Below are 230686 nucleotides of genomic sequence, written 5' to 3'. Positions count from 1 at the left end.
CCGCCACACGCCTGACAAAAAACCTCGCACTCATGCGCCCGGTAAGCAAGAACCTGTCGATGTTGACGCCCATCGAACCATCCGCCTCGATCATCAGGGATTCGGCGTCCGAAAACGTACTGTAATACTTCAGCAGTGCGCCGTCCGGAGTCTGGCGGAATACGGAAAAGCCCTGGGAGATGTCCACCAACCCTGATGTTCTGCCCTGCTGGATGCTGAACAACAATGACCGGGGCGAGAAAAACTGCTGGTAAATGTCAGCCTGTTCTTCCGGTAATGGCGTCGCCAGCAACTCTGGCCCCAGGTACACACCTGCCAATGTCTGATTTTCTGGTAACAGAAAACCGTCTGGCGTCGCGGGGAATACCTGCTCGATTGCCAGCAATCCATCAGGTCGTTGCAACGGCAATGTCGCGACATATTCGTCACGGTCGCGATGCTTGAGGATCAGTCCCATGCGCAGATGCACTGCGGTGGCGGGTACGCGACTCAAGGCAGCGTTCAACGCCGACGCCGGATCGTCAAAAACCGACGTATAGAACGGTTGGAGAGTGGGAGGTCCGGGCAGGACAGGCTGGTTGGGAGTCCATTGAGCCGTGATCGGGCCGCGAAATCCCCCCCAGACCGTGCTTGGATCAAGGACACGCATCTGGCCGATGGTCACGATCCTCTTGATTCGACTTTCGGGCGTGGAGCCCAGTCCGAACTGAGGATTGCCGGATGCGTTCTGCGGATTGATGGAATAGGCCACCAGAGAACCATCGTGACTTGAAATGTAATTGGTTTTAAAGACGTCGACATGCCTGAAAGCTGAATCGAGATCGACTGTCGAAGGGAGCGCCTGATGCAACTTGACCTGGTCTGCGCTGTAGCGGGGGTGAGCCCGGGCAATCTGTTCCGCATATTCCGGATGGCTGTGATAGCGGCCCACGCAAAGGTATCCCGCAGGATGAATGATCGTCCGGGTTTGTCGGTCGTAGGCCAGCAAACGCTCAAAATCAAATGTAGTTGCCTCACCTTTTATAGGTGTCGTGGCGACATATTTACCATCAGGGCGCTGCAACAGGAGCGCACCGTACTCTCTGTCGCTCACGTGTTCATGTTGGTGCAGCCAAAACGCCGCATCGTCCACGCCAATGAAGGGCTGGCTCACGGGTGGCAACACCGGTGCGGTCAAAGATGCAGGTGGTGCAGGATCATAAGAAGTGGTCATCAAGAGACTCCAAGGCGTTCAATCACCCCCCTGGATGTGGGGCATACGCTTGCATCCTCGGTTTTTCACGACCACCGATGGCGGTAGATATGTATACCTCAACAGGCACGAAGCACCATTTTGTTGCGCCATATTTCATGGGGCGCCTCCTGTTGGTGCGCAAACCCAGGCAATAACCGCTTCCTGCCTGCGAAACCTTGCGGCACAGCCTTTGCAACCATCGTGACGACCTCACGATAAGCACTGACTATGACTCTTCCCGCTTCTGGCGCCTTGTTTACCCCCAGCTGGCACGCCGAACTGGAGCTGGGTTACGCCCGCTTCGAAGGCTGCACGCGCCCGGTCCTGCGTCGCCACCTGGGCCCACTGCGCGTGCAAAAACACCTGTATGCCGAAGGGCCGGAAGTCTGCCAGCACATCATCGTCCACCCGCCCGGCGGAATTGCCGGCGGTGATCGTCTGGACATCTCGGCCAGCGTCGAGCGCGATGCCTGGGCACAAATCACCAGCCCCGGCGCGGCCAAGTGGTATCGCGCCGCCGGCCCCGCCTATCAGCAGCTGAAGTTGAAGGTGGCGGCCGGTGCGACACTGGAATGGCTGCCCCAGGAGACGATCATTTTCAGCGCTGCCCAGGCTGAACTCAGCACTGGCATCGAGCTTGAAGGCGATGCGCGACTGTTCTACTGGGACGTCTTGGCTTTGGGCCGTCCGGCCAGTGGCGAGCGCTTCGATCTTGGGCACTTCCAGGCGCAACTGGATATCCGCCGCGACGGCCAGTTGCTCTGGCATGAACGCCAGCGCATTGTCGGGGCGGACGGTTTGCTGGACTCGCCCATCGGACTCGATGGGCAACCGGTGTTTGCGACATTGCTGGTGACTGGGGAAATCGATAGCGAACTGCTGGAGCGCTGCCGCTCGCTGCCCAACGACGTGCGCGGGGATCTGACCCAACTGCCGGGGTTGCTGGTTGCACGGTGCCTGGCCAGTGAAGCGTTGTTGGCGCGGGGATGGCTGATTGATTTGTGGCGATTGCTTAGGCCTGCGCTGCTTGGTCGCGAAGCAATACCTCCAAGAATATGGAGCACCTGAATCATGCTTTTCTGTGCAAGCAGATCCAACACTTTTTTAATCTGCCCTGATGGATGTCTACGATGGACCTGACCCCACGCGAAAAAGACAAGCTGCTGATCTTCACCGCCGGCCTGGTGGCCGAGCGGCGTTTGGCTCGCGGTGTGAAGCTCAATTACCCGGAGGCCATGGCCTACATTTCCGCCGCGCTGCTTGAAGGCGCCCGTGACGGCCAGACCGTGGCCGACCTGATGCACCTGGGCACCACCCTGCTGACCCGCGAACAAGTGATGGAAGGCATCCCGGAAATGATCCCGGAAATCCAGGTCGAGGCCACGTTCCCCGACGGCACCAAACTGGTCACCGTCCACCAACCCATCGCCTGAGGCCGCGCCATGACTTACCACATCCGCGATGCCGTGCCTGCCGATCTGCCAGCCATCCGCGACATCTACAACGACGCGGTGCTCAACACCACGGCGATCTGGAACGAACAGGCGGTCGACCTCGGCAACCGCCAGGCCTGGTTCAGCGCCCGACAATCCCAGAGTTATCCGATTCTGGTGATTGTCGATGCCGACGACACGGTGCTCGGGTACGCCTCGTTCGGCGACTGGCGACCCTTCGACGGTTTCCGCCACACCGTCGAGCACTCGGTCTACGTGCGCAGCGACCAGCGCGGCAACGGCCTCGGCCCGCAACTGATGGAAGCGCTGATTGAACGCGCCAAAGGCTGCGGCAAGCACGTGATGGTCGCGGCCATCGAAAGCGGTAACGCCGCCTCCATTCGCTTGCATGAGCGCATCGGCTTTATCACCACCGGGCAAATGCCGCAGGTCGGCACCAAATTCGGTCGCTGGCTGGACCTGACCTTCATGCAACTGACCCTCAATCCTGGCGCGCAACCACCCGCCGCCAACAAGGAGTGATCGCCCATGAACCCCGCCCAACTGCGACGCGTCAACGTCGAAAGCTTTGCGCATTATCGCCAGGGCCTGATCGATCTGTTGCTCGATGCCGTCGGCTATGGCGCCAGCGTCGGCTTTATGGCTGACCTCGATTCCACCCAGGCCCACGCCTATTTCGATGAAGTCCAGGACAACCTGAACAAGGGCAATGTGTTGCTGTGGGTGGTGGTCAATGACGAACAGGTGCAGGCCAGCGTACAGCTGAATCTGTGCCAGAAAGCCAACGGCCTGAACCGTGCCGAAGTGCAGAAGCTGCTGGTGCGCGAACATGCGCGGCGTCGCGGTCTGGGCCAGCAACTGATGAGCGCGCTGGAGGCGGCCGCCCTGCAGCACAAGCGCGGCATGCTTTACCTCGACACCGAGGCCGGCTCGCCCGCCGAAGACTTCTACCAATCACTGGGCTATACCCGCGCCGGTGAGATTCCCGACTACGCCTGCGACCCGAGCGGCCGCTACAAGCCGACCGCCCTGTACTACAAGATTCTCCAAGGAGCCCATTGATGATTCCCGGTGAATACCAGATCCAGCCCGGCGAGATCGAACTCAACGTCGGTCGGCGCACGATCAGTCTGAAAGTGGCCAACAGTGGTGATCGGCCGATCCAGGTCGGCTCGCATTACCACTTTTTCGAAACCAACGATGCCCTGACGTTCGATCGCGCCGCCAGCCGCGGCATGCGCTTGAACATCCCCGCCGGCACCGCGGTGCGCTTCGAACCGGGCCAGAGCCGCGAGGTGGAGTTGGTGGATTTGGCGGGGCATCGTCGGGTGTACGGCTTTGCCGGCAGGATCATGGGTGATCTGTAGGTTATCCGGTGTCCACTCTGACGCCATCGCGAGCAGGCTCGCTCCCACAGTTGATCGCGATTCCCTGTGGGAGCGAGCCTGCTCGCGATAGTGAGCGCAGCGAACGATTTCAAATTCAATTGAATCTCAAGGCGAACGAATGAAGATTTCCCGTCAAGCCTACGCCGACATGTTCGGTCCCACTGTCGGTGACAAGGTGCGCCTGGCCGATACCGAGTTGTGGGTCGAAGTGGAGCAGGACTTCACCACCTACGGCGAAGAAGTGAAATTCGGTGGCGGTAAAGTCATCCGTGACGGCCAGGGTCAGAGCCAATTACTGGCCGCCGAGGTGGTCGACACCCTGATCACCAACGCGCTGATCATCGACCACTGGGGCATCGTCAAGGCCGACGTCGGTCTCAAGGACGGGCGCATCGCGGCGATCGGCAAGGCCGGCAACCCGGACATCCAGCCCAACGTCAACATCGCCATTGGCGCCAGCACCGAAGTCATCGCCGGTGAGGGCATGATCCTCACCGCTGGCGGCATCGACACCCACATTCACTTCATCTGCCCGCAGCAGATCGAAGAGGCGTTGATGAGCGGCGTCACCACCATGATCGGCGGCGGCACCGGACCGGCTACCGGCACCAATGCGACTACATGCACCTCCGGGCCATGGCACCTGGCGCGCATGCTTCAGGCCGCCGACGCGTTTGCGATGAACATCGGCCTGACCGGCAAGGGTAACGCCAGCCTGCCCGAGCCATTGATCGAACAGGTCAAGGCCGGTGCCATCGGCCTCAAGTTGCATGAGGACTGGGGCACCACGCCGGCGAGTATCGACAACTGCCTGAGCGTCGCCGATCAGTTCGACGTGCAGGTTGCGATCCACACCGACACCCTCAACGAATCCGGTTTCGTCGAGACCACCCTCGCCGCCTTCAAGGGCCGCACCATTCACACCTATCACACCGAAGGTGCCGGTGGTGGTCACGCGCCGGACATCATCAAGGCCTGCGGTTTTGCCAACGTGCTGCCCAGCTCCACCAACCCGACCCGGCCGTTCACTCGCAACACCATCGACGAACACCTCGACATGCTGATGGTCTGCCATCACCTCGACCCGAGCATTGCCGAAGACGTAGCGTTCGCCGAAAGCCGCATCCGCCGCGAGACGATTGCCGCCGAAGACATCCTCCACGACCTCGGTGCGTTCTCGATGATCAGCTCAGACAGTCAGGCCATGGGGCGCGTCGGCGAAGTCATCACCCGCACCTGGCAGACTGCCGACAAGATGAAAAAACAACGCGGGCCGCTGCCCGGCGATGGTCAAGGCAACGACAACTTCCGCGCCAAACGCTACATCGCCAAGTACACCATCAACCCGGCGATCACCCACGGCATCAGCCATGAAGTAGGTTCGGTCGAAGTAGGGAAATGGGCAGACCTGGTGCTCTGGCGCCCGGCGTTTTTTGGCGTGAAGCCGACGCTGATTCTCAAGGGCGGCGCCATCGCGGCCAGCCTGATGGGCGACGCCAATGCATCGATCCCGACGCCACAACCGGTGCACTACCGCCCGATGTTCGCCAGCTTCGGCGGCTCGCTGCACGCCACCAGCTTGACCTTCATCAGCCAGGCCGCACAGGATGCAGGCTTGCCCGAAGCCCTGGGCTTGAAGAAAAAAATCGCCGTGGTCAAAGGCTGCCGTGACGTGCAGAAAACCGACCTGATTCACAACGACTACCTGCCGAACATCGACGTTGATTCGCAGACCTACCAGGTCAAGGCCGACGGTGTGTTGCTGTGGTGTGAGCCAGCGCAAACCTTGCCGATGGCCCAGCGTTACTTCCTGTTTTGAACCGGTAACCGCATGACAGACAAAGGCCTCACATGCAGCGTGTCGAGGCCTTGGTTTTTTCCGTGGTTACTGAGTGGATTCAATCCGCAGCCGCTCCAGCCTGGCCCGAATCATCGCTTCCTGTGTCAGTTTTTTCAGCAACTGCGTAATCTGCCGGTCGATGTCATCCAAGGCTTGAACATACTCCTCGTCAGTCATCAGTTTGCCATCGGCAAAGTCAGTTTCACTTTTGCCCAACTCGTTGCAAAGCCCCTTGATTTCCGCCTCTACCGCAGTCTTTTCCTCGGTGGTGAGCCGCGTACCTTCGGCCCTGCGCTGCAGCGCATCCTGCAAATCGATGGTGGCGTCGATCCGGCGTTTCAAGCCGTTCAACTCCTCGCGGTAAGTCGACTCCAGCCAGGTTTTCCAGAGCGGTTGCTCGAAGATCCGGTCGATCAGCAGGTCACCTTCCTCCAGCGCCTTGATCCGCTGGAACGCTGCCTCGATCATCTCTTTGCTGACCTCGGCTATGCTGCGAAACTGCATGCCCCGTGCCTGCCACGGCAAATCCAGGCGCTCCGCCAGATCGGTCATGTAGGCCAGGTGCACTTCCACTTCATCGATGGTGCCGGTCACTTCGCCATCGGCGTCGTAACGGCGAAACCGCTCTCCCTTTGCCAACCGCTCTGACACCCGGCGACGGGCAATGGCAGCGAGTTCATCGAGCCGGGACTTGCCCAGGGCCAGTTCCAGCAACTGTGTTTCGATCAGGTCCGCACGCTCCAGGGCGTAAGCTTCGTGGACCAACACCTGCACGCCCATGGCATTGAACAGTTGCGTAACGCCATCCACGCATTCGGTGGGTGTTGCGGCTTCGTTGAACAACTTGATGCGCAGCTCACTGTCACGGGCCATGGCTTCGAGCATGCGCCAGACCTTGGCCGTCAGTTCTATCTGATAGGTCCCACCGGCCTTGAAGTCAGCGGAATTTGTGAGTTTGTCGAGTTCATTGAAAAACGGCATTGAATTGAACTCATCCTCGACCGCGTCCCAGACTTCCTGCTTTTTCTGCCATTCTTGCTCGGACATACCCGTCCCCCATTCCGCGCTATCGATTACGCCACGGGGCGGATAAGGACGCTCCGGGTCCATGCCGACCGACTCGATGTAAGACTTGAGGATCTCGAGGTTCTCCGGCGAGATCCAGCGCGGGGACCGACTGATCACGGTGCGCGCCAATAGCTCTGCGCGAAATGAACCGGGCGCGACCTCGGGTATCCGGCTGATCGGATTATCGCTCAGATCAAGATAGATACTGCGCGGCCGCGGTTGCGAAAACAGCCCGACAGGCCAACTGTCCAGTCCCGTTTCGCCCAGTAACAGCACCTGCAAATGCGGCATTCGGCTGATGTTCGGAATGAGCTTCAGCGGGTTGCCGCGCATGCGCAGGAACATCATGCGCGTCAGATTCTTCAGGCGATCGACCGCCACTAAATCCAGTTCAATGTTATTGCCGTCAAGAAACAGGTGAGTGAGATGACTCATGTCCTTCACCGCCTGCGGAAGCGCCGTCAGCAGATTGTCTTGCAGATTGAGATAGCGCACCTCATGAAAAGAGTCGAGAAGTGACAGATGCCCGGAGCCCAACCGGCAATTGCGCAGGCTCAACTCGGAGACATGGTCGAAGTTGGCCTCAAGCTTCGGCAGGGTTTCCAGCAGTTGGCTCAGCTTGGGAATGTTGTCCAGTCTCAACGCCTGTGGCCGCACTACGCCGGAGGCCTCGATGCCCTCAGGCCCGGTGCGCTGCCAGCATTGCCTGAGCGCTTTGTAGATATTGTTCCGCGCATGCCACTGCGCCACGCCCGCCGGGGTAAAACGAGAGGACTGCGTCGGCGAGTTCATCCAGCGTTGCAGGGTGCGGTTCAACTGATTGAACTCGGTCTCGAGCACGGCCAGTCGTTCATGCACCGCACCTTCGCCCTGGCTGAACTGCGCCAGCAGCGTCTCGACCTCCTCCGAGGTAAAACCCGGATACAGTGCCTGAGCCCGACGCCGCAGCCCCATGCCATGCGGTACTTGCCGGGCATAGCCACGCATGCCGCCGCGCAGGCGCATGCCGGTCGGATCGTAGGTCGGCTTGTAATTCGGGTTGTCCCGCAGAATCGGCTCAAACACCTGACGGTCCAGGGGACGTGCCTTTATCGCTTGTTCCAGCCTCGCTGCCTCGTTGATGCCGAAACCCAGGGTTGTTCGCTGTGAATCCGGCAATGCATGCAGCACCGCGGCATACATATTGTCCGCGCCGTGCAGGTGCTGATCGCTGTCGTCGCGCGCTTGGTATTTGCCATCCTCATCCAGGATCAGCACTTTGCGGATCGGCGCGTCGACGGGGCCCAGACTGTCGGTCAACGCTCCCTCGAATGAATACTCACGAACCTCCAGACGCAAATCCGCCGGCCAGCCCGGCAGGGCCGTCAGGGAGTGCAGCTCCAGGCGCGCGCTGTCAGCGCTGTGCAAGGCATCGAGGTAAAGGCCTTCATAGGCCCGTGTCATCCGCAGTTGCTCGGCGGCCTTGCGGGCGTGCTCCGCCAGCCGCAAAGGCACGCGTTTTTTTTCGCTCAGGTGTTGCACGTCCGAGGGGTGTGCCTCACCCAGCAGTTCTTGCGCCTGGCTGATCGAGATCTCTGCAAAGTCCTCCTTGAGCAGATTCACCAAAGGATCGTCCGAACGGGTCCGACGACCGTACAGAAGGTCGAACAACTGCCGCTTGCGCCGGCCCACCTGTGCCGCCCATTGCTCGCGCAATGCTTGCGCACGCTTCTGCGCGTCACCGGATAACCATTCGGGGAGCAGTTCGCGAAGCGCCTGTTCGTCAAGGAACCCCACCACGCGCTCGGGCAGCGCCCCCGCCAGCAGGTCAGACCTGGTCATCTGCAACGTATTGGCCGGTGACGCCTGGGCATAGCCGCTCTTGATCGACGCCCCCGTCAGTCCCGGCCCCTGGAAGACTTCTATGGCCTTGTCGCCGGGCCAGCCGCCCATTTCGGTCATGGATCGCACGGCGTAATCAGCCCATTCCTCGCCGATCCGGTTGGTCAGAATCTGCTCTGCGCAGGCTTGCGCATCGGCATGGGACTTGAAGCGCTTGAGGGTATCGGCCAACAGAGCGGGAGGGGTCTGCTGTTCGACGTGAAGCCGGCGCAGCACATTTTCGTGCACGCCGCTGGCGGTCAGAATCTGCTCCAGGGTTTCATCGGAGAGTCCGTCCACCGAAGCGCCCAGACGCCTGAGTATTTGCCCCTTGTCCCATTCGAGCGGTTGGTCGAGCTCGGTCTTCCAACTGCCGGCACCGTTGTGCTCCACCAGCGGCTGATACGCATCGGCGCGAGTCGGGTGTTGAAGCCGATGCCGGCCAGTGTCCGGGTCTTGCCTGACTGCGTAGCATTTGTCATCGAGCCGCAGCAGGTCCTGATCCTGATGACGGTACAGCCCTGTGTCACTGGCCTTCGCCCCATCGGGCAACACGACCGGTTGTTCATAGGGAGCGAGGTCAGGGTTCCACAAACGCTCTTTGCCGCCGACCTCCACAGGTTTGAGGCCCTCGACAAACGGCGACACCTTGATCGGCGCGACACCGGTGCCGGGCAGCACATGTCCGGCGCCCATGAGTGCCAATTGCGCGAAGTTGATCAAGACCCCGTTGAAATAGGCAGAGGCTTGCTCCTTGTCACCCTTGCTCCAGTCCTCGACGGCTTCGGCCACCTCGGCGAGCATCTGCGCGACCATGATGCCGAGCATGGCTTCGCCCAGGCCGGGCACCAACATTGCGGCGAAATTGAACAGGTTCCAGCCAATTGACAGGTAACTGGTCAGGCGTTTGAAGCGTGCATTGGCATCTTCATCGCCGGTTGGTACAGCGATGAGCCTGGCATCGGCGATGGCCTTGTCGCGGCGCTGCAGAAACAGCGTCACCCACAAATCACCCGCCACCTGGTTGGTGATGGGCTCTGCATCGGGGTTTTCAATCGCGGTTTCACGCCACCACGGGCCCATGTCGAGCGGCTCGCGCTCGTGCCAGGTGAAGGTCGTGAGACGCTCGTTGACCCGGGCGAAAAACAGCCCTTTGTCCTTCTGCGCCACGAAGCGGCTGAAAAAGGCCTGGTAATCGGCATTTCTCAACTGACCGATCAGCGTTTTCATGAACGCGGTCAGCGACGGATACTCCTTGAGGGGATGCTCCGGATCATCCGGGACATAGGCGAGCAACGGACCGGTCAATCGGCTCTGTTGATAAATATCCTCGCGACGCAACAGCTCATCGCTCAGCCCCTGCGGTCCATTGGCAAAGAAGGCTTGCAGCAGTTTGAATCGATCATATTCCTGGCCTGGCAGTACAGGGATACGACGCGACCAGTCTATCCAGAATCTCAACAGGGCCGGCGTCAACGCTTCAACTTCGCGCTTTACTTGCGATGGCTCAATGACTGCACTGAACAACACGATGCCAGTCATTCGAAAGCCCATCAGCGACAACCGATGACTCTGCAAAGGCTGGTCGTACAGCGTGATATCTGCCCGGCCCTCACGCACCTGGCCCAATTTTCCGTAGGCATGATCACTGATATCACCCTTCAATCGGGCAATCAGCGCGGCCACATGAAAGGCCGCCTTTTCACTGACCACCGAATCCCGTTGCAAGGTTCGCTGTGCCTGTGGGGTTTCGGACAACAGGACGGACTTGATGTGTCGCTGGTATTGCTCGCCGATGTCCAGGCTTCGGCACAAGGCTGCAAACGCTGGGAGGGTGATGGCCGGCTCAAGGTTGAGACTGCCCCGACTGTCCTTGCGGTAAATACCGGAGCTGCTGCGCAACGCGCCAGGTGCCGTTTCGTCTTCTTCGAAATTGTGCAGCGCTGCTTCCAGTAACGTGGATCGGCGGACGCGACTGGCCCCGGTATCGATGCCGAAAATGATCGTACTCGGCACCTCGAGCTGTACGGTGAGCCCGTTGACGTTCTCGACCGTGTTGAATTTCGACTGCAAAGCCGTTTTGAGCAACGGTTCGGCGAAGGCATTGATGTCATGTTGCAAGTCGCCCAGGGTCTGGTCCAGTACGCCTTGCAAACGCCAGCGCTCATCCATCAACTGCTTGAGGTATTGACGGTCGATTTCCCGCGCGCCGCTATACCACTCGGGCATTTGCGGCTCGAGCGCCAACAGGGACTTCAACCTCGCCGCCGGCGCGTTTTTTATGGCGCCGGGGATCACGTCGCTTGCACGACGGTAATGTATCCCGTGACTATCGATGGACACTCCGTCCGGTATTTTCTGTGAGTTGCTTCCATGCAAATCAGACACTTTTGAATCACCTTGATGACAGGAAAAGAACCACCAGCTTATTCACCTGCATCTGAAACAAAAGTCCAAATAGCTGCTTGGCCGGCCCCCTGAAAAGGCTCCGTGGGATCGAAAATCAGGGAGCCAAAAACATATATCTACCGCCATCGACATGTCCGCCTGTGCCTCGGCATGAGCGGTCGTTTTTTTTCCGGCAAAGGGACTACTATCAGGGGACGATCGAGGTCAGTTCCCGTGAGATTGATGGCACGACGTTTACCGTGGTGTTGCCGAGGAAGCTTTAAGCGCTTTTGTGGCGAGGGGGCTTGCCCCCGTTCGAGCGCGCAGCGGTCGCAGAATCGGTGAAAGCGGTGTGTCAGACGATTACGGTGATTGGCTTTTGGGGCTGCTTCGCAGCCCAGCGGGACGGTGCGGCGATCCGACAAGCTCCCTCACCACAGGTTGGGTGCCACTCTTTGAGTTACTCCACCACCAACCGCCCCAATCGCTGCTTGAGCATGCGGTTCTCGGCCCGCAGTTGCTGGACTTCTTCGAGCAGGTCCAGCGCCAGGGCGACGCCTTCCCATTCCAGGTCAAGGTCGCGCCGCAGCTTGGCGGCGCGCTTGGCCAGGGTCAGTTCGTAGTCGTTGAAAACCCAGTCCTTGGGCTGAGCACCCTGAGGTTCGAGGATGCCGTGTTCGACGATTTCGATCACGTAGACGTCCGACAGCTCGGCCGCCTCACAGAATTCTGCCATGTCCAGTTGAACGATCAGGGGACTGCTCATAGTCAGTGACTCCTTGGTTCTAAGGGATCAAAAATGCTCTCGCGGGTCGAATGCGGCTTTTTTCGCCAGCTCCTGCCACAGGGCCTTGATGTCATCGTCGGATTTCTTCGGCATCACGGCCTTCAGTTGCACGAACAGGTAACCGCGCTCACCGGCCTTGTTCATCAGGCCGTGGCCCTTGGCCCGCATGCGCTGGCCGTTCTGGCTGCCGGCCGGGACCTTGAGGTTGATCTTGCCGGTCAGGGTCGGCACGGCGACTTCGGCGCCCAGCGCCAGCTCCCACGGTGCCAGTGGCAAGGTGATGATCAGGTTCTCGCCTTCGACGTCGAATTTCGGGTGCGGTGCAAAACGGATCGTCAGGTACAGGTCGCCATTGGCCCCGCCACCCACACCCGGAGCGCCCTGCCCCTTGAGGCGAATGCGCTCGCCGTCGCTCACACCGGCCGGAATCTTCACGTTCAGGCTTTTGCTGGTGTTGCTCACGTGCTGGCCGGCCGCGTTGTACTGCGGTACCTGGAAGGTGACCTTCTTCGATTCGGTCGACAGTGTTTCTTCGAGAAAAACCCCAAGTTCCATTTCCACGTCTTGCCCTCGACGTCCGGTACTGCGACGCGATTGTCCACCATCACCACCAAAACCCGGCCCACGGTTGCCGAAGATCGAACTGAAGAAGTCCGAGAAATCGCCCGTGTCCTGGCCACCGCCACCGAAACCGCCACGGCTTTGCCAGCCCGGTGGCCCCTGGAACGGTTGGCCGTGCTGGCCATAGCGGCGCAAATCATCGTATTCGGCGCGCTTGTCGGCGCTTTTCAGCGCTTCATAAGCTTCCGAGGCGTCCTTGAACTTCGCCTCGGCATCCTTTTCCTTGCTGACGTCGGGGTGGTATTTGCGCGCCAGCTTGCGATAGGCGGCCTTGATCGCCTTATCGTCTGCGGTCGGCTCCACACCGAGAATCTTGTAATAGTCTTTGAAGTCCATCGCGGGAATCACCATCCGTTATCAAATCGCGCCACGGGCCACAGCATGCGCTTGTTTGCAGCCATTGGTTTGACCGATCTCAAATTTGTGACCGGGCGGCGCGGCAGAAGTTTATCGGCAGCCGGCGGGGCTTCTTGCAAGCACTCCCGCGGCTGTCCGGTTGATGCAGGGTAGTTTGGGGGTGATGGTTCGTCTTTCAAGGATCATCAGGCGAGATTTAGCAGATAACCGGCCTTCGAATCTGGCGCGCACTGGCATACACTGCGCGGCCGTTTTTTAACCGGAACCTGAAAGACATGAACAACGCATCTCCAGCCCGTGCCTTGGGTATCGACTTTGGCACGTCCAACTCCACCGTCGGCTGGCTGCGCCCCGGCGTGGAAACGCTGATCGCGCTGGAGGACGACAAGATCACCCTGCCGTCAGTGGTCTTCTTCAATATCGAAGAACGCCGCCCGGTGTACGGCCGGCTGGCGCTGCACGAGTACCTGGAAGGCTACGAAGGCCGCCTGATGCGCTCGCTCAAGAGCCTGCTGGGTTCCAAGCTGATCAAGCACGACACCAGCGTCCTGGGTACGGCGATGCCGTTCAAGGACCTGCTCGGGTTGTTCATCGGCCAGCTCAAGAGCCGTGCCGAAGCCGCCGCCGGTCGGGAATTCGAAGAAGTGGTGCTGGGTCGTCCGGTGTTTTTTGTCGATGATGACCCGATGGCCGACAAAGAAGCCGAAGACACCCTGGTAGACGTGGCGCGCAAGATCGGCTTCAAGGAAGTCTCGTTCCAGTACGAGCCGATTGCCGCTGCGTTCGACTACGAGTCGACCATCGAGAAAGAAGAGCTGGTGTTGATCGTCGACATCGGCGGTGGTACCTCCGACTTCTCGCTGGTGCGCCTGTCGCCGGAGCGTCGGGGTGTGGATAACCGCCACGAGGACATCCTCGCCACTGGCGGTGTGCACATCGGCGGAACCGACTTCGACAAACAGCTCAGCCTGCAAGGCCTGATGCCGCTGTTCGGCTACGGCAGCCGCATGAAGAGCGGCGCCTACATGCCGACCAGTCACCACATGAACCTGGCGACCTGGCACACCATCAACTCGGTGTACTCGCAAAAGTCGCAACTGGCCCTGGGCAGCATGCGCTACGACATCGAAGACACCGGCGGCATCGACCGCCTGTTCAAGCTGATCGAACAGCGCGCCGGGCACTGGTTGGCCATGGAAGTGGAAGAAACCAAGATCCAGCTGACCCACGCCGAGAGCCGCCACGTGCCGCTGGACCGCATTGAAGCGGGCCTGAACGTGGACCTGAGCCGTGCACTGTTCGAGTCGGCCATCGACAGCCTGCTGGAGCGGGTGCGCAACAGCGTCACCCAATTGCTGGCGGACGCCGATGTGCGGGTCGATCAGGTCGATACGGTGTTTTTCACCGGTGGTTCGAGCGGAATTCCGGCGCTGCGCAACAGTGTTTCGGCGATGTTGCCGAATGCACGGCATGTGGAAGGGAATATTTTTGGCAGTATCGGTAGCGGTCTGGCGATCGAGGCTGCAAAACGCTACGGCTCGATGGACTGATCACAATCTCTGTGGCGAGGGAGCTTGCTCCCGTAGGACTGCGCAGCAGTCCCCTGCTTTTTAGGGATAAGGGGGCCGCTACGCGCCCCAGCGGGAGCAAGCTCCCTCGCCACAATTAGATCAACAGCTAGATCCGAAGCGGATCAAACCATCCCCACCTGCTTCAATTCACTCTTCAGATACGCGTAGTAAATCGGCCCCGCCACCACCCCAGGCAGGCCAAACGCGGCCTCGAACACCAGCATCGCCAGCAGCAACTCCCACGACTTGGCACTGATCTGCCCGCCGACGATGCGCGCGTTGAGAAAGTATTCGAGCTTGTGGATAAAGATCAGGTAACCCAGCGCCGCCACAGCGACCCAGATCGACAACGACAAACCGACGATGGTGATCAGGGTGTTCGACATCAGGTTGCCGATCACCGGCAACAGGCCGAGCAGGAACGTCAGCACGATCAGGGTTTTGGTCAACGGCAGCTTGATGCCGAACAGCGGCAGCACCACCGCCAGGAAAATCCCGGTGAAGAAGGTGTTGAGCAGGGAAATCTTGATCTGGGCGAACACAATGTTGCGAAACGCCTGGACCAACAGGTGCAGGCGATCGAACAGCGCCGCCGCCAGCGGTTTGCGCTTGGTCAGATCCGGCACGCGCTGCAAGGCGATGATCGCGCCGAGCACCATGCCGATCAGCAGCGTCACGAACATGTGCGCCGCATCCTTGCCCACCAGTTGCAAATCACTGAGGTGCTTGCTCACCCACTCGCCAATCGCTACACGGAACTCCGCGGCACTGGCCGGCAGGTAAGCGTCGATGAACGGTGGCAGTTGTCCGCGCGCACGGTCGACCACGCCCATGAATTTATCGAGCGAAGCGCCGGGGTTCTCTGCTTCGTGCAGCAGGAAGCTGATGGCACCGGCGAAGATCAGCGTCAGCACACTGACGATCAACGTCCCCAGCAAGGCCACGGCGAGCCAGCGCGCGCGCCGGCCTTCGATCAGCCGTTGCAGTTGCGGGGTGAGCATGTTGACCAGCTCGAAGACCAGCAATCCGGCCAGCAGACTGGGTAACAGACGCAACGGCAACACCAGCAACAAACCGCCAAAGATAATGACCCAGCTAATGACCAGCAAAACTTGACGCTGAGAAAACGTTGGCATACAGCCTCAAAAACGAACGGCGTAAAAAGGATTGGCAGTCTGCCAGCGATCCGGTGCGAGCACTAGGGATTGTGTGGGGCGACCTGTAGGAGCTGGCTTGCCAGCGATGGGCTCACCACGGTGTCCTGATACTCCGCGTCATCTTCATCGCCGGCAAGCCAGCTCCTACAAGTGCACATTATTTTTTCTTCAGGCAATCACTCATGAACGCCTTGCGCTCGTCACCCTTGAGAGCTTTGGTGGCGGCGTCGGCGTTGCAGGTCTTCATCTTCTCTTGCTGTGGGGTCAAGGCCTTACCGGCATCGTTTACCGCCGGAGTAGCCTTCAGGCAGGTGCTCATGAATGCTTTGCGCTCGTCGCCCTTGAGGCTTTTAGCCGTAGCGTCGGCATTGCAGGTGGTCATCTTCTCTTGCTGGGCCGTGTTGGCGGCAAAGCCCTGGGAGCACAGCAGCAAACCGATCATCAATAAAGGGACACGCATCATCTTCATGGAGTTTTCTCCTGGTCGCCACACCGAGGGGCGCGGCCTTGTACTGGAGTGTAGACAACCCCTGTTACACCTTCCTGCTCTCCAGGTGGCTGCGGCGATACTGTTCTGGCGTACACCCGGCCTGGCGCTGGAACATCGCGATAAACGCCGAGCCGGTGCTGTAGCCCATGTCGAAGGCGATTTCCTGAATGCTGCGCTGGCTATCCAACGCTTCGATCGCCGCCAGAAAACGCAGGCGCTGGCGCCACTCACCGAAACTCATGCCCAGTTCCCGCACGAACTGCCGCGCCAGGGTGCGCTCGCTGACATGGATGCGTGCGGCCCATTCCGACAGGGGTCGGCTATCCCCAGGCTCGGCCTGCAATGCTTCGAGAATTCCGAGCAACCCGGGGCTGCTGGCATAGGGCAGGTAGCACTCGTGCACCGGGGCCTGTTGCAACTGGTCCACCAATACCTGGGCCAGACGCTGGTCGGCGGCCTGCTCGGGGATTTTCACGTCCCGCGCGGCGAAGTCCTTGAGGATTGCTTTGAGGATGTCGCTGATGGCCAGGGTGCAGGCTCGTGGCGGCAGATCGGCACATACCTTGGGTGCCAGGCACACGGCGCGGTAGTTGACCGGTTGGTGGCTGTAGAAACTGTGCTCGATCTGCGGCGGCACCCATACCGCGTATTGCGGCGGCGACATGAAGCGGCTGCCCTCGACGTCCATGTGCAACACGCCGTGGGCGGCGTATTCCAGCGTCCCCCAGGGATGTCGATGGGGCGCGGCATATTCATGGGCGTCGAAATCGGCGTAGCGGAAGTACACCGCCGACGGCAGTTCGCTGAAATCCAGCAGGTCGATATGTTTGCTGCTCATGCTGTCCGTCATCAGGGGCCGGTTGTCTGGATCGAAGTATAGGCTTGCATCCAGACAAGCGGATAATTGCCCTTCATTAACGTTCTGGTTTTTCCCGATGCAATACGCTTATCCCCTGCTGGCCATTTTTATTTGGGCCGGCAATACCGTGATCACCAAAATGTCGGCCGGGGCGATCTTCCCCGCCGAGATCGGTTTCTACCGCTGGCTGCTGGCCGGATTGCTGTTCACGCCCTTCATGCTCAAACCGGCGCTCGCCCATTGGCCGCAGATCCGTCCGAAGCTGGGCAAGATCTTTGTCCTCGGTGTTCTCGGCATGGCGGTCTATCAAAGCCTGGCGTACTTCGCCGCGAGCCTGACCTCGGCCACCAACATGGGCATCATCCTGTCGCTGATGCCATTGATGTCGCTCGCCATGGCGATCGTCAGCCTCGGCCAGCGCCTGACCATGGGGGCCTTGGCCGGTGCAGTGCTGTCATTCGCCGGTGTCCTGGTGGTGGTGTCGTCCGGCAGCCTTGGCGCATTGCTCGAACACGGGGTCAACCTGGGTGACGCGATGATGCTGATCGCCACCCTGGCCTACGCGGTCTACAGCACCCTGTTGAAAAAATGGCAGCTGAAACTGCCGCCGCTGGTGCTCCTGTACCTGCAGGTGCTGGTGGCCGTGGTGGTGCTGTTCCCGCTGTTCCTCGCCTCACCGAAAGTCGGCCCGACCCTGCAGAACATTCCACTGGTGCTGTACGCCTGCCTGCTGGCTTCGATGGTCGCGCCGCTGGCGTGGATGCAGGCGGTGGTGCGTTTGGGGCCGAGTCGGACCACGCAGTTTTTCAATTTGCTGCCGCTGATCACCGCATTGATTGCGGCGGTGGTGCTGCATGAGCAACTGGCGCTGTATCACCTGGTGGGTGGGGTGTTGACCTTGGGTGGGGTGATTGTTTCAGAACGTTGGACGACGGTGTTGGGTCGCACCTAGCTTTTTGTGGCGAGGAAGCTTGTCGGATCGCCGCACCGTCCCGTTGGGCTGCGCAGCGGCCCCTATTCATTCACCCAAGACTCAATGATCGATTTGCGACCGCTACGCGGTCGAACGGGAGCAAGCTCCCTCGCCACAGGGCGGTCTAGACGCCTGCCACCGCCAGCCGCGCCGCATGCTCGACAAACAAGCGGATCGGCTCGGCGCCCTTGCCCACCAGCCCCAGCGACTGGTTGACGATATCGAAGTGATCCAGCGGATACTCATCGCCAATCACCATGCCCAGATGCGAGCTGTAGCGCCCGACCATGCCGTCGCAATACCCGGCTTCGCGGACGAAAGTTTTAGCGAACAGCCGGCAACTGCGGTTGGTGCCGTCCAGCAGATTACGCCCTCGATCCGTTATGCCCGGTTGCAAGGTGCCGGACCAGGAGTAATAGCGCACACCGTTGACCTCCTCCGGCCCGTGACCGCCCCAGGTGTCGGGCAGCCCCTGTGGATAACGCTGGTTGAACAGCGCCACACCAGCGCTGGTGAGGGAGTGATGGGACGCATGGATATCCACCGGCAATTTCGGCCCGCGATAACCGGTATCCAGCCACCCCATCAGCGCGCCGACCATCCGCAGCAAAAAACACAGCAGACGACCACGGAGGCTGTCATGGGGATAATGCTCGTGCAGGTAATCGGCGAGCTCCGAACCGTGATTCGGCCCCGCCACCGAGGTCACCGATGCCACCAGGTCCGGGCGTTTGGCCGCTGCATAACGGGCGGTCAGCGAACCCTGGCTATGGCCGATCAGGTTGACCCTGGCGGCCCCGGTCTCCCGCAGGATTTCTTCGATGCGTGCCAGCAGTTGCTCGCCGCGCACTTCGTTCGAATTAAGCGGCGAGACCTGCACGGCGAACACCACCGCACCGCCACGGCGCAACGCCTCGACGATCCCGTACCAGTACGGATAAAGCACCAACCGGATGAACCCGAGCATTCCCGGGACCAACACCAGCGGGTAGCGCGGGGCAGAACCTTGCGACATGGGCGGACATCCTTGTGGTCGGGCGGTGACGCAAGGCGCTATGCAAGACATCCGCCAAGCATCACCAGCGAAGATGACAACTCGACGACAAGTCTATGTCATCCGCCCTACTTCAACCCGACCACGCCCGCCACTATCAGGCCGACCGAGACCAGCTTGATCACGCTCAGGCTTTCACCCAGCAGCGCGAAACCGAGAAACACCGTGCCCAGCGAACCGATGGCGGTCCAGATCGGGTACGCGATGCTCACCGGCAACTCGCGCATGGCCAGGGTCAGGAAGTAGATCCCGCCCACAGCGGCCACCACGGTGATCAGTGAAGGCCAGGGCCGGGTGAAGCCCTCGGCGTACTTCATGCCCATGGCGAAGGTGACTTCGAACCCGGCGGCGACCAGCAGAAACAGCCAGGCCATCTAGAACTCCCCGGCCAGCGCCAACAAGCGCTGCTCAGCCTCGGCGGCAGAGATCTCAAAGCTGCGCTCGGCGGACTCTTCGCCCTCGGCAGCCACCACGGTGACATCCGTGATGCCGATGAATCCGAGCACCGTGCGCAGTAGCGTGTCGGCATGGTTCATGGCTTCCAGTTCGCCGCCCGGGCCAAAACCGAAGCCGCCACGGCTGGTGATGATCAGGGCTTTTTTGCCCTGCACCAAGGGTTGGTACTGGGCCACGCCATTGTCCAGGGTGTGATCGAAGGTCACCCCGACGCGCACGATCTGATCGATCCAGGCCTTGAGGCCGCTGGGTAGGCTGAAGTTGTGCATCGGCGTGGAAATCAGCAACACATCATGGCCAAGCAGTTCGCCGACCAGTTCGTCGCTGAACGCCAGATCGGCCTGCATCGCCAGCGGCCGAGCGGCGGGCACGGGGTAAAACGCGGCGGCCACGAATGCCTCGTTGACCGGCGGTATCAGCGCTCGCCCGACTTCGCGCCGGGTCAACTGTGAGTGTGGATGACGGGCCTGCCAGGCCGACAGAAACACTTCGGCCAAACGACGGGAGTGCGAACGGTCACCACGGGGGCTGGCGTGAACAGCAAGAATTCTACTCATCTGTCTCTCCTCAGGGCTAAAATCAAAAGGCTTGTGGCTTGCAGCTTGAAGCTCACAACTGCTCTCATTCAAATGAGCAGAAATCAGTCTGGATGAATCCATTTCATCCATGGAGTATTCAATGTTTGCCTCGTTGCCGTTGACCGCCCTGCGCGCCTTTGAATCCGCCTCACGCCTGTTGAGCTTCAAGGCTGCCGCCGAAGAACTGTCCGTCACCCCGACGGCGGTGTCCCATCAGATCCGCTCCCTGGAGAGTTGGCTTGGCGTGCCATTGTTCGAGCGCCTGCCACGCCAGGTGCGCCTGACCGAATGCGGCCAACGGCTGTTCCAGAGCCTGCACGGGGCTTTCCTCGAAGTGGCGCAAAGTGTCGATACACTGCGCCCGCAACGCAGCGGAGCCAACCTGACGGTCTCCACCACCGCTGCCTTCGCCGCGCTGTGGCTGGTACCGCGCCTGGGACGTTTCTACGCTCGGCACCCGAACATCAACGTGCGCCTCGATACCCACTGCGAAGTCATCGATCTGCATCAGGACGCCAGTGTCGATCTGGTGCTGCGCTACAGCCTCGATGATTACCCCAACCTGTACGGCCAGTGCCTGTTCGACGAATCCTTCGGCGTCTACGGTTCGCCCGAACAAGTGGCCCTGGCATCGAGTCGCACCCCCACACTGATCAGCGTGCGTTGGCACAACTCCAAACTCTATGCCCACGGCTGGGAGGCTTGGTGTGCTCGCTCCGGCGAAACCTGGCTGAGTGGCCGGCCCGCCGTGCGCGAATACGACGAAGAGCATTACGCCCTGCAAGCGGCGATTGCCGGGCAAGGTCTGGTGTTGGCAAGCAATATTCTGGTGTCGGAAAGCGTGGCCAGTGGTCTGTTGTTGCCGTATCGGGGGGAAATCCAGGTCGATGGCGCCGGCTACAGCGCACTGTGCGTGCCGGGACGCGAACGTCATCCACCGGTTCGGGCGTTTTTTGCATGGCTGCGTGAAGAGGCATTGTTGTCCGGGCATACTTTGGCATAAGCAACCAAATGCAGTGCCTGCAAAACCGCCATCGCGAGCAGGCTCGCTCCCACACTAGTCCTGCATGCACAGATCCCCTGTGGGAGCGAGCCTGCTCCGGGCGGCGCTCCGACGATGGGGCCCTTATAGACGCCCGATTATTTGGCTGGCTTGACGGTGACAGGCGCCTTGCCCGCTTTCATCTGCTCCAGCAACGGCGCGCACTGGTTCGTCTCGCCGCCGCTTGGCGCCACCAGCGCCAGCAACCCGGCCGCCGGTGCGGCGATCACGCCCAGCGCCACCATCCCGGCCCCGCGCAACATCAACGGCACGGCCTTGACCCCGGCATCGGGCTTGATGAACTTGCCGCGCACATACAGCGGCGAGCGTAATGAAATCAGGCGCCAGCCCTTGGATTCCGGGGTGATGATCAGGTCCAGTTGTTCGGTCGCCATGTTCGCCGTGCCATCGATGTAAACAATGGCGTTCTCGGTGTCGAACACAAACAAGCGGGTACTCGCCAGGCCGGACTGGATGCCGAAGTCGGCGGCGGCGCAGTTGATCTTCACTTCCTTGTCGCCAAAGATCTTGCCAACCACGTAGTTGCCGACGTTCAGGCCTGCCAGTTCCATCAATTCGCGACTGATGGCGCCATCGTTGATCAGCATTTTCAGATTGCCATTGGCGCTGCCCAGCAGTTTGGCCACCGAATTGCCGCGCCCGCTGAGATCAGCGTCGCCATTGAGTTCGCCGAAACTGGTTTTCATCGGTTCAAAACCGGGGAACAACTGCTTGAGCTTGAAGCCTCGCGCCGTGAGTCTGGCCTGGCCTTCCAGTGGATCGGCGTGGCCGTTCAGGCGAATCTGCGCATCCAGCTTGCCGCCGGCCACACCAAAGCGCAGCGGCTCGAGGCTGAGCACGCCATCGGTGAGCACCAGATGGGTATAGAGGTCGTTGAATGGCAGTTTTTCGCTGTGCACGATGCGCTTGCCGGTGAACTCGACATCGGCGTCCATATCGCGCCAGCGATCGGTCTTGAACTCTTCGACCGGCAGCACTTTGTCCGCCGGTTGTTTGCTGTCACCGCCACGGGCCTTCTGTTCGGCATTGGAGTCGGCACCAATCAGCGGTGCCAGGTCAGCGAACAGCAATTGATTGGACAACAGCGAGCCGCTGAGTTTTGGCCGTGGCTGGCTGGCCACATAAGTCAGATTGCCATGGATGTCGCTTTCGCCGATCTTGCCGTTGAATTCTTCATAGCGGAACACCGCGCCACCCGCCTCGTGCAACTTGGCGACCAGGTGGCCGTCGGTGGCATAGGGTGGTGTGTCCGGCAGGATCACGCCGGTCAGCGGGTAGAGATTGCCCAGGCTGGTGCCGGCCAATTTCAGGCGCAGGTCCAGGGCGCCGAGATTCAGAGGATCGGTCAGGGTGCCGGCCAGTTCGACGCTGGAATCGGCGATCTTCACTTGTGCCTGAAGCGGAAACGGCCGTGCCGCGTCCTGCAGCGCCAACAGCCCGCCAATCTTGCCCTGGCCTGCGAGCTTCTGGCCGTGGTACTCGCCGTTGACCTTGAGGGCGAACGCATAATCCTGGGGGGAAGAGCCCTTTTCCTGCGCGGCTTTCGCCGCTTTGTCGCCGACGATATCGCTGAACGGAACCGGTTTGCCCAAAGGATCGATCAGCACGTCGAGTTGAGTCTTCAGGTTCTGGTCGTCGAGGGTGACGTGCCCCTTGTCGAAGCCGATCGCACCGATATCCACCACCCAGCTCGAAGGCTCGGCGTTCGGGTCCTTTGGGTCGAATTTGAAGGTCCAGTTGGCGCGCCCGTCAGCCAGGCGTTGCAGTTGGGCATTCGGCTCGGTGAGATCGATACGCGGGATCACCACCCGCTGCGCCAGCAATGCCAGGGGTGAAATACGCAGTTCCACCCGCTTGAGGGTGACCATCTGCGGTTGTTTCGACCAGTCGGGATTGCCCAGGCTCAAGTCTTCGGCCACCACGTGGGGCCACGGCAGCCAGGCGCGCCAGCCGCTTTCATCGGGCTCGGGCTGCCAGACCACCGACAGATTGCCGTTGATGGCGAAAGCGCGGTGCAGCTCTTCGGAAACTTTGGCGTTGAGCGGCGGTTTGATCCGGTTCCAGTCGAAGAACACGATGATCAGCACCAGCACCATCAACAAGGTAAGAAAAGTGGAAAGGGTCCAGACAAACGTTTTTTGAGTGCGCGTCATTGCACAGGGCTCCTGATACGACTGAGCGCCCCGACTGCGACGCACATGTGAAACGGTGAGCCGCAAGCGACCCGCCATGAAATCTACGACTGATAAAAAACCGGCAGGTTTAATCGATAGACCGATTTCGCCGAATCCGTCCAGTCCAATACTGACCAGCCAGTCGAGCGGCGTTACCGGACCTGCACTTTTGCACGTCAAAGGTGGGTCGAAAATACCCACTTCGGTGCAAGAATGCTCGCCGGAAACGCCCGGCCTAGAGCCTCCACAGCAAACAATCAATTCTGTTGATTATTACCATTGCGTTTATGAACTTTCATATCGACTTATCGAGAGTAGCATTGCTCTCGTACCCACTTATTCGCACCCCCAAGGAGCAAAATAATCATGAAACGCCAACTACTGCTCAGCCTTACACTCTCGATGCTGGCCAGCACTGCTTTTGCCCTGCCAGCGGCTGACCAGGCTACTCCACAAGTGAAACAAAACCACTCGGTGTTCAGCCAGACCGTCGCCGAAGGTGGTAATGATCGCCTGAAAGAAAAAGGCCTGATCACTCAGGATGGCTCGGACCGCACCCCACAAGGCCAGACCCTCGCCGCAGATGGTTCGGATCGTACTCCACAAGGCCAAACCCTGGCTGCTGATGGCTCCGACCGTACTCCACAAGGCCAAACCCTGGCTGCTGATGGCTCCGACCGTACTCCACAAGGTCAAACCCTGGCTGCTGATGGTTCCGACCGTACTCCACAAGGCCAAACCCTCGCTGCCGACGGTTCGGATCGCACTCCACAAGGTCAAACCCTTGCTGAAGGCGGTGGTGACCGTGTAATCGAACGCAACAGCGCCGTGAGCTAAGCCCCATGGCTGCCGTGAAAAAAAGCCCAATCCCCGGATTGGGCTTTTGACTTTTCAGCGATCCGCTTGATAGATGCCGCACTTCCCCGCTTGATCCCCCCACAGTCGTTCGACGCCGGCAAAGCCGATTTGCTAGAGTGCGCCGCGTCCCTGTCCAGAAAACGCCCTTGCGATGCTGCCCCGCGCCGAACAGAAACAACAAACCCGCAACGCCCTGATGGATGCTGCCCGACGCCTGATGGATGGCGGCCGAGGATTCGGCAGCCTGAGCCTGCGCGAAGTCGCGAAAACCGCCGGGATCGTACCGACCGGTTTCTACCGCCATTTTGCCGACATGGATGAATTGGGCCTGGTGCTGGTCAGCGAAGTCGGCCAGACATTCCGCGAAACCATTCGCCTGGTACGGCACAACGAATTCGTGATGGGCGGCATCATTGATGCCTCGGTGCGCATTTTTCTCGATGTGGTCAGCGCCAACCGTTCACAATTCCTGTTTCTCGCCCGCGAGCAATACGGCGGTTCGCTGCCGGTGCGCCAGGCCATCGGCCGTTTGCGTGAAGACATCAGCTCGGACCTGGCGGCGGATTTGTCACTGATGCCGAAACTGCAGCATCTGGACATCGCCGACCTGAGCGTCATGGCGGACCTGATCGTCAAAAGCGTGTTCGCCACCCTGCCGGACATCATTGATCCGCCAGCCGACACCTTGCCTGAGCACCTGACGCCCCAGGCGAAAATCACCCAGCAACTGCGGTTTATCTTTATCGGCCTCAAGCATTGGCAAGGGCTTGGCAGCACCGAGTAATGCCCTCGTTTCAGACTGCCCCCAAACCCTGTGGGAGCGAGCCTGCTCGCTCCCACACTGAACCGTGCCGCTTCAACTTGGTGCAAAAATCAAAAATAACGCACCAACTTCAACCAAAAAACTCACTCCATCGACACCCGTCCCACGCCTCCGTCAGTCATTTCCTACGCATCACCTCGATTGGCAAGCCCCTTGCTCTAGCCTGAGCATTGTCCATTGCTGGAAGCCTTCCGATGCTGGTGATTCATCGCAGAATCGACCCTCAACCCGTTTGGGTCGCCGAACTGCACCTGACGTTCGAAGCCCGCAGCAAAAGCCGATTGCGCTGTTTCAGTGCCGAAGGCGAAGACGTCGGGTTGTTTTTGGAGCGCGGCCAGCCGCCATTGCATGATGGCGAATGCCTGCAAGCCGAAGACGGGCGAATCGTGCGGGTCTGCGCACGCCCCGAACAATTGCTGCACGTCACCTGCGCCAATGCTTTCGAACTGACCCGCGCGGCCTATCACCTGGGCAACCGCCATGTCGCCCTGCAAGTCGGCGACGGCTGGTTGCGCCTGCTCGACGATTACGTGCTCAAGGCCATGCTCGAACAACTCGGTGCCGTTGCCGTGAATATCGAGGCGCCATTCCAGCCGGAACATGGCGCCTACGGCGGTGGCCATCACCACTCGCGCCACGGTGATGAAGACTTCAACTACGCGCCGAAACTGCACCAGTTCGGCGTACGCCCATGAACCCGGCCTGGGCGCTGTTGCGTCTGGCCAGCCCGCAACTGCCGATTGGCGGCTACAGCTACTCCCAAGGGCTGGAAATGGCTGTGGATAACGGCCGGGTTCACGATCCCGACAGCGCCCGGCGCTGGATCAGCGATCAGTTGCTTTTGAATCTGGCTCGCTTCGAAGCGCCGTTGTTGCTCGCCCATTGCGTGGCCGCCAGCAATGAAAACTGGGACGAATTGCTGCAAAGCTGCGAAGAGCATCGCGCCAGCCGCGAAACCCGCGAGTTGCATCAGGAGAGCCGGCAGATGGGCTACTCGTTGCAGCAATTGCTCAATGGCTTGCCGGAACTCGACGCGCCGGCCCGCGCCTTCCTCGAACAACGCAGCGAGCCACATCTGGCCCTGGGTTGGGCCTTGGCCGCGCGCGCCTGGCAGATCAGCCCCCAGGACGCCCTGGCCGCGTGGCTCTGGAGCTGGCTGGAAAACCAGTTGGCGGTGCTGATGAAGACCCTGCCACTCGGTCAGCAAGCCGCCCAGCGCCTGACCAGCGAACTGTTGCCGCTGCTCCAACAAGCTCAACAGAACGCCACCCGAATCGATCCCGATCACTACGGCAGCGCCGCTTTCGGCCTGTCCCTGGCGTGTATGGCCCACGAGCGCCAGTACAGCCGTCTGTTCCGTTCCTAGGGCCTGTTATTTTGGAGAATCACATGAACACACAACCCCTGCGTGTCGGCATCGGCGGCCCGGTCGGCTCCGGCAAAACCGCCTTGACCCTGGCCCTGTGCCTGGCCCTGCGCGAGCGCTACAACCTGGCCGTCGTGACCAACGACATCTACACCCGCGAAGACGCCGATTTTCTGGTGCGCAATGAAGCCCTGGCGCCGGAACGCATCATCGGCGTGGAAACCGGTGGCTGCCCGCACACGGCCATCCGCGAAGACGCCTCGATCAACCTCGAAGCCGTGGATCAACTCAATCGCCGTTTTCCGGGGCTGGACCTGATTCTCGTGGAGTCCGGGGGCGACAACCTCTCCGCGACCTTCAGCCCGGAACTGTCGGACCTGACGATCTACGTGATCGACGTCTCGGCCGGCGACAAGCTGCCGCGCAAGGGCGGGCCGGGGATCTGCAAATCCGACCTGCTGGTGATCAACAAGATCGACCTCGCGCCGCTGGTCGGAGCCTCGCTGGAGATGATGAACAGCGACACCCAGCGCATGCGCAACGGCAAGCCGTTCGTGTTCAGCAATCAGAAAACCGGCCAGGGTCTGGAAGCGATCATCGCCTTCATCGAGCGCCAGGGCTTGCTGACCGCGGCCTGATCACGACTTATCAACAAGGAAGCTTATCCATGACACTCAAACGCATTCTCGGCGCCCTGGCCCTGCTGCTGACCCCGGCCCTGGCCTTCGCCCACCCGGGGCACGGCGACAACGGCTTGATCGCCGGCATCAGCCATCCGCTTGGCGGTCTCGATCACTTGCTGGCGATGCTGGCGGTCGGTTTGTGGGCGGCACAGCAGCAAGGCGCTGCGCGTTGGGCGTTGCCGTGCGCCTTTGTCGGCACCATGTTGATTGGCGGGCTGTTGGGTTTTGAAGGATTGAACCTGCCGGCACTGGAGAGCGGGATTGCTGCGTCGGTACTCGCATTGGGCCTGGCAGTGGCGTTGGCGGTGCGCCCACCGCTGAGCATGGCGGTTGGTGCGACTGCGTTGTTTGCGCTGCTCCATGGCGTTGCGCATGGTCTTGAGTTGCCGGACATGTCGAGCCCCTGGACCTATGCCGCAGGCTTTGTCGCAGCGACGGCGGTGTTGCACGCGGCGGGTTATGCGCTGGTGCGGGTGTTGCCGCAGGCGGCAGCGCCATTGGTGCGATTGGCGGGTGCGGCTTCGGCGGCGACCGGGGTGTGGTTGCTGGCGGGCTGATTTTTTGTTGCCTGCTCGCGATGACGGCCTGACAGACACCACCCCTCTCAGGCCTGTTAACATGTCGCGCAATCGCCCCTGCCGTGACGACGCCAGCCAATGCCGCCTGTTTCCCGCTCCGCCTCCCAGCCTGAATTGACCGCCCTGTTCGCCTCGGTGCAACAGCACTTCCTGAACGTCATCGTGCCGCTCTGGCAAGGTCCGGGCTGGAACGCCGACATGGCGTTACCCTACGAGGCGCTGGATGCCGAACACCAACCGCTGCCACCGCAACGCTACCGGGCCATGGCCTGTGCGCGGCAGTTGTATCTGTTTGCCAGCCTGATCGGTCAGGTGCCGGGCGCCGAAGAGCGTGCCGCCGCGTTGTTCCGCTCGTTGCAGCGGCACTTCCACGATGCCGAGCATGGTGGCTGGTTCTACAGCGTCGATGCACAAGGTGCGCCGCTGGATCAGCGTAAGGACCTCTACACCCACGCCTTCATCCTGTTCGCCTGCGCCCATTACTGGGACAAGGTCCGCGAGCCACTGGTGGAGTCGGTACTCAATGCCTCGCTGAAAGTGATTGCGCAGCGTTTCGCCACGGACGACGGTCTGTACGAAGCCACGCTCGGCCGCGACTGGGCATCGCTGGACAGTGGCCCTTTGCAAAACCCGCTGATGCACCTGGCCGAAGCATTCCTCGCCACCCTCTCGGTGCGCGAAGACCTCGACGTGCAACAGGCGCTCGTCGAGTTATGCACAGCCATGCACGCGCGCTTCATCGATCCGCAGCACGGCGTGTTGATGGAAAAGCCGCTGGGGTCTGTGGATAACTGGTTTGAACCGGGGCATCAGTTCGAGTGGTATTTCCTGCTGGAATCCTCGGCGCTGTTACGCAATTCGACACTGCATGCCGATCTGGAGCGGGCCTTCGCCTTTACCGAGCAAGTGGGCGTCGATCAGCAGACTGGCGCCGTACGGGCGATGCTCGACTTCGCAGCGGATGGCGGCGTCCGGGACGCCACGCAGCGTATCTGGGCCCAGGCCGAGTACCTGCGCGCATTGACGCTGCGTCCGGACAGCGAGGCCGTCGTGCTGCGCCAATTGCAAGCATTGCAGCAGCGCTCGCTGCACGCGGGAGGCTGGTTTGAATGCCGTGACGAGCACGGTGAAGTCAGCCGCCGCGACATGCCGTCGACCACGCCCTATCACCTGGCGACCTGTTATCGCGGGCTGGCGGAATATCTCGGCTGACTGTGTGGCGAGGGGCAATCCAATCACTCAGTCCACTTGCGATCCCCGGTAAAGCTGATGGTCAGCCATCGCGCGGCATCCGGCTTACCGAGCTTCGCGGAAATTTCCTCGCGCAAACTGTCCAGTTGCCCCACACCGTCCAGCCAGTAATCCTTCGGCAATACGATGTGAATCTCGATAAAACAGGCCCTGCCGTGTTTCTGCACGTAGGAAATGTAGTCGTCGAAGCCATGCTCGACCTTCGCCACCTCCATCACCTGACGCACCTTGTCGTCCAGTTGATCCGGGACGATCCCCAATACATCGCGCAATGCCGGTCCGAGGATTTTGAATGCCGGGGGGAGCATGCCCAGGGCCAGCAGAATCAGGATCATCGGGTCGACATACACCGCCCACTTGTCGTAACCCTGAGTCTTGAGCAGCAGCGCGATCAAGAAACTCACCAGCAATCCCGCCGACAGCATCGCGTCCACCAGCCAACTGATGTTGTCGAACTGGATCAGCGATGACTTGAGTGTGCGATTGCGATGGCGGACGTAGAAGAAATAAATGAGCTCAACGACGGTGAACACCGCCGCGTAGAGGATCACCAGACCGAGCTCGACCTCGCGGCCACCACTGATGATGCCAAACACACCGTTGAGAAAGGCATAAATGGCAACCAGGAACAGGAAGCTGCCTTCGATCACCAGCACCATGGGTTCCAGGTGCCAGTAACCGAACTGGAAGCGCTGATTGCTTTCCTTTGCGATCAGCCGGGCGGTGATCAGCATCAGGACCTTGATGAAGGCCGCAACTAACGAAAAGAAGCCATCGAACAGGATGGATTGGGCGCCCGAAACAAAACCGGTGATGATCCCGGCGAATGTCACGGCGAGCATCAGGAAGGTCGATTGTTTGAGCAGCGACTGCTCGCCTCGATTACTCACTTGATCTCCTCTAAAACCTCTAGACCGCCGGGTGTGGCGCAGTTGTCAGGTGAGGAGTCTAGCTGATGTCTTGCACTGCCAGTTCCGGCCCCTTCGCGGGCAAGCCCGCTCCCACATTGGATCGCGGTCTAATGTGGGAGCGGGCTTGCTCGCGAAGAACGATGACTCGGTATTAAGCCTTGCCACCACTGCGATCAATCGAAAACCCGGCCCAGGTCTGGCTCACCGGCATCAGCTCCAGGCTGTTGATGTTGATGTGCGCCGGCGCATTGAGCACCCAGAAGATTGTTTCGGCGATGTCCTGCGGCTGAATCGGCTCGGCGCCGGCGTAAGTGGCGTTGTAGCGCTCCTGGTCACCGGCAAAACGCACCAGCGAGAACTCGCTCTCGCACAGACCCGGCTCGATGTTGCTGACCCGTACGCCCGTGCCTTGCAGGTCGCAGCGCAGGTTCACGGAGAACTGTTTGACGAATGCCTTGGTCGCGCCATACACATGGCTGCCCGGGTACGGGTAGTTGCCGGCGATGGACCCCAGGTTGACGATGCCGGCACCACGACCGTGGGCAATCAGGCGTGGCAACAGCAGACGGGTGCTATACATCAGGCCTTTGACGTTGGTATCGACCATGGTGTCCCAGTCGTCCAGGTCGCACTTGGGCGCCGGATCAACACCCAGGGCCAGCCCGGCGTTGTTGATCAGGCCGCGCAGTTTGGCAAAGGATGGCGGCAGATTGGCAATCGCCTCCTCCATGGCCTTGCGATCACGCACATCGAGCACCAGGCCATGGACTTCGGTTTGCTTCGACAGCTCGGCGCACAGCGCATTGAGGCGCTCTTCACGACGGCCAGTCAGCACCAGTTTCCAGCCGGCCTCGGCAAAACGACGGGCACAGGCTTCACCAAAACCGGAGGTCGCGCCGGTAATAAACAGGGTGTTGGACATCGTGTTCTCCTTGCTTCGGCTGATCGCCAGCCATTGGAATAGAAAATCAGCAGGCAGCATGCCCGGCCTTGTTCACAGCGGCAACCACCGTTCAAACTGTTCAAAAAACACTCAACCCCGGCAAGCCCTTGACCAGCGTGGCCTACAGCCATGTGCGCGCACGTTATCCACAGGCCGGTCCACAGTCTTTGGGGGCAAGTGGAAAAGCTGCAAGCCGCTATCCACAAGGCTTTGCGCGAGGTTTTGAAACTTTTTTGCTTGACCCTCAACCGCCTGCTGTGTAGCCCTTGGCCATTTTCATGACTGACGGGTCAAACCGACGATGGCGCCAAGCCAGTAACCACGGCCTTCAGCGGGGTCTTTCCAGAGTTTAATCACAGACTTATCCACAGGCTTGCCCACGCCGATTCCATGCATTTTCATCCCGAACAAAAAGGTTGACAAAGCGGCCTGCAAGCTGCGCAAAAACGCCTGATCAAAAAACAACCACACCTCTGCAAGCCACGGTTTAAAAGGCCTCCAGCCAGCTACTCCCACGTTATTCACAGCCGGTTCCACAGCAAACGGGGACAAGTCAAAACTGTGACAAAACAACTATTTGCAGCGGCTTTATGTCGCGCTTTGCGAGCTTGGGAATATTGTTTTCCACAATTCCTCGGGGCCCGCCACAAAACTCTGTAGGAGCGAGCTTGCTCCGGGCGGCGATCCGACGATGGACGTTAACGAAAACGCGTGTTTACTGGAAAAACGCGCTGCCCTTGAGTCCTTCGCGAGCAAGCTCGCTCCTACAGGGGGATTGGTGGATTTGAGAGACAAAAAAGCCCCGGCGATTGCGCGCCGGGGCTTGTGCATAACAAAGCAGACTCAGTGCCCGCCGAGATAGGCGTTACGCACATCCTCGTTAACCAACAGCTCTTTGCCGGTGCCGGTCATGCGGATTTCACCGTTGACCATCACGTACGCCCGGTCCGACAACCGCAGGGCGTGGTTGGCGTTCTGTTCCACCAGGAAGATGGTCATGCCGGTCTTGGCCAGTTCCCGCAGGGTGGCGAAGATCTGTTTCACCACGATCGGCGCCAGGCCCAGGCTTGGCTCATCGAGCAGCAACAACTTGGGACGGCTCATCAGGGCACGGGCGATGGCGAGCATTTGCTGCTCGCCACCGGACATGGTCATCGCCCGCTGGGTACGCCGCTCTTCGAGCCGTGGGAACAGCTCGAACATGCGCTGCATGTCCTCCTTGGCGTACTTGTCGCCAATGGGGATGGTGCCCATCAGCAGGTTTTCCTCGACGGTCATGTCGGGGAACACCCGCCGCCCTTCCGGCGATTGCGCGATGCCGTTGGAGGCGATGTAGTGGGACGACTTGTGGGTAATGTCCACGCCCTGATAGAGGATCTGCCCGTCCGCCGCCCTCGGCTGACCGAAGATCGACATCAGCAGGGTCGACTTGCCGGCACCGTTGGAGCCGATCAGGCTGACGGTTTCCCCTTCCTTGATGTGCAGCGAGACTTTCTTCAGGGCCTGGATCGGCCCGTAAAACACATCCAGTTCCTTGAGTTCGAGGATGGGTTGGCTCATAGCACCACTTCCTCTTCATCGGCGCCCAGGTAGGCCGCAATCACTTTCGGATCGTGACGAATCGCATCGGGTCCGCCCTCGGCGATGACGATGCCGTGGTCCAGCACCACGATGTGGTCGGAGATACTCATAACCATGCCCATGTCGTGTTCGATCAGCACCACGGTCAGATCGTGCTCGTCGCGCAGCAGCCGGATCATCGCGCTCAGCGCTTCGGTTTCCTGAGGGTTGAGGCCGGCGGCCGGTTCGTCGAGGCAGATGATCTGCGGACGGGTGCACATGGCGCGGGCGATCTCCAGGCGGCGTTGCTGACCGTAGGACAGTTCACCGGCCAGGCGGTTGGCGCAGTCCACCAGATCCACCACTTCCAGCCAGTAGAACGCGTGGTCTAGCGCATCGCTTTCGGCCTTGCGGTAGCCCTTGGTGTTGAGGATGCCGGCGAGCATGCTGCGGTTGACCCACATGTGCTGGGCCACCAGCAGGTTTTCCAGCACCGACATTTCCTTGAACAGGCGAATGTTCTGGAAGGTCCGCGCCAGCCCGGCACGGTTCACCAGGTGGGTGCCGCCGAATGCCTTGTAGAACAGCCGACTGGCGAAGGTTTTCGGCGAAACGAAATCCGTTGGTTTGAACGATTCGCCCAGCAATTTGATGACGTTGGTCTGTTGCCCACGAATGTTGAGTTCGATCTTGCCGCCGGAGGCCTTGTAGAACCCGGTCAGGCAGTTGAACACCGTGGTCTTGCCGGCGCCGTTGGGGCCAATCAGGGCGAAGATCGAGTTGCGGTGGACTTTCAGGCTGACATCGTTCAACGCCTTGATGCCGCCGAAGTGCATCATCAGCTTTTCGACACTGAGTACGACTTCGCTCATGGCGCTACTCCTTTACGCGGGGTCACACCGGTACGGCTGATCCGAATCAGGCCGCGCGGTCGCCAGATCATCATCAGCACCATCAGGATGCCGAACAGCAGCACGCGGTATTCGGCAAAACCACGCAGCAGCTCCGGGGCTACGGTCAGCACGAAGGCTGCAATTACGACGCCTATGGTCGAACCCATGCCCCCCAGTACCACGATGGCGAGGATCAGCGCCGATTCGAAGAAGGTGAACGAGGTCGGGTTGACGAAGCCCTGGTAGGTGGCAAAGAACACCCCGGCCAGACCGGCGGTCGAGGCACCGATGGTGAATGCCGAGAGCTTGACCAGTACGTGATTCAGGCCCATGGAGCGGCAGGCGATTTCGTCTTCCCGCAGGGCTTCCCAGGCGCGACCGACCGGCATGCGGGTCAGGCGATGCTTGATGTGCAGCACGGCCAGGACCACCAGGAACAACACGGCGTAGATGAAGTAGTACTTCACGTCAGGGTTGTAGGCGATGCCGAAGAACTCATGGAACGGCACCCCGCCCTCTTTCGCCCTTTTTCCGAACTCGATACCGAAGAAGGTTGGCAACGGCGCTGCCATGCCATTCGGGCCGCCGGTCAGGGACAGCCAGTTATTGAGGATCAACCGAATGATTTCACCGAAGCCCAGGGTCACGATCGCCAGGTAGTCACCGTGCAGGCGCAGCACCGGGAAACCGAGGATGCAACCGGCCAGACCGGCCGTGATCGCCGCCAGTGGCAACACCGTCCAGAAACCCAGCCCCAGGTACTGATAACCGAGTGCCAGGCCGTAGGCGCCGATGGCGTAGAACGCCACGTAACCCAGGTCGAGCAGGCCGGCCAGGCCGACCACAATGTTCAAACCCAGCCCCAGCAATACGTAGATCAGCCCGAGGATGACCACGCCCAGCAGGTAGGAGTTGGAGAAAAACGGGAACACCACGGCGATGACAATCATCAGCGGGATGATCCAGCGCAACCGGGATTTGTAATCAGGCGCCAGTACATGAACCCCGGAGCCGGTGGTTTCAAAGCCCTCGAGAATTCTCAGGCCCTTTGGGGTTTGCAGGAAGAGGCTCAAGGCAAAACGACCGGCCATGACAATAGCGACAATCCACGCCACGCGAGTGGGCTGCAAGTTGAAGCCATAGCCATCGAGGACGATGCCGACAATCGGGCCGAACACAATCAGGGCCACGAGGCCGGCAAGAATCGCGTCAACCAGACTTCTTTTGAGATCAATGGTTTTTTTAGTGGTTGAAGACATCGCTTACACCTTCGACACAAGAGGACGGCCGAGCAGGCCTTGGGGCCGAAAGACCAGAACGAGAACGAGCAGCGAGAAGCTGAAAACGTCTTTGTAGTCCGAGTTGACCAGACCGGAGAACAGCGACTCGGAGATGCCGAGGATGATCCCGCCGAGCATGGCACCAGGCAGCGAGCCAATCCCGCCGAGCACCGCGGCGGTGAACGCCTTGATGCCGATGACGAAGCCTGCGTAGAAGTCGAACGTGCCGTAGTTCATGGTGATCAGCACGCCGGCCAGGGCCGCCATCGCTGCACCAATGATGAACACGTAGGAAATGATGCGGTCGGTGTTGATCCCCAGGATCGAGGCCATCTTGCGGTCTTGCTGGGTCGCGCGGCACATGCGGCCGAGCTTGGTGTACTTGATGACATAGGTCAGCAGGCCCATCCCGACAAACGCTGCGACCAGAATGAAGATCTTGGTGTAAGTGAGCTGGACGAAGCCGGTCCCGACTTCTACTCGCCATGCACCAGTCAGCAGCGTCGGAACGCCTTGTTGGCGGGCACCCTGGGCGATCTGTGCATAGTTTTGCAGGATCAGCGAGATCCCGATGGCGCTGATCAGCGGTGCCAGTCGGGTGGAGTTACGCAGGGGTTTGTAGGCAACACGCTCGATGACCCAGCCATACACCGCCGTGACGACGATGGTGAAGATCAGTGTGCCGAGCATCAACAGAGGGAAGGATTCAATACCGAAGTATGCCAGCAGAGCCAGACTGATTGCCGCGAGGTAAGCGGAAATCATGTAAACCTCGCCGTGGGCGAAGTTGATCATGCCGATGATGCCATAGACCATTGTGTAGCCGATGGCGATCAGGCCATAGACCGACCCGAGGGTCAGGCCGTTGACCAGTTGCTGCAGGAAAATACCATCCATAACGCAATCTCACGCAATGAGAACCTGCACATGTGGCTGTGCGGTTCTTCTAAGGAAAATACAGATTTACGTCGGAGCAATGTCGGCCACGATCAGACAGGCCACCACGGCCCTTGTAGGAGCTCGCTTGCCTGCGATAGCGGTTAAATCCGTCATCGCGAGCAAGCTCGCTCCTACAAGGGATCTGTGGGGTTCATCCGATCGAGCCAGCCCTTACTTCTGTTTTTCCAGCTGGTGGTACTTGCCGTCCTTGTCCCACTGGTAAACCACGTAGTCGGAGACTTTCAGGTCGCCCTTGCTGTCCCAGGTCTTCTCGCCCATGACGGTCTTGACCGGGTTTTTCTTCAGCCAGGCAGCAGCGTCTTCGCCCTTGTTGGACTTGGCGCCGTTGAAGGCTGCGGCCAGGGTCTGCACCGAAGCGTAGGCGTACAGGGTGTAGCCTTCAGGCTCGGTACCGGCCTTGCGGAAAGCGTCTACCACGGTCTTGCTGTCTGGCAGCAGACGTGGGTCGGCGCCGAAGGTCATCAGTACGCCATCAACGTTCTGTGGGCCACCGGCGGTGGTCACCAGTTCGTCAGTCACGATGCCGTCATCGGACATGAACTTGACGTCTTTGAGGCCCTGTTCACGCAGTTGCCGAACCAGTGGACCGGCTTCCGGGTGCAAGCCGCCGAAGTAGACCACGTCGGCACCGGCCGCACGGATCTTGGTGACGACGGCGCTGAAGTCTTTCTCGCCGCGGGTCAGACCCTCGTACAGCACCGGCTTCACGCCGCGTTTTTCCAGCTGAGCCTTGGTCGCATCCGCCAGGCCCTGACCGTAGGTGTCCTTGTCGTGCAGTACGGCGACTTTCTTGCCCTTGAGCACGTCGACGACATAGTCGCCAGCCACGATACCTTGCTGGTCGTCACGCCCGCACATGCGGAACATGGCACTCAGGCCGCGCTCGGTCACCTTGGGGTTGGTGGAGCCCGGGGTGATCGTGATGATGCCGGCTTCATCGTAGATCTCGGAGGCAGGGATGGTCGACGAGGAGCAGAAGTGACCTACCACACCAACGACTTTCTTTTCGGTCAGGTCCTTGGCGACCGTCACAGCCTGTTTCGGTTCGCAGGCGTCATCGCCCTTGACCAGTACGATTTTCTCCCCGTTCACGCCGCCCGCCGCGTTGACCGCATCGGCCGCCGCCTGTGCACCCTTCATGTACTGTTCGCCAAATGCCGCGTTGGCGCCCGTCATTGGTCCCGCTACGCCGATCTTGATGTCAGCCTGAGCAAACGCAGAAACACCCAACGCAGTTGCCACTGCGAGGGCCAGAAAGCCTTTCTTGTAAAACGTCTGGGACATGAGGTGGTGCTCCATGGTTTTTTTAATTGGCACTGCGACTTCAATGAATGCTCAGAGCAAGGGCCGTGCCATCGGTTTTTTATTCTGAAAAAAGTCGCTGCTTTCTTGTTATTTCGACTGTTTCTGGCCCATTTTCATTGGGCGTGCAACCGTCTAAACCGCGGAAGGTAAAACCATTATTTTTTTGAGGCGCAACCCGCCTGCGCCATCATTGCAACCGCGGCTTTAAACGACGTGCAACCAGCCTGTAACAACGTGCGTCACCGAAGTGCACACTGCTGGTGCGGGACTGCTACAACCCGCACCACTACAGGCTAGCTGCAGATCGAAAAAGCGCCGCTTCCCACTGCAAAAATCAACCTTCAGATCACGATCCGCAGGCACTGGCCTGCGTGATACAGCGAAAATCCCGCCTCATACAGACAGCTGCGCAACCCCACCCCGGTCAGTGGCTGCATGGGCGCAAAAGGAATCGGTAGTGCTTGAGGATTTCCGTTACACAGGTAATCGGCAAATGCCTTGCCGACCACCGTTCCCGTGGTCACGCCCCGGCCGTTGTAGCCGGTGACTGCCACTAAACCGGGCGCGGGTTCGAACAGACGCATCAAATGATCGGGGGTAAACGCGATGCAACCGGTCCAGGTGCACTCCCATTCCACCGGTTTCAGGTAAGGGAAGTAATGTTGCTGCACGCGATCGGCCCAGGCCTTGAGAAACCAGGCCGGTTTCTGATTGCCATTACCCAGACTGCCAAGCAGCAACCTTCCGTCTTTATCCCGGCGGATGCTGCTCAGCACCTGGCGGGTGTCCCAGGAACCCTGGCCACCGGGCAGAATTTGCTGTGCGGCTTCTTCGGTCAGCGGCACCGATGCCACCTGATAGTAATAGCCGGGGAAAAAATTGCGCCGCAGTTCCGTCCAGTCGCCTTCGGTGTAGGCATTGGAGGCAATCACCACTTTCTCGGCCATGACCGAGCCCTGGGCGGTTTGCACAGACCAGCGCTGGCCCTGACGTTCGAGTCGGGTGACCGGGGAATGATCGAATAATTGACCACCGAGGCCGATGGCCGCTTTGGCCAGCCCCGTGGTGTAGGCCATCGGGTTGAGCGTGCCGGCGCGGCGATCGAGCAATGCGGCGGCGATCTTTTTCGTGCCGGTGGCTTGTTCGCAAGCTTGCCCGGTGAGCAGCTCTACCGGCGCACCGCGACGTTTCCACTGTTCTTCACGACTGCGCAAGTCGGCTTCACCGCGGGCGTTGTGCGCCATGTGCAGCGTGCCTTCGCGGCGCAACTGGCAATCGATGTTGTACTTGTCCACAAGGCTGAACACCAGGGATGGCGCCGCCCCCAGCATGCGATTGAGCTGGCTGCCGACCTCCTTGCCAAACCCGGCTTCGATCTCGTCCGGGGGAATCCACATCCCGGCATTGACCAGCCCGACGTTGCGCCCCGAACCACCATGGCCGGCGCGGTGAGCCTCCAGCACACAAACGGTCTTGCCTTGCTCCAGCAGATGCACCGCCGCCGACAACCCGGTAAACCCGGCGCCGATGACGCAGACATCCACCGTAACCTCACCTTTGAGGGCCGAATTGTCCGGCCTTTGCGGCGTCAGTTTTTCCCACAGACACTCTTCGCGTAACGGCATTGCCAGACTCCAACAGAAACCTAACAAACACATCATTCATTTGTAGGAGCGAGCTTGCTCGCGAAAAACGTCATGGCAACGCGCTTAAACAGCAAGCCCGCGTTATCGTTGACGATCATCGTCGGAACGCCGCCCGGAGCAAGCTCGCTCCTACAATTAATCGAACGTAATACCCTGCGCCAACGGCAACTCCAGCGAATAGTTCACGGTGTTGGTCTGGCGGCGCATGTAGCCGCGCCATGCATCGGAGCCGGATTCGCGACCGCCGCCGGTTTCTTTCTCGCCGCCGAACGCACCACCAATTTCCGCGCCGCTCGGGCCAATGTTGACGTTGGCGATGCCGCAGTCGCTGCCCACCGCCGACATGAACTGCTCGGCTTCACGCACGTCGGTGGTGAAGATGCACGAGGACAGGCCTTGTGGCACGGCGTTGTTCAGGCGCAGGGCTTCCTGGAAGTCGCTGTAACCGACCACGTACAGGATCGGGGCGAAGGTTTCGTGGCAGACCACATCGCTCTGCTCCGGCATTTCAACGATGGCCGGCGACACGTAGTAAGCATTGGGGAATTGACCTTCCAGTTGGCGCTCACCGCCAAACACCCGGCCGCCTTCGCTCAAGGCCTGTTCCAGCGCGTCCTGCATGTTGTCGAAGCTTTGCTTGTCGATCAGCGGGCCGATCAGATTGCCTTCCAGCGGATGGCCGATACGTACTTTCGAGTACGCAGCTTTCAGGCGGGTGACGATTTCTTCTTTTACCGACTCATGGGCGATCAGGCGACGCAGGGTGGTGCAGCGCTGACCGGCGGTGCCGACGGCGCTGAACAGGATCGCGCGAACAGCCATGTCCAGGTCGGCGCTTGGGCCGAGGATCATCGCGTTGTTGCCGCCCAGCTCAAGGATGCTGCGGGCGAAGCGTGCGGCGATTTTCGGCGCCACTTCACGGCCCATGCGGGTGCTGCCGGTGGCGCTGACCAGCGCGACACGCGGATCATCGACCAGAGCTTCGCCGGCATCGCGACCGCCAATAATCACCTGGCTCAAGTGCGGAGGTGCATCGCTGAAGTTCTTAAGCACGCGATCGAACAGCGCCTGGCAAGCCAGTGCGGTCAGCGGGGTCTTTTCCGACGGTTTCCAGATCACCGGGTTGCCACAGACCAGCGCCAGCGTGGCGTTCCAGGCCCAGACCGCGACCGGGAAGTTGAACGCACTGATCACCCCGACAACGCCCAGCGGATGCCAGGTTTCGCGCATGTGGTGGCCAGGACGCTCGGAGGCGATGGTCAAACCGTACAGCTGACGGGACAGACCGACGGCGAAGTCGCAGATGTCGATCATTTCCTGAACTTCACCCAGGCCTTCCTGGGTGATCTTGCCGGCTTCCCAGGACACCAGTTCGCCGAGGTCGGCCTTGTATTCACGCAGGATGTCACCCAGTTGCCGCACCAGCTCGCCACGGCGCGGCGCCGGAACCTTGCGCCACAGTTCGAACGCATGATCTGCGCGACTGATGTGCTGCTCGACTTCAGCAGCGCCTTCCCAGTTCACGGCGGCGATCCTGCTGCCATCGATCGGCGAATGCACCGGCACTTTGCCGTTCTGGTACAGGGCCGGGTTCACACCAAGACGATCAAGCAATGCGGCAACCATGGGTCACTCCTCAAGCAAAAGACAGAACACGTGCAGCCGGAAATTCACGGCTGATCAGACCTGTAGTTTTAGCTGCCCGGAGGTTACTCAACAAACGACCATTAAGAGAGATATCATTCCGTTTATTCATGCTGTGCATTGCTGGCAATAAAGAGACAAGAACCAAGGACCGCCCATGCTGAATAAACGCTACTTGCCATCGATCGCTGCGTTGCAGTGCTTCGAGGCCGTCACCCGGCACTTGAGCTTCACCCGGGCCGCCGAAGAGTTGAACCTGACCCAGAGCGCCGTGAGCAAACAGGTCGCACAACTCGAAGAGCTGTTGCAGCACCTGCTGTTTCGCCGGGTGCGCCGCCGCCTGCAGATGACGCCGGCTGGCGACTTGTACCTGGTTGAGGTGCGAAAAATCCTCACGCAGGTCGAGATGTCGACCCATTACCTGCGATCCTACGGTGGCGAAACAGAAGTCCTGCGAGTCTCCACGCCCCCCACCTTCGGCGCGCGCTGGCTGGTGCCGCGCCTCAAAGGCTGGCGCCTGCGGCACCCGTCGATCCACCTGGACCTGTGCAGCGAGCAGGAAGCCGACGACCTGCTGCAAGGTCGCAGTGACCTGGCGTTCTACTTCGGCCAGGGCTCGCGGCCGGGCACCGAATGCCTGAAGCTGTTCGGCGAAGAGTTGGTGCCGGTGTGCGCCCCGGGCAGCCTGCCGGATACGCCGTTTACCGATCCGACACAACTGACTGATCTGGTCCTGCTGCAAAACGCTTCCCGCCCCCAAGCCTGGCATGACTGGTTCGACCATCAGGGCTACCACACAGAGCACAGCTACCACGGCCCACGCTTCGAAACCTTTTATATGTGCATCCGCGCCGCCCAGGTCGGTTGCGGCGTGGCGTTGCTGCCCCGCTTTCTGGTGGAAGAAGAACTGGCTGACGGCAAGCTGGTCATTCCCTGGCAGCATGCAATGCCCAGCACCGACGCCTATTACCTTGCGTACCCGGAGCACTCGGCGGAAGTGCCCAAAGTGCGGGACTTTGTGAAGTGGATGCTGGAGCAGATCGATAGCCCGGAGGCGGCGCAGCACTAACGTCTTGCACGTTCCCTGTGGTGAGGGGGCTTGTCGGACCGCCGCATCGCCCCGTTCGGCTGCGCAGCAGTCGCAATAGCTCCAACTACGAAGTTGCAAATTTTGGGGCTGCTGCGCAACCCAACGGGGCGATGCGGCGATCCGACAAGCCCCCTCGCCACAAAAGCTCACACCTGCAGGGATCTGCTGCGGTCTAAAAAATTGCTGGCAATCCCTGCCGCTGATATGCGCCACTAGCGCCATTGTTCAATACCGCTGCAACGCTGGAGATTCCCGTTATGAGCGAGAGTGTGTTTGCCGATCGCATCGTGCAGAACCTGCTCGACACCGACTTCTACAAACTGACGATGATGCAGGCGGTGCTGCACAACTACCCGAACGTCGAAGTCGAATGGGAGTTTCGTTGCCGTAACGGCGAGGACTTGCGCCCGTACCTGGCGGAAATCCGCTTCCAGATCGAGCGCCTGGCGGAACTGAGCCTGAGCGCCGACCAATTGAGCTTTCTGGAGCGCATCAGCTTCCTTAAGCCGGACTTCCTGCGTTTTCTCGGTTTGTTTCGCTTCAACCTGCGCTACATCCACACCGGCCTCGAAAACGGTGAGCTGTTTATCCGCCTGCGTGGCCCCTGGCTGCACGTGATCCTGTTCGAAGTGCCGCTGCTGGCGCTGGTCAGCGAGGTGCGCAACCGCTATCGCTACCGCGAGGTCGTGCTGGAGCAGGCCCGCGAGCAGCTCTACCGCAAGTTCGACTGGCTGAGCGCCAACGCCAGCAGTGATGAATTGTCCGAACTGCAGGTGGCCGATTTCGGCACACGCCGACGTTTTTCTTACCGCGTGCAGGAAGAAGTGGTGAATGTGCTCAAGCACGACTTCCCAGGACGCTTCGTCGGCACCAGCAACGTGCACCTGTCCCGGGAGCTGGACATGAAACCCCTGGGCACCATGGCCCACGAATGGATCATGGCGCACCAGCAACTCGGCCCGCGGCTGATCGACAGCCAGATCGCCGCACTCGATTGCTGGGTCCGCGAATACCGTGGCCTGTTGGGGATCGCCCTGACCGACTGCATCACCATGGATGCCTTCCTCGGCGACTTCGATCTGTTTTTCGCCAAGCTTTTCGACGGTTTACGCCACGATTCAGGCGATCCGGTGCTGTGGGCGGAAAAAGCCATCGCCCACTATCACAAGCTCGGCATCGACCCGATGAGCAAGACGCTGACCTTCTCCGACAGCCTGACCCTGCCCAGGACCCTGGAGATATTCCGGGCGCTGCGCGGTCGGATCAATGTCAGCTTTGGCATCGGCACCAACCTGACCTGTGATATTCCGGGTGTCGAACCGATGAGCATCGTGCTTAAAATGACCGCCTGCAACGGCCAGCCGGTGGCGAAGATCTCCGACGAGCCAGGCAAGACGCACTGCAAAGACCCGAATTTCGTCGCTTACTTGCGACACGTTTTCCAAGTTCCTGCCGCCCTTTCCAGTACATCAAGCAAGGAGTGAATTCATGCAAGCCGTACAGCGTGAGATTGCTGAACAGCTCAAGGTCCAGCCGCCATTCGCCGACGAAGCCGCCCTTGAGGCCGAAGTCGCCCGGCGGGTGACCTTCATTCAGGACTGCCTGGTCAACTCCGGGCTCAAGACCCTGGTGCTGGGCATCAGTGGCGGGGTCGACTCCCTGACCGCCGGTCTGCTGGCCCAGCGGGCCGTCCGTGAACTGCGCCAGCGCAGCGGTGATGCCGCGTACAAATTCATCGCCGTGCGCCTGCCCTACGAAACCCAGTTCGATGAGCACGACGCCCAGGCTTCGGTGGATTTCATCAAGCCGGACGAGCGCCACACCGTGAACATCGGCCCGGCGGTCAAGTCCCTGGCCAATGAAGTGGCGGCCTTCGAAGGCAAACACGCGGTGTCGGTGGACTTCGTGCTCGGCAACACCAAGGCGCGCATGCGCATGGTCGCCCAGTACACCATCGCCGGCGCGGCCCATGGCCTGGTGATCGGCACCGATCACGCGGCGGAAGCGGTGATGGGTTTCTTCACCAAGTTCGGTGACGGCGCCTGCGACCTGGCGCCACTGAGTGGCCTGGTGAAAAACCAGGTCCGCGCCATCGCCCGCAGCTTCGGCGCGCCGGAGTCGTTGGTGGAAAAAGTCCCGACCGCCGACCTGGAAGACCTGTCGCCCGGTAAACCGGACGAAGCATCCCATGGCGTGACCTATGCCGAGATCGACGCGTTCCTGCACGGCAATCCGGTGCGTGAAGAGGCGTTCAGGATCATTGTTGATACGTACAACAAGACCCATCACAAGCGGGTGATGCCGTTTGCGCCTTGAGGTGTGAGTGAATGAAAAAGCCCGCTCAGGAGTGATCCTCAGCGGGCTTTTCTTTGGCCATTAGATTCATTGATGCTGATGGCCCCTTCGCGAGCAAGCCCGCTCCCACAGGGTTTCAGGTGTTCACAAAAATTGTGTCCGACATAGATCCTTGTGGGAGCGTGGCTTGCCCGCGAAGAACGATAACGCGGTGTGCCTGATTACTTCAGGGTCACGGTGCCTTTCATCATCGAGATGTGGCCCGGGAACGAGCAGAAGAAACCGTACTTTTCAGCCGCATCCAGCTTGGACACATCGAAGGTCACCGAATCGGTTTCATTGGCGCCGATGATCTTGGTGTGGGCGATCACGCGGGCGTCGCCTTCCTTCAGGTAGTTCTTGTCGATGCCGGCACTCAGGCCGTCGGTGGCGATCGGCTGCATGTCGGCTTCTTTACTCAGCACCCAGTTATGGCCCATGACGTTCTTCGGCAAGCTGCCGGAGTGCTTGAGTTCCACGGTAAACGTCTTGCAGCTCTTGTCGATTTCAATGGCCTTCGTGTCGAAAGACATCTGGTCGGTGGAGTCGACGGTGACTTTGCACTCTGCAGCCATCAATTGGCTGCTGGCCAGTGTCAACAGGGATACCGCAACAAGTTTGGCAAACATGGTGAATCTCCAAGGCAGGGTTAACGAGAATCGCGAATGGACAGAAGACTGCCTGAAAACTTCGCAAGTTCATATGACTTGAATCAAAAATTGTATACAACTTTCGCGCTATGACACCGATGCGAAATATCTACCGGCCAAGTGTCTGGCCCGGGCCTATCATCAGGTCGTCCCCCTTCAAATGGAACGTCTGTCATGTCGATCAACAGCCTGTTGTGCAGTTTGCTGGCCGCCTACGCTTGCGGCGCCAGCGGTACGTACGAAACCCCGGAACAACAAGTCTAGCCCTTGGACTGCCGTGCGCCTGCCTTTACTCTGTGGCCCTGATCGACCATGGAGCAAGGCATGTCTTTAACATCCGTTTGTGTATTTTGTGGTGCCAGCACCGGCACCAACCCGGCTTACCGCGAAGCAGCCGTGGCCCTTGGCCGGGCGTTGGCCGAGCGCAAGCTGACCCTGGTGTATGGCGGTGGCGCCGTGGGCCTGATGGGCATCGTCGCCGATGCGGCCCTGGCGGCCGGCGGTGAAGTGATCGGCATCATCCCGCAAAGCCTCAAGGACAAGGAAATCGGCCACAGCGGCCTGACTCGCCTGGAAGTCGTCGATGGCATGCACGCGCGCAAGGCGCGGATGGCCGAGCTCAGCGATGCCTTTATCGCGCTGCCCGGCGGCCTTGGCACCCTCGAGGAACTGTTCGAAGTCTGGACCTGGGGCCAGCTCGGCTACCACGGCAAACCGCTGGGTTTGCTGGAAGTGAACGGCTTCTACAGCAAGTTGACGTCTTTTCTCGATCATATCGTCGGCGAAGGCTTCGTTCGCGGGCAGCACCGTGACATGCTGCAAGTGAGCGAATCACCGCAAACCCTGCTCGATGCTCTGGATGCCTGGCAACCGTCCATAGCGCCAAAATGGGCCGAGCAAAAACCCAGCTAACGGCTTGGCACCGATACAGGGCAGAATATGCGCCGCTCAACCTCACCTTCGACCCCAGAGGATCGCCCATGGCCAAACCTAATTATTCCTTCGCCAAACGTCAGAGAGACTTGGCCAAGGAGCAGAAGAAAGAGGAAAAGCTTCAGCGCAAGAAAGCTTCAGCTGAAGAAGAAGCAGCCGCACTGAACCCGGAAGCAGAAGGTGAAGTGGCCGCAGAAAGTGATGTTGAAGCACCGAAAGATCAGGCGCCCGACGCCTGAGACCCTCAGGGCCCGATGATCTGATCAGGCCCACCGGATCTGTGTCCAGGGTTGGCAGCAGCATTGCTGCCGATCCTCTGTAGGAGCGAGCTTGCTCGCGATGGTCTTTAACGATAACGCTGCAACTCTGACACCCCGGCGCTCTCGGGTTCTTCGCGAGCAAGCTCGCTCCTATAGGGGACCTGCGTTAATCCAGTGGCATCACTGTGACGCGCACTTCCGGATCGTGGTTCCCTCCCCCCAGAATCACCCCCCGCAACGGCGACACATCGGAAAAATCCCGGCCCCACGCCAGGGTGATGTGCTCCAGCGCCGGTTGCACATTGTTGGTCGGATCGAAATCCACCCACCCCAGCACCGGGCAAAACACCGAGACCCAGGCGTGGGACGCATCGGCGCCGATCAACCGTGGCTGGCCCGGCGGTGGTTGAGTCAGCAAGTAACCGCTGATGTACCGCGCCGCCAACCCTCTGGAACGCACGCAAGCGAGCATCAGGTGGGCAAAGTCCTGGCAGACCCCGCGCCGGCGCTCCAGCACCTCCACCAGCGGCGTCGCCACCTGGGTCGCTTCGGCATCGAAGGTGAACTCGCTGAAGATTTTCTCCATCAGCGCCTGCACGCCGAGCAACAACGCTCGACCGGGCGGAAAACAGCTTTGCGAGAACTCGACGAAGTTTTTCTTCAAATGCACATACGGCGATTCAAACCGGTATCGGCAGGCTTCGAGTAGCTCGGGCGACAGCGGTTGGCTGCTGTAGGTCAGCGCGCTTCGTGTGTCTTCCCACGCCGGTGACAGATTGAAGTCCAACGCAGGCCGGGCTAGCACTTCAATGGTCAGGCTGGCGTTGACCAGCAATTCATCGTGGGGACGCTCGAACGCCAGCCGGGTCAACGGATTGCCGAACACATCCAGCTCATCGCGACGCGAGGTCGGCTCCGGGCTGATCTGCAATTTCTGTTCGGTGCAGCGCTGCCAGGCACAAGGCCGCGGCCACAAATGCGCCAGTTGCTGGGCCAGGGACACCGGGCTGTCGTAGTGGTAATGGGTGTCGTGAAAAATCTGGTAATGAGCACTCATCAGACGGACACCGTGCGCTGGCTGACATCATCGACATGGGCGAAATGCCGCAGCGCCAGGCGATCGGAAACCTGCCCGCTGGCGTCGGCGATCTCTTGCAGCAGCGCGGCCAGCCCCTCGATAGCAGCGCGAACACTCGCGTCGCCGAACAGCGGGTTTTCCAGGCAGCCCAGGTCGAATCGCGCCAGACGCTCGACCAATTGCGGCAACGCTGCCTCACGCGGCACGCCAAAGTCATCGTTGAGGCGTTTGAGGGTGCGGGTCACCAGTTTCAACTGGAACAACACGGCGTGAGGGTTCTGTTCGTCGAGCAATAGCAGGTCGAGCACCGGGATCAACTGTGCCACCGCCAGGTATCGAGAACGGTAAGTGATGCTGCTGTTGCCCAGTTCCAACAACCATTCCAGCCCGGCCTGATCGAAGGCCCCGGCGCCCCGCAGGAACGCCGCCAGGCTGCCGCTGAGAAATTGCAGGCGCTCGATCCGCCGGCCAATCATCAGGAAACGCCAGCCTTCATCCCGGGTCATGTCGTCCAGGGCAAAGCCGGACAGCGCCGCCAGGGACATCACCAGACGGTTGAGGAAATCCAGCAACTCGCCGAAATCCGGCTCTTCGGTTTCCAGCTCCATGGCTTCACGCTGCAACTCCACCAGCGCCTGCCAGTTTTCCCGCGAGAGTTTGCCGCGCACCTGTGAAGCGGCCCACTGCAAGCGTTGCAGGTTGGAACGCAGGCTGAACGGCCAGTCATCGCCGAGCAATGCCGCCAACAGGCGCTCCGGCAACTCGCCCTCCTCGGGCAGCAGCATCAGCCGTTCGCCGAGATCCACCGCGGCCTGCAGTGCTTGCGGGTCGTCGCCGTCGACATAGCGCGCCAGCATGATGCGCAGCAAACGGGCACTGTCGTCGCAACGCTCGCAGTAACGGCCGAACCAGAACAGGTTTTCCACCACCCGCGACGGCAGGTACGGATCGCGCCGCACCAGATCATGCACGCCGATGTTGCGCTGGGCCTTCCATTGTTCGCCGCTGGGCGCACGCTCTCCCAGCACCCAGGTGTCCTTGCTGGCGCCACCGCGTTGCATCGACACCACTTCGGCATCGGCTTGGGCGGCGACCCGGGTCAAGCCGCCGGGCAAGACCCGATAACCCTCACGGCTGGCCACCGCATACACGCGCATGCCGATGGCACGGGGTTGCAGTTGACCGTCCTCGGCTTGCCAGATCGGCGCCTGGGACAATTGCGCCAGCTCTTGCGCGACATAGGCGTAGGGCCGCGCCTGCATGCGCTCGGCGAGTTCCTGGCGCTGTTTTTCACTCAAATCACGGCCAAATACCGGCGCAAAGCTCTGGGACGGAAACGCCGGTTTGATCAGCAACTCCGGAAGTTTCTCCAGGGCTTGGGCCAAAACCGGCGCCTCACCGCACCACCATGTGGCGATGGACGGCAGGATCAGCTCTTCGCCAAACAGGAATTGATTGATCTTCGGCAGAAAACCCAACAAGCCCGGCGATTCCAGCACACCGCTGCCGAGGGCGTTGGCCACCAGCACCCGCCCCTGCCGCACCGCTTCCAGCAGGCCCGGCACGCCGAGGGCCGAATCGGTGCGCAACTCCAGCGGGTCGCAGAAGTCATCGTCGAGCCGCCGCATGATCGCGTGGACCCGACGCAGGCCACTCAGGGTTTTCAAGTAAACCGTGGCGTCGCGCACCGTCAGGTCACCACCCTCCACCAGCGGATAACCGAGCTGGCGGGCCAGATACAGATGTTCAAAATAGCTTTCGTTGAAACGCCCCGGTGTCAGCAGCACCACCAACGGCGCGTCCCCGTCACTCGGGGCCTGACGGGCCAGGGTTTCCTGCAAGGTGCGGAAGAACCCGGCCAGGTGCTGCACTTTCAGATCGCGGTACAGCTCGGGAAAGGCCCGGGACACAATCGTGCGGTTTTCCAGCGCATACCCGGCTCCCGAAGGCGCCTGGGTACGATCCGCCGTCACCCACCAGCGGCCATCGGGTGTGCGCGCCAGATCCACGGCATACAGATGCAGAAAGGCTCCGTCAGGCGGGCTGATGCCCTGACAGGGCCAAAGGAAGTTGTTGTGACCGAACACCAGCTCGGCGGGCAGCAGACCTTCGGCAATCAGCCGTTGTGGACCGTAAAGGTCAGCCAGTACGGCATTGAGCAATCGCGCCCGCTGAGCGATGCCGGCCGACAACTGTTGCCACTCATCAGCCGCGATGACATGGGGCAGCAGGTCCAGCTCCCACGGCCGGTCCGCGCCCTTGGGATCGGCATAGACGTTATAGGTAACGCCGTTTTCCTGAATCTGCCGGGTCAGCAGGGCCTGACGCTGCACCAACTGCGCCGGCGTGCTGCGTTGCAACTGCTCGAACAGCCGGCGCCAGTGCGGGCGCACGGCGCCACTGTCGTCGAGCATTTCGTGATAGGTGCCCGCCGTCAGCGGGTAGCGGTCTAGCAGGTCAGGCATGGAAAGCTCGGCAGACAGCAATGAAGGGTCAGACTAACGCAGGCTCGTGACGCCCGGATATACGAAAAATCCGAGCGTCGCGTACGGTTTAGAAACGTCGTAAATCGAGTGTCATCGGCAACTCGTCGCTGATTTCCAGATTGGGTACAGGAAGTTTCCCTGGCGTGTGTCCGATGCGGAAGAAGCGCGCCATTCGCCGGCTCTCCGCTTCATTGGCGTTCACCGGCAAGCTGTCGTAGTTGCGCCCGCCCGGATGGGCGACGTGGTACTGGCAGCCGCCCAGCGAGCGCTGCATCCAGGTATCGAGCAAGTCGAACACCAGCGGCGCGTGGACCGGGATGGTCGGTTGCAGACAGTTGGCCGGTTGCCAGGCACGAAATCTCACCCCCGCGACGAATTCGCCTACACGCCCGGTGGGCTGCAATGGCACCGGAATGCCGTTGCAGGTCAGCAGATAACGCTGGGGCGGCAAGCCGCTGAGCTTGACCTGCAAACGCTCCAGCGACGAATCCACGTAACGCACCGTACCGCCCATGGCGCCCTCTTCGCCCAGCACGTGCCAGGGTTCGAGCGCCTGGCGCAGTTCCAGTGCAATGCCGCTGACGGCGTAGTCGCCAACCTTGGGGAAACGGAACTCCAGATGCGCGGCGAACCATTCGGCCCGCACCGGATAACCGGCGGCGTTGAGGTCGACGATGACATCGGCGAAGTCTTGCTCGATAAAGTGCGGCAACAGGAAGCGATCGTGCAGCTCCGTGCCCCAGCGCGCCAGTTTCGGCGGTGCATAAGGCTCGCGCCAGAACCGCGCAACCAGAGCCCGCAGCAACAATTGTTGCGCCAGGCTCATGCGCGCATGGGGCGGCATCTCGAATGCACGCAGCTCCAACAATCCGAGGCGCCCGGTAGCACCGTCCGGCGAATAGAGTTTGTCGATGCAGAACTCGGCGCGGTGGGTGTTGCCGGTCACATCGATCAGCAGATTGCGCAGCAGTCGGTCCACCAACCATGGCGGACATTCTTCACCCGCTTCTGGCATCTGCGCGAAAGCGATCTCCAGTTCGTACAAGGCATCGTTGCGTGCTTCATCGACGCGGGGCGCCTGGGACGTCGGGCCGATGAACAATCCGGAAAACAGGTAGGACAGCGACGGGTGGTTGTGCCAGTAGCTGATCAGGCTGCGCAGCAGATCCGGGCGACGCAGAAACGGCGAGTCCCCCGGTGTCGCGCCACCCAGCACGAAATGGTTACCGCCGCCCGTGCCGGTATGCCGGCCGTCGATCATGAATTTCTCGGTGGTCAGCCGGGTCTGACGCGCTTCTTCGTAGAGGAATTCGGTGCGCTCGACCAACTCATCCCAGGTCGCGGACGGCTGCACGTTGACCTCGATCACCCCCGGATCCGGGGTGATGCGCAAGTTGCTCAGGCGTGGATCGCTCGGCGGCTCATAGCCCTCCAGCAACACCGGGCACATCAGCTCCTCCGCGGTGGCTTCGATGGCAGCGACCAGTTCGAGGTAATCCTCGACCCGCTCCAGCGGCGGCATGAACAGATACAACCGGCCTTCCCGCGCCTCGGCGCAGAAGGCGGTACGGGTCAGCCAGTCGGCGGATTCGTCGATCTTCGGTGCGCGCTCTTGTACCTCGGCAGCTTCGCTTTGGCTTTGCAGTTGCGCGGTGTCGGGCAGCGGCGGGAAGTCTTGATTCGGGTCTTGCGGATGGATGAACGGATATTCCGCCGCTTTCACCCAAGGCTGCGAGCCCAGCGGCAAGCGATAACCCAACGGCGAGTCCCCCGGCACCAGACGGCAGTGCTCGTCGCGCAGATACCAGCGGCCGCTCTGCCACTGGTCGCCCTTGGCGGTGCGCGCCAGCGGCAGGACCTGGCCGATGACCTTGTCCAAACCTTGACTGAAGACCTTGCGCAGACGCTCACGCTCCAAAGGCTCTTCCAGACGCGAGTCTTCGGCGCTGACGTTTTGCGGCAACATCCCTTCGCGCCAGAGGTAGTAAAAATTGTCTTCGTAGGCTGCAAACACAAAGCGTGTCGGAATCTTCAGGCGTTCGGCGACACTCGCCAGAAAACGCCCGGCCAGCGCTCCGTCGGCGCCATAGTCTTCCTGCTCGTCGGCGATCAGTGCGCTGTTGTGCCAGATCGGCACGCCGTCACGGCGCCAGTAGCAATTGAGCGACCAGCGCGGCAGTTGCTCGCCCGGGTACCACTTGCCCTGCCCGAAATGCACCAGCCCCTGAGGCGCGTAGTGCTTGCGCATGCGCTGGAACAGTTCGGCGGACAACCGCCGTTTATCCGGCCCCAGTGCCGCGGTATTCCACTCGGCACCGTCCGGGTCATCGATGGACACAAAGGTCGGCTCGCCGCCCATGGTCAGGCGTACATCACCCTCCAGCAGGTCGGCATCGATCTGACGGCCCAGGGTTTGGATCGCCAGCCACTGGTCGTCGGTGTAGGGCTTGGTGACCCGTGGTGCTTCCCAAATCCGCTCCACGGACATTTCGTGGCTGAATTCGCACTCGCAGGGTTCCACCAAGCCACTGATCGGTGCCGCAGAGGACGGATCGGGACTACAGGCCAACGGAATGTGTCCTTCACCGGCAAACAGCCCGGAAGTCGCATCCAGGCCGATCCAGCCGGCGCCAGGCAGGTACACCTCGCACCAGGCGTGCAGGTCGGTAAAATCCACTTCGGTGCCGGACGGACCGTCGAGACTTTTGACGTCGGCGGTCAGCTGGATCAGGTAACCCGACACGAAACGCGCCGCCAGCCCCAGGTTGCGCAGCAGTTGCACCAGCAACCAAGCGGAGTCACGGCACGAACCGGAGGCCTGGTCGAGGGTGTGCTCAGGTGTTTGTACGCCGGGCTCCATGCGGATCAGGTAATCGATGTCTTCGCTCAAACGCTGGTTGAGTGCGACAAGAAAGTCCACGGCGGGCAACGGTGTACGGTCGATGCCGTCCAGGTAGGCCTTGAACTTCGGCGTCAGGGGAAGGGTTTCCAGGTACGGCGCCAGTTCCTTGCGCTCATCCGCGGCATAGGCGAAGGGGATCTTTTCCGCGTAGGGTTCGAGGAAGAAGTCGAACGGATTGAAGATCGCCATTTCTGCCAGCAGATCGACTTCGATTCGCAATTCCTCGGTTTTCTCCGGGAACACCAGCCGCGCCAGGTAATTGCCCTGAGGGTCCTGTTGCCAGTTGATGAAGTGCTGTTCAGGGGAGACTTTCAGCGCATAGGACAGAATCCTCGTGCGGCTGTGGGCGGCGGGACGCAGGCGAACGATCTGCGGGCCGAGCTCGACAGCGCGGTCATAGCGGTAATGCGTGATGTGGTGCAATGCGACATGAATCGACACGGCGTGCCTCCTGCGAGCCTTAAGCGTATTGGAAAGCGCGCAAGACTTATGCCATCCAGCAGCGCTGGCGCTTTCTTCGGTTGCCTGAGGCAGTACAGCACCAAAATCGGGCGATGCAGGGAAATGGTTTGTATCGATTGCACGTAAATGTGGCGATCAGCCAGAAATTGGTTGGCAGCTCCGGCCTCTTCGCGAGCAGGCTCGCTCCTACAGGGGAATGCATTTCATTGTAGGAGTGAGCCTGCTCGCGATGAGGCCAGTAGCTCCAGTACATTTTTTCAAGCCTTGAATGCAAAACGCCAACCTGAAGGTTGGCGTTCTGTTCAGCTCAAGCGAGGCTTAGCGTGGTACGACCGGCTTGCGGGTCGGCTTTGGCCCCTTGCCTTTGGCCGCGTCCTTGCGCTCCTTGGCCGCCTGCTGGTTGCGGGCGAACGCTGCAGCCTTGGCCTGTTCGCGCTTGTCCCACGGGTTGCCACCATCGCTGGCACGTGGTGGCAGGCCGGTATGCTGGGTCAGGATCTTGGTGGTCTTTTCCCCTGCAACCTTGTGGCTGCCGGCCGGCGTCGAGTTCTTGCGACGGGCGCTCTGATAGCTGTCAGTCGACGGCTGGTGCAAAGGAATCAACTGGTTCTTGCCCGGCCCGATCAGGTCGGCGCGGCCCATGCGGGTCAGTGCTTCGCGCAGCATCGGCCAGCCTTTCGGGTCGTGATAACGCAAGAACGCCTTGTGCAGACGGCGCTGCTCTTCGCTCTTGACGATGGTCACCGCGTCACTCTTGTAGGTGACCTTGCGCAGCGGGTTCTTGCCCGAGTGGTACATCGCGGTGGCGGTGGCCATCGGCGACGGGTAGAACGCCTGCACCTGGTCGGCACGGAAGCCGTTGCCCTTGAGCCACAGGGCCAGGTTCATCATGTCTTCATCGGTGGTGCCCGGGTGGGCGGCGATGAAGTAAGGAATCAGGTACTGCTCCTTGCCCGCTTCCTTGGAGTACTTCTCGAACATGCGCTTGAACTTGTCATAGCTGCCGATGCCCGGTTTCATCATCTGGTTGAGCGGACCTTCCTCGGTGTGTTCCGGGGCGATCTTCAGGTAGCCACCGACGTGGTGGGTCACCAGTTCCTTGACGTACTCCGGCGATTCGACCGCGAGGTCATAGCGCAGGCCGGAAGCGATCAGGATCTTTTTCACACCCGGCAACTCACGGGCGCTGCGGTACAGCTGGATCAGCGCCGAGTGGTCGGTATTCAGGTTCGGGCAGATGCCAGGGAACACGCACGATGGCTTGCGGCACGCGGATTCGATTTCCGGGCTCTTGCACGCAATGCGGTACATGTTCGCGGTCGGGCCGCCGAGGTCGGAGATCACGCCGGTAAAGCCCGGGACCTTGTCACGAATCTCTTCGATTTCGCGAATGATCGACTCGTGGGAACGGTTCTGGATGATCCGGCCTTCGTGCTCGGTGATCGAGCAGAAGGTGCAGCCGCCGAAGCAGCCACGCATGATGTTCACCGAGAAACGGATCATGTCGTAGGCCGGGATTTTTTCCTTGCCGTACGCCGGGTGCGGAATGCGCGCATAAGGCATGCCGAACACGTAGTCCATTTCTTCGGTGGTCATCGGAATCGGCGGCGGGTTGAACCAGACGTCGACTTCACCGTGCTTCTGCACCAGCGCGCGGGCATTGCCCGGGTTGGTTTCCAGGTGCAGCACGCGGTTGGCGTGAGCGTAGAGCACCGCGTCATTTCGGACCTTTTCCACCGACGGCAGACGGATCACGGTCTTGTCGCGGGTCATGCGCGGGCTGGCCAGGATCTGCACGACCTTGGCCTCCTGCGGATCTTCAACCGGACCCTTTTCCTGCTCGATGGCGCAGGCCTGGGTGTCCTGGGTGTTGACGTACGGGTTGATGATCTTGTCGACCTTGCCCGGACGGTCGATGCGCGTGGAGTCGACTTCGTACCAGCCTTGTGGCGTGTCACGACGGATGAACGCGGTGCCGCGCACGTCGGTGATGTCTTCGATCTTGTGACCGTAGGACAGGCGCTGGGCCACTTCGACAATCGCACGCTCGGCGTTGCCGTAGAGCAGGATGTCGGCGCTGGCGTCGATCAGGATCGAGTTGCGCACACGGTCCTGCCAGTAGTCGTAGTGGGCGATACGGCGCAGGGATGCTTCGATGCCGCCGAGCACGATCGGCACGTGCTTGTAGGCTTCCTTGCAGCGCTGGCTGTAAACCAGGCTGGCGCGGTCCGGACGCTTGCCGGCCAGGCCACCCGGGGTGTAGGCATCGTCGGAACGGATTTTCTTGTCCGCGGTGTAGCGGTTGATCATCGAATCCATGTTGCCGGCCGCGACACCGAAGAACAGGTTCGGCTCGCCGAGCTTCATGAAATCGTCTTTGGACTGCCAGTTCGGCTGGGCAATGATCCCGACGCGGAAGCCCTGGGACTCCAGCAGCCGGCCGATGATCGCCATGCCGAACGACGGGTGATCGACATAGGCATCACCGGTGACGATGATGATGTCGCAGGAATCCCAGCCGAGCTGATCCATCTCCTCCCTGCTCATGGGCAGGAACGGCGCTGGCCCGAAACATTCGGCCCAGTACTTGGGATAGTCAAATAACGGCTTGGCTGCTTGCATGTCGATAACCGGTGTTGGCTTTCATTGAATTTCGCGGGCGCGGAATATAGCACAAATTTTGACCAATTCCGACGGCCATGGTCGGAAATTGGTGGGAGGTGTTTTAGCGCAGCTCCCTTGAGCAACGCACAACCCCTGTGGCGAGGGGGCTTGCCCCCGTTCGGCTGCGAAGCAGTCGTAAATCAGCCGACTCGTTTCATCTGGAGAATGGCGACCGCAGGTTTTGGGGTCGCTTCGCAACCCAACGGGGGCAAGCCCCCTCACCACAGAGGCCCTGCATCAACAGTTACTCGTCGTCGTCGAAGTTGTAACTGCCCGGCGCCAGGTTCTCGAAACGGGTGTACTTGCCGATGAAGGCCAGGCGGATAAAGCCGATCGGGCCGTTCCGCTGCTTGCCGATGATGATTTCAGCAATGCCCTTGTGCTCGGTTTCCGGGTGATACACCTCGTCGCGATACACGAACATGATCACGTCGGCATCCTGCTCGATCGCTCCGGATTCCCGCAAGTCGGAGTTCACCGGACGCTTGTTCGGCCGCTGCTCCAGGGAACGGTTGAGCTGGGACAACGCCACCACCGGGCATTGGAATTCTTTCGCCAGGGCTTTCAGGGACCGGGAGATTTCGGAAATCTCGTTGGTCCGGTTATCGCCACTAGAACCCGGGATCTGCATCAGTTGCAGGTAGTCGATCATGATCAAGCCGACTTCGCCATGTTCACGTACCAGACGGCGGGTCCGGGCGCGCATTTCCGATGGGCTGATGCCGGCGGTATCGTCGATGAACAGCTTGCGGTCATTGAGCAGGTTGACCGCCGAGGTCAGGCGCGGCCAGTCGTCGTCTTCAAGCTGACCGGAACGGACCTTGGTCTGGTCGATACGACCCAGGGAAGACAGCATACGCATGATCAGCGATTCGCCTGGCATCTCGAGGGAGTAAACCAGGACGGCCTTCTCGCTGCGCAACACGGCGTTTTCCACCAGGTTCATCGCAAAGGTGGTTTTACCCATGGATGGACGGCCAGCGACGATGATCAGGTCGGACGGTTGCAGGCCGCTGGTTTTCTCGTCGAGGTCGGTGTAACCCGTGGACAGCCCGGTAATGGCGTTGTCGGTGTTGAACAAGGTGTCGATGCGGTCGATGGCCTTGGTCAGCAGGTCATTGACGCCCACCGGGCCACCGGTTTTCGGCCGGGCCTCGGCGATCTGGAAGATCTGGCGTTCGGCTTCATCGAGAATTTCGGCGGCGGTGCGGCCTTCCGGATTGAAAGCGCTGTCGGCAATCTCGGTACTGATACCGATCAGTTGGCGCAACGTCGCCCGCTCGCGAACGATCTGCGCATAGGCCTTGATGTTGGCGACGGACGGGGTGTTTTTCGCCAGCTCGCCCAAGTAACCGAGGCCGCCGACCTGTGAAGTCTGACCTTCCTTGTCCAATTGCTCGGACAGGGTCACGACGTCGATCGGCATGTTCTGATCGGCCAGCTTGGCGATCGCACGGAAAATCAGGCGGTGGTCATGTCGATAGAAATCGCCGTCGGAGACTTGATCGAGCACGCGTTCCCAGGCGTTGTTGTCCAGCATCAGACCACCGAGTACAGCCTGTTCGGCTTCGATGGAATGCGGCGGCACCTTCAGCGCGGCGGTTTGCAGATCGTATTGCTCAGGAGCGGAGATATCGTTCATGGCCTCTTGATTCTTGGTGATAAAAAGCAGGGGTTTCAGAAAGACAAAGGGCACGACCTGTAAACAGGATCGTGCCCGATGTTACCGGCAAGCACCCGAGGGTGCCAGCCGACAAGTGCTGCTTAAGCTGCTACCACGACAACGCGTACGGTGGCTTCAACTTCGGCGTGCAGGTGCACGGCTACGTCGAATTCGCCTACGTTGCGGATGGTGCCGTTCGGCAGACGAACTTCGCTCTTCTGCACTTCAACGCCGGAGGCGGTCAGTGCGTCAGCGATGTCGTGAGTACCGATCGAACCGAACAGCTTGCCTTCGTCGCCAGCGGTGGCAGTGATGGTCACTTCCAGCTCGGCCAGTTGGGCAGCGCGGCTTTCAGCCGACGATTTACGATCTGCTGCAGCTTTTTCCAGCTCAGCACGACGCTCTTCGAACGCAGCCAGGTTGGCTGGGGTCGCAGCGGTAGCTTTGCCGTAAGGCAGCAGGTAGTTACGACCGTAACCAGCCTTAACGTTCACTTTGTCACCCAGGTTGCCCAGGTTGGTGACTTTTTCCAGAAGGATCAGTTGCATGTGAAAATCCTCTTAACTTTTAACCTTCACCGTTCGCGTTATCGGCATCTTTCGGTGCCGAACGACCGCGAAAATCAATCAGGCTGTCGACGATGGCCAGGACCACCAGCAACGGATAGATCAGTTGCATGAACAGCAACAGCGTCACGTACAACCCCACCAGCCAGAACCTGGCCAGTCGCTTCTGCGCCACCAGCCCGTGAATCAGGGCCAGCCCGGCGAACACCAGCGGTACGCTGCACAACGGCGTCAACATGGCCATCTGTGGGCCGATGTTCGGCCCCAGAAGCATGCACGCCAGCAGCAACATCGCCGGCAACAGCGGGAAGCGGATGGCGCGAAACTCGCGACCAAAACCGCCCGGGTTGTACAACAACGCCTGCCAGTAACGCCCGACAAGCAGGCTCAGCAAGCTGACGATTTGCAACAACGCCGCAATCAGGCCGGTCAGGACCGGTGCAATCAGGGACGCGAAACGCGCTTGTTCATCTACCGACAACTTCTGGTAGACATCGCCGAGTAGCGACGGCATGACTTTGATCAAAGCCTGCGCCAGCATCTCGATCTGGGGAGCAAAAGCTGTCCCCAACACCACTGAAAACACCACTCCCATCGCTATGCTGACCAGCAGCACGCGGTTCCAGGACTCGCTTGCGCGCAAAACCAACGCAAGGCTCGCAGACCCCAGCAGCACCAGAAGTGCCCGTGGGTCGTCGGAGTAAAGCCACCAGGCCAATGCCGGCAGCAGTCCCAGAGCAAGAACGCCCAGGGCGTCCCTCAATCCGCGCCGCAGGAGCACAAGGCATCCGGCGGCAGCACCCAACCAATACAACAACGGCATCGCCGCGCACCCAGCCACTACCAGAGTGGCCTGCATACGGCCGCGCATGATGAACTCAGCTATGGCCCGCATGCATTCAATCCTTTGCTACGTGTCGACTGCCCGGTCTCAGCGGCCGTGGCTGTCGGTGTAGGCCAGCAGGGCCAGGAAGCGGGCGCGCTTGATAGCGGTGGCCAGCTGACGCTGATAACGAGCTTTGGTACCGGTGATGCGGCTTGGAACGATTTTGCCGGTCTCGGATACGTAGGCTTTCAGAGTGTTGAGATCTTTGTAATCGATCTCTTTCACGTCTTCAGCGGTGAAGCGGCAGAATTTACGACGACGGAAGAAACGTGCCATGTAATTGGCTCCTTAAAAGGTCCGTGGATTACTCGTCAGCGTTATCGCTGTTGTCGCTGTCATCACTATCAGCGCTTTCAGCGCCTTCGTGCTCAGGACGGTCGCGACGCTCACGGCGCTCACTGCGGTTTTCTTCAGCCTTGAGCATCTCGGACTGGCCGGTAACGGCTTCGTCGCGACGGATGACCAGGTTACGGATCACTGCATCGTTGTAGCGGAAGTTGTCTTCCAGCTCGGCCAAGGCCTTGCCAGTGCACTCAACGTTCAGCATCACGTAGTGAGCCTTGTGAACATTGTTGATTGCGTAGGCCAGTTGACGACGGCCCCAATCTTCCAGACGGTGGATTTTGCCGCCGTCTTCTTCGATCAGCTTGGTGTAACGCTCAACCATGCCGCCGACTTGCTCGCTTTGATCCGGGTGGACCAAAAAGATGATTTCGTAATGACGCATGAATGCTCCTTACGGGTTGTAGCCTGCCGCTCAAAAGCGGTCAGACAAGGAGTGAATGACACTTATGGACTTGCGGACGCTAGACACGTTGGTGCCTGCCATCACAGCAAGGGGCGCAATTGTAGAGAAGGGGCGAGGGAGGTGCAAGGTAATTGGTGATTATTTGAACAGCCACCGGCACAACAAGCACACTGTAGGAGCGAGCTTGCTCGCGAAGGTCGTCAACGAAGACGCAGGGTAGCTGATACTCCGCGGCGTCCTTGAGCTCTTCGCGAGCAAGCTCGCTCCTACAGATCAGGATTTTTTGGCAGCAGCCTTGGCTTTGACACTGCGCTGACGCTGCGCTTCGAACAGGCATACACCCGTCGCTACGGAAACGTTGAGACTGCTGACACTACCGGCCATCGGCAGGTTCACCAGGTAGTCGCAATGCTCGCGGGTCAGGCGACGCATGCCCTTGCCTTCGGCGCCCATGATCAGGATGGTCGGACCGGTCAGGTCCTGGTCATACAGGCTGACCTCAGCTTCACCGGCCGTACCGACAACCCACAAGCCGCGCTGCTGGAGTTTCTCCAGGGTGCGCGCCAGGTTGGTCACGGCAACCAGCGGAATCACTTCCGCCGCGCCGCAGGCGATTTTTCGCACAACCGGAGTCAGGGTCGCCGACTTGTCCTTCGGCACGATCACTGCCAGCGCGCCCGCCGCATCGGCGGAACGCAGGCAGGCGCCGAGGTTGTGCGGATCGGTCACGCCGTCGAGCACCAGCAACAACGGCGCGCCGTCGGTGCGATCGAGCAGCTCGTCGAGCATCGCCTCGCCCCAGACCTGGCTCGGACTCACGTCCGCGACCACACCCTGGTGCACGCCTTCAACCCAGGCGTCCATTTCGCGGCGCTCGGCCTGTCCGACCTGGACCCGGTTTTCGTTGGCCAGCTCAATCAGCGTCTGGACCCGAGGGTCATTGCGACCTTCGGCCAACCAGATCTGCTTGACGCGTTTCGGGTGGTGACGCAACAACGCTTCTACAGCATGTACGCCGTAGATCTTTTCCAACTGACTCATGGCTTGGCCTTAGGTTTACGCGCCCCGCCACTCTTGGCTGGAGCCGAGCCCGCTTTTGGCGGACCTTTACGATGTTTGCTCGGTTTGGCTGGCTTGCCGCCGACGGCCTTGTCAGGCGTCGACCGACTGGTCTTTCCCCCAGACGCCGCTTTACCGCCGCTTTTCGCACCGGCCAGCAACGCCTGTTTCATTTCACGGCTTTTGCGCACTTCGGCGTTTTTCGCCGCTGCATCGCTCGGGCGATAGGCTTCGACAGCCTTTTCCTTGGCAGGACGACGACCGGTTTTCGCCGGGGCCGGTTCTGCTTCGACTTTCGCTGCGGGTGCTGTGCTTTCAGTGCCACGCTTCTTGCGGCCGATCGGCGCGCTAATGGTTTTTTCGGCCATCTCGAAGTCGATCTTGCGTTCGTCGAGGTCGACGCGCATGACCCGCACTTCCACGGTATCGCCCAAGCGGAAGCTACGACCGGTACGCTCACCGGCCAGGCGGTGGTGCACAGGATCGAAGTGGTAGTAATCGCCCGGCAGCGCGGTGACGTGCACCAAGCCTTCGACGTAGATATCGGTCAGCTCGACGAACAGACCAAAACCGGTCACGGCGGTGATCACACCCGGGAACGATTCGCCCACGCGATCCTTCATGAACTCGCACTTGAGCCAGTTCACTACGTCGCGGGTCGCTTCATCTGCTCGGCGCTCGCTCATCGAGCACTGCTCGCCGAGTTGCTCCAGGGCCGCTTCGTCGTACGGATAGATGCGCGCTTTCGGAATGGTCATCGCACCGGCACGGCGAACGTGCGGGGTGTTCTGCTTCGAATGGATCACGCTGCGAATCGCCCGGTGCGTGAGCAAGTCCGGGTAGCGACGGATCGGCGAAGTGAAGTGAGTGTACGCCTCGTAATTCAGGCCGAAGTGGCCCTGGTTGTCGGCGCTGTACACCGCCTGGCTCAACGAACGCAGCATGACGGTCTGGATCAGGTGGAAATCCGGACGATCCTTGATGCCGGCCAGCAGTGCCTGGTAATCCTTCGGCGACGGGCCGTCCTTGCCTTTGTGCAGGGACAGGCCGAGCTCGCCGAGGAACGCGCGCAGCTTTTCCAGGCGCTCCGGTGGCGGACCATCGTGGACGCGATACAGCGCCGGGATTTCGTGCTTTTTCAGGAACTCGGCGGTGGCCACGTTGGCCGCCAGCATGCATTCCTCGATCAGCTTGTGCGCATCGTTGCGCACGGTCGGACGAATTTCGGCGATCTTGCGCTCGGTACCGAAGATGATCCGGGTTTCCTGGGTTTCGAAATCGATCGCGCCACGTACGTGACGGGCCGCCAGCAACACCTTGTACAGCGAGTACAGCTGCTTGAGGTGCGGCACAACATCGGTGTATTCGCCACGCAGCTTGCGAGCCTCGGTGGCTTTCGGCGTTTCCAGCATGGCGCTGACCTTGTTGTAGGTCAGACGGGCATGGGAGTGGATCACCGCTTCGTAGAAGCAGTAGTCGGTCATTTCGCCGGATTTGGAGATGGTCATCTCGCAAACCATGGCCAGACGATCGACTTGCGGGTTCAGCGAGCACAAACCGTTGGACAACTGCTCAGGCAGCATCGGGATCACGCGCTCGGGGAAGTACACCGAGTTGCCGCGAACCTGCGCTTCGGCATCCAGCGCCGAACCGAGCTTTACGTAGCTGGATACGTCGGCAATCGCCACGTACAGCTTCCAGCCGCCCGAGAACAGGCGCAGCTTGCCCGGACGGGCTTCGCAGTAGACCGCGTCGTCGAAGTCGCGGGCATCTTCGCCGTCAATGGTGACGAACGGCAGATGACGCAAGTCGATGCGCTTCTCTTTGTCCTTCTCTTCGACTTCTGGCTTGAGCTTGCTGGCTTCCTTGAGCACGGCGTCAGGCCAGACGTGAGGAATGTCATAGGTACGCAGGGCAACGTCGATCTCCATGCCCGGCGCCATGTAGTTGCCCACGACTTCGACCACGTCGCCTTGCGGCTGGAAGCGTGGCGTCGGCCAGTGAGTAATCTTCACTTCGACGAACTGACCGATCTGCGCGTTGGCATTACGACCCGGCGTAACCAGCACTTCCTGCTGGATCTTCGGGTTGTCGGCAACCACGAAACCGATGCCACCCTCTTCGAAGTAGCGGCCGACGATGCTCTCGTGAGCCCGGGAAACCACTTCGACGATCATGCCTTCGCGACGACCACGACGATCCAGGCCGGACACACGGGCCAACGCACGGTCACCATCGAACACCAGACGCATCTGCGCCGGGCTCATGAACAGGTCGTCACTGCCGTCGTCCGGCACCAGGAAGCCGAAGCCATCACGGTGACCGCTGATGCGACCCAGGATCAGATCAAGCTTGTCCACCGGAGCATAAGTGCCGCGACGGGTATAGATGAGTTGAGCATCGCGCTCCATGGCGCGCAGGCGGCGGCGCAGGGCTTCGATCTGGTCTTCTGTGGTCAGACCAAACTCTTCGACCAGTTGCTCGCGGTTAGCAGGCGAACCTCGATCAGCAAGGTGCTGAAGGATCAGTTCACGGCTAGGAATAGGGTTTTCATATTTTTCCGCTTCACGAGCGGCCTCGGGATCGAGGGACTGCCAATCGGCCATTAGAGAGTTTTCACCTTGTCTATATGCGGGTTAGTTTGGCATAGGCGTAATGAAACGGGAAATTTCAGGCTAAGACGACCCATCTAAAGCCCTGTATCGACACCGCAAAGCTGTTTTGAAGACCGCTGACGAAATTTTCCAGGTTTTTTTGACCCTGGGGGTTTACAGTTAAAAAGACGCTCCGTATAGTGCGCGCCATCGACGACGGACAACGTTGCCGATACTGCCCAGATGGTGAAATTGGTAGACACGCCAGCTTCAGGTGCTGGTGACCGCAAGGTCGTGGAAGTTCGAGTCTTCTTCTGGGCACCAATTTCGAGCTTGAGATTAGTTCAATTTCAAGGCTCACACAAAAACCCGCGAAAGCGGGTTTTTTCATTTTGGACCACTGGTTTATTATTTTTAGAATCAGGGGTTTACAGATCAAAATGCTCTCCGTATAGTTCGCCACATCAACAGCGGCAACGCTGAAGATGAATGCCCAGATGGTGAAATTGGTAGACACGCCAGCTTCAGGTGCTGGTGACCGCAAGGTCGTGGAAGTTCGAGTCTTCTTCTGGGCACCAATTCAAATTCAAGGCTACGGCCTTGGATTTCACAAAAACCCGCGAAAGCGGGTTTTTGCGTTTCTGGCCTCCCAAAAAACATCCCGAGACCTGTAGGAGCGAGCTTGCTCGCGATGGTCTTGAACAATGACGCGTTCCAGCTGGAAAACACGTCGCCTGCAAATTCATCGCGAGCAAGCTCACTCCTATAAAGGACGCGAGCCTATTAGCAAACATATGCCAGCTACCGCAAGGCGCATTTGAGAAACAATATCGTTTATCATTGTTGCAAGTTTTTGCAATGCGACAGTGAGGAACCCTGCGAATGATGTTTCGAAATACCCTGCGCCGCGGCTTGACCATTACCCTGTTCGGCCTGGCACTCGCCACTCCCCTCACCCAAGCCGCCGATCCGGTTGCCCTGACCCTCTACAACGGCCAGCACAAAGAAGTCGGCGACGCGGTTGCCAAGGCCTTCGAAGCCAAGACCGGGATCCACGTCAATGTACGCAAAGGCAGCAGCAACCAGCTCGCCAGCCAGATCGTCGAAGAAGGCGATCGCTCTCCCGCCGACGTGATCTACACCGAAGAATCCCCACCACTGAACAAACTCGGCGAACAAGGCATGCTGGCCAAGACTGATGACGCCACGCTGGCTGTTCTGCCAAAGGAATACGTCGCCGGCAACGGCACCTGGATAGGCGTGACTGCCCGGGTTCGCGTTGTCGCCTTCAACCCCAAGCTGATCGATGAAAAAGACTTGCCGGCATCGGTGATGGAATTCTCCAACCCGAAATGGCAAGGCAAAGTCGGCTTCGTGCCCACCAGTGGCGCCTTCCAGGAACAAGCGGTAGCAATCATCAAGGTGCACGGCATGGACGCCGCCGAAGAATGGCTGACCGGGCTGCGTGCATTCGGCAAGACCTACAGCAACAACATGGTTGCCTTGAAAGCGGTGGAAAATGGCGAAGTCGCCACCGTGCTGGTGAACAATTACTACTGGTTCGCCCTGCAGCGTGAAAAAGGCCAACTCGACTCGAAACTGCATTACTTCACCGGTGGCGATGTCGGCGGACTCATCACGGTTTCCAGTGCTGCGGTGCTCAAATCCAGCAAACACCCCAAGGAAGCACAGCAATTGCTCGCCTACATGGCCAGCGAGGAAGGCCAGCGTGTGATCACCCAGACCACCGCCGAATACCCGCTGCACAAAGGCATGGAGTCTGATCGCGGGCTCAAGCCATTCAGCGAACTGGAAGCACCAAAAGTCACGCCTGCCGACCTCGGCAACGCCGAAGAAGCGCTGGACCTGGAACGTGACGTTGGCCTGAATTGATGGGTGCCTCACTTGCCGCTCATCACGCGTACGCACCACGGCGCAAGCGGCCGTCTATCTGGCTGATACTGCCCGTGTTGCTGCTGGTAGCGCTGAGCCTCCTGCCTCTGCTGTATGTCGGCCTGAAAGCCTGGCAGGCGGGCTGGGCAGAAGCACTGCATTTGCTATGGCGACCTTATGTGTTCGGCTTGCTGCGCAACACACTCGCACTGATGATTGGCGTCACCGTTGTTTGCGGGGTAATCGGCCTGTCGCTGGCCTGGTTGCTGGAGCGCAGCAATCTGCCGGGCCGACGATTGTGGGGCGTGATCCTCTGCTTGCCGTTCGCCGTTCCGGCATTTGTCAGCAGCTTCACCTGGGTTTCCCTCAGCGCTCATTTCGAGGGACTTGGCGGGGCTATCCTGGTGATGAGCCTGTCCAAATACCCGCTGATTTTCCTGCCCGTGGCGGCAACCCTGCGCAACCTTGACCCGTCCCTCGAAGAGTCCGCGCGCACGCTGGGGCAGAATCGTTGGGGCGTATTTTTCAAGGTCACCCTGCCCCTGCTCTGGCCTTCGCTGCTGGCGGGTTCGTTGCTGATTGCCCTGCACATGCTGGTGGAGTTCGGCGCCTTGTCGATCATCGGCCTGCAAACCTTCACCACGGCGATCTATCAACAGTTCGAGTTGGAGTTCAGCAATGCCAACGCGGCGATGCTCTCCGCCGTACTGCTGATGCTGTGCCTGGCGCTGCTGTGGCTGGAGCTGCGCGTGCGCGGCAAGGGTCGACACGTACGCACCGGCCAGGGCGCGGCACGACGCGCGGAACAGGTTCAACTGGGTCCCTGGGCTGTGGCGGGACAGCTTTATTGCCTGCTGCTGGCAATCATTGGCAGCGGGATTCCGCTGGGGATGCTGGCCTACTGGTTGGCGGTAGGATCATCGGCAGCCTTTCCCATGACGGCAATCGGCGAAGCATTGCTGTCATCCCTCGCACTGTCGCTGGGTGGCGCTGCACTGTGCCTGGTGCTGGCAGTGCCGGTCGGCCTGCTGGTCGTGCGCTACAAAGGTCAACTGGCGATCTGGGCCGAGCGCCTGCCGTATCTGCTGCACGCGCTGCCGGGACTGGTCATTGCCCTGACCCTGGTGTATTTCGCCCTGCACTACGTGCCGATGCTTTACCAGACTTCGGCATTGCTGCTTATCGCCTATGCCCTGCTGTTTCTGCCGCTGGCCCAGGCGCCGATCCGCACCGCCCTGAACAAGGCGGCACCGCAACTTGAGGAGGCCGCTCGCACATTGGGAGCCTCGTCATTCAGTGCCTTCTGCCGAGTGACACTGCCGATTATTTTCCCGGCGCTGGGGGCGGCTTTTGCCCTGGTGTTCCTGGATGCGATGAAGGAGCTGACGGCGACCTTGCTGTTGAGTCCAACCGGGCTCAATACACTGGCAACGGAAGTCTGGGCGCATACGGCGAATGTGGAGTTTGCGGCGGCGGCGCCTTATGCAGCGCTATTGATATTGGTGTCGGGGTTGCCGGTCTATCTGCTGACGACCCGGATGTATCTGAGTCGTTAAGACCGCCATCGCGAGCAGGCTCGCTCCCACAGGGAAACGCATTCCAATGTGGGAGCGAGCCTACTCACGATGACGCCCGACCATTCAACACAAACCCTAAGCCCTGAACTGCCCCAGGCTCGCCTTCAACTGTGCCGCCAGGCCATCGAGTACCTTGCCGCTCGCCGTGGTCGCCACAACGGCTTGCGCCGCCTTCTCGGCCTGGGCATGAATGGTCTGGACCCGCCCCCGCACTGCCTGTGCGCCCTGAGCCTGATGCGCCGCCGCCTGGGTAGCCAGACCAATCGCCGCATGCACTTGCTCGACCGATGCCTGCACCGACTGCTGCAAACGCGCACTGTCACGCAGCACCAGCAAACCCTCACTGGCCTGGCGCCCGGCCTGACCAATCGCCGCCACCGCCTCACGCGCACCTTGCTGCAACGCAACAATGTGCGCCTGAATATCGCCAGTGGAACTCTGCGTCTTGCTCGCCAGCGCCCTCACCTCATCGGCCACCACCGCAAACCCGCGCCCAGTCTCGCCGGCACGCGCCGCTTCAATCGCCGCGTTCAGCGCCAGCAGGTTGGTCTGCTCGGCGATCCCGTGAATCACCGTCAGCACCACCTCAATCTGCTCACTTTGCTGCGCCAGGCGCTCGATCACCTGGGCGCCGGTGTTGACCTGACCCGCCAGTTCTTCGATCAGGCTGCCGACTTTCGCCGAGGTCCGGGTGTTTTCGTCAGTCGCCTGACGGATGTCCACCACCTGCTTCAGCGCCGCCTGCATGGCGTGGCTTTCCGACTGCGCCTCATCAGCCATTTGCGACAAGGCGCGCAAACTCTCCGCCACCTCATCACGCTGCATGCCAGCCGCCGCATCCGCACCGGCATTGCGCAAAGTCATCGCACCGATTTCCACACCGGTACGCTGGGCCACATCGCCCGCCTCGCGCACGATCGGCTGCAACTTATCCACAAAGCGATTGACCGCCGAGGCCATGTCGCCGATTTCATCCTTGCTGTTGATCTGCACACGCTTGGTCAGATCGCCCTCGCCCGCCGCCAGGTCATCCATGGCTACGATCAGCATTTTCAGGCGATTGACCACTCGGCGACCGAGCACCACCGCCAACAACAGCAGGACACCGAAACCCACCACCGCCAGACACACACCGATGCGCCAGCGCAATGTTGCAGCGGCTTCCTGTACGGTGCTGGTGGTATTGGCCTTCATTTCAGCCGCGGTGGACTGCGCCGACTGCAGACGCGAGCGCATGGCCGTTGCGCTGTCGGCGGCCGCGCCCTTGAGGCTATCGCCCACCAGTTGATCGCTGCTGGCGATCAAGGCCGAGAAGCGCTTGTCGAGGGCCGCCAGATCAGTCTCCACCGATGCAGTCGAGACCCCCATCAAGACCTTGCCGATTTCTACGCCGTTAGGATTGATCGAGGCCTCGACGTAGAACACCGACGGATCGTTCTTCGCCGCATCCAGCACCTTGTCGAGCGCACGCTCGCCCTGGCCTTTTTCCAGCAACGCCTTGTTGATCGGGTTTTCCCGGTTGAGGTAGCGCGTCAGGTGCTGGCCGGTGGCGTCGTCATACACCACGAACAGCACATTGGGATTGCGTTGGGCCCGGCGGGCGAACTCGGAAAGTGTCGGAACGTCGTTGTCCCACATGGCGCGGGGCGCAACGGAGGCCAGAAGCTGCGCCATGTCGCTGGCGGAGTCCTTCAGGTCCTTTTCCAGGGTCGAACGCAATTGCGCCTGCTCTTGCTCCAGACGCGAGGACAAACCGGCTGTCAGGCGCTGACGCGTACTGGAAGAGAGACTGTCGAGGCTCGACGTGACTTCGCGCCCAGCCTGCTCGAGCTCAGCGGAAAGCTTTTGACTGTCCGCACCCAGGCGCAGGCCCAGGTCGGCTTCCAGCGCGGTCACCGTGCTCCGGGTCAGAGCAACAGCCACCAGCACCTGCACCAAAAGGGCGATACCAAGGGTAACGAACACTGGCCGCAACAAACGGCTTTGTAACAACGAGAGAACGGCCGACACTTGATATCCCTCTGCAAAAGCGCCATTAAATTGATAGCACGCCAAAAGTGACGTTTTAGGCAAAGCTAATAGCAAAGGTCATGCCGTCCAACAGGCATAAACGACAAAGGCCCCAATTAAGGGGCCTTTGTGTTTTACATCAACGACTTATCAAGCAAACGGATGACGCAGAACGATGGTTTCGTTGCGGTCCGGGCCCGTCGAAATAATGTCGATCGGCGCGCCGATCAGCTCTTCAACGCGCTTGATGTAAGCACGGGCGTTAGCTGGCAGCTCTTCCAGGGTTTTGGCACCCACGGTCGACTCGGTCCAGCCCGGCACTTCTTCGTACACAGGCTGCAGGCCCACGTAGCTGTCAGCATCAGTCGGGGCAACGGCCTTGCCTTCTGCATCTTTGTAGCCGACGCAGATGTTGATTGTTTCCAGACCGTCGAGCACATCCAGCTTGGTCAGGCAGATGCCCGAGATGCTGTTCACATCGATAGCGCGACGCAGGATAACAGCGTCGAACCAGCCACAACGACGAGCGCGGCCAGTAGTCGCGCCGAACTCATGACCTTGTTTAGCCAGGTGCGCACCGACTTCGTCGAACAGCTCCGTCGGGAATGGACCCGAACCTACACGGGTGGTGTAAGCCTTGGTGATGCCCAGGATGTAGTCCAGGAACATCGGGCCAACACCCGAACCGGTAGCAACGCCGCCAGCAGTGGTGTTAGAGCTGGTCACGTACGGGTAGGTGCCGTGGTCGATGTCCAGCAACGAACCCTGGGCGCCTTCGAACATGATGTCTTTGCCAGCGCGACGCAGGTCGTGCAGCTCGGCAGTCACGTCCAGCATCAGCGGCTTGAGCAGCTCAGCGTATTCTTTGCATTCGGCCAGGGTCTTGTCGAATTCGATGGCTGGCTCTTTGTAGTAACCCACCAGCATGAAGTTGTGGTAATCCACCAGTTCACGCAGCTTGTCTTCAAAGCGCGGCATGTTGAGCAGGTCGCCCACACGCAGGCCACGACGTGCAACCTTGTCTTCGTAGGCCGGGCCGATGCCGCGACCGGTGGTACCGATCTTCAGCTCGCCACGGGCCTTTTCACGGGCCTGGTCCAGCGCAACGTGGAAGGACAGGATCAGCGGGCAGGACGGGCTGATACGCAGGCGCTCGCGCACCGGCACACCTTTTTCTTCCAGCTTGGTGATCTCGCGCAGCAGGGCGTCAGGTGCAACCACCACGCCGTTACCGATCAGGCACTGCACGCCTTCGCGCAGCACGCCCGACGGGATCAGGTGCAAGACAGTTTTTTCGCCGTCGATCACCAGAGTGTGACCAGCGTTGTGGCCACCCTGGTAGCGCACTACGGCGGCAGCATGTTCGGTCAGCAGATCAACGATCTTGCCTTTGCCCTCATCACCCCATTGGGTGCCCAGGACTACGACATTCTTACCCATAACACTTGTCCTCATTCGCGCAAACTTGGTGCCGGCGGCAGCCGGCGGGAAAACTCAAGAAGCCAGTGGCGATACTTGCCAAAGCCCGTTCTGCTGAATCAATTGCCGGTCGCAGTCCGCTTCACGGGCGGCGGCCAAAGGTTGTCCAGGCAAGGCCTGAACGACACGCTGACCCTCACTGCGCAACTGGCAAACCTGCTGCCAGAGTGCCGCATCCGTACTGTCAGGCATCCAGATACCGCCAGACGGTAGCTCGATCTCAGCACGCCCCAGGGTCACCAGGGTTTTCAAATCGGTGGAAAAGCCGGTCGCCGGACGGGCGCGACCGAAGTCGGCGCCGATGTCGTCGTAACGACCGCCCTGGGCAATGGACTGGCCAACACCCGGTACGAACACGGCGAACACCACACCGGTGTGGTAGTGGTAACCGCGCAGCTCGCCCAGGTCGAAATACAGCGGCAGCTCAGGGAAACGCACGGACAGCCGCTCGGCAATCGTCAGCAAGTCGTCCAGCGCTGCCAGAACAGGGGCCGGCGCCTTGGCCAGACGCTCGCGGGCCGCAGCCAGCACTTCTCGACCGCCACACAGGTCGACCAACGCGCGCAGCATGCCCGACAGATCGGCAGGCAAGCCCTCGGTCAAGGTAATGACCTCATCGATAGCCTTACGTTGCAAGGCATCGAACAACTGCTGCTCGACTTCACCGGACAAACCGGCGGCGCGGGCCAGGCCACGATAGATACCGACATGGCCGAGGTCCATGTGCACATCCGGAACATCAGCCAGTTGCAGCATGGCCAGCATCAGGCTGATGACTTCGACGTCGCTGCTCGGGCTGGCGTCGCCATACAACTCGGCACCCAGTTGAATCGGGCTGCGCGAGGACGACAAGGCACGAGGCTGAGCATGCAGCACGCTACCGGCATAGCACAGACGGCTCGGACCTTCGCGGCGCAGAGTATGCGCATCGATGCGCGCCACTTGCGGCGTGATGTCGGCACGGAAACCCATCTGACGGCCCGATTGCGGGTCGATGACCTTGAAGGTGCGCAAATCCAGGTCCTGGCCTGCGCCAGTCAGCAGGGATTCCAGGTACTCGATATGGGGAGTCACGACAAACTCGTAACCCCAGCTCTGGAACAGATCCAACACCTGACGACGCGCGACTTCAATACGCGCAGCTTCCGGTGGCAGTACTTCTTCGATGCCATCTGGCAGAAGCCAGCGGTCTACCGTTGCCATTACGCCTTCCCCTATCTCCGGGCGACCAGCCTGTCGGCGAGCCTTGAGTGAAGCAGAAAATGATCGGCTTGCGCACAAACCACGCGCATGAGCGACGGAGCGAAAAGCCCTTCTACCGGCTTCGCCAACCACTTTCCTCGAAAAACTGTCGAGCCAATCGGCCCGGCATCTGCTTTAAAACAGCAATCAAACATGCAGACGCAAAAAAGCCGGGAATTTCCCGGCTGCCGCATCATACACACGTTTTCCCAAAGGATCACCCGGCCAGAGGTTTTAGCCGCCCGGCGGGGGGATAAATCAGGTCAACGCCGTATCAAGGCTTGGCTTTTTCCAGGTAGTGGAAGAAGTCGCTGCTTGGGTCGAGGACCATGACGTCGGATTTGTTCGCGAAGCTTTCACGGTAGGCGCGCAGGCTACGGTAGAACGCGTAGAACTCCTGATCCTGACCGTAGGCCTTGGAGTAGATCGCAGCGGCCTGGGCATCGCCATCACCGCGAACCTCTTCGGATTCACGATAGGCTTCAGCCAGCAGCACGCGGCGTTGACGATCGGCGTCGGCACGGATGCCTTCGGCCAGCTCGTTACCCTTGGCGCGGTGCTCGCGAGCTTCACGCTCACGCTCGGTGCTCATACGTTCGAACACACTGCGGTTCACCTCTTTCGGCAGGTCGATGGTCTTGACCCGAACATCGACCACTTCGATGCCCAACTCTTTCTCGGCCATCTTGTTCAGCGAAGCCGTGATATCCGCCATCAGCGCATCGCGCTCACCCGACACCACTTCGTGCAGGGTGCGCTTACCGAACTGGTCACGCAGGCCCGATTCCAGACGACGGGACAGACGCTCGTCGGCGATCTGCTTGAGGCCGGAAGTCGCGGTGTAGTAACGCTCTGCGTCCTTCACGCGCCACTTGGCGTAGGCATCCACCATCACGGCTTTCTTTTCCAGCGTCAGGAAGCGTTGTGTCGGTGCATCCAGCGTCATCAGACGTGCGTCGAATTTACGCACCTGGTTAACGTAAGGCACTTTCACATGCAGGCCTGGCTGAACATCGGTCTGGACCACGCGACCGAACTGCAGCAACACCGCACGCTCGGTCTGAGCCACGATGTAGAAGCAGTTCCAGGCAGCGATCGCCACGACGACGCCGACAATAAGGGCGATCAGCGATTTATTGCTCATCAGCGACTCTCCCTGGTACGTGCTTGCTGTTGCTGCAGATCAGCTGCCGCACGCGCATTCGCTTCATTGCCGGTGGCTGCCGCACTGGTCACCGGAGTGCCGGTGTTGCGACCACTTTCGACCATCTTGTCCAGAGGCAGGTACAACAGGTTGCTCTGGCCATTCTTGTTGCCGGTCACGAGAACCTTGCTGGTGTTGCTGAAGACTTCCTGCATGGTGTCCAGGTACAGACGCTGGCGGGTGACTTCAGGGGCCTTGCGGTACTCGGCGACCAGTTTGGTGAAGCGATCGGCCTCACCCTTGGCGCGCGAGACGGTCTCGTCACGGTAACCATTGGCATCCTCAAGGATGCGCTGGGCCTGACCACGAGCTTCCGGCACGACGCCGTTGGCATAGGTTTCGGCCTGGTTACGCGAACGTTGCTCGTCTTCCCGGGCACGGATCACGTCATCGAAGGCTTCCTGGACTTCACGCGGTGCCGCTGCGCTCTGAACGTTGACCTGGGTGACGGTGATACCGGTGCGGTAGGTGTCCATGAAGCGCTGCAGACGCTCCTTGATCTCGCTGGCCATCAGTTCACGACCTTCGGTCAGGACCTGGTCCATCGCGGTGGAACCCACCACATGGCGCAAGGCGCTGTCGGTCGCGTGCTGCAGGCTGATTTCCGGCTGATCGACGCTCAGCACGAAGTCCTGCAGGTTGCTGATCTTGTACTGCACGGTCAGCGGCACTTCGACGATGTTCTCGTCTTCAGTCAGCATCTGGCCCTGCTTGGTGTAGGCACGCTCACGCGTGACGTTTTCCATGTACTTCCTGTCGATCGGCGGGAAGTAGATGTTCAGGCCCGGACCCACGGTTTCGTAGTACTTGCCCAAGCGCAGCACCACGGCTTGCTCCTGCTCGTCGACGACATAAACCGCGCTGTACAGCCAAACGGCGGCCAGCACGACCAGACCGATGCCGAGCAGGCCGCCAAAGCCGCCACTCTTGCCCGGACCACCGCCGTCGTCGCCACTACGTTTCTTACCACCACCGAACAAACCGTTCAGGCTTTCCTGCAGCTTTCGGAAGGCCTCGTCGAGATCCGGTGGTCCCTTGCGGTCGCCGTTGTTACGACGCTTGCCACCCCAAGGATCCTGATTATTCGAGTTGCCACCCGGCTCATTCCAAGCCATAGCGCTCTCCATCTGATAAAGCAAAGACGCACCCACGGCGCGCCGACCAATGCTACAGAATGCCTGTCACCACGACACAACCGCTTTCTCAGGCTTTTATTGCAAAGTGTGTTGCTCGATGAATTCCATCGGTTGCAAACCTTCGCGGCTCACCAGCCGATTCAATTCGGCTCGTGGCAAACGAACGGCCAGTAAACTGATACCTTCGTCATCGTGTTCTTCTTTCTGTACCGCACCAAGTTCGAAAAACTGCGCACGCAGTCGAGCAAATCGGTTCGGCAAGCGCAAGGTGCCAACAAACAACTCATCGCCAAGCAGCTCGGCCACGGCCTGCTTGAGCAGGTCAAGACCCGTACCATCTTTCGCCGAAAGCCAGACCCGCTGCGGTTTGCCTTCGGCATCGCGCTGGATCTGCGGCTCCACGCCCTCGAGCAAATCGAGTTTGTTATAGACCTCCAGGATCGGCAAGTCTTGAGCCCCGATCTCTCCGAGCACCACCATGACCTGTTCAATCTGGGCCATACGCTCGGGTTCATGGGAGTCGATCACGTGCAGCAACAGGTCGGAGTTGCTCGACTCTTCGAGCGTAGCCCGAAATGCCTCGACCAGCTTGTGCGGCAAGTGGCGAATGAAGCCCACGGTGTCAGCCAGCACGATCGGACCAAGGTCATCGAGCTCGAGTCGGCGCAAGGTCGGGTCGAGGGTGGCGAACAACTGGTCAGCCGCGAAGACGTCGGAATCGGTTACCGAGTTGAACAGCGTCGATTTGCCGGCGTTGGTATAACCCACCAGTGAAACCGTCGGAATGTCAGCCCGTTTGCGGCCGCGACGCGATTGCTCACGCTGGCTGCGGACCTTTTCCAGGCGTCCCTTGATCTGCCTCAGGCGAACCCGCAACAGGCGCCGGTCGGTTTCCAGCTGGGTTTCACCCGGACCGCGCAGGCCGATACCGCCTTTCTGCCGTTCAAGGTGAGTCCAGCCGCGAACCAGCCGCGTACTCATGTGCTCAAGCTGGGCCAGTTCGACCTGGAGCTTGCCTTCATGGGTGCGGGCGCGTTGAGCGAAGATATCGAGAATCAAACCCGTGCGGTCGATCACGCGACACTCGAAAATACGTTCGAGGTTACGTTCCTGACTGGGCGTGAGGATGTGATTGAAAATCACCAGATCGACCTGTTCGGCCTGGACCAAGTCGCGCAATTCTTCGACCTTGCCGCTGCTGATCAGGGTTTTGGCGGTTGGCCGATGACGCGGCACGTTGAAAAACGCGACGGTCTCGGCGCCAGCCGAAATAGCCAACTCCTGAAACTCCTGCGGATCTTCGCGCGCCTCAGGGTCCTGTCCATCCAAGTGAACGAGAATGGCTCGCTCACCACCACCGTGGCGCTCAAAGAACAAAGGAGACTCCTATCAGGCGTTACCTGGCTCAGCGTCACCAGCTTCGGATTCGGTTGCGCTAGGCAGACGAATTGGACGAACCGGCACCACTGTAGAGATCGCGTGTTTGTAGACCATCTGGCTGACGGTGTTTTTCAGCAGGATAACGAACTGGTCGAAAGACTCGATCGTGCCTTGCAGTTTGATACCGTTGACCAGGTAGATGGACACCCCAACTTTCTCTTTACGTAAAGTATTCAAGTAAGGGTCTTGTAGCGAATGCCCTTTTGACATGTGCCGCACTCCTTTAAGGATTCAATATAAAAAAATAGGTAATCAGATGGCTTTGGCCGCCACACCCCCAAGGATAGACGGCAATTGCAAGGACTCAGCTCAATATGGAGATGGTCCCAAGGTATTTCAAGGCGCGCGGCAGATTGTCGCAATCCAGACTGTCCAGCCAATGCAGATCAGTCCAACTGCGCAGCCAGGTGAACTGGCGTTTCGCCAATTGGCGCGTGGCAATGATTCCACGCTCCTGCATCTCGGCTGACGTCAGCTTGCCATCCAGGTAGTCCCAGACTTGGCGGTAGCCTACTGCACGTATAGACGGCAACCCGGCATGCAGGTCACCTCTATTACGCAGGGCTACGACCTCGTCAATGAATCCCTGTTCCAACATTAAAGTGAATCTTTGTTTAATTCGCTCGTGCAGTACCTGGCGATTTGCCGGAGCAATGGCCAAGTTCGCGACAGTATAGGGCAATTGTTGCAGTCCCGAAGCGGCTGCTTCGGTACTTTGCGCAGATTGTTGCAATCGCAGGGCGGTCATGCTTTGACCGCTGACACGATAAACCTCCAGTGCTCGACTCAATCGCTGGGGATCGTTCGGGTGAATCCGCGCCGCAGACTCCGGATCGATCACCGCCAATTGTTCGTGCAAGGCTTGCCAGCCAAGGCGCGCAGCCTCTTCTTCGATTTGCGCGCGGACGTCGGGATCGGCCGCCGGCATATCCGCCAGACCTTCAACCAAAGCCTTGTAATAGAGCATGGTGCCGCCCACCAGCAACGGAATTTTTCCGCGCGCGGTGATATCGGCCATGGCTTCCAGGGCGTCTCGGCGGAAATCAGCAGCCGAATAGCTCTCGGCCGGGTCGAGAATATCGATCAGACGATGCGGATATTGCGCCAGCAGCTCTTTGGAAGGCTTGGCGGTGCCGATATCCATGCCACGGTATACAAGCGCCGAATCAACGCTGATCAACTCGCAAGGCAGGACCTTGGTGAGTTCGATGGCCAGGTCGGTCTTGCCGGCGGCGGTCGGGCCCATCAGGAAAATCGCAGGTGGGAACTGGCTCATCAACGACCGCGCAAGAACAGTTTGTCCAGATCGTCCAGGCCCAGTTGGGTCCAGGTCGGTCGGCCATGGTTGCATTGACCGCTGCGCTCGGTGTTTTCCATGTCACGCAGCAGACCGTTCATTTCCGGCAGGGCCAGGCGTCGATTTGCCCGGACCGCACCGTGGCAGGCCATGGTCCCGAGCAATTCGTTCAGGTGCGCCTGAATGCGGTCGCTGGTGCCGAACTCCATCAGATCAGCCAGGACGTCGGCGACCAGCCGGTTGGCTTCGGCCTGCTTGAGCAGTGCCGGGATCTGCCGGATAGCCAGGGTTTCCGGGCCCAGGCGCTGCAATTCAAAGCCCAGGCGCTGGAACCAGGCGACATGCTCCTCGGCGCAATCGGCTTCACGCTGACTGACGGCCAGGGACTCCGGCACCAGCAATGGTTGGCCGCTCAGGCCCTCGCTGGCCATCGCCACTTTCAGGCGCTCGTACATGATCCGCTCGTGGGCGGCGTGCATGTCCACCAGCACCAGGCCTTGGGCGTTTTCGGAAAGAATGTAGATGCCCTTGAGTTGTGCCAGCGCATAACCCAGCGGCGGGATGTCGTCCTGCCCTACCGGCAGCGCGACAGCATTGGCCTCGGGCAGCGGCGCAAAAAACTCGCGATAGGCGGCCTGCGCTTCGGCGACAGGCACACCGGACTGCGGACGCGGCGTGTACTGATATTGATAACCCGCGCCAGAACCCGAGCCCGCCGGCGCATTGAACGACGGCTGAGCCTGAGGCTGTTCCAGCAACGCATTGGCGGCCAGGCGCATTTCGCCCTGAGGTCCGAATTCACCAGCTTCGAGGCCGGTAGGCCGGACGATGGCCGTGGCAACCGGCGCCGCCAGTTGATCGTCGGGGCGCACATCGCCCAAGGCGCGGTGCAGGGTGCCGTAGAGGAAATCGTGAACCATGCGCCCTTCACGGAAGCGCACTTCGTGCTTGGTCGGGTGCACGTTGACGTCGACGCCGGTCGGATCGACTTCGAAAAACAGCACGAAGGTCGGGTGTCGACCGTTGAACAGCACGTCGCGATAGGCCTGGCGCACCGCGTGGGCCACCAGCTTGTCGCGCACGGCACGGCCATTGACGAAGAAATACTGCAAATCCGCCTGGCTGCGGTTGAAGGTCGGCAGACCGACCCAGCCCCACAGGTGCAAGCCATTGCGCTCGATTTCGATCGGCAGCGCCTGCTCCAGGAAACCCGGCCCGCAGATCGCCGCCACGCGCCGGGCACGGGCCGCATCATCATGGGCCTCGTGCAGGCTGAGGATGGTCTTGCCGTTGTGGCGCAGATGGAACGCCACATCGAAGCGCGCCAGGGCCAGACGCCTGATCACTTCTTGCAGGTGATCGAATTCGGTTTTTTCGGTCTTGAGAAACTTGCGCCGTGCCGGCGTGTTGAAGAACAGGTCGCGCACTTCCACCGAAGTGCCCACCGGGTGGGCCGCAGGCTGCACGCGGGGCGCCATGTCCCGACCTTCGGTCTCGACCTGCCAGGCCTGATCGGCGTCGCGGGTGCGGGAGGTCAGGGTCAGGCGCGCGACGGAGCTGATCGATGCCAGGGCCTCGCCGCGAAACCCCAGGCTCATGACCTGTTCGAGGTCTTCCAGGTTGCGGATCTTGCTGGTGGCGTGACGGGCCAGGGCCAGCGGCAGGTCATCGGCGGAAATGCCGCTGCCATCGTCACGCACCCGCAGCAATTTGACGCCGCCCTGCTCCACATCGACATCGATGCGTCTGGCACCGGAGTCAAGGCTGTTTTCCAGCAGCTCCTTGATCACCGAAGCCGGGCGCTCGACCACCTCACCCGCGGCAATCTGGTTCGCCAGTCGCGGGCTGAGCAGCTCGATGCGAGCACCACTGTTCACGACCTGATTCATTCTTTGGCCGCCAGTTCAGTGCCCGGAATAGTCAGGTGCTGACCGATCTTGAGCTCATCGCTCGACAGGTTGTTGGCGCTGCGCAGGGTCGCGGGCGATACCTGATAGCGCACGGCGATCATCGCCAAGGTCTCGCCCGGGTTGACGCGGTGGTCACGCGGCCCCTGCACAATCTTGCCGGAGTCGCGCAGCCAGGCAATGTAAGTGCCCGGCGGCGGGTTCTGCTGGAAGAACTGGCGCACGCCGCTGCTGATCGAACGCGCCAGCGCCTGCTGGTGGCTCGACGCGGCAAGCTTAGAGGCTTCGTCAGCGTTGGAGATAAACCCGGTTTCCACCAGGATCGACGGAATATCCGGCGATTTCAGCACCATGAACCCGGCCTGCTCGACCCGCTGCTTGTGCAGGGGCGTAACCCGGCCTATGTTGCTCAACACCTTCTGGCCAACGTTCAGGCTAGACGTCAGGGATGCCGTCATCGACAGGTCGAGCAGCACGCCGGCGAGCATGCGGTCCTTGTCATCGAGGCTGACGTTGCCGGCACCACCGATCAGGTCGGAACGGTTTTCGCTGTCGGCCAGCCAGCGGGCGGTCTCAGAAGTCGCGCCGCGATCGGACAGGGCAAATACCGAGGCACCGAAAGCAGCGGCAGAAGGCGCGGCGTCGGCGTGGATCGAGACGAACAGGTCGGCGCCTTTCTTGCGGGCGATTTCGGTACGGCCGCGCAACGGAATGAAGTAGTCGCCGGTACGGGTCAGTTCGGCGCGGAAGCCTTTCATGCCGTTGACCTGCCGTTGCAGTTCACGGGCGATGGCCAGTACCACGTCTTTTTCGCGCTGACCACGAGAGCCCGAGGCGCCCGGGTCTTCGCCGCCGTGACCGGCGTCGATCACCACAATGATGTCTCGCTTGCCGGCCGGAGCCGGCGGCAGCTTGATTGCCGGCTCAGCAGGCGTGACCGGCACGGCGGGCACCGTGGCGACCGACGGTGTCGGCGCTGGCGGAGGCGCAGCATCTGCGGCGTTATCGAACAGATCGACCACCAACCGGTTGCCGTACTGGGCGTTCGGCGCCAGGGAGAAGCTTTTCGGCGTCACGGCCTTTTTCAGGTCGATGACCACCCGCAGGTCGGTCGGCGTGCGTTGAGCCGAGCGCATGGCGGTAATCGGGGTGTTCGAGGTGTTGACGTTGAGCGGCGCACCGAGGGTCGCGCCATTGATGTCGATGACCAGGCGATCCGGAGCCGTCAGGGTAAAGACGCTGTGTTGCACCGGACCGGTCAGGTCAAACACCAGTCGCGTGTTGTCCGGTGCCCGCCACAGACGAACACTGTTGACCTTCGAATCGGCCACAGCGTCGACGGTCACCGCCAAAAACAACACCCCTACGGCAGCCACCAACGCGCGAAAGCGCATACCTAACCCCATCATCTATTTGGATTCCAATGCCAAAGCGGCACACCAGGCCTCGCCACGCGAGCCCTGGGATAAAATTTTCAGCGAACGCCCGCTGTCTTGCGGGCTAATGGTAATGGTCAGGTCAGGCTTTGGCAAAAAGCCTGCACCTTTATCGGGCCATTCGATCAGACACAGGGCATCGTCTTCGAAGTAGTCGCGGATACCGAGGAACTCCAGCTCTTCCGGATCGACCAGACGGTACAAATCGAAATGGAAGGCGCGAATGTCGCCGATCTCGTAGGGCTCAACCAGGGTGAAGGTCGGGCTTTTGACTGCCCCGACATGCCCAAAGCCGCGGATGATGCCTCGGGACAGCGTGGTTTTGCCCATCCCCAGGTTGCCCTCAAGGAAGATCAGGCCATGGCCTTGGGTGATTCGGGCAATGCGTGCGCCAAAGTCGCTCATGGCCTGCTCATCGGCCAGGTACAGGGTTACTTCAGACACGGTGCTTGCTCCTCCAACAACTGACGAATGGCTGGAATCAAATCACTGGCCGCCAGCCCACGGCCGAATTTTCCTTGTTGCTCGCCGGCATTGGCGTGCAGCCAGACCGCCAGGCATGCTGCGTCGAATGGCTCCATGCCCTGGGCCAGCAATGCGCCGACCAGACCGGCCAGTACATCGCCCAAACCAGCGGTGGCCATGGCCGGGTGCCCCTGATGACACAGCGCCAGACGCCCATCAGGATGGGCGATCAGGCTGCCGGCACCTTTCAGGACGACGACAGCTGTATATTTTTTGCTCAAGGCATGGGCTGCGGCGGGACGGTCAGACTGAACGTCGGCAGTGCTCACCCCTAGCAAACGCGCCGCTTCGCCCGGATGCGGAGTGATCACGCAATTGCCGGGCAAACTCACACGCTCCTCGGCCAACATGTTCAGCGCATCGGCGTCCCAGACTTGCGGCAGCGGTGCATTGGCAGCGGCCGACAACAAGCTGCGCCCCCAGCCAGCCTGCCCCAGCCCCGGACCGACAACCAACACGGAAACTTTTTGCAGCAAAACCATCAGCTGATTGGCCGACGAAGTGCCCAGCACCATCGCCTCGGGGATCCGCGCCAGCGCGGCGGACACGTGTTCGCTGCGGGTCGCCACCGACACCATGCCCGCCCCGCTGCGCAGCGCACTTTGCGCGCTCAGCAGGATCGCGCCACCCAACCCGCGGTCGCCACCGATCAGCAACACATGGCCGAATTTACCTTTGTGGGAAGCCTGTGCCCGCGCCGCTGGACGCGGCAGGTTAGCAGCGGTTAGGCGACGGGCGGTGAAAGCAGCGCCTTCTATCAGCTGTGGGTCCGCGTGCAAGTCGTTGAACCGCAGTTCACCGACCACATTGGCCGCCTCGCCGGTGAACAACCCCACCTTCAAGCCAATGAACGTGACCGTCAGGTCGGCATGCACGGCACGACCAAGGATGCGGCCCGTATCAGCGCACAACCCTGACGGAATATCCACCGCCGCAACCGGCAGCCCGCTGGCATTGACCGCGCCGATGGCGCTGGCATATGGATCACGCACGTCACCGCTCAAACCTGTGCCAAGCAAAGCATCCAGCACAATACCGCGCAATCCGGATTGTGCCGTCCAGGGCTCGATGAGCACGCTTTCGGACACCGCCTCGGCATGGGCCAACGCCGCATCGCCCTGCAAGCGCTGCGGATCCCCCACCGCCAGCACCCGCACCGACCAACCGGCACGCTGGGCCAGCACTGCCACCAGATACCCGTCCCCGGCGTTGTTGCCATGACCGGCCAGCACGCTCAGTTCGTTCACCGTGGGCCATTGCCGCACCAGCGCCCGCCACGTCGCCCGCGCCGCGCGCTGCATCAATTCGAAGCCCGCCGTGCCGGCGGCGATCAGGCTCGCGTCGAGTGCTCGCACCTGGGCGGCGCTGTACAGCACGTCGGGTAATTCATCTTTAGTGTGCGGCATGCGTCTTCGGGCTCCGATGTCTGGCAGAATTATACGCACCTCAGCTCCGGTTTCTCTCGTCTCATGCCCGCTATTACCACAGACCTGCCCGCCCTCGCCCAATCCATCAAGGACTGGGGCCGCGAGCTGGGCTTCCAGCAAGTCGGCATCAGCGGCCTCGACCTGGCCGAGCATGAGCAGCACCTGGAACGCTGGCTCGAAGCCGGCTACCACGGCGAAATGGACTACATGGGCGCCCACGGCAGCAAACGCTCGCACCCGGAAGAGCTGGTGCCGGGCACGTTGCGCGTGGTTTCGCTGCGCATGGACTACCTGGCCGGCGACACCCAAATGGCGAAAGTGTTGGCCCAACCGGAAAAAGCCTACGTCTCCCGTTATGCCCTGGGTCGCGATTACCACAAGCTGATCCGCAAACGCGTGCAGCAACTGGCGGAAAAAATTCAGGCCGAGATCGGCCCGTTCGGCTTTCGTGCCTTCGTCGACAGCGCGCCGGTGCTGGAAAAAGCCATCGCCGAACAGGCGGGTCTTGGATGGATCGGCAAAAATACCCTGGTCTTGAATCGCAAGGCCGGCAGTTACTTTTTTCTCGCCGAACTGTTCGTCGACCTGCCGCTGCCGGTCGACCCGCCCCATGCCACCGAACATTGCGGGCGATGCAGCGCCTGCCTCGACATTTGTCCGACCAACGCCTTCGTCGGCCCCTATGTGCTGGATGCCCGACGCTGCATTTCCTACCTGACCATCGAACTCAAAGGCGCGCTCCCTGAAGACCTGCGGCCGCTGATCGGCAATCGGGTGTTCGGTTGTGATGACTGCCAGATCGTCTGCCCCTGGAACCGCTTCGCCCGCCCGTCCGGTGAAAGCGACTTCAAGCCGCGGCACAACTTGGACAATGCCGGGCTGGCGGAACTGTTCATGTGGGATGAAGAGAAATTCCTGAGCAGCACCGAAGGCTCGCCATTGCGCCGGACGGGCTATGAAAACTGGTTGCGCAACCTGGCGGTGGGCTTGGGTAATGCGCCTTCAACGATTCCGGTGCTGGAAGCGCTGAAGGCGCGACGGGAGTATCCGTCGGAGCTGGTCAGGGAGCATGTCGAGTGGGCGTTGCGGCAACACGCCGAACGTCAGGCTTCGTCGTTGTAGACGAACTTGGGCATTTCCCAATGAAAACGGATCGCCAGCAAGCGCAGCAGAAAACCGCCGAACAAGGTGATCAGAATCGATTGTTCATCGGGTAATTGCAGATAGATGCAGAGCATGTAGCACCACGCTGCCGCAAACGAGACGCTGGCATAGAGCTCACGCCGGAAGATCAGCGGAATATCGTTGCAGAAGATGTCCCGCAGGATGCCGCCGAAGACGCCGGTGATCACGCCACTGACCGATGCCACCAACATGCCATGGCCCATTTCCAGGGCGGTGATGCAGCCGATCAGGGTAAATGCTACGAGCCCCATGGCATCGAGTACCAGGAAAAGTGAACGCAAATGGCGCATCCAGCGCGCCGTGAACACCGTAATCATCGCGGCAACAGACGTCAGCACCAGGTATTCCGGGTGTTTGACCCAGGTCAGCGGGTAGTGCCCAAGCAACACGTCGCGTACCGAACCGCCACCCAGCGCCGTGACACAAGCGATCAACACCACACCGAACCAGTCCATGCCACGACGGCCGGCAGACAGGGCGCCGGTCATGGCTTCGGTGGTGATGGCGATCAGGTAGAGCATCAGCAGCATGGGGCGGTCCTTGCAGAAAAGGCGCGCAGTCTACTGACTTCGCTGGAGCACCAAAAGAGGGCAGACACACCCTGTGGCGAGGGAGCTTGCTCCCGTCCGGCTGCGAAGCAGTCGTAAACCAGCGCGCGCGGCTTGCCTGATAGAACACGCTGGCTGGTTTAGGGCCGCTGCGCGCCCCAACGGGGCGGTGCGGCGTTCCGACAAGCCCCCTCGCCACAGAAGCCCTCGCCGGGCATCTTCAAGCCTTGATGAAATGCTTGCGGTAGTGCTGCAATTCAGCGATCGATTCGCGGATGTCGTCCAGTGCCAGGTGGGTGCTGCCCTTCTTGAAGCTGTCACGCACATCCGGTGCCCAGCGCGCAGCCAGCTCTTTGAGCGTGGACACGTCGAGGTTGCGGTAGTGGAAATAGCTTTCCAAAGATTTCATGTGGGTATAAAGGAAGCGACGGTCCTGGCAGATGCTGTTGCCGCAAATCGGCGACTTGCCCTTCGGCACCCACTTTTCCAGGAAGGCGATGGTTTCGGCTTCGGCTTCGGCCATGCTGATGCGGCTGTCGCGAACCCGCTGGGTCAGCCCGGAACCGCCGTGCTGACGGGTGTTCCACTCGTCCATGCCGGCGAGGATTTCGTCGCTGTGGTGAATGGCGATCACCGGGCCTTCGGCCAGGGTGTTCAGGTCACTGTCGGTGACGATGGTGGCCATTTCGATGATGACATCGGTGTCCGGGTTCAGACCGGTCATTTCCAGGTCGATCCAGATCAGGTTCTGTGGGTTTTGCATGTTTGGCTCCTAGGCAATGCTGCGCAGTTTAGCCTAGGCCGGTGGCCGGGCGTGCTAAACTCGCGGCCGTTTTACCTAATCGCTGCATTCTTGATACGGAACACCCATGGCCAAACGCCAACTCAATCGTCGTCAAAACTGGCGCATCGAAAAGATTCAGGGCGAACGCGCTGCCCGCGCCGCCAAACGCGAGTCCTCGGCCGTCGAGGCGCTTGAGGGCGGCGATCTGGGCCCGGAACAGCACGGTCTGGTGATCGCGCACTTCGGCGTGCAGGTCGAGGTCGAGGCCCGCGACGGCGAACTGGCCGGCCAGGTATTCCGTTGCCACCTGCGTGCCAACCTGCCGGCGCTGGTGACCGGCGATCAGGTGGTGTGGCGTGCCGGCAACCAGGGCATCGGCGTGATCGTGGCGCAACTGCCGCGCAACACCGAGCTGTGTCGCCCGGACAGCCGTGGTCAGCTCAAGCCGGTTGCGGCCAACGTCGACATGATCGTCATCGTGTTTGCACCGCTGCCCGAGCCCCACGCCAACCTGATCGACCGCTATCTGGTGGCGGCCGAGCATGCGGGCATCAAGCCGTTGTTGCTGCTGAACAAATTCGACCTGATCGACGAAAACAACGCTCCTGCGCTGAATGCCTTGCTCGCCGTATACCGCACCCTCGGCTATCCGGTGCTGGAAGTGTCGGCGCACCACGGCAACGGCATGGAGCAATTGCAGACGCAACTGGACGGACGCATCAGCGTATTCGTCGGCCAGTCCGGTGTCGGCAAGTCATCGCTGGTCAACAGCCTGCTGCCGGATGTCGAAGCCCGTGTCGGCCCGTTGTCCGAGCTGTCCGGCCAGGGCACCCATACCACCACCACCGCGCGCTTGTTCCACTTCCCCGGTGGCGGTGAGTTGATCGACTCCCCGGGTATCCGCGAATTCGGCCTGGGCCACGTCAGCCGTGCCGACGTCGAAGCCGGCTTCATCGAGTTCAACGACCTGCTTGGCACCTGCCGCTTCCGTGACTGCAAGCATGATCGCGAACCCGGCTGCGCCCTGCTCAAGGCCCTTGAAGACGGCCGCGTGCAGCAGCAACGGATGAACAGTTACCGCTCGATCATCGCCAGCCTGCCGGAAAACGGCTACTAAACAGACGTGCCGACCGCCCTGCTTTCAGCGGGGCGGCCGGCGGCTGGATCTTTCCCCGCTTAAATATCAGACTTTTCTGTAAGGCGTGCGCACGCTCGCTTGTAGGAGATTTCTCTTTACGCGCCGACACCTTGTGGCCGCCCTGTAATCGCCTAAGTTCAAACCCTCTTCGCACTCCTGCGACACCGAGGGACACCCATGCAAACCTACCACCTGTTCATCAGCCACTCGTGGAACTACCCCGACGCCCACGACAATCTCGTGCGCCTGCTCAACGCCAAGCCCGGTTTCACCTACAAGAATTTTTCGGTGCCACCGGACAACCCGATTGTCGACGCGAAAACCGACAAACAACTTGAGGAGGCCATCGAAAACAAGATCCGCCCGTGTTCGGCGGTATTGATCATGGCCGGGATGTACTCCACCTACAGCAAGTGGATCAACAAGGAAATCGAGATCGCCCAGCGCATGGGCAAGGTGATCATTGCGATCAAGCCGTTCGGTGCCGAGCGCATTTCCACGGCGGTACGTGACGCGGCACATGCCGAATGTGCGTGGAACACCAACAGCATCATCGATGCGATTCGCCAGCATACGGCGGTGTAACCATGCGCAAGGGACTGTTTATCGGCATCAACGACTACACCCATGTATCGCGCCTGAGCGGTTGCAGCAATGACGCCATGGCCATGGCCTCCGTGCTGAAGACTGACGCCAATGGCGATCCGAACTTCAAGAACATCGTACTGACCTCTGCCGAGGACTACCTGAGCCGGGAAAAACTCGAAGAGCAGATCCGCGAGCTGTTTGCCGGGGACTGCAATGTCGCGCTGCTGTATTTCGCCGGCCACGGCAGTTTCGACACCGACACCGACGAAGGCATGTTGATCCCGCAGGATTACAAGAGCGCCAAGGACGGGATTCGCCTCAGCGACATTCTCAACTGGGCGAGCAAAGCCACGAAGATCAAAAACAAAGTGATCATTCTCGATTGTTGCCAGAGCGGCTCGGCCGGCGAACTGCGCGCCTTGCGCAGTGAAGGCAGCGTGGTCGGCGAAGGCATGACCATTCTGACTGCCTGCAAAAAGGAAGAGCCGGCGATGGAAGGCGTGCAGCACGGTGTGTTCACCGGATTGTTGCTCCAGGCCCTGCATGGTGGAGCCGCGAACATCCTGGGCAAGATCACCCCCGGCAGCCTTTATTCGTTTGTCGACAATGCCCTCGACGCCTGGGAACAGCGTCCGGTGTTCAAGACCAACGTCTCGCAGTTCATTTCCCTGCGCGAAGTGTCGCCGCTGATCCCCAAGGAAATCCTGCGCAAACTCCCCGAATGGTTTGCCGAAGCGGAGTCGGTATACCCCCTCGCCCCCAGCTTTGAGCCCACCGAACCCGAGTTCAACCCTGAACACGGCGAAGTCTTCGCCCAACTGCAAAAGTGCAACCGCCACAGCCTGGTCGAACCGGTGGACGCCGAACACATGTACTACGCCGCCATCCATTCCACCGGCTGCCGCCTCACCGCCCTCGGCGCCTATTACCGCGAACTCGCGATCAAGGGACATTTCTGATGCCAGTGTTTATCAGCTACCGCCACATGGATCGCGCCCACGCGGTCAAAATCAACGGGCGCCTGATCCAGGCCAATATCAAGACCTACCTCGACGTACTGGATATCGAATCCCAGACCACCGATGACATCACCGGGGTGATCACCCGCAACATCAGCGAATGCACGCACCTGCTGGCGGTGGTGTCGGAGAAAACCGCGCTGTCCTGGTGGGTGCCGTTCGAAATCGGCGAGGCGACTATCACTAATCGGCGTATCTGCTCGTTCAAGACCGGCCCGACAGAGCTGCCGTTGTACCTAGATAAATGGCCGAAGCTGATCAGCGACCGGGACATCGACTTCTTTATCGATGCCTATCGCAACGAAGCGACACTCAAGCGCTCGATGTCACTGGAATCAGTGACCGGCAGCGAGTCGGCGCGCAGCGTCAACAAATCCAATGCGGATCGCTTTCACGCCGATCTCAAATCCCGAATCACCCGCGGCTTTTAACGTAGAAAACGCCGACAAAAAAGCCGACATCGCTGTCGGCTTTTTTGTGGGTCATGCAGACCAATCACTCGACACCCGAGGGAATCGATTCACTATTGCCAATTCAGTTAGTCTGGTAAGACTCAAACTCAACCATCGGTTGAATCATCTGCAGGAAGCTTGGTCGCCTGTTTCGCAAGATTTTTCTCTTCGGATTTCACGCGACGTTCAAGCTTTCTTATGTCCTCTTCAGCGGGAAGCTCCTCGGGCTTGATGCCGCGCTGTTCCAACATATCTCGGACGCTCAAATTATTCTGGACATGCTCCTTGGCAATGGCCGGCTCGCCTTGCAAGTCCACCTGTAGCACGTTGTGATTAGTTATCTCATTAGCCAGGTTTTTGGCAGCAATAGTCAGCGTTGGTAAAAAATCAGCCAATGGACGGCTCTTAACGATGCCATACGTGTCCTTCATCGCCTGCGTGGTCTTGCCGCCGAACAATGCTGCATCTCCTCGGGAGCGTATACGGGCAAATCCTTCATCATCTACACCACGTTCGTAGATGTTCTGCGAAAGCTCTTTCTCCGACTCACGCAACCGATCTCGAGCATCGAAGCGGGCTTGTAAGCGCATTCGGTCCTCGATCAACTCTTGCTTGCGCGTTTGGAGCGCGAAGTAACTCTGAGCAAATGCGATCTGTTGTTTACGCGGGTCTCCATTCTGGGCAATCAAGTAACAGGCATAACGAGTGAGCATGAAATCTTCGACAGGACGCTTACCACCTTTGCCCACCTCGATCATTTTCGTGACGTCACGAAAATGATCGGAAACCTCCACACCTGTAGCTTCACAAGAGGCTATGGCACGCCTGATGGCGGTCAAAAAATTATCCCAGCGTGCGTAACCCAAGGGGGCTTGCAACTCGCGAGCGAACCAGAATTCAATGCTTTCATCAGGCACGCGATGTACCAGCGCGTCGAAACGCTGTTGCAGCAGTGGTAGTGATTGATTGTCCATGGCAAATCCCGGGGCAGTCAGAGGGCGTCGATCTCGAAAGCTTTGCGACAGTAAATATCTGTCTGATAGTGAAGGGCAGATTTCCGACCGCATAGCCTCAAATGTGTGACAAAAAAGCCGCGAACATTGCGGCTTTCCTATTTTCAGCGTGCGGTCTTTTCTAGCTTCCAGCCCAGCGCATCCAACGCGTCACAGCCCTCCTGTATCAGTATGTGCGCAGCATTGGCGAAATGTTCCAAATCGTGACCCTCAGCATCTTTCACGCACAGGCAGGTGACACTGTTGAGCAGGTTGCGTGCGGCCTTGATTCGGTGGGTGGCGGTTTCAAGAAGATCGGAAGCTCGAGCTTCAGTGTCGATGTACAGCGTGCTCCCGACGCTGAAGTTGCTTTGGAGCGGGTGAAATTGGGACATGGTTTGAATTCCGTCTGAAAGATGAAACTCCCACCCTTTTCGCGGCTAATCGAATGGGGTGGCAGCTGTACGCGGGTTAGCCGACCGGTCAGAGATCGGCATAGGGGACGGCCTTGCCGTTCCCCTGCCACACCACCCGGCATGCGGGTCCGCACCGGGCGGTTCGAGAGATTGAGGTCAGGACAGACGCGGCAATCCCAGGCGGTCAAACCAAGCCAGATTCAGCACCCGATTCAACCCAAGACAGCTAGTACGCCACCAGCGGCGGGTGTTTCCCACTGCTCTTTGTGCATCATCCCTATTGGCGCCCAGCGCCTGCAGCTTTGTGAAAGCCGTCGTTCCGCGTTTCCATTGTTTCAGTTGAATAGCCCTTAGTCGGTGCCGTATCCATTCCTCCAGCAAACGCAGGATTTTCGGAGTTTGCGACAGACTGAAGTTCGCTTTCCAACCCAACAGATACCGGCGAAGGTCATCGACAACCCGCTGCATACTGCGGCCGCAGTTGCGCCGGGTAAGCTGGCGGATTCGCTGCTTGAACTGCTTCTGTGCTTTGTATGAAACCGCGCGCCTGACTTCGCCTCTTCTGGACCAGAACTCGTAGCCCAGAAACTTGCGGCCAAACGCACTCGCCACTGCACTTTTGCTCTCGTTGACGCTCAAGTGCAGCTTTTCATACAGGCGCCGGAGTAATGCCATTACTCGCTCGCCTGCCTTTTGGCTGCAAACATAAACGTTCGCATCGTCGGCATAGCGCACAAAGCAATGCCCTCGGCGTTCGAGCTCACGATCCACTTCGTCCAGCAGCACGTTCGCCAATAAGGGCGATAACGGGCCGCCTTGCGGCGCCCCGCAACGGCGCTTTTCAACCGCGCCATCCTTCATCGTTCCGGCGTCCAGATAAGCCCGGATCAGCCGGATAACCGGCTGCTCTGCAATCCGTTTGCTTAAACGATCAATCAGAATGTCGTGATCGACTCGATCAAAGAACTTTTCAAGATCCACATCCACCACGATTTGCCGGCCCGAGGATACATAGTGCTGTGCCGCGAGAATCGCGCTGTGAGCATTACGACCCGGACGAAAACCGTAGCTGTGTTCACTGAAGGTAGGATCAAGTAGAGGCTGCAAAACTTGCAGTAGTGCTTGCTGGATAAGGCGGTCGGTGACCGTCGGGATACCCAGCTCGCGTTCGCCGCCGTCGGGTTTTGGGATGACCACTTGGCGTACCGGGCTGGGCCGATACGCCCCTGACAACAATTGTTGGCGAATCCCAGCCCACTCTGTCAGCAAATGTTGAGCTGTCTGATCAATGTCCAGACCGTCGACACCCGCTGCACCTTTATTGGCTTTGACTCGCTTCCACGCTTGTTGCAGGTTTTCTCTCGCAAAGGCGCATTGCAGCAACCCTTGCCCTGCGCTTTCGGTATCACCTTGCGGGCAACATGCCTCGTCGCTGACAGGGAGATTCACGGCTTCACCGCTCTTTCTCCGCATCCGCCCCGCGTTTGGCAGGCATCTGACTTCCGGTCGTGTCGCATCAAGGTGGCCTACTACGCTCTCTCTCGTTCGGCCCTTCGTCTTAAAAAAAAAAAAGACTACTACGGCCTCTGCTGACTTCTCGCTCCGGCTTGCGCCGTCGCCCTTTCAGGCGCTAGGCGAGATCTCCCCAGGTAAGAACGCAATCCTTCACCGCACAACTGCCGAATCTACGTCGTCGCCCTTTTGACCACTAGAGCTTCGCGGTTATTCGCCCGCTCGCCCTGGCCGACTTCGCCTCATATTCGATTTTTGTACATCAGCTCGCGGCTTCGCTCCACGCTTCCTCCCCACACTCGGTCACCCTCATGCAGTTGCGCTTCACTTCGTTTGCTGTGGTCAACTTACGGTGGGACTTGCACCCACAAGATTGCGCCCATGCTGGGCGCACGAACCCGGTAGACCCGAAGGCGTCCCACGCACAGCCACCATAGACATATGTCAGGCAGCAAAAAGCGCCGCGATTATACGGGCGCTTGTGCATTCCTCTCAAACGACCGGCTAAAGTCGATCACCGATTCGTCGGCGACAGGCGAACTGTACCGAGGCCCCAAGCGAAGTAAAACCCGGTTTACGGGTCTCAGACCCGTCCTACACAATTCTCAGACCAAACCTCATTCCTTGAGTTTTCTCGCAATGCAGCGGATCTGAATTCATTCTTACAAACACAAAAAAGCCGACATCGCTGTCGGCTTTTTTGTCGGTCACTGCTTGGGCGGTTCAGCCGGTTTGGCTGGCTCACCCGGTTTCGGCGCCGGGTCATCAAACAAGTTCAGACGCTCACGCAGTTCGTGAGCCGGCAGCGGCTCCTTGTCCGCAGGCAACGCGTTCAGATCGACCGGTGCAGCCGGTGCAGCTTCCGGAGCAGCCGAACCTTGCGGCGCATCAGGAGCAGGTTCCGCACCTTGCGAACCTTCGATTGCACGCTGGGCTTTCTTGGTCAGCACCACGATGTCGATACGGCGGTTAACCGGGTTGAACGGATGCTCGCGATCGAACAAAGCCGACGAGGCATAGCCGACCACACGCGCCACCTGTGCATCCGGATAGCTGCCCGCTACCAGCGCACGCCGAGCTGCGTTGGCACGGTTTGCCGAAAGCTCCCAGTTACCGAAATCACCGGTGCCGGTGTACGGCTTGGCATCGGTGTGGCCGCTGATGCTGATCTTGTTTGGCACCGCCTTGATGGTGTCGGCCATGGCCAGCAGGATGTCTTCGAAATACGGCTTCAGACGGGCTGAACCCGAGTCGAACATCGGGCGGTTTTCCGCGTCCATGATCTGGATACGCAGGCCGTCCGGCGTGATTTCGAACAGGATCTGATCCTTGAACTTCTGCAGCTGCGGGTTTTCTTCGACCTTGTTCTGCAGCTCTTGCAGCAACAGTTCGAGGCGTTCTTTCTCGACCTGCTCGGCCATGCCTTCGACCTGGTCGGTATCGATGGTGACCTTGTCCGGCTGCGGCTGGGACTTCACCTCGGGGTTGAGGGTGTTTTCCGGCGCCAGGGTCGGCGTGCCGCCCAGATCGATGATGTATGGCGTACCGCTTTCGGAAAAGCCGATCGGGTCCTTGAAGTAACCGGCGATGGCAATCTTCTGTTCCGGCGTGGCGGTGGACAGCAGCCACAACACCAGAAAGAACGCCATCATCGCCGTGGCGAAGTCGGCGAAGGCGATTTTCCACGCGCCCCCGTGATGCCCGCCGGCGATGCGCTTGACGCGCTTGATGATTATCGGCTGGTTATTTTCCATGACCTAAGTGCTCTGTCTCACAAATACTGTTCCTTTTTGGCAGTGCCTGTTGTCGCCATACCGCGTTGCCGCTCCTCGCCATAGCGGGCTATGACTCGTCGCGGCGCCTTGTCTGGCAACAACAGTCACTTGCCAAAAAAGGAACGTATTTGCGAAACAAAGCACTAACGACCGCGAACCGCTTGTTCCAGCTCGGCGAAGCTTGGACGGTGCGCCGGGTACAGGACCTTGCGCCCGAACTCCACGGCCAGCGATGGCGGCATGCCGGAAGCCGAAGCCACCAGCGAGGCCTTGATGGCTTCGTAGACATTCAGTTCTTCCTTGGCATCGTGGGCCAGGGAATGGGCCAGCGGGCCGAAGAAGCCGTAGGCGGCGAGAATACCGAAGAAGGTACCCACCAGTGCCGCACCCACGTGCAGGCCGATGGATTTCTGATCGCCCTCACCCAGCGAAGCCATGGTCACCACGATCCCCAGTACCGCCGCGACGATACCGAAACCGGGCATGGCGTCGGCAATGCCGTTGACGGCGTGGGATGGGTGCTCCAGGTCTTCCTTGAGGCTGAACAGTTCCATGTCGAACAAGCCTTCCAGCTCGTGCGGGGCCATGTTGCCGGAGGACATGATGCGCAGGTAATCGCAGATGAACGCGGTCATGCGCTCGTCCTTGAGAACGGTCGGGTACTTGGCGAAGATCGGGCTCGCGGCAGCATCCTCGATGTCGCCTTCGATGGCCATCATGCCTTCGCGGCGGCTCTTGTTGAGGATCTCGTAGATCAGGCCCAGCACTTCCAGATAGAAGCCGTGGTTGAAACGCGAACCGAACATGCCCAGGGACTTCTTGAGCACGTGCATCGTCATGTAGCCGGGGTTAGCCTGCAAAAATGCGCCGAGGGCCGCACCGCCGATGATCATGACCTCGAAAGGCTGGATCAGGGCGGCAATCTTGCCGTGGGAAAGCACGTATCCGCCGAGCACGCTCGCGAATACGACGATGATGCCGATAATTTTAGCCATAGGTTAGGAGAGCACTTACTGAGTCGGGTTCAAGGTCATATTCGGAAGTTAAAAAATCTCTTCTTCTCCTTATCGGCAAAACTGCGCCAGACTATAGCCAGTTCAGGCGAAAAACTGATTTGACCCCATCCGGGCATAGGTAATGTTGACGATGATCGCCTCCCACCATGGTTAACGAAACGAACGTTCCACCCCCGAAACCGACCACTCTCGAAGGCTGGGTCAAGCTTCTCGATGGCGTACGCCTGCCGGTTCCGCAAGCCAGCCACGACCGGGTCTGCAAGGCCATCGGCGACAATCGCAGCTCGCTGCGCGACATCGCTGACTTGATGCAAGGCAGTCCAGCCCTGGCCTTGAGCGTGATTCGCGAAGCCAACCGGCATACCCATGGCAGCATGACCGAGCCTGCGGAAAACCTTGAAATTGCGATCAACCGCCTCGGCCTGAAGCGCACCGAAGAGCTGCTCGCGCGCCTGCCCGCCGAACCCCAGTCCGAGATTCCCAAAGCCCTGCGTCAGTTGCAGATGATCAGCCAGCACGCCACGCAACAGGCCAACGGCTTTTTTGCCAGTCGCCTGGCGCGCCTGTGGCAGGACATCCACTGGGGCAGCCTGCTGTTTCTTTCGCCGCTGTGGCCATTGGCGCTGACCCATCCAGAACTGCTCGAAGACTGGGAGCTGCGGGTCATCCATAAAGGTGAGTCGGCACGCAAAGTCGAACAGCAACTGTTTGGTGTGCGCCTGCTGGACATCGGCCAGACACTGGTGGAGATCTGGCGCTTGCCGATCTGGGTGCAGCAGGGCTATCGAATGTTGCTCACTGAACAGCGCGAACTGGTGAAAGTCCTGCGCATCGCCCGAGACAGCGAGCATCCACTGCGCCAGCAGAATCGCCTCGATGACGATCCGACCCTGCGTCGCTGGCTCAATCAGCCGGCCAATACGGTGCTGCTGGCCAATGGGCTGGCGCTGTCGGCGCAACACGCTTGGGACAGCCCGCACAGTGAGCGCTGGCAGTACCTGACCAGCCTTTACCTGCAAATGCCGATGGGCGAGGTGCAGCAGCAATTGCACCAGCAAGCCGCCAACAGCGCACGCCAACATGCCATGCCCGACCTCTGGCACCCCGCCGAGTCGCTGATCTGGCCGTGGGGCTTGAACCGTATCCATGCCGGTTTGCTACCGGCAGCGGCACCCACCGCCGAAGACCTGGCGAAGTGGCGCAAGCAATGCGCCGAATTGCTGGTCGAGCCGAGTCGCTTCACCAACGCCATGCACTTGACCATCGCCGCCCGGGACGCCCTCGTGGCCTGCGGCATGCGTCGGGTGATGATCCTGATGGCCGACCGCACCCACGCCAACCTGCGCGTGCACCAGACGGCCGGTCTGCCGAAGGAAGCGGCCGGGTTGAACTTCGTGGTCAGCCAGAGCAACGTGTTGCAGCGCCTGCTCGCGCAGCAGGCCCAGGTGCGCCTGACGCCAGCCAACAACGCGCAATTCTCGGCCCTGCTGCCCAACAGCCTGCGCTCACAGTTCAGCGGCGAACACTTGCTGCTGCGTTCGCTGGTCAACAATGGAAAGGTCATCATGATCGTCGTGGCGGATCAAGGCGGCGGGCCGTTTTCGGAAATTTCCGTACAGGCCTTCGGCAAAACCGCGCAGTGCATCGAGAAAGCCCTGCACAGCTTTAGCCACCGAGGCCAATAAGCTGCGTTACAATCCTCCCTTTTGTGCTCTGGAGACCTCACATGTCTGACTTCTCTGGCTTGCCGCTGGTGATCGAGCCGAGCGACTTGCTCCCTCGCCTCGACGCCCGCGAACTGATTCTGGTGGATTTGACCAGTGCCGCCCGCTACGCCGAAGGGCACATTCCCGGCGCGCGCTTTGTCGATCCGAAGCGCACGCAGCTCGGCCAGCCCCCCGCCCCTGGACTGATGCCCCCGCTGGCAGCACTCGAAACGCTGTTTGGTGAGCTGGGACACAACCCCGACGCGGTCTACGTGGTGTATGACGACGAAGGCGGCGGTTGGGCCGGGCGCTTCATCTGGCTGCTGGATGTCATCGGCCACAGCAAGTACCACTATGTCGACGGTGGCCTGCCGGCCTGGCTGGCAGAAGGTTCGCCCATGTCGATCCAGATCCCGCCACCCGTGGGTGGCCCGGTTTCACTGACCTTGCACGACGAACCCACCGCTACCCGCGAATACCTGCAAAGCCGTCTCGGCGCCGCCGACCTGGCGATCTGGGATGCACGCGGGCCGCTGGAGTACTCCGGAGAGAAAGTCCTGGCAGCCAAGGGCGGGCACATTCCCGGCGCGGTCAATTTCGAATGGACCGCCGGCATGGATCAGACGCGCCAGCTGCGCATCCGCACCGACATGCCGCAGATCCTCGAACAACTCGGGATCAGCAAAGACAAAGAAGTGATTACCCACTGCCAGACCCATCATCGTTCTGGCTTCACCTATCTGGTGGCCAAGGCTCTCGGTTATCCGCGGGTCAAAGGCTACGCCGGCTCCTGGGGCGAATGGGGCAACCATCCCGATACCCCGGTAGAAATTTAAGATTTTTAAGGACCGTTAATGAACAAGCGTCTGTTTCTCCTCGGCCAGTACCTGCTGCCCCACAACTTGCTCTCGCGACTGGCCGGCTGCATTGCCGAATGCCGCGTGCGCTGGTTCAAGAATGCCTTTACCACCTGGTTCGCCAAGCGTTATCAGGTGGACATGTCCCTGGCGCTGGTCGAAGACCTGACCGCCTACGAGCACTTCAACGCGTTCTTCACCCGCGCACTGAAAGACGGTGCCCGTCCGTTGGACGAGACCCCGGGAGCGGTCCTTAGCCCGGCCGACGGCGCGATCAGCCAACTCGGCCCGATCGAGCATGGCCGCGTATTCCAGGCCAAGGGCCACAGCTTCAGCGTGTTGGAACTGTTGGGTGGCGATGCGGCAAACGCTGCGCCGTTCATGGGTGGTGACTTCGCGACCATCTACCTGTCGCCGAAGGACTACCACCGCGTGCACATGCCACTGGCCGGCACCCTGCGCGAGATGGTCTACATCCCGGGTCGTCTGTTCTCGGTCAACCAGACCACCGCTGAAAACGTTCCGGAACTGTTCGCCCGCAACGAGCGCGTGGCGTGCATTTTCGACACCGAGCGCGGGCCGATGGCCGTGGTGCTGGTGGGCGCAATGATCGTGGCATCGATTGAAACCGTGTGGGCCGGTCTGGTTACGCCGCCGAAACGCGAGCTGAAAACCTTCCGCTACGATGAAGCCGCACGCGCGCCGATCCACCTGGAAAAAGGTGCGGAACTGGGTCGTTTCAAACTGGGGTCGACCGCCGTCGTGCTGTTCGGGCCGGATCAGGTGAAGTGGGCTGAAGAAATGACCGCCGGTACTGCGGTGCAGATGGGCCAGGGCATGGGCCTGCCGAAGGCCTGACCGTCGTACATAACTGTAGGAGCGAGCTCGCTCGCGATGGACGTTAACGATAACGCGCGCATTCTGTATGCACGCGTCGCCCTTATGTTCATCGCGAGCAAGCTCGCTCCTACAGTTTGATTTAAAGCTGGCCGTCGCGATCGCGGAAGCCCAGCAGGTACAGCACGCCATCCAGGCCCAGCGTCGAAATCGCCTGCTTGGCCGACTGCTTCACCAGCGGCTTGGCGCGGAACGCCACGCCCAACCCGGCAATCGCCAGCATCGGCAAGTCATTGGCACCGTCACCGACCGCAATAGTCTGCTCCAGGCGCAAGCCTTCCTTGTGTGCCAGTTCCTTCAGCAAATCCGCCTTGCGCTGCGCATCGACAATCGGCTCGACCGCGACGCCGGTGACTTTGCCGTCGACCACTTCCAGTTCGTTGGCGAACACGTAGTCGATACCCAGCTTTGCCTGCAATTGCTTGGCAAAGTAAGTGAAGCCGCCCGACAGAATCGCGGTCTTGTAGCCTAGGCGCTTGAGTTCGGCGAACAGGGTTTCAGCACCTTCGGTCAGGCGCAGCGAGGCGCCGATGGAATCCAGCACATTGACGTCCAGACCTTTGAGCAAGGCCAGGCGCTCCTTGAAGCTGGCGCGGAAATCCAGTTCACCGGCCATCGCCCGCTCGGTGATTTCCGACACCTTGTCACCCACGCCAGCCGCCTTGGCCAGTTCGTCGATCACTTCGGCTTCGATCAGCGTTGAGTCCATGTCGAACACCGCCAGGCGACGGTTGCGACGGAACAGCGAATCTTCCTGGAAGGCAATGTCGACGTTCAGTTCCTGGGCGACGCTGAGGAATTCGGCACGCAACGCCTGCGGATCAGCCGCTTCGCCGCGCACGGAAAACTCGATGCAGCCCTTGCCCTTGTCGGCCGGCGTGTCCAGCGGCATGCGCCCGGACAGACGATCGATGTGGTCGATGTTCAGGCCATATTTAGCGGTGATCGAGCTCACGGCCTGCAACTGCCCGGCTGTCACCTTGCGGGTCAACAGGGTCACGATGTGGCGCTTTTTACCCTGGTTACCGACCCACTGCTGGTAATCCACTTCGGACACCGGTGTGAAACGGACCTGTTGATCGAGCTCGTAACCCTTGAACAGGATGTCCTTGAGCACAGACTTGCCTTGCTCGGTGTCGGGAATTTCAACCAGGATGCCGAACGACAAGGTGTCGTGGATCACCGCCTGACCGATGTCGAGAATGTTCACACCACCCTGGGCCAGAACGCCGGTAATGGCCGCAGTCAGACCCGGACGGTCGACTCCCGTGATGTTTATCAGGACGATTTCGCGCAAGGCGCACCCCCGCAGGTGGAAAAAAACCGCATTCTACCCACTTTCAGTGACCATCGGGCACCGTGAGCGCTTTGACGGCCTAGGGCCTGTCGCTATACTGCGCGTCAACTCCACGGACAAAAGAGCCGAGCTCAAGTGAACCGGCCCACGCCAGTAAAAACCGACAACTTCTTCCTGCTGATCTTCCGGGCACTGCGCCACCGCCGTGTACCGATTGCATTGCGCATCGCCAGCCATAACGTGATCCTGGTCGCCCTGGCCCTGGTCATCTATGCCGGTGTGATGGGCCTGCAGTTCAAGCAGGCCATGCACGAGCAGGCGGATGCGCTGGGCGAAAGCCTGACCACGCAGACGGCCACCTCGGCCACCGAGCTGTTGGTGTCCAACGACATCCTCAGCCTCAATGTGCTGCTCAATAACCTGACCAAGAACAAGCTGGTGGCCCACGCCGCCATCTACAGCCCGGACAACCGCATCCTTGCCGAATCCGGCCAGCGTCCCAAGCATGGCCTGTTGGGCGAAGCCGAGGGCATGTACCAGAGCAAGATCACCTTCCAGGACGTGACTGCCGGGCAATTGCGCATCAGCCTGGACATGGACCAGTTCCAGCAGCCGATGACCATCAGCCTGCAAAGCATGGGCATTCTGAGCGCCATCCTGCTGGCCCTGTCCCTGGCCCTGAGCCTGCGCATGGGGCGTTATCTCTCCACGCCGCTGCTGCAATTGCGGGTGTGGCTGCGCAATATCGATGAATACACCCCGGCCACCGACCGCCAGGACGAAATCGGCGACCTGGCGCGTCAGCTCCACGCCAACTTCGCCCCGGAGCCCGCCCCTGTGCCGGAACCTGAGCCGGAATTCGACGATGTCGATGACGAGACCGACCCGGCCTTCGAAGTCCGTAACCTGCGCGACCCGAGTTTCGACGAGAGCCGCCCGGTAGCGGCGCTCAAGCCAGCGCCACGGCAGATCGTCAGCACCGTCGAAGACAACGATGATGATGAAGACCCGTTCGCCGATCTGCGCGACGAGTCGCTGGACAGCACCCCACAACCGGTGATTCGCAAGGCCACGCCGAGCGTGCCGCAACACAGCGCGGTGCTGGCAGTGCAACTGGGCTCCCAGGAGCAACTGCGACGCCTGCCGCGGGCGCGTCTTGAAGAACTGCTCGAACGCTATCGCGACTGCCTCGACCAGGCCGCTTCGCTGTATCAAGGCGAAGTGGAGACCCTGAACGATGGCAGCACGCTGATGCTGTTCCACACCGAAGACAGCGGCGACGACTACCTGACCAACGCCATTTGCTGTGGCGAGCTGCTGCGGGCCCTGGGCCACCAGTTGCAGATCGAAGTCGCGGACAGCGGCATCACCCTGCAATTGCAGCTGGGCCTGACCCTGGGCGACGAACTGTTCGGCCTGAGCCAGATCGACCTGCTGCTGACCGACCCCGCCCAGGACGCCCTGGCCCTGTCGCAACACAGCCGCAACCTGCTGCTGGTGGAGCGCAAGATCAGCGACGACGCCTTGATTCGCCAGCGCGCACGGATCCGTCCGATTGCCAGCCCTGAAGGTGCATGCTGCGTGGAACGATTGATGGAGCCGTATCCATCGATGCTGGAAAGGCAATTGGCGCGGATGCATGAGCGTCGCGCTTAAGCCTTAGGCCCGGCCAAGTGAAGCCCGCAGATGAGCGATCGTCTGCGGGCTTTTTTGTTGCCTGTCATGACGCCTTCGCGGGCAAGCCCGCTCCCACAGGGGACGTGGTCGTACACAAGATCTGTGTTCACAGAGATAATTGTGGGAGCGGGCTTGCTCCGGGCGGCGTTCCGACGAAGAGGCCGGAACTGACGCCAGATATCTCCAACCTGCAGAAACAACAAAACCCGCATCAATGCGGGCTTTGTTTCAAATCCATCCTGGCTTAGAAGCGGAACACTTCCATATCCGTACGAATAGGCGCGGCCATCGGTATTTTCGGCTGCTTTTCCTGTTCTACCGCAGGTGCTGCCGCCTTGGCTGCCGGCTTGCGCGGGACGTCGGCGATCGGCGGCTGATTGGCCAGCGGCTTGAGCGCCACCGACAGCTGTTCGGCCAGGCGTTGCAGCAATACGCCCTGCGCCTGGACCTGAGCCGCCGTACTACCGGCATGCTGCTCCTGCAAATGGATGATGCGGTTGTCGCGGACCTGCCCGCGACGGTCGATCAGGCGCCATTGCGCGTCGAGGACCGCCGGTTGTTTTTCACCCGAATCCAGGCGTGTGATGGTCAGCAGCACCTGAACGTCCGGGGTGAAGCCCACTGTTGCCGGGGCCAGCACTACGCGCTGGCTGTCCAGGCGACCTGCGACCTGACGCAGCAGCAACTGATCGATATCCGACGAAAGGCTGCCAGCCCAACGACCGTCGGTCGAGGCTTGCAGGCTGCCATCGGGCTGGCGCTGCAACAGGGTTTCGCGTTGCAGGTAGTCGGCCACGGTGACCGGCCCCAACAATACCGCCATGCCCGCGTTCTGTGCAGGCTGAACCGGACTTCCAGCGTCCAGCTGATACAACGACACCGGTTGGTGAACGCTGCAACCCGCCAGGCCAAGAACGCCGGCGAGCAAAAGAATAAAAGGAAGGCGCAGAGCAGTCATCGTCCCATCCAGGTGATCGCTAAAAGGCTGACCACAGTGAAAATACTCAACAAATATGAAGAACGCGCGGCAATGCCGGCGCTTGAAAGGCCATATCATCCGTGAATATGCGTTCCGACTCCAGCGCAAAGCGCCGAACTACGGGTTAATTCGTAGATCGGCGCTTCCAGGGGGCGTTCTCGCCTAGTTTCCCCACCGCGTTGTCGCCTTAAAGCGGGCCAGGCAAGGCGGAGGCCGCCGGTAATGGTTGCTCCCTTTCCAAGGCCTCCAACGCAGCCTGGCCCGCTTTAAGGCACAACCCGAAGGGCCGGGCCTGCTGTTGTGCAGGGCTGTGTTGCTCGAAGCTTATTTGGAATGACCAAACCTCGCTTCTCGCGCCTTGCCCTGCACAACAGCAGACCCGGCGCGGTGGGGAAACTAGGCGAGAACGCCCCCTAGGTCGCCTAATTGAGGTTTTCGACGAGCAGCGCATCTACCCGCTGGAAGCCACGCGGCAACTTATTGCCGCGACGGCCACGTTCACCCTTGTAGTGTTCGAGGTCGTCCGCTTTCAGTGACAAGGTACGTTTACCGGCCTGCAACACCAGTGTTGCACCGTCCGGCAATACGGCGATGTCCGTCACATACTCTTCACGACTGGCCACTCGCTCACCGGGAATCCCGATGATCTTGTTGCCTTTGCCCTTACCTAATTGTGGCAGGTCGCTGATTTTGAAGATCAGCAGGCGACCTTCGGTCGTCACCGACGCCAGCCAGTTCTGCTCACGATCGGCCACAGGGCGCGGCAACATGACTTTGGCGTTGTTCGGCAGGCTCAGCAGGGCCTTGCCCGCCTTGTTCTTGGCCTGCAGGTCTTCACCCTTGACCACGAAGCCGTAGCCGGCGTCGGAGGCTATCACATACAGCGCATCGTCTTCCGGCATCAGCACGCATTCGAAACTCGCCCCTGGCGGCGGCGTCAGGCGACCGGTCAGCGGCTCGCCCTGGCCACGGGCCGACGGCAAGGTGTGGGCGGCCACCGAATAACTGCGGCCGGTGGAGTCGATGAACACGGCAAACTGGTTGGAGCGCCCGGCTGCCAGCGCCCTGAAACCGTCCCCGGCCTTGTAGGAAAGCCCGGTGGCGTCGATCTCGTGGCCTTTGGCGGAGCGAATCCAGCCTTTTTCCGACAGCACCACCGTCACTTTCTCGTTCGGCAGCAGATCATGTTCGGTCAGGGCCTTGGCTTCGGCGCGCTCGACGATAGGCGACCGACGGTCATCACCGTAGGTTTCAGCGTCCTTGATCAGTTCGCTGCGCACCAGTTTTTTCAACTTGGCTTCGCTGCTCAGCAGGGCTTGCAGCTTGGCTTGTTCCTTGAGCAGTTCATCCTGCTCGGCACGCAGCTTCATCTCTTCCAGTCGCGCCAACTGACGCAGACGGGTGTCGAGGATGTAGTCGGCCTGGATTTCGCTCAAGGCGAAACGCTCGATCAGCGCGGCTTTCGGTTGCTCCTCGGTACGGATGATGTGGATCACTTCATCCAGGTTGAGGTAGGCAATCAACAAACCGTCCAACAGGTGCAGGCGACGCTCGACCTTGTCGAGGCGGAATTGCAGGCGACGACGCACGGTCTGCACCCGGAACTCCAGCCATTCGACCAGCAGCGCCCGCAGGTTTTTCAGCTGCGGCTTGCCGTCCAGGCCGATGATGTTGATGTTGACCCGGTAGCTCGACTCCAGCTCGGTGCTGGCGAACAGGTGCTGCATCAGCGCATCGTGGTCGAAGTTTTTCCGCGCACCCGGAATGATCACGATCCGGCACGGGTTTTCGTGGTCGGATTCGTCACGCAGGTCGGCAATTTGCGGCGCCTTGGACGGTTTGGCCTGCATCATCGCGGCGATCTGTTCCAGCACCTTGGCGCCCGAGACCTGATGCGGCAGCGCGGTGACGATGATGTCGCCGTCTTCGATGTGATACACGGCGCGCATGCGCACCGAACCGCGACCGGTTTCGTAGATTTTCAGCAGGTCGGCGCGCGGGGTGATGATTTCCGCTTCGGTCGGGTAGTCCGGGCCCTGGATGTGTTCACAAAGCTGTTCGACCGTGGCCTTGGGCTCATCGAGCAAACGCACGCACGCCGTGGCGACTTCCCGCAGGTTGTGCGGCGGAACGTCGGTGGCCATGCCCACGGCGATACCGGTGGTGCCGTTGAGCAGAATGTTCGGCAGACGGGCCGGCAAGACCAGCGGCTCGTCCAGCGTGCCGTCGAAGTTCGGCCCCCAGTCCGCCGTGCCCTGGCCCAGCTCGCTGAGCAGCACTTCGGAATAACGCGACAGCCGCGCTTCGGTGTAACGCATGGCGGCGAAGGACTTGGGATCATCCGGCGCACCCCAGTTTCCCTGGCCGTCGACCAGCGTGTAGCGATAGCTGAACGGCTGGGCCATCAGCACCATGGCTTCGTAGCAGGCCGAGTCGCCGTGAGGGTGGAACTTGCCGAGCACGTCACCGACGGTACGCGCCGACTTCTTGTGCTTGGAATCGGCGTCCAGCCCCAACTCGCTCATCGCATAAATAATGCGGCGCTGTACCGGTTTCAGGCCGTCGCCGATATGCGGCAAGGCACGGTCCATGATCACGTACATGGAGTAGTTGAGGTAGGCATTTTCGGTGAAGTCAGCCAGCGAGCGGCGTTCTACACCGTCCAGGCTGAGATCAAGGGAGTCGCTCATGCGGGCCTCATCGGTTCGTTGTCTGGCGCAGCAGCATGGTGCCACCGCGCTGGGTAAATTCAAGTTTGTTCAGTGCGCTCATGCCGAGCAACACCTGATCGCCATGCAGTCCCGGGGCCACCAGTGCGCGTACATCCCGCAGCACGATGTCGCCCAGTTGCAGGCGTTCAATACGGGTGCGATAGCCCTGGCTCAGGCCATTGGCCGTGCTCAGGGTCACGCCGAATCCTTCTTCGAGCTTCAAACGCTTGGCCAGGTCCAGAGGAATCGATACATCGGTCGCCCCGGTATCGAGCATGAAGTCCACCGGCTGGCCGTTGATCTGGCCGCTGGCGACAAAATGCCCCTGCACATTGCTCACCAGTTTCACCTCAATGAAACCTTCGCCCTGCTCCGAGCTGACCACCACATTCGGATTTTGCTGACGCGCTTCCCACTGGCCGAAAAACCGCGTGGCCAGAAACAGCGCCGCACACCAGGCCAGCACCATAAACACCCGGCCGATGCGCTGACCCGGGGTTTGTTGTCTCATGGCTTGGCACTCCAGCCACCTTCCGGTGCAGCGAAGCGCCAGACCACCGGACGGACTTCGCCATCGGCGCGGGCGCCGAAGTTATTGTCGACACCGATCCAGGCGCCATCGGCATCCACGATCAACGCTTCTTCCAGTCCGTAGTTCTGTGAATAGCGACGGTTTTCCTGCAACAACTCGGCGGCGTACGACCAGCAGCGCTCGACCTTGGCCGTCTGCGGATCCCGGCGGCAGATCTGGTAGGCGTTGCGTTCAAGGGTGAACAGCTTGCCGTTGAACAGCGACAGGTCAGAGAAGTCCCGCGGCACGGCTTCGGCATGGGGAAACTGCTCGGGCTGCATCTCCATGCCCGCCTCGCTCAGCAGCACACAGCCACCGTCGCAATCCCACAGGGTCTGTTTGCGCTTGATCATCAGCAATCCCCGGCCTTGCCGCTCGGCGGCGAACCACATCTGATCGCCCGCCAGATTGACCGCCAGCCCTTCGAACAGCGCATTGAATTGCAACAGCAGGCCTCTGGCCCGTGCCTCGCGAACCAGCATCGGCGAAATTTTCAGCCAGGCGGCAGGCCCCGTTGGCGGCACTTGCAAGACAGCGGCATGGCCTTCGCTGACGATGTAGCGATTGCCGGCGCTGTCGCAGGTGATGCCTTCAAAGTCCAGATCACCGCCACGCACGAAAGAAGCCCCCCAGACGCGAGACTTCAGCCCCCAGGGCAAACCGCTGACAGGCACCGGCGGTACGTCAATGTGCACCGTTTCGGCCTGCCAGGCAGATTCGCTGGTATCGAGGCGGTAGATCTGATTATCGTCGCGGTCGGAAACCGCCCACAGGTCATTACCGCACTGCGCCAGCCCGGACAGGTTGCCGCCGCGCATGCCGTCGATGACATGCCCGGACAACACGCGCAACTGTGGCGCCGGCTCGGCAGATACCGTGATCGACGTCAACAGCAACCCACAGGCCAGGGCAAAGCCCAGACGCATCAGCCCAGCACCTCGGCCAGGTTGCCCTTGGACTCCAGCCAGGTCTTGCGGTCACCGGCGCGTTTCTTCGCCAGCAGCATGTCCATCATTTCCGAGGTAGCCTCGAAATCTTCCAGGGTCAACTGCACCAGACGCCGGGTGTTCGGGTCCATGGTGGTCTCGCGCAGCTGCGGCGGGTTCATTTCGCCCAGACCCTTGAATCGGGTGACTTGCGGCTTGCCGCGCTTCTTCTCGGCCACCAGACGATCGAGGATGCCATCGCGTTCGGCTTCATCGAGGGCGTAGTAGATCTCTTTGCCCAGATCGATGCGGTACAACGGCGGCATCGCGACGTAGACGTGACCGGCATCCACCAATGGGCGGAAATGCTGGACGAACAAGGCGCACAGCAAGGTCGCGATGTGCAGACCGTCGGAGTCGGCGTCGGCGAGGATGCAGATCTTGCCGTAGCGCAGCTGGCTCATGTCCGCCGCGCCCGGATCGACGCCGATGGCCACGGCGATGTTGTGCACTTCCTGGCTGGCCAGCACTTCGCTGCCGTCGACTTCCCAGGTATTGAGAATCTTGCCGCGCAACGGCAGGATCGCCTGGAATTCCTTGTCCCGCGCTTGCTTGGCCGAGCCGCCGGCGGAATCACCTTCCACCAGGAATAGTTCGGAACGCATCGGGTCCTGTCCGGCACAGTCGGCCAGCTTGCCCGGCAGCGCCGGGCCTTGGGTAATGCGTTTGCGCTCGACCTTCTTGCTGGCCTTGAGGCGACGGCCGGCGTTGTTGATCGCCAGTTCCGCCAGCAGCATGCCGGTTTCCGGGTTGGCATTGAGCCACAGGCTGAACGCATCCTTGACCACACCGGAGACGAACGCCGCCGCTTCACGGGACGACAGACGCTCCTTGGTCTGGCCGGAGAATTGCGGTTCCTGCATCTTCATCGACAACACAAAGGCAATGCGCTCCCAGACGTCTTCCGGCGCCAGCTTCACGCCGCGCGGCAACAGGCTGCGGAATTCGCAGAACTCGCGCATCGCATCGAGCAGGCCCTGACGCAGACCATTGACGTGGGTGCCGCCCTGGGCCGTCGGGATCAGGTTGACGTAGCTTTCCTGGACCGCGTCGCCACCTTCGGGCAGCCACAGCAGCGCCCAGTCCACCGCTTCTTTATTACCGGCGAGGCTGCCGCAGAACGGCTCGTCCGGCAGGCGCTCGAATTCGCTGACCGCATCCACCAGGTAGGAACGCAGGCCGTCTTCGTAATGCCATTCGACTTTCTCGCCGGTGGCCTTGTCTTCAAAGCTGACCAGCAGCCCCGGGCATAACACAGCCTTGGCCTTGAGTACGTGCTTGAGGCGGCTGATGGAGAATTTCGGGGAGTCGAAGTATTTCGGATCCGGCGCGAAGAACACGCTGGTGCCGGTATTGCGCTTGCCGACAGTGCCGACGATTTCCAGCTCGGTGGCCTTGTAGCCATCCTTGAAGGTCATCTGGTATTCGTTGCCGTCACGTTTTACACGCACCCGCACTTCGGTCGACAAGGCGTTGACCACGGAAATACCCACCCCGTGCAGACCGCCGGAGAACTGGTAGTTCTTGTTGGAAAACTTACCACCAGCATGAAGCTTGGTGAGGATCAACTCGACGCCCGAAACACCTTCCTCGGGGTGAATGTCCACCGGCATGCCACGGCCGTCGTCGCTGACTTCCAGGGAATGGTCGGCATGCAGGATTACCTGCACCGATGTGGCATGCCCGGCCAAGGCTTCGTCGACACTGTTGTCGATGACTTCCTGGGCAAGGTGGTTCGGCCGACTGGTGTCGGTGTACATGCCGGGGCGTTTGCGCACCGGGTCGAGGCCCGAGAGGACTTCGATGGCGTCTGCGTTATAAGAGCTAGCGCTGGGAGTGGCCATGGGGTCTCGTCGTCAGTGTTCGGTGAAAAAAGAATTCATGGGGCTATCGCTCACAATGCGGTGAAATCGATTGCCTGATACAAATCGGCGCCAATGCCGGCAAAACTCAACATGGCCGGCAATTGCCCGGCAAAACCCTGGAAACTGTGGTCGCCTCCGGCCTGGATACGCAAGGCACAAGCCCGGTAATACTGCTGGGCGAGGCGATAATCCAGCGTTTCGTCAGCCGTCTGCAACCATACCTGATAACGCTGCGGATCCTGGGGCGCCGACACTTCCAGTTCGGCCAGGGCCGTCACGTGGTCGTGGGTCATTTCCCAGGTCTCTTCGGTATACAGGTTTTTCTGCGTCCCCAGAAAGCCGTCGAACATCCGGTGCGGGCTGACGGCAGGGTTGATCAACAGGGCTTTCAAGCCAAGGCGCTCGGCCAGGTGAGTGGCATAGTAGCCGCCGAGCGAGCTGCCGACCAGCAGTGGCCGCCCAAGCTCGGCAATCGCCCGCTCCAGTTGCTCGATAGCTTGGCGCGGGTGGTGGTGCAACGCCGGAACGCGCAAGCGTTCGCTCAGGCCCAGACGCTCCATCACCTCGACCAACTGACAGGCCTTCTTCGACAACGGCGAGCTGTTGAAGCCGTGGATATATAGGATCGAACCGGACATTTGAGCTCCCTGTGCGTCGGCTAAAGAGGCGGAGTTTACTGTAGGAGCGAGCTTGCTCGCGATGGTCGTCAACGATAACGGTGAAAACCTGGCGCCCCGCGGCGCTCTCAGGTTAATCGCGAGCAATCGAGCGTCGACCGGCTGCTCCTACAGGGGGGTGTTTCAGTAGCCGTTGGAACCGTAATCCACAGTGAAATCAAACCCGGTGACCCGCTCCACCCCGGTTTCCAGCCGCCCGTCGGGCAGAAGCCGCAACCAGCGATAGCCCGGTGCCTGTTCCCCGACCTTGAAATCCTCGCTGCCGGGCTCGAACTGGATGCAAGTCGAGGGCGAGGCAATCAACCGCACGCCATTGCGCATCTGCTCGAATTCCTGATGCACATGCCCCCACAACACTGCACGCACCTGTTCGAAACGGTCCAGCACGGCGAACAGCGCCTCGGGATTGCGCAAGCCAATCGGCTCCATCCATGCACAACCGATGGGCACCGGGTGATGGTGGAAGCACACCAGATGATGGCGTTCCGGCGCTTCGCTCAACGAGCGGGCGAGCAACTGCAGCTGTTCATCCTGCAAATAACCCGGCACCGAGCCTGGCACCGCCGAATCGAGCAACGTGACCCGCCAATTGCCGATATCCACCACAGGTTCCAGCAAAGCGCTCTGCACCGCCGCCTCGGCCATGATCTGCGGCTCATCGTGATTACCGGGAATCCAGCGTGCCGGCGCATCGAGCTGGCGCGTCATGTCGCGAAACTGCTGGTAGGACTCCAGCGTCCCGTCCTGGGACAGATCACCCGTGGCCAGGATCAAGTCAATCCGCGGCTGTTGCGCGCGCACCAGTTCGATGACCTTTTGCAGGCTATCGCGGGTGTTCATGCCCAGCAACGCGCCGTCCGCTTCGGCAAACAGGTGGCTGTCGGAAAGTTGCACCAGCAACGCCGGATCGGCGGTGGTCAATGTGGATACGCTCGGCAAGGCGTTCTCCCAGGGCGTGATCACGGGGATGGGTAAGTGCCGCAATTATGCTGGGGGACGATCGAAAGGGGAAATCGTTGAACCTGACGCAGTTCACAACTGCGTTGCTCAATTACCGTACGACTTCGTACTCATGCCCCAGCGCCAGGCAATGGCTCAGCCATTCGCCCAGAAACATGTTCAGCTGGGCCTTTTCGTCCGGCTGGTGCATCGAGGCGTTCGGGTAAGGATAGATGCCGCGAAAGCGTCGTGCATGTTCGGCGCTGACCACTTCGGCCATGCGCGCGTCGTGATAGACCTGCACTTCCAGTTGCGGCACCGGCAGCCACGGCAGGCTGTGTTCCTGGCGCACTTGCAGGGTCGTGGTGTAAGGACAGGTCAGCAGCACCTCCAGTGCCAGCACACCGAGCATCTGGTCGCCATGGGTCACGGCGATGCGCCGCGCGGCAGGCTCGCTGCGCATGTCCGGCAGCAGTCGCATCAGGCGTGCGTAGTTCGCCTCGCAGGACGCTTGCAGCCCCACCAGGTCCACCCGATAACGATCGCGCAACTTGTTTACGACCATAGCCCCCTCACTTCAACGCGGTTCAAAGCCAGCCATTGCAAGGCAATGATGCTCGCCGCGTTGGCAATACGTCCGTCGCGCACGGCTTGCAGGGCATCTTCGAAAGCCCAGACCGTGACGCGAATATCCTCTGCCTCTTCCTCCAGCCCATGCAGGCCGCCAACCCCGGCGGTGTCACAACGCCCCAGGTACAAATGCACGAACTCGTTGCTGCCGCCCGGCGATGGAAAGTATTTGAGCATCGGCCAGAGCGCCCCGATTACCAGCCCAGCTTCCTCCTGCGCCTCGCGGTGGGCAACTGCTTCCGGCACTTCATCCTTGTCGATCAGACCAGCGACCAGTTCGATCAGCCACGGGTTGTCGGTCTTGCCCATGGCACCGACGCGAAACTGCTCGATCAGCACCACTTCATCGCGCTGCGGATCGTAAGGCAGCATGCATACCGCGTCATGGCGAACGAACACTTCACGATTGATCTCGCGGCTCATGCCCCCGGCGAACAATTCGTGGCGCAAGTGCACGCGTTCGAGTTTGTAGAAGCCCTCGTAGCACTTTTCGCGCCGCACGATATCAACGGCGGTCGGAATGGCGTTGGCAAAATCCGTCATGACTATCCTCTTTTACTGCAAATCCTGTTCGAGGTTGCTTTTTTCCTGGGCCTCGACTTCGCGCCATCCTAACGCGCCCGTGACGTTTGATGCAGCCCCTTTCCCGTCAGCGGGATAGACGGTGAGGGCGAAACCCACTCTAATTAGCTTAGTGGCGAACTGACTGCTTTGTTGAGAGTCGAAGCCGGTAACTTTTTGCCTTCCCCTGTTTCAGAAAGGACGCTCATGTCGCTTTTCAAAATCGCCTCCGTGGCCGCTATCGCCCTGACCCTGGGCGCTTGCGCGAGCCTGTTCCAGCCCAACTACCGGACGCCGCTGGAAACCACCCGCGACGCCTCCGAGCAACTCAAGCCCGGTTGCAGCAACCCGGATTGCCCGCTGGTCAACATCGACACCCTGCACTTTCCGGACGAGCCTGCACTGGACGGCATCATCGAAAAGCGCCTGCTGCAAATGACCCGCACCTCGCCCGACGCGCCGGTCGCCCCGACCCTGGCGGCCTATCGCGAAGAGTTTTTGCGCACCGCCGGCCCGCGCAACAGCAGCTACTTACAGGCAAAGGTACGTGAGCAGCATGACGGCTTGGTGATCGTCGAATTATCCAGTTACCTGGACACCGGCGGTGCCCATGGCACCCCAGGTCGAGGTTTCATCAACTATTCGCGCCAGCAGCATAAAGTGCTGACGCTGTCGGACATGCTGGTGCCGGGGCAGGAAGAAGCGTTCTGGAAAGCGGCGCAGGTGGCGCACAACAGCTGGTTGATCAGCACCAAACTCGATCAGGAACCTGAGTTCGTCAAGAGCTGGCCGTTCCAGAAAACCCAGAACGTGGCGCTGACCTACGGTGGGGTGATCCTCAAGTACGAAACCAGCACCATCGCGCCTTACGCGCTGGGCCATGTCGAACTGAAGATCCCCTACCCTCGCCTGAACGGCATCATCAAGCCCGAGCTGTTTCCCGGCCGTAACTGAAGGCCCGGCCCAGCACTAGCTGGAGCAACCCTGCCACTACCAGTGCCGGCAGGGTTGCACCGACATCCGGATACAGGTTGGCCAACAAATGATAGGTGCTGACCCCGCCCAGCCAGGCGAGCAGCGCCGGCCAGCGCAACGCGGTTGACGCCACCTGACCACTGCGCTTGCGCAGAATGAAGTGGTCCACCAGCACCACGCCGAACAACGGCGCAAACACCGAACCGATCAGCAGCAGGAAGTTCTGGTACTGGGCCAACGGTGCCAGCAAGGCAATCAGCGTGCAGATGACGCCGATGGCCAGGGCCAGGTGCTCGACTTTGGCGCGCAACAGAATCCCGCTGGACACCGCCGCCGAGTGAATATCGGCAAAGGCGTTTTCCGATTCATCCAGAAGAATCAGCAGCAGCGGAACCCCCAGGCCGGCACCGGCCAGCGCCAGCAGCAAGGCATTGACTTCACCACTCGGCGCGAACGCCAGGGTGTAGGCCACGCCCAGGCTCATCAGCCAGAAATTGCCGATGAAGAAACCGATGGCGGTGCCACCGAAGACGTTTTTCGCCCGCTTGCCAAAGCGCGAGTAGTCGGCAATCAGCGGCAACCACGACAGCGGCATGGCAATGGCGATGTCGAAACCCACGGCGAACGGCATCGAACCGTCACCGGCCTGGGCCCACAACGCGGCCAGGTCAGCCTTGGCGAACAGGTTCCAGGTCAGCCATGTGCACGCGGCCAGCAGCAGCCAGATGCCCCATTTACGCAGGATCTGCCGGACGAACGTCAGCGGACCGCTGACTGCCAACAGGGTCGCCAAGGCGCCGAAGAACAGCGTCCAGAGCAATGGATTCGACAGCAGGCTGCCTTCGCTGAAGGCCTTCGCGCCCAACAGGCTGGCGGCATCGCGCATGACGATGATTTCGAACGAACCCCAGCCGATCAGTTGCAGCAGGTTCAGCACCGCCGGCAGGCTCGCGCCTTTGGTACCGAGGCTGAGCTTGAGCGCGGCCATCGACGACAGGCCGGTGTCACTGCCGATCACCCCGACCGCCGCCAGCAGCAGAACGCCGACCAGGGTGCCGAGAAAAATCGCCAGCAACGAACCGGACAGGCCCAGGCCTGGCGCGAGCAATGCGCCGGTCTGCAACACCATCAGGCCGATGCCGAGGGAGAACCATAAGGAAAACAGATCGCGACCGCCGAAGACACGCTTGTCGGTCGGCACCGCGATATCGGGGGAGTAAGTGCTGGGTTGAATGCTCAAGGTGTTATCTCAGAGGGACACATTTTGTTATTGGGAGTTTCGGTGTCTGAACTGGCGCTTTCGCGAGCAAGCCCGCTCCCACATTTGGCCTCTGTCATACACAAAATCTGTGTTCACAGGAGATCAAATGTGGGAGCGGGTTTGCTCGCGAAGACGGCACCAAAGGCACCGTCAATCCCAGGTCAGATCAAACTTTCTGGTAAAGCTGACTGCCTTCCTGCTTGAAGCGCTCGGCCTGTTCGGCCATACCTTGGGCGACGTCCACGTCGACCGCTTCGATCCGTTGGTTGGCCGCGTACTCACGGACTTCCTGAGTGATCTTCATCGAGCAGAATTTCGGCCCGCACATCGAGCAGAAGTGCGCGACCTTGGCCGAATCCTTCGGCAGGGTTTCATCGTGATACGAACGAGCGGTGTCCGGATCGAGGCCCAGGTTGAACTGGTCTTCCCAGCGGAACTCGAAACGCGCCTTGCTCAAGGCATTGTCGCGGATCTGTGCGCCCGGGTGACCCTTCGCCAGATCGGCGGCATGCGCGGCGATCTTGTAGGTGATGATCCCGGTCTTCACGTCATCCTTGTTCGGCAGGCCCAAATGTTCTTTCGGCGTGACGTAGCAGAGCATGGCGCAACCGAACCAGCCGATCATCGCCGCACCGATACCGGAGGTGATGTGGTCGTAGCCCGGCGCGATGTCGGTGGTCAGCGGGCCGAGGGTGTAGAACGGCGCCTCGTCGCAGCACTCCAGCTGCTTGTCCATGTTCTCTTTGATCAACTGCATCGGCACGTGGCCCGGGCCTTCGATCATGCACTGCACGTCGTGCTTCCAGGCAATCTTGGTCAGCTCGCCGAGGGTCTCCAGTTCGCCGAACTGCGCTTCGTCGTTGGCATCGGCAATCGAGCCCGGACGCAGGCCATCGCCCAGCGAGAAGCTGACGTCGTAGGCCTTCATGATTTCGCAGATGTCTTCGAAATGGGTGTAGAGGAAGTTCTCTTTGTGGTGCGCCAGGCACCACTTGGCCATGATCGAACCGCCGCGGGAGACGATGCCGGTCACGCGCTTGGCGGTCATCGGCACATAGCGCAACAGCACACCGGCGTGGATGGTGAAGTAGTCGACGCCCTGCTCGGCCTGCTCGATCAGCGTGTCGCGGAACAGCTCCCAGGTCAGGTCTTCAGCCGCGCCGCCGACTTTTTCCAGGGCCTGGTAGATCGGCACCGTACCGATCGGCACCGGCGAGTTACGGATGATCCACTCGCGGGTTTCGTGGATGTGCTTGCCGGTGGACAGGTCCATGACCGTGTCCGAACCCCAGCGAATGCCCCAGGTCAGTTTCGCCACTTCTTCTTCGATGGACGAACCCAGCGCGCTGTTGCCGATGTTGCCGTTGATCTTCACCAGGAAGTTACGGCCGATGATCATCGGTTCCAGTTCGGTGTGGTTGATGTTGGCCGGAATGATCGCGCGGCCACGGGCGATTTCGTCACGGACGAATTCAGGGGTGATGATTTTCGGCACGCTGGCGCCGAAGCTGTGGCCGGCGTGCTGCTGGTCCAGCAGGCCGGCGGCGCGGGCCACTTCCAGCTTCATGTTTTCGCGGATGGCGACGTATTCCATCTCGGCGGTGATGATGCCTTGGCGCGCGTAGTGCATCTGGCTGACGTTGGCACCCGGCTTGGCGCGGCGCGGGTTGTTGACGTGGGCAAAGCGCAGCTTGGTCAGCTCCGGATCGGCAAGGCGCTCCTGGCCGAAATTCGAGCTCAGGCCGCTCAGGCGCTCAGTATCGCCACGGGATTCGATCCACGGCGAACGCACATCGGCCAAGCCTTTGCGCACATCGATGATGACATTGGGGTCGGTGTACGGGCCCGAGGTGTCATACACCACTACCGGTGCGTTGACCTCGCCGCCGAAGTCGGTCGGCGTCACGTCGAGGCTGATTTCGCGCATCGGCACGAGGATGTCCGGGCGGGTGCCCTGAACATAGATTTTTTGCGAGCGGGTAAACGGCTGAACCGATTGCTGATCGACCTTGGCCGAGTCACTCAGGTTGGTGGCGATTTTTGCTTTTGTAGTCATCACGGGCTCTCCAGACACACATCCAGGCAGTGGATTTTTGTCGGAGCGAACCTGTAAACGAATGGACGCACGGGCGCTGGGAAAACCAGCTGTGCTGTGCTCAGTGCTCGAGGGGTGTTCGATTGTCGAACAACATCCCGGACGAAGCACAAGAGGACTCGCCGGGTGACGAGAAATCTTGTTCCCTACGCAGGCGCTAACCTGATCAGGTTCAACGGGATCCGAAATTATTCGATCTCAGCCTCATAGCAAGGCACCCCGACAAGAACCCGGCCAGTCTAGACACAACTGGCAAAGAACGCCAACCCCACGGCAAATACCATGATGAATGGCGTAATTACACGCAGTATCAGGATTGTTGCAGCCCAATTGCACAACTACACTCGCTACGCTGAGCCGGCATTGACGCTGTCAAAGCGGGGCCTTAGCCTTGGCGCTCAAATTACCTCTGTAATATCAATTCTAGGGATCGTCTATGCTGCGCAAACTCTCACTGGCCCTTGCCGTGTCTTGTGCGTCCAACGGAATGGCCTGGGCAGCAGATGCGCCCTTATCGACCAAGACGGACTTGGTCAGCGTTTATCAGGAAGCCGTCAACAACAACGCCGATCTGGCGGCTGCCATCGCCCAATACGGCGCGCAGAAAGAAGTCGTACCCCAGGCCCGCGCCGGGCTGCTGCCGAACCTCTCGGGCGGCGCAAATATTTCCGAGGTGCGTACGGATCTCGATCAGCCGTCCGCCACGTCCAACCGCGATGCTCATTCTTACCAGGCCACTTTGGCGCAGCCGCTGTTCCGGGCTGACCGCTGGTTCCAGTTCCAGGCCGCCAAGGAAGTCAACGAACAGGCCGCCCTGCAACTCTCGGCGACCGAGCAAAACCTGATCCTGCAAACCGCTAACAGCTATTTCAACGTGCTGCGCACCCAGGACAACCTGGCCTCGACCAAGGCCGAAGAAGCGGCGTTCAAACGCCAGCTCGATCAATCCAACGAGCGTTTCGATGTCGGTCTCTCGGACAAGACCGACGTATTGAACTCACAAGCCAGCTACGACACCGCACGCGCCAACCGGATCGTTGCGCAGCGCCAGGTGGACGACGCCTTTGAAGCTTTGATCACCCTGACCAACCGCCAGTACAACTCGATCTGGGGCATCAGCCATAACTTGCCGATCCTGCCGCCAGTACCGAACGACGCCAAGGCCTGGGTCGAAACCGCGGGCAGGCAGAACCTCAATCTGTTGGCCAGCAACTATGCCGTCAGCGCCGCCGAGCAAACCCTCAAGCAACGCAGGTCCGGGCACTTGCCAACGGTTGACGCGATCGCCAAGTACGAGAAAGGCGACAACGACGCACTGGGCTTCAGCAACCCGAACAACCAGCCCCTGCCATACGGTGGCAACGTCGAGCAAACGACCGTTGGCCTGCAACTGAACATCCCGATCTACAGTGGTGGTTTGATCAACTCCCAAGTGCGTCAATCGTATGCACAACTGGACCAGACCGAGCAGCAACGCGAATCCCTGCGCCGGCAGATCGTGGAAAACACCCGCGACCTGCACCGCGCGGTGAACACCGATGTCGAGCAGGTACAGGCGCGCAAGCAATCGATCATCTCCAACCAGAGCGCGGTGGAAGCGACTGAAATCGGCTACCAGGTGGGTACGCGAAACATCGTCGACGTGCTGGATGCGCAGCGTCAGCTCTACACCTCGGTGCGCGACTACAACAACACCCGCTACGACTACATCCTCGACAACCTGCGCTTGAAGCAACAGGCCGGTACGTTGAATCCTGGGGATCTGCAAGTCCTGGCACGCTGGCTCAATCCGAACTACAACCCGGACAAGGACTTCCTGCCACCGGATCTGGCCAAGGCTGCGGAGGAACAGTTAAAAGCGCGACCGGAGCAGTAAAAGCAAAAGCTTCGCGAGCAGGCTCGCTCCCACAGTGTTTCGAGTGTGGGAGCGAGCCTGCTCGCGAATGAATACAACTCGGTCTAACGCTCGATCAACCGCCCCAACCCATCCAGCAAGCGCTGCAATGCGCCCTGATTGGCGCGCATCACGTTCAACCCGGCCTCTGCCATGCGCTGCGCATCACGTGGCAGTTCGAACAGCCGCTGCACCGCCACCGCCAGCCCTTCGGCATCCTCCACTTCCTGCAACGCCCCGGCACTGCGCAACTGCGCGGCGATTTCGAGGAAGTTGAAAAGATGCGGCCCGCTCAGCACCGGTTTAGCGAGGGCCGCCGGCTCCAGCAGGTTATGCCCGCCATTCGGCACCAGACTGCCACCGACGAATGCACTGTCAGCCAAGGCGTAGAGAAACAGCAACTCGCCCATGGTGTCGCCCAGCAGCACTGAAGTATTCGCGCTGACCCCATCGCCGCTGGAACGCCGGACCGTGGCAAACCCTTGTTGCTGGCACAACCCGTACACCGAATTGAAGCGTTCCGGATGACGCGGCACCAGAATCAACAAAGCATCGGGGTGATTGACCAACAACTGACGATGGGCCGCCAGCACCACCTCGTCTTCGCCGTCATGGGTACTGGCCGCGATCCACACCGGTCGCTCCAGCGCCTGCCATTGCCCTCGCAGCTCAACGGCGCGCGCCAGCAGTTGCGGGTCGATGGTCAGGTCGAACTTGATCGAACCGGTCACTTCGACGGTTTCCGCCCGCGCGCCCAGCTCATGGAAGCGCTTGGCCTCAGCTTCGGTCTGCACCGCGAACAAGCTCATCTCGGCCAGCATCGGCTGGGTCAGCTTGGGGAACCGGCTGTATCCCCTGGCCGAACGCTCGGACAGCCGCGCATTGGCCAACGCCACGGGAATCCCGCGTTTGGCACATTGATGGATATGGTTGGGCCACAGCTCGGTTTCCATGATCACCGCCAGTTGCGGCTGGACCCGATCAAGGAAACGCCGGGCAGCGCAAGGCAGGTCATAGGGCAGATAACAGTGCTGAATGCGCGACTCATTGGCGAACAGTGCATGGATGCGTTCCGAACCGGTCGGCGTCATGCAGGTCACGGTAATCGGCAGATCTGGATAACGCGCCAGCAAGGCGCGGATCATCGGTGCGGCCGCTATGCTTTCGCCCACCGACACGGCGTGCACCCAGATGCCGCCCGGTTCCATCGCCGGCATCCCGCAGGAAAAACGCTCGCCGATGCGCCGGGCATATGCCGGCGCCTTGCGCGCGCGCAGCCAAAGCCGAATCGCTACCAATGGCAGCCCCAGATAAAACAGCGCGGTGTAGAGAGTTCTATTCATGGCGGCGGAGTTTATCGGCTTTTTTCGCCAATCGCCTGCAAGTGCACGGCAAAACGTTCGGCGAGCCAGCGCGCGGCCGGACCGAGCGGCTCATCCCGGCGCCATACCAGCTCCACCACCAGGGCCGGCGGGGTCCATTCGCTGACCAGTTCGACCATCTGGTTCTGATAAGTCGGGTACTGCACCACGTGGCGCGGCAACCAGGCCCAGCCAAGGCCACGCACCAGCCATTCGGCCATCACATAGAAACTGTCGGCACGCCACACCTGTGGGCTGGCGGGATCACTGCCGGGATAAATGCTCGACTCCGTGGACATCAGCAACTGCCGATGTTGCGCCAGTTGTTGGCCGTCCACTGCGCCTTTGCGCGCCAACGGATGATCCTTGCCGCACACCGTGACCATTTCCACGCTGCCCAGCACCCGCCGCTCAAGTGCCTCGGGAATCTGATCGTGAAAGAACAGCAGCCCCAGATCGGCGCGCCGCTCCACCAGCTTGCGCGCGACATCGCCTTGGGCGGCGCTGGTCAGTTGCACTTCAAGGCTGGGGAATTTTTCCGCCAGGGCCTCGAAGCTTTCGATGATCGGTTGATAAGGCATCGCCTCATCCTGCGCCACACGCAGTCGTGCCTCCTGGCCGCGCATCATCGCCAGCGCCCGGCCATTGAGCCGTTCGCATTGGCGCAACACTTCCCGCGCTTCGTCCAGCAAAGCCGTGCCGGCTTCAGTGAGTTTCGGCTGACGGCCGCTGCTGCGGTCGAACAGGCTGACACCCAGGTCTTCTTCCAGCAACGCTATCGAACTGCTGACCGCCGACTGCGCCTTGCGCTGATCCCGCGCCACGGCAGAAAACGAACGCTGCTCCGCTACGCTGACAAACAACCGCAGCTGCTCCAGATCCCATTGCATGTTCATGGCTCAACCCATCTTCTAAGCAGATAGGTAATGACTTTACCGCATCTGGCGAATCTCTAGAATGCCGACCTCAGAGAGCAACACTTCACACGAGGATTGACCCATGACCGCCTACTACTACCTGGCCATTGCCATCTGCGCCGAAGTGATTGCCACTGTTTCGATGAAAGCCGTCAAGGGTCTCAGCACCCCGCTGCCACTGGTGCTGGTCATCGTCGGTTACGGCATTGCCTTCTGGATGCTGACCCTGGTGGTGCGCAGCGTTCCGGTGGGCGTGGCTTACGCCGTGTGGGCCGGCATGGGGATCGTGATGGTCAGCGTCGCGGCGCTGTTTGTCTATGGGCAGAAGCTGGACGTGCCAGCGATACTGGGGATGGCGTTGATTGTGCTGGGTGTTGTGGTCATCCAGCTGTTCTCCAAAACTGCCGGGCATTAAGAGCAGCTACAAGCTGCAAGCCATAAGCTGCAAGAGGGATATTCTCCCACTCTTGCTTGCAGCTTGAAGCTTGAAGCTTGAAACTTGCGGCTTCGCTTTGAACACAGAGGTCGCCGAATGCCATCCGTTATTTCCACCGACGTGCTGATTGTCGGCGCTGGTGTCGCCGGCCTCTGGCTGAATGCGCGCCTGCGTCGCCAGGGGTTTTCGACCGTGCTGGTGGAAAGCGCCAGCCTCGGCGGCGGGCAGAGTGTGAAGTCCCAGGGCATCATCCACGGCGGCGCCAAATACGCGCTGCATGGCGCCCTGACGGGCGCCTCGGAAGCCATCGCCGACATGCCGCGCCGCTGGCGTGAAGCCCTGGCCGGTGACGGCGAGCTGGACCTGACCGGCGTGCGCCTGCTGTCCGAAGCCCATTACCTGTGGTCCCCCGGCACCCTCGCCGGCAACCTCACCAGTTTCTTTGCCAGCAAAGCCGTGCGCGGTCGCGTCGATCAGGTCAAGGGCGAACAATTGCCGCCAGCCCTGCAAGACAAGCGCTTCAAGGGCAAGGTCTATCGCCTGGCGGAACTGGTGGTCGATGTGCCGAGCCTGATCCAGCGCCTGGCCGATCTGGCCGGCGATGGCTTGCTCGCCGGGCAAAAGATCGAGCCGCTGCTGGAAGGCGGCGTGCTGGTCGGCCTGAAGGTGGACGAGCGCGAGATCCGTGCCCAGCGCATCGTCCTGAGCGCCGGCGCCGGAACCGCGGCATTGCTTGAATCGCTGGGCCTGAGCCAGCCCGCCATGCAGCGCCGCCCGTTACACATGATCATCGCCAAGGGTCCAAGCCTCAAACCACTGTACGCCCACTGCCTGGGCGGCGGCACCAAACCGCGCATCACTGTGACCACGCACCCGGCGGCGGATGGCCAGTGGGTCTGGTACCTGGGCGGCGATATCGCGGAATCCGAAGGCGTGACCCGTGAGCCCGCCGAGCAGATCGCCACCGCACAGAAAGAACTCGGCCAATTGCTGCCATGGATCGACCTGAGCACGGTGCAATGGGCCACCTTGCGCGTGGATCGCGCCGAACCGCTGCAATCAGGCCTGACCCGTCCCGACAACGCCTTTGTGGCCGAGGAAGGCCGACTGCTGGTGGGCTGGCCGACCAAACTCGCCCTGGCACCGGACTTCGCCGACCGCGTGATCGCCAGCCTGACCCGCGACGGTATCCAGCCAAGCCACCCGGCAGCACTGCCTGAATTGCCGAAGCCGCCGATGGGCGTACCCGCCTGGGAGCAACTGCTGCCATGAGCCAACCGACCCTGCACGACTTGCATCGCCCGCTGGGCAGCACCGGCCTGCTGGTTTCTCCCCTGGGCCTGGGCACGGTGAAACTGGGCCGCGACCAAGGGGTGAAGTATCCCAACGGCTTCCAGATTCCCGATGACGATGAAGCGCGCATGCTGCTCAAGCTCGCCCGCGACCAGGGCATCAATCTGATCGATACCGCCCCGGCCTATGGTCGCAGCGAAGAACGCCTCGGCCCGTTGCTGCGTGGTCAGCGCCAGGACTGGGTGATTGTCAGCAAGGTCGGCGAAGAGTTTGCCGACGGCCAGTCCCGTCACGACTTCAGCGCCGCACACACTCGAATGTCGGTGGAACGTAGCCTGCAACGCCTGGAAACGGACTTCATCGACCTGGTGCTGGTGCACTCCGATGGTAACGACCTGGCGATCCTCAATGACGGAGAAGCCTATGACACCCTCGCCAAGCTCAAGGCCGAAGGCAAGATTCGCGGTTTCGGCTTTTCTGGCAAAACCGTCGACGGCGGCTTGAAGGCGCTGGAGCAAGGCGACTGTGCGATGGTCACCTACAATCTCAACGAACAAAACGAGAAGGCCGTCATTGACTATGCTGCTGCACACGGCAAAGCCATTCTGGTCAAAAAAGCCCTCGCCAGTGGTCATGTATGCCTGAGTCCGGGCGTGGATCCGGTGCGCGCCAGTTTCGAGTTGTTGTTTGAACATCCGGGTGTTGCCAGTGCTATTGTCGGGACCATCAATCCGCTGCACCTCGCCCACAATGTCGCGACCGTTGCCCAGGTCCTACGTAGCCACTGACGCCGCCCACGCGGCCTTAAGCAGGAGCCGACATGTCGCGTACGCTCATCAGAAAGAACCCGAGCAACTTCAAGACCCTGCCGTTATTCGTCGAAGCGACCCCCGAAGGCCTGGCTTATCAGAGCGTCGGCAGGCCGCTGAATTTCTCCCAGACCCTGCAACGTCGTCGGCCGGTGACGGTCGGCGATAGCGAACGGTTTGCCCTGGAGCTGGCCAACCTCGGGGTTTCGGTGCGCCTGACCCTGCATTGGCAGAATCGCGACTATTGGGTGCTGGTGCGCCAACGCCGGCAGGACCGTGGCGATGTGGTGCTCAAGCTGATCTCCGGTTACGTGCCGGCCCATGAACTGAACCTGCCCTTGCACACGGCGATCCAGGAGATAGCCGAAGAATGCCTGCTGGAAACCCCGGAAGGCTGGCTCAGTGGACGATTCAATGACACCTGGCTGCCAGCGCCCTACTCAGCCGCCCTGCATTACCGTGAAGCCCTGCCGTTTCGCTTGTCGCCACTGTCCGGCTCGGCGCGGCCGGTACGTTGCGCCAACCTGATGCTGATAGAGCGCCCGCGGGCTTACGTGCATTTGCCAACGGCGTCACTGCAACTGATTTACGACTTGCGCCTGGACGTTCCCAAGGAAGCCAAATCACTGAGCCTGTTCCATGTCGATGAGCGACTGGAGGGTGATCAACTCGTTGCCCGCCTCGACCGCAAGCGCCCCGATCTGTACTTGATGCCCTTGCAGGACGGGCATCCAATGGCTGAGCTCTACACCTTGAAAAAGGATCAGCTGTACCCCGCCAGCACGCGCGGACTGTATCTGGCCGAGAGTTTCGCCCGACAGGAAGGCTGGCTGGTTCGCGATGAGCGAATTCGCTGGAAGGACTGGGTGAGGCAGCAGGGTCTGACCCCGCCGGTGAAGGATTCAGGGTTGGCGCGGTTGCGCGGGAAGGCCAAATTGCTGCTGAAGAAAATCGTGCCGCGCAAGGCGGCACGATAGCAAGATCAAGTGGGTTTGTTGTGGCCAGGGGGCAAGCCCCCCTGGCCACAACAAACCCACGCCACAATCAGGACTTGCGGATCTTCTCGACAATCGCCGTGGTCGAGCTGTTTTCCACCAGCCCCAGCACTTTCACGGTACCGCCGTAGGCCGTCACGATGTCCGCGCCGACCACCTGGTCGATCCCGTAGTCGCCGCCCTTGACCAGCACGTCCGGCTTGACCGCGCTCAGCAGGTTTTCTGGAGTGCCTTCCGAGAAACTGATGACCCAGTCCACCGCACCCAGACCAGCCAGCACCGCCATGCGCCGGTCGACGCTGTTGATCGGACGGCCCGGCCCCTTCAGGCGGCTGACCGATGCATCGTCATTGATCGCCACGATCAGGCGATCGCCCTGGGCCCGCGCCTGTTCCAGATAGGTCACGTGACCGGCGTGCAGGATGTCGAAACAACCGTTGGTGAACACGATCCGTTCGTTGTGCGCGCGGGCATCATCGACCGCCAGCAACAGCTGCTCAAGGCCCAGCACACCGCGCTCGGAACCCTCCTCGCGCTGAATCGCACGACGCAATTCCGGCGCACTGATGGCAGCCGTACCGAGCTTGCCGACCACAATCCCTGCCGCCAGGTTGGCCAGGGCCACCGCGTGGGGCAGTTCTTCGCCAGCGGCAATCGCGGCCGCCAGGGTGGAAATTACTGTGTCGCCGGCACCGGTCACGTCGAACACTTCACGGGCTCGGGCCGGCAAGTGCAGCGCCGGATGATCCGGACGCAGCAAGGTCATGCCGTGCTCGCCACGGGTCACCAGCAAGGCACCGAGGTCCAGGTCGTGCATCAGCTGCGCGCCCTTGCTCACCAATTCGTGCTCATCGGCGCAACCACCGACGATGGTTTCGAATTCGTTGAGGTTTGGCGTGATCAGGCTCGCACCACGGTAGATCGAGAAATCCTTGCCCTTGGGATCGGCCAGCACCGGAATGCCGCGGGCACGGGCGGCCTGGATCAGCGCCTGATGGTTTTTTAGCGCGCCTTTGCCGTAGTCGGACAGCACCAGCACCTTGATGCCTTCGAGCAACTCGTCGACCTGCGCGGCCAGCGCCAGCGCGTCGGTGGCGAAGGGTTCTTCGAAGTCGATGCGCAGCAGCTGCTGGTGACGGCTCATGACCCGCAGCTTGACGATGGTCGGCTGGTGCGCAATGCGCTGGAAGATGGCCCGCACGCCGGCGCCCTTGAGGCTGTTGACCAGGCTGTTGGCGGCTTCATCGTCGCCGGTTACACCGACCAGCGAGGCCGGAGCCCCCAGGGCGGCAATGTTCAAGGCAACGTTGGCAGCACCGCCCGGGCGGTCTTCGATGTGATCGACCTTGACCACCGGCACCGGCGCCTCAGGAGAAATCCGTGAGGTACCACCATGCCAGTAACGGTCGAGCATGACATCGCCGACTACCAAGACAGGGGCTTGATCGAATCGCGGCATGGACAACTTCATGGTGCAACCCACATACAGAATGAACAGGGGCGCGATATTAACACAGGGTTGGTGTCGGCTTGTGCGGTGGCTGCAACCGGATGATTCGCCGGGTTTTATTGCTCATTTTTTGAGCAGAAAACCCGCCAGACGACAGCACGCCTCGCTCATTTCCATCGCCTGTGTATCGATTTCGCACTCCGCGTGCAGCGGCGCCTCATAGGGACTGTCGATGCCGGTAAAATCCTTGATCCGGCCTTCCCGGGCAGCCCGATACAAACCCTTGGAATCACGTTGCGCGCAAACCGCAAACGGCGTGCTCACAAACACCTCGATGAAGTCTCCATCGGCAAACAATCGACGCGCCGCCTCGCGTTCGGCCCGGAACGGCGAGATCGCCGCGACGATCACAATCAACCCCGCATCGACCATCAGGCGCGCCACCTCGGCAGTGCGCCGGATATTTTCCCGACGGCATTCAGCCCCCATCCCCAGGTCACGACACAGACCGGCGCGCAGGTTGTCGCCATCGAGCACAAACGTGTGCAGCCCCTGTTGATTGAGTTGCAGCTCCAGTGCGTTGGCCAGGGTTGACTTGCCGGCCCCTGACAAACCCGTCAACCAAAGACAGCGTGGTGTCTGCGATTTGAGGGCCGCACGGTCCTCGCTCGATAGCAATAACGGGTAGGGCCTGATCGAGTGGCGGGACAACGACACGGCTTCATTCATATCCTAGCGTCTCGTAATCACGCTGATAGACCCGCCGTACCAGCCTGCGGGTGCGTACCGTGCAGAACTCGCGCGCCAGCATCGGGCGCCGCTGCTGCGACCGGTTCACGTGGGGCAGTTCCACCGGATAGCCCAATTGCTCGCAAACCTGCCTGAAATCCCGCTCCAGGTGTTCTTGGTAGCCGACGAAATCCAGCGCCAGATGCCCCATGGAGTCCGTCAGGAAGTCCGTTTGCGCGGCGAAGTGCAACTGTCGCTGGATCGTTTCCGGGTGCAGCCAGCGGCCGACGAAGTCATCAAAGTCACGGTAGTGGCTGACCAGTTTCTGCGCCGCGTGATCCCGTTTCCCCAAGGCATTGCCCCTCAGGAATGCGTAGGCCGAGTAGGCCCTTTCCAGTGGATCGCGAACGAACGCGAACTTGAAGCTGGCGGCAAACTGCTCGGGAAATTGCTGCTCGTACCAGTACAACGGCAAGTGGCCCGGGCTCCAGTCGTCAAACATGGCCGCACAGACACTGCTGCCGGCACATTTGGGGACGTGGATGAACAGGCAGGAACGCTGTTCGAAGGGCTTGGGGAAACTGACGCTGGCCGACATCGACTTGTTCACCACTTGACGGTCCACGACCGACAGGCGCCCCAGCAGAAAAGCCCGTTGCGGCTTGGGCAACAGCTTCCAGAGATAACGTTGCAACATGCAGACACCCGCGGGAAAGGGATGGCCCTCTCGATTCAAGTCAAAGTTCGTTCAGGAACCTTAACAAGCACGTTGCCGAGATTTATTCCGGTTTGGTCAAGAAGCGTAAAGGTCTGGATACAAATTACCGGACGCGTTGCACGCCGGGTATGCGAAAGGGCGAGCCAGGCTCGCCCTTTCAGGATCAGGCGATGTCTTCGGCCGGGGCGTCGAGGCCCATCGCGTTGAGGCGCGAGTAGTAGCCGTTTTGCGCCAGCAGTTGTTCATGGGTGCCGCGCTCGACGATTTTCCCCTGATCCATGACCAGGATCAGGTCGGCCTTCTCGATGGTCGACAAGCGGTGAGCGATGACCAGCGTGGTGCGACCTTTCATGACCTGATCCAGGGCAGCCTGAATATGCCGTTCGGACTCGGTATCGAGTGCCGAAGTCGCCTCATCGAGAATCAGCAGCGGAGCATTTTTCAACAGTGCCCGGGCAATCGCCAGGCGCTGGCGCTGGCCACCGGACAGCAGCACGCCGTTTTCCCCAACCTGGGTGTCCAGGCCTTCGGGCAATTGGGCAATGAAGTCCATCGCATAGGCATCTTTGGCCGCTTTTTCAATGTCTTCACGGGGTGCGCCGGCCAAGTCGCCATAGGCGATGTTGTTGGCCACGGTGTCGCTGAACAGCGTCACGTGCTGAGTCACCTGGGCGATATGCCGACGCAGGTTCAACAGCTTGTACTGCTCCACTTCGACGCCATCGATGAGGATTTCGCCCTTGTCGTGGTGATAGAAGCGCGGAATCAGGTTGGCCAGGGTCGACTTGCCGCTGCCCGAACGGCCCACCAATGCCACCATTTGCCCGGGCTCGACCGAGAAACTGATGTCATTGAGTACCTGACGCTCGGTGTCAGGGTAGGTAAAACTGAGGTTGCGCACGTCCAGGCGACCGCTGACGACATCACGCTCGACGGTGCCGGTATCGACTTCAGGCTCGACATCCAGTTGCTCGAAGATACTTTCAGCACCGGCCACGCCCTTCTGGATGGTCGAGCTGACTTCGGACAGCTGGCGAATCGGCTTGGGCAGCAGGCCGGCCAGGGTGATGTAGGCCACCATGTCGCCGGCGGACGCATCGCCCCGCAGGAACAGCACCAGGAACATCAGCACGGCCATGGCGGTGTAGATCACCAATTGCAGCAGCGGCGTGTAGATGGCGCCGGTGCGGGTCATGCGCAATTGCTTGTCGGTATTGCCCTGGCTGGCGTCGAAGAAGCGTTTTTCTTCGTACTTTTCACCGCCGAAGCTGCGGACCACGCGATAACCCTGGATCGTTTCGGACGCTACATGCGTCACGTCCCCCATGGCCAGCTGGATTTTCTTGCTCTGCTTGCGGAATTTCTTGCTGGCCGTACGCACCATGATGGCAATCAACGGCAGGATGGCGACCATGACCAGCGTCAGGCGCCAGTTCATGAACAGCAGCGAGGCAAACAGGAAGATCACCGTCATGCCTTCACGAATTACGACCTTGATCGCATCAGTTGCCGCCCCCGTGACCATGGTCACGTTGAAGGTGATACGTGAAATCAGGTGCCCCGAGTTATGCTTGTCGAAATACCGGTTTGGCAACACCAGCAGGTTGTTGAACAGCTGGACCCGCAAATCATGGACCAGACCAAGGGAGACCTTGGCCAGGAAGTAGTTGCCCAGGTACGACCCCAACCCCTGCCACGCGGCGATCAGGATGATCAACAACGGCACCGCCTGCAGCAGTTGCAGATCCCGCAGGTAGGGGACGGTTGGAAACAGCGCCGCTTCAGGGTTGGATAGACCGTCGACGAAGTACTTGAGGATGTAGCCCAGCATTGGCTGAGTCGAAGCGAAAATCAGAAAACCGACGATGCTGATCAGGAACAGGCTGATGTACGGCCGAACATAGCCGAGCAGGCGGAAGTAGATTTTCAAGCTCGATGGGCTTGCGCAGAGACTGGAGTCGGTCATATCACGCGAATGTCGATGAAAAGGACGCTGACTTTAGCACAGCTTCCCCTGGGTTCTGGCAATCGCATACAGTCTGTGTATTGTGGCGCGTTAACTCGCCACCAGATGTCCCTGCCTTGGTACGGTCGCTCAATTTAGGAATAAGTTACTCAGCATGCAATTAAACGCTTTGTACAGCACGTCCAATAGAATCTTCGATTTCATTTGTTTGTGGATCCTTCCGCTCGGTTATTTATTGCTGCTTTGTGCACTGTTTTTCCTGCCGGGGCGCAGCGTGCATCACAAACTTTACTATGGCCTGTTCAGCATTCCGACACTGATTGCACTGTGCCTGCGTCCGCGGTTCAGCAAAGAACTGCTGCACGAACCGATCGCCATCGCAGCTCTGCTATTTCTGGCCTGGGCACTGCTCAGCCTGTACTGGGGGCCAGGCGACGACATCGGGTTTGGTGAGTTCAAACCGCCATTGCATACCCTGATGTTGTTCGTCGGCTGCTACCTGCTGGTACGCTATCGCAGCGAGATCATTCAGCCCCTGGTGTTTTGCGCCGCGATGGTGGCGCTGATCGCCTCTGTCTACAACCTGTACAGGTTCGGCCAGATCTACCAACCGGAAATGCGCCTGATCGGTGCAGGCGCGTTCGACAGTCCACTGCTCAGCTCCCACGTTTTCGGCTTTTTCTGTACCTACTGGCTGAGCCTGAGCATGACCTGCAAGCGACGCCAGGTACTCTGGTTGAGCATACCGGCGATGGTGATCATGTTCGCCACAGTGCTGGCCACCGGCTCCAGAACCCCACTGGTTGCACTGACGCTGGCTGCGCTGTGGCTGTGTTTCATCTGCTGGAATCGACGCTCGGTCTTCATGCTCGGCTCCATGCTCATCGCCGGAACGGCGACGTTCGTGCTGTTTACACACAAAATCATCGAAAGAGGCAGCTCCTTCCGTATCGAGATCTGGCAGATGACCTTGGACAAGATCGCAGATCATCCATGGATCGGGCACGGCTACAACGCCGAGCTGGCCTTGGACCCAGGCGTCGGCTACAGCCTTCAGGAGCCCCATAGCTTTGCCCTGGGCGTGCTCTACTACGTCGGCATTATCGGACTGCTGCCATGGCTGTTCTTCCTCGCGTGGAGCTTCATCAGTAGCTGGCGCCATCGCGTGCAACCGCTGTTTATCATTGCCTCAGCCTGGCTGGCCTTCGGTATCGGTGCGGGCCTGACCGAAGGTGGCGGGATTATCTCTCGCCCCAAGGAGCACTGGTACTTGCTGTGGATCCCCTTGGCACTGATTGCCGCATTGAGCATCAATCAACGGGCCAGGCGCCTGCTGGACAGGCCGATCAAGAGCGCGACGCCAAGCGCCCTGCAACAGCTGACTGCCGATGCCCGGATCATCGAAGAGGATGGTTTGGGCCCCAAAGTCCTGCGCCTGAGCGATGGCAGCTTTCTCAAGCTGTTCCGCCGCCGCCGCTGGTATACATCGGGCAGTTTCACACCCTATTCCGAGCGTTTTGCCGTCAACAGCGTGCAACTGCGCAACAGGGGCATCCCGACACCGCACATCCTCGACCTCTACCGGTTCGAAGACGGCAGCACCGCAGTTCACTACTCTCCGTTGCCAGGCAACACGCTGCGCCAGATCCTGCAAGGCATCACCGCACCAGCGGTGCGCCAGGCACTGGTGGAGCGTTTCGGCAAGTTCATGGCTCAATTGCATCAGCAAGGGGTCTACTTCCGCTCTCTGCACCTGGGCAATGTGCTGGTGCTGGCGGACGGCGAGTTCGGCCTGATCGACCTGGCCGACCTGCGAATATACCCTTCATCCTTGAGCCCTTCCCTGCGCCGACGTAATCTGCGCCATATGCAGCGCTACGCAGAAGATCGGCACTGGCTGTTCGACGACCACTTCGAAGCGCTGCTGCAGGGATACGCCGCGGCGGCTTCAAAATCCGACGTGGATAATTTGCACAGGCAAGTGCTGGCCGGAAGCCCTCCGGCCCAGGCTCACCGATGACAGAAACCAACCCGCTTATCGCGATGACGGCCTACCTGCTCGCCATCGCGACCGCTGCTCTACTGCTGCGCACCGTGCCGAGATTCACTCGACAGCTGGAGCATCGCGGTGAAAGCCGCTTTGCCGGCATCGACGGCTTACGCGGGTATCTGGCCTTCGGTGTGTTTGTGCACCACTCGATCATTACCTGGATCTTTCTGCAGACCGGCGTGATCGATTTTCCGCCGAGCAACTTCTACTCGCAGCTCGGCCAAGGCAGCGTTGCCCTCTTTTTCATGATCACCGGTTTTTTGTTCTGGGACCGCTTGCTCACCCACGGACGGCAACACGACTGGCTGGCGTTTGCGCTATCACGGCTGTTTCGCCTCTACCCGCTCTACCTGCCGCTGATGCTGGCCGTGTTTGTCAGCGTGTTTTATTTGCAGGGCTGGGAACTCAAGGATTCCGTCAGCCAACTCTTTGGTCAGACCCTGGCCTGGCTGACCTTCGAGCGGCCAGACGTCAACCAGTACCACCAGACCGGCATGTTGATCTCCAACGTCACCTGGACACTGGGGTACGAGGTGTTTTTCTACCTGGCCCTGCCACTGGCCGGCATGGTGTTCATTTATCGCGGCGGCCGGATGCAGACGGCGCTGTGCCTGATCGGCATCTACACCCTGTACCAGATGGTCGGCTGGGAACACTCGCTGAAGAAGCACATCCTGGCCAGTTTCCTCGGCGGCATTGCCGCGGCGTACTGGATTCGCCGTCCACAATGGGTCGCCTGGAGCCTGTCTCCGCTGGCGGGCATCATCGCCCTGCTCGCTTTGGCGATAGCCTTTACGGTGTTCAGCCGGGCATTCAATCCGGGAGCGCTGCTGCTGCTTTCACTGTTTTTTGTGATCGTGGCGTCCGGCAATACCTTGTTCGGCGCCCTGAGGCCACGCAGCATCCGCTGGCTGGGGGAAATCAGCTACAGCACGTATTTGCTGCACGGTTTCGTGCTCTGGATACTGGTGCAGCGACTGCCGCCGATATTGCATCTTGACGCCCGGGAAGCCTGGGTCTTCCTGCCGTTGCTGGCCGTGTGCAGTTGTCTGCTGATCATCATCAGCAGCCTGACTTACCTGTACATCGAAATGCCCGGTATCAATGCCGGCAAGAAAACCCTGCACTGGTTACGCCAGAACAGGAAGCCGAGGAAAGAACTTTTGGAGGAGACGGCTCAACAACGTTGAGCAATCGTCGTGGCAAGTCGCCGCGAAACATCCCGCGCCTGCGCTCTCCCCCTTGAATCCAGCCTATGGCTCAGTCTTTCTCCAACCGTGAGAAATACATCCGGCCCAACCCACGCCAGGTTTTCTTGTTCCAGGCCTTGAACGGAATCTGCGCCAGCAACTCCCGCGCCAGCTTGCGATCACGGTTGGCGGTCTTGAGGAACATGGAATTGAGAAACTTGTAGCGCACCTCGTCATACAGCGGGTGATCGCTGAAGAGCGCGTAGGTGCGCAGGATGCTGTCGATCATGAAGCGGTGGTTCTTGTAGGAGTTGGTGGCGTGCTTGCGATAGCGCGCCATCAACACGTTCAGACCGTCGATGAAGTAACCGGCATGGGTCACCTTCAGCTCGATCAGCAAATCTTCCAGGCGAATGGTCGGGTCGAAACCGCCCACCTTGTCCAGCGCTTCGCGACGGATCATCAGGGTGGGGGCCGGAGGATAGGGCTTGCGTTCCAGGAACATGTCATCGAAGTCCAGGCGACGGAACGGCACATCCCGGCGCTGGCGCTTCTCGGGGTAGAGATTGCCGTCGGCGTCGATCAGCTCGATGTTACCGGCGCAAATGCCGACCTCGGGCTTGCCGTCCATATGAGCGACCTGGGTGGCGATTCGCTCCGGCAACATGATGTCATCCGAACCGAACGGCACGATCAGGCTGCCCTTTGCCCGGGCAATCGCACCGTTGAGGGTGTTGGTCAGCCCCTGGTTTTCCTGAACCCGGAAGTCAAAACCATGGATGACCTGTAACGCCTTGATCCGCTCGACGCTGTCATCTTTCGAGCCATCATCGACCACCAGCAACTCGATGTTCCGATAGGTCTGGTTGAGGACGCTGAGAATGCTTTCCTCGATGTAAGGGGCGTGGTTGTACGACGCGATGATGACCGTGACGATGGGTTGCGCGTCGTTCATGGCTGTTCCTTGCGGGCCTGTTCCAGGCCGGAGTCGATCAGATTGAGGTATTCGCGACGGAACTCCTCGATGTCATGGTGTTGCTGCAGATAACGGAAGGCCTGCTCACCCTTGGCCTTGAGTTCGTCATCCGAAAGGCCAAGGTAAGTGTCCAGCGCCGCCTGCAGCGTCGGCACATCCTTCGGCGTAATCGCCAGGCCACCGGCACCCTCGATGAGCGGCAACATGGCCGGCACGTTCGAGGCAATCACCGGCAAATGCCCGCTCATACCTTCAAGCAGCGCCAGCCCGAGGCCTTCGGCCAGGGACGGCATGGTCCAGATGTCGAAAGCGCGGATGTACTGCAAGGCGATTTCCTTGAAACCCAGCAAATGCGCACGACCGCTGAGGCCGAGGCGGTCGATCTCCGCGGCCAGGCGCGACTCTTCGCGGCCGGCACCAATGATTGCCAGTTGGGTATTCGGGTATTTGTCCTTGAGCGCGGCAAAGGCCTGCAGCAAATAGATATGACCCTTGACCGGCACCAGTCGCCCCAACGCACCGATCAGCCGCACCGACGGATCGATGCCCAACAGTTCACGGGCCTTTTCACGACTGTGTTGCAGGCCTTCGGCTTGCTCGATGTCGATGGCATTGGTGATGGCGTAGGTATTCTGGTCAGTGAAGCCGCAGTCACAGTCCAGCAGATACTGCTTCACCGCTGGCGACACGCCGACGAAACGCCAGTGACGATCGATCAGGCGCTGGGTCTGGCGGCGCCGATAAAAACGGTCGTACTCACCAAAGCCATGGGAAATGCCGATGCACAACGGCACTTTCAACCAGCGGTTTAGCGCCAGCATCATGTTCACCGGCTTGAAGCGGTTGCAGATCACCACATCGAACTTTTCCCGACGGCAGAACTTGTACAGCTGCCACATGGCCCGCAGGCGCATGCCCTTGAGGGACTTGTCGGAAAATTCGAAGTACACCGAACGGTCGGCTCGGCTCACCGCTTCGCCCGGCCCGGGTTTGCCGCGCAGAAACGCGGCGGTCACTTCATAGCGATCACTGGGCAGGGCCTTGACGATTTGCTCCGCGAGGTCGGCGAAATCATGGGCTTTGACGTTGTAGTCAGGCTGCAGTTGCAGGACCTTTAACCGCTGACTCATAACTCTCCCCGCTGAGAAACATTGCCTGGTGTGTGCTTGAGGGACCACAAAAGCTCGTGGCGCCGGACTGCCTTGCGAAAGAATTCGTTCTCGCCATAGGTGGGCGGCAACCGGCCGGCCAACATCCGTTGAATCAACCGACGCAAGCGGCGCTTGAACGGCATCGCCGACTGCAGGTCGTGCATCATGCCCAACGCCATGGCTTTGTCTCGCTGTTGCTCCAGCGGTAACGGCAGGCAATAAGGCTGCATCGGTTGGACCGGATCGAAGGCTGGCGGCAAGGCGATGCCATCACCGGTATCGCCCATCGGCCAACGGTCGTTGTCGTGCAGATGGTTGGCATAGCCCAATAGCGTGGTCGGCTGCCAGTCCAGGCCTTGCAAGGCTTCGAGGACTGCCGCCTGAGCGCAGATATGATCGGGATGCGGATCGAGGGTCGGATGCGGCAGGACGATGACCTCGGGCCGGGCCCGCAGCAGCAACTCTCGCAGATCCGCCAGCAGATTGTTCCAGGTCGGCGCGCCATCGGCATCGCCGGGCAGCGTGAAAGGATTCAACTGACGGAACAGCCGGGTGTCGCCCAGGTCCGCTTCCCGCGATCCCGCCGCCACCGCAGGCGCGGCCTGCATGCTCGCCAGTTGCAGGCAGAAATAACCCAGTTGTACGCAGTGAGCCTCGGGTACACCGGCCCAACGTGGCACCGCGATGCTGTCCCAGGTGCGCAGACGACCCTTCAAGCGGGCCGCATCGACCTTGTTCAGGCCCATCTGCTGAAAGTGTTCGGCTTCGATTTCACCCGCTGTCAGCGTGACGATCCAGGTTTCGTCGGCCTGACTGTACAAACCGTAGGCCGCCAGTTCGGCGTCATCGGCGTGGGGCGCGATGACCATGACCCGCTGACGCCGGTAATCCGGATGTTCCAGTGCCCACAGCACAGGCTCACCGAACACACGACAGAAACGCCCGCGCAAACGCAGGTCACCACGGGACAGCGCCTGAGCCTGACCACTGAGATTGAGGTAACGCAGGCCGTTCACGCCCCGTTCGAAGGTTTGTCGGTCAGGGTTTTCGCCCCCCGCCAACTCGACCACCGGATCGAAAAACCGTCCCAGCCAAGTGCTTTTTACCCGCAGCGCCAGTACCAGCGTCGCGTCGTCGACCAGCATCACGCCCTCGTCCAGCCGCAAATGTTCACCGCTCAGGTGCACCTTGGGCTGTGGCGTGTAGGGGGGAAAGCTGTACTGGTAATCGTCTTTCGGTGAGTAGAACAGATGATCGGCAAACCAGGCTTCGTGGGCAATCCAGCCCAGAACCGCCAGCATCATCGGCAACCACCACGCCACCGTCACACCCATGACGATCAACAACGCCAGCGCAATCAACAGGCCGATACGTTTATTGCGCCGATGGCGCTTGAGCAGTTGCTGTTTGCGGCTCATGGCTTGGCTCATACGGTGAAGACCGGCACGGGGTTGCACCAGCGATCCTTGTATTCACGGTCGGCGCGACCGAAGGAAAAGCGCAACGGTTTGTCTTGCGCCCGGGCATGCTCCCAGGCGCTTTGCGTATTGAGGAAACTCAGCACGCTGCCGGGGCTGAACTCACGGGTTTGCGGATCGACCCCGCCGTTGATGTACTCAACACTGATCCACTGCGGGGTTTCGACGCGGTACACCAGTTGAATTGCAATCGGCGCATCGTTGAGGAAAATCACCGAACCGATCAGCAACTCGCGCAGCAACTCTATGACCTCGGCCATGCGTTCGGCACCCGTCGCCGGGAAACCCCAGCGGCGCTGGAACAAGTCGCAGTAAATCGCCGCAAGATCGAAGCTGGAAAATTCGGACACCGGCCGCACCACGCCACCGGCCTCTTCCAGCAAGCGCAATTCGCGGCGCTGGTTATAGCGAAATTTTTTCGACAGTTCTTCGGGCGTGCGGGCCATGGCCAGTTGTTCGGTCTGCAACTTGATGCCAGTGAAACGGCCTTCGTTCAGCGCCGACAGGTACCGCGCGCGATGGCGCAAAGGCGCCTGGCTATCGGCAGCGGCCGGCAGGATGATTTCGGCGTTGCCCAGGTCGAACAGACCTTTCTTGCCGCGACGCTTGAGCACGTCCTTGGACAAGGCCAGGTCGCGGCCCCAGGTCGGGATCGCCGCCTTGACCTCATCGCCCTGCACCCAGGCCAGGTAACGCACCGGAATGTCGGCCAGTTGCGCCAGCCGCTCGACCACCACAGGATGAGTCGCGACGCTGCCGCCATAACGCTGCCAGGTTTCGGCGTAAGTCGAGGCGTCGACTACCGCCCAGCCACGCTCGCGCCAGCCTTGAAATCGGTTGAGCATCAGCCCCTCGGTGCCAGTTCGGTAACGTGCGGCAAGTGCCAGAAAGCATCGCGCACTGCGCGATCGGAGAAGCGTTCGCGCAAGCGCTCGAGCATCAACTCGGCACACTGCCGGCGTTGCTGATCATCCATGCCGGCCAGATGTTGCAGCCCCTGGGCCAGACGCTCAGCATCGCCCAACGGGAACAGGATGCCCACGCCTTCGACCACCTCTTTCGCTCCGCCGCAGGCCGTGGCGAGCAAGGGTACGCCAGCGGCCATGGCCTCCAGCAGCACCATGCCGAACGGTTCGTGATCGGAGCTCAGGGCGAACACATCGAAGGCCCGGAAGTAGTTGCGCGCATCCGGCACCTGACCGAGGAACAGAACCCGGTCACCGATACCCAGTTCCCGGGCCTGAGCCTTGAGGTTCTCCTCCAGACGCCCCTTACCGAGAATCACCAGCTGGCTGTTGGCCGGCAACCCCGGCAACGCCTCGGCGAAACCCTGCAGCAACGTAGCCTGGTCTTTGTCCGGATGCAGCCGTCCGACGTTGCCGACGATCCACGCATCCGCCGCCAGCCCGAGGGTTTCCCGGGCCTCGCGAGCCGACACCTGGGTCACCTGCAAGGCGTCCACGTCGATACGGTTGTACAAGGTCTGAATTCGCGAATCCGGCCACTTCGGCAGGCATTGGCGCATGTCGTCGCGCACCGCGTCGGACACACCGAGCAGGCTCAGACGCTTGCGAAAGATATGCGCGAACAGTTTACGGCTGCCACGTTTGTAATCGTCAAAAGCGTGATGCACGCCAATCACCGGCAACGACGTACCGAGCAAGGCGATATAGATAGGCTTGAAGCGGTGAGCGATGCAGAAACTGAAGTTGCGCGACGCGGCGATCTTGCGCAGATCGCCGATGGCTCCCAGCTTCAGGCCACGAATGGCCTTGGAGCTGTACTCCATGAACAGCACTTCATCGGAAGCACAACCCGCAGCGACTTCGGCATCGGCAACCCCGGTGAGAAACACCGTGGTCACTCGATAACCGGTCCCCGCGAACAGGCTGGCGTACTGCCGTGCGCAGTCCAGAAACGGTCCGTCATAGCCGTGACAGAACTGCAGCACATGGCGCTCAGCCGAACGTGTCATAGGCGTTCGCGCCCTCTTTGATCACCAGGATGTCTTCCATGATCAGATACTGTAGATCCGAACCGAAGAACATGTTCAGGGCGTCGGTCGGCGAGCAGATCATCGGCTCGCCGCGACGGTTGAGCGAGGTGTTCAGCGAAACACCGTTGCCGGTGAGCACTTCCAGCGCTTTCATCATGTCGTAGTAGCGTGGGTTGTATTCACGCTTGAGCACCTGGGCGCGGGAGGTGCCGTCTTCATGGACGACTTCCGGCACGCGGGTTTTCCATTCTTCCGCCACTTCGAAGGTGAAGGTCATGAACGGAGCCGGGTGATCGATCTTGATCATCTGCGGCGCCACGGTGTCGAGCATCGACGGGCAGAAAGGCCTCCAGCGCTCGCGGAACTTGATCTGGTGGTTGATCCGGTCAGCCACGCCCGCAATGCTCGGGCAACCGATGATCGAGCGACCACCCAGTGCACGCGGACCGAACTCCATGCGACCCTGGAACCAGGCCACCGGGTTGCCGTCGACCATGATCTTGGCGATCTGCTCCGGCATGTTGTCGAGCTTGCGCCAGGTTGGCTTATTCTCGTGACGGGCGCACGCAGCGATAACATCTTCGTTGCTGTACGACGGGCCGAGGTAGACGTGTTCCATCTTCTCGACCGGTACGCCACGGGCGTGAGACACATAGGCAGCAGCGCCGACCGCGGTGCCGGCATCGCCGGATGCAGGCTGTACAAACAGTTCTTTGACGTCGTCGCGGGCGATGATTTTCTGGTTGAGCTTGACGTTCAACGCACAGCCACCGGCGTAGGCCAGCTTGCCGGTTTCCTTGAGCACGTCACCCAGGTAGTAGTCGATCATCTGCAGCGCAATTTTTTCGAACAGCGCTTGAATGCTCGCGGCGTAGTGGATGTAAGGCTCGTCGGCGATGTCGCCTTCGCGCTTGGGACCCAGCCACTCGATCAGCTTCGGCGAGAAGTAATAACCCTTGCCCTTCTCTTTGTAGCGACGCAGGCCGATGACGTTGGCGTAGTCGGTGTTGATTACCAACTCGCCGTTTTCGAACGAAGCCAGGCGCGAGAAATCGTATTTGCTGGCGTCGCCGTACGGCGCCATGCCCATGACCTTGAACTCACCGTCGAGCATATCGAAACCAAGGAACTCGGTGATCGCGCCGTACAGGCCGCCGAGGGAGTCCGGATCGAAGAATTCCTTGATCTTGTGGATCTTGCCGTTTTCGCCATAACCGAAGAAGGTCGTGGCGTACTCGCCCTTGCCGTCAATGCCCAGGATCGCGGTTTTCTCTTTGAAACCGGAGCAGTGATAAGCGCTGGAGGCGTGGGCCAGGTGGTGTTCGACCGGCTCGATCTTGATCTTCTTCGGATCAAAACCCAGTTGCTCCAGGCACCAGACGATCTTGTTGCGATAGCGCTTGTAGCGACGGTTGCCCATCAGGATCGCGTCGAGTGCACGGTCCGGGGCGTACCAGTAACGCTTGGCGTACTGCCAGCGGGCCTTGCCGAACAGGCTGATCGGTGCGAATGGGATCGCTACCACGTCGACATCGGACGGTTTGATACCGGCCTGTTCCAGGCAGAATTTTGCCGATTCGTAGGGCATGCGGTTCTTTGCATGTTTATCGCGTACGAAGCGTTCCTCTTCAGCCGCCGCGACCAGCTTGCCGTCGATGTACAGGGCTGCGGAAGGATCATGGCTAAGGGCGCCGGACAGGCCAAGAATCGTCAATGCCACAGGGGTCTAGCCTCTTTAGTCTGCATGCAGGCGCAAGCGCCTCAAAAATTAATGTGCCCTCGCAATGGGCGAGAGACAGCTAAAGGGCGGGATTATAGCGTAAAAGCAGCGGCAAGCCTCTAGCCGCAAGCGGCCAGCAACTGCGGGGGCGACCTTGAGATTACTTTTAACCACGCGAAGGCCGCCAGTAGACAAGGATATTGCCGTCCACGCTTTGCCGGTAAATCGTGTACGGCAAGACAACGGTGTCGAGCGCACCAGACACGGCCAAGTCCAGCAATACGAGTGGTACAAGGAAACCCGTAGGGTCTGGCGGTGCATTTAATACACAGAAGTCGTAAGCCAGACCGCTGTAGACCCGGGGAATGGACTGGCAATAAGTCTTTTGCCGGCGCAGCCCCTGCGCGGCTTCGGCTTCATCCTGCAGGACGGTGGCAGCGGTCCCGCAGCCCATTAGCGACACTGATAAAACACCTGCTGAAGCTGCCATTTTGATCGTCACAGCCTGACCTCCGAGAACGTCAGGTAAACTAGCATCGGGGCGATTTCAGCCACAGTTCATGACTTCCCAAGATCGCGTAGGACGGATCACAAGAACCTGTCGCCCTTCTCGGCTGGCAGTTCCGGCCCCTTCGTCGGAACGCCGCCCGGAGCAAGCCCGCGAAAGGACCGGAGGTCCGATTCAGCCAGCGCTGGAGATGTCTTTCGGCAAACGCTGATCGATGACCTGATAAAGGGCGCTACCTTCAGGCCAATTGCGCATGAACCGCGCGCGATCCCTGGCATACGCCGGGGCGAAACTGCCGAGGGAGCCGTGCTGGCACATCGAATCGAGGTCGATCAACGCCCAGCGATCCTGCTGCCAGAACAGGTTATGTCCCTTGAAGTCGCCGTGGCTGATGCGTAAGCGAATCAACTCGGAGAACAGGTGATCCAGCGCCACCAGCTCGGCTTCCGGTGCATCGCCACGTTCAACATAGGGCGCAAAACGCTCGATGATGTCCGGCCCCGGCAGATACTCGGTGATCAGGTAAGCCCGACTGCGCAGCCACAGTAAACGCTTTTCCAGCAACGCCAGCGGCTTGGGCGTGGCAATCCCGAGGAACGCCAGGCGATTGCCTTCGCGCCACGAATGCCAGGCCCGGCTCGGGCGCCAGAAACGCTTGAGCCAGTGGGCAAAACCCTTGATGTTGTAGCGCTTGATCACCAGCGTGCGGCCATCGACCTCGACCTTGCCGACGCTCGCCGCGCCGCCGGTCTTGTACAGGTGCCCCTGATCGAGCAAGGCATCGGCCTGCTCCAGCACCGACAGCATGGCCGCTTCTTCCTCGCGGCGAATCGCCAGCAAGCCGAACGCCCCGCGCTGGACGCTGAACAGCGTGCACTCGCGGCCGACCTTGATCAGGAAGTCCTTGAGGCGCCAGCTGCGGACCTTGTCGATCTGCTTCTGCAACGCTTCCATGGGCAAGGCGTGTTCGCCGTTACTCAGCAGGTAATACACCAGCAACTCTTCAATGAAGGGCTCAATCGACTTCGGCAACTGGGCGAAGAACACCCCGAGGTTTTCCAGGACCTTCTGCCGTGACAGCGGCTGCCCCGGCGTTTCGGAGCAAATCCCGGCGCCGTCGATCAAGTACAGACGACCACGTTGACGCAGCAGGTTGTCCAGGTGCAGATCTTCCTGCCACAGGCCTTTGCGGTGCATTTGACCGATGGCACCTAACGCCTCGGCCAGAACCGCTCCTTGCCCGTCGGACAGCACGGGCTGCTGCTCAACCTGCTTCCAGGTATCACCCAGGCTTTCTGCGCCTTCCAGAAACTCGAACAGCAGCCAACCACCCTCACCCTCTTTCAGGCCATCGGCCAACAGCTGCGGCGTGGTCAATCCTTGAGCGGCAAGCAAGCGTACGCCGTCCAGCTCACGCTGGAAGTGCCGCGCAGCCTTGCTGCCGACCAGCAACTTGGCCAACACCGGCCGGCCACGCCAGACGCCGGCACCGACATAACGCTGCCCCGGCAATACCCGCAACAGGCTCAGCAGTTGTAGCTCGGCGGGGCCGGCGGCATCAGCCAGCGAAACGCTCAGCGGCAACGCCGGATTGCGGCCGGCGGACTTCAACTCGGATAAACGCATCAGCGTGGTCCCTTTTGGCTGCGCCGCGTCGTCAAACGCCGCAGCCAGCTGTCGATCAACGAGCTGTCCTGTGGTTGATCCAGATAGGCGGCCAGCAATTGCCGCAGTTGCGACTCTCCCCACTCGGGCGCGCGGCGCGCCAGCGGTTCCAGGTCCTTGATTCGGTCACGCTGCCCGTACAGCAGTGGTCGGGTCTTTTCCAGATCGATCAATTGAGCCTGATAGCTGTTGCCGGTGGCGCGCATGAAAATATGCTTAGGATAGAAACACCCGTGCACCTGGCGTGCAGCGTGCAGTTGCCTGGCCAATTCGCCACTGGCCTTGAGGATTTCCGAGTGCTGCTCAGGGCTCAGTTCATCCCAGCGCTGTAACAGCGATTCGAGGTCGTCCCAACCATCCAGGGCGCGGGTCAACAGGATCGCCCGGACTTCACCATCGACCTTGCGCTCCCCGTAGAACACCGCTTCCAGCGCCGGAATCCCCATCTTCCGGTAACGGGAGATGTTGCGAAACTCGCGAGCGAAACTCGGTTCGCCGAACGGTGCGCGCAAGGTGCGGGTCAGGTAGTTGCTTTGACGCTTGAGATAGAAACCCTGACCTTCCAGATCCAGCCGAAACACGCTGCTCCAGCCGCCGCGACCGGTGTTGGGCTCGTCCACCGCATCGAGCTGTTTGGCCCAGAGCGCCTCGAACGTGCCGAGGCCATGGCGCTCCAGCAGCGCACGGTCTTCAGCGGCCAGAAAATCAGTCATTCGCGTCCCTCGAAAAATCTCACCACGTGCCGGATGCGTTTCTTGTCCGCAGCGTTGAGCCGGGTCCGGTTGCGGTATTGCAGGTAAAAGCGCAGGCGCTGGGTCGCCGACAGTTGATACTTGGCGACCTTGTCCAGGCACGCCAGATCCTTGGTGATGCGGTACTTGAGCCAGAAACCGCGCCAGAAATCGCCGTTGGGGCAATCGATCAAAAACACTCGAGCCTCATCGTCGATCAGCAGGTTGCGCCACTTCAAATCATTATGGGTGAAGCGGTGGTCGTGCATGGTCCGGGTGTATTGGGCCAGTTGACGACTGACGGTATCGACCCAAGCGCGATCCGACAATTTCGGATCGCGCCGCTCGGCCAGTGCCGACAAGTCTTCGGTACGCGGCAGCTCCCGGGTAATCATCGCGCCGCGAGCGTAGGCCACACCGCGTCGTTCCAGCCCCCAGGCCACCACTTCGGCAGTGGGGATGCCCCACTTGGCGAAGCGCTTGAGGTTCTGCCATTCCATCTTCACCCGAGGCTTGCCCAGGTAACGCCGCAAGCCTTTGCCAGCACCCACGTAGCGCTTGACGTAATAATTGACGCCATTGCGCTCGACACGGATGACCTCCGAGAGCAGGTCACTGGTCAAGCGCTCGCCTTGCAGCGCAAACACAGCCTCGAGGCTGCCAAAGTCATCGGCCAGGTCGCTGTAGGCCGGTTCCAGTTTCCAACCCGACATCAGAGCGCATCCCCGTATCGTTGTTTACGCTCATAGAGCTTGTTGGCCTTGCCGTCGAGCCATGCCAGCAAAGACGCCTGTTCAATCAGGATCTGACGCAGCGGCTGCTGGAAATAGCCTTTGAGGAAACGCAGTTTGTCGCGGCGGGTCAGGCCGATGTCCAGCGCGGAAAAGTACAGTGCGGCCAGGTCCTTGTTACGCCAGCGCGAGGTGATCGCCGGGCGGGTCTGGGCGCGGTGCAGGTCGATCACCGAAAGCTTGAAGTCGTCGGCGGTCACCGGCTTGTCGGTGTGCAGCAGGAAATGGCAGATGTAGCAGTCGCGGTGGTTGACCCCGGCGCGATGCATCATGCCGGTCATGCGTGCGACTTCGGCGATCAGCGCGCGCTTGAGTTTTGGCTCCGGTGGCTGCTTGATCCAGTTGATACTGAAGTCTTCGAGGCTGACCGTGGGCGCCAGTTCTTCGGTAACGATGAACGAGTGCTGGTCGGCCGGGTTGCTGCCCTTCTCGCCATACGCGACGGCGGTCATGGTCGGCACGCCGACTTCCTGCAGGCGCTGAATGGCCTGCCACTCCTGACCGGCACCCAGTACAGGAAGCTTGGCAGTGAGCAGGTTCTTGAAGATTTCGCCCCAGCCGATACCACGGTGGATTTTCACGAAAAACCCGTTGCCGTCGACTTCCGTGCGTAATGTCCGGCGCGCTTCCAGCTCGCGGTACACCTCGCCCTTGAGCCCCTCGACTTCGGCGAACGGGTCGCGTCCGGCCCAGAGGCTCTTGAACGGTTCAGCCAGCATCAACTTCATTTAAGCGTGCTCCGCCAGAATCACATCGGCCGCGTGCTGCGGCATGCTGTAGAGGTCGGCTGTTTCGGCGAAGGCCAGACCATTGCGGCTCCAGGCCGCCCTTGCTTGAGCGTCGTTCAACATGCCGGTCAGGTATTGCGTCAGTTGTGCCTGATCGAACGGTTCGTCCAGCACCAGGCCCGCGTCGGCCTCGGCAATGTAATGGGCGTAACCGCACACCGCGCTCACCAGCACTGGCAAGCCGGCCACCAGCGCTTCGAGCAAAACCGTGCCGGTGTTTTCGTTGTACGCCGGGTGGATCAACAGGTCGGCACCCAGCAGGAAGCGCGGGATATCGCTACGCCCCTTGAGGAACGTGACGTTATCGCCCAGCCCCAGTGTCGCACTCTGCATCTGGAATAATTTGGGGTCGTCCTGACCGATTACAAACAGGCGAGTGCGCTTCTTCAGATCAGCGGGCAATGCCGCCAATGCCTTGAGGCTGCGGTCCACGCCTTTGGTCTTGAACCCGGAGCCGATCTGCACCAGCAGCAGTTCGTCGTCCTTGAGGTCGAATTCCGCGCGAAACCCTGAACGAATTTCACCGGCATCGGCCGGTCGGCGACGATCCTGGGCAATGCCCGGCGGCAGCAGGTGGAAGCGTTCCAGCGGCGTGTCGTAATGCTTGATGAACAGCGGTTGCTGGACTTCGGAAATCATCAGCACTTCGGTCTTCGCCTCTTTGGCGAACACCGCCCGCTCGTATTCGGCGAAGTGGCGATAGCGGCCCCAACGGCGATACAGCGAGTTACGCAAGTTCTGCGCCTTGTCTTCAAAACAGCCGTCGGCGGCATAGTAGACGTCCAGGCCCGGCATCTTGTTGAAACCGATCAGGCGGTCCACCGGACGCTTGGCCAAGTCCGCTTCCATCCACTCGCTGAGCTTCTCGTTGCGGCGATGGTTGAAGAACGCCTTGACCGGCGCCACCAGCACTTCGAAACCCGGCGGTACGTCGCCCTCCCAGATCAGCGTGTAGACGCGAATCTGATGGCCGCGCTTCTGGCACTCCAGGGCGATGCGCATGAAATCGCGCTGCAAGCCGCCAAACGGAAAATATTTGTACAAGACAAATGCCAATTGCATCAGCGCAGCTCCTCAGCCATTAACAACGTGCTCAGTCGGCTCGCGACACGCTCGGGATTCAGACGCGTGAAGCACAGGGGCCACTCGCGCTTCAGGTCAAACTGACGGCCATCTTCGGCCGTCGGTTGGTAAGTGCATTTCTTTTGCAGGCACGGTGCACAAGGGAAGTCGCTGGCCATGTGAATCTGCACCTTGCCATAGGCGCCGGTCAGGCCCGGGTTGGTCGGGCCGAACAGCGACAGCGTCGGCACATCCAGTGCGGCGGCCAAATGGCCCAGGCCGGTGTCCACCGCCACGCAGGCCTGTGCACCCGCCAGCACCTTGCCGACACCGGCCAGGTTCAATTTGGGCAACACTTCGGCGTGTTTGAAACCGGCAGCGATGCGCTCGGCCCGGGCTTTCTCCAGGGCATTGCCCCAAGGCAGCTTCACCCCTACGCCCAGGTAGCCGACCCGTTCGGTCAGCTCGCGCCAATAGGCTTCGGGCCAGTGCTTGGTATCCCAGGTGGTGCCATGCAGAAACACCACGTACGGATTCTTGCGCGGCAATTCCACCAGGCGCTCGACATTCAGACCGTAGTCACCCAGGCCTTTGGGCAAGTCATAGCCCAGCGCGATGGCGAACAACTGACGCACTCGCTCCACCGCGTGCTGCCCACGGGCAACGGCCAGACGTCGATCGTAAAAGCGCGCAGCGATGGGCTCGCGCGCCGAGTTTTTATCGAGGCCGGCCACCGGGGCCTTGACGTAACGGGTCAGCCAGGCGCTTTTCAGCAAGCCCTGGGCGTCGATCACCAGGTCATATTTGGTGGCGCGAACGCTTTGCTTGAAGCGCTTCCACTCACCGCTCTTGATGGTCTGCCAGATGTTTTTGCGCCAGCGACGGATCGCTACCGGAATCACCTTGCCCACCGCCGGATGCCAGGTCGGGATCTCGGCAAAACCTTCTTCCACCACCCAGTCGAATTTGATGCCGGGGATCGCCCGCGCCGCGTCGGTCAACGCCGGCAACGCATGAATGACGTCGCCCAGCGAAGAAGTCTTGATCAACAGAACCCGCAAGCTATTTGACCTCGACCACAGTGCCTTGCAACCGCTGCAAGGCTTCGTTCACGGCCTGTGGCATGAGCTGGCGCAGGCAGTTGTAATGGCCGAAACGGCAGGTGCGATCGAAGCACGGGCTGCACTCGATGCCCAGGCGTACGATTTCCACATGCTCGGCCAACGGTGGCGTGAAACCCGGCGATGTCGAGCCGTAGACCGCCACCAATGGGCGATTCAGCGCGGCGGCGACGTGCATCAGGCCGGAGTCGTTGGACACCACCGAGTCGGCGCAGGACATCAGGTCGATGGCTTCGGCCAGCGAGGTGCCGCCGCTGAGGTTGACCGATTCTTCACGCAGGCCGGGAATCAGCCGCGCGCGGATGTCTTCGCCCACGGCGTGATCGTTTTTCGAACCGAACAGCCAGACTTGCCAGCCTTCGCGGATCTTCGTTTCGGCAACCTTGGCGTAATGCTCGGACGGCCAGCGCTTGGACTCGCCGAACTCGGCGCCGGGGCACAAGGCCAACACCGGACGGTCGAGGGCCAGGCCGAACTTGGCCAGTGCCGCTTCACGGGTTACCGGGTCGATCTGCAGCGCCGGACGCGGATACGGCTTTGGCAATTCAACGCCCGGCTCGTAAGCCAGGGCCATGAAGCGCTCGATCATCAGCGGGTAACGATCCTTATCCAGCGTGCGCACGTCGTTGAGCAGGCCATAGCGCAATTCGCCACGCCAGCCGGTGCGTTTCGGGATGCCGGCAAAGAACGGCACCAGCGCCGACTTCAGGGAATTGGGCAGCAGGATCGCCTGGTCGTACTGGCCAGCCAGGGATTTGCCGATGCGCCAACGCGTTGCCAGCTCCAGGACACCGTGACCGAGCGGAAAGCTCAAGGCCTGGCGAACTTCGGGCATGCGCTCAAGAATCGGCCGGCTCCACTCGGGGGCCAGCACGTCGATTTCGCATTGCGGGTGGCTTTGTTTCAGACACTGGAAAAGTGTCTGCGCCATCACCATGTCACCGACCCAACTGGGCCCAACGATCAGAATTTTCATGTGGTTTCCATAAACGAACCGGGGAGGCCTACGCCTCCCCGCCTCGAGAATTCTACAGAACAACGCAAATCTACTGTAGGAGCGAGCTTGCTCGCGATGAACCTGAGAACTCCGCGGGGTGTCAGGCTCGCCGCGTTATCGTTAACGACCATCGCGAGCAAGCTCGCTCCTACAGGGAATACTGGCGTATCAAATATCCCGTTTCAGCTTAGCCCCAGCTCGCGCCAGATCCGCATGACCTGTCGCCGTTCGTCTGCGAACTGGTCGCCCGGTATCACCCCGGGGTCCTTCTGCAAAGCCTGCCGGTGGGCGGCGGAGCGATAGGCTTTATACGCTTCACGCAACAGGCTGGCATCCTCGACGGGCATCAGCCCTTCATGCTCCAGCTCTTCCAGAATGCGGATATTGTCCGTCCAGCGCAGCAATGGCGGGTGTGTTTCGGACCACGCCAGGGCCGCGTATTGCACCATAAATTCAATATCGACGATACCTCCGGCGTCCTGCTTGATATCGAACGGCGCTGTGGCTTCGAAGGCATTTGCCCCGGTGCCGGCCGCCGTGCTCTTGCTGCCGAGGTTATCGCGCATCTTGGCGCGCATCTCGCTGACCTCCTGGCGCAGGGTCGGCAGATCACGCGTCTTGCCCAATATCGCAGCGCGGACTTTCTCGAAGGCCTGGCCTACATCCTGACTGCCCACCAACACCCGCGCCCGCACCAGCGCCTGGTGTTCCCAGGTCCAGGCTTCGTTCTCCTGATAACGGGCAAACGCCCCCAGGGAACTCACCAGCAACCCCGACGCCCCGGACGGCCGCAGTCGCATGTCCACTTCATATAATTGCCCGGAGTTGGTCTGCGCCGTCAGCAAGTGAATGATCCGTTGCCCCAGCCGGGTGAAAAATTGCGCGCCATCGATGGGTTTGGCTCCATCGGTTTCAGCCTGCGGATCGCCATCGTGGATGAACACCAAGTCCAGGTCCGAACCATGCCCGAGTTCCAGGCCGCCGACTTTCCCATAACCGACAATGATGAAGCCGGGATCGCACAAGGTGCCATCGGTGCGCAACGGTGTGCCGTACTTGGCCACGGTTTGCCGCCAGGCCAGTGCCAGCACTTGCTCCAGGATCGCTTCGGCGAGCCAGGTCAGGTAATCGCTGACTTTCATCAGCGGCAGGCTGCCGGCGATTTCCGAAGCGGCCACCCGCAAGCGGTGCGCCAGTTTGAAGTGGCGCAGGGCTTCCATTTGCTGTTCGAGGTCATCCTCGGGAATCCGTGTCAGGCGCTCGCGCAACTCTGCCGCCAGTTCTGGCGCCAGTGGCGGCTTGAACAGCCGGCCTTCGTTGAGCAATTCGTCGAGCAGCAGCGGGAAGCGGGTGATTTGCTCGGCGATCCACGGGCTCGCCGCGCACAGCGTCAGCAACCGCCGCAACGCACTGGGGTTCTCGGTCAACAGCACCAGGTACGCGGAACGACGGGCCACGGCTTCAACCAGCGGCAGCACCCGCTCCAGTACCAGGTCCGGATTGTCATGTTCCACGGCCTGTGCCAGCAAACGCGGAATAAAGGCATCGAGACGTTCGCGCCCCAGACGCTGCATCGCCCTCAATTGCGGGCTGCTGCGCAAGCCGGCCAGGGCTCTCAAGGCTTTTGGGGCATCCTTGAAACCACCCTCTTCCAGTTGACGGCAGGCGGCCTCATCGTCCTGGGCCTCTTCCCACAGCGGCAACCACTCACCGCCGACCACCACTTCGCTTTCGGCGCCCTCCTCTTCATCGGGATCGGCGATCACCTGCCCGAAGTGCCAGGCAATACGGCCGCGCCAATACATCAGTTGTTCGTGGAATGCCGTCCAGTTGGCGAAACCCAGCATAAAGGCAATGCGCGCCTGATCCTGCTCGCCATTGGGCAACATTTGCGTCTGGCGATCGGCAATCGCCTGAATCGCGTGTTCGGTGTAACGCAGGAATTCGTAACCTTCACGCAGCTCGCTGATCACGGCCGGCGGCAGGTAACCCTGACCTTCCAGCGTGCTCAGCACCTTTAATAGTGGGCGCTGCTGCAAGCTCAAATCGCGGCCGCCGTGGATCAGCTGGAACGCCTGGGCAATGAACTCGACTTCGCGAATACCGCCGGAACCGAGCTTGATGTTGTCGGCCATGCCCTTGCGCCGCACTTCCTGCTGGATCAGCTGCTTCATGGTGCGCAGCGCTTCGATGGCGGAAAAGTCCAGGTAACGCCGGTAAACGAATGGCCGCAGCATCTCTTGCAGTTGCGCGCCGGCCACCTGATCGCCGGCCACCACCCGCGACTTGATCATCGCGTAGCGTTCCCAGTCGCGACCCTGGTCCTGGTAATACTGCTCCAGCGCGTTGAAGCTCAGCACCAGCGCGCCCGCCGAACCGTAAGGACGCAAGCGCATGTCGACGCGGAATACAAAGCCGTCGACGGTCATCGGGTCCAGGGCCTTGATCAGCCGCTGACCCAGACGAATGAAGAACTCCTGGTTATCCAGCGGGCGTTTGACGCCGACGGTTTCGCCGCCCTCGGGGTAGGCAAAAATCAGGTCGATGTCCGACGACAGGTTCAACTCCACGGCACCGAGCTTGCCCATGCCGAGAACGACCATCTGCTGCGGTTCGCCGCTGCGCCGCCCGGTCGGCACGCCGAACTGCTGACAATGCCGCACGTACGACCATTGATAGGCCTGATCGATGCTGGCATCGGCCATGTCCGAAAGGTCGCGGCAGGTCTGGATCAAATCGGCCTGGCGGGTCAGGTCGCGCCAGATGATCCGTACTTGATGGCGTGCACGCTGGCGGCGCAAGGCGCGACCAAGCAGATCGTCGGTCTCGGCCACGCTCACGGCGGCCGCGATCTGCCCGCACAACTCACCGGGGGCGAAGCTACGGTCCAGTTCGCCGGACTGCACCAGCTCCAGCAACATCAAAGGGTCACGAACACACTGCTCAATCACGAAATCGCTGGCGGCGGTGACGCGGGCAAACTGCGCCCAGCGTTCCGGCGTCCAGGCAGACAGCCCGTGGTCACCGCCCAGAGCGGCGACGGCAGCCCGGAACGACTGCTCGGCGCGGGTGACAAACGGCAGGAGAATGGCGGGCAGTTCGGCAAGCGAAGGGAGGCTCATGGTCTATCCTTGATCGGCGTACAACGGACTGCATGTAGTGGTTTTCGAAAACCCACTACCTGAGGGAGTGTCGAACAAAAGTTAGAAATAGCTGAAATTTCTTTAATTTTGGCAGCCAGCATCAAGCTTTTACCTTTTGTAGTTGGAAAAAGACCAACCTTAACGATTATTCTCACAACGCAGCCGGGGGCCACAAGCCGCTCTTCTGTAGTTTTACTACTCGTATATACATTAGCCGGGCTGAAATGCCGGAAGATTTGTAGTAAAACTACACGCCGCCGGAACAACCTATCGGCAATCCAAGAATTTATATCGTCTGCCCACAAGGCCAGTCGCAAACTCAGGCAACCGATTCTGGAAGCCTTTCCGCCCTGGAGCAAGCCATGCAAGACCTCGATCCCGTCGAAACCCAGGAATGGCTGGACGCCCTGGAATCGGTTCTCGACAAAGAAGGCGAAGACCGTGCTCACTATCTGATGACCCGTATGGGTGAACTGGCGACCCGCAGCGGTTCGCAGTTGCCTTACGCCATCACCACGCCTTACCGCAACACCATCCCGGTAACCCACGAAGCACGCATGCCTGGCGACCTGTTCATGGAACGCCGCATTCGCTCGCTGGTACGCTGGAACGCGATGGCCATGGTAATGCGTACGAACCTGAAGGATTCTGACCTCGGCGGTCACATCTCCAGCTTCGCTTCCAGTGCGACCCTGTATGACATCGGCTTCAACTACTTCTTCCAGGCCCCGACCGAAGAACACGGCGGCGACCTGATCTACTTCCAGGGCCACACCTCGCCAGGCGTTTACGCCCGCGCATTCATGGAAGGCCGCATCACCGAAGACCAGATGAACAACTTCCGCCAGGAAGTCGACGGTCAGGGCCTGTCGTCCTACCCGCACCCTTGGCTGATGCCTGACTTCTGGCAGTTCCCGACCGTATCCATGGGTCTGGGCCCGATCCAGGCGATCTACCAGGCACGCTTCATGAAGTACCTGGAACACCGCGGCTTCATCCAGCCTGGCAAACAGAAAGTCTGGTGTTTCCTGGGCGACGGCGAGTGCGACGAGCCCGAATCCCTGGGCGCGATTTCCCTGGCTGGCCGCGAGAAGCTGGACAACCTGATCTTCGTCATCAACTGCAACCTGCAGCGCCTCGACGGCCCGGTTCGCGGCAACGGCAAGATCATCCAGGAACTCGAAGGCGTGTTCCGCGGTGCTCAGTGGAACGTGACCAAAGTCATCTGGGGCCGTTTCTGGGACCCGCTGCTGGCCAAGGACACCCACGGCATCCTGCAACGTCGCATGGACGAAGTCATCGACGGCGAGTACCAGAACTACAAAGCCAAAGACGGCGCGTTCGTGCGTGAACACTTCTTCAACACGCCTGAACTCAAGGCAATGGTCGAAGACCTGTCCGACGACGAGATCTGGAAACTCAACCGTGGCGGCCACGACCCGTACAAGGTCTACGCGGCGTACCACGAAGCGGTCAACCATAAAGAACAGCCGACCGTCATCCTGGCCAAGACCATCAAGGGTTATGGCACCGGTGCTGGCGAAGCGAAAAACACTGCGCACAACACCAAGAAAGTCGACGTCGACAGCCTGAAGTTGTTCCGCGACCGCTTCGACATCCCGGTCAAGGACGATGAACTGGAAAACCTGCCATTCTTCAAACCGGAAGAAGGCAGCGCCGAAGCCCGTTACCTGAGCGAGCGCCGTACCGCACTGGGCGGCTTCGTACCTCAGCGTCGCGCCAAGAGCTTCAACATCCCGACTCCGCCACTGGACACCCTCAAGGCGATCCTGGACGGCTCGGGCGACCGCGAAATCTCCACCACCATGGCCTTCGTGCGGATCCTCGCGCAACTGGTCAAGGACAAGGAAATCGGCCCGCGCATCGTGCCGATCATCCCGGACGAAGCCCGTACTTTCGGTATGGAAGGCATGTTCCGTCAGCTGGGCATCTACTCCTCCGTCGGCCAGCTCTACGAGCCAGTCGATAAAGACCAGGTGATGTTCTACAAGGAAGACCAGAAGGGCCAGATCCTCGAAGAAGGCATCAACGAAGCGGGCGCCATGAGCTCCTTCATCGCTGCCGGTACTTCGTACTCCAGTCACAACCAGCCGATGCTGCCGTTCTACATCTTCTACTCGATGTTCGGCTTCCAGCGTATCGGCGACCTGGCCTGGGCCGCTGGCGACAGCCGCACCCGTGGCTTCCTGATCGGCGGCACCGCCGGCCGTACCACCCTGAACGGTGAAGGCCTGCAACACGAAGACGGTCACAGCCACCTGCTGGCCGCGACCATCCCGAACTGCCGCACCTACGATCCAACCTACGGCTACGAGCTCGCGGTGATCATTCAGGACGGCATGAAGAAGATGACCGAAGAGCAACAGGACGTCTTCTACTACATCACCGTGATGAACGAGTCGTACCAGCAGCCAGCCATGCCGGCCGGTGCCGAGGAAGGCATCAAGAAAGGCATGTACCTGCTCGAAGAAGACAACCGCGAAGCGGCGCACCACGTTCAGCTGATGGGCTCCGGCACCATCCTGCGTGAAGTCCGTGAAGCAGCGAAGATCCTGCGCGAAGAGTTCAACGTCGGCGCCGACGTGTGGAGCGTTACCAGCTTCAACGAACTGCGCCGCGACGGCCTGGCCGTTGAGCGCACCAACCGTCTGCACCCTGGCCAGAAGCCTAAGCTGAGCTACGTCGAAGAGTGCCTGAACGGCCGTAAAGGTCCGGTCATCGCGTCTACCGACTACATGAAACTGTTCGCCGAGCAGATCCGTCAGTGGGTACCGTCCAAGGAATTCAAAGTCCTGGGCACCGACGGTTTCGGCCGCAGCGACAGCCGCAAGAAACTGCGTCATTTCTTCGAAGTCGACCGTCATTTCGTGGTGTTGGCAGCCCTGGAAGCACTGGCTGACCGTGGTGACATCGAACCTAAGGTTGTGGCCGAAGCCATCGCCAAGTTCGGTATCAACCCGGAAAAACGCAACCCACTGGACTGCTGAGGAGAGATTCTGTGAGCGAACTCATTCGCGTACCTGACATCGGCAGCGGTGAAGGTGAAGTAATTGAACTGTTTGTGAAGGTCGGCGACCGTATCGAAGCCGACCAGAGCATCCTGACACTTGAGTCGGACAAGGCGAGCATGGAAGTGCCTGCGCCGAAGGCCGGTATCATCAAGAGCCTGAAAGTGAAACTGGGCGATCGCCTGAAAGAAGGCGACGAACTGCTGGAGCTGGAAGTCGAAGGTGCCGCTGCGGCTCCTGCGGCTGCCGCTGCGCCGGCGGCCAAGGCTGAAGCCAAACCGGCTGCTGCACCTGCCGCCGCCCCTGCTCCTGCTGCGCCGGCTGCCGCCAGCGTTCAGCAAGTGCACGTGCCGGACATCGGTTCGTCGGGCAAGGCCCAGATCATCGAGATCCAGGTCAAGGTCGGCGACACCGTCGCGGCTGATCAGTCGCTGATCACCCTGGAGTCCGACAAGGCGAGCATGGAGATCCCGTCGCCAGCCGCTGGCGTGGTCAAGGCCATCAGCGTCAAGCTCAACGACGAAGTCGGCACCGGCGACCTGATCCTGGATCTGGAAGTGGCAGGTGCTGCGGCACCGGCTGCTGCTCCGGCCCAGGCTGCCGCTCCAGCTGCCGCCGCTGCGCCTGCTCCTGCAGCAGCTCCGGCTGCACCGGTTGCCGACAGCGTTCAGGACATCCACGTTCCGGACATCGGTTCGGCGGGCAAGGCCAAGATCATCGAAGTCCTGGTCAAGGCCGGCGACACCGTTGTGGCCGACCAGTCGCTGATCACCCTGGAATCCGACAAGGCGAGCATGGAAATCCCGTCGCCAGCCGCTGGCGTGGTGGAAAGCGTTTCCATCAAGCTTGATGACGAAGTCGGTACCGGCGACCTGATCCTGAAACTGAAAGTCAAAGGCGCCGCTCCGGCCGCACCTGTTGCTGCGACCGCACCTGCCGCTGCTGCTCCGAGCGCACCTGCTTCGGCTCCAACCGCTGCTGCACCTGCTGCGGCCGCACCTGCTGCCCCGGCCGCTGCTCCAGCCAAGCCGGGCGCCAAGGTTCACGCTGGCCCTGCCGTGCGTCAACTGGCCCGCGAATTCGGCGTCGAGCTGAGTGCCGTTGGCGCCAGCGGCCCGCACGGTCGCATCCTGAAGGAAGACGTGCAGGTTTACGTCAAGGCCATGATGCAGAAGGCCAAGGAAGCACCGGCCGCTGCTGCTGGCGCAACCGGTGGCGCGGGCATCCCGCCGATTCCGGTCGTGGACTTCAGCCGCTTCGGCGAAATCGAAGAAGTGCCGATGACCCGCCTGATGCAGGTCGGCGCTGCCAACCTGCACCGCAGCTGGCTGAACGTGCCGCACGTGACGCAATTCGATTCGGCGGATATCACCGAGCTCGAAGCGTTCCGTGTTGCCCAGAAAGCCGTTGCAGAGAAGGCCGGCGTCAAGCTGACCATCCTGCCGTTGCTGCTCAAGACCTGTGCGCACCTGCTCAAGGAACTGCCGGACTTCAACAGTTCGCTGGCGCCAAGCGGCAAAGCGATCATCCGCAAGAAATACGTGAACATCGGCTTCGCCGTCGACACCCCGGATGGCCTGCTGGTACCGGTCATCAAGAACGTCGACCAGAAGAGCCTGCTGCAACTGGCTGCCGAGGCTGCTTCCCTGGCTGAAAAAGCCCGGACCAAGAAGCTCTCGTCGGACGAGATGCAAGGCGCCTGCTTCACCATTTCCAGCCTCGGCCACATTGGCGGCACCGGCTTCACGCCGATCGTCAACGCGCCGGAAGTGGCGATCCTCGGTGTTTCCAAGGCAACCATCCAGCCAGTCTGGGACGGCAAAGCCTTCCAGCCGAAACTGATGCTGCCGCTGTCGCTGTCCTACGATCACCGTGTGATCAACGGCGCCGCTGCTGCACGCTTCACCAAGCGTCTGAGCGACCTGCTGGGCGACATCCGCACCATGCTCCTGTAACACCGACCGGCCCTCCTTCACCGGAGGGCCGATCGCGTTCCACGTTTCCGAGCGCCACGCTCGTACCTCAACCCCGCCAATTTGGCGGGGCTTTTTTTGCCTGAATTTTTTACTTAAGACTTCTTCCTACATTTGTGGCTGATATCGCCCACAACTCTAATCCATTTCCGCCAGATATTTTTTCGGGCCAAATAACTAGCCTTGACTGAAAGACTACTTATTACATCCGAAACAACCAGCTAACCAATTCGTTGGCAGCAGAATGGACTCAAACATGCTCAAACCAACTGTCGGCCCGATTATTGGCCACACCACCACTAATCATGCCCGTATTTTTTTGCGCGGCGAACACAATAAAGACACTTTGGTATTTGCCGGAATTCGTTATAGACGACAAGGCGAAGATCACTGGTCAAAAGGTAACTTTGCGAAACTCGAACCCGAGCACGACATGTGCGAAGTCTTTGCACTAAACAATCTGTCCGCCGACGCCGACTATGAGTATCAGGCGGGGTGGTTCAGCCCGACGAGCCCGGCGCACACCGTCGACACGGTGAAGGAACTGCCGCTGCAATGGCCACGGCAGGTTTATCACTTGCGCACCCGTTCCAGCCAGGCCGGTCTGCCAAGGGCCTACATTGTCGGCTCCTGCCGATATCTGCACATGACCGCCGGCATCGCATTCGCCCCTCACTTGGGCGATAGAATCTTCGCTTCAATTTCACGCTTGGTGGAGCAAGCCAGTCCTCCCGTCAGTGCGCTGGTGATGACGGGGGACCAAATCTATGTCGATGACTTGAACATCATTGCCCCTGATCGGGAACTCAAGGAAATCCTGAATAAATATCGCGTGGCGTTTTCACAGACAAATATCGCCAGGCTCATGTCCGGCCTGCCCACTTACATGATCCTTGACGACCATGAAATAGAAGACAATTGGCCCGCCAAAAAGAAAAAGTCCGATGACTACTTATATGCAAACGCAATCAGGGCCTATGAGTTGTATCAGGCCAGCCATAGTCCAGCCCATGTACTAACCGATGATGGACTTATAAATAAACGACTGGACAAATACTGGTATCAACTTACTGAAGGTGATATCGAATGGTTTGTTACCGACAGTCGAACCCGACGCAATCTGTCGGCCACTGACCGACGCATTCTCGACGCAGCCCAGGAACAGGCCTTGTGCGACTGGCTGATCCACAGCCCGGCGCGGGTCAAATTCGTGGTCACCAGTGTCATGTTCTACCCTGACCAAAAACGCTCGGATGATGACGCCTGGCAGGCCTTCCCCGAACAACGGCTACGGTTGCTGGAGACCATACGCACACACCGCATCAAAAACGTCGTGTTCATTTCCGGCGATGTCCACGGCTCGCTGACCAGTCGCCTGACCCACAGCGAGGATGCGGACTTCGAAGTCCACACCATCGTCTCGTCACCACTGTGCAACAGCAGAATGTTGCCCTATGCCACAGCCTCCACGTTCGTCCTCGATCAACCCTTGATCCGCACCGCCTCCGGCGACTATCGGCATGAGCTGACCAGCAATGTGATCAGCCAGGATAACTTTGCCCACCTGGTCGTCGAGGCGAGGCAGCTTCAGGTGAATTTCCACGACCGGGAGGGCAAGCCTTTACAGTCCATTGGCATCCCGATTCGCTGACCCGGAAACCGATCGCAGTCATTGGCAATACTTGCAAAACTGCGATTTTTCGGCGGATAGCAATACTTTTTGCCACTGACTGAAGAAATCCCATCGCCTGCCGACATATTCTTATAGCACTTGGCCTTCATCTCTCTTGTCAGTCGGTGTCGCAATGATGCAACCTTGCCGCAGGCAACAGTCAAGAGGGCGAGAGCCCAGCGCGTTCAGCATATTCGAAGCGAGTTTCCCTCCATGAAAAGCCAACCCGATGCCGCCAGCCGTATGGTGGCCGAGGTAGTGACGCAGTTGCCTGTGCCCTCGCGGCTCGGCATGCTTCGTTTCGAACGGCTTAATGAACCCAGCTGGGCGCTGCTGTTTCTTGATCCCAATTGCGAACGCCAGTTCGGCCTGCCGGCCGTGGAGCTGTGTGCGCTGGTGGGTTCGCCCTACGCCAGCCTGATGGAGCCGCAAGCGCGCTATGAACTGCACGACGCGATCCAGCAGCAACTGAGCGAAAGCACGCACTACCTGATCCGCTACACCCTGCACACCGCCTCGGGCTCCCTGAATCTGCTGGAACTGGGCGAAGCCTTCAAACAACACAATCGCCATTTATTGCGCGGCTACCTGCTGGTCATCGACGGCCTGTTCGAGGATGACCCGCTGCAACCGGCCCTGGATCTGGAAACCCAGAACTCGCGCCTGCAAATCGCCCTGGAACTCAATCAGCGTGCCCAGCAGGAACAACTGCTGCATCTGGACCGGGTGCGTGCCCAGCAGGACCTGATCCTGCTGCTCACCCGTCAACGCTACAGCAGCAACAATTCCTTGCGCGAAGCCGCCGAGCTGATCACCCGTAGCGCCTGCGACATCTACGAGATCGACTGCGCCAGCCTGTGGCACCTCGAAGGCTCGATGCTGGTGCCGATCTCGGCCTATCACCGCACGACTCAGGAATACCTGCTGCCGCAGCCGATCGATGTCAGCGTGTTCCCCGATTACCTCGACGCCTTGCACACCGGCCGCGCCATCGACGCCCATAACGCCATGCGTGACCCGCGCACCCGGGAGATGGCCGAAAGCCTGCGCCCGCGCGACGTCAACGCAATGCTCGACGCCAGTATCCGCGTCGATGGCCAAGTGGTCGGCGTTTTGTGCCTGGAGCAAACCGGGGCGACCCGCGCCTGGCAGTCGGATGAAATCGCCTTCGCCGGAGAGCTGGCGGACCAGTTTGCCCAGGTCATCAGTAACCACAACCGGCGAACCGCCACCAGCGCCCTGCACCTGTTCCAGCGTGCAGTCGAACAAAGTGCCAACGCCTTTTTGCTGGTCAACTGCGACGGCGTGGTGGAATACGTCAACCCGAGCTTCACCGCGATCACCCAATATTCCACCGAAGAAGTGCACGGTCAGCGCCTGTCAGAACTACCGGCCCTGGAAAATCTCAGCGAACTGCTGTTCGATGCGCCTTCGGTGCTGGCCAAGAGCAACAGTTGGCAAGGTGAATTCAAGAGCCGCCGGAAAAACCTCGAACCCTACTGGGGCCAGTTGTCGATCTCCAAGGTTTACGGCGACAACCGCGAGTTGACCCACTACATCGGCATCTACGAAGACATCACCCAGACCAAGCTCGCTCAGCAGCGTATCGAGCGCCTGGCCTACACCGACAACCTGACCAACCTCGGCAACCGCCCGGCGTTCATCCGCAACCTCGATGAACGCTTCGCCCGGGACAGCGACGCGCCGATCAGCCTGTTGCTGGTGGACATCGACAACTTCAAGCGGATCAACGACAGCCTCGGCCACCAGACCGGCGACAAACTGCTGATCAGCCTGGCCCGGCGCCTGCGCAACAGCCTGATCCCGAGCGGCAGCCTGGCGCGATTCGCCAGTAACGAATTCGCCGTGTTGCTGGACAACAGCGACCTCACGGTGGGCCAGCAAGTGGCCAACCAGTTGCTGGCGACCCTCGACAAACCGATGTTCGTCGACAACCAGTTGATCAGCGTCACCGGCTCCGTGGGCCTGGCCTGCGCGCCGCTGCACGGGCGCGACCCGCAGACCCTGATGCGCAACGCCGGGCTGGCGCTGCACAAGGCCAAGGCCAATGGCAAACATCAGGTGCAAGTGTTCACCGAAGCGCTGAACGCCGAGGCCAGCTACAAGCTGTTCGTCGAGAACAACCTGCGCCGCGCCCTGACCCAGAACGAACTCGACGTGTTCTATCAGCCAAAACTGTGCCTGCGCAGCGGGCGCTTGCTGGGTATGGAAGCACTGCTGCGCTGGGACCATCCGGAAAAGGGCATGATCCGCCCGGATCAGTTCATCAGCGTCGCCGAAGAAACCGGGCTGATCATTCCGATCGGCAAATGGATCGCCCGCCAGGCCTGCCGCATGAGCAAAGCGCTGACCGCCGCCGGCCTGGGCAACCTGCAAGTGGCGATCAACCTGTCGCCCAAGCAGTTCTCCGATCCGGACCTGGTGGCCTCCATTGCCAACATCCTCAAGGAAGAAGCCCTGCCAGCTCAATTGCTGGAGCTGGAGCTGACGGAAGGCCTGCTGCTGGAAGCCACCGAAGACACCCACTTGCAGCTCGACCAGCTCAAGCGCCTGGGCCTGACCCTGGCCATGGACGACTTCGGCACCGGTTACTCGTCGCTCAGTTACTTGAAAAAATTCCCCATCGACATCATCAAGATCGATCGAAGCTTCATCCACGAAATCCCGGACAACCAGGACGACATGGAAATCACCTCAGCGGTGATCGCCATGGCCCACAACCTGAAACTCAAGGTCGTGGCTGAAGGCATCGAAACCGCCGAGCAGTTGTCGTTCCTGCGCCGTCACCGCTGCGACGTCGGCCAGGGCTACCTGTTCGACCGTCCGATCCCGGGCAATGAACTGATCGACAAGCTCAAACGCTACCCGCGTGGTCCAATCGCCTGACAGCGATCCAACTCTCGGGCAAACTGCTTGCCTGTCTAATTATCCTGACTGAGAGGACTGATCATGGTTCTGCGCTCGGAAATTCTGGTGAACAAAAACGTGCTCCCGACTAAAGAACAAGCTCTGCCCGGTCGCGAAACCGCGATGACCCTGCCTGAAAAGCACTTTGTGTTTAAAGACACCCCGTTGCTCGGCCCGTTCTTCGAAGATGTCGACTTCGCGATCTTCGGCCTAGGCTGCTTCTGGGGCGCGGAACGCCGCTTCTGGCAGCGTGAAGGCGTGGTCAGCACCGTTGTCGGCTACGCCGGCGGTTTCACGCCGAACCCGACCTACGAAGAAGTCTGCTCGGGCCTGACCGGCCACTCCGAAGTGGTACTGGTAGTGTATGACAAGGCCAAGGTCAGCTACGAAGAACTGCTGGCGATGTTCTGGGAACTACACAACCCGACGCAAGGCATGCGCCAGGGCAATGACATCGGCACCCAGTACCGTTCGGTGATCTACGCCACTAGCCCGGAACAACTGGACGCGGCGCTCAAGAGCAAGGAAACCTACCAGGCCGAGCTATCCAAGGCCGGTCTCGGTGAAATCAGCACCGAAATCGACCAGGCCCCGACCGTCTACTTTGCCGAGACGTATCACCAGCAATACCTGGCGAAAAATCCGGAAGGCTATTGCGGCATCGGTGGTACCGGCGTGTGCATGCCACCGAGCCTGGCGGGTAACTAACCCTGAACTGTGGCGAGGGAGCTTGCTCCCGCTCGGTTGCGCAGCAATCGCAAAACCGGAGAACCGGTTCTTACTGAAAGAACGCAGTTACCGGTTTTTAGGGGTGCTTCGCACCCCAGCGGGAGCAAGCTCCCTCGCCACAGGTTGTTGATTGCTGTTCAACTCTCGGCAATCAACCAATCCATCTGCCACCCACCCTGGGTCTGCCCCAGCTTCTGGGACAGCCACGGCAGCAACTCACGCAACTCTTCCTCCAACCCCCACGGCGGATTGGCAATCGCCAGTCCGGAACCGTTCAGGCTGTTCGGCGTATCCAGCGGATGCACCAGCAACTCCACCCGCAACAACTTCGGCGCGCCGGTACCGGCCAGATCCTGATAGAAGCGACGCAGCGCGCGCTGATCCTTTACCGGGTACCAGATAGCCGCCACGGTCTGGCGCATCCGGCCAATCGCTTCCTTCAACGACGCGGCACAGCGCTGCATCTCGTCGAGCTTCTCGAACGGCGGATCGATCAACATCACCGCACGCTTCTCCGGCACCGGCAGCAAGGCTCGCGGCACATGCCAGCCTTCGCCCAGGTGCACCTTGACCCGGCGATCACCAGCCATGTTGTCCTTGAGCAGCACGCCGTCTTCCGGATGCTTCTCGTTGAGCAACACGCGGTCCTGAGGACGAGTCAGGCGCCGCGCCAGTTCTGGCGACCCCGGGTAATAGCGCAACTGGCCATCCGGGTTCATCTCGTGCAGCACCTGCATGTAATCAGCGGTAAGGATCGGCAGATCCGGCTGATCCCACAAACGCGCAATGCCCTCCAGGTACTCACCGGTACGGTTGGCCTGATCACCCTGAAGGTCATACAGACCGATGCCAGCGTGGGTGTCGAGATAGGCAAACGGCTGCTCCTTGCGCGACATCAGGGCGATGAGGCGGGTCAAGGTCAGGTGTTTGAACACATCGGCGTGATTGCCGGCATGGAAGGCGTGACGATAATTCATGGCTGCTCCTGCGAAGGCCGGGAAGTTTACCTTTTACCGGCCGGCAAGTCAGGGGTTGGCGGCTGAGTGGCCAGTTGAGGCACGCCCCCCCCTAGCCACAAGAGCCTTATGTGCTACGCCGAAGGCCGCGCCCGCAACCGCCGCCCAACCACATCCAGCACATCACAGCCATCGCGCAACGTAATTGCGCAGAGCAAGGCGAAATCGCTGAGGATGAAGGACTCGCACTCGATCGAACCGCGCATGGACAGGTTCTCAAGCACTTGGGTTACTGCGCGGATTCTGTAGTTGGCGGCGTCGGTGAGGATGTCGAGTGGCGCGTGGGTGTCGACGAACAGGGTGGGCATATCGGTGCAGTTGCTGGTCAATGCCATGAAGCGGTTGTCGGGATGGGGGATTGGTTTTTTGTAAGGTGGGTCAGGGTGAATTGTTTTCATTAGTAGCTCCCAAAGATGAATCGGAGCTGCCATCAGCCTTCCTACAGGCCAGGGTGGCAGCTAAGCGCGGGGTAGGAATATCGAGACCTTTGGGAAAACCCGACCACGCCGAAGCGTGCCCGCGCATAGCTGCCGCAACTGATCTTACGGGCGCATGTAAACGACCGCAAACCAAGTATTGACGCTAAGTGCTTCCCATCGGCCTTGAGAGGTTCCTACACCCCACCACTGAATTGTCAGTGACCGCAAAAGACTATCGACGGAACTCGCATCGCACCACTTCATGAAAACCGCTACGTTTTGAAGGAAACGTCCGAGGACCCTGCCCGGAAAATTCGCACTACGGATATCGGAAGTAAAAAAAACGGCCCGCACTGTTAAAGCTGCGAGCCGTTCTTTTATCAGGGATGGGAAGAGTTCAACCCATCACTCATCACTTGTTGAGGCGGTAATCATTCTCTGCAGCAGCAAAACGCTGGAACATGCCGGCAGTCGGCGTGCCCATTTTGCTGACGAAGTAGATCGCCAGGCTGGCGAAGATGAAACCAGGGATGATTTCGTACAGGCCCAGCAGCTCGAAGTGTTTCCAGACGATCACGGTGATCGCGCCGACCAGGATACCGGCCAGTGCGCCGTTGCGGGTCATGTCTTTCCAGATCACGGAGATCAGCACGACCGGACCGAATGCGGCACCGAAACCGGCCCAGGCGTAGCTCACCAGACCCAGTACGCGGTTTTCCGGGTTGGCCGCCAGCGCGATAGCAATCAGGGCAACCAACAGCACCATGGCACGGCCGACCCACACCAGTTCAACCTGGGAAGCGGATTTACGCAGGAAGGTCTTGTAGAAGTCTTCGGTCAGGGCGCTCGAGCACACCAGCAACTGGCAGCTCAGGGTGCTCATCACCGCAGCCAGGATGGCCGACAGCAGGATACCCGCGATCCATGGGTTGAAGAGGATCTTGGCCAGCTCGATGAACACACGCTCATGGTTCTCGGAGACCGCGCCAGCCACGTCCGGGTGCGCCGAGAAGTAGGCGATACCGAAAAAGCCGACTGCCACGGTACCGCCCAGGCACAGGATCATCCAGGTCATGGAAATGCGACGGGCCTTGGCGATCGATTTAACCGAATCGGCAGCCATGAAACGCGCCAGGATGTGCGGCTGACCGAAGTAGCCCAGACCCCAGCCCATCAGCGAGATGATGCCGATGAAAGTGGTGCCCTTGAGCATGTCGAAGTTGCTTGGATCTTGCGCTTCGATGGCCAGGAAAGTGGTGTCGACGCCGCCAGTGGCCAGCAGCACGATAACCGGCGTCAGGATCAACGCGAAGATCATCAGGGTGGCTTGTACGGTATCGGTCCAGCTCACGGCCAGGAATCCGCCGATAAAGGTGTAGGCAATCGTCGCCGCAGCACCGGCCCACAGCGCCGTCTCGTAGGACATGCCGAAGGTGCTTTCGAACAGGCGGGCACCGGCCACGATGCCGGAAGCGCAGTAGATGGTGAAGAACACCAGGATCACGACCGCAGAGATGATCCGCAGCAGGCCGCTTTTGTCTTCGAAACGGCTGGCGAAGTAGTCCGGCAGAGTCAGTGCATCACCGTTGTGTTCGGTCTGCACACGTAGACGGCCGGCGACGAACAGCCAGTTCAGGTAGGCGCCGACGATCAGGCCGATGGCGATCCAGCTTTCGGAAAGACCGGACATGTAGATCGCGCCGGGCAAACCCATCAACAACCAGCCACTCATGTCGGAGGCACCGGCGGACAATGCGGTCACGACGCTGCCCAGGCTACGGCCACCCAGAATGTAGTCGGAAAGGTTGTTGGTGGAGCGATAGGCCATCAAGCCGATCAGCACCATTGCTGCGATGTAGATCACGAATGTGATCAGGGTTGGATTGCTTACGCTCATTAAGTTACGCCCTGGCTTTGTTTTTATGTAGCGGCGGCTGGTGAACCGCTCGCAAACGCATACGTTTGACAGACGATCCGGATTCCCGCGCATTTATGACTGATGTTTCCCCAGGAAAGCCATCAGCCGGAGCACCCGGATTTTGTCCTGGTTGCACCTTGGGCGCGAATGCTATTCAACAAAGCAAATAAGGTGCAACCAGTTTCTTGGGAATAAGTTGCACCTAGTCGGAAATAAACGTTAAAAATCGTTTTTTGCTCCTTTTCGGAGCAAAAACGAGTGTTAACTCTCTGAAAAAGCACCAAGCAAATGCAGCAGGGCCGTACCAGAAATTATTTCCTGACGAGCTGCGTAATATTCCGACAAAAAAAGGGTTGCACCCGGTTGCACCTCGGCAGTCTCACGGCTAATCTTGCCGCCAGCTGATGCCACGCAGTCGTGGCAAACATGAGGATAAAAACATGGCTACCACCACCCTTGGGGTCAAACTTGACGACCCGACCCGCGAACGCCTCAAGGCCGCCGCGACCTCGATTGATCGCACGCCGCACTGGCTGATCAAGCAGGCAATCTTCAATTACCTGGAAAAACTCGAGGGTGGTGCAACCCTGACCGAGCTGAGCGGTTTGACCAAGGATTCCGACGACAGCATCGACGCGCCTCTGGATCACGCCCACCAGTGCTTCCTCGAATTCGCCGAAAGCATCCTGCCGCAATCGGTACTGCGCGCCTCGATCACCGCCGCTTACCGTCGCCCTGAGCCGGAAGTCGTGCCGATGCTGATCGAGCAGGCGCGCCTGCCGGCACCGATGTGCGACGCCACCAACAAACTCGCCGCCTCGATTGCTGAAAAACTGCGCAACCAGAAGAGCGCCGGCGGCCGTGCCGGCATCGTTCAGGGCCTGCTGCAGGAATTCTCCCTATCGTCCCAGGAAGGCGTGGCACTGATGTGCCTGGCCGAAGCGCTGCTGCGCATCCCGGACAAAGGCACCCGCGACGCCCTGATCCGCGACAAGATCAGCACCGGCAACTGGCAGCCGCACTTGGGCAACAGCCCGTCGTTGTTCGTCAACGCTGCCACCTGGGGCTTGCTGCTGACCGGCAAACTGGTGTCGACCCACAACGAAGCCGGCCTGACGTCGTCCCTGAGCCGCATCATCGGCAAGAGCGGCGAGCCGATGATCCGCAAGGGCGTCGACATGGCCATGCGCCTGATGGGCGAGCAGTTCGTGACCGGCGAAACCATCGCCGAAGCCCTGGCCAACGCCAGCAAGTTCGAAGCCAAGGGCTTCCGCTATTCCTACGACATGCTGGGTGAAGCCGCACTCACCGAACACGACGCGCAGAAGTACCTGGCCTCGTACGAACAAGCCATCCACTCGATCGGCAAAGCCTCCCACGGCCGCGGGATTTATGAAGGCCCGGGCATTTCGATCAAGCTGTCCGCCCTACACCCGCGCTATAGCCGTGCGCAGTACGAGCGCGTGATGGATGAGTTGTACCCACGCCTGCTGTCGCTGACCCTGCTGGCCAAGCAATATGACATCGGCCTGAACATCGATGCCGAAGAAGCCGACCGCCTCGAGCTGTCGCTGGATCTGCTCGAGCGCCTGTGCTTCGAGCCGCAACTGACTGGTTGGAACGGTATCGGTTTCGTGATCCAGGCTTACCAGAAGCGTTGCCCGTACGTGATCGACTACGTGATCGACCTGGCTCGCCGCAGCCGTCATCGCCTGATGATCCGCCTGGTAAAAGGCGCGTACTGGGACAGCGAAATCAAGCGCGCCCAGGTCGAAGGCCTGGAAGGCTACCCGGTCTATACCCGCAAGGTGTACACCGACGTCTCCTACATCGCTTGCGCCCGCAAACTGCTGTCGGTACCGGAAGTCATCTACCCGCAGTTCGCCACGCACAACGCCCACACCCTGTCGGCCATTTATCACATCGCCGGTCAGAACTATTACCCGGGCCAGTACGAGTTCCAGTGCCTGCACGGCATGGGTGAACCACTGTACGAACAGGTTGTAGGCAAAGTTTCCGAAGGCAAGCTGAACCGTCCGTGCCGTGTGTACGCTCCAGTCGGCACCCACGAAACCCTGCTGGCTTACCTGGTGCGTCGTCTGCTGGAAAACGGCGCGAACACCTCGTTCGTCAACCGCATCGCCGACCAGTCGATTTCCATCCAGGAACTGGTAGCCGATCCGGTAGCCAGCATCGAGCAGATGGCAACCGTGGAAGGTGGCTTCGGTCTGCCGCACCCGCGCATTCCACTGCCGCGTGATCTGTATGGCTCCGAGCGCGCCAACTCCAGCGGCATCGACATGGCCAACGAACATCGCTTGGCGTCCCTGTCCTGCGCGCTGCTCGCTACCGCGCACAACCACTGGAAAGCGGCGCCGATGCTCGGTTGCGCCTCCAGCACCGAAGCACCGGCACCGGTCTTGAACCCATCCGATCTGCGTGATGTGGTCGGCCATGTGCAGGAAGCGACCGTCGAAGACGTCGACAACGCGATCCAGTGCGCCCTCAACGCTGCGCCGATCTGGCAGGCCACGCCGCCCGCCGAACGCGCCGCGATCCTGGAACGTGCTGCTGATTTGATGGAAGCCGAGATCCAGCCGCTGATGGGCCTGTTGGCCCGAGAAGCCGGCAAGACTTTCGCCAACGCCATCGCCGAAGTGCGTGAAGCCGTGGACTTCCTGCGTTATTACGCGGTGCAGGCACGCAACGATTTCACCAACGACGCTCACCGTCCGCTAGGCCCAGTGGTGTGCATCAGCCCGTGGAACTTCCCGCTGGCAATCTTCAGTGGCCAGGTGGCTGCCGCACTGGCTGCCGGTAACCCGGTATTGGCCAAGCCTGCGGAGCAAACGCCGCTGGTCGCTGCTCAAGCCGTGCGCCTGCTGCTCGAAGCCGGGATTCCGGAAGGCGTGCTGCAACTGCTGCCGGGTCGCGGTGAAACCGTCGGTGCCGGCCTGGTCGGCGACGATCGCGTCAAAGGCGTGATGTTCACCGGTTCCACCGAAGTCGCGCGCTTGCTACAACGCAACATCGCCGGCCGCCTGGACAGTCAGGGTCGTCCGATCCCGCTGATCGCCGAAACCGGTGGCCAGAACGCAATGATCGTCGACTCTTCGGCACTGACCGAACAAGTGGTGATCGACGTGGTTTCCTCGGCATTCGACAGCGCCGGTCAGCGTTGCTCTGCCCTGCGCGTCCTGTGCCTGCAGGAAGATTCCGCAGACCGCGTCATCGAAATGCTCAAGGGCGCCATGGCCGAAAGCCGTCTCGGCAACCCTGAGCGACTGTCCGTGGACATCGGCCCGGTGATCGACGCCGAAGCCAAGGCTGGCATCGAGAAGCACATCCAGGCCATGCGTGACAAAGGTCGCAGCGTGTACCAGGTGGCCATCGCCGATGCCGAAGAAGTCAAACGCGGCACCTTCGTGATGCCAACGCTGATCGAACTGGAAAGCTTCGACGAACTGCAACGGGAGATCTTCGGCCCGGTACTGCACGTGGTCCGCTACAAGCGCAAGGACATCGATCAACTGATCGGTCAGATCAACGCTTCCGGCTACGGCCTGACCCTGGGCGTGCACACCCGCATCGACGAGACTATCGCCAAGGTGATCGACAACGTCAACGCCGGTAACGTCTACGTCAACCGCAACATTGTGGGTGCCGTGGTCGGCGTGCAACCGTTCGGCGGCGAAGGCCTGTCGGGTACCGGCCCGAAAGCCGGCGGCCCGCTGTACCTGTACCGCCTGCTGTCGACCCGTCCTGCGGATGCGATCGAACAATCCTTCGCTCGCGGTGATGCTGCCGCAGCACCGGACGTTCGTCTGCGCGACGCCATGAGCAAGCCGCTGACCGCCCTGAAAGCCTGGGCCGACAGCAACAAGTCCGCCGACCTGAGCACCCTGTGCGTGCAGTTCGCCGCGCAATCGCAAAGCGGTATCACCCGCGTCCTGGCCGGCCCGACCGGCGAGCGCAACAGCTATGCGATCCTGCCGCGTGAACACGTGCTGTGCCTGGCGGAAGTCGAAGGCGATCTGCTGACGCAATTGGCGGCTGTGTTGGCTGTCGGTGGTTCGGCGGTGTGGCCGGAAACGGACTTGAGCAAGGCCTTGTTCGCACGCCTGCCGAAGGACATTCAGGCACGCATCAAGCTGGTTTCCGACTGGAACAAGGACGAAGTGGTGTTTGATGCGGTTGTGCATCACGGCCATTCCGACCAGTTGCGTGCGGTGTGCCAGCAGGTTGCCAAGCGTGCCGGCGCCATCGTCGGCGTGCAGGGTCTGTCACAAGGCGAAACCAACATTGCGCTGGAGCGTTTGGTGATCGAGCGGGCGTTGAGCGTCAACACTGCGGCGGCGGGTGGTAATGCCAGTTTGATGACCATCGGCTAAACCCGATAAACCGGGCAGCCGCAATGGCTGCCCGGCGTGCAAAATCCCTGTGGGAGCGAGCCTGCTCGCGAAGACGGAGTGTCAGTCGGCTTCAATGTTGTCTGACTCACCGCTTTCGCGAGCAGGCTCGCTCCCACATTTGCATTGTGGTGCCTGCTAAGTCGCTGCTCTACCCCACCATCACCCTCATCAATCATCCTGTTCAGTCTTTATTCCCACGCCTAGACTCGGCCCATTCCAACAAAAGGTAGGCCGCCATGTCCGAGACGTTGCTCAGTTCCCGCAATCTGGCTTTCGAGCTGTATGAAGTCCTCGATGCCGAGGGCCTGACCCAGCGTGAGCGTTTCGCCGAGCACAACCGCGAAACCTTCGATGCGGCCATTGGCACCGCCCGCAGCATCGCCGAGAAGTTCTTCGCCCCGCACAATCGCAAGGGCGACGAGAACGAGCCGCGCTACGAGAACGGTCAGGCGATTCTAATTCCGGAAGTGAAACCGGCGGTGGACGCCTTCCTCGAAGCCGGTTTCCTCAATGCCGCGCGCAGTTTCGACGCTGGTGGCATGCAGCTTCCTACGCTGCTGTCCCAGGCCTGCTTCGCGCACTTTCAATCGGCCAACGCGGCTTCGACGTCGTACCCGTTCCTGACCATGGGCGCGGCCAATCTGATCGAAAGCTTCGGCACCGATGAGCAGAAGCACCGCTTCCTGCAGCCGATGATTGATGGCCGTTTCTTTGGCACCATGGCCCTGACCGAACCCCACGCGGGCTCATCGCTGTCGGATATTCGTACCCGCGCGGAACCTGCGTCCGACGGTACTTATCGACTCAAGGGCAACAAGATCTTCATCTCCGGTGGCGATCACCCGCTGTCGGAAAACATCGTGCACATGGTGCTGGCCAAGCTACCGGACGCGCCGGCCGGGGTGAAGGGCATATCGCTGTTTATCGTGCCCAAGTTCCTGGTCAATGACGATGGCAGCCTCGGCAAGCGCAACGATGTGTTGCTGGCCGGGCTGTTCCACAAGATGGGCTGGCGCGGCACTACGTCCACTGCGCTGAACTTCGGCGATAACGGCGAGTGCGTCGGCTATCTGGTGGGCAAGCCGCACCAGGGCTTGAGCTACATGTTCCAGATGATGAACGAAGCACGGATCGGCGTCGGCATGGGTGCGGTGATGCTCGGTTACGCCGGCTATCTGTACTCGCTGGAATATGCCCGTGAGCGTCCGCAGGGCCGCGTACCGGACAGCAAGGACCCGAACACCGCGCCGGTGGCGATCATCCAGCACGCCGACGTCAAACGCATGCTGCTGACACAAAAGGCTTACGTCGAAGGCTCGTTCGACCTCGGCCTGTACGCGGCGCGGCTATTCGATGACACATCGACGCTTGCGACCGAAGCCGAACGCAAGCAGGCCCATGAACTGCTGGACCTGCTGACGCCGATCGTCAAATCCTGGCCGTCGGAGTTCTGCCTGAAGGCCAACGAACTGGCGATCCAGATCCTCGGCGGCCACGGCTACACCCGCGAATACCCGGTGGAGCAGTACTACCGCGACAACCGCCTGAACCCGATCCATGAAGGCACCCACGGCATTCAGTCACTGGACCTTTTGGGCCGCAAACTGGCGCAAAACGGCGGCGCCGGGCTCAAGCAGCTGATTCGCCTGATCGCCGACACCGCCGAGCGCGCCCAGGCGTTTGATTCGCTGACGCCGCTGCGCGAACCGCTGGAGAAACTGGTGGCGCGCCTGCAAACCGTGACCATCAGCCTGCTGACTGATTTGGCCCAAGGCAAGGTCAACAGCAGCCTGGCGAACTCGGCGCTATACCTGAAGGTGTTTGGTCACACTGTGATCGGCTGGCGCTGGCTGGAGCAGGCGATCCGTGCCGAAGAAGGTTTAGCCAAGGGTAATGCGGCGGATGTGGCCTTCTATAAAGGCAAGTTGCAGGCGGCGCGCTACTTCCTGACCTGGGAAGTGCCGGGTTGCCACCATGAGCTGGCGATTCTTGAAGCTCGGGATGATGTTTGCCTGGGGATGCAGGATGAGTGGTTCTGATCCCGGATCTATGGTGTAGCTGAAATCCAATCGCGAGCAGGCTCGCTCCTACAGGTATCTCTGTTGATCACAAATCCTGTGTTCAACACCCAAACCCTGTGGGAGCGAGCCTGCTCGCGATGGCGTCAGCACTATCAACACATCACTTCAACTTGAACCCACCCATCTGCCGCGCCAGATCATCCGCCAACCGCTGCAACGTCTGGCAATCATCCCGACAAGCCCTGACCTCCCCCGCCGTCGCTCGGGCCAGATCGGAAATGCCCTGCACGTTGCGGTTGATCTCTTCGGTCACCGCCGATTGCTCTTCCGTCGCCGCCGCCACCTGATGGTTCATGTCGCTGATGCGTTCCACTTGCCCGGTAATCGCGGTCAACGAGGCGCCGGTACGCTGGCTCGACTCGACACCCGTGCCCGTCGCGGCTTGCCCGGAATGCATCGACGACACCGCGTTTTCCGCACCTTGCTTGAGGCTGCCGATCATCTGCTGGATTTCATCGGTGGACGATTGCGTGCGCCGCGCCAGGGTGCGCACTTCATCGGCAACCACGGCAAACCCACGCCCCATATCCCCGGCCCGCGCCGCTTCGATGGCGGCGTTGAGCGCCAGCAGGTTGGTCTGCTCGGAAATCCCGCGGATCACCGCCAGCACCTGGTCGATCGACGCCACCTGATGCGCCAATTCACCCACAGCGCTGGCGGCGACACCGATTTCGTCGGACATGCTTTCAATATGCCGGATCGAGCCACCCACCACTTCCCGTGCCTGCATCGCCTCATCCCGAGCCGTTTGCGACGCGACCGCCGCATTGCCGGCGTTTTGGGCGATTTCCTGAACGGTCAGGCCCATTTCGTGAACCGCAGTGGCGACCATGTCGGTCATTTCCTGTTGGCGACCGGAGCGTTCAGCGGTGTTATCCACGACCCGTGCAACCTGACCGACAGCGGTGCGCAGTCGCTCGCTGGTGGTCAGTACTTCGCCGATCATGTCGCGCTGGCTATCCAGGAACCGATTGAAACCGCGAGCCAGATCGCCCAGTTCGTCGGCACGGCTGGAATCTAACCGGCGGGTCAAATCTCCACCACCGCTACCGATGGCAACCAGTGCCGCTGTTACCTGACAAATCGGTCGTACCAACCCACGGGCCAGCAACACCACCAGCAGCAGGCACACAATCGCCACCGCCAGGCCGATACCGCCGCTCATCCACATGGCGCGGCGGGCTTCGGCGTAGATCTGCGATTGCGGCACTTCGGCCACCAGTGTCCAGCCGAGATCACGCAATGGCAGGCTTAACGCGAGGAAGTCTTCACCGTCACGCTGGAAGCTTTGGCTAGTGGCGGATTTTTGACTCATTACTGCTTGTGCCGCCGCAGCGCCTATTTGTTCCGTAAGGTTGCGTTTGCCGCTGAATTGCGCCTCGGGATGCACCTGGATCAAACCGTCGGAACGCACGAGATAGACCTTGCCGCGCTCTCCGAAGCTGAAGTTGTGGATCAGCTCCGAGAGCTCTTTCATGCTCAGGCCAAGCCCGGCAACACCCACGACTTTACCGGCTTGCTCGACTTTGAAGTCGATGAAAAGCGCCAATTCTCCGGTGGCCGTGTCGTTATCGATGTTGAGAGTGCGCGGCTGGTTGCTGTCGAGGAACGAGTAGAACCAGGCGTCTTTCGGATTGGAACGACTGAGGGTCCGGTCCAGGCCTTTTTCGGTGAAGTAATGATTGGACGCGGTGCCGACAATAATCGCGGTAAAGGCCTTGTGCTCGGCGCGAACACCTTCGAGATAGGTAGTGAACGTGCCGGCCTGGGCACTGTCTTCACCCCCGGCCAGCCAGTCGCGCACCATGCTGTTGCTGGCGATGTCCTTGGCGGCGGTGAGCGGTTGGACAAGGATGCGTTCGATGTCGTTGCGCATCGCTTCGATGCTCGACGGCAAGGCCTGCTCGACCAGATAGCTCTGGGCGAGGCGGTTGACCACCAGGGTATAAATGCCCACCACGATCAGAATACTGACCAGCAAGGCGCTGCCCATACTCAGGATCAACTGCCATTGAATACTGCGTCGCCAGAACTGCATGGAGCACCCCCAAAGAATAAGAGGCTGAAACACTGCAACAGCCGTGCCGATTGTATACAAACAAACCGACAATTTTATCTTTTGTTGTGCACATAGCTGATCAGGCCTGATCGAGTGGATGCCCCCATGCCGTACTCAATACCCTACGCATTGGAAACACCCGCCCTGGACCTGGGCTGGCCACGTTTGGAAAAATCCGAAGCCATCAGGTTTTCCAGTTCTGGAGACCGATTTAGAGACATCAACCCACACATAAACAGTAACGTCTAGAAAACTGGTAACGGGTATATATGCTTATTGCGATTTTGACATTTAAGTAACCTCAGAAGCACCTGACCACACGTAATGACAGGTCATTAATCGGTAACACCAACTTCAAGGCTATAAAAATTATTTGATAAACGCCCTTCTTCGCTTCTCCATTCGATTAAGCTTGGACTAATAGTCATCTTATTCGGCGAACCTTGACAGTTCAAAAACGGAGGGGACTGCCTATAATTTTGAACATGTCATTTAATTACGAAGATCGCTACTACTTTACCCTGGTCAATCTTTGAACGCTGGAGCGCCATCAAATAATAAAAGTTTGAAACACTTCAATCGCCGCGCCAGCTATATATAAATAAATAAATTTTGCCGCAACGCGAGAATCCAATGCACAGAGACATACCCCCCTGCACCTACACAACTACCAGATATAACAGTAGTGCAGTCACTCAAAAAATCTTAAGATTTAGCCATCTTACAGCAACAACACTGAGGTAGAGCGTGAATACTGAAAACCTGAAAGTTGAAAGCCGCAATGAAATCCTATTGAACACAATGCTCAAGCATGTGCAGGTGGGTGAGATCATCTCTCAAGTTGATGGTGATTTCTTTGTACTCACAAAAACATTCATCGATACGCCTGAAGGATTTGAAATCGAAATCGCACTCGCGCAAAAAACCATCAAATCCTCACCGTTCATTAACTACGGGGAAATGCTTGAATTGATCACCCAAGGCGACGTCCTGAACATGGATAACAGGATTCGAAAGGTCGTCAAAAAAGTGTTTAACCAATCAGGAGACAAATACTCTCCCATGCTTTATTTGGGCCCTGTCAAGGTTTGACGCAACCTGAAGAGCTTGAGGGCGCTCGATGCATACAATATGCAGGCGCCCCACCCGCACAACCATCAGCCCTGATTGATGGTCTTGGCGATCGTCTCAACCGTGGCGCTGACTTGCTCTTGGTAACGGTCGAGTTCGAGCTTGTGCTGTTTCTGCATTTCGATCTGCTGGGAGCACAGATTCATCGCCGCCAGCACCAGCAGTCGGTCACCGATCAGCGTCGGGTACTTCCTCTTGGTTTCGGCCAGGGCTGCCTTCAACATCATCGCGGCGTCCAGCAGGGTTTGTTCTTCCCCGACCGGTGCCTTGATCGAATAGTCCTCCCCCAGGATCGAGACGACTTTTACCCCTGCGGCGTTGTAACTCATGCGCTGACAGGGCCTGCGCTGACGCGCTCAACCAGGGCCTGGATGCGAGCCGCCGTGGCGCCTTGCTTCTCTTCGTGTTCCATCAGGCTCAGTTGCAGGCTTTCGTTTTCATCTTTGGCCTGGGCCAGTTCCGCGGTCAGGTTCTGGTTCTGTTGCACCAGGTCGCTGACCAGTTGTTCCAATTGGCTTAGGGATGCTTCCAACATTTTGATTTTCCGGGCTTTTTCAAAGGGCGCGTACGATAAAGAAAAGTCACCCTGGATGCCAGGGTTATACAGGCGCAAAGCCTTGATTTTGCTGACGAGTGACCTTTCTCGCGAACTGTAGAGACTGTATTTGCCCGATCTGGTTCCTGCACTTCGTCGCCGTGGCGTTTGTGCGACACCCCTGCTGCGGATTTCCGCCTCCCTCCATTTGGCCTCTCTGACCCGGCAGAACAATGAAATCGAACGGGACGCCACGGCGGACAACGAAATCAATAAATATACCCACACCCTCATTTCACCCCATCCAACTTACCTCTATTCGACGTCACAACGCCAATTCAATATAAAGAAAATAGCACACTGAAGAACTCTGCACTTCAGACAAGCCCCGACAAGCTTAAATAAGTATTCAAACCACCCACCAACACAATAAAACAACCAAGAAACACCTCGAATAAAACCCGCGCTCGCAATGACAATTAAGACCATGGAATAATTTATTCACCGCCGAATAGCGGATCAAACTAAAAACTCATCAAAAAAACTTTATTTACATACCCAACGAGAGTTGACTCATCATGATAGACAATCAAAAAAACTTCACCCCTCCTACTTCAGTAACTGCAGACCCCGCTCCACAGCACACTGCTACCACAACAAGCCCTGGCATTACCTTGACATCAAACGATAGAGGCGGCGTCACCTATGGCATCGTCGAATTTCTCGAGGTGTCCAGAAAACCTCAATACATCTCTAACTTCGAAACTGGTAAAGACCGCATCGACATGTCAATAGCCCTAAAAAATGCCGGAGTGAGCTCATTGAATTTTAATCTTTCGGACATCTCTGAATTCAAGAACCCAGGTGATGCTTTTCTGGATTACTTACCTCACAACAATCAGAGCAATATTCTCGTAAAAGGTCAAAGCGCTAAATCAATGATGGTCATTTCGGTGACAGGCCTCGTACGCCTGGGAGATATCGTCGATTCTGGATGGTCCTGACACATCGTAGTAAACAATCTGCCAGTGCTTATCAAAAGCGGACTCAAAGATCCAGCAAGACAGCCGCTTTATCCTTGAAAGCCTATTGACCTTTGCCAATTAAAAATCCAACTCAATTTAAGTCCGGGGCGGAAAACCAATGCCCCGCTCGAATGGATCTTTCATCGACGCAACAGTAAGCCAAACATAGAGACAGCACCTGAGCAGGCGCCATCAAAACCTTTTTTGACAGCGACGCAATTCAACAGGTTAGAATCGCTGGCACGCAGACTGCATGGTCAGTTTGCGCCCGCCTTTCAGCTTTCTGGAGTACTGCCTTTGAATGCGACGACCATCAACAGCCTGTTCTTGATCGGCGCGTTGCTGGTAGGTGCGAGCATTCTGGTGAGCTCACTTTCGTCCCGTCTCGGTATCCCGATTCTGGTGATTATCCTGGCCGTCGGCATGGCGGCCGGTGTCGATGGCGCCGGCATTCTTTTTGATAACTACCCCACGGCTTATCTGGTCGGCAACCTCGCGCTGGCGGTGATCCTGCTCGACGGCGGCTTGCGCACCCGGGTGTCGAGTTTCCGCGTGGCGTTATGGCCGGCGCTGTCCCTGGCCACGGTCGGGGTACTGATTACCACCGGGCTGACCGGCATGGCGGCCGCGTGGTTGTTCAACCTGAACCTGATCCAGGGTCTGCTGATCGGCGCCATCGTCGGCTCCACCGACGCCGCGGCGGTGTTCTCGCTATTGGGTGGCAAAGGCCTGAACGAACGGGTAACCGCCAGCCTTGAAATCGAATCCGGCAGCAACGACCCGATGGCGGTGTTCCTCACTGTCACCCTGATCGACATGCTCGCCAGCGGCCAGACCGGCCTGCACTGGAGCCTGCTGACCCACCTGTTGCGCGAATTCGGCATCGGCGGCGTCATTGGTCTCGGTGGCGGTTGGCTCATGCTGCAACTGGTCAATCGCATCAACCTGGCCACCGGTTTGTATCCGATTCTGGTGATTGCCGGCGGCCTGGTGGTATTTGCCCTGACCAACGCCCTGCACGGCAGCGGCTTCCTTGCCGTGTACCTCTGCGGTCTTGTAATCGGCAACCGTCCGGTGCGCAGCCGCCACGGCATTCTGCACATGCTCGACGGCATGGCCTGGCTGGCGCAGATCGGCATGTTCCTGGTGCTGGGGCTGCTGGTGACGCCTCACGATCTGCTGCCTATTGCCTTGCCGGCACTGGCCCTGGCGCTGTGGATGATTCTGTTTGCCCGGCCACTGTCGGTGCTGGTTGGCCTGCTGCCGTTCAAGGCGTTCCATGGTCGCGAGAAAGCGTTCATTTCCTGGGTCGGCTTACGCGGCGCGGTTCCGATCATCCTGGCGGTGTTCCCGTTGATGGCCGGCCTGCCCAACGCCCAGCTCTATTTCAACCTCGCGTTCTTTATCGTGCTGGTGTCGCTGCTGGTTCAGGGCACGAGCCTGCCGTGGGTCGCCAGGTTGTTGAAAGTAACGGTGCCCCCGGAACCTGCACCCATCTCGCGTTCGGCCCTGGAAGTGCACGTCACCAGCGAGTGGGAGCTGTTCGTTTATCGCCTCGGCGCGGAAAAATGGTGCATCGGTTCACCCCTGCGCGAGCTGAAAATGCCCGAAGGCACCCGTATCGCCGCCCTGTTTCGTGGCCAACAATTGCTCCATCCGTCGGGTAGTACGGTGCTCGAAGTCGATGATTTGCTGTGTGTTATCGGCCATGAACACAACCTGCCGGCCCTCGGAAAACTCTTCAGCCAGGCGCCACAACGGGGCCTCGATCTGCGCTTCTTCGGCGACTTCGTACTCGAAGGAGACGCCCAGCTGGGCGCGGTTGCGGCCCTCTATGGCCTGAAGGTCGAGGGCATCGATCCGGACATGTCCCTGGGCCACTTCATTGCCCAGAAAGTCGGCGGCGCACCGGTGGTGGGTGACCAGGTGGAATGGAACAACACCATCTGGACCGTGGCGGTCATGGAGGGGAACAAGATCGGCAAAGTGGGCGTCAGATTCCCCGAAGGAAGTCGCCCGGGTCCCGGACTCTTCCTCTAAACTGCTTCCACTATCACTTGCTTGACCGGTCTTTATGCCTAACCTGCGCTCCATTTTCGCCATTGCCCTTTTGGGCTTGAGTCTCTCTGTCGGCACCCTTGGTTTATCGCAAGCGGCGCAAGCGGCCGAACCGCCTTCCAGCGAAGCCGTGCAGGCGAGCCTGGACAAGATCGCCGACCGCAAACTGCCGGAAGCCGATCAGAAGGCCCTGCAAACCGTCCTGCAAAGCACGCTGAACCAGCTCAACAACAAGCGTGACTACGAGCAGAAACTGGCCGCACTCAAACAGCAATTGAACAGTGCGCCCAAACAGACGATCGAGAACCAGCGTGAACTGACCCGCCTCAAGGCCAGTACCGTGGTGCCGGTGGCGCAGCGTTTCGCCAAGGAACCGATCCAGCAGCTGGAGCAATTGCTCAGTGAGCGCTCCACCCAGCAAAGCGACCTGCAAAAAGCCCTGGCCGATGCCAACAGCCTGATCATCACCGCCCAGACCCGCCCCGAGCGCGCCCAGGCGGAGATATCCAGCAGCCAGACGCGCATTCAGCAGATCAACACCATCCTCAAGAACGGCAAGGACGCCGGCAAGGCTTTGAGCACCGAACAGCGCGACCAGCTCAACGCCGAGCTTGCAGCGCTGAACGCCCTGATCCCGCTGCGGCGCCAGGAACTGGCCGGCAATACCCAATTGCAAGACCTCGGCAACAGCCAGCATGACCTGTTATCGGAGCGATCCGACCGCCTGGATCGGGAAATCCAGGAGCTGCAAACCCTGATCAACCAGAAGCGTCTGGCGTTGTCCCAGGAAACGGTCACCCAGCAATCCATCGAAGCGCAGAAGGCTGGCGGCAGCAGCCTGCTGGCCACCGAAAGCGCGACCAACCTGAAGCTTTCGGACTACCTGCTCAAAAGCACCGACCGCCTGAACGAAGTCACCCAGCAGAACCTGCAGACCAAGCAACAACTGGACAGCCTGACCCAGAGCGATGCGGCCCTGGACGAGCAAATCAACGTGCTTAAAGGCAGCCTGCTGCTCTCGAAGATTCTCTACAAACAGAAACAGGCGTTGCCGCGCCTGCGGCTCGACCGCAACCTGGCCGATCAGATCGCCGACATTCGCCTGTATCAGTTCGAAGTCAGCCAGCAACGGGAATTGCTGAGCAATCCGGCCACCTACGTCGAAAACCTGCTGTCGACCCAGCCGCCCGAGCAAGTCACGCCGCAGCTGCGCAAGAGCCTGATGGAACTGGCCACCACCCGCGCCGACCTGCTGGAACGCCTCAATCGCGAACTGAGCGCGGTGCTCAATGAATCCATCACCCTGCAACTGAACCAGAAGCAATTGCTCAGCACCGCGCAAAGCCTGCGGGCGACGCTTGATGAGCAGATGTTCTGGATTCCCAGCAACAAGCCGCTGGACCTGGAGTGGATTCACAATGTGCCGGATCGCCTGCAGCGTCAGCTCGATTCGCTGCCGGTACTTTCAAGCCTGAGCGAACTGACCGACGGCCTGACCCAGCGCCCCCTGCTGTTCCTGCCGCTGGCGCTGCTGATCGGCGCGCTGCTGTGGCGGCGCAAGAATCTGTACGCGCGACTGAACAAGGTTCACCAGGACATCGGTCACTTCAAACGCGATAGCCAGTGGCACACGCCGCAGGCGATTCTGATCAATATTCTGCTGGCGATGCCGGTTTCCCTGGGCCTCGCCTTGTGCGGGCTGGCCCTGCGAATCGACGCCCGTGGGCAGAACGCCAATATGGGCGCGGCGCTGCTGCAAATGGCTGGGGCCTGGCTGGTGTTCTACACCGCCTACCGGATCCTCGCGCCGGGTGGTGTGGCAGAACTGCATTTCCGCTGGGAAAAGCCCCAGGTGGAGTTCCTGCGCCGATGGATCCGCCGCCTCGGCATCGTGGTGATGGCACTGGTGACCGTAGTCGCCGTTGCCGAACTGCAACCGGCGGCGCTGGCCGATGACGTGATCGGCATGCCGGTGGTGCTCATCTGCTACGCCTTGATGACTTTGCTGCTCAGCCGTTTGCTCATCAGCAGCCCGACCCACGAAAACGCCTCGCTGTTCCGCAAACTGGTGGGGATCCTGTTCACCGCCCTGCCCGTCGCGTTGTTCGTGGCGGTGTGCTTCGGCTACTACTACACCGCACTGAAGCTCAGCGACCGCTTGATCAACACCCTGTACCTGCTGATGTTCTGGCTGGTGATCGAAGCCACTTTCGTGCGCGGCCTCAGCGTGGCGGCCAGGCGTCTGGCCTACCAGCGCGCCCGGGCCAAACGACTGGCCGCCAAGGAGGCCGGCGATGGCGAAGCCGTGATCGAAGAGCCGACCATGGACATCGAGAAGGTCAACGAACAGTCCCTGCGCCTGATCCGTCTGGCGCTGCTCGGCGGCTTCATGGCGGCACTGTATTGGGTCTGGGCCGACCTGATCACGGTGTTCTCGTACCTGGACAACATCACCCTCTACGAATACACCAGCGGTACCGGCGCCAACATGAGCATGGTACCGATCAGCATCGGCGACATGCTCGGCGCGCTGATCATCATCGGCATCACCTTCGCCCTGGCGCGCAACCTGCCGGGGCTGCTGGAAGTGTTCGTGCTATCCAAGCTCAACCTGGCCCAGGGCAGCGCCTACGCGACCACCACGTTGCTGTCGTATGTGATCGCCGGCGTCGGTTTCGTCTCGACGCTGTCGACCCTCGGCGTGAGCTGGGACAAGTTGCAATGGCTGGTGGCGGCGCTGTCGGTCGGCCTCGGTTTCGGCATGCAGGAAATCTTCGCCAACTTCATTTCCGGCATCATGATCCTGTTCGAACGTCCGGTGCGGATCGGTGACACCATCACCATCGGCAACCTGTCGGGCACGGTGAGCAAGATTCGCATCCGTGCCACGACAATCACCGACTTCGACCGCAAGGACATCATCGTCCCGAACAAGACGTTCATTACCGGGCAACTGATCAACTGGTCGCTGACCGACACCATCACACGGGTAACCCTCAAGCTCGGCGTCGACTACGGCTCGGACCTGGACCTGGTGAAAGAGTTGTTGCTCAAGGCCGCCCGGGATAACCCGCGCGTACTGAAAGACCCGGAACCGCACGTGTACTTCCTGAACTTCGGCGAAAGCACCCTCGATCACGAACTGCGCATGCACGTGCGCGACCTCGGCGACCGCAACCCGGTGCTCGATGAGGTCAATCGCTTCATCAACCGCGAGTTCAAGAAGCAGCACATCAACATCTCGTTCCGGCAGATGGAGGTCTACCTCAAGAACCTCCACGGCCAGGAATACAAGATGGTGCCGATCGAGCCGGAAGCGAAGACCATCGTGCCGTTGGTCGACGGCAAGCCATCGAAAGAGCCGCCCGCCGCCGAACTCGACTAACCGGCCATTCCCCAGCAGAATGCTCGGACATTCTGCTGGAGCCGGCCCTTGAAAGCCCTCGACGAACTCACTTTCGATAACCGCTTCGACCGCCTGGGCGATGCGTTTTCCGCCCATGTGCTGCCCGAGCCCATCGATAATCCGCGCCTGGTCGTGGCCAGCCCCGCCGCCATGGCGCTGCTGGACCTTGACCCGGCCGAGGCCGAAACCCCGGAGTTCGCCGAACTGTTCAGCGGCCACAAGCTCTGGGCCGACGCGATCCCAAGGGCGATGGTCTATTCCGGGCATCAGTTCGGTTCCTACAACCCGCAACTGGGCGACGGTCGCGGCCTGTTGCTCGGCGAGGTGTACAACGAGGCCGGCGAACACTGGGACCTGCACCTCAAGGGTGCCGGCCAGACGCCATTTTCACGCATGGGCGATGGCCGGGCGGTATTGCGTTCGTCGATCCGCGAATTCCTCGCCTCCGAAGCCCTGAACGCCCTGAACATCCCGACCACCCGCGCCTTGTGCGTAATCGGCTCCGACACCCCGGTGTGGCGTGAAAAGCAGGAGCGCGCGGCCATGGTCCTGCGCCTGGCGCCGAGCCATGTGCGCTTCGGGCACTTCGAATATTTCTACTACACCAAGCGCCCCGAGCAGCAGAAAGAGCTGGGTGATCACGTGCTGGCCATGCACTTCCCGCAGTGCCTGGAACAACCGGAGCCGTACCTGGCGATGTTCCGCGAAGTGGTGGAGCGCAATGCCGAGCTGATTGCCAAGTGGCAGGCCTATGGCTTCTGCCATGGGGTGATGAACACCGACAACATGTCGATCCTGGGCATCACCTTCGATTTCGGCCCATTCGCGTTCCTCGACGACTTCGACGCCAACTTCATTTGCAACCACTCCGACGACCAGGGCCGTTACTCCTTCAGCAACCAGGTGCCGATCGGCCAGTGGAACCTCAGCGCGTTGGCCCAGGCCCTGACGCCGTTCATCAGCGTCGAAGCCCTGCGCGAATCCCTCGGCCTGTACCTACCGCTGTTCCAGGCCCACTACCTGGACCTGATGCGCCGCCGCCTCGGCCTGACCACCGCGGAGGATGACGACCAGAAACTGCTGGAGAACCTGCTGCAACTGATGCAAAACAGCGGCGTGGACTACAGCCTGTTTTTCCGCCGATTGGGTGATGAAGCACCGGAACAGGCCATCACCCGCCTGCGGGACGACTTCGTCGACCTCAAGGGCTTTGACGCCTGGGGCGAGCTCTACGTCGCCCGGGTGGCCCATGAAGGCACGCTTGATCAAGAGCAGCGCCGCCAGCGGATGCACGCGGTCAACCCGCTGTACATCCTGCGCAACTACCTGGCGCAAAAGGCTATCGAGACGGCGCAGAGCGGCGACTACTCGGAAGTCCGCCGACTGCACGGGGTGCTGAGCAACCCGTTCGAGGAACAACCGGGGATGGAAAGCTATGCAGAGAGGCCGCCGGAATGGGGCAAGCATCTGGAGATCAGTTGTTCGTCGTGAGGCGGGTCAGATAAAGACCTCTGCCGACACACCAAAGCGCTCGGCCAGCCAGCGGATCTGTCGCAGGTTGAGCTGGCGCTTGCCGCTCAGAATCTCGGAAACCACAGACTGAGGGCCGATGCCAGGCAGGTCACTCTGACTCAGGCCGTGTTCACGCATCAAGTAACCAAGAACCTCGACCCCGCTAGGCTTCGGCATCGGGTGATGCTTATGGTCCCACTCCTCAATCCAGTCACCGATGATATCCACCAGACTCATCAGCGGGTGAGACTCATCATCGCCAGTCATCTCGAGCAACTCGTCCAGCGCATGCGCCAGCAGGTCATAGTCATCTTCGCTTTTCGGCTTTCGAAGCAGCGGTGAGACGAATTCCCAGTGCTCGGCAACTCTTTTGATCAGGACACTCATGCTCTTTCCTCCTTCCATTTGCCGCGGTCATATTCGCGGTGATCCAGCACATGCTTGATATAAAGCTTTTGCGATCGATATCTGACAAAAGCTATCAGCCGCAATTTGTTGCCACCGATATCGAAAACATGAAACTCACCTACCTTGTCGACAGCAGGGAATGTGGCTCTCATCGCCGCAAAATCCGGCGGTTTGCTTCCTTTGGCTAATTGATACCAATGATCCAGCGCGTTGGCTGCCATTGGCCATTTGGCCTTAGCTTCACGTACTCTTTTTTCGGTGAGAACATGCATGCAACATCCTTATCGCATTTTGCTATGGTGAGTTAATCACAGATCAAAAATATCGCAAGTTGCGATAATCCTTGGCAGACCAGCGGTGTGGCTCGGCACGACCCAGCCTAGTTTCATTGCCGGACACTGCGCGATTGAAAACATGAGCAAACGTCTCCAACTAGGTGTTATCAGCTCCCCATTGGACCTTGCTCATGACCGATCCACTCCTCATCCCCTGCCCCCACTGCAACGGCCTCAACCGCATTCCCGTCGAGCGCCTCAACGACCACCCGAAATGCGGGCGCTGCAAGGCCGAAGTCCTGCTGAACAAACCGTTTGAATTGAAGCAAGGCGACTACGCCAGCCAGATCAAGGGCGATCTGCCGCTGCTGGTGGATGTGTGGGCGGATTGGTGCGGGCCGTGCAAGTCGTTTGCACCGGTATTCGAGCAGGCGGCGGGGCAACTGGCGGGCAAGTGCCGACTGGCCAAACTGGACAGCGAGGCGAACCAGCAGTTGTCGGCGCAGTTGGGGATTCGCTCGATTCCGAGCCTGATCCTGTTCAAGAACGGCCGAGAAGTCGCCCGGCAGAGCGGGGCGTTCCCGTTACCGCAACTGATGAGCTGGTTGCGCACCCAGGGCATCTGAAGCACCACAGACCCTGTGGGAGCGAGCTTGCTCGCGATGAGGGCTTCATATTCAACATCTCTGTTGACTGATAAACCGCTATCGCGAGCAAGCTCGCTCCCACAGGTTTTTCAGGCGTTTTCCAGCAAGTTGTGCAACTCGACAAATTGCTGGGTCAGCTTGTGTCGCGGGTCGAGATGGATCAGCGGCGTATTGGCCTGGTGGGATTCGCGCATGCGTACCGAGCTGGCCAGGTACACCGGCAATACCGGCAGGCCTTCGGCGATCAGTTCATCGAGAATTTGCTGGGGCAGGCTGGCGCGGGCCTGGAACTGGTTGACGACGATGCCTTCGACTTCCAGGCCTTCGTTATGGTCGTCCTTCAACTCTTCGATTTCCGCCATCAGGCCGTACAGTGCCTGGCGTGAAAAACTGTCGCAATCGAAGGGGATCAATACACGATCGGCGGCAATCAACGCTGAAACCGCATAGAAATTCAGCGCTGGCGGGGTATCGAGGTAAATCCGGTCGTAGTCTTCGCTCAGCTCTTCAAGCAACTTACGCAGCTTGTTGATCTTGTGTTTGGCCTCAAGCTTTGGCTGCAAGTCCGCCAGCTCGGCGGTGGCGGTAATGACATGGAGGTTATCGAACGGGGTTTCGTAGATGTCGACCTGATTCTTTTTGGAGAACGGCCCGGAAGACAGCGTCTGCTTGAAGAAATCGGCGATGCCCATCGGGATGTCGTTACCAGTGAGCCCCGTCAGGTACTGAGTGGAGTTGGCCTGGGCATCGAGATCCACCAACAAGGTGCGAAAACCCTCGCTGGCACTGACCGCCGCCAGATTGCAGGCAATGCTGGATTTGCCAACGCCACCTTTCTGATTGAACACCACGCGCCGCATGTCAAAACCTCCGTGTACCAAAGAATGACCGAGTGTAGTGGTCCACCGCGTTGCTTCGCTACCTTGTCGGCAAATGGACTACACAGTCAGTTGCCTTCTCTTGCTTGAAAAACTCTGAACGGCTCGGTGATTCAACGCCAGAACCGACAGACGGAGTCATAATTCTGTGAATAATTACCAATCGTTCAATTTTTGCGAGCCAGCCGCTTCAGCTTGCTGAGCAAAATGTAACCAGCATTTGCTACACGTTCCCGGCACCGGGATAATGCGCGCCACTCGGCGCCAAACGCCACGCAGGGTAAGTCCCGGCTCTCGGCCACTCCCCCGCGTCAAGTAAGCCCGTGAGGGTGGGATGAATGTCTGTGATCAACTTCAACATCGCCCAATGGCGCGCCTGGGCCCCGGGGCTTGAAAGCGTGAACGATTGGCAGGCCTGGTGCCGACAACCGGTCGTGCTGCCGGACAGCGATGCCGCTCCCGACGTTTCCTTTCTGCCGGCCATGCAGCGTCGGCGGCTCAGTCGTCTGGCGCGGATGGCCTTCAGTGTCGGCTGGCCATTGGCCGAAGGTCGGCAGGATCTGCCATTGGTCTTTGTTTCCCGTCACGGCGAAACGCCCCGCACGGTCGACATTCTCAGTGATCTGGCCGCCGATCAGCCGCTATCGCCGACCCAGTTCAGCTTGTCGGTGCATAACGCGATCATTGGCTTGTGGTCGATCATGCGAGGTGAAACCAGCGAAATGACGGCCCTGGCTGCCGCAGGCGATGGCCTGGAACATGGCATGCTGGAAGCTGCCGCGCTGCTGGCTGAAGGTGCTCGCGCGGTACTGCTGGTGGTCACCGAAGAGCAGCCGCCCGAGGCTTACTCAACCTGGATCGACGACGTGCCGTTCCCTTATGCCGTCGGCCTGCTGATCACACCCGGCACCGACTGGCAGTTGTCCCTGAACAGCTCCTCGGATGCGTTGTCCAAACCCCGCTGGCCCCACGCGCTGAATCTGTTGTGTGCACTGCTCGGCCAGCAAACCACCTGCCAACATGCCTGGAAAAATCGTGTATGGACCTGGCAACGCAACCCGTGACCGAGAAAAACCGCGACGCCTATTACTGGCGCTTGCTGGCCACCGCCGCGAGCTTTGCCCTGTTCGGGCTGGGCGGGCTGTGCCTGCGCCTGGTGATTTTCCCTGTGCTGAACTGCCTGCCGGGCGACGCCCGGACCCATCGCCTGCGGGCCCGGCAAACGGTCAGCCGCTGTTTCTGGATTTTTGTGCGTTTCATGGCCCGTACCGGGGTGCTGACCTACAACATTGAGGGCGCGGAAAAACTCGGTCGTCCCGGGCAAATGATCATTGCCAATCACCCGTCGCTGATCGACGTGGTCTTTCTGATCGGCCTGGTGCGTCACGCCAATTGCGTGGTCAAGCAAAGCCTCTGGGAAAACCCTTTCACCCGCGGACCGTTGGGCAGCACCGAATACATCAGCAATGACGGCAGCATGGACATGCTCGACGCCGCTGCCGACGCGCTGAAAGACGGCCAGACCCTGATCATTTTCCCCGAAGGTACGCGCACCCAACCCGGCCAGCCGCCGGCCTTTCATCGGGGCGGCGCGGCAATCGCCCTGCGTGGTGCGAAAATCCTCACCCCGGTCATTATCAAGGTCAGCCCGACCACATTGACCAAGGCCGAACCCTGGTATCGCATCCCCAAGCGGCGCGTGCACTTCAGTTTCCGGGTCGGGGCCGATATAGACCCACAGACCTTCGCCACGCTCGGGCCGGCTCCGCAGGCCTCGCGCAAGCTCAACGATTATCTACATTCTTACTTTATTAAGGAGCTCGCCGAAGATGAGCGATCTGCACCGTGATATCAAAATGCTTATCATCGACGCCCTTGGCCTGGAAGACATCAGTGCCGACGACATCGGCAATGACCAGACCCTGTTCGGCGAAGGCCTGGGCCTGGACTCGGTGGACGCCCTGGAACTGGGCCTGGCGATCCAGAAAAAGTACGGCATCAAAATCGACGCCGATGCCAAGGACACACGTAATCACTTCAGTAACGTGGCGAGCCTTGCGGCGTTCGTCACCGCAAAACAGGCAGCTTGAGACCGGACCATGCAAACTCGTGACGACATTTTCAACACCCTGCGCGATGCCTTGGTCGAGCTTTTCGAACTGGACCCGGAGCGTGTGAGCCTGGAATCCAACCTGTATCAGGACCTGGAAATCGACAGCATTGACGCGGTCGACCTGATTGATCACATCAAACGTCAGACCGGCAAGAAAATCGCCGCCGAAGAATTCAAATCGGTGCGTACTGTCAGTGACGTGGTCGAGGCGGTCTACCGTCTGGTTCAACCGGCCGCATGAATCGACTGATTGGCCTCGGTCTGCTGCTGGCAGGCCTTTTGTATCCCTTTGCGGTGTATTTCGGCATGGAGCATTTCGCCCCGTGGCAGTTCGGGCTGCTGCTGGGCGGACTGTGGCTGGCCCGGGCGCTGACCGGCAAACGACGGCCTGGCAGCCTGTGGATGGCCACGGTGGCCATTGTGTTCTGTCTGTTGCTGGCACTGTTCGACAGCCCGGCGCTGTTGCGCTGGTATCCGGTGTTGATCAGCAGCTACATGTTGGTGCTGTTCGGATCGAGCCTGACATTCGGCCCACCGATCGTTGAACGCCTGGCCCGGGTACGCGAGCCGCAATTGCCGGCCGAGGGCATTCGCTATACCCGTCAGGTAACCATCGCCTGGAGCGTTTTTTTTCTATGCAACGGTTTGTGTGCCGCCGCCCTGACCCTCTGGGCGCCGCTGAGCTGGTGGACGCTGTACACCGGCCTGATTTCCTACGGATTGATAGGCCTGATGTTTGCCATTGAATGGCTCATTCGACAAAGGGTACGAGGCCGCCCATGAATTGGATAAAACTTGAGCACCTGCTGCTCAAGGCCCAGCCGGAGCGTGCCGTAACGACCGCTCCGGCACTGGATCACGCCCGACTGTGCGAACAGGCACTGCGCCTGGCCGCCGGCCTGCAAGCCCGGGGTGCCCGGCAGATGGCCGTGCACCTTGAGGATGCCGCCGACCTGGCGATTGCCCTGCTCGGCGCCTGGCGTGCCAGGGTAAGCGTGCTGCTGCCGTCCGACCTGCAACCGCAGACCCGCCAACGCTGGTCAGGTGAAGTCGATCTGTGGCTGAGCGATCAGCCCGACGATGCGCACCTTGGCGACCTCCAACAGCCGCCGCTCAGTGCCGCCGCACTGGACCTGGATAACTGCCAACTCAGCCTGTGCACATCCGGCTCCAGTGGCGAACCCAAGCGCATCGAAAAAAACCTGCGCCAACTGGCCAATGAAGTCGAAGCCCTGGAACAGCTGTGGGGCGCCGACCTGGGCCCGGCATGCATCATTGGCAGCGTGGCCACCCAGCACATCTACGGTCTGCTGTTCCGGGTGCTGTGGCCGCTGTGCGCCGGGCGCCCGTTCGTACGTCGGCAGTTGGCCTTTCCGGAAGACCTGCAACGCGCCAGCCGCGAGCACCCGGCCTTCGCCTGGGTGGCCAGCCCGGCGCTGCTCAAGCGCATGGGCGACAACCTCGACTGGCCTGCGTTGAGCTCCGTACGCCGGGTGTTTTCCTCCGGCGGCGCATTGCCGGTCGAGGCCGCACAGAGCCTGCATGAGCGTCTGGGGCAATGGCCAACGGAAATCTTCGGCAGTTCGGAAACCGGTGGCATCGCCTGGCGTCAGGGCGCGGAACTCTGGCAGCCCTTTGCCGATGTCACGCTGACCCAAGACAGTGAGGGCGCCCTGCTGATCGCTTCGCCGTATTTGCCCAATGGCCATGTCGAACACACTGCCGATTCAGCGCGCATCGCACTCGATGGCCGCTTCGAATTGCTCGGACGCCTGGACCGGATCGTCAAGCTGGAAGAAAAACGCATCTCGCTGCCGATGCTGGAACAGGCGCTGACGGCCCATGAATGGGTCGTCGAAGCGCGGCTCGGCGTCGTTCAGGAAAACCGCGCCTCCCTTGGGGCATTGCTAGTGCTGAGCGAGGCCGGCTTGCACGTTCTGCGCAATCAGGGCCGACGCAGCCTCACCGAGCAGTTGCGCCAGCACCTGAGCCAACACTGCGAAGCCCTGGCCCTGCCAAGACGCTGGCGCCTGCTGCGACAACTGCCGCTGAACGCTCAGGGCAAATTGCCCCAGGCCGACGTCGACGCCCTGTTGTTGGCGCCGCGCCCCAAAGCGCCCGAGATGCTGGAGCAAGTCGAAAGCAATGGCGAGTGGAGCCTGCAACTGGCCGTGCCACCGGACCTGGCCTATTTCAGCGGCCATTTCCCCAAGGCGCCGGTGTTGCCTGGCGTGGTGCAGGTGGACTGGGCGCTGAGCCTGGGCCAGCAACTGATGAACCTGCCAAAAAAATTCGCCGGCATGGAAGTCTTGAAGTTCCAGCAACTGGTGCGCCCGGGAGATGAAATCCAGCTGCACCTGCGCTTCGATCCGGCGCGCGGCAAATTGTATTTCGCCTATCGCAACGAAACCGCCACCTGCTCCAGCGGGCGGATCTTGCTGGAGGCTGCGCATGCATAAGCTGGGTGAGTGCTGCGCACTCAATCGCGAGCAGGCTCGCTCCCACACTGGATTTGTGAACGACACAGCCCCCCTGTGGGAGCGGGCTTGCCCGCGAAGCAGACGCCTCGGTCTTTCAGGTGTACGCCAACATGCATAGCCCCTGCGCCATCGTCCCGGTGTACAACCACGAAACGGCCATCACCACGGTGGTCGATGCCCTGATCGCCAGCCATCTGCCGTGCATCCTGGTGGACGATGCCAGCAGCCCGCGCTGCGCCCGGGTGCTGGATCGCCTGGCCCAGCGTGAAATGGTTTACCTGATCCGCCTGGCCGAAAACCAGGGCAAGGGTGGCGCGGTCATGACCGGCCTGCGCGAAGCTTCGCGCCTGGGTTTCAGCCATGCCTTGCAGGTGGATGCCGATGGCCAGCACGATTTGCAAGACGTCAAACGCTTCATCGAGCAATCGCGCCTCTACCCGCGGGCGGTGATTTGCGGTTATCCGCAATATGACGCCAGCGTGCCGAAAGGCCGCTTGTATGCGCGCTACCTGACTCACGTCATGGTCTGGATCAACACCCTGTCGTTGCAGATTCGCGACTCCATGTGCGGTTTCCGGGTTTACCCATTGTCGCCGGTCCTGGCGCTGATCGAGTCAGCGAAAATCGGCAAGCGCATGGACTTCGACTCGGACATCCTGGTGCGCCTGGCCTGGCGCAATCAGCCGATGCAATGGCTGCAAACCAAGGTCCACTATCCATTGGACGGCGTTTCGCATTTTCGGATGTTCCACGACAACGTCCTGATTTCCAGCATGCACACGCGACTGTTCTTCGGCATGTTGCTGCGTGCGCCAGTGATCCTCTGGCGACGGTGGCGGGCATGAGCGCAGACAAGCAGCATTGGGCCGACCGCGAAGAACGGGGCAGTTTCTGGCTGATGAAGCTCACCGCGTTCGGCGCCAAAGTGCTGGGCCGTCGAGTACTGAGCCCTGTGTTGTACGGCATCGTGCTGTACTTTTTCCTGTTCGGTCGCAGCGCTCGACACAGTGCCTGGCAATACCAGCAACGCCTGACCGACTGGAGCGGTCGCGGCGAATTGCGCCCGAGCCATTGGCGGGTGTTCGGCCAGTTCATGGCCTTCGCCGACTCCATGCTCGACAAACTCGACGTCTGGAACGGCAAGCTGAGCATCGAACAAATCGAAATCATCGACCCGGCGCTGCTGCGTGACCAGTTGCGCGGAGCCCGCGGGCAGATGCTGGTGGGCGCACACCTGGGCAATCTGGAAGTCTGCCGCGCACTGGCGGAGATCGGCGAGAAGGTCACGATGAACGTGCTGGTGCACACCAAGCACGCCGAACAGTTCAACCGTTTGCTGGGCGAAGCCGGGGCGACCAATTTGCGCCTGATCCAGGTCAGCGAACTGGACCCCGGGATCATGTTGCAACTGAGTGAACGCTTGGAGCGCGGCGAGTGGCTGGCGATTGCCGGCGACCGCGTGCCGCTGCATGGCGGACGTTGCGCGACCGTGGACTTCCTCGGTCATCCGGCCAGGTTCCCCCAGGGCCCGTGGCTGCTGGCCGGCCTGCTGAAATGCCCGGTCAACCTGCTGCTGTGCCTGAAAAAGCCCGACGGCGACTATCGACTGAGCATTGAACCCTTCGCTGACGCAATCACCTGGAAGCGCAGCGACCGCGAACAGGTCATTCATCAGTGGACCTCCCGCTACGCCGAACGCTTGGGTCACTATTGCCTCGAAGCGCCCCAACAATGGTTCAACTTTTACCCTTTCTGGAAGACCGATGACGACGCCAACGCTTGAGCCGGTAACCTTCGGCGAACGCCCTTTGCGCATTGAAGACGTGCTGGCACTGGCCAACCGCAAGGTGCCGACGCAGTTGCAAAGCGATCCCGCCTACCGCGAGCGCATCGCCAAGGGCGCGCGTTTTCTGGACTCGCTGCTGGACAAGGAAGGCGTGATCTACGGCGTGACCACCGGTTACGGCGATTCTTGCGTAGTGGCGGTGCCGCTGCATCACGTCGAGGCGCTGCCCCGTCACCTGTACACCTTCCACGGCTGCGGCCTGGGCAAACTGCTCGACGCCCAGGCCACCCGCGCGGTATTGGCGGCGCGTTTGCAGTCGTTGTGCCACGGCGTGTCCGGGGTGCGCGTGGAGCTGCTGGAGCGCCTGCAGGCGTTCCTTGAACACGACATCCTGCCGCTGATTCCGGAAGAAGGTTCGGTGGGCGCCAGTGGTGACCTGACGCCGCTTTCGTACGTTGCCGCCACACTGTCCGGCGAACGCGAGGTGATGTTCCGCGGCGAGCGCCGGCAGGCTGCCGATGTGCACCGCGAACTCGGCTGGCAGCCACTGGTGTTGCGCCCGAAAGAAGCCCTGGCATTGATGAACGGCACCGCTGTGATGACCGGTCTGGCTTGCCTGGCGTACGCACGCGCCGATTACCTGTTGCATCTGGCCACGCGCATCACCGCGCTGAACGTGGTCGCCCTGCAAGGCAACCCGGAGCACTTCGACGAGCGCCTGTTCGCCGCCAAGCCACACCCGGGGCAGATGCAGGTCGCCGCGTGGTTGCGCCAGGATCTGGCCATTGACGCGCCGACCGCGCCGCTGCATCGCCTGCAAGACCGCTATTCCCTGCGCTGCGCGCCCCATGTGCTGGGCGTGCTGGCCGACAGCCTGAACTGGCTGCGCTCGTTCATCGAAATCGAGCTCAACAGCGCCAACGACAACCCGATCATCGACGCCGAAGCCGAGCGCGTACTGCACGGCGGGCACTTCTATGGCGGCCACATCGCGTTCGCCATGGACAGCCTGAAAAACCTCGTGGCCAACGTCGCCGACCTGCTGGATCGGCAACTCGCGCTGCTGGTGGACGAGCGCTACAACCATGGCTTGCCGAGCAATCTGTCGGGCGCCACGGCCGACCGCGCCATGCTCAACCACGGCTTCAAGGCGGTGCAGATCGGCACCAGCGCCTGGACCGCCGAAGCGCTGAAAAACACCATGCCGGCCAGCGTTTTCTCGCGCTCCACCGAATGCCACAACCAGGACAAAGTCAGCATGGGCACCATCGCCGCCCGGGACGCGATCCGCGTGCTGGAACTCACCGAACAGGTGGCGGCCGCCACGCTGCTGGCGGCCAATCAGGGCGTCTGGCTGCGCGGCCAGGCCGAAGATGCACGACCACTGCCACCCGCCTTGGCCGCCATGCATGAAGCCTTGGCCAAGGACTTCCCACCGGTCATCGAAGACCGCGCGCTGGAAGGCGAATTGCGCCTGTGCCTGCAACGCATCGCCGAACAACACTGGAGGCTGCATGCGTAGCAAGGGATTTCTCTACACCGACACGGAAATCGTCGTACCGTTCTTTGATGTCGACAGCATGCACGTGGTCTGGCACGGCCATTACGTCAAATACCTGGAAGTCGCCCGCTGTGCGCTGCTGGACAAGATCGGCCACAACTACACCGCGATGAACGAATCCGGCTATGCATGGCCGGTGATCGACCTGCAATTGCGCTACGTGCGCGGTGCGGTGTTCGGCCAGACACTCAACGTGCGCGCCAACCTGGTGGAGTGGGAGAGCCGCTTGAAGATCAACTACCTGATCAGCGACCTGCAAACCGGCGAACGGTTGACCCGGGCCCTGTCGGTACAGGTCGCCGTCGACCTCGCCAGCAGAGAGATGCAACTGGCCTCGCCGACAGTGTTCACCGACGCCGTAGAGAGAGCTCTGCGATGATTTTCTGCCCCTCCCGCTCCCCTGTAGGAGCGAGCTTGCTCGCGATGGTCGTTAACGATGACACTGGGCACCTGACAGTCCGCGGCGCCCTCAGGTTTTTCGCGAGCAAGCTCGCTCCTTCAGTGTTCTGCGTGCTACTGGGCATTCCTGGACTGGCCCATGCCTTCGACCTGCAACAACTCAGCGATCAACTGGCTCGGCCCGAGGTGATCCACGGCAGTTTCATCCAGGAAAAACACCTGCGCGCCCTGCCCCAGCCGTTGACCAGCAAGGGCACGTTCGTGCTGGCAAAGAACCACGGCCTGTTGTGGCTGCTGAAAACGCCACTGCAACAGGACTATCGCATCACCACCAAAGGCATTGCCCGGCGTGACGGCATTGTCTGGCAAATGCTGCCGGGCAAAAGCGCCGGTGCCGAGCAGAACCGTTTATTCCTCGCCGTGCTGCAAGGCGACAGCAGTGGCCTGCAACGGGATTTCGAGCTGTCCCTGAGCGGCGATGCGCAGAACTGGAAGCTCACGCTGCTGCCGCGCTCGATGCTGCTCAAGCAGGTGTTCAACCAGATCAACATTACCGGCGCAGAACTGGTGCACAGCATCGAACTGCTCGAAACCCAGGGCGACAGTACGTTGTTGCGCATGCAGGACAGCACCAGCGCCCAACCATTGAGCGACGCGGAGCAACATGACTTTGCCGAGTGAACGGTGGTTGCCACGGCTGTTTCTGCTCCTGCTGCTGGCAGTACTGGCGCTCGCCGGTTGGCAATGGCGTGACGCCGCGCCGCTGTCGGCCAACCTGATGGATCTGGTGCCCGGCACGGCGCCCGATGCCCTGGAACTGCGCGCCGAACAACGCATGCAAGAACCGTTGAACCGCGAAATGCTGGTGCTGGTCGGCCACACCGATCGCCAGCAGGCCGTCGCCATGGCGCAGACACTCGGCGAGCAATGGCAGGCCAGCGGCTTGTTCGAAAAGGTCCAGTGGACCCTGCAAGCCGACTTGCCGGCGCTGCGCACGCAGTTGCTGCAAGGTCGCCTGGCGATGCTCCAGGCAGCGGACCGACAACTGCTGATCGAGCACCCCGACACCTTTATCCAGCAACGGGTGCAGGCGTTGTTCGACCCGTTCAACGGTTACAGCCTGGTGCCCAGCCAGGACGACTGGCTGGGCCTGACCGGGCGCATCCAGAACAGCCAGCCACAACGCGGTTCGGTGCAACTGGACATCGGCAGCGGCGCCCTGGTCGCCGATGCTGATGGCAAGAGCTGGGTGCTGCTGCGCGCGCGCACCACCGGCAACGCCTTCGACATGAACCTGCCGCTGCAAGTGGCCGACCTGCTCGAGCACAGCCGCGAAGAAGCCGCCCGGCACGACGTGCAACTGCTCGCCGCCAGCGGCCTGTTGTACGCTGCCAGCGGGCAGCAGCAGGCTGCCCGGGAAATGACCTGGGTCGGCGGCGGTGCCACCGTCGGGATTTTGCTGTTGCTGCTGTTGGCCTTCCGGCGCTGGCGCGTCTTGCTGGCGTTCGTGCCGGTGCTGGTTGGCATGCTCTTCGGAGCGGTGGCCTGCGTGGCATTGTTCGGCCATATGCACGTGATGACCCTGGTGCTGGGTTCGAGCCTGATCGGTGTCGCGGTCGACTACCCGCTGCATTACCTGTCCAAGAGTTGGAGCCTGAAACCCTGGCATAGCTGGCCTGCCCTGCGCATGACCTTGCCCGGCTTGACCCTGAGCCTGATCACCAGCGGCATCGGCTATCTGGCCCTGGCCTGGACACCCTTCCCGGCGCTGACCCAGATTGCCGCATTCTCTGCCGCCGGTTTACTCGGCGCCTATCTGTCCGCTGTGTGCCTGTTGCCGGCATTGCTCAAGGGCGTAGACCTGCGCCCGGCGCAGTGGCCATTGCGCATTTGCGAGCTTTTGCTGGACTGTCGTGAAGCGCTGCTCAAACAGCTGAAAACGCCTGTCTTGCTGGCGCTGCTGATCGCCTTTTGTGTAGGCGGCCTGTTGCAACTGGGCAGCAAAAACGACATCCGCCAGTGGATCAGCGCACCGCAGCAGTTGACCGACGAAGCCCAGACCATTGCCCGGATCACCGGCTATCAACCCACCAGCCAGTTCTTCCTGATACGCGCCGCCAATCAACAGCAACTGCTCGAACGCCAGACCGCCCTGAGAGAGCGACTGGATCAATTGATTGGCCTGGAAAAGCTCCAGGGTTATCTGTCGCTCAATCAACTGGTCAGCCCGCCGAACGAACAGCAACAGGCGCGCATAGCGCTGAACAAACTGCCTTCGTTCTGGCAACCCTTGCTCGACATCGGCGTACCGGCCGAGGCGCTGCAGGCCGAGCTGACAAAGCTACAGGCATTGCCGACCGTGGACATCGACGCAGCGCTCAGCGGCCCGTTGGCAGAACCCTACCGGCCCCTGTGGCTGGGGCCGACCGAAGACGGCGTGGCGGCGATGGTCAGCCTGCAAGGCATCAACAACTCGGCCCTGCTGCGGCTCCAGGGTGAGGATTTACCCGGCGTGACACTGGTGGATCGACTGGGTGAATTGAACAACGTCTTCGCGGCCACCCAAATCAGTGCCGCGGAACTGAAACTCGCCTCCTGCGTGTTAATCGTGCTGGTGCTGATCCTGCCATTCGGCCTCGGCGGCGCGTTGCGTATCGTGTCCCTGCCCCTGCTGGCGGCGTTGTGCAGCCTGGCCAGCCTCGGCTGGCTGGGGCAGCCGTTGACCCTGTTCAGCCTGTTCGGCCTGCTGCTGGTGACGGCGATCAGCGTCGATTACGCGATCCTGATGCGCGAACAGGTCGGCGGCGCGGCCGTGAGCCTGTTGGGCACCCTGCTGGCGGCGTTGACCACCTGGCTGTCGTTCGGCCTGCTGGCGGTGTCGAGCACCCCGGCGGTGAGCAACTTCGGACTGTCGGTGAGCCTGGGCCTGATCTTCAGCTTCCTGCTCGCACCGTGGGCCGGTCGCCAGGTGCATGAGCCCACGGCCGTGGAGCGGGCAACATGATGGTCGTTCTGTTCTGGGCGATGGCGCTGGTGTTGTTCGCGGTGGCGACCCGTGTCGGCCGGCATTTCGGCCTGATTCCCATCGTCAGCCAGTTGTTGCTGGCGACCCTCGGCTTGCCGCTGTTGATGTATTTCTGGGTCGAGCCCCAATGGCAATTGAGCGGTGCGCTGCTGGTGTCGCCGGGCTGGCTGAAGAACCTCTACAGCCTGAGTTTTGCCCTGTTGCTGGGCTACATCCTCAGCGATGTGATTGATCTGCAACTGGATCGCCAAAGCCTGAAAATCGCCCTGCCCAGCTTTTGCATTCCGTTTGCCTGCGGCCTGGCCACGGCGGTCTGGTTGTTGCCGGCGCAACCGTGGATCAGCTCACTGGCCGTCGGCCTGTTGTTCGCCATCACCGCGATTCCGGTCTTGTACCTGTACCTGCGGCACATCGATTACCCACCCGCCGCCACCCGGCGACTGGTGCAAACCGCGATCCTCATCGACCTCGCCTGCTGGACGCTATTCGGCATCGCCCAGGGCAGCCTGCACTTGAGCAGCCTGTTGCTGCCCCTGGCCGGTGCGTGCCTGCCGGTGCTGTTGCGGTTGCTCGGTTTGCGCCAGACATGGCTTTACAGCCTGTGCTTTTTCGCCCTGCTGGTCGTGGCCGAACACTTCAAGCTCAATGCGCTGATTTTCGGCATTGGCTATGTGTTGATCATGGCCGCGCTGAAAGCCCCACTGGTCCTGCCGCTGCCGGCCATGTGGATGAGCCGCTTGCAGACGTACATCGCCATCCCGCTGATCCTCACGTTCGGCATCGTGCAGATCAACGTGCACAGCGCTATGGAGAGCCTCGGCTGGGTGCAACTGGTCGCCTTGCTGCTGTTGCCGATGCTGAGCAAACTGCTGGGCAACTGGCTCGGCCTCGGCTGGGCCGGGGCCTCGTTCCAAGGCGCCAGCCGCTGGCGGGAAAGCGTGCTGCTGAACATCCGTGGCTTGAGCGAGATCGTTTTTCTCAACCTGCTGCTGCAACAGCAACTCATCAGCCCCCCGCTGTACTTTGCCCTGATGCTGATGGGCTTGATCGCTACACTGCTACCAGCCCTGACCGGCATGCACCGAATCCCCCTGAAAGCCGCTGTCCCGGCAAGGAGCCCCCATGCCAACCGTTGAAATGGAATGTCGTCAGGTCGTGGTCATCGGCGCCGGTCCATCCGGTGCCATCGCCGCCGCGCTGCTCAAGCGCAAGGGACACGATGTGCTGGTGATCGAGCGACAGCATTTCCCACGGTTTTCCATTGGTGAAAGCCTGTTGGCCCATTGCCTGGATTTCGTCGAAGAAGCGGGCATGCTCGACGCCGTCAACGCCGCCGGCTTCCAGCTGAAAACCGGTGCCGCGTTTGCCTGGGGCGAGCGCTACAGCGCGTTCGATTTCGGCGAGACGTTCAGCCACGGCAAATCGACGACGTATCAGGTCCAGCGCGCCGATTTCGATAAGCTGCTGGCCGATCAGGCCACGCTGCAAGGCGTGGAGATCCGCTATGGCGAAACCATCGTCAGCGTCGACATTGAGCCGGAAAAACCGCAGCTCGGCGTGCGCCGCGAAGACGGTAGCGAGTACCGCATCGAGGCCGATTTCCTGCTCGATGCCAGTGGTTACGGCCGCGTGCTGCCTCGCTTGCTCGACCTCGAGGCGCCGTCGAACTTCCCGGTGCGTCAGGCCGTGTTCACTCACGTCGAAGACTGTATCGACCTCCCGGCCTTCGACCGCAGTAAGATCCTCGTCACCACTCATCCGACCCTGCGCGACGTGTGGTTCTGGACCATCCCGTTCAGCAACGGGCGCTGCTCGGTCGGCGTGGTTGCCGCAGAGGAGCGTTTCGCAGGCCGCAGCGACAATCTGGACCAGCGCCTGCGCGGCTTTATCGCCGAGACGCCAAGCCTGGCCAGCGTGTTGCAAAATGCGCAGTGGGACACCGAGGCCCGAACCATCGGCGGTTACTCGGCCAACGTCAAAACCCTGCACGGCCCAGGCTTCGCGCTGCTGGGCAATGCCGCGGAATTCCTCGACCCGGTGTTTTCCTCCGGCGTGACCATCGCCATGCGTTCGGCGAGCATGGCCGCCGGGGTGTTGCACCGTCAGCTGCAAGGCGAAGCCGTCGACTGGCAAACCGAGTTCGCCGAACCGCTCAAGCGCGGCGTGGACACGTTCCGTTGCTACGTCGAAGGCTGGTACGCCGGGACCTTCCAGGATGTGATCTTCCATGAGAGCAGTTCACCGGAAATCCGCGGGATGATCAGCTCCATTCTTGCCGGATATGCCTGGGACCCAAGCAACCCGTTCGTCAGCGAAGCCAGGCGCCGGTTGAAGGTGATATCGGAGTTCTGCGCAAGGGATGCGTCATGAACTACTTGAGCGACAACTACGTCGAAGAAACCCGTTTCGGCTTGTGGTTCCTGCGCAGCCAGATCTGGCAACACTACGTGCTGCGGTTGGCGATCGACGATTTGCGCAACCTGTTCAGCGAAGCGCTACCGGTTAGCCCGGTGCTGCTGGATGCCGGTTGTGGCCAGGGCAAGTCATTCCCGCTGCTGCGCCAGGCCTTTGCGCCCGGTCGTCTGATTGGCATCGATGCTGATCCCCAGAGCCTTAACCAGAGCCGCGCAGAAGCGGCCCTACAGGGCATGGAAGTGGAGCTGATCGGCGGCGACTGCGCCAGCCTCGACCTGCCGGACGCCAGTATCGACCTGCTGTTCTGTCACCAGACCTTCCATCATCTGGTGGAGCAGGAACAGGCACTGGCCGAGTTCTACCGCGTACTCAAACCCGGCGGTTATCTGCTGTTCGCCGAATCCACCGAGGCTTACATTGATACTTGGGTGATCCGCTGGTTGTTCCGCCACCCGATGCACGTGCAGAAAAGCGCTGCGCAGTACCTGCAAATGATTCGCCAGCAGGGCTTCGAATTTACCGCGCAAAACGTGTCTTATCCGTACCTGTGGTGGAGTCGCGCCAAGGATTTCGGCCTGCTCGAACACTTGGGTGTGTGCAAGCCAAAACCCTTTGGCCAACGGGAAGAAACCCTGGTGAATGTGGTGGCGCGCAAACCTTTTGAAGGAACTGTGTGATGTTCATTGCCAGTCGCTTGAAACACCAAGCCTGTGGGGTAAACGGTGCTATGCGATATCTGTTGATCGCCGCAACCCTGCTGCTGAGCGCCTGCGCCGGCCGGGCGCCGCTGCCCGTGCACAATCCGGATCTGCCGCTGCCGCTGCAATTGCACATCCAGCGCGGGCAGGCCGACGAACGCGAGGACTGGGTGCTGGTGATCCAGCGTGAAGAGGCGGGTATCCGCTGGTCGATGATGGACCTGTTGGGCATTCCCCAGGCCCGCCAGAAATTGGTCGATAAAACCTGGGAGTCAGATGGTTTATTACCACCCAATCCGCGAGCCCGGGAGCTGTTCGCGGCGCTGCTGTTTGCGCTGACGCCGCAAGATGAACTGGCGGCCAACTATCCCGGCGCCTGGCAGCACGGCAGGCAACGGTACCTGCCCGAGCGCTGGGACATCCGCTACGCACAACCGCAGAATTTTGAATTGAAGCTACCCCATGGTCCGGCCTATCAAGTCACCCCCTTGAGCGGTGAAACGCCATGACCGCTTACCTCAATGCCCTCGGATTGGTCTGCGCGTTGGGCCGCGATAAGCAGGAGGTTGTCCGCAACCTGTTTGCCGGCGACTGCGGCGGCATGCGCGAACAAGCCGGGTGGGTGCCGCAACGCACGCTGCCGGTCGGTGCGGTCCAGGGCAAACTGGCTACCATTCCAGCCGAGATGTCGCGCCATCACAGTCGCAACAATCAGTTGTTGCTGGAAGCCACGCTGCAAATCCACCCGGACATCGACAGCGCGATCCAGACCTACGGCCGCGACCGCATCGGTGTTGTGCTGGGTACCAGTACCTCAGGCATCGACGAGGCCAGCCAAGGCCTGGCGCATTACCTGCGCGAAAAGCAGTTCCCTGCCGAGTACGACTATCAGCAACAGGAACTCGGAGCGCCGGCGAACTTCCTCGCCGAGTGGCTGCAATTGAGCGGGCCGGCCTATGTCATTTCCACGGCCTGCACCTCCAGCGCCCGGGCCTTGATGAGCGCCCAGCGCCTGTTGGACCTGGGCATTTGCGACGCGGTGCTGTGTGGCGGTGTCGACACCTTGTGCAAGCTGACCCTCAACGGTTTCTCGGCGCTGGAAGCGGTCTCGGAACAACGCTGCAATCCGTTTTCGGTGAACCGCAATGGCATCAACATTGGCGAAGCGGCGGTACTGTTCCTGATGACCAAGCGTGCAGGCGACAACCAACCGATTGCCTTGCTCGGCAGCGGCGCCAGTTCCGATGCGCATCACATATCCGCCCCGGAGCCGAGCGGTCGCGGCGCCCTGCAAGCCATGCGCAAAGCCTTGGGCCGCGCCAACCTGCAACCGGAGCAGATCGCTTATCTGAACCTGCACGGCACCGCCACCCAACACAACGACGCCATGGAAAGCCAGGCCGTGGCGACGCTGTTCCCGGCCGGCGTGCCCTGTTCGTCGAGCAAACCCATGACCGGCCACACCCTCGGTGCAGCCGGGGCGCTGGAAGCGGCGTTCTGCTGGTTGAGCCTGAGCCCGGACAATCGCGAACATGCCCTGCCGCCGCACGTCTGGGACGGACAGCCCGACCCCGAACTGCCGCCGCTGCAATGGGTGACCCCGGCCACTCGCCTGACGTCCATTGCACCCCGCTACCTGATGAGCAATTCCTTTGCCTTCGGTGGTAACAACGTCAGCCTGATTATCGGAGACGCCCCATGATTGACTGGCCGATCGCCGAATTGCTGCCCCACGCTGGCGACATGATCCTTATCGATCAGATCCTGGCGTTCGATGAAGAGCAGATTCACACGCGCCTGACCGTCAAGCCCGATGGCCTGTTCAGCCTCCCCGACGGCAGCCTGCCGGCCTGGGTCGGTATCGAGTTGATGGCCCAGAGCGTGGCCGCCTTCGCCGGTTGCCATGCGCGTCAGCGCGGTGATGCGGTGGAGTTGGGTTTCCTGCTCGGCAGCCGCAAATTCGAATGCAACGTTGAAAGTTTTCCGGCCGGTACCGAGTTGACCATCCACGGGATTCGCTCCCTGGAAGACGATAACGGCATGGGCGTGTTCGAGTGCCACATCAACGCCCCCGGGATCCACGTCACCGCTCGTCTGAACGTGTTCCGTCCACCCCAGGCCGCTCAATATCTCCATGAACCCGAAGGAGTCCAGTGATGACTGAATCCGTACTGGTCACCGGTTCCAGCCGTGGCATCGGCCGCGCCATCGCCTTGCGCCTGGCCCAGGCCGGGCACGACATCGTGTTGCATTGCCGCAGCGGCCTGGCCGACGCTGAAGCCGTCAAGGCCGAAGTCGAGGCCTTGGGCCGTCGTGCGCGCATCCTGCAGTTCGACGTATCCGACCGCGCCCGTTGCAAGGAAATTCTCGAAGCCGATGTCGAGACCCACGGCGCCTATTACGGCGTGGTGCTCAATGCCGGCCTGACCCGCGACGGAGCCTTTCCGGCCCTCAGCGAGGAGGATTGGGATGTGGTGATGCGCACCAACCTCGACGGTTTCTACAACGTACTGCACCCGGTGATGATGCCGATGATCCGTCGCCGCGCCGCCGGGCGGATTGTCTGCATCACCTCGGTATCCGGATTGATCGGCAACCGTGGCCAGGTCAACTACAGTGCCTCCAAGGCCGGGTTGATCGGCGCGGCCAAGGCATTGGCGATCGAACTGGGCAAGCGCAAAATCACCGTTAACTGTGTCGCACCCGGCCTGATCGACACAGCCATGCTCGACGAAAACGTGCCGGTGGAAGAACTGATGAAAATGATCCCCGCACAACGCATGGGCACCCCTGAAGAGGTGGCCGGCGCGGTGAATTTCCTGATGTCGGCGGAAGCCTCGTACATCACCCGGCAGGTTCTGGCCGTCAACGGAGGCCTGTGCTGATGAAGCGCGTCGTCGTCACCGGCATGGCCGGCATTACCTCACTGGGCAGCGACTGGGAGACCATCGCCGGCAACTTCGCGGCCAACCGCAGCGGCATCCGCCGGATGGACGAGTGGGATCGTTTTACCGAGCTCAACACGCGCCTGGCGGGCCCCATCGATGACTTCAAGGTGCCGAGCCACTGGACCCGCAAGCAACTGCGCAGCATGGGCCGGGTTTCACGGCTGGCTGTGGGTGCTGCCGAGCAAGCGTTGGCCGACGCCGGCTTGTTGGGCGACGAGTCGATCAAGGACGGGCGCATGGGCGTCGCCTGCGGCTCCTCCACCGGCAGCACCGACGAGATCAAGGCGTTCGGCAACATGCTGCTCAACTCGGTGGCCGAAGGCCTGAACGCCAACTCCTACGTGCGCATGATGCCGCACACCACGGCAGCCAATATCAGCATTTTCTTCGGCCTCACCGGTCGCCTGATCCCGACGTCCAGCGCCTGCACCAGCGGCAGCCAGGGCATCGGCTATGCCTACGAGGCGATCAAATTCGGGCGCCTGCCGCTGATGCTCGCCGGCGGCGCCGAAGAACTGTGCCCGACCGAAGCCATGGTCTTCGACGCGCTCTACGCCACCAGCCTGAAAAACGACACCCCACAACGCAGCCCGCGCCCTTACGACACCGCACGCGACGGCTTGGTGATCGGCGAAGGCGGCGGCATGCTGGTGCTCGAGGAACTGGAACACGCCCTGGCCCGTGGCGCGCGCATCCATGCCGAGATCGTCGGATTCGGCAGCAACGCCGACGGCCAGCACACCACCCGTCCGGAACAGATCACCATGCGCCGGGCCATGGAACTGGCCCTGGAAGACGCCGGACTGAAACCATCGGACATCGGTTACGTCAACGGCCACGGCACCGCCACGGAACAAGGCGACATCGCCGAAACCCTGGCCACCAGCAGCCTGTTCGGCGAACACATGCCGATCAGCTCGCAGAAAAGCTTCCTTGGCCACACCCTCGGCGCCTGCGGTGCGCTGGAGTCCTGGTTCAGCATTGAAATGATGAACCGCGACCTGTACGCCCACACCTTCAACCTCGACGAAGTCGATCCGCATTGCGGCAAGCTCGACTACCTGCGCGGTGAGTTTCGGCAGATGAAAAATCAGTATGTGATGAACAATAACTTTGCGTTTGGCGGGGTGAATACGTCGTTGATTTTCAAGCGCTGGTCGTAATCAACGTCAAAAGACCGCAGCCTTCGACAGCTCCTACAAGGGACGGTGTACACCCGTAGGAGCTGCCGAAGGCTGCGATCTTTTTTAACGTGCGATGTAGCTATCAGGGTGGATCAAGGTTATCCAACACCCGATTCACTGCCAGCTCTCCCAGCATGATCGACTGCTGAATCCCCAGCAGGGTGTTGCTCTGCGATCCCTTAAGGTCTCTCGCGAAGTCACTTGCCATGACGTTTGCAGAGGCCAGCGATACGCAGGCGTACTCCAATAGGGTGTGGTTGTCGATATCGGGGGCTATGAGGAAGACTGTGCTGGGTTGGTGTGCCCTGCCCGGATCGTTGTCCGGTGGATTCTCTGCATTGGTCATGATTCAGCGTCCTGAAAGAAGTGGAGCCAACCCCGAATCGCGACTAATCAAAAGGGTGGCAGCTGTACGCAGGTTAGCAGACCGGGCCACGATATCGGCATAGGGGACGGCCTTGCCGTTCCCCTGCCACACCACCCGGCATGCGGGTCCGCACCGGGCGGTTCGAGAGATTGAGGTCAGGACAGACGCGGCAATCCCAGGCGGTCAAACCAAGCCAGATTCAGCACCCGATTCAACCCAAGACAGCTAGTACGCCACCAGCGGCGGGTGTTTCCCACTGCTCTTTGTGCATCATCCCTATTGGCGCCCAGCGCCTGCAGCTTTGTGAAAGCCGTCGTTCCGCGTTTCCATTGTTTCAGTTGAATAGCCCTTAGTCGGTGCCGTATCCATTCCTCCAGCAAACGCAGGATTTTCGGAGTTTGCGACAGACTGAAGTACGCTTTCCAACCCAACAGATACCGGCGAAGGTCATCGACAACCCGCTGCATACTGCGGCCGCAGTTGCGCCGGGTAAGCTGGCGGATTCGCTGCTTGAACTGCTTCTGTGCTTTGTATGAAACCGCGCGCCTGACTTCGCCTCTTCTGGACCAGAACTCGTAGCCCAGAAACTTGCGGCCAAACGCACTCGCCACTGCACTTTTGCTCTCGTTGACGCTCAAGTGCAGCTTTTCATACAGGCGCCGGAGTAATGCCATTACTCGCTCGCCTGCCTTTTGGCTGCAAACATAAACGTTCGCATCGTCGGCATAGCGCACAAAGCAATGCCCTCGGCGTTCGAGCTCACGATCCACTTCGTCCAGCAGCACGTTCGCCAATAAGGGCGATAACGGGCCGCCTTGCGGCGCCCCGCAACGGCGCTTTTCAACCGCGCCATCCTTCATCGTTCCGGCGTCCAGATAAGCCCGGATCAGCCGGATAACCGGCTGCTCTGCAATCCGTTTGCTTAAACGATCAATCAGAATGTCGTGATCGACTCGATCAAAGAACTTTTCAAGATCCACATCCACCACGATTTGCCGGCCCGAGGATACATAGTGCTGTGCCGCGAGAATCGCGCTGTGAGCATTACGACCCGGACGAAAACCGTAGCTGTGTTCACTGAAGGTAGGATCAAGTAGAGGCTGCAAAACTTGCAGTAGTGCTTGCTGGATAAGGCGGTCGGTGACCGTCGGGATACCCAGCTCGCGTTCGCCGCCGTCGGGTTTTGGGATGACCACTTGGCGTACCGGGCTGGGCCGATACGCCCCTGACAACAATTGTTGGCGAATCCCAGCCCACTCTGTCAGCAAATGTTGAGCTGTCTGATCAATGTCCAGACCGTCGACACCCGCTGCACCTTTATTGGCTTTGACTCGCTTCCACGCTTGTTGCAGGTTTTCTCTCGCAAAGGCGCATTGCAGCAACCCTTGCCCTGCGCTTTCGGTATCACCTTGCGGGCAACATGCCTCGTCGCTGACAGGGAGATTCACGGCTTCACCGCTCTTTCTCCGCATCCGCCCCGCGTTTGGCAGGCATCTGACTTCCGGTCGTGTCGCATCAAGGTGGCCTACTACGCTCTCTCTCGTTCGGCCCTTCGTCTTAAAAAAAAAAAAGACTACTACGGCCTCTGCTGACTTCTCGCTCCGGCTTGCGCCGTCGCCCTTTCAGGCGCTAGGCGAGATCTCCCCAGGTAAGAACGCAATCCTTCACCGCACAACTGCCGAATCTACGTCGTCGCCCTTTTGACCACTAGAGCTTCGCGGTTATTCGCCCGCTCGCCCTGGCCGACTTCGCCTCATATTCGATTTTTGTACATCAGCTCGCGGCTTCGCTCCACGCTTCCTCCCCACACTCGGTCACCCTCATGCAGTTGCGCTTCACTTCGTTTGCTGTGGTCAACTTACGGTGGGACTTGCACCCACAAGATTGCGCCCATGCTGGGCGCACGAAACCGGCGCGCCCGAAGGCGCCCTGCGCACAGCTACCGTCAAAAGCAGGTATGGATATACCTGCCTATCAGGAGCGCAAATGCGCTTCATTGTGGACACGAGCTGCTAAACCCGATCACTGACCATCAGTGATGCGAATCAAGTTAGCGATGGCCCTCAAAGCGCACAAGCCGGCGGATTCTGGGGTAGTTGTAGGCAACGCCGCAAGGCGCTGTAGCCTGTCCTGGGTAGTTCAGAAATGTCCCACGGGCAGCGGCGAAAACTCTGATCTGTAGGAGCGAGCTTGCTCGCGATGGTCGCTAACGATGGCGCGTGTTTCCTGGGTGAACGTGACGTTCTTTAGTCCATCGCGAGCAAGCTCGCTCCTACAGGGAACATTGTTCTCACACCGCTGAAACCAGTGGGAGCGAGCCTGCTCGCGAATGGGCGGCGCAGCCGTCACGGCTTCAGTGGTTCAACCTTGCGCGTCAGCAGTTCAACAAACGCTTTGGCCATCGCCGACTTCTGGTCCTTACGCTGCACCAACCACACCGCCGACACCGCCGCCGGATCGAGCAGCGGGCGGTAGACCACACCGTCAATACGCATCCGCTGATAAGACGCCGGCAGCACCGAAACGCCGAGCCCTGCCGCTACCAGCCCAATGATGGTCATCGCCTCTCCGGCCTCCTGGGCGAAGTGCGGGCTGAAGCCGGAGTCCCGCGCCAGGCTGAGCAACTGCGCATACAGGCCACTGCCATAGCTACGCGGAAAAAACACAAAGGGCTCAAGCGCCAGGGCTGACAGGAACAAGCCCTCCTCGCTGCCCTCTACCAACGGGTGCTTGGAGCTGAGCACCGCAACCAGCGGCTCGCGCATCAATTCGACCACACTGAGGCAATCCGGCAACACGAGCGGGCGCATGATCCCGACTTCAATCGATTCGTCCACCAGCGCATCGGCCACCTGGGTGCTGCTCATTTCCCGCAGGTTCAAGTGCACCGCCGGGAAGCGCTGGCGGAAAGAGAAAATCGCCTGGGGAATGGTCGAGTTGAAGGGGGCCGACGAGGTGAAGCCGATTTTCAGTTCACCCAACTCGCCCAGCTGCGCCCGTCGCGCGACATCCGCCGCCTTGTCGACCTGCGCCAGCACCAGCCGTGCCTCTTGCAGAAACAGCCGACCGGCCTCGCTCAGTTCGACCCGACGATTGGTACGTTCGAACAGCCGTGCACCGACTTCCTGTTCCAGCGCCTGAATCTGCTGGCTCAGCGGTGGCTGGGAGATGCCCAGCACCTGTGCGGCGCGGCCGAAGTGCAGTTCTTCGGCAACGGCGATGAAGTAGCGCAGATGACGCAATTCCATGGAAACCCCATTAGGTCGTAAAAGCTATCAAACAGGTCGAACAATATATTGGATTGAATCATTAGCCAGCTATATGCTTTTTTCATTGCCTGACCGGCTGCGTCCTCCGAGGTCCCACGTGAAAACTGCTGTCGCCCCACTCGCCCATGAAGTTCCTCCCGCAGCACCGGACGCTATCGCCGCTGAGCTCGCGGAGATCTACATCGAAAAAGGCACTCCAGCGTTCATGCGCACGGTGCTGGCGCTGTTCTGCGGCGGCTTCGCGACTTTCGCCCTGCTTTACTGCGTGCAGCCGATGATGCCGCTGCTGTCCCACGAGTATTCCATCAACGCGGCGCAGAGCAGCCTGATCCTGTCCATCGCCACCGGCATGCTTGCCATCGGCCTGCTGATCACCGGCCCCATTTCCGACCGTATCGGGCGTAAACCGGTGATGGTGGCCGCACTGTTCGCCGCTGCGCTGTGCACCATGGCCAGTGCGATGATGCCGAGCTGGCACGGTGTGCTGCTGATGCGTGCGCTGATTGGATTGTCGTTGAGTGGTCTGGCGGCGGTTGCGATGACTTACTTGAGCGAAGAGATCCACCCACAGCACATCGGCCTCGCCATGGGTTTGTACATCGGTGGCAACGCGATTGGCGGGATGAGCGGACGCTTGATCACCGGGGTATTGATCGACTTCGTCAGCTGGCACACGGCGATGCTGGTGATCGGTGGCCTGGCGCTGATTGCTGCGGCGGTGTTCTGGAAAATCCTCCCGGAATCGCGCAACTTCCGCGCCCGCTCGCTGCACCCGCGCAGCCTGCTCGACGGTTTCACCATGCACTTTCGCGACGCCGGCCTGCCGCTGCTGTTTCTTGAAGCCTTCGTGCTGATGGGCGCGTTCGTCACGCTGTTCAACTACATCGGCTATCGCCTGCTGGCCGCGCCGTACCACATGGATCAGGCCTTCGTCGGGTTGCTGTCGGTGGTGTACCTGTCGGGCATCTACAGCTCAGCGAAAATCGGCTCGCTGGCCGACAAACTCGGTCGCCGTAAAGTGCTCTGGAGCACCATCGCGCTTATGATCGGTGGTCTCGCCCTGACGATGTTTACGCCATTGCCGCTGGTGATCATCGGCATGCTGATCTTTACCTTCGGCTTCTTTGGCGCCCACTCGGTGGCCAGCAGCTGGATCGGCCGCCGCGCCACCAGGGCCAAGGGGCAAGCATCGTCCTTGTACCTGTTCAGCTACTACGCCGGGGGAAGCATCGCCGGTACGGCGGGTGGCGTGTTCTGGCACCTGGGCGGCTGGAACGGCATCGGGCTGTTCATCGGCACGCTGCTGGTGATTGCACTGCTGATCGCGTTGAAGCTGGCGAAGTTGCCGTTGTTGCCGCAGCACACCTCGATTATCTGAGTACCAGCCGCGCCTCCAGGGCATCGTCACGCTTCTCCAGCGTCAGGGTTTGCAGCGCGACGCCATCGCGCTCGATCCCATCGAGCCACTGCATCAAGGGCTGCGCATTGCCATTGAGGGTCACGCGCAGCAGATCGCTTTCGCTCTCCATCTGACGGATTTCCAGCCCCGCCGCCGCGGCGCTTTCACTGATGCGCAGCGATAGCGGTTGATCGGTGTCGACGGGGACATGGCTGCGCGGTAACGCCCGCTGCAGTTGCGCGGCCAGCCCCGCCTGCTGTTGATACTGACGCTCGACTGTTTCCAGCCGCTGCCGGGTTGGTTGCCAGATTAGGCTGAAAGCCACGACCGCGAACAAAAAAGCCCCCAACACCTGCAAAAGCCGTTGTTCGCGCGCGGAAATGCGCCGCCATGCCTGCTTCATGCCTCGTCCTCCACGGTGAGGGTGGCGTGCACCCGGTCAGCGGCTTTATTTGCGCTATCGAGCTGGACGGGCATGCCTTGTTGTCGTCCGCGTTCACGCAACTGCTCCAGTTCGGCAAAGCCGCTGGCGGTCAGCTGGATTTTCCAGCCTTCGCCTGCTCGAAACTCGATGCGCTGGACCTCGACCGGACTGGCGCCAATCACCTGTTCAATCAACTGGACCAGCCCGGCAATGCGGGTGTTTTGCGAATCCACAGGCTGGCTTTGCAGGGCCTTGAGTTGCGCTGCCATATCGACGATGCGGCTTTGCTCCGGGTAAAGCGCCTTGAATCGCTGTTCATTTTGGGTGGCGAGGCGACGGGCTTCGCTGTCGAGGAAGCGGATCCGCGTCTCGCTGGCACCCCAGGTCAACAGCGCCAGCATCAACAGTGCCCACCCGCCGGCACGCCAGGGCAGCCGCTTGCCCCGTGGGGCGAATGCGCCTTGCAGCAGGTTGATGGCCTGGGTCGGGCGGTGGGCCAGGCATTGGTCGATGACGGCGGGGGCCTCAAGCGCGTTCAGCCATTGCATGTCCTTGGGCAATAACGGGGCGAGCAGCGCCAGGTCGTCTTGGGACAACGCCAGGCGCGCCGACAGGCCTGCACCCAACAACCAGCGACCGAGCCACCATGCGCCGTACGGCTGATCGCCGGACAACACATCGGCATCGACGAACACCCCGCGCACCTCAATACCCGCCTCGCGCAGCAAGTCGAGCACGGCGGCCAACCGTTCGCGGCCAATGACCATGACCGGGTAGCAGCCGTCACGATCACGAACGCCTACGCTCAGATGCACCCTCTCCAGCGCTTCACTCAGTTGATCTTCCACGGCGAAGGCAATGGCCTGGGCCTCAGGTTTACGCCGCGCCGGCCATGGCTCGCTGCGTACCCAACTGCACATTTCCATGGGCAGTAGCACATCGACCGCCTGCCCCTGCAATGCCGAGGCCACCTGATTCAGTGGCATCAGCTGGCGTTGACCGGTTTGTGACCACAGGACGCAAGGCCAAAGGCTCGATGGCGCGTCCTGGCCTTCGGCGGACAGGTAAAGCCAAGTGTTCATCGCGGTCTCTCGTGGCTATTCATGGGAAGAAAACGTCGTTGCAACACCGTCAGTTGTCGAGTCTCGGGGTCGTGCCCGACATCCGTGGCCAGGTGCAGTTCGCGCCCGTCCCGGATCACCTGCACCCTTATCCGATACCAGCGGCTTTGGGTGCCAAGTCCGTGATTGCTCAGGCCCTGCCCGGAGAGCAACGGGTCCTGCGTAAACGCCTGGACGCTCGCCCAGGGTGTCGTTGCTGCCTGACGCGCCAGCGCATCGGCGGTCGCGGCGTCCACTTCGCCGAGCGTTCTCAACAGCAGCGCCGGTGCGGTGTTGATGTTCAAGGCGGCGTCGGTGGGCAACAGCGCCACCCAGGGCTCCAGCCGCTGCAGCAGGCGAGCGTCAATGCCAGGCAGCAAGCGCAGTTGGCTCAGTTCCCGCAGCGACCCGACCTGGCTCAGTTGCAGAGGAGGCAGATCGAGTAGCTCGAGCAAACGCGCCCAACGATTGAGGGTGACCTGATCCACCTGCCCCTGACGTAACAACGCATTGAGATTGAAGCGCCCGGCGAGGTCATCGATATCGATATCGATTCGGATCTGCGCATCTTCAACCTCGAAACCCGCTGCCATGGCCGTCCAGCCTTGAATCCGCTCGACGGGTTTTTTCGCGTCCTGCAACGCGTCGCGCAACAGCAACAACGCCCAGGTTTCCCCGCCCACTGCGAGTTGCCGCAGCTGTATCTGCTGCAACTGTTGCCCACTGCTTTGCAGCGAAAGGTGATGGCTGCGCAACACGCCACCAATGATCAGCAGTGCCAGGCTCATGACCAGCAATACACTGATCAACGCAATGCCGTGTTGGCGCCCATTCACGGCAATGCACCCGGCATCGGCAACACCCGACGAATCGATTCGAAGCGCCCGACAGAGACTTGCACCTCCAGCGCCATGGGCGCCTTCGCGCCCTGCCCGGCCGGCCAATGAGCAACCCAGCCGGACTGATTGTCGAACAGACGCCAGCCCAATTCGCGAACGTCTTCGAGCAGTTTTTGCCGCTGCACGAACTCCGTACCTTCACCCTGGTTTTCGCGCCACAGCACGCCGCCGTCGAGTCGATAGGTCAGCGTCTGGCGCTCACTGCGCGGCTGGTCCAGAGGATTGCGCCAGTGACTGCGCTGGAACTGCAAAAGCGGCGGTGCGAGCACCATCGGCTGTGCGGTGACGTGCAGCAGATCCCGCTCGATCACCGCCACCGCTCGTTGCAGGTTCCTCAGCTCTCGCTCGTGGGCCGTCGTGCCCTGTTGCACTCGCAGCACGCTATCGAACAAGCCCCAACTGGCCAGCCCCAGCACGGCGAAGATGGCCATGGCGATGACCAGCTCCAGCAAGGTGAATCCGCGCTGCTTATTCATGAACCGCGAGTATCCAGCCGCTGGCACGATGCACGGCGTGCGCACTGTTCGCCGGGCTGACCTGAATGTCGACCTGGAGCACACGCGGATCGCGGGTGGCGCTGATGTGCTGATGCAGCACCCAGTCACGCTGATCCATCGACACGACCTGTTGCTGCTGGCCGGCCGCCAAACCGGGTTGCAGGCGCAACTCGTTCAACCGGTTGTCCGCCAGCCATGCCGCGAACAGGCGAGTCTCAACGGCGCCGCGCTGCTTCACCGCGTATTGACTGGCCGACAGCACGGCTGCCGCCAGTGTCGCGAAGACCGCCAGGGCCACCATGATCTCCAGCAGCGTGAAGCCGTCCATGGACGACAATGATGGCCGGCTAGTCATCGATCGCCACCTCGCCGAAGCCATCGCCGGACAGGCTCAGCCAGGTCCTGTTGCCGGACTCGAATGTCAGCGTGAAGGCACTGGTTTCATCGTTGCTGAGCAACAGCAACTGCGGTGGTCCTTCTTCAGCGTCCGGCTCTACCGCATAGCCGTCCTGCTGAAAACGTACTCGCACGTTCAGGGGCCAGCGAGAAAGCGCCGCCACCGGCTCCCACCCGCGCACTTCCAGACGCATCGCCCGGTAGCCATCGGTACTCAGCCTTAGGCCGTACTCTTGACCTTCGAACACAGCGCGCTGACGCAACTGATGGATCACCTGCATCATCGCCTCGGCTTCCTGCTTCACCTCACGCGCCGGACTGCCCCCACCGGCAAGTCTCACCATGCCCAGCAAAACGCCGACCAGTACAATCACGATCATCAATTCCAGCAAGGTAAACCCCCGGCAGCGGTAGCCCACGGATCAATGCCCCCAATTGCCGATTTCGGCTGCAAACCCTTCGCCGCCCGCTACGCCATCGGCGCCCAGGGAATACAGATCGTAAGTGCCGTCTACCGATCGCACACCCGGATTGATGTACTGATAAGGCGTGTTCCAAGGGTCGACTGGCATGCTCTTGAGGTAACCCTGAGGGTTCCAGCCACGCGCCGCGGGCAGTCCGGAGGGACGTTTGACCAATGCTTCCAGGCCTTGCTGGGTCGAAGGGTAATGGGCGTTGTCGAGGCGATACATTTCCAGGGCAGTGGCGATGGCCTGGATATCGATTCTGGCGGCGGTGACCTTGGCTTGATCGGGGCGGCTCATGAACTGCGGCACCACAATGGCCCCCAGCACACCGATGATGACCACCACCACCATGATTTCGATCAGGGTAAAACCGCGTTGCGCACGGGAAAGGTTTTTGCGGACAGGTTGCATGGATCAATTCACCAATTGGTTGAGGCTGAGAATCGGCAGCAGGATGGCCATGACGATCAGCAGCACGACGCCGCCCATCAGTACAAGCATCGCTGGCTCGAAGAGGCTCACCACCAGCGCAATGCGCGCGGCGAGGCTGCTTTCCTGTTGTTCGGCGGCCCGGGCCAGCATGCGGTCGAGTTCACCGGCACGTTCGCCGCTGGCGATCATGTGCAGCATCATCGGCGGGATGTCCCCGCTCAGTTCCAGGCCACGGGTCAGCGTTCCGCCTTCGCGGACGGAGCGGGCGACATCGACCATCCGCGCACGGATGGTCAGGTTGCCGATGACCGCGGCAGCAATTTCCAGTGCGTCCACCAACGGCACGGCACTTTTGCCGAGGATTGCCAGGGTGCTGGCAAACCGCGCGGCTTCCATGGCACGCAGCACTTCACCGATGACTGGCGCATTCAGCACCCAACGATGCCAGCGCAGGCACCACTGCGGCTGCTGCCAGCTCCAGCGCCACAGGCCGAACAGCGTCGCCAGCACGCTCATCAACAACAGGAAATGGTTGCGCAGGCCGTTGCTCACGCCGATCAGCGCCTGGGTCAGCCAAGGCAACGGCTGGCCACTGTCGACGAAGATCTTCACCACATCCGGCACCACATAACCGAGCAGAAAACCGACGATTGCCAAGCTGGCCAACATCAGGATCAACGGGTACACCAGGGCCATCTGGATCTTTTGCCGCGAGGCCTGGCGAGCCTGGGTGTAGGCCGCCAGTTGCTCCAGCACATGGCCCAGATGCCCCGAGCGTTCTCCAGCGGCAACGGTGGCGCGGAACAACTCGGGGAAGGCCCGGGGAAATTGCCCCAGCGCCGAGGCCAGGGCGTTGCCTTCCATCACCCGGCTCCTGACCGCCGAGAGCAAACCCGCAACCTTGCGCTTTGAGCTCTGCTTCGCCACCGCATCGAGCGCTTCCTCCAGGGGCAGTCCGGCCTGAACCAGCGTTGACAATTGCAACGTCAACAGCGCCAGATCAGCAGCGTTCAGGCGTCCACCTCGCGACTGTTTGTCCGCACCGCTGCCGACCCTGACCTCGGTCAACACTCGCGGCCACAAACCACGCTCACGCAACAACTGTCGCCCATGGCGGGGTCCATCGGCCTCCAATCGTCCCCTGCAGGATCGTCCCTGAGCGTCGTGGGCGCGGTAGTCGAAGGTCGGCACCGGTCAGTTCTCCTGGGTCACACGCAGCAACTCATCGAGGCTGGTCGATCCTTCCAGCACCCGCTGGCGCCCGTCCTGGAACAGGCTGCGCGAGACCTTGCGCGTTTCGTCGACGAGGATTTGCTCGCGGGCGCCCTGATGGATCAGCGCCGAGACGGCGGGTGTCACGCTGATCAGTTCGTAAATGCCGACGCGTCCGCGATAGCCGTGCTGGCACTGTTCACAGCCCGAGGCCTTGAACAGGGTGTGCGGCGTGCTCGTGTCGAGCCCCAGGCGCTGGCAGGCCGCTGCGTCGGCGAGGTACGAAACCTTGCAATGGGGGCACAAAGTGCGCAGCAGGCGCTGGGCCAGAATGCCCACCAGCGAGGACGCCAGCAAATAGGCATCGACGCCCATGTCCACCAGCCGCGTGACCGCGCCGGCCGCGCTGTTGGTGTGCAGGGTCGAGAGCACCAGATGCCCGGTCAAAGACGCCTGGACAGCGATCTCGGCGGTTTCGCGGTCACGGATTTCGCCAACCATCACCACGTCCGGATCCTGGCGCAAAATCGCCCGCAGGCCCCGGGCGAAGGTCATGTCGACCTTCGGATTGACCGGCATCTGGCCGACACCCGGCAGGTGATACTCGATCGGGTCTTCGACCGTGAGAATGTTACGAGTCTGGTCGTTCAGGCTACTCAGCGCGGCGTACAGGCTGGTGGTCTTGCCGGAACCGGTCGGCCCGGTCACCAACAGGATGCCGTGGGGTTTGCCCAACAACTGGCGCAGGGCCGCTAGGGTATCGTCCGGCATGCCCAGCCGATGCAGGTCCAGGCGCCCGGCCTGCTTGTCGAGCAGGCGCAGCACCACCCGTTCGCCATGTGCCGAAGGCAGCGTCGAGACCCGCACGTCGACTTCGTGTCCGGCCAGGCGCAAAGCCATTCGCCCATCCTGGGGCACGCGTTTTTCCGCGATGTCCAGGCGCGCCATGACCTTGATCCGCGACACCAGCAGCGTTGCCAGTTCGCGCTTGGCCCTGAGCATTTCACGCAGCTGGCCATCCACCCGCATGCGCACCGACAGGTACTGCTCGAAGGTTTCCAGGTGCACATCCGAGGCATGCTCACGCACCGCTTCACCGAGCAGCGCGTTGATCAGGCGAATGATCGGTGCGTCGCCCTGTTGCTCCAGCAGGTCGGCGGTTTGCGGGACCTGATCGACCAGGCTGAGCAAATCCAGCTCTTCGTCCAGCCCTTGGGCAACTTGCTCCACCGCGCTGTGCCCCTCGCGATAGGCCGCCGCCAGGCGCGAGGCGTACTCATCGGCCCCGACGATTTGAAACGGCAATGCCCGCCCGCACACCCGGCGCGCTTCCGCCAATGCGGTGAGCGGCGCATCGGCACGCAGGGCAAGTCGCAGGACGTCGCCGTCATGCTCCAGCAACACACCAAAACGCCGTGCGAAGCCGAAGGGCAATTGCTCACAGAGTTCGCTCATGGATTCACTGCGCCTTGCTGCGCAAATCGAACACTGGCGCATCGCTGGCCGGTTCGAACAACCCGCGCGCCTCGGATGGCAGCAACAACGAGTTGTTTTCCCCCGCCCCTGATTTGCTCAAGTCACGCAGCGCGTTGTAACGCTGCTGGCTGACCTGGGACAGGTCTTCCTTGCTGCGCACGATGGTCGGGCGCAAGAACACCATCAGGTTGCTTTTGGTCTGGGTGTCGCGGCTCCAGCGAAACATCGCGCCGAGGTAGGGAATGTCACGCAGCAGCGGCACGCCGCTTTTCTGGGTGCGCACGCTGTCCCTGATCAGGCCGCCGATCACGATGATTTCGCCATCGTCGGCGAGGATGGTGCTCTTGAGCGCTCGCTTGTTGGTGATCAGGTCCGAGGAATCAATGCCCGACACCGACGGTGCGATGTCCGACACTTCCTGTTCCACCTCCAGGCGCAACGTCGAGCCTTCGTTGATGTAAGGCTTGATCTTCAGGCTGATGCCGACGTCCTTGCGCTCGACGGTGGTGAACGGATTCTCCGCACCGTTGCTGTTGGTGGCGTAGGAACCGGTCTTGAACGGCACGTTCTGGCCGACGATGATCTCGGCTTCCTGATTGTCCAGGGTCAACAGGCTTGGCGTGGACAGCAGGTTGCTGTGGGTGTTGCTGGCCAACGCCGAAATCAGCGCACCGAAGCGGTCGCTGCCCAGTTGCAGGATCGCCCCTTCCGGCGCCGATCTTTTCTCGTCGAACTTCAGCCCGCCGACGATCGGAATGTCGGTGCCGGGAAAGTTGATGAAGCCCTTGGCGTCGCCTGTGTTGAGGTTCCACTGCACGCCGACGGCCTCGGCGATGTCGCCGGAGATTTCGACAATGGCGGCATGGATCAACACCTGGGCTCGTGGCTGGTCCAGCTGACGCACGATGTTTTCGATGGTCCGTACCTGCGCCGGTTCGGCAATCAGCACCAGCGCGTTCTGGCTTTCGTCGGCCTTGATCATGAAGGCTGCACCGCCAGACGCGTCCTTGGCGTTGCCGGCGGCGGGCGCCAGTTTTCTGCCCTGCCCCATCGACTCCAGTATCTCGGCCAACTGTTTGGCATCGCTGTGACGCAGGCGAATCACCCGGGCATTGTCGAGCGTCGTGGTGGCCGGCGTATCGAGACCTCGGGCCAGTTCGATCAAGCGCTGGCGAATGACTGGCGGGCCGATGAAGATCAGGCGATTGGTCCTGGTGTCGGCCAGTACCTGTATCGCTGACTCGGCATTGCGCTTGCCCATGGACGCCTCTATCACCGGCGCGACATCGCCCGCCTGGGCATGCTTGAGCTGAACCACCGCGTGCAGGTTGTTCTGACCGGAGTCCAGTTCGCGTATCACCCGGGCAATACGCTTTACATTGGCAGCCGTATCAGTCAGCACCAACGCATTGGCCGACACCGAGGGGCCGACATAACCATTGGCAGACACCAACGGTCGCACCAGCCCGGCAATATCGGTGGCGCTGCTGGTGTTCAAGCCGATGACTTCGGTCACGAACTGCGACGCCGTAGTGGTTTTCACCGTGCCCTGGCCGGCCCGGGTCTTGGCCTCGGCAACCGGGGCGATGAGAATCCGGTCGCCCTCATCGATCACCGTGAAGTTGTGGGCGTCGAGCACCGAATAGAACAACCGGCGCACCCCTTCGCGATCGAGGGCCTGCCGGGACATGACCGTGACTCGACCGGAGACTTTTGGGTCCAGCACCACAGTGGTCCCGAGAATGTTGGAGATCTCTTCGACGATGTCGCGCAGCTCAGCGTTGTTCATCGCCAGCTGCCATTTTTCTTCGGCGCGAAGCGTGCCCGAAGAGGCTGCAGCCGCCAAAACGGCAAGCAGAAGCATGGAGCGCAACCAATGCGCGCCGACGAAGCTGTTCATGAAATTCATCACTCTGGTTGCCCGGAGAGCGGGCGTAAAAAACGCGTGGTCGTGGTAACCGGTTGAGAATCGACGGATGATTCGAGTCCCTTCAGAAAACGTGCTCCAGAAGGCACGAGCGTTAGCAGCTCTTCTCGCCCCTTGTTCCACAGTGCAACCTGGTGGGTCTCGATACGACGCAGGACGCTGCCGCCAGGCAAGCGCTCACCCACCTGATAGAGACGAGAGCCTTGTGCATTGGCCAGCAGTGCCTTGGATAATCCGTTGCTGACAAAGCTCGCTTGCAAAGTCAGCGGCTCGGCGCTGGGCTGCGGTGTGGCCTCCGTCGTCAGGCCGAACACGATGGCAATCGATGCTGTTTCGAGCGGCTCGCGTTCGAGCGGCTCACGTACAGGCACCGTCACCAGGGTTGCAATGTCGGGCGACGGTGAAGCCAGATGCTCGCGAAATTCCCTTTCCTGCCACGCCAGAAACACCGCGCCGCCCACTGGCAACGCGAGCCAACAAACGCTGCTCAGGCATGCCCGAAAGCGTTGTCCGGAGAACTTCGAAACCTTCATTTTCAACTCGATACTCAACAGAGGCGCCTGGCTTCAGGCGACCTTTTTCAGGCCGCCTGAAGCCAGTTGCGAGGACTTACAACTTGTTCCACGCCATGTGCCAGTGAGCACCGCTACCCGGTTCGAAGCCGTTGGCGGAGGGGCTGTACTGCTTGCAGAAACCCGACTCAGGGAACGGCTTGCACTCAAAGACTTCGTTGGTCTTCGGCTGCAGCACCTTGGTGCCGGCGGTGTAGCCGCTGAGGCCTTCAGGGAACACGAAGTCGTATTCGATGCCGGCGCCTTCACCAGTCATCTGGGTGGTCTGGGTATCCTGGCGGGTGGTACGGCCATCCAGGGTGGTGCCGACCAGAGTCAGGGTGTGTGCGCCCGGGTTGCTGCGCACATCCATGGACAGCCAGGTGGAGCCGCTGGCCACTTGTGCCGACGCGGTGCCTACCGGTTTGTTGCTCTGGTCGAGCAAGGTGGCTTCGACGTTCATCGCACGGTTCGCGATCATGCTGAACTCGACCTTCGTCCGGCCTTTATCCAGAACGTATTCGGCTTGCTGCGAGGCCACCGCCATGCGCGCAGCGGTGTCTTCCTTCATGTCCAGTTGCACTTCGTAGCGGACCACTCCGCTTTCTTTTTGTGCGTAGAGGCTGTTGGTGCCTTTGACCGGCTCGACATTGCCACTTTTGTCGCGGATACCGGCGCGAACAAGGGTGTGGGTCTGGTTGATTTTTTCGGCCAGCTTGAACGACCAGTTTTGCGGTGTGCCGTCTTCAGCGTTATCGATGCTGATTTCGACGCTGTAGTCCGGGCTCTCGCCATTGGCGGTGAACGCGCGGGCCTTGACCTTGTCGCCCACCAGCAGCGCAGTCGAAGGAGCAATGTTACCTACGGAGGACCAGCCGCCAGGCAGCTCAGGCTCCGCCAGGATGTTCAGATCCGTAGCGTTGTAGAACGCGGCATCGGTATCGCCCACGGTCCAGATGGCCAGGACGACATGATGGCCAGACTTGTCTGACGGAATGTTGCAGTTGTGCTTGTCGCTGGACTGCGGACGCTGATTGCCGCCGTCGATGGTGCAGAACGGCGTGCTTTCAAAGGTGGCGCGCTTGAGCGACTCATTCGGGTTCCAGCCGTTGCGGGTGATGAAATATTCGTGCTTGGTCGCTGGGTGAACCGCTGTGTAATGCCATTTGAAATCGATGTTGCGGTCCTTGATTTCCGTCAGGTGCCAGCGGGTGGCGGACTGTGCATCCATGGCAGAGAACAGCGCATGACCACCGCTGGCGATCTTGCCATCGACCGGCCCCTGCAAGGGAGCACCGCCGACGCCTGCCGGAAAGCCCTTGAAGGTTTCACCAACACTCTGCGGCTCGTACTGGGCGCCACCGCAGTTGGTGTTCAAACCTTTCTGGCAAGCCAGCGCACGCGAAGGCGGCACTTCCAGATAGCCATGGGCGGAAACGGTTTGAGAGGCCAGCATTGCCGATAACAGGATCATTGATGAAGTGCAGGCCGTTAAAGCACTTCTTTTATCAAATGTAATTTTCATGATGTATTCCAGACTGCTTATCGAAAACATCGCACCTTGCAGGCGGCGATGTTCCCTTCGTTATTGTTCAGCGTTGCGCTGAACAGGGGTCTGGAACCTTACGGGGATGAAGAAGAGTTCTATGTAGGAGTAATCATCGAACCAGGCGGGAATAGTCTGCGCCTTCGATTTTCCGACAAAGAAAGGAAACACTCTTACAGGAAGAAACGCTTTATCCGGGCTGTATTTCTGTAAGTCATAAAAAAGCCTGTCCGACACGAGGCGGGACAGGCTTCTGGAAAACGGCGCTGACCGTTATTCGTGATATTGCGCCGACAATTCATGCACGGCACGCAGGAATGCACCGGCGTGTTCCGGATCGACTTCCGGCGTGATGCCATGGCCGAGGTTGAACACGTGGCCGCTGCCTTTGCCGTAGCTGGCCAGAATACGCCCGACTTCTGCGCGAATGGCTTCCGGTTTGGCGTAGAGCACGGTCGGGTCCATGTTGCCTTGCAGCGCCACCTTGTCACCAACACGGGCACGGGCGTTGCCGATATCGCAGGTCCAGTCCAGACCCAATGCATCAGCACCGGCGTCGGCGATGCTTTCCAGCCACAGGCCGCCGTTCTTGGTGAACAGGATCACCGGCACCTTGCGGCCTTCGTGCTCGCGGATCAGGCCGCTGACGATTTTCTTCATGTAGGCCAGGGAAAACTCCTGGTACGCCGCTGCCGAAAGGTTGCCGCCCCAGGTGTCGAAAATCTGCACCGCTTGCGCACCGGCCATGATCTGGCCATTGAGGTACGAGGTTACCGATTGCGCCAGCTTATCCAGCAGCAGGTGCATGGCTTGCGGGTTGTCATACAGCATGGCCTTGGTCTTGCGGAAGTCTTTCGACGAGCCGCCTTCGACCATGTAGGTCGCCAGGGTCCACGGGCTGCCGGAGAAACCGATCAGCGGCACGCGGCCGTTCAGTTCGCGGCGGATGGTGCTGACCGCGTCCATCACGTAGCCCAGGTCTTTCTGTGGATCAGGAATCGGCAGGGCTTCGATGTCAGCCAGGGTGCTGACGACTTTCTTGAAGCGCGGACCTTCGCCGGTTTCGAAGTACAGGCCTTGGCCCATGGCATCGGGGATGGTCAGGATGTCGGAAAAGAGGATCGCCGCGTCCAGTTGTGGGTAGCGGTCGAGCGGCTGCATCGTGACTTCGCAAGCGAACGCCGGGTTCATGCACAGGCTCATGAAATCGCCGGCCTTGGCACGGCTGGCGCGATATTCAGGCAGGTAGCGACCGGCCTGACGCATCATCCACACAGGGGTGACGTCTACGGGTTGCTTGAGCAGGGCGCGCAGGAAACGGTCGTTCTTCAGGGCAGTCATGTCGGCATCCGGAAAAAAAGTACGGGCATTTTCTCAGAGCCGGGCGCAAAAGGCACGGCAAGAGCGGAGGCTTTTGTCTATCGGGTCAATTTGTCGCAATGAAATACGAAGTTTAGCAACACCGCGAAACAACTGTGGGAGCGGGCTTGCTCGCGAATGCGGTGTGTCAGGCAACAAAACTGTCGACTGACACTCCCTCTTCGCGAGCAAGCCCGCTCCCACATTTTTACTGCATTCGGCTCAGGATCAGGGTTTAGACCCCCAGATAATCCAGAATCCCTTCCGCCGCATTACGGCCTTCAAAGATCGCCGTCACCACCAGGTCCGAACCGCGCACCATGTCGCCACCGGCGAAGATTTTCGGGTTGCTGGTCTGGTGCTTGTACTGACCTTGCTCAGGCGCCACAACACGGCCCTGGCTGTCGGTCTGGATCTCGAACTGTTCGAACCACGGTGCCGGGCTTGGGCGGAAACCGAAAGCGATGACCACGGCGTCGGCCGGGATGATCTCTTCGGAGCCCGGGATCGGCTCGGGGCTGCGACGGCCACGGGCGTCCGGCTCGCCGAGACGGGTCTCGACCACCTTCACACCTTCGACCTTGTCTTCACCGACAATGGCGATCGGCTGGCGGTTGTAGAGGAACTTCACGCCTTCTTCCTTGGCGTTCTTCACCTCTTTGCGCGAGCCAGGCATGTTCGCTTCGTCACGACGATAGGCGCAGGTCACCGACTTGGCGCCCTGGCGGATCGAAGTACGGTTGCAGTCCATCGCCGTGTCGCCACCGCCGAGAACCACGACCTTCTTGCCTTTCATGTCGACGAAGTCTGCCGGCGACTTTTCAAAGCCCAGGTTGCGGTTGACGTTGGCGATCAGGAAGTCCAGTGCGTCGTACACGCCCGGCAGGTCCTCACCGGCAAAACCGCCCTTCATGTAGGTGTAGGTGCCCATGCCCATGAATACGGCATCGTATTCTTCGAGCAGTTGCTCCATGGTCACGTCCTTGCCCACCTCGGTGTTGAGGCGGAACTCGATACCCATGCCGGTAAAGACTTCGCGACGATTGCTCAGCACAGTCTTTTCCAGCTTGAACTCGGGGATGCCGAAGGTCAGCAGGCCACCGATTTCCGGGTTCTTGTCGAACACTACCGGGGTCACGCCGCCGCGCACCAGCACGTCGGCACAGCCCAGGCCCGCAGGCCCGGCACCGATTATCGCGACGCGCTTACCGGTCGGCTTGACCTTGGACATGTCCGGGCGCCAGCCCATGGCGAACGCGGTGTCGGTGATGTACTTCTCCACCGAACCGATGGTCACCGCGCCGAAGCCGTCGTTGAGGGTGCAGGCACCCTCGCAGAGACGGTCCTGCGGGCACACCCGGCCGCAGACTTCCGGCAGGGTGTTGGTCTGGTGCGACAGCTCGGCGGCCTGGAGGATGTTGCCCTCGGCCACCAGTTTCAGCCAGTTGGGAATGAAGTTGTGCACCGGGCACTTCCATTCGCAATACGGGTTACCGCAACCCAGGCAGCGGTGGGCCTGGTCGGCCGACTGCTGGGGTTTGAAGGGTTCGTAGATTTCCACGAACTCTTTCTTGCGTTGACGCAACAGTTTCTTCTTCGGATCCTTGCGCCCGACCTCGATGAACTGGAAGTCATTATTCAGACGTTCAGCCATTTTAAAACCTCATCAAACTCTTCAGGCGCATATCACTGCGGGTTGGCACGGGTGCTGGAAAGCAACGACTTCAGGTTGGCAGCCTTGGGCTTGACCAGCCAGAAACGACGCACGTAATCATCGAGGTTCTCGGCGAGTTCACGACCCCACTCGCTGTCGGTTTCCTCGACGTACTCGTTCAGCACGCGTTGCAGGTGGCTGCGGTAGGCTTCCATCGCCTCGCCGCTGATCCGCTGGATTTCCACCAGTTCGTGGTTGACCCGGTCAACGAAACTGTTGTCCTGGTCGAGCACGTAGGCGAAACCGCCAGTCATGCCAGAACCGAAGTTGTAACCGGTCTTGCCCAATACGCAGACGAAACCACCGGTCATGTACTCGCAGCAGTGATCGCCAGTGCCTTCCACGACGGTGTGGGCACCGGAGTTACGCACGGCGAAACGCTCGCCCGCGGTGCCAGCAGCGAACAGCTTGCCGCCAGTGGCGCCGTACAGGCAGGTGTTGCCGATGATGGCACTGTCCTGAGTGCGGTAGACGCTGCCCTTCGGCGGAACGATCACCAGCTTGCCGCCGGTCATGCCCTTGCCGACGTAGTCGTTGGCGTCGCCTTCCAGGTACATGTTCAGGCCGCCGGCGTTCCACACGCCGAAGCTCTGCCCGGCCGTGCCTTTGAAGCGGAACGTGACCGGCGCGTTGGCCATGCCCTGGTTGCCATGCTTGCGCGCGATTTCGCCGGAGATCCGTGCGCCGATGGAACGGTCGCAGTTGCAGATATCCAGGGCGAATTCAGCGCCGCTCAGGTCGTTGATCGCCGAGGTGGCCATGTCGACCATTTTCTCGGCCAGCAGGCCCTTGTCGAACGGCGGGTTGCGCTCAACGCCACAGAACTGCGGCTTGTCCGCCGGCACGTGGTCGCTGCCCAGCAACGGGGTCAGGTCCAGGTGATGCTGCTTGGCGGTCTGGCCTTCGAGGACTTCCAGCAGATCGGTACGGCCGATCAGCTCTTCGAGGGAGCGCACGCCCAGCTTGGCCAGCCACTCACGGGTTTCCTCGGCGACGTAGGTGAAGAAGTTCACCACCATGTCGACGGTACCGATGTAGTGATCCTTGCGCAGCTTCTCGTTCTGAGTCGCGACGCCGGTGGCGCAGTTGTTCAGGTGGCAGATGCGCAGGTATTTGCAGCCCAGGGCGATCATTGGCGCGGTGCCGAAGCCGAAGCTTTCAGCGCCGAGGATGGCCGCCTTGATCACGTCGAGGCCGGTTTTCAGGCCGCCGTCGGTCTGTACCCGGACTTTGCCACGCAGGTCGTTGCCGCGCAGGGTCTGGTGGGTTTCGGCCAGGCCGAGTTCCCACGGAGCGCCAGCGTATTTGATCGAGGTCAGCGGCGATGCACCGGTGCCGCCGTCGTAGCCGGAGATGGTGATCAGGTCCGCGTAGGCCTTGGCCACACCGGCGGCGATGGTGCCGACGCCCGCTTCTGCTACCAGCTTCACCGAGACCAGAGCCTTCGGGTTGACTTGCTTCAGGTCGAAAATCAGCTGCGACAAGTCTTCGATCGAGTAGATGTCGTGGTGCGGTGGTGGCGAAATCAGGGTCACGCCCGGCACTGCATAACGCAGCTTGGCGATCAGACCGTTGACCTTGCCGCCTGGCAGCTGACCACCTTCGCCGGGCTTGGCGCCCTGAGCGACTTTGATCTGCAGCACTTCAGCGTTGACCAGGTATTCCGGGGTCACACCGAAACGGCCGGTGGCAACCTGCTTGATTTTCGAGCTCTTGATGGTGCCGTAGCGCGCAGGGTCTTCGCCGCCTTCACCGGAGTTGGAACGCGCACCGAGGCGGTTCATGGCTTCGGCCAGGGCTTCGTGAGCTTCCGGCGACAGGGCGCCCAGGGAAATACCGGCGGAGTCAAAGCGCTTGAGCACCGATTCCAGTGGTTCGATCTCGCTGATATCCAATGGAGTGTCGAGGGTTTTGACTTTCAGCAGGTCGCGGATCATCGACACCGGGCGGTTGTCCACCAGCGACGTGTATTCCTTGAACTTGCTGTAGTCGCCCTGCTGCACGGCGGCCTGCAGGGTGTTGACCACGTCCGGGTTGTAGGCGTGGTATTCGCCACCGTGGACGAACTTCAGCAGGCCGCCTTGCTGGATCGGCTTGCGCGGGCTCCAGGCTTCGGTGGCCAGGGCTTTCTGCTCGGCTTCGATGTCGACGAAACGCGCACCCTTGATACGGCTCGGCACGCCACGGAAGCTCAGGTTGCAGACTTCCTCAGACAGGCCGATGGCCTCGAACAACTGCGCACCGCGGTACGAAGTGATGGTCGAGATGCCCATCTTCGACAGAATCTTGAGCAAACCCTTGGTGATGCCTTTACGGTAGTTCTTGAACACCTCGTAGAGGTCGCCCAGCACTTCACCAGTACGGATCAGGTCGCCCAGCACTTCGTAGGCCAGGAACGGATAAACGGCAGAGGCACCGAAACCGATCAACACGGCGAAGTGATGCGGATCGCGAGCGGTCGCGGTTTCCACCAGGATGTTGGAGTCGCAACGCAGGCCTTTTTCGGTCAGGCGGTGGTGCACCGCGCCGGTGGCGAGCGAAGCGTGGATCGGCAGCTTGCCCGGGGCAATGTGACGGTCACTCAGCACAACCTGGGTACGACCGGCGCGCACGGCTTCTTCAGCCTGATCGGCAACGTTGCGGATCGCCGCTTCGAGGCCGACGCTTTCGTCGTAGTTGAGGTCGATGATCGCGCGTTCGAAGCCCGGACGATCGAGGTTCATCAGCGAGCGCCACTTGGCCGGGGAAATGACCGGCGAGCTGAGGATCACGCGCGAAGCGTGTTCCGGCGACTCCTGGAAAATGTTGCGCTCGGCACCGAGGCAGATTTCCAGCGACATGACGATGGCTTCACGCAGCGGGTCGATCGGCGGGTTGGTGACCTGCGCGAACTGCTGGCGGAAATAGTCGTACGGCGTGCGCACGCGCTGGGACAGCACGGCCATCGGCGTATCGTCGCCCATCGAGCCCACGGCTTCGTAGCCCTGTTCGCCGAGTGGACGCAGCACCTGGTCGCGCTCTTCGAACGTGACCTGGTACATCTTCATATATTGCTTGAGCTGATCGACGTCGTAGAACGCCGAACCGTGGTCGTTGTCTTCCATGGTCGCCTGGATGCGCAGGGCGTTCTTGCGCAGCCATTGCTTGTACGGATGACGGGACTTCAGGCGGTTGTCGATCGCATCGGTGTCGAGGATCTGGCCGGTTTCAGTGTCCACAGCGAAGATCTGGCCAGGTCCCACACGGCCCTTGGCGATCACGTCTTCAGGCTGGTAGTTCCAGACACCGATTTCCGAGGCCAGGGTGATGAAGCCGTTCTTGGTGGTGACCCAACGCGCCGGACGCAGACCGTTACGGTCGAGCAGGCACACCGCGTAACGACCGTCGGTCATTACCACGCCGGCCGGGCCGTCCCACGGTTCCATGTGCATCGAGTTGTATTCGTAGAACGCACGCAGATCCGGGTCCATGGTCTCGACGTTCTGCCACGCAGGCGGAATGATCATCCGCACGCCGCGGAACAGGTCGATGCCACCGGTGACCATCAGCTCCAGCATGTTGTCCATGCTTGAAGAGTCGGAACCGACGCGGTTGACCAGCGGGCCGAGCTCTTCCAGGTCCATCAGATCGTTGGTGAACTTGGTGCGACGGGCCACGGCCCAGTTGCGGTTGCCGGTGATGGTGTTGATCTCGCCGTTGTGCGCCAGGAAGCGGAACGGTTGAGCCAGCGGCCATTTCGGCAGGGTGTTGGTGGAGAAGCGCTGGTGGAACACGCAAATCGAGGTTTGCAGGCGCTCATCACTCAGGTCCGGATAGAAGGCGGTCAAGTCCGCCGGCATCATCAGGCCTTTGTAAATGATGGTCTTGTGGGAAAAGCTGCAGACGTAGTGGTCGGTGTCAGCGGCGTTGGCCACGGACGAACGACGACGGGAGGTGAACAGCTTGACGGCCATGTCCTGATCGCTCAGGCCTTCACCGCCGATGAACACTTGCTCGATCTGCGGCAGGCGCTCAAGGGCCAGGCGGCCGAGGACGCTGGTGTCGATCGGCACTTTGCGCCAGCCAACCAGCTGCAGGCCGGCGGCCAGGATCTCGCGGTTCATGTTCTCGCGAGCGGCTTCGGCTTTGACTGGGTCCTGGTTGAAGAAGACCATGCCCACTGCATATTGCTTGGGCATTTCGACGCCGAACGTTTCCCGGGCGATGGCTCGCAGGAACACGTCCGGCTTTTGAATCAGCAGACCGCAACCGTCACCGGTCTTGCCGTCGGCATTAATCCCACCGCGGTGGGTCATGCAGGTCAGGGCCTCGATGGCCGTTTGCAAAAGGGTATGACTGGGCTCGCCCTGCATATGAGCAATCAGGCCGAAACCGCAGTTATCCTTGAATTCATCTGGTTGGTACAGACCTGCTTTCATAGACACTTTCTCACCAGGCTGCTTCTCGCGAAGCAAATTTCTTTTCAATTCAACCACTTACCAACCGCGCCGAACGTACGCCAGCTTTGCGGGGGCAAAAGGGAGGTCATTGTACACACCGACACAGAGGCTCACAAATTTGACGACGAAATGTCGCAAATCTATGTCGCATTTATGAAAGGTTTAAAGCGAACTGCTGTGCTAGTCAAAACTTTTTTAAATTTTGACCGCAACGACTCAAAGACTACTGTGACGCAGACACCACAAGGCACGCGGCCTGAAGAGGCGGCATGCGCTTGTAGAAATTTTGAGGTGCTTGGAGAGGCGGCCTGGGTAAGGCCGCCGAATCTTCAGCGAGCTGTTGCCAGTTCCTGTTGGACGCTGGCGACAGAGCGAGGCCAAGGTTTACCAGCCTGAACCTTCGCTGGCAAGGCCTTGATGGCGGTTACGGCTGCATCGCGACTGGCGAAGTTACCGTAGGTGATGACGTAAAGCGGTTTGCCGTTGAGGACTTTCTTGAAGTAACGGTACTCGCCGCCCTGCTCCTTGACGAAGTTTTGTGCGGACGCTTCGGAGCTGGTGCCGAGGATTTGCACCACGTAGTTACCCGGTGCCTGACCGGCGTACCAGGTGCCGCCAGCAGCCTTGGCCGCCGGAGCCGGTTTCTCGGCAGGCTTGGCCGCCGCAGCAACGGCTGGCTTGGCTGGGGCTGGAGCAGGCTTGGCCACTGGAGCAGGCGCTGGCTTGGCGGTGGCGACCTGAGTCGGCGCAGGCGTTGGCTTGGCCGCTGGCGTCGGCGCAGGGCCGGCAGGAACGCCAACAGGCGGCGCAGTGGTGGTCACCGTCGGCGGTGTGGCGCTGGAGCCTTCAACCGGCACGCCGTCGTCGCCCTCGGTAATGCCACCCGCCGCTTCAGCCAGCGGACCGCGCATGACCGGTTGCGAGTTACCGACCAACGGCAATGGCATCGGCTGCGTGTTGCCGGCGAATTCGACGGCTGGAGCACCGCCATTTGCTGTTGGCTGCCCCTGACCAAGCGGCAATTGCGCCTGTTCGTTGGACGGTGCACCTGTGGTCGGTGCCTTGTTGCGACCCGGCATCAACCAGGCGGCAGCTACCGCGACCACGACGACGGCGGAAATCGCCAATACGTGTTTCTTCGGCATATTGAACCCCATTTTTGGACGCTTCACCGCTGAGCGGCTGGCAATCATGGCTTCGATCATTGCATCGCGGGCAACCTGGTTGATGTTGCCAGGCCAACCGTCGGAGCTTTCGTGAATATCAGAGATCTGATCCGCGGTGAAAAGTTCGATCCCCCGACCCGCCCCCTCAAGCCGTTGATCCAGATATTCGCGAGTCTCTTCTTCGGTGTAGGGCTGCAACTCGATGACGTGAAAACGCTCTTCCTCAAGGTGCAAAGCATCAAGCTGAGCGATCAGCGACGACTCGCCGAACAGGAACACATGGGGCCGCCCTTCCGGCGCACCAGCAGCCAGGCCCATCAAGGCTTCGAGCGCAGACTCGTCGAGCTGCTCGGCATCATCCACCAGCAAATAGACTTCCTGACCGGTAAGCGCTAGCTGCACCACCTGACCCAGGATCGTGTCGATCTCAGCGTGGGCCACGTTCAGCGCCTGGGCGACCTGGCGCAGGATGCCCGCCGCATCACCGGCACCACGGGCGGAAACCACCACACTCTGTACCGATTGCTTATTGGTGCTGGCCACCAGGGCCTGGCGCAATAGAGTCTTGCCACTGCCCTGAGGGCCAGTGACCACCAGCAACAACTGGCTATAACGCGCCAGGTGATGCAGTTGCCCCAGCACGGGTTTGCGCTGGGCCGGGAAAAATTTGAAGCCAGGCACCCGTGGAGCAAAAGGGTCATGACTCAACTGGTAATGGCCGAGGAAAGCCTCGTCGGCATGCAAACTAGTCATCGTGTTCTTATTAACCTTTAAGCTGGGCCAGGGCGCGGTAGTCTGCCCCCAGCGTGGCCTGTAGAACCTCTTTCGGATAATCGTCGGTCACCACCGCTTCACCCATGTGGCGCAGCAGCACCAGGCGCAAACGACCGTCGATCACTTTTTTATCAATGGACATATGTTCGAGGAAATCGGCTTCTGTCATCTCTTCTGGCGGAATGACCGGCAGCCCCGCACGCTGGAACAGACGAATGCCACGATCGCGCTCCTGCTCGCTGATCCAGCCCAGTCGCGTGGACATTTCCAGCGCCATTACGGTGCCAGCAGCCACCGCCTCACCGTGAAGCCATACACCATAGCCCATGTGGGTTTCGATGGCGTGGCCAAACGTGTGGCCCAGGTTCAATGTGGCACGAACGCCCGTCTCTTTCTCATCGGCACCGACCACCGCCGCCTTGGCTGCGCAAGAGCGTTCGATGGCATAGGTCAGGGCTTGCTGGTCCAGATTGCGCAGGCGGTCGACGTTGTCTTCGAGCCAGGTCAGGAACGGCTCATCGCAGATCAGCCCGTACTTGATGACTTCGGCCAGTCCGGCGGACAGCTCGCGCGCCGGCAGGGTATTGAGGCTGGCGGTATCGATCAGCACCACGTTCGGCTGATAGAAGGCGCCGACCATGTTCTTACCCAGCGGATGGTTGATCCCGGTCTTGCCACCCACCGAGGAGTCGACCTGCGACAGCAGCGTGGTCGGAACCTGAATGAAATCGACGCCGCGCTGGTAGCAGGCGGCGGCAAAGCCGGCCATGTCACCGATCACACCGCCGCCAAGGGCGATCACCGTGGTGCGGCGGTCATGCCGGGCGGTCAGCAGACCATCGAAAATCAGCTGCAGGGTTTCCCAGGTCTTGAAGGCTTCACCGTCCGGCAGTACCACGGAAATCACCGAGAACTGCGCCAGGCTGCGGGTCAGACGCTCGAGATAGAGCGGCGCAACAGTCTCGTTGGAGATGATCGCTACTTGCCGTCCGCGAATGTGCGGGGCCAGCAGCTCGGGCTGATCCAACAAACCTTCGCCAATATAAATCGGGTAGCTGCGCTCGCCTAGATCGACCTTGAGTGTCTGCATGTGTCCCCACAGTGAAGATGGAATCAGGCGTTCTGCCTTGAGTTAACGAATATCCACGGCCTCTGCTGGTGTGACGCCGTTCCGTAGCCATCCGCCACAACCTTGAGCGGTCATGGCGGGACGCCGAGGATAGCGCATTTCGCGCGACGCTTTAACGGGGTGGCAACTGCTGCAAGCGCTCTAGAATGTCGAGTACGACCATTCGTGGCGGCCGCTCATCGGTTTCGACCACCAGGTCGGCAATTTCCCGATAAAGCGGATCGCGGATCGCCAACAGATCCCGAAGGGTCTTGGCCGGATCGGCGGTACGCAACAATGGACGATTGCGGTCGCGGGACGTGCGGCCGACCTGCTGCTCGACCGACGCATGCAGATAAACCACCCGCCCACCGGCATGCAGTGCCCGTCGATTGGCTTCGCGCATGACTGCGCCCCCGCCTGTCGCCAGCACCACACCGTCGCAATCGCACAGCTCGGCAATCATTGCCTGCTCGCGATCACGAAAGCCCGGCTCGCCTTCTTTATCGAAGATCCAAGGGATATTGGCGCCCGTGCGCAATTCAATTTCCTTATCGGAATCTTTGAATGGCAGGCGCAGCTCTTTGGCCAGCAACCGGCCGATGGTGCTTTTTCCAGCACCCATCGGTCCAACAAGAATCAAATTTCGCACAGAATCAATGACTCACAGCAATCGCCTGATTATTCATGATACGCGGAGTGAGGAATACCAACAGCTCGGATTTTTTCTCCGAAACCACATCACGCCGGAAAAGGCGGCCAAGATACGGCACATCGCCAAGAAATGGCACCTTATCTACAACCTTGCTTTGAGTATTTGAGAAAACGCCGCCAATGACGATGGTCTCGCCATCGTTGACCAGGACCTTGGCGTTGACTTCGTTTTTCTTGATGGGCGGTACATCCTGGACCTTGTTCAGGAAGTCCGGTTCGTCCTTGGTCACCTTGACCTCCATGATGATCCGGTTGTCGGGCGTGATCTGCGGCGTCACCTCCAGCGACAGCGAAGCCTCCTTGAACGACACTGAAGTCGCGCCGCTGGAACTGGCTTCCTGATAGGGAATCTCGGTGCCCTTGAGGATTTTCGCGGTTTCCTTGTCGGACGTGACCACCTTGGGCTGCGAGACGATTTCCCCGTTACCGGTTTTTTCCATCGCCGTCAGCTCCAGGTCCAGCAAGACGTTATCGGTGATGAACGCGATGCCGATTCCCGAGGTGTTGTTGGCTACGCCCATGTCGACGAACGGTGAGTTGGTGCTGGTACTGCCGGGCGTGCCAATGGTCGATGACCCATTGAGTCCGTTGCTGACGCCGGAGGTGTTCCAGTTGCCCCTGTTCTGTATCGAACCGCCCCAGCGCACCCCGAGGCTTTTGTCATAGTCGACGTTGGCTTCGACAATGCGCGCCTCGATCATCACCTGACGCACCGGGATATCCAGCTGCGTGACGATCCTGCGCAGCTCGTCCAGCCGGTCCTGGGTCTGGTAGGCAATGATGTTGTTGGTGCGCTCATCGACGGTGATCGACCCCCGTTCGTCGGGTTTCGCTTCGGCACTGGTCACCGACTGAAAGAGCTTGGCGATGTCCGCCGCCTTGGCGTAATTCACCTGTAACAGTTCCCGTCGCAACGGTGCCAGATCGGCAATCTGCTTCTGCGATTCGAGCTCCTGACGCTCACGGGCAGCAATTTCATCGGCCGGCGCAACAAGCAGGACATTACCGACCTTGCGCTTATCCAGCCCCTTGGTTTTCAGCACCAGATCCAGCGCCTGATCCCACGGCACGTTCCGCAAGCGCAGGGTAATTCCCCCCTGGACCGTGTCGCTGGCCACCAGATTGAGGTTGGTGAAATCGGCGATCAGTTGCAGCACCGAGCGCACATCGATGTCCTGGAAATTCAGCGATAGCTTTTCGCCGCTGTAGGCCTGTTGCCCGGCATTGCGCTTTTGCAACTCGTCGACCGTCACCGGGCGAACGCTGACCGTGAGCTTATTGTCAGTCTGATAGGTCGAGTAATCGAATGTGCCTCCGGGTTCAATGCTGATGATGGCTCGATCGCCGCTCGCGCTGGCATTGACGAACTGCACTGGCGTGGCGAAATCCTTCACGTCCAGACGCACGCGCAACGGCTCGGGCAATCGGGTTTTGGCAAATCCGACGATGATCTTGCCCTCGCGCTCTTGTATGTCGGGCGCAATCGACGGATCCGACAAGTCGATCACCACGTTGCCTTCGCCCTGGGTTCCCCGCTGGAAATCCACACCTCGAATGGCCTTGCCTGTCGTCGCGGCGGCTCGTGCCGGAACCGGCATTGCTGTGGCCGTCTGCCTGGATGTTGACGGTTTACCCCCCTGCCCGACAACTATCAGCAAATTGTTGCCTTCAATTCGTGAGTCGTACGGGGCCGGCCGGGTCAGGTTGATGATCAATCGCGTACGGTCCCCGGCTTCCACCACCGTTGCACTACGGGCATTTCCACTGCCGAGATCGCGAGTCTTGCTGGCCAGCTGACTGGCGACACCCGGTAAATCCAGGGCAATCCGGGCCGGCGACTCCGTCGTGTAGCCGCGGGGCACCGGGGGCGGCTCATCGAACGACAACTTCAACTCGACACGGTCACCCGGCAGCGCAGCGACATCCAGCGCCTTGAGATTGGCCGCTTGTACCATCGGCGACAACAACGCTATCCATAGCGAAAGGCCGACGGTGGAGAGAATCCTGTTCATTATTGGAGTTCCACTATGAGTGCTCTTTCAAAGGGATGGTCCGGGGACGCTCCAGCCACGCGCCCAGACCATCAGGGACAATTTCAACCACATCGACTTGCGAGCCGCTGATCGCAACGATCCGTCCGTCGTTACGCCCCAGGTAATCGCCGACTTTCAGCCGGTGCACCCCACCCGCCCCGCGCAGCAGGGCATAGGAGCCCGTTGCATTGGAAAGGGTGCCGACCATTTCAAACTGCTCGATGTTGAAGCCTTCGAGGTATTGCCTGACCCGCCCCGGGTCGGGTTTGACGTTACGCGAACCCCGCCGCTGGGCCGCCAGATCAGTGCTGATTTGTGGCGAAAACGGGCTGCGCAGATTCGCCGCGTTGTAAGTGAATGTCGGGTAAGACCGGAATACCGGCGTTGGTTCAATCCTGCCCGGCCCATGCAGGCGCATTTCGTTCATGTACGCATCCAGATCGTTGTAGTCATCGCCTGCGCCACAACCGGATAGGGCAGACAGCAACACCACCACCGAAAAACAACGTGCCGGGCTCATTGATGCTGTCCCTTGTCGTTGTAGCGGTAGGTCTTGGCGAGGATGCTCAAGCGCAGTTTCGGACCACCCTCGGGGCTGACGGGGGCAAGGTCGAAGTCGTGCAAGGTGACGATTCGCGGCAATCCGGCCACACCACTGACGAAGGTGGCCAGGTCGTGATAATCCCCGGTGACCGTGATCTGGATCGGCAGTTCGATGTAGAACGGCTGGGCGACCTCCGGCAGCAGCTTGATCTCTTCGAACTCCAGGCCACTGCCCAGGCCCGTACGCGTGATGTCTTCCAGCAAGCCGGGCACTTCGGTGTCGCCGGGCAGTTGCCGCAACAGCACGCCGAAGGCGTTCTCCATCTCCTTCAACTGCTGGGTGTAGAGATCCAGATTCGCCGCCATGCGGGCTTTGTCGGCGAACTGTTCCTTGAGTGTCGACTCTTCCTCGCGCTTGAGATCGAGCTGGCTCACAAGGTCGCGGGTGGAAAAGTTATAGCCCAGGGCCAGCACCAGCAGCACGATCAAACCAGCCACCAGAAACTTGATCGCCGGCGGCCAGGAACCCATGTTGCTGGTATCCAGGTCATTGATGTCGATCTTGCGCAGCCCTTCGAACCATTCGGACGGACTCATTTGCCCCCCTCCGGTGTTGCGGGCTGAGTCTGGCGAACGGTCAACCGGAAGACGTTGGCCTGCTGCACCTGGCCGGCAGCTGTGGCCTTGACTTCGGTCAGGCTCGGCGCATCGAACCAGTCCGATGCCTCGAGGTTGCGCATCAAGTCTGAAACACGGTTGTTGGATTGCGCAGCGCCGGTGATGGACAAGGTCTTTGCGGTCATTTTCACTTCGGTGAAATACACGCCGTCGGGCAGTGCTCGCGCCAACTGGTCAAATATTCGCCCGCTGATTTGGCGATTGCCTTGCAGGTCCTGGATGGTGCGCATGCGCTCGACCAGTTGCTGGCGGCGCGCCTTGAGATCATTGATCTGCTTGATCCGCTCATCGACCACGGCGACTTGCTTGCCGATGTAATCGTTACGGGCGACCTGCCGGTCGATGGCACCGCTGATGGTCTGGTTCGCAACCAGCACCGCGCCTATCGTGCCCACCATCACGGCCACCAGA

193 protein-coding genes, 2 tRNA genes, 1 pseudogene and 1 riboswitch (2 of these 197 cut by a window edge) are annotated in these 230686 nt (G+C 60.5%); of the genes and pseudogenes, 76 read left to right on the top strand and 120 right to left on the bottom strand.

Annotation, left to right across the window (positions count from 1 at the left end; translation table 11 throughout):
* On the bottom strand, window positions 1–1213 hold the 5' portion of the coding sequence (locus tag AC3ITY_RS02825) for a DUF4329 domain-containing protein (protein ID WP_489307516.1). It extends 92 nt beyond the left edge of the window; 1213 of the gene's 1305 nt are visible here — the first part of the coding sequence; it begins with the start codon at window positions 1211–1213; the stop codon falls past the left edge of the window.
* Between the two features lie 249 nt (window positions 1214–1462).
* Here AC3ITY_RS02825 and AC3ITY_RS02820 point away from each other — a divergent pair, with 249 nt between their 5' ends.
* The 6 genes from AC3ITY_RS02820 (at window position 1463) to ureC (ending at window position 5895) form a co-directional block, all read left to right on the top strand.
* Window positions 1463–2302, top strand: coding sequence for an urease accessory protein UreD (locus AC3ITY_RS02820; RefSeq protein WP_489307514.1), 840 nt, complete (start codon window positions 1463–1465; stop codon window positions 2300–2302).
* A gap of 62 nt (window positions 2303–2364) precedes the next feature.
* Window positions 2365–2667 (top strand): urease subunit gamma, encoded by a 303-nt coding sequence (locus tag AC3ITY_RS02815; protein ID WP_007999380.1) that lies wholly within the window; start codon window positions 2365–2367, stop codon window positions 2665–2667.
* Between the two features lie 9 nt (window positions 2668–2676).
* Window positions 2677–3210, top strand: a complete 534-nt coding sequence (locus tag AC3ITY_RS02810) for a GNAT family N-acetyltransferase (protein WP_489307512.1) — start codon at window positions 2677–2679, stop codon at window positions 3208–3210.
* Window positions 3211–3216: 6 nt separating this feature from the next.
* Entirely contained in the window at window positions 3217–3750 is a 534-nt protein-coding gene (locus AC3ITY_RS02805) for a GNAT family N-acetyltransferase (protein ID WP_489307511.1), read from the top strand.
* Window positions 3750–4055, top strand: a complete 306-nt coding sequence (locus AC3ITY_RS02800; RefSeq protein WP_489307509.1) for an urease subunit beta — start codon at window positions 3750–3752, stop codon at window positions 4053–4055. Before AC3ITY_RS02805 ends, AC3ITY_RS02800 begins: the two co-directional genes overlap by 1 nt.
* A 139-nt stretch (window positions 4056–4194) precedes the next feature.
* Window positions 4195–5895: an urease subunit alpha gene (gene ureC, locus AC3ITY_RS02795; protein WP_489307508.1), complete on the top strand. Its 1701-nt coding sequence runs from the start codon at window positions 4195–4197 to the stop codon at window positions 5893–5895.
* A 66-nt stretch (window positions 5896–5961) separates the two neighbouring features.
* On the opposite strand, the gene AC3ITY_RS02790 is transcribed toward ureC, so the two are convergent.
* From AC3ITY_RS02790 to AC3ITY_RS02780, 3 genes are all read right to left on the bottom strand, one after another.
* Window positions 5962–11232 (bottom strand): dermonecrotic toxin domain-containing protein, encoded by a 5271-nt coding sequence (locus AC3ITY_RS02790; RefSeq protein WP_489307507.1) that lies wholly within the window; start codon window positions 11230–11232, stop codon window positions 5962–5964.
* A gap of 460 nt (window positions 11233–11692) precedes the next feature.
* Complete coding sequence (locus tag AC3ITY_RS02785) at window positions 11693–11998, bottom strand: chaperone modulator CbpM (RefSeq protein WP_223461628.1); 306 nt, start codon at window positions 11996–11998, stop codon at window positions 11693–11695.
* 27 nt (window positions 11999–12025) lie between these two features.
* Entirely contained in the window at window positions 12026–12976 is a 951-nt protein-coding gene (locus AC3ITY_RS02780) for a DnaJ C-terminal domain-containing protein (protein WP_489307505.1), read from the bottom strand.
* A 296-nt stretch (window positions 12977–13272) separates the two neighbouring features.
* Here AC3ITY_RS02780 and AC3ITY_RS02775 point away from each other — a divergent pair, with 296 nt between their 5' ends.
* Entirely contained in the window at window positions 13273–14547 is a 1275-nt protein-coding gene (locus tag AC3ITY_RS02775; protein ID WP_489307504.1) for an Hsp70 family protein, read from the top strand.
* 143 nt (window positions 14548–14690) lie between these two features.
* On the opposite strand, the gene AC3ITY_RS02770 is transcribed toward AC3ITY_RS02775, so the two are convergent.
* The 3 genes from AC3ITY_RS02770 to AC3ITY_RS02760 all read right to left on the bottom strand — a co-directional run bounded on the left by AC3ITY_RS02770 (window position 14691) and on the right by AC3ITY_RS02760 (window position 17053).
* Window positions 14691–15704, bottom strand: coding sequence for an AI-2E family transporter (locus AC3ITY_RS02770; RefSeq protein ID WP_489307503.1), 1014 nt, complete (start codon window positions 15702–15704; stop codon window positions 14691–14693).
* Window positions 15705–15882: 178 nt separating this feature from the next.
* Complete coding sequence (locus AC3ITY_RS02765) at window positions 15883–16194, bottom strand: PsiF family protein (RefSeq protein WP_489307501.1); 312 nt, start codon at window positions 16192–16194, stop codon at window positions 15883–15885.
* A gap of 64 nt (window positions 16195–16258) precedes the next feature.
* Window positions 16259–17053 (bottom strand): AraC family transcriptional regulator, encoded by a 795-nt coding sequence (locus AC3ITY_RS02760; RefSeq protein WP_489307500.1) that lies wholly within the window; start codon window positions 17051–17053, stop codon window positions 16259–16261.
* Between the two features lie 97 nt (window positions 17054–17150).
* Between AC3ITY_RS02760 and AC3ITY_RS02755 the strand changes: the two genes are divergently transcribed.
* On the top strand, window positions 17151–18026 hold the full coding sequence (locus AC3ITY_RS02755) for a DMT family transporter (RefSeq protein WP_489307498.1): 876 nt from the start codon (window positions 17151–17153) through the stop codon (window positions 18024–18026).
* A gap of 145 nt (window positions 18027–18171) precedes the next feature.
* Here AC3ITY_RS02755 and AC3ITY_RS02750 read toward each other — a convergent pair whose 3' ends face one another.
* The 3 genes from AC3ITY_RS02750 to AC3ITY_RS02740 form a co-directional block, all read right to left on the bottom strand.
* On the bottom strand, window positions 18172–19062 hold the full coding sequence (locus AC3ITY_RS02750; RefSeq protein ID WP_489307497.1) for an alpha/beta fold hydrolase: 891 nt from the start codon (window positions 19060–19062) through the stop codon (window positions 18172–18174).
* Between the two features lie 107 nt (window positions 19063–19169).
* Complete coding sequence (locus AC3ITY_RS02745; RefSeq protein ID WP_223461612.1) at window positions 19170–19475, bottom strand: DMT family transporter; 306 nt, start codon at window positions 19473–19475, stop codon at window positions 19170–19172.
* The gene (locus AC3ITY_RS02740) at window positions 19476–20114 is read right to left on the bottom strand and encodes an FMN-dependent NADH-azoreductase (RefSeq protein ID WP_489307496.1); all 639 of its coding nucleotides are present in this window, start codon (window positions 20112–20114) and stop codon (window positions 19476–19478) included.
* A gap of 109 nt (window positions 20115–20223) precedes the next feature.
* Between AC3ITY_RS02740 and AC3ITY_RS02735 the strand changes: the two genes are divergently transcribed.
* The gene (locus AC3ITY_RS02735; RefSeq protein WP_489307495.1) at window positions 20224–21138 is read left to right on the top strand and encodes a LysR substrate-binding domain-containing protein; all 915 of its coding nucleotides are present in this window, start codon (window positions 20224–20226) and stop codon (window positions 21136–21138) included.
* A gap of 137 nt (window positions 21139–21275) precedes the next feature.
* On the opposite strand, the gene AC3ITY_RS02730 is transcribed toward AC3ITY_RS02735, so the two are convergent.
* Window positions 21276–23351, bottom strand: a complete 2076-nt coding sequence (locus AC3ITY_RS02730; protein ID WP_489307494.1) for an AsmA family protein — start codon at window positions 23349–23351, stop codon at window positions 21276–21278.
* Between the two features lie 387 nt (window positions 23352–23738).
* Here AC3ITY_RS02730 and AC3ITY_RS02725 point away from each other — a divergent pair, with 387 nt between their 5' ends.
* The 7 genes from AC3ITY_RS02725 (at window position 23739) to AC3ITY_RS02695 (ending at window position 28892) form a co-directional block, all read left to right on the top strand.
* Window positions 23739–24209: a hypothetical protein gene (locus AC3ITY_RS02725; RefSeq protein ID WP_489307493.1), complete on the top strand. Its 471-nt coding sequence runs from the start codon at window positions 23739–23741 to the stop codon at window positions 24207–24209.
* A gap of 172 nt (window positions 24210–24381) precedes the next feature.
* Window positions 24382–25014: a TetR family transcriptional regulator gene (locus AC3ITY_RS02720; protein ID WP_489307492.1), complete on the top strand. Its 633-nt coding sequence runs from the start codon at window positions 24382–24384 to the stop codon at window positions 25012–25014.
* A 233-nt stretch (window positions 25015–25247) separates the two neighbouring features.
* Window positions 25248–25748, top strand: a complete 501-nt coding sequence (ureE, locus tag AC3ITY_RS02715; RefSeq protein ID WP_489307490.1) for an urease accessory protein UreE — start codon at window positions 25248–25250, stop codon at window positions 25746–25748.
* Window positions 25745–26419, top strand: coding sequence for an urease accessory protein UreF (locus AC3ITY_RS02710; protein ID WP_489307489.1), 675 nt, complete (start codon window positions 25745–25747; stop codon window positions 26417–26419). The genes ureE and AC3ITY_RS02710 overlap by 4 nt, the downstream gene beginning before the upstream one ends.
* 23 nt (window positions 26420–26442) lie before the next feature.
* Window positions 26443–27057: an urease accessory protein UreG gene (ureG, locus tag AC3ITY_RS02705; RefSeq protein WP_349747183.1), complete on the top strand. Its 615-nt coding sequence runs from the start codon at window positions 26443–26445 to the stop codon at window positions 27055–27057.
* A 29-nt stretch (window positions 27058–27086) separates the two neighbouring features.
* Window positions 27087–27659: a HupE/UreJ family protein gene (locus AC3ITY_RS02700; protein WP_489307486.1), complete on the top strand. Its 573-nt coding sequence runs from the start codon at window positions 27087–27089 to the stop codon at window positions 27657–27659.
* A 99-nt stretch (window positions 27660–27758) separates the two neighbouring features.
* Window positions 27759–28892: an AGE family epimerase/isomerase gene (locus AC3ITY_RS02695; RefSeq protein ID WP_489307485.1), complete on the top strand. Its 1134-nt coding sequence runs from the start codon at window positions 27759–27761 to the stop codon at window positions 28890–28892.
* A 23-nt stretch (window positions 28893–28915) separates the two neighbouring features.
* Here the strand turns inward: AC3ITY_RS02695 and AC3ITY_RS02690 are convergent, their stop codons facing one another.
* The 10 genes from AC3ITY_RS02690 to amaB form a co-directional block, all read right to left on the bottom strand.
* Window positions 28916–29821 carry a cation diffusion facilitator family transporter gene (locus AC3ITY_RS02690; RefSeq protein ID WP_489307484.1) on the bottom strand — a complete coding sequence of 302 codons (906 nt, stop codon included), beginning with the start codon at window positions 29819–29821 and terminating at the stop codon, window positions 28916–28918.
* A gap of 172 nt (window positions 29822–29993) precedes the next feature.
* Window positions 29994–30764, bottom strand: coding sequence for an SDR family oxidoreductase (locus tag AC3ITY_RS02685; protein ID WP_489307482.1), 771 nt, complete (start codon window positions 30762–30764; stop codon window positions 29994–29996).
* A gap of 297 nt (window positions 30765–31061) precedes the next feature.
* Window positions 31062–31310 (bottom strand): hypothetical protein, encoded by a 249-nt coding sequence (locus AC3ITY_RS02680; RefSeq protein ID WP_489307481.1) that lies wholly within the window; start codon window positions 31308–31310, stop codon window positions 31062–31064.
* A 318-nt stretch (window positions 31311–31628) separates the two neighbouring features.
* Window positions 31629–32345: an ABC transporter ATP-binding protein gene (locus AC3ITY_RS02675; RefSeq protein WP_008016858.1), complete on the bottom strand. Its 717-nt coding sequence runs from the start codon at window positions 32343–32345 to the stop codon at window positions 31629–31631.
* Complete coding sequence (locus AC3ITY_RS02670; protein ID WP_489307479.1) at window positions 32342–33217, bottom strand: ABC transporter ATP-binding protein; 876 nt, start codon at window positions 33215–33217, stop codon at window positions 32342–32344. The genes AC3ITY_RS02675 and AC3ITY_RS02670 overlap by 4 nt, the downstream gene beginning before the upstream one ends.
* Window positions 33214–34497, bottom strand: coding sequence for a high-affinity branched-chain amino acid ABC transporter permease LivM (gene livM, locus AC3ITY_RS02665; RefSeq protein ID WP_489307478.1), 1284 nt, complete (start codon window positions 34495–34497; stop codon window positions 33214–33216). Before livM ends, AC3ITY_RS02670 begins: the two co-directional genes overlap by 4 nt.
* A 3-nt stretch (window positions 34498–34500) precedes the next feature.
* A complete protein-coding gene (locus AC3ITY_RS02660; RefSeq protein ID WP_008001868.1) occupies window positions 34501–35415 on the bottom strand; it encodes an ABC transporter permease subunit in 915 nt (304 codons plus the stop codon).
* 213 nt (window positions 35416–35628) lie between these two features.
* Window positions 35629–36762 carry a branched-chain amino acid ABC transporter substrate-binding protein gene (locus AC3ITY_RS02655; protein ID WP_116263012.1) on the bottom strand — a complete coding sequence of 378 codons (1134 nt, stop codon included), beginning with the start codon at window positions 36760–36762 and terminating at the stop codon, window positions 35629–35631.
* A 362-nt stretch (window positions 36763–37124) separates the two neighbouring features.
* Entirely contained in the window at window positions 37125–38408 is a 1284-nt protein-coding gene (gene amaA / locus AC3ITY_RS02650; RefSeq protein WP_489307476.1) for an L-pipecolate oxidase, read from the bottom strand.
* Window positions 38409–38564: 156 nt separating this feature from the next.
* The gene (gene amaB, locus AC3ITY_RS02645) at window positions 38565–40055 is read right to left on the bottom strand and encodes an L-piperidine-6-carboxylate dehydrogenase (protein ID WP_489307474.1); all 1491 of its coding nucleotides are present in this window, start codon (window positions 40053–40055) and stop codon (window positions 38565–38567) included.
* Between the two features lie 175 nt (window positions 40056–40230).
* Here amaB and AC3ITY_RS02640 point away from each other — a divergent pair, with 175 nt between their 5' ends.
* The 3 genes from AC3ITY_RS02640 (at window position 40231) to nadE (ending at window position 43479) form a co-directional block, all read left to right on the top strand.
* On the top strand, window positions 40231–41142 hold the full coding sequence (locus tag AC3ITY_RS02640; protein ID WP_489307473.1) for a LysR family transcriptional regulator: 912 nt from the start codon (window positions 40231–40233) through the stop codon (window positions 41140–41142).
* Window positions 41143–41420: 278 nt separating this feature from the next.
* Window positions 41421–42647, top strand: coding sequence for a nicotinate phosphoribosyltransferase (pncB, locus tag AC3ITY_RS02635; protein ID WP_489307472.1), 1227 nt, complete (start codon window positions 41421–41423; stop codon window positions 42645–42647).
* A 4-nt stretch (window positions 42648–42651) separates the two neighbouring features.
* Complete coding sequence (gene nadE, locus AC3ITY_RS02630; protein WP_477753182.1) at window positions 42652–43479, top strand: NAD(+) synthase; 828 nt, start codon at window positions 42652–42654, stop codon at window positions 43477–43479.
* 200 nt (window positions 43480–43679) lie between these two features.
* Here nadE and azu read toward each other — a convergent pair whose 3' ends face one another.
* Complete coding sequence (azu, locus tag AC3ITY_RS02625) at window positions 43680–44126, bottom strand: azurin (protein ID WP_008016873.1); 447 nt, start codon at window positions 44124–44126, stop codon at window positions 43680–43682.
* A 345-nt stretch (window positions 44127–44471) separates the two neighbouring features.
* On the opposite strand from azu, the gene AC3ITY_RS02620 reads away from it, so the two are divergent.
* Together AC3ITY_RS02620 and AC3ITY_RS02615 are read left to right on the top strand one after the other, a co-directional pair.
* Window positions 44472–45059, top strand: coding sequence for a cytokinin riboside 5'-monophosphate phosphoribohydrolase (locus tag AC3ITY_RS02620; protein ID WP_057397746.1), 588 nt, complete (start codon window positions 44472–44474; stop codon window positions 45057–45059).
* Between the two features lie 68 nt (window positions 45060–45127).
* Complete coding sequence (locus tag AC3ITY_RS02615) at window positions 45128–45319, top strand: hypothetical protein (RefSeq protein ID WP_489307470.1); 192 nt, start codon at window positions 45128–45130, stop codon at window positions 45317–45319.
* Between the two features lie 187 nt (window positions 45320–45506).
* Here the strand turns inward: AC3ITY_RS02615 and AC3ITY_RS02610 are convergent, their stop codons facing one another.
* The 11 genes from AC3ITY_RS02610 to rnr form a co-directional block, all read right to left on the bottom strand.
* Complete coding sequence (locus tag AC3ITY_RS02610) at window positions 45507–46397, bottom strand: transglutaminase family protein (protein WP_489307468.1); 891 nt, start codon at window positions 46395–46397, stop codon at window positions 45507–45509.
* Window positions 46397–48883, bottom strand: coding sequence for a circularly permuted type 2 ATP-grasp protein (locus tag AC3ITY_RS02605; RefSeq protein ID WP_489307467.1), 2487 nt, complete (start codon window positions 48881–48883; stop codon window positions 46397–46399). The genes AC3ITY_RS02610 and AC3ITY_RS02605 overlap by 1 nt, the downstream gene beginning before the upstream one ends.
* An 88-nt stretch (window positions 48884–48971) precedes the next feature.
* Complete coding sequence (locus AC3ITY_RS02600; protein WP_489307465.1) at window positions 48972–52247, bottom strand: transglutaminase family protein; 3276 nt, start codon at window positions 52245–52247, stop codon at window positions 48972–48974.
* Window positions 52248–52586: 339 nt separating this feature from the next.
* Complete coding sequence (locus AC3ITY_RS02595; RefSeq protein WP_489307464.1) at window positions 52587–54890, bottom strand: YgiQ family radical SAM protein; 2304 nt, start codon at window positions 54888–54890, stop codon at window positions 52587–52589.
* 286 nt (window positions 54891–55176) lie between these two features.
* The gene (gene dnaB, locus AC3ITY_RS02590; RefSeq protein WP_223447618.1) at window positions 55177–56574 is read right to left on the bottom strand and encodes a replicative DNA helicase; all 1398 of its coding nucleotides are present in this window, start codon (window positions 56572–56574) and stop codon (window positions 55177–55179) included.
* A gap of 122 nt (window positions 56575–56696) precedes the next feature.
* Window positions 56697–57143: a 50S ribosomal protein L9 gene (gene rplI, locus AC3ITY_RS02585; protein WP_034149636.1), complete on the bottom strand. Its 447-nt coding sequence runs from the start codon at window positions 57141–57143 to the stop codon at window positions 56697–56699.
* A 19-nt stretch (window positions 57144–57162) separates the two neighbouring features.
* Entirely contained in the window at window positions 57163–58056 is an 894-nt protein-coding gene (locus AC3ITY_RS02580) for a YybS family protein (RefSeq protein ID WP_223462530.1), read from the bottom strand.
* A gap of 36 nt (window positions 58057–58092) precedes the next feature.
* Window positions 58093–58323, bottom strand: coding sequence for a 30S ribosomal protein S18 (rpsR, locus tag AC3ITY_RS02575; protein ID WP_002551829.1), 231 nt, complete (start codon window positions 58321–58323; stop codon window positions 58093–58095).
* Between the two features lie 28 nt (window positions 58324–58351).
* On the bottom strand, window positions 58352–58774 hold the full coding sequence (gene rpsF, locus AC3ITY_RS02570) for a 30S ribosomal protein S6 (protein WP_008048087.1): 423 nt from the start codon (window positions 58772–58774) through the stop codon (window positions 58352–58354).
* A gap of 294 nt (window positions 58775–59068) precedes the next feature.
* Window positions 59069–59836 carry a 23S rRNA (guanosine(2251)-2'-O)-methyltransferase RlmB gene (rlmB, locus tag AC3ITY_RS02565; RefSeq protein ID WP_007973273.1) on the bottom strand — a complete coding sequence of 256 codons (768 nt, stop codon included), beginning with the start codon at window positions 59834–59836 and terminating at the stop codon, window positions 59069–59071.
* Complete coding sequence (gene rnr / locus AC3ITY_RS02560) at window positions 59833–62460, bottom strand: ribonuclease R (RefSeq protein WP_489307461.1); 2628 nt, start codon at window positions 62458–62460, stop codon at window positions 59833–59835. Before rnr ends, rlmB begins: the two co-directional genes overlap by 4 nt.
* 225 nt (window positions 62461–62685) lie before the next feature.
* On the opposite strand from rnr, the gene AC3ITY_RS02555 reads away from it, so the two are divergent.
* The 4 genes from AC3ITY_RS02555 to AC3ITY_RS02540 all read left to right on the top strand — a co-directional run bounded on the left by AC3ITY_RS02555 (window position 62686) and on the right by AC3ITY_RS02540 (window position 65897).
* Window positions 62686–62772: transfer RNA gene (locus tag AC3ITY_RS02555), tRNA-Leu, on the top strand.
* Window positions 62773–62939: 167 nt separating this feature from the next.
* A tRNA-Leu gene (locus AC3ITY_RS02550) sits at window positions 62940–63026 on the top strand.
* Between the two features lie 304 nt (window positions 63027–63330).
* A complete protein-coding gene (locus AC3ITY_RS02545; RefSeq protein WP_489307459.1) occupies window positions 63331–64341 on the top strand; it encodes an extracellular solute-binding protein in 1011 nt (336 codons plus the stop codon).
* Window positions 64341–65897 carry an ABC transporter permease gene (locus AC3ITY_RS02540; protein WP_489307457.1) on the top strand — a complete coding sequence of 519 codons (1557 nt, stop codon included), beginning with the start codon at window positions 64341–64343 and terminating at the stop codon, window positions 65895–65897. Before AC3ITY_RS02545 ends, AC3ITY_RS02540 begins: the two co-directional genes overlap by 1 nt.
* Before the next feature lie 96 nt (window positions 65898–65993).
* On the opposite strand, the gene AC3ITY_RS02535 is transcribed toward AC3ITY_RS02540, so the two are convergent.
* From AC3ITY_RS02535 to AC3ITY_RS02480, 12 genes are all read right to left on the bottom strand, one after another.
* The gene (locus tag AC3ITY_RS02535; RefSeq protein ID WP_489307455.1) at window positions 65994–67928 is read right to left on the bottom strand and encodes a methyl-accepting chemotaxis protein; all 1935 of its coding nucleotides are present in this window, start codon (window positions 67926–67928) and stop codon (window positions 65994–65996) included.
* A gap of 150 nt (window positions 67929–68078) precedes the next feature.
* Window positions 68079–69368, bottom strand: a complete 1290-nt coding sequence (locus AC3ITY_RS02530) for an adenylosuccinate synthase (RefSeq protein ID WP_046039830.1) — start codon at window positions 69366–69368, stop codon at window positions 68079–68081.
* A gap of 54 nt (window positions 69369–69422) precedes the next feature.
* Window positions 69423–70610, bottom strand: a complete 1188-nt coding sequence (locus AC3ITY_RS02525) for an ATP phosphoribosyltransferase regulatory subunit (RefSeq protein ID WP_489307454.1) — start codon at window positions 70608–70610, stop codon at window positions 69423–69425.
* A gap of 313 nt (window positions 70611–70923) precedes the next feature.
* Window positions 70924–71793 carry a protease modulator HflC gene (hflC, locus tag AC3ITY_RS02520; RefSeq protein WP_007973264.1) on the bottom strand — a complete coding sequence of 290 codons (870 nt, stop codon included), beginning with the start codon at window positions 71791–71793 and terminating at the stop codon, window positions 70924–70926.
* Window positions 71793–72968 (bottom strand): FtsH protease activity modulator HflK, encoded by a 1176-nt coding sequence (gene hflK / locus AC3ITY_RS02515; RefSeq protein ID WP_489307452.1) that lies wholly within the window; start codon window positions 72966–72968, stop codon window positions 71793–71795. Before hflK ends, hflC begins: the two co-directional genes overlap by 1 nt.
* Window positions 72969–73064: 96 nt before the next feature.
* Window positions 73065–74366 (bottom strand): ribosome rescue GTPase HflX, encoded by a 1302-nt coding sequence (gene hflX, locus AC3ITY_RS02510; protein WP_489307451.1) that lies wholly within the window; start codon window positions 74364–74366, stop codon window positions 73065–73067.
* Between the two features lie 12 nt (window positions 74367–74378).
* Complete coding sequence (gene hfq, locus AC3ITY_RS02505) at window positions 74379–74639, bottom strand: RNA chaperone Hfq (RefSeq protein ID WP_007902656.1); 261 nt, start codon at window positions 74637–74639, stop codon at window positions 74379–74381.
* A 94-nt stretch (window positions 74640–74733) separates the two neighbouring features.
* Window positions 74734–75705, bottom strand: coding sequence for a tRNA (adenosine(37)-N6)-dimethylallyltransferase MiaA (gene miaA / locus AC3ITY_RS02500; RefSeq protein ID WP_489310758.1), 972 nt, complete (start codon window positions 75703–75705; stop codon window positions 74734–74736).
* Window positions 75705–77615, bottom strand: a complete 1911-nt coding sequence (gene mutL, locus AC3ITY_RS02495) for a DNA mismatch repair endonuclease MutL (protein WP_489307450.1) — start codon at window positions 77613–77615, stop codon at window positions 75705–75707. The genes miaA and mutL overlap by 1 nt, the downstream gene beginning before the upstream one ends.
* Window positions 77612–79042 (bottom strand): N-acetylmuramoyl-L-alanine amidase, encoded by a 1431-nt coding sequence (locus AC3ITY_RS02490; RefSeq protein ID WP_411741614.1) that lies wholly within the window; start codon window positions 79040–79042, stop codon window positions 77612–77614. Before AC3ITY_RS02490 ends, mutL begins: the two co-directional genes overlap by 4 nt.
* Window positions 79043–79513 (bottom strand): tRNA (adenosine(37)-N6)-threonylcarbamoyltransferase complex ATPase subunit type 1 TsaE, encoded by a 471-nt coding sequence (gene tsaE / locus AC3ITY_RS02485; RefSeq protein ID WP_150727883.1) that lies wholly within the window; start codon window positions 79511–79513, stop codon window positions 79043–79045. It abuts the gene before it with no gap.
* The gene (locus AC3ITY_RS02480; RefSeq protein WP_489307448.1) at window positions 79501–81000 is read right to left on the bottom strand and encodes an NAD(P)H-hydrate dehydratase; all 1500 of its coding nucleotides are present in this window, start codon (window positions 80998–81000) and stop codon (window positions 79501–79503) included. Before AC3ITY_RS02480 ends, tsaE begins: the two co-directional genes overlap by 13 nt.
* Before the next feature lie 63 nt (window positions 81001–81063).
* Here AC3ITY_RS02480 and queG point away from each other — a divergent pair, with 63 nt between their 5' ends.
* Complete coding sequence (gene queG / locus AC3ITY_RS02475) at window positions 81064–82143, top strand: tRNA epoxyqueuosine(34) reductase QueG (protein ID WP_489307446.1); 1080 nt, start codon at window positions 81064–81066, stop codon at window positions 82141–82143.
* Here queG and AC3ITY_RS02470 read toward each other — a convergent pair.
* Both AC3ITY_RS02470 and orn read right to left on the bottom strand, forming a co-directional pair.
* On the bottom strand, window positions 82125–82736 hold the full coding sequence (locus AC3ITY_RS02470; RefSeq protein WP_150727886.1) for a trimeric intracellular cation channel family protein: 612 nt from the start codon (window positions 82734–82736) through the stop codon (window positions 82125–82127). The genes queG and AC3ITY_RS02470 overlap by 19 nt on opposite strands.
* A 238-nt stretch (window positions 82737–82974) precedes the next feature.
* Window positions 82975–83517: an oligoribonuclease gene (gene orn, locus AC3ITY_RS02465; protein ID WP_007983969.1), complete on the bottom strand. Its 543-nt coding sequence runs from the start codon at window positions 83515–83517 to the stop codon at window positions 82975–82977.
* Between the two features lie 106 nt (window positions 83518–83623).
* Between orn and rsgA the strand changes: the two genes are divergently transcribed.
* The 4 genes from rsgA (at window position 83624) to AC3ITY_RS02445 (ending at window position 86714) form a co-directional block, all read left to right on the top strand.
* Window positions 83624–84655 carry a small ribosomal subunit biogenesis GTPase RsgA gene (gene rsgA / locus AC3ITY_RS02460; RefSeq protein ID WP_489307443.1) on the top strand — a complete coding sequence of 344 codons (1032 nt, stop codon included), beginning with the start codon at window positions 83624–83626 and terminating at the stop codon, window positions 84653–84655.
* Between the two features lie 198 nt (window positions 84656–84853).
* Window positions 84854–85261: a TIR domain-containing protein gene (locus AC3ITY_RS02455; protein ID WP_489307442.1), complete on the top strand. Its 408-nt coding sequence runs from the start codon at window positions 84854–84856 to the stop codon at window positions 85259–85261.
* Between the two features lie 2 nt (window positions 85262–85263).
* Window positions 85264–86223, top strand: coding sequence for a caspase family protein (locus AC3ITY_RS02450; protein ID WP_489307441.1), 960 nt, complete (start codon window positions 85264–85266; stop codon window positions 86221–86223).
* A complete protein-coding gene (locus AC3ITY_RS02445; RefSeq protein WP_489307439.1) occupies window positions 86223–86714 on the top strand; it encodes a toll/interleukin-1 receptor domain-containing protein in 492 nt (163 codons plus the stop codon). The genes AC3ITY_RS02450 and AC3ITY_RS02445 overlap by 1 nt, the downstream gene beginning before the upstream one ends.
* Window positions 86715–86842: 128 nt before the next feature.
* Here AC3ITY_RS02445 and dinD read toward each other — a convergent pair whose 3' ends face one another.
* The 5 genes from dinD to motA form a co-directional block, all read right to left on the bottom strand.
* Window positions 86843–87709: a DNA damage-inducible protein D gene (gene dinD / locus AC3ITY_RS02440; protein WP_489307438.1), complete on the bottom strand. Its 867-nt coding sequence runs from the start codon at window positions 87707–87709 to the stop codon at window positions 86843–86845.
* A 143-nt stretch (window positions 87710–87852) separates the two neighbouring features.
* Window positions 87853–88122, bottom strand: coding sequence for a hypothetical protein (locus AC3ITY_RS02435; protein WP_150727892.1), 270 nt, complete (start codon window positions 88120–88122; stop codon window positions 87853–87855).
* Window positions 88123–88299: 177 nt separating this feature from the next.
* Window positions 88300–89616 (bottom strand): group II intron reverse transcriptase/maturase, encoded by a 1317-nt coding sequence (gene ltrA / locus AC3ITY_RS02430; protein ID WP_489307437.1) that lies wholly within the window; start codon window positions 89614–89616, stop codon window positions 88300–88302.
* Between the two features lie 746 nt (window positions 89617–90362).
* Entirely contained in the window at window positions 90363–91409 is a 1047-nt protein-coding gene (gene motB / locus AC3ITY_RS02425; RefSeq protein WP_489307436.1) for a flagellar motor protein MotB, read from the bottom strand.
* 164 nt (window positions 91410–91573) lie between these two features.
* Complete coding sequence (gene motA / locus AC3ITY_RS02420) at window positions 91574–92425, bottom strand: flagellar motor stator protein MotA (protein ID WP_477798725.1); 852 nt, start codon at window positions 92423–92425, stop codon at window positions 91574–91576.
* Window positions 92426–92592: 167 nt separating this feature from the next.
* Here motA and AC3ITY_RS02415 point away from each other — a divergent pair, with 167 nt between their 5' ends.
* Genes AC3ITY_RS02415 through asd form a run of 3 tightly spaced genes read left to right on the top strand, consistent with a single transcriptional unit; the run spans window position 92593 to window position 95867 of the window.
* On the top strand, window positions 92593–94131 hold the full coding sequence (locus AC3ITY_RS02415; protein ID WP_489307435.1) for an HDOD domain-containing protein: 1539 nt from the start codon (window positions 92593–92595) through the stop codon (window positions 94129–94131).
* A gap of 41 nt (window positions 94132–94172) precedes the next feature.
* Window positions 94173–94988, top strand: coding sequence for a thiosulfate sulfurtransferase (rhdA, locus tag AC3ITY_RS02410; RefSeq protein WP_223461531.1), 816 nt, complete (start codon window positions 94173–94175; stop codon window positions 94986–94988).
* Between the two features lie 18 nt (window positions 94989–95006).
* Window positions 95007–95867 carry an archaetidylserine decarboxylase gene (gene asd, locus AC3ITY_RS02405; RefSeq protein WP_489307434.1) on the top strand — a complete coding sequence of 287 codons (861 nt, stop codon included), beginning with the start codon at window positions 95007–95009 and terminating at the stop codon, window positions 95865–95867.
* A gap of 121 nt (window positions 95868–95988) precedes the next feature.
* Here the strand turns inward: asd and serB are convergent, their stop codons facing one another.
* A complete protein-coding gene (gene serB / locus AC3ITY_RS02400) occupies window positions 95989–97203 on the bottom strand; it encodes a phosphoserine phosphatase SerB (RefSeq protein ID WP_046039796.1) in 1215 nt (404 codons plus the stop codon).
* A 135-nt stretch (window positions 97204–97338) separates the two neighbouring features.
* Between serB and AC3ITY_RS02395 the strand changes: the two genes are divergently transcribed.
* Window positions 97339–98859: an AhpA/YtjB family protein gene (locus tag AC3ITY_RS02395; RefSeq protein ID WP_489307433.1), complete on the top strand. Its 1521-nt coding sequence runs from the start codon at window positions 97339–97341 to the stop codon at window positions 98857–98859.
* A 265-nt stretch (window positions 98860–99124) separates the two neighbouring features.
* Here the strand turns inward: AC3ITY_RS02395 and AC3ITY_RS02390 are convergent, their stop codons facing one another.
* The 9 genes from AC3ITY_RS02390 to AC3ITY_RS02350 all read right to left on the bottom strand — a co-directional run bounded on the left by AC3ITY_RS02390 (window position 99125) and on the right by AC3ITY_RS02350 (window position 108781).
* Window positions 99125–99838, bottom strand: a complete 714-nt coding sequence (locus AC3ITY_RS02390; protein ID WP_489307432.1) for a PqiC family protein — start codon at window positions 99836–99838, stop codon at window positions 99125–99127.
* Between the two features lie 443 nt (window positions 99839–100281).
* On the bottom strand, window positions 100282–102549 hold the full coding sequence (gene parC, locus AC3ITY_RS02385) for a DNA topoisomerase IV subunit A (RefSeq protein WP_489307430.1): 2268 nt from the start codon (window positions 102547–102549) through the stop codon (window positions 100282–100284).
* Between the two features lie 7 nt (window positions 102550–102556).
* Window positions 102557–103081, bottom strand: a complete 525-nt coding sequence (locus AC3ITY_RS02380) for a retropepsin-like aspartic protease family protein (RefSeq protein WP_489307429.1) — start codon at window positions 103079–103081, stop codon at window positions 102557–102559.
* Window positions 103078–104067: an esterase-like activity of phytase family protein gene (locus AC3ITY_RS02375; protein ID WP_489307427.1), complete on the bottom strand. Its 990-nt coding sequence runs from the start codon at window positions 104065–104067 to the stop codon at window positions 103078–103080. The genes AC3ITY_RS02380 and AC3ITY_RS02375 overlap by 4 nt, the downstream gene beginning before the upstream one ends.
* Entirely contained in the window at window positions 104067–105971 is a 1905-nt protein-coding gene (gene parE / locus AC3ITY_RS02370) for a DNA topoisomerase IV subunit B (protein ID WP_108230457.1), read from the bottom strand. Before parE ends, AC3ITY_RS02375 begins: the two co-directional genes overlap by 1 nt.
* A 50-nt stretch (window positions 105972–106021) precedes the next feature.
* On the bottom strand, window positions 106022–106630 hold the full coding sequence (locus tag AC3ITY_RS02365; RefSeq protein ID WP_489307425.1) for a YqiA/YcfP family alpha/beta fold hydrolase: 609 nt from the start codon (window positions 106628–106630) through the stop codon (window positions 106022–106024).
* A 162-nt stretch (window positions 106631–106792) separates the two neighbouring features.
* Window positions 106793–107608, bottom strand: a complete 816-nt coding sequence (gene cpdA / locus AC3ITY_RS02360; RefSeq protein WP_489307423.1) for a 3',5'-cyclic-AMP phosphodiesterase — start codon at window positions 107606–107608, stop codon at window positions 106793–106795.
* 112 nt (window positions 107609–107720) lie between these two features.
* Entirely contained in the window at window positions 107721–108173 is a 453-nt protein-coding gene (locus AC3ITY_RS02355; RefSeq protein ID WP_007977461.1) for a DUF1249 domain-containing protein, read from the bottom strand.
* Entirely contained in the window at window positions 108164–108781 is a 618-nt protein-coding gene (locus tag AC3ITY_RS02350) for an NUDIX domain-containing protein (protein ID WP_489307422.1), read from the bottom strand. Before AC3ITY_RS02350 ends, AC3ITY_RS02355 begins: the two co-directional genes overlap by 10 nt.
* 225 nt (window positions 108782–109006) lie before the next feature.
* Here AC3ITY_RS02350 and AC3ITY_RS02345 point away from each other — a divergent pair, with 225 nt between their 5' ends.
* Window positions 109007–109753, top strand: coding sequence for an RsiV family protein (locus tag AC3ITY_RS02345; RefSeq protein ID WP_489307421.1), 747 nt, complete (start codon window positions 109007–109009; stop codon window positions 109751–109753).
* Here the strand turns inward: AC3ITY_RS02345 and cytX are convergent.
* Window positions 109722–111014: a putative hydroxymethylpyrimidine transporter CytX gene (cytX, locus tag AC3ITY_RS02340; protein ID WP_489307420.1), complete on the bottom strand. Its 1293-nt coding sequence runs from the start codon at window positions 111012–111014 to the stop codon at window positions 109722–109724. The two genes, AC3ITY_RS02345 and cytX, sit on opposite strands and share 32 nt — an antisense overlap.
* Before the next feature lie 187 nt (window positions 111015–111201).
* Window positions 111202–113091 (bottom strand): phosphomethylpyrimidine synthase ThiC, encoded by a 1890-nt coding sequence (thiC, locus tag AC3ITY_RS02335; RefSeq protein WP_046039775.1) that lies wholly within the window; start codon window positions 113089–113091, stop codon window positions 111202–111204.
* Between the two features lie 165 nt (window positions 113092–113256).
* Window positions 113257–113362: riboswitch (TPP riboswitch) on the bottom strand.
* 204 nt (window positions 113363–113566) lie between these two features.
* Here thiC and AC3ITY_RS02330 point away from each other — a divergent pair.
* Entirely contained in the window at window positions 113567–115006 is a 1440-nt protein-coding gene (locus tag AC3ITY_RS02330; protein WP_489307419.1) for a TolC family outer membrane protein, read from the top strand.
* Window positions 115007–115089: 83 nt separating this feature from the next.
* Here AC3ITY_RS02330 and waaA read toward each other — a convergent pair whose 3' ends face one another.
* Window positions 115090–116367: a lipid IV(A) 3-deoxy-D-manno-octulosonic acid transferase gene (waaA, locus tag AC3ITY_RS02325; RefSeq protein WP_489307418.1), complete on the bottom strand. Its 1278-nt coding sequence runs from the start codon at window positions 116365–116367 to the stop codon at window positions 115090–115092.
* A gap of 11 nt (window positions 116368–116378) precedes the next feature.
* Window positions 116379–117281 (bottom strand): LysR family transcriptional regulator, encoded by a 903-nt coding sequence (locus AC3ITY_RS02320; protein ID WP_489307416.1) that lies wholly within the window; start codon window positions 117279–117281, stop codon window positions 116379–116381.
* Window positions 117282–117384: 103 nt separating this feature from the next.
* On the opposite strand from AC3ITY_RS02320, the gene AC3ITY_RS02315 reads away from it, so the two are divergent.
* The 4 genes from AC3ITY_RS02315 to AC3ITY_RS02300 all read left to right on the top strand — a co-directional run bounded on the left by AC3ITY_RS02315 (window position 117385) and on the right by AC3ITY_RS02300 (window position 120817).
* Window positions 117385–117717, top strand: coding sequence for a DMT family transporter (locus tag AC3ITY_RS02315; RefSeq protein ID WP_489307415.1), 333 nt, complete (start codon window positions 117385–117387; stop codon window positions 117715–117717).
* Between the two features lie 117 nt (window positions 117718–117834).
* Window positions 117835–119010: an NAD(P)/FAD-dependent oxidoreductase gene (locus tag AC3ITY_RS02310; protein ID WP_489307414.1), complete on the top strand. Its 1176-nt coding sequence runs from the start codon at window positions 117835–117837 to the stop codon at window positions 119008–119010.
* Complete coding sequence (locus AC3ITY_RS02305) at window positions 119007–119819, top strand: aldo/keto reductase (protein WP_489307413.1); 813 nt, start codon at window positions 119007–119009, stop codon at window positions 119817–119819. The genes AC3ITY_RS02310 and AC3ITY_RS02305 overlap by 4 nt, the downstream gene beginning before the upstream one ends.
* A gap of 32 nt (window positions 119820–119851) precedes the next feature.
* On the top strand, window positions 119852–120817 hold the full coding sequence (locus AC3ITY_RS02300) for a metal ABC transporter ATPase (RefSeq protein ID WP_489307412.1): 966 nt from the start codon (window positions 119852–119854) through the stop codon (window positions 120815–120817).
* Between the two features lie 67 nt (window positions 120818–120884).
* Here the strand turns inward: AC3ITY_RS02300 and hldE are convergent, their stop codons facing one another.
* The 4 genes from hldE to msbA all read right to left on the bottom strand — a co-directional run bounded on the left by hldE (window position 120885) and on the right by msbA (window position 125698).
* Window positions 120885–122306, bottom strand: a complete 1422-nt coding sequence (hldE, locus tag AC3ITY_RS02295; protein WP_046039763.1) for a bifunctional D-glycero-beta-D-manno-heptose-7-phosphate kinase/D-glycero-beta-D-manno-heptose 1-phosphate adenylyltransferase HldE — start codon at window positions 122304–122306, stop codon at window positions 120885–120887.
* Between the two features lie 102 nt (window positions 122307–122408).
* The gene (gene cysC / locus AC3ITY_RS02290; protein ID WP_489307409.1) at window positions 122409–123014 is read right to left on the bottom strand and encodes an adenylyl-sulfate kinase; all 606 of its coding nucleotides are present in this window, start codon (window positions 123012–123014) and stop codon (window positions 122409–122411) included.
* Entirely contained in the window at window positions 123007–123711 is a 705-nt protein-coding gene (locus AC3ITY_RS02285) for a sulfotransferase family 2 domain-containing protein (RefSeq protein WP_489307408.1), read from the bottom strand. The genes cysC and AC3ITY_RS02285 overlap by 8 nt, the downstream gene beginning before the upstream one ends.
* 184 nt (window positions 123712–123895) lie before the next feature.
* Window positions 123896–125698 carry a lipid A export permease/ATP-binding protein MsbA gene (gene msbA / locus AC3ITY_RS02280; protein WP_223461487.1) on the bottom strand — a complete coding sequence of 601 codons (1803 nt, stop codon included), beginning with the start codon at window positions 125696–125698 and terminating at the stop codon, window positions 123896–123898.
* Between the two features lie 154 nt (window positions 125699–125852).
* Here msbA and AC3ITY_RS02275 point away from each other — a divergent pair, with 154 nt between their 5' ends.
* Both AC3ITY_RS02275 and AC3ITY_RS02270 read left to right on the top strand, forming a co-directional pair.
* Window positions 125853–127718, top strand: coding sequence for an O-antigen ligase family protein (locus tag AC3ITY_RS02275; RefSeq protein WP_489307407.1), 1866 nt, complete (start codon window positions 125853–125855; stop codon window positions 127716–127718).
* Entirely contained in the window at window positions 127715–128938 is a 1224-nt protein-coding gene (locus AC3ITY_RS02270) for an acyltransferase family protein (RefSeq protein ID WP_489307406.1), read from the top strand. The genes AC3ITY_RS02275 and AC3ITY_RS02270 overlap by 4 nt, the downstream gene beginning before the upstream one ends.
* A 70-nt stretch (window positions 128939–129008) precedes the next feature.
* On the opposite strand, the gene AC3ITY_RS02265 is transcribed toward AC3ITY_RS02270, so the two are convergent.
* From AC3ITY_RS02265 to glnE, 15 genes are all read right to left on the bottom strand, one after another.
* Window positions 129009–129893, bottom strand: a complete 885-nt coding sequence (locus AC3ITY_RS02265; RefSeq protein WP_223461482.1) for a glycosyltransferase — start codon at window positions 129891–129893, stop codon at window positions 129009–129011.
* On the bottom strand, window positions 129890–131044 hold the full coding sequence (locus AC3ITY_RS02260) for a glycosyltransferase family 4 protein (RefSeq protein WP_223461480.1): 1155 nt from the start codon (window positions 131042–131044) through the stop codon (window positions 129890–129892). Before AC3ITY_RS02260 ends, AC3ITY_RS02265 begins: the two co-directional genes overlap by 4 nt.
* Window positions 131041–132483, bottom strand: a complete 1443-nt coding sequence (locus AC3ITY_RS02255; RefSeq protein WP_489307405.1) for a PIG-L deacetylase family protein — start codon at window positions 132481–132483, stop codon at window positions 131041–131043. Before AC3ITY_RS02255 ends, AC3ITY_RS02260 begins: the two co-directional genes overlap by 4 nt.
* Window positions 132484–132491: 8 nt before the next feature.
* Window positions 132492–133388 (bottom strand): antimicrobial resistance protein Mig-14, encoded by an 897-nt coding sequence (locus tag AC3ITY_RS02250; protein ID WP_489307404.1) that lies wholly within the window; start codon window positions 133386–133388, stop codon window positions 132492–132494.
* Window positions 133388–134518, bottom strand: coding sequence for a glycosyltransferase (locus AC3ITY_RS02245; protein WP_489307403.1), 1131 nt, complete (start codon window positions 134516–134518; stop codon window positions 133388–133390). The genes AC3ITY_RS02250 and AC3ITY_RS02245 overlap by 1 nt, the downstream gene beginning before the upstream one ends.
* Window positions 134502–136259, bottom strand: a complete 1758-nt coding sequence (locus AC3ITY_RS02240; protein ID WP_489307402.1) for a carbamoyltransferase family protein — start codon at window positions 136257–136259, stop codon at window positions 134502–134504. The genes AC3ITY_RS02245 and AC3ITY_RS02240 overlap by 17 nt, the downstream gene beginning before the upstream one ends.
* Window positions 136260–136425: 166 nt before the next feature.
* A complete protein-coding gene (locus AC3ITY_RS02235; protein ID WP_489307401.1) occupies window positions 136426–136761 on the bottom strand; it encodes a YceK/YidQ family lipoprotein in 336 nt (111 codons plus the stop codon).
* A 180-nt stretch (window positions 136762–136941) separates the two neighbouring features.
* Window positions 136942–138393 (bottom strand): lipopolysaccharide kinase InaA family protein, encoded by a 1452-nt coding sequence (locus AC3ITY_RS02230; protein ID WP_489307400.1) that lies wholly within the window; start codon window positions 138391–138393, stop codon window positions 136942–136944.
* Window positions 138393–139145 (bottom strand): lipopolysaccharide kinase InaA family protein, encoded by a 753-nt coding sequence (locus tag AC3ITY_RS02225; protein WP_489307398.1) that lies wholly within the window; start codon window positions 139143–139145, stop codon window positions 138393–138395. Before AC3ITY_RS02225 ends, AC3ITY_RS02230 begins: the two co-directional genes overlap by 1 nt.
* A complete protein-coding gene (locus AC3ITY_RS02220; RefSeq protein WP_489307396.1) occupies window positions 139142–139876 on the bottom strand; it encodes a lipopolysaccharide kinase InaA family protein in 735 nt (244 codons plus the stop codon). Before AC3ITY_RS02220 ends, AC3ITY_RS02225 begins: the two co-directional genes overlap by 4 nt.
* Window positions 139876–140682: a lipopolysaccharide core heptose(I) kinase RfaP gene (rfaP, locus tag AC3ITY_RS02215; RefSeq protein WP_489307395.1), complete on the bottom strand. Its 807-nt coding sequence runs from the start codon at window positions 140680–140682 to the stop codon at window positions 139876–139878. The genes AC3ITY_RS02220 and rfaP overlap by 1 nt, the downstream gene beginning before the upstream one ends.
* A complete protein-coding gene (locus tag AC3ITY_RS02210) occupies window positions 140683–141804 on the bottom strand; it encodes a glycosyltransferase family 4 protein (RefSeq protein WP_489307394.1) in 1122 nt (373 codons plus the stop codon).
* Window positions 141804–142865: a lipopolysaccharide heptosyltransferase I gene (gene waaC, locus AC3ITY_RS02205; RefSeq protein WP_489307393.1), complete on the bottom strand. Its 1062-nt coding sequence runs from the start codon at window positions 142863–142865 to the stop codon at window positions 141804–141806. Before waaC ends, AC3ITY_RS02210 begins: the two co-directional genes overlap by 1 nt.
* 1 nt (window position 142866) lies before the next feature.
* A complete protein-coding gene (gene waaF, locus AC3ITY_RS02200) occupies window positions 142867–143901 on the bottom strand; it encodes a lipopolysaccharide heptosyltransferase II (RefSeq protein WP_489307392.1) in 1035 nt (344 codons plus the stop codon).
* A gap of 203 nt (window positions 143902–144104) precedes the next feature.
* On the bottom strand, window positions 144105–147044 hold the full coding sequence (gene glnE / locus AC3ITY_RS02195) for a bifunctional [glutamate--ammonia ligase]-adenylyl-L-tyrosine phosphorylase/[glutamate--ammonia-ligase] adenylyltransferase (RefSeq protein WP_489307390.1): 2940 nt from the start codon (window positions 147042–147044) through the stop codon (window positions 144105–144107).
* Window positions 147045–147427: 383 nt separating this feature from the next.
* Here glnE and aceE point away from each other — a divergent pair, with 383 nt between their 5' ends.
* From aceE to msrA, 5 genes are all read left to right on the top strand, one after another.
* Window positions 147428–150073 carry a pyruvate dehydrogenase (acetyl-transferring), homodimeric type gene (gene aceE, locus AC3ITY_RS02190; RefSeq protein WP_489307389.1) on the top strand — a complete coding sequence of 882 codons (2646 nt, stop codon included), beginning with the start codon at window positions 147428–147430 and terminating at the stop codon, window positions 150071–150073.
* Window positions 150074–150084: 11 nt separating this feature from the next.
* Window positions 150085–152049 carry a dihydrolipoyllysine-residue acetyltransferase gene (gene aceF, locus AC3ITY_RS02185; protein WP_489307388.1) on the top strand — a complete coding sequence of 655 codons (1965 nt, stop codon included), beginning with the start codon at window positions 150085–150087 and terminating at the stop codon, window positions 152047–152049.
* A gap of 274 nt (window positions 152050–152323) precedes the next feature.
* The gene (locus AC3ITY_RS02180; protein WP_489307387.1) at window positions 152324–153718 is read left to right on the top strand and encodes an alkaline phosphatase D family protein; all 1395 of its coding nucleotides are present in this window, start codon (window positions 152324–152326) and stop codon (window positions 153716–153718) included.
* 234 nt (window positions 153719–153952) lie between these two features.
* On the top strand, window positions 153953–156646 hold the full coding sequence (locus AC3ITY_RS02175; RefSeq protein WP_489307386.1) for a putative bifunctional diguanylate cyclase/phosphodiesterase: 2694 nt from the start codon (window positions 153953–153955) through the stop codon (window positions 156644–156646).
* Between the two features lie 63 nt (window positions 156647–156709).
* The gene (gene msrA, locus AC3ITY_RS02170; protein WP_489307384.1) at window positions 156710–157375 is read left to right on the top strand and encodes a peptide-methionine (S)-S-oxide reductase MsrA; all 666 of its coding nucleotides are present in this window, start codon (window positions 156710–156712) and stop codon (window positions 157373–157375) included.
* Between the two features lie 158 nt (window positions 157376–157533).
* On the opposite strand, the gene AC3ITY_RS02165 is transcribed toward msrA, so the two are convergent.
* From AC3ITY_RS02165 to putP, 3 genes are all read right to left on the bottom strand, one after another.
* Complete coding sequence (locus tag AC3ITY_RS02165) at window positions 157534–158373, bottom strand: 23S rRNA (adenine(2030)-N(6))-methyltransferase RlmJ (RefSeq protein ID WP_347910228.1); 840 nt, start codon at window positions 158371–158373, stop codon at window positions 157534–157536.
* A gap of 113 nt (window positions 158374–158486) precedes the next feature.
* Window positions 158487–158810 carry a hypothetical protein gene (locus tag AC3ITY_RS02160; protein ID WP_489307382.1) on the bottom strand — a complete coding sequence of 108 codons (324 nt, stop codon included), beginning with the start codon at window positions 158808–158810 and terminating at the stop codon, window positions 158487–158489.
* 433 nt (window positions 158811–159243) lie between these two features.
* Window positions 159244–160728: a sodium/proline symporter PutP gene (gene putP / locus AC3ITY_RS02155; protein WP_489307380.1), complete on the bottom strand. Its 1485-nt coding sequence runs from the start codon at window positions 160726–160728 to the stop codon at window positions 159244–159246.
* Window positions 160729–161189: 461 nt separating this feature from the next.
* Between putP and putA the strand changes: the two genes are divergently transcribed.
* Both putA and AC3ITY_RS02145 read left to right on the top strand, forming a co-directional pair.
* A complete protein-coding gene (putA, locus tag AC3ITY_RS02150) occupies window positions 161190–165140 on the top strand; it encodes a trifunctional transcriptional regulator/proline dehydrogenase/L-glutamate gamma-semialdehyde dehydrogenase (protein WP_489307378.1) in 3951 nt (1316 codons plus the stop codon).
* Window positions 165141–165397: 257 nt separating this feature from the next.
* Complete coding sequence (locus AC3ITY_RS02145; protein ID WP_489307376.1) at window positions 165398–167200, top strand: acyl-CoA dehydrogenase; 1803 nt, start codon at window positions 165398–165400, stop codon at window positions 167198–167200.
* 142 nt (window positions 167201–167342) lie between these two features.
* On the opposite strand, the gene AC3ITY_RS02140 is transcribed toward AC3ITY_RS02145, so the two are convergent.
* Together AC3ITY_RS02140 and AC3ITY_RS02135 are read right to left on the bottom strand one after the other, a co-directional pair.
* A complete protein-coding gene (locus AC3ITY_RS02140; RefSeq protein WP_411741674.1) occupies window positions 167343–168074 on the bottom strand; it encodes a methyl-accepting chemotaxis protein in 732 nt (243 codons plus the stop codon).
* 132 nt (window positions 168075–168206) lie between these two features.
* Window positions 168207–169235 (bottom strand): annotated as a pseudogene (locus AC3ITY_RS02135) (HAMP domain-containing protein); the annotation flags it as partial.
* Window positions 169236–170048: 813 nt separating this feature from the next.
* On the opposite strand from AC3ITY_RS02135, the gene AC3ITY_RS02130 reads away from it, so the two are divergent.
* The gene (locus tag AC3ITY_RS02130) at window positions 170049–170393 is read left to right on the top strand and encodes a hypothetical protein (RefSeq protein ID WP_489307374.1); all 345 of its coding nucleotides are present in this window, start codon (window positions 170049–170051) and stop codon (window positions 170391–170393) included.
* A gap of 65 nt (window positions 170394–170458) precedes the next feature.
* Here AC3ITY_RS02130 and AC3ITY_RS02125 read toward each other — a convergent pair whose 3' ends face one another.
* Complete coding sequence (locus AC3ITY_RS02125; RefSeq protein WP_489307373.1) at window positions 170459–170761, bottom strand: cell division protein ZapA; 303 nt, start codon at window positions 170759–170761, stop codon at window positions 170459–170461.
* Window positions 170758–170967, bottom strand: a complete 210-nt coding sequence (locus tag AC3ITY_RS02120; RefSeq protein ID WP_095943263.1) for a hypothetical protein — start codon at window positions 170965–170967, stop codon at window positions 170758–170760. Before AC3ITY_RS02120 ends, AC3ITY_RS02125 begins: the two co-directional genes overlap by 4 nt.
* A 578-nt stretch (window positions 170968–171545) precedes the next feature.
* Between AC3ITY_RS02120 and AC3ITY_RS02115 the strand changes: the two genes are divergently transcribed.
* The 4 genes from AC3ITY_RS02115 (at window position 171546) to selO (ending at window position 178947) form a co-directional block, all read left to right on the top strand.
* Window positions 171546–171971: a hypothetical protein gene (locus AC3ITY_RS02115; RefSeq protein ID WP_489307372.1), complete on the top strand. Its 426-nt coding sequence runs from the start codon at window positions 171546–171548 to the stop codon at window positions 171969–171971.
* Window positions 171972–172289: 318 nt separating this feature from the next.
* Complete coding sequence (locus AC3ITY_RS02110) at window positions 172290–174032, top strand: potassium/proton antiporter (RefSeq protein WP_489307371.1); 1743 nt, start codon at window positions 172290–172292, stop codon at window positions 174030–174032.
* A gap of 34 nt (window positions 174033–174066) precedes the next feature.
* On the top strand, window positions 174067–177435 hold the full coding sequence (gene mscK, locus AC3ITY_RS02105; protein ID WP_489307370.1) for a mechanosensitive channel MscK: 3369 nt from the start codon (window positions 174067–174069) through the stop codon (window positions 177433–177435).
* Between the two features lie 48 nt (window positions 177436–177483).
* Window positions 177484–178947: a protein adenylyltransferase SelO gene (gene selO, locus AC3ITY_RS02100; protein ID WP_489307369.1), complete on the top strand. Its 1464-nt coding sequence runs from the start codon at window positions 177484–177486 to the stop codon at window positions 178945–178947.
* 6 nt (window positions 178948–178953) lie between these two features.
* On the opposite strand, the gene AC3ITY_RS02095 is transcribed toward selO, so the two are convergent.
* Window positions 178954–179355 carry a helix-turn-helix domain-containing protein gene (locus AC3ITY_RS02095; RefSeq protein ID WP_223447495.1) on the bottom strand — a complete coding sequence of 134 codons (402 nt, stop codon included), beginning with the start codon at window positions 179353–179355 and terminating at the stop codon, window positions 178954–178956.
* Complete coding sequence (locus AC3ITY_RS02090) at window positions 179352–179648, bottom strand: type II toxin-antitoxin system HigB family toxin (protein ID WP_108216275.1); 297 nt, start codon at window positions 179646–179648, stop codon at window positions 179352–179354. The genes AC3ITY_RS02095 and AC3ITY_RS02090 overlap by 4 nt, the downstream gene beginning before the upstream one ends.
* A gap of 194 nt (window positions 179649–179842) precedes the next feature.
* On the opposite strand from AC3ITY_RS02090, the gene trxC reads away from it, so the two are divergent.
* Window positions 179843–180277 carry a thioredoxin TrxC gene (gene trxC, locus AC3ITY_RS02085; protein WP_489307368.1) on the top strand — a complete coding sequence of 145 codons (435 nt, stop codon included), beginning with the start codon at window positions 179843–179845 and terminating at the stop codon, window positions 180275–180277.
* Between the two features lie 110 nt (window positions 180278–180387).
* Here the strand turns inward: trxC and AC3ITY_RS02080 are convergent, their stop codons facing one another.
* Window positions 180388–181158: a ParA family protein gene (locus tag AC3ITY_RS02080; RefSeq protein WP_008016979.1), complete on the bottom strand. Its 771-nt coding sequence runs from the start codon at window positions 181156–181158 to the stop codon at window positions 180388–180390.
* Window positions 181159–181514: 356 nt separating this feature from the next.
* Here AC3ITY_RS02080 and AC3ITY_RS02075 point away from each other — a divergent pair, with 356 nt between their 5' ends.
* From AC3ITY_RS02075 to AC3ITY_RS01980, 20 genes are all read left to right on the top strand, one after another.
* Entirely contained in the window at window positions 181515–182240 is a 726-nt protein-coding gene (locus AC3ITY_RS02075) for a beta-ketoacyl synthase chain length factor (protein WP_489307366.1), read from the top strand.
* Window positions 182216–183025: a lysophospholipid acyltransferase family protein gene (locus AC3ITY_RS02070; protein WP_489307364.1), complete on the top strand. Its 810-nt coding sequence runs from the start codon at window positions 182216–182218 to the stop codon at window positions 183023–183025. The genes AC3ITY_RS02075 and AC3ITY_RS02070 overlap by 25 nt, the downstream gene beginning before the upstream one ends.
* Window positions 183006–183266 carry a phosphopantetheine-binding protein gene (locus AC3ITY_RS02065; protein ID WP_008047930.1) on the top strand — a complete coding sequence of 87 codons (261 nt, stop codon included), beginning with the start codon at window positions 183006–183008 and terminating at the stop codon, window positions 183264–183266. Before AC3ITY_RS02070 ends, AC3ITY_RS02065 begins: the two co-directional genes overlap by 20 nt.
* A 9-nt stretch (window positions 183267–183275) precedes the next feature.
* The gene (locus AC3ITY_RS02060) at window positions 183276–183530 is read left to right on the top strand and encodes an acyl carrier protein (RefSeq protein ID WP_007992314.1); all 255 of its coding nucleotides are present in this window, start codon (window positions 183276–183278) and stop codon (window positions 183528–183530) included.
* Window positions 183527–184072 (top strand): COG4648 family protein, encoded by a 546-nt coding sequence (locus AC3ITY_RS02055; RefSeq protein WP_347910209.1) that lies wholly within the window; start codon window positions 183527–183529, stop codon window positions 184070–184072. The genes AC3ITY_RS02060 and AC3ITY_RS02055 overlap by 4 nt, the downstream gene beginning before the upstream one ends.
* Window positions 184069–185748: an ApeI family dehydratase gene (locus AC3ITY_RS02050; RefSeq protein WP_489307363.1), complete on the top strand. Its 1680-nt coding sequence runs from the start codon at window positions 184069–184071 to the stop codon at window positions 185746–185748. The genes AC3ITY_RS02055 and AC3ITY_RS02050 overlap by 4 nt, the downstream gene beginning before the upstream one ends.
* Before the next feature lie 131 nt (window positions 185749–185879).
* Window positions 185880–186614, top strand: coding sequence for a glycosyltransferase family 2 protein (locus tag AC3ITY_RS02045; protein WP_489307362.1), 735 nt, complete (start codon window positions 185880–185882; stop codon window positions 186612–186614).
* Entirely contained in the window at window positions 186611–187552 is a 942-nt protein-coding gene (locus AC3ITY_RS02040) for a lysophospholipid acyltransferase family protein (protein ID WP_489307360.1), read from the top strand. The genes AC3ITY_RS02045 and AC3ITY_RS02040 overlap by 4 nt, the downstream gene beginning before the upstream one ends.
* On the top strand, window positions 187533–189077 hold the full coding sequence (locus AC3ITY_RS02035) for an HAL/PAL/TAL family ammonia-lyase (RefSeq protein ID WP_223457701.1): 1545 nt from the start codon (window positions 187533–187535) through the stop codon (window positions 189075–189077). The genes AC3ITY_RS02040 and AC3ITY_RS02035 overlap by 20 nt, the downstream gene beginning before the upstream one ends.
* On the top strand, window positions 189070–189495 hold the full coding sequence (locus tag AC3ITY_RS02030; RefSeq protein ID WP_489307359.1) for an acyl-CoA thioesterase: 426 nt from the start codon (window positions 189070–189072) through the stop codon (window positions 189493–189495). Before AC3ITY_RS02035 ends, AC3ITY_RS02030 begins: the two co-directional genes overlap by 8 nt.
* Window positions 189492–190196, top strand: a complete 705-nt coding sequence (locus AC3ITY_RS02025; protein WP_489307357.1) for an outer membrane lipoprotein carrier protein LolA — start codon at window positions 189492–189494, stop codon at window positions 190194–190196. The genes AC3ITY_RS02030 and AC3ITY_RS02025 overlap by 4 nt, the downstream gene beginning before the upstream one ends.
* Window positions 190180–192519 (top strand): MMPL family transporter, encoded by a 2340-nt coding sequence (locus AC3ITY_RS02020; RefSeq protein ID WP_489307355.1) that lies wholly within the window; start codon window positions 190180–190182, stop codon window positions 192517–192519. Before AC3ITY_RS02025 ends, AC3ITY_RS02020 begins: the two co-directional genes overlap by 17 nt.
* The gene (locus AC3ITY_RS02015) at window positions 192516–193676 is read left to right on the top strand and encodes a sodium:proton antiporter (RefSeq protein ID WP_489307353.1); all 1161 of its coding nucleotides are present in this window, start codon (window positions 192516–192518) and stop codon (window positions 193674–193676) included. The genes AC3ITY_RS02020 and AC3ITY_RS02015 overlap by 4 nt, the downstream gene beginning before the upstream one ends.
* Window positions 193663–194910 (top strand): NAD(P)/FAD-dependent oxidoreductase, encoded by a 1248-nt coding sequence (locus AC3ITY_RS02010; protein ID WP_489307351.1) that lies wholly within the window; start codon window positions 193663–193665, stop codon window positions 194908–194910. The genes AC3ITY_RS02015 and AC3ITY_RS02010 overlap by 14 nt, the downstream gene beginning before the upstream one ends.
* A complete protein-coding gene (locus tag AC3ITY_RS02005) occupies window positions 194907–195632 on the top strand; it encodes a class I SAM-dependent methyltransferase (protein WP_489307350.1) in 726 nt (241 codons plus the stop codon). The genes AC3ITY_RS02010 and AC3ITY_RS02005 overlap by 4 nt, the downstream gene beginning before the upstream one ends.
* Complete coding sequence (locus tag AC3ITY_RS02000) at window positions 195632–196162, top strand: hypothetical protein (RefSeq protein WP_489307348.1); 531 nt, start codon at window positions 195632–195634, stop codon at window positions 196160–196162. The genes AC3ITY_RS02005 and AC3ITY_RS02000 overlap by 1 nt, the downstream gene beginning before the upstream one ends.
* Window positions 196159–197355 carry a beta-ketoacyl-[acyl-carrier-protein] synthase family protein gene (locus AC3ITY_RS01995; RefSeq protein WP_489307346.1) on the top strand — a complete coding sequence of 399 codons (1197 nt, stop codon included), beginning with the start codon at window positions 196159–196161 and terminating at the stop codon, window positions 197353–197355. The genes AC3ITY_RS02000 and AC3ITY_RS01995 overlap by 4 nt, the downstream gene beginning before the upstream one ends.
* Entirely contained in the window at window positions 197352–197810 is a 459-nt protein-coding gene (locus AC3ITY_RS01990) for a hotdog family protein (RefSeq protein WP_489307344.1), read from the top strand. Before AC3ITY_RS01995 ends, AC3ITY_RS01990 begins: the two co-directional genes overlap by 4 nt.
* On the top strand, window positions 197810–198538 hold the full coding sequence (fabG, locus tag AC3ITY_RS01985) for a 3-oxoacyl-ACP reductase FabG (RefSeq protein WP_095943253.1): 729 nt from the start codon (window positions 197810–197812) through the stop codon (window positions 198536–198538). The genes AC3ITY_RS01990 and fabG overlap by 1 nt, the downstream gene beginning before the upstream one ends.
* A complete protein-coding gene (locus AC3ITY_RS01980; protein WP_489307342.1) occupies window positions 198538–199764 on the top strand; it encodes a beta-ketoacyl-ACP synthase in 1227 nt (408 codons plus the stop codon). Before fabG ends, AC3ITY_RS01980 begins: the two co-directional genes overlap by 1 nt.
* Window positions 199765–199867: 103 nt before the next feature.
* Here AC3ITY_RS01980 and AC3ITY_RS01975 read toward each other — a convergent pair whose 3' ends face one another.
* The 3 genes from AC3ITY_RS01975 to AC3ITY_RS01965 all read right to left on the bottom strand — a co-directional run bounded on the left by AC3ITY_RS01975 (window position 199868) and on the right by AC3ITY_RS01965 (window position 203400).
* Window positions 199868–200131, bottom strand: a complete 264-nt coding sequence (locus tag AC3ITY_RS01975) for a DUF6124 family protein (RefSeq protein ID WP_489307340.1) — start codon at window positions 200129–200131, stop codon at window positions 199868–199870.
* A gap of 176 nt (window positions 200132–200307) precedes the next feature.
* Window positions 200308–201624, bottom strand: coding sequence for a group II intron reverse transcriptase/maturase (ltrA, locus tag AC3ITY_RS01970; protein WP_489306487.1), 1317 nt, complete (start codon window positions 201622–201624; stop codon window positions 200308–200310).
* Between the two features lie 873 nt (window positions 201625–202497).
* Window positions 202498–203400, bottom strand: coding sequence for a LysR family transcriptional regulator (locus tag AC3ITY_RS01965; protein ID WP_489307338.1), 903 nt, complete (start codon window positions 203398–203400; stop codon window positions 202498–202500).
* 118 nt (window positions 203401–203518) lie between these two features.
* On the opposite strand from AC3ITY_RS01965, the gene AC3ITY_RS01960 reads away from it, so the two are divergent.
* Window positions 203519–204799, top strand: a complete 1281-nt coding sequence (locus tag AC3ITY_RS01960; RefSeq protein WP_489307336.1) for an MFS transporter — start codon at window positions 203519–203521, stop codon at window positions 204797–204799.
* On the opposite strand, the gene AC3ITY_RS01955 is transcribed toward AC3ITY_RS01960, so the two are convergent.
* From AC3ITY_RS01955 to AC3ITY_RS01850, 22 genes are all read right to left on the bottom strand, one after another.
* Complete coding sequence (locus AC3ITY_RS01955) at window positions 204792–205223, bottom strand: type II secretion system protein M (RefSeq protein WP_489307334.1); 432 nt, start codon at window positions 205221–205223, stop codon at window positions 204792–204794. The two genes, AC3ITY_RS01960 and AC3ITY_RS01955, sit on opposite strands and share 8 nt — an antisense overlap.
* A complete protein-coding gene (gene gspL / locus AC3ITY_RS01950; RefSeq protein ID WP_489307332.1) occupies window positions 205220–206326 on the bottom strand; it encodes a type II secretion system protein GspL in 1107 nt (368 codons plus the stop codon). Before gspL ends, AC3ITY_RS01955 begins: the two co-directional genes overlap by 4 nt.
* Complete coding sequence (locus AC3ITY_RS01945) at window positions 206323–207180, bottom strand: type II secretion system protein GspK (RefSeq protein ID WP_489307331.1); 858 nt, start codon at window positions 207178–207180, stop codon at window positions 206323–206325. Before AC3ITY_RS01945 ends, gspL begins: the two co-directional genes overlap by 4 nt.
* A complete protein-coding gene (locus AC3ITY_RS01940) occupies window positions 207177–207719 on the bottom strand; it encodes a type II secretion system protein GspJ (protein ID WP_489307330.1) in 543 nt (180 codons plus the stop codon). The genes AC3ITY_RS01945 and AC3ITY_RS01940 overlap by 4 nt, the downstream gene beginning before the upstream one ends.
* Window positions 207712–208095 (bottom strand): type II secretion system minor pseudopilin GspI, encoded by a 384-nt coding sequence (gene gspI / locus AC3ITY_RS01935; RefSeq protein WP_489307328.1) that lies wholly within the window; start codon window positions 208093–208095, stop codon window positions 207712–207714. The genes AC3ITY_RS01940 and gspI overlap by 8 nt, the downstream gene beginning before the upstream one ends.
* Window positions 208088–208555: a type II secretion system minor pseudopilin GspH gene (gspH, locus tag AC3ITY_RS01930; protein WP_489307327.1), complete on the bottom strand. Its 468-nt coding sequence runs from the start codon at window positions 208553–208555 to the stop codon at window positions 208088–208090. The genes gspI and gspH overlap by 8 nt, the downstream gene beginning before the upstream one ends.
* Window positions 208556–208558: 3 nt before the next feature.
* Entirely contained in the window at window positions 208559–209014 is a 456-nt protein-coding gene (gspG, locus tag AC3ITY_RS01925; RefSeq protein ID WP_223457646.1) for a type II secretion system major pseudopilin GspG, read from the bottom strand.
* A gap of 3 nt (window positions 209015–209017) precedes the next feature.
* On the bottom strand, window positions 209018–210226 hold the full coding sequence (gene gspF / locus AC3ITY_RS01920) for a type II secretion system inner membrane protein GspF (RefSeq protein WP_489307326.1): 1209 nt from the start codon (window positions 210224–210226) through the stop codon (window positions 209018–209020).
* Between the two features lie 3 nt (window positions 210227–210229).
* Window positions 210230–211702 carry a type II secretion system ATPase GspE gene (gspE, locus tag AC3ITY_RS01915; protein WP_489307324.1) on the bottom strand — a complete coding sequence of 491 codons (1473 nt, stop codon included), beginning with the start codon at window positions 211700–211702 and terminating at the stop codon, window positions 210230–210232.
* A gap of 4 nt (window positions 211703–211706) precedes the next feature.
* Window positions 211707–213623 carry a type II secretion system secretin GspD gene (gspD, locus tag AC3ITY_RS01910; RefSeq protein WP_489307323.1) on the bottom strand — a complete coding sequence of 639 codons (1917 nt, stop codon included), beginning with the start codon at window positions 213621–213623 and terminating at the stop codon, window positions 211707–211709.
* A gap of 8 nt (window positions 213624–213631) precedes the next feature.
* Complete coding sequence (locus AC3ITY_RS01905) at window positions 213632–214201, bottom strand: type II secretion system protein N (RefSeq protein WP_489307322.1); 570 nt, start codon at window positions 214199–214201, stop codon at window positions 213632–213634.
* 58 nt (window positions 214202–214259) lie between these two features.
* Window positions 214260–215726 (bottom strand): N-acetylglucosamine-binding protein GbpA, encoded by a 1467-nt coding sequence (gene gbpA, locus AC3ITY_RS01900; protein WP_489307321.1) that lies wholly within the window; start codon window positions 215724–215726, stop codon window positions 214260–214262.
* A gap of 294 nt (window positions 215727–216020) precedes the next feature.
* Complete coding sequence (gene hemE / locus AC3ITY_RS01895; protein WP_223457624.1) at window positions 216021–217088, bottom strand: uroporphyrinogen decarboxylase; 1068 nt, start codon at window positions 217086–217088, stop codon at window positions 216021–216023.
* A 253-nt stretch (window positions 217089–217341) separates the two neighbouring features.
* Complete coding sequence (locus AC3ITY_RS01890) at window positions 217342–218760, bottom strand: FAD-dependent oxidoreductase (RefSeq protein ID WP_489307319.1); 1419 nt, start codon at window positions 218758–218760, stop codon at window positions 217342–217344.
* A gap of 32 nt (window positions 218761–218792) precedes the next feature.
* On the bottom strand, window positions 218793–223238 hold the full coding sequence (gltB, locus tag AC3ITY_RS01885) for a glutamate synthase large subunit (protein WP_223457619.1): 4446 nt from the start codon (window positions 223236–223238) through the stop codon (window positions 218793–218795).
* A 350-nt stretch (window positions 223239–223588) separates the two neighbouring features.
* Entirely contained in the window at window positions 223589–225178 is a 1590-nt protein-coding gene (locus tag AC3ITY_RS01880) for an ExeA family protein (RefSeq protein WP_489307318.1), read from the bottom strand.
* A 10-nt stretch (window positions 225179–225188) separates the two neighbouring features.
* Window positions 225189–226289, bottom strand: a complete 1101-nt coding sequence (gene aroB, locus AC3ITY_RS01875) for a 3-dehydroquinate synthase (protein ID WP_489307316.1) — start codon at window positions 226287–226289, stop codon at window positions 225189–225191.
* Between the two features lie 151 nt (window positions 226290–226440).
* On the bottom strand, window positions 226441–226959 hold the full coding sequence (gene aroK, locus AC3ITY_RS01870) for a shikimate kinase AroK (protein WP_057712350.1): 519 nt from the start codon (window positions 226957–226959) through the stop codon (window positions 226441–226443).
* A gap of 4 nt (window positions 226960–226963) precedes the next feature.
* Window positions 226964–229033 carry a type IV pilus secretin PilQ gene (locus AC3ITY_RS01865; RefSeq protein WP_489307314.1) on the bottom strand — a complete coding sequence of 690 codons (2070 nt, stop codon included), beginning with the start codon at window positions 229031–229033 and terminating at the stop codon, window positions 226964–226966.
* 13 nt (window positions 229034–229046) lie between these two features.
* Window positions 229047–229574: a pilus assembly protein PilP gene (locus AC3ITY_RS01860; RefSeq protein WP_489307312.1), complete on the bottom strand. Its 528-nt coding sequence runs from the start codon at window positions 229572–229574 to the stop codon at window positions 229047–229049.
* Window positions 229571–230194 (bottom strand): type 4a pilus biogenesis protein PilO, encoded by a 624-nt coding sequence (gene pilO, locus AC3ITY_RS01855; protein ID WP_489307311.1) that lies wholly within the window; start codon window positions 230192–230194, stop codon window positions 229571–229573. Before pilO ends, AC3ITY_RS01860 begins: the two co-directional genes overlap by 4 nt.
* Window positions 230191–230686, bottom strand: partial view of a PilN domain-containing protein gene (locus tag AC3ITY_RS01850; RefSeq protein WP_489307310.1) — the 3' portion only. Its footprint extends 71 nt past the window's final position; the window shows 496 of its 567 coding nt (coding positions 72–567); the start codon falls outside the window, past its right edge; its stop codon occupies window positions 230191–230193. The genes pilO and AC3ITY_RS01850 overlap by 4 nt, the downstream gene beginning before the upstream one ends.

The sequence above is a fragment of the Pseudomonas sp. GL_091 genome (assembly GCF_057837725.1).
Note: the sequence above shows the minus strand (reverse complement) of the source record. Positions and strands in the feature narration are given on the sequence as shown.

Bases quoted from the DNA above. Each gene is read 5' to 3' on its own strand.
- AC3ITY_RS02615 (WP_489307470.1), top strand. From the start codon at position 45,128: ATGGCCAAACCTAATTATTCCTTCGCCAAACGTCAGAGAGACTTGGCC.
- AC3ITY_RS02145 (WP_489307376.1), top strand. From the start codon at position 165,398: ATGTCCGAGACGTTGCTCAGTTCCCGCAATCTGGCTTTCGAGCTGTAT.
- motB (WP_489307436.1), bottom strand. From the start codon at position 91,409: ATGGAAAATAACCAGCCGATAATCATCAAGCGCGTCAAGCGCATCGCC.
- AC3ITY_RS02435 (WP_150727892.1), bottom strand. From the start codon at position 88,122: ATGTCCCAATTTCACCCGCTCCAAAGCAACTTCAGCGTCGGGAGCACG.
- AC3ITY_RS02080 (WP_008016979.1), bottom strand. From the start codon at position 181,158: ATGCGGCGCGTGGTGTTCAATCAGAAAGGTGGCGTTGGCAAATCCAGC.
- AC3ITY_RS02700 (WP_489307486.1), top strand. From the start codon at position 27,087: ATGACACTCAAACGCATTCTCGGCGCCCTGGCCCTGCTGCTGACCCCG.
- AC3ITY_RS02545 (WP_489307459.1), top strand. From the start codon at position 63,331: ATGATGTTTCGAAATACCCTGCGCCGCGGCTTGACCATTACCCTGTTC.
- msrA (WP_489307384.1), top strand. From the start codon at position 156,710: ATGGTTCTGCGCTCGGAAATTCTGGTGAACAAAAACGTGCTCCCGACT.
- AC3ITY_RS02670 (WP_489307479.1), bottom strand. From the start codon at position 33,217: ATGAGCGAAGTCGTACTCAGTGTCGAAAAGCTGATGATGCACTTCGGC.
- AC3ITY_RS02060 (WP_007992314.1), top strand. From the start codon at position 183,276: ATGCAAACTCGTGACGACATTTTCAACACCCTGCGCGATGCCTTGGTC.
- AC3ITY_RS01975 (WP_489307340.1), bottom strand. From the start codon at position 200,131: ATGACCAATGCAGAGAATCCACCGGACAACGATCCGGGCAGGGCACAC.
- putA (WP_489307378.1), top strand. From the start codon at position 161,190: ATGGCTACCACCACCCTTGGGGTCAAACTTGACGACCCGACCCGCGAA.
- AC3ITY_RS02640 (WP_489307473.1), top strand. From the start codon at position 40,231: ATGCTGAATAAACGCTACTTGCCATCGATCGCTGCGTTGCAGTGCTTC.
- AC3ITY_RS02350 (WP_489307422.1), bottom strand. From the start codon at position 108,781: ATGACGGATTTTGCCAACGCCATTCCGACCGCCGTTGATATCGTGCGG.
- AC3ITY_RS02345 (WP_489307421.1), top strand. From the start codon at position 109,007: ATGTCGCTTTTCAAAATCGCCTCCGTGGCCGCTATCGCCCTGACCCTG.
- AC3ITY_RS02390 (WP_489307432.1), bottom strand. From the start codon at position 99,838: ATGACTGCTCTGCGCCTTCCTTTTATTCTTTTGCTCGCCGGCGTTCTT.
- AC3ITY_RS02445 (WP_489307439.1), top strand. From the start codon at position 86,223: ATGCCAGTGTTTATCAGCTACCGCCACATGGATCGCGCCCACGCGGTC.
- AC3ITY_RS02480 (WP_489307448.1), bottom strand. From the start codon at position 81,000: ATGCCGCACACTAAAGATGAATTACCCGACGTGCTGTACAGCGCCGCC.
- AC3ITY_RS02275 (WP_489307407.1), top strand. From the start codon at position 125,853: ATGCAATTAAACGCTTTGTACAGCACGTCCAATAGAATCTTCGATTTC.
- AC3ITY_RS02755 (WP_489307498.1), top strand. From the start codon at position 17,151: ATGCAATACGCTTATCCCCTGCTGGCCATTTTTATTTGGGCCGGCAAT.
- hldE (WP_046039763.1), bottom strand. From the start codon at position 122,306: ATGAAGTTGTCCATGCCGCGATTCGATCAAGCCCCTGTCTTGGTAGTC.
- ltrA (WP_489307437.1), bottom strand. From the start codon at position 89,616: ATGCGGAGAAAGAGCGGTGAAGCCGTGAATCTCCCTGTCAGCGACGAG.
- AC3ITY_RS02380 (WP_489307429.1), bottom strand. From the start codon at position 103,081: ATGAGACAACAAACCCCGGGTCAGCGCATCGGCCGGGTGTTTATGGTG.
- ltrA (WP_489306487.1), bottom strand. From the start codon at position 201,624: ATGCGGAGAAAGAGCGGTGAAGCCGTGAATCTCCCTGTCAGCGACGAG.
- AC3ITY_RS02055 (WP_347910209.1), top strand. From the start codon at position 183,527: ATGAATCGACTGATTGGCCTCGGTCTGCTGCTGGCAGGCCTTTTGTAT.
- rhdA (WP_223461531.1), top strand. From the start codon at position 94,173: ATGTCTGACTTCTCTGGCTTGCCGCTGGTGATCGAGCCGAGCGACTTG.
- AC3ITY_RS02735 (WP_489307495.1), top strand. From the start codon at position 20,224: ATGGAGTATTCAATGTTTGCCTCGTTGCCGTTGACCGCCCTGCGCGCC.
- AC3ITY_RS02305 (WP_489307413.1), top strand. From the start codon at position 119,007: ATGAGCCAACCGACCCTGCACGACTTGCATCGCCCGCTGGGCAGCACC.
- aroB (WP_489307316.1), bottom strand. From the start codon at position 226,289: ATGCAGACACTCAAGGTCGATCTAGGCGAGCGCAGCTACCCGATTTAT.
- AC3ITY_RS02580 (WP_223462530.1), bottom strand. From the start codon at position 58,056: ATGCGGGCCATAGCTGAGTTCATCATGCGCGGCCGTATGCAGGCCACT.
- AC3ITY_RS02015 (WP_489307353.1), top strand. From the start codon at position 192,516: ATGATGGTCGTTCTGTTCTGGGCGATGGCGCTGGTGTTGTTCGCGGTG.
- AC3ITY_RS02685 (WP_489307482.1), bottom strand. From the start codon at position 30,764: ATGTCCAACACCCTGTTTATTACCGGCGCGACCTCCGGTTTTGGTGAA.
- AC3ITY_RS01980 (WP_489307342.1), top strand. From the start codon at position 198,538: ATGAAGCGCGTCGTCGTCACCGGCATGGCCGGCATTACCTCACTGGGC.
- AC3ITY_RS02120 (WP_095943263.1), bottom strand. From the start codon at position 170,967: ATGTTGGAAGCATCCCTAAGCCAATTGGAACAACTGGTCAGCGACCTG.
- queG (WP_489307446.1), top strand. From the start codon at position 81,064: ATGCCCGCTATTACCACAGACCTGCCCGCCCTCGCCCAATCCATCAAG.
- amaB (WP_489307474.1), bottom strand. From the start codon at position 40,055: ATGGTTGCCGCATTGCTTGATCGTCTTGGTGTGAACCCGGCCCTGTAC.
- AC3ITY_RS02310 (WP_489307414.1), top strand. From the start codon at position 117,835: ATGCCATCCGTTATTTCCACCGACGTGCTGATTGTCGGCGCTGGTGTC.
- AC3ITY_RS02525 (WP_489307454.1), bottom strand. From the start codon at position 70,610: ATGGCAACGGTAGACCGCTGGCTTCTGCCAGATGGCATCGAAGAAGTA.
- gspE (WP_489307324.1), bottom strand. From the start codon at position 211,702: ATGAGCGAACTCTGTGAGCAATTGCCCTTCGGCTTCGCACGGCGTTTT.
- aceE (WP_489307389.1), top strand. From the start codon at position 147,428: ATGCAAGACCTCGATCCCGTCGAAACCCAGGAATGGCTGGACGCCCTG.
- AC3ITY_RS02730 (WP_489307494.1), bottom strand. From the start codon at position 23,351: ATGACGCGCACTCAAAAAACGTTTGTCTGGACCCTTTCCACTTTTCTT.
- AC3ITY_RS02655 (WP_116263012.1), bottom strand. From the start codon at position 36,762: ATGTCCCAGACGTTTTACAAGAAAGGCTTTCTGGCCCTCGCAGTGGCA.
- AC3ITY_RS02220 (WP_489307396.1), bottom strand. From the start codon at position 139,876: ATGTCGGGTTGGAAACTGGAACCGGCCTACAGCGACCTGGCCGATGAC.
- motA (WP_477798725.1), bottom strand. From the start codon at position 92,425: ATGGCTAAAATTATCGGCATCATCGTCGTATTCGCGAGCGTGCTCGGC.
- rnr (WP_489307461.1), bottom strand. From the start codon at position 62,460: ATGGCCGATTGGCAGTCCCTCGATCCCGAGGCCGCTCGTGAAGCGGAA.
- AC3ITY_RS02270 (WP_489307406.1), top strand. From the start codon at position 127,715: ATGACAGAAACCAACCCGCTTATCGCGATGACGGCCTACCTGCTCGCC.
- fabG (WP_095943253.1), top strand. From the start codon at position 197,810: ATGACTGAATCCGTACTGGTCACCGGTTCCAGCCGTGGCATCGGCCGC.
- parE (WP_108230457.1), bottom strand. From the start codon at position 105,971: ATGGCCACTCCCAGCGCTAGCTCTTATAACGCAGACGCCATCGAAGTC.
- miaA (WP_489310758.1), bottom strand. From the start codon at position 75,705: ATGAGCCAGTTCCCACCTGCGATTTTCCTGATGGGCCCGACCGCCGCC.
- AC3ITY_RS01890 (WP_489307319.1), bottom strand. From the start codon at position 218,760: ATGGCTGAACGTCTGAATAATGACTTCCAGTTCATCGAGGTCGGGCGC.
- AC3ITY_RS02230 (WP_489307400.1), bottom strand. From the start codon at position 138,393: ATGCGTTTATCCGAGTTGAAGTCCGCCGGCCGCAATCCGGCGTTGCCG.
- rsgA (WP_489307443.1), top strand. From the start codon at position 83,624: ATGGCCAAACGCCAACTCAATCGTCGTCAAAACTGGCGCATCGAAAAG.
- AC3ITY_RS02050 (WP_489307363.1), top strand. From the start codon at position 184,069: ATGAATTGGATAAAACTTGAGCACCTGCTGCTCAAGGCCCAGCCGGAG.
- msbA (WP_223461487.1), bottom strand. From the start codon at position 125,698: ATGACCGACTCCAGTCTCTGCGCAAGCCCATCGAGCTTGAAAATCTAC.
- AC3ITY_RS02095 (WP_223447495.1), bottom strand. From the start codon at position 179,355: ATGAGTGTCCTGATCAAAAGAGTTGCCGAGCACTGGGAATTCGTCTCA.
- AC3ITY_RS02330 (WP_489307419.1), top strand. From the start codon at position 113,567: ATGCTGCGCAAACTCTCACTGGCCCTTGCCGTGTCTTGTGCGTCCAAC.
- nadE (WP_477753182.1), top strand. From the start codon at position 42,652: ATGCAAGCCGTACAGCGTGAGATTGCTGAACAGCTCAAGGTCCAGCCG.
- AC3ITY_RS02470 (WP_150727886.1), bottom strand. From the start codon at position 82,736: ATGCTGCTGATGCTCTACCTGATCGCCATCACCACCGAAGCCATGACC.
- AC3ITY_RS02540 (WP_489307457.1), top strand. From the start codon at position 64,341: ATGGGTGCCTCACTTGCCGCTCATCACGCGTACGCACCACGGCGCAAG.
- AC3ITY_RS02010 (WP_489307351.1), top strand. From the start codon at position 193,663: ATGCCAACCGTTGAAATGGAATGTCGTCAGGTCGTGGTCATCGGCGCC.
- dinD (WP_489307438.1), bottom strand. From the start codon at position 87,709: ATGGACAATCAATCACTACCACTGCTGCAACAGCGTTTCGACGCGCTG.
- AC3ITY_RS02605 (WP_489307467.1), bottom strand. From the start codon at position 48,883: ATGCCTGACCTGCTAGACCGCTACCCGCTGACGGCGGGCACCTATCAC.
- AC3ITY_RS02720 (WP_489307492.1), top strand. From the start codon at position 24,382: ATGCTGCCCCGCGCCGAACAGAAACAACAAACCCGCAACGCCCTGATG.
- hflK (WP_489307452.1), bottom strand. From the start codon at position 72,968: ATGGCTTGGAATGAGCCGGGTGGCAACTCGAATAATCAGGATCCTTGG.
- waaA (WP_489307418.1), bottom strand. From the start codon at position 116,367: ATGAATAGAACTCTCTACACCGCGCTGTTTTATCTGGGGCTGCCATTG.
- AC3ITY_RS02320 (WP_489307416.1), bottom strand. From the start codon at position 117,281: ATGAACATGCAATGGGATCTGGAGCAGCTGCGGTTGTTTGTCAGCGTA.
- AC3ITY_RS02455 (WP_489307442.1), top strand. From the start codon at position 84,854: ATGCAAACCTACCACCTGTTCATCAGCCACTCGTGGAACTACCCCGAC.
- AC3ITY_RS02820 (WP_489307514.1), top strand. From the start codon at position 1,463: ATGACTCTTCCCGCTTCTGGCGCCTTGTTTACCCCCAGCTGGCACGCC.
- AC3ITY_RS02005 (WP_489307350.1), top strand. From the start codon at position 194,907: ATGAACTACTTGAGCGACAACTACGTCGAAGAAACCCGTTTCGGCTTG.
- AC3ITY_RS01940 (WP_489307330.1), bottom strand. From the start codon at position 207,719: ATGAATAAGCAGCGCGGATTCACCTTGCTGGAGCTGGTCATCGCCATG.
- AC3ITY_RS02450 (WP_489307441.1), top strand. From the start codon at position 85,264: ATGCGCAAGGGACTGTTTATCGGCATCAACGACTACACCCATGTATCG.
- AC3ITY_RS02020 (WP_489307355.1), top strand. From the start codon at position 190,180: ATGACTTTGCCGAGTGAACGGTGGTTGCCACGGCTGTTTCTGCTCCTG.
- AC3ITY_RS02115 (WP_489307372.1), top strand. From the start codon at position 171,546: ATGATAGACAATCAAAAAAACTTCACCCCTCCTACTTCAGTAACTGCA.
- hflC (WP_007973264.1), bottom strand. From the start codon at position 71,793: ATGAGCAATAAATCGCTGATCGCCCTTATTGTCGGCGTCGTCGTGGCG.
- AC3ITY_RS02375 (WP_489307427.1), bottom strand. From the start codon at position 104,067: ATGCGTCTGGGCTTTGCCCTGGCCTGTGGGTTGCTGTTGACGTCGATC.
- livM (WP_489307478.1), bottom strand. From the start codon at position 34,497: ATGTCTTCAACCACTAAAAAAACCATTGATCTCAAAAGAAGTCTGGTT.
- mutL (WP_489307450.1), bottom strand. From the start codon at position 77,615: ATGAATCAGGTCGTGAACAGTGGTGCTCGCATCGAGCTGCTCAGCCCG.
- AC3ITY_RS02810 (WP_489307512.1), top strand. From the start codon at position 2,677: ATGACTTACCACATCCGCGATGCCGTGCCTGCCGATCTGCCAGCCATC.
- gspD (WP_489307323.1), bottom strand. From the start codon at position 213,623: ATGAACAGCTTCGTCGGCGCGCATTGGTTGCGCTCCATGCTTCTGCTT.
- AC3ITY_RS02770 (WP_489307503.1), bottom strand. From the start codon at position 15,704: ATGCCAACGTTTTCTCAGCGTCAAGTTTTGCTGGTCATTAGCTGGGTC.
- AC3ITY_RS02800 (WP_489307509.1), top strand. From the start codon at position 3,750: ATGATTCCCGGTGAATACCAGATCCAGCCCGGCGAGATCGAACTCAAC.
- AC3ITY_RS02660 (WP_008001868.1), bottom strand. From the start codon at position 35,415: ATGGATGGTATTTTCCTGCAGCAACTGGTCAACGGCCTGACCCTCGGG.
- AC3ITY_RS02000 (WP_489307348.1), top strand. From the start codon at position 195,632: ATGTTCATTGCCAGTCGCTTGAAACACCAAGCCTGTGGGGTAAACGGT.
- AC3ITY_RS02745 (WP_223461612.1), bottom strand. From the start codon at position 19,475: ATGGCCTGGCTGTTTCTGCTGGTCGCCGCCGGGTTCGAAGTCACCTTC.
- AC3ITY_RS02815 (WP_007999380.1), top strand. From the start codon at position 2,365: ATGGACCTGACCCCACGCGAAAAAGACAAGCTGCTGATCTTCACCGCC.
- AC3ITY_RS01860 (WP_489307312.1), bottom strand. From the start codon at position 229,574: ATGAGCCCGGCACGTTGTTTTTCGGTGGTGGTGTTGCTGTCTGCCCTA.
- AC3ITY_RS02160 (WP_489307382.1), bottom strand. From the start codon at position 158,810: ATGAAAACAATTCACCCTGACCCACCTTACAAAAAACCAATCCCCCAT.
- hemE (WP_223457624.1), bottom strand. From the start codon at position 217,088: ATGACTGCCCTGAAGAACGACCGTTTCCTGCGCGCCCTGCTCAAGCAA.
- AC3ITY_RS02025 (WP_489307357.1), top strand. From the start codon at position 189,492: ATGATTTTCTGCCCCTCCCGCTCCCCTGTAGGAGCGAGCTTGCTCGCG.
- AC3ITY_RS02355 (WP_007977461.1), bottom strand. From the start codon at position 108,173: ATGGTCGTAAACAAGTTGCGCGATCGTTATCGGGTGGACCTGGTGGGG.
- AC3ITY_RS02260 (WP_223461480.1), bottom strand. From the start codon at position 131,044: ATGAGTCAGCGGTTAAAGGTCCTGCAACTGCAGCCTGACTACAACGTC.
- AC3ITY_RS02180 (WP_489307387.1), top strand. From the start codon at position 152,324: ATGCTCAAACCAACTGTCGGCCCGATTATTGGCCACACCACCACTAAT.
- AC3ITY_RS02265 (WP_223461482.1), bottom strand. From the start codon at position 129,893: ATGAACGACGCGCAACCCATCGTCACGGTCATCATCGCGTCGTACAAC.
- AC3ITY_RS02740 (WP_489307496.1), bottom strand. From the start codon at position 20,114: ATGAGTAGAATTCTTGCTGTTCACGCCAGCCCCCGTGGTGACCGTTCG.
- AC3ITY_RS02365 (WP_489307425.1), bottom strand. From the start codon at position 106,630: ATGTCCGGTTCGATCCTATATATCCACGGCTTCAACAGCTCGCCGTTG.
- AC3ITY_RS02175 (WP_489307386.1), top strand. From the start codon at position 153,953: ATGAAAAGCCAACCCGATGCCGCCAGCCGTATGGTGGCCGAGGTAGTG.
- AC3ITY_RS02165 (WP_347910228.1), bottom strand. From the start codon at position 158,373: ATGAATTATCGTCACGCCTTCCATGCCGGCAATCACGCCGATGTGTTC.
- AC3ITY_RS02285 (WP_489307408.1), bottom strand. From the start codon at position 123,711: ATGTTGCAACGTTATCTCTGGAAGCTGTTGCCCAAGCCGCAACGGGCT.
- AC3ITY_RS02490 (WP_411741614.1), bottom strand. From the start codon at position 79,042: ATGATGGGGTTAGGTATGCGCTTTCGCGCGTTGGTGGCTGCCGTAGGG.
- gspG (WP_223457646.1), bottom strand. From the start codon at position 209,014: ATGCAACCTGTCCGCAAAAACCTTTCCCGTGCGCAACGCGGTTTTACC.
- ureG (WP_349747183.1), top strand. From the start codon at position 26,443: ATGAACACACAACCCCTGCGTGTCGGCATCGGCGGCCCGGTCGGCTCC.
- waaF (WP_489307392.1), bottom strand. From the start codon at position 143,901: ATGAAAATTCTGATCGTTGGGCCCAGTTGGGTCGGTGACATGGTGATG.
- AC3ITY_RS02040 (WP_489307360.1), top strand. From the start codon at position 186,611: ATGAGCGCAGACAAGCAGCATTGGGCCGACCGCGAAGAACGGGGCAGT.
- AC3ITY_RS02595 (WP_489307464.1), bottom strand. From the start codon at position 54,890: ATGCAAGCAGCCAAGCCGTTATTTGACTATCCCAAGTACTGGGCCGAA.
- mscK (WP_489307370.1), top strand. From the start codon at position 174,067: ATGCCTAACCTGCGCTCCATTTTCGCCATTGCCCTTTTGGGCTTGAGT.
- AC3ITY_RS02315 (WP_489307415.1), top strand. From the start codon at position 117,385: ATGACCGCCTACTACTACCTGGCCATTGCCATCTGCGCCGAAGTGATT.
- rlmB (WP_007973273.1), bottom strand. From the start codon at position 59,836: ATGAGTCAGTTGGAAAAGATCTACGGCGTACATGCTGTAGAAGCGTTG.
- AC3ITY_RS01955 (WP_489307334.1), bottom strand. From the start codon at position 205,223: ATGAAGCAGGCATGGCGGCGCATTTCCGCGCGCGAACAACGGCTTTTG.
- ureE (WP_489307490.1), top strand. From the start codon at position 25,248: ATGCTGGTGATTCATCGCAGAATCGACCCTCAACCCGTTTGGGTCGCC.
- AC3ITY_RS02255 (WP_489307405.1), bottom strand. From the start codon at position 132,483: ATGAGCCGCAAACAGCAACTGCTCAAGCGCCATCGGCGCAATAAACGT.
- AC3ITY_RS02415 (WP_489307435.1), top strand. From the start codon at position 92,593: ATGGTTAACGAAACGAACGTTCCACCCCCGAAACCGACCACTCTCGAA.
- AC3ITY_RS02765 (WP_489307501.1), bottom strand. From the start codon at position 16,194: ATGAAGATGATGCGTGTCCCTTTATTGATGATCGGTTTGCTGCTGTGC.
- AC3ITY_RS02530 (WP_046039830.1), bottom strand. From the start codon at position 69,368: ATGGGTAAGAATGTCGTAGTCCTGGGCACCCAATGGGGTGATGAGGGC.
- rpsF (WP_008048087.1), bottom strand. From the start codon at position 58,774: ATGCGTCATTACGAAATCATCTTTTTGGTCCACCCGGATCAAAGCGAG.
- trxC (WP_489307368.1), top strand. From the start codon at position 179,843: ATGACCGATCCACTCCTCATCCCCTGCCCCCACTGCAACGGCCTCAAC.
- AC3ITY_RS02620 (WP_057397746.1), top strand. From the start codon at position 44,472: ATGTCTTTAACATCCGTTTGTGTATTTTGTGGTGCCAGCACCGGCACC.
- AC3ITY_RS02675 (WP_008016858.1), bottom strand. From the start codon at position 32,345: ATGAGCCAACCCATCCTCGAACTCAAGGAACTGGATGTGTTTTACGGG.
- thiC (WP_046039775.1), bottom strand. From the start codon at position 113,091: ATGACTACAAAAGCAAAAATCGCCACCAACCTGAGTGACTCGGCCAAG.
- AC3ITY_RS01880 (WP_489307318.1), bottom strand. From the start codon at position 225,178: ATGACTAGTTTGCATGCCGACGAGGCTTTCCTCGGCCATTACCAGTTG.
- gspL (WP_489307332.1), bottom strand. From the start codon at position 206,326: ATGAACACTTGGCTTTACCTGTCCGCCGAAGGCCAGGACGCGCCATCG.
- rplI (WP_034149636.1), bottom strand. From the start codon at position 57,143: ATGCAACTGATCCTTCTGGAAAAAGTCACCAACCTGGGCAACCTGGGT.
- AC3ITY_RS02075 (WP_489307366.1), top strand. From the start codon at position 181,515: ATGTCTGTGATCAACTTCAACATCGCCCAATGGCGCGCCTGGGCCCCG.
- AC3ITY_RS02300 (WP_489307412.1), top strand. From the start codon at position 119,852: ATGTCGCGTACGCTCATCAGAAAGAACCCGAGCAACTTCAAGACCCTG.
- AC3ITY_RS01865 (WP_489307314.1), bottom strand. From the start codon at position 229,033: ATGAACAGGATTCTCTCCACCGTCGGCCTTTCGCTATGGATAGCGTTG.
- rpsR (WP_002551829.1), bottom strand. From the start codon at position 58,323: ATGGCACGTTTCTTCCGTCGTCGTAAATTCTGCCGCTTCACCGCTGAA.
- AC3ITY_RS01995 (WP_489307346.1), top strand. From the start codon at position 196,159: ATGACCGCTTACCTCAATGCCCTCGGATTGGTCTGCGCGTTGGGCCGC.
- AC3ITY_RS02785 (WP_223461628.1), bottom strand. From the start codon at position 11,998: ATGAGCAGTCCCCTGATCGTTCAACTGGACATGGCAGAATTCTGTGAG.
- asd (WP_489307434.1), top strand. From the start codon at position 95,007: ATGAACAAGCGTCTGTTTCTCCTCGGCCAGTACCTGCTGCCCCACAAC.
- parC (WP_489307430.1), bottom strand. From the start codon at position 102,549: ATGAGCGACTCCCTTGATCTCAGCCTGGACGGTGTAGAACGCCGCTCG.
- AC3ITY_RS02045 (WP_489307362.1), top strand. From the start codon at position 185,880: ATGCATAGCCCCTGCGCCATCGTCCCGGTGTACAACCACGAAACGGCC.
- AC3ITY_RS02725 (WP_489307493.1), top strand. From the start codon at position 23,739: ATGAAACGCCAACTACTGCTCAGCCTTACACTCTCGATGCTGGCCAGC.
- AC3ITY_RS02245 (WP_489307403.1), bottom strand. From the start codon at position 134,518: ATGACACGTTCGGCTGAGCGCCATGTGCTGCAGTTCTGTCACGGCTAT.
- azu (WP_008016873.1), bottom strand. From the start codon at position 44,126: ATGTTTGCCAAACTTGTTGCGGTATCCCTGTTGACACTGGCCAGCAGC.
- AC3ITY_RS02775 (WP_489307504.1), top strand. From the start codon at position 13,273: ATGAACAACGCATCTCCAGCCCGTGCCTTGGGTATCGACTTTGGCACG.
- pilO (WP_489307311.1), bottom strand. From the start codon at position 230,194: ATGAGTCCGTCCGAATGGTTCGAAGGGCTGCGCAAGATCGACATCAAT.
- AC3ITY_RS02710 (WP_489307489.1), top strand. From the start codon at position 25,745: ATGAACCCGGCCTGGGCGCTGTTGCGTCTGGCCAGCCCGCAACTGCCG.
- gspI (WP_489307328.1), bottom strand. From the start codon at position 208,095: ATGACTAGCCGGCCATCATTGTCGTCCATGGACGGCTTCACGCTGCTG.
- ureC (WP_489307508.1), top strand. From the start codon at position 4,195: ATGAAGATTTCCCGTCAAGCCTACGCCGACATGTTCGGTCCCACTGTC.
- AC3ITY_RS02035 (WP_223457701.1), top strand. From the start codon at position 187,533: ATGACGACGCCAACGCTTGAGCCGGTAACCTTCGGCGAACGCCCTTTG.
- putP (WP_489307380.1), bottom strand. From the start codon at position 160,728: ATGAGCGTAAGCAATCCAACCCTGATCACATTCGTGATCTACATCGCA.
- AC3ITY_RS02065 (WP_008047930.1), top strand. From the start codon at position 183,006: ATGAGCGATCTGCACCGTGATATCAAAATGCTTATCATCGACGCCCTT.
- gbpA (WP_489307321.1), bottom strand. From the start codon at position 215,726: ATGAAAATTACATTTGATAAAAGAAGTGCTTTAACGGCCTGCACTTCA.
- orn (WP_007983969.1), bottom strand. From the start codon at position 83,517: ATGCAAAACCCACAGAACCTGATCTGGATCGACCTGGAAATGACCGGT.
- AC3ITY_RS02695 (WP_489307485.1), top strand. From the start codon at position 27,759: ATGCCGCCTGTTTCCCGCTCCGCCTCCCAGCCTGAATTGACCGCCCTG.
- AC3ITY_RS02070 (WP_489307364.1), top strand. From the start codon at position 182,216: ATGGACCTGGCAACGCAACCCGTGACCGAGAAAAACCGCGACGCCTAT.
- gltB (WP_223457619.1), bottom strand. From the start codon at position 223,238: ATGAAAGCAGGTCTGTACCAACCAGATGAATTCAAGGATAACTGCGGT.
- AC3ITY_RS01990 (WP_489307344.1), top strand. From the start codon at position 197,352: ATGATTGACTGGCCGATCGCCGAATTGCTGCCCCACGCTGGCGACATG.
- rfaP (WP_489307395.1), bottom strand. From the start codon at position 140,682: ATGAAGTTGATGCTGGCTGAACCGTTCAAGAGCCTCTGGGCCGGACGC.
- AC3ITY_RS02750 (WP_489307497.1), bottom strand. From the start codon at position 19,062: ATGTCGCAAGGTTCTGCCCCGCGCTACCCGCTGGTGTTGGTCCCGGGA.
- glnE (WP_489307390.1), bottom strand. From the start codon at position 147,044: ATGAGCCTCCCTTCGCTTGCCGAACTGCCCGCCATTCTCCTGCCGTTT.
- AC3ITY_RS01965 (WP_489307338.1), bottom strand. From the start codon at position 203,400: ATGGAATTGCGTCATCTGCGCTACTTCATCGCCGTTGCCGAAGAACTG.
- hfq (WP_007902656.1), bottom strand. From the start codon at position 74,639: ATGTCAAAAGGGCATTCGCTACAAGACCCTTACTTGAATACTTTACGT.
- AC3ITY_RS02760 (WP_489307500.1), bottom strand. From the start codon at position 17,053: ATGAGCAGCAAACATATCGACCTGCTGGATTTCAGCGAACTGCCGTCG.
- pncB (WP_489307472.1), top strand. From the start codon at position 41,421: ATGAGCGAGAGTGTGTTTGCCGATCGCATCGTGCAGAACCTGCTCGAC.
- AC3ITY_RS02610 (WP_489307468.1), bottom strand. From the start codon at position 46,397: ATGAGTGCTCATTACCAGATTTTTCACGACACCCATTACCACTACGAC.
- AC3ITY_RS02140 (WP_411741674.1), bottom strand. From the start codon at position 168,074: ATGGTCGCCACTGCGGTTCACGAAATGGGCCTGACCGTTCAGGAAATC.
- AC3ITY_RS02030 (WP_489307359.1), top strand. From the start codon at position 189,070: ATGCGTAGCAAGGGATTTCTCTACACCGACACGGAAATCGTCGTACCG.
- AC3ITY_RS02125 (WP_489307373.1), bottom strand. From the start codon at position 170,761: ATGAGTTACAACGCCGCAGGGGTAAAAGTCGTCTCGATCCTGGGGGAG.
- AC3ITY_RS02225 (WP_489307398.1), bottom strand. From the start codon at position 139,145: ATGACTGATTTTCTGGCCGCTGAAGACCGTGCGCTGCTGGAGCGCCAT.
- AC3ITY_RS02780 (WP_489307505.1), bottom strand. From the start codon at position 12,976: ATGGACTTCAAAGACTATTACAAGATTCTCGGTGTGGAGCCGACCGCA.
- AC3ITY_RS02090 (WP_108216275.1), bottom strand. From the start codon at position 179,648: ATGCATGTTCTCACCGAAAAAAGAGTACGTGAAGCTAAGGCCAAATGG.
- cysC (WP_489307409.1), bottom strand. From the start codon at position 123,014: ATGAATGAAGCCGTGTCGTTGTCCCGCCACTCGATCAGGCCCTACCCG.
- AC3ITY_RS02250 (WP_489307404.1), bottom strand. From the start codon at position 133,388: ATGCTCAACCGATTTCAAGGCTGGCGCGAGCGTGGCTGGGCGGTAGTC.
- amaA (WP_489307476.1), bottom strand. From the start codon at position 38,408: ATGCCGTTACGCGAAGAGTGTCTGTGGGAAAAACTGACGCCGCAAAGG.
- AC3ITY_RS02805 (WP_489307511.1), top strand. From the start codon at position 3,217: ATGAACCCCGCCCAACTGCGACGCGTCAACGTCGAAAGCTTTGCGCAT.
- dnaB (WP_223447618.1), bottom strand. From the start codon at position 56,574: ATGAACGATATCTCCGCTCCTGAGCAATACGATCTGCAAACCGCCGCG.
- AC3ITY_RS02210 (WP_489307394.1), bottom strand. From the start codon at position 141,804: ATGCAATTGGCATTTGTCTTGTACAAATATTTTCCGTTTGGCGGCTTG.